The sequence below is a fragment of the Tardiphaga sp. 37S4 genome (genome assembly GCF_021044645.1).
GTDB lineage: Bacteria > Pseudomonadota > Alphaproteobacteria > Rhizobiales > Xanthobacteraceae > Tardiphaga > Tardiphaga robiniae.
This window is the reverse complement of record NZ_CP088008.1, coordinates 289,850-520,535: the sequence shown is the minus strand read 5'-3', so window position 1 is coordinate 520,535 and position 230,686 is coordinate 289,850. Positions and strand designations below refer to the sequence as shown.

Below are 230,686 nucleotides of genomic sequence, written 5' to 3'. Positions count from 1 at the left end.
GAGCGTCCGCGACAGGCCGTAGGATGCCAGCATGGCGAATACGACCGCGAGGCCAAGCGGCGTGAACAGATATTTCGCGGGGCCATCGAGGAACACCACCGAGGTGAAGACGCAACTGATAGCCAGCGTCGAGACCAGCGTCGGGATCGCGATGCCGGCTGCGCCATGCAGGGTCGCATCCGGCAACGCCATGTGCTCCTCAGTCAGAAGCCGATGCGTGTTCTCGATCGTTACCGTGGAATCATCGACCAGAATGCCGACCGCAAGCGCGAGGCCGCCGAGCGTCATCGTGTTGAGCGTTTCGCCGAGGAAATACAACACGACGAGCGACGACAGAATCGCCAGCGGGATCGAGATCATCACCACAAGCGTTGAGCGCCATGATCCCAGGAAGAGCAGGATCATCAGCGCTGTCAGGCCGGCGGCGATCGCGCCTTCGTGCAGCACGCCCGTCACCGATGACTTGACGAATACGGACTGATCGAACAATTCGTTGATCTTTAACCCGGCGGGCGCTGCTGCCCGCGCCTGTTTAAGCACATCCTTGACTGCGTTGACCACAGTCAGCGTCGAGGCGTTACCGTTCTTGATGATACTTAACAGCACCGAACGCTGGCCGTCCTGGCGCACGATATTTTGCTGCACTGCCGACGCGTCACGAACCTGGGCAACGTCCTTCAGAAAGATCGTCGCGCCGTTGACAAACTTGACCGGGATCATGTTGAGGTCAGCGATGCTGGCGGGCGTCGCGTTTGTACGCATCGTATACTGCTTGTCACCGATCTTGGCGGTTCCGGTCGGCAGCGTCAGGTTCTGAGTGTTGACCGCGTTGACGACATCAAGCGGCGTCAGTCCGCGCGACAGCAGCTTGTCAGGATCGAGATCAACCATAATCTGGCGATACTTGCCGCCAGCCGGGGTAGGTAGCGTCACGCCATGCACCGGCGCCAGCTGTTGCCGGACTCTGTAGATGCCGAAATCATACAATTGCTGTTCGTTGAGCGTATCGGAGTTGAGGCTGAGCTGCAGCACCGGAACGCTGGAGGCATTGAACTGCACCACGATTGGCGGCTGGATGCCAGGCGGCATCAGCGCACGGATCGCATTTGTAGCCGAAACGATCTGCGAAATTGCGAGGTCGAGATTGACGTCGGGTTGGAAGTAAATCTTCTGAATCGAGAGTCCGTTCAGAGTTTGTGCTTCGATATTCTTGATGCCGTTGACGTTCGCGCTGATGGAGTACTGACTGTAAGTCGAGACCCGATCTTCCATCTCAGGTGTCGAGAGACCCGTATAGCTCCAGATCACCGTTACGACGGGAATTCGGATCTCTGGAAAGATGTCGGTCGGCATCGAGCGGATGGCAACGCCGCCGAGAAACAGAATCAGCACCGCCACCACGTAATAGGTATACGGAAATCTCAGTGCAAACCGCACAATGCCCATTGCTCGCTCCAAGATTGTCCGTACGTGGAATAACTCTGCGACTGCCCCTAAGCGCCGCGTGAAGGCAGAACATCAGCACCGGCAGATGTTCAGCGACTTGTCGAGCTGCTCGTCCAGCAAATGCTGCTGCGCATCGAACTTCGAAAGTCGCTGCTGTTCGTCCGCGTTCGCATCTTCGTCTGACAGAAAGCCATTCGGGGTCGGCTGGGCATGCCCCACCGGAGCCGACAGGGGTTTCGATGCAACGATGGATTCACGGGCCATCGCGGCATTCGGAGCTGCTGCGATGGCGATCAACGCGATGAAGACTGCCGACACTACTGGCATGAGATTTGAGCGCATTGGATCATTCCTTCCTTGACGTCCGACCGGATTGGCAATCCAGCGGCGCGCGACTGTTGGGTCTTCGGAAGACATAATGATGCGATGCGGCGGACCAACTAAATAACGATTTAGGAAACGGCGCACCGAGCAACGAACAGCGATCTCGCGGCGATGTGATCGCGGTCTAGACCTTTATCTCGGAAGCGTCAGGAAATCCGATTTCGATCACGCACCCCGCCCCCGAAAAGATCGTCAACCGAAAGCCGTGCAATTTGGCAATCGTGGCAACAAGAGTGAGGCCAAGCCCAAGACCTGGTGTCTTGCGAAACGCATCGGAGCGATAGAACCGCCGCAGCACCGCACTGCGCTCGTCTTCGCTTATCCCCGCGCCGGTGTCCGTGATGCGCAGGATACTCTCGCCGTCGCCGGACACGGTCGTGATCTGGACCTGCCCACCCCGCGGCGTGAACTTGACGGCGTTATCGACCAGATTGGCGATCGCCTCCATCAGCAGGTCACGATCTCCCTCGACGATCGGGGTATGAACGATATCGGTGCGCAGTGTGATGCCCTTGTCTTCGGCGATCGGCGCATAGAGATCGCGGACCTCTTGCAGCAGTTCCTCCAGTGCGACTTTGCCGAATCCGATGGAGCGACGGCTGTTCTCGATCTCGGCCAGCCTCAGCAGCGCCGCGGCAATCGCCAGCGACTGGTCCATGCTCGAGATGGCCTTGTCGACCACAGATCGCAGTTCGGGCAGCGTCCTGGCGTTGTTCCGGCCGCGCTCCAGGGCCAGGCGTGCCCGGGTCAATGGTGTCCGCAGGTCGTGCGCGATGTCATTGCCGACTCCGGCGATCGTGTGGATCAGCGTTTCGATCTCGTCCAGCATGCTGTTGACCATGCCGGCTAGCTGAGTGAACGGATCGCGACCGCGATCAACCGGGAGCCGTTCGTGCAGACTGCCCGCCACGATGCGCTGAATGCGCTCATTAACGCCGGCGATCCGACGTTCGGCACGCAGACTGAGCAGTGCGCCCAGCGCGAGGCATAGCAGCAGAGCCGGGATCAGACCGAGAGCCAGAGCCTGGCTGACAACCATCGACAGCTGAATCGCCTCATCGACATAGCGGCCGATCACCAATATCTCGCCGTCCGGCAACTGCTGGCCGATGGCCTGAACGGTTAGTTGCTCCGGGCCAGCGGGGCGCGGCCTTATGATCTCGACGGTCTGCACCGTGGCGTCCAGCCGCAGCATCGCCGGCGGGCGCTCGAGATTGCCGGCGACCCGGCTTCCATCCGCCCGGAACAGGCCGACGAAATGCACGTCGCGCGAATCCTCGCTGAGTTGAAGATGAAGCGCGTCGAGCCTGCTTTCATTCGGCAATGCCGCCACCGTTTGCAACTGCAAGGCGATGACATGGTCGGAACGGGTCACCAGCAGACGGTCGGTCTTCCAATAGATGAAGCCGAACAGGACCAGCACGAACAAAGAAAGCGCGACAGCCGCGACCGTGGCGGCGCGGAAGGTTGAACTACTCGCAAACTCGGCCAGATTCATCGCGTGAGCGGCCCGTGAGGGATATTTGGGCCGCCAACATAACGGATTTCCCGCGCTTGCGCGATTCGTCATCGTTCGCCGGAATGCCGCAATTCAATGCGTTGCCAGCGCCGGGGCGCGGGTGTGACGTCGATCGTGCGAAAGCTTGCGCGCCGCCGACTGCACCTTCTCGAACGCCCGCTGTTCGATCTGGCGGATCCGCTCGCGCGACAGCCCATAGTGCTGCGCGAGGTCTTCGAGCGTATCCGACTCGTCGGCGAGATAACGCGCCTCGAAGATGTGCCGCTCGCGCGCATTGAGTACGTCGATCGCACGCACCAGAACCTGACGCCGATGATCGATTTCGTCCTGCTCGACCGTGATCAGCTCTGGTGTGGGCGCCTGGTCGATCAGATAGTCCTGCCACTCGGCGGCGCCCTCGTCATCATGCACCAGTGCGTTGAGCGAAGCATCACCGCCGAGCCGACGGTTCATGTCGACGACGTCCTTCTCGGGCACGCCCAGATCGGTGGCTATCAGGGTCACCTGGTCGGGCCGCAAGTCGCCGCCTCCCAGTGCCGAAATCCTGCTCTTGGCCGAACGTAGCTTGAAAAACAATTTCTTCTGACTCGTGGTGGTGCCGATCTTCACCAGCGACCATGAGCGCAGGATGTAGTCCTGGATCGCCGCACGGATCCACCACACCGCGTAGGTGGAGAAGCGGAATCCCTTGTCCGGGTCGAACCCGTCAAGGGCCTGCATCAGGCCGAGATTGGCCTCCGACGTGATCTCCGACAGCGGCAGGCCGTAACCACGATAGTTCATGGCCATCTTGGCAGCGAGGCGTAGGTGGCTGGTGACAAGTTGCTCGGCTGCAGCACGGTCGCCGTGATCGCGCCAGCGTATCGCCAGCACGTATTCCTGCTCGCGCTCGAGCATCGCAAAACGCCGGATGTCGGTTCGGTAATTCAGGGCGCTGCCGGCTGCCGCGGGCGATCGAAGCCCGATCGGAGCCGCCAGGCCAGACCCCGGTGTGGAATACTCCGTCGACATTCCATCGGTATTCATGTCAGCCCCTCCGCTATGATTGATCTGTTGCTGATCGATGTCCGGGGCCGATGTCACGGCCTTTGCGGACGATCCTGAGAAGATAGCCGCGGCGATCACGGGAACCATTAAATTACAGGTTAGGGATATAAATTCGAATTCAGCTTCGGCTTGCGGCAGGAACAAAGCCGGCGTGACTTGGCTTCCGCAACATCACGCCGGCGATCCCTTACAGGACGGTTCGTCAGCTGCAGCCGGCAACCCAAGGATAATGGTTGGGATGCAGCGGGCCGTAAACATACGGACAGCTATAGCCGTAATCATCGTAGTAGCCCGGGAAGCCGAAGCCACGGCCGGTATGTCTGACGAGGTGATGTCCGGCAAAAGCGTGCGATCCGAATCCGCCTCCTGCGAAACGCTGGCCGCCGATTCCGCCGAGATGCTCGCCGCCGATTCCACCCACATGACCGGCGGCGATGCCTGCCATATGGCCGCCGCCGACCCCGGGTCCGAAGCCGCCCATGTGACCACCACCGAAGCCGCCGCCAAAGCTGCCCATATGGCCGCCACCGCCGCCCAAACCACCACCGTGGCCACCACCTCCGCCGCCGCCGCGCGCGTCAGCGGCGGTGGCCAGTAGACTCAATGCCAGCGCAACCGTTGCGAATACCTTGAATGTACGCCCTTTCATGATCTCATCCTTTCCATCGATGCCGCTGTTGCCGTGAACACCCATCCGGCGTCGAGGCAACAGCGCGATCTACGAAACATGGTGAGCGGACACCGCGAGGCGATTAAAATGCGCTTTAGACAAATCACCTTTCCGGCAATGGACAGGCGATCTCCGCGACGCAGCCGGGACCAGTCGACAGCGTCAGCCGGAATCCATGCAGCTTGACGATCGCGGAAACCAGGCTGAGGCCAAGCCCAGTGCCGATAGTCCTGCGACTCTTGTCGGAGCGATAGAACCGCCGCAGCACTGCTTCACGCTCGTCTTCTCCAATACCGGGTCCGGTGTCCGATATTCTGACAATGACATCGCTGGGCCCTCGCACCAGAGCCAACCGGACGCATCCGCGGGGCGGTGTGAACTTGACCGCGTTATCCACCAGGTTGATGATAGCCTCCTGCAGCAGATCGCGGTCGCATCGGACAATGGCATCGTCCTCGACATCGACGCGCAGGCTGACCTGCTTGTCTTCAGCGATCGGTTCGTAGAGGTCGCAGGCCTCACGTAGTAAACCCGCCAGCACCACATCGCCAAATCCCCTGCGGTCGCCATAATGCTCGATCTCTTGGATACGTAGCAGGCTGGTGATAATGGTGAGCACTTCGTCCACGCCAGTGACCGCGCGGTCGGCGACCGCCTGCAGGTCCGCGACCGTCGAGGCATTGGCGCGGCCGCGCTCGAGGCCAACGCGGACACGGGTCAGCGGCGTGCGCAGGTCATGCGCGATCTCGTTGCCGGTCCCTGCCATTTCGGTGACCAGCACCTCGATCTCGTCGAGCATGCCGTTGGCGATGATGGCCAGCTTATCGAAGGGGTGGTCGAGGTTGGCCGTGGGAAGTCGCTCGCGTAGGTCGGCATCGATAATGCGCCTGACCTGTGCATGGAGTTCATCGACACGACGCTGCACCCGCAGGCTGAGCACGCCACCGATCGCCAGACTAAGGGCGCCCGCCACCGGCAGACCGAGCAGCAGGGCGCGGCCGATCGCTGCCGCCAGTTCCTTGAGTTCGCCGCTATGGCGGGCGATGACCAACACTTGGCCGTCAGGCAAGCGACGACCGATGGCGCGCACGGACATCGACTCCGGCTTATGCGGATCGATCCTGATCACCTGCGTCGCATGAATCCGCGCGTCGATCGCCAATTGCGGCGGGATATCGCGCAGATTGCCGGCAATCCGTTTTCCGTCGGCGGTGAACAGACCGGCCAACCGGGTCCGACGCGGATCCGCCGCCAGGCGGTCCTCGATGGCGATGACCCTGCGCTCCGGCACGTCCGAAGCGATCACCTCGCTCGCCTCCGCGATCGAAGCGTCCATGTCGGCCCGCATCGAACTGCCAGCCTCCCAGTACACGAAGGCTGAGAACAAAAGAATGCAGAGCGCGATCGCGATGGACGTCCACCGGAACGTCGTCGTGCGGACGAAATCAGGAAGGCGCACGAAGAATAAATCCTGCGCCGCGGACATTGTGGATCATCGGCGGATCGCCCGGCGTGTCTACCTTGTGCCGCAGCCGCCCCATATGAACGTCGACAAGATTAGTGTCCGGGACGAATTTATAATTCCAGACCTCCTCCAGCAACATCGCCCGCGTCAGCAGCTGCTCGTTACGCTGCATCATGTATTCGAGAAGGCGGAATTCCCGCGGCAGCAATTCGATCTCCCGCTCGCCACGCCGCGCTGTGCGTTCGATCAGGTCGAGTTCGAGCGGTCCCACCCGCAACATGGTTTCCCGCGTTTCGATCGGACGGCGCAACAGAGCCTCGATCCTCGCCACCAGTTCGACTATCGCAAAAGGCTTGGTCAGATAGTCATCGCCGCCCATACGTAATCCGCGGACGCGATCATCGACCGCTCCGAGCGCGCTCAGGATCAGTACGGGCGTGCGAATTTGGTCATGCCGCAGCGCCTCGACGATGGTGAGTCCGTCCATTCCCGGTAACATGCGATCGACGATCATCAAGTCCGGCTTGATGAAGCGGGCCTTGTCGAGTCCTTCGATGCCGCTCGCCGCATGTTCGACTTCGAAGCCGCGCTGCGTCAGTTCGGCCGCGAGTTCCTCAGCGGTCTCAATGTCGTCCTCGATCAGCAGAATCTTGGTCATCTGGAGTATCTCGGGCACCGTTTGATCTGAAGACACGACAAGGTGCGACCGCGCCGTAGCATAGCGGAAAACGTCGTCATTTTGTCGAAACTCGGTCATTTCGTCCATCCGGTCGGTACAAGCCTCACCGCTGCGACAGGGACCAAGGATCCCGGGATCGCGTACGGCGTTGCTCCGGCATCGGTATGCCGTGTCGCCATGATCTGCCGGGCCAGGCCGCGGAGCTTTTCTTCGTGTCCGTAGCGGAGCACGGCCTGCGCCAGGTCGATTGCGTCCGGCCCTCGCGATACCAATCCCGCAATCACATCCTGATCCCTACCCGCCATCGGCCGGAGATTGATATCAGCGACCATCTTGTCGGACGCAGAACAGCTGTTGAGAGCGAGCGGACTCGCTCCAATGAACGCGGCTGCAGTGGCCGGGCGACGCTCAATCGCTGCCGATTGAAACGGCGGCGACTTGTGCGGCGGACGCGCCACCGCAAATGCGGTTGCAGCAAGCAACAGCGATACCCCTAGCGAGATCGCACCTTGTCGAACGAACGACGTCAGAATTCCAAGCATCGACCCACCTGCGAGCGCCCCTTACTGATGCAGCAGTCATCGGAACGCGCCGAGCCGGACGGCGGACCAATGGCCACAACATCTTCGGAAGGCTTGTGTTCTTCAATTAAATACGAATTTAACTTGCGACGCAGCGACGTCCCATGCGCAACGATTGCCGGCCAGACACCGCCATCGCCCCCCGGCAGCGGCCGAAGCAGAGCGTCGGTCGATTCTTAAATCGCAATTTAATCGCTCCGCGGGCTTTCTTCGCTATCTCGACCTTCATCGGCCGGCGCTCATTTCGGCGGAGGCATACGGAGGGATTCCCTTGCCAGCAGTTTATATCAATCGTGTCGCAACGGCTGTGCCGCCTTACGACGTTCATGACGCCTTTCGCCGCTTCGCACAGTCTACGCTCCATCTGGCCAACCCGCGTCAGGCGCGGCTGTTCGAACGCATGGCCGACAAGTCCGGTATCGAGCACCGCTTCTCGTGCCTTACGCCGAGCAATCGACCGGAAGGCGACCATTTCGATGCCGGCGGCTTCTATGCCCGTAGTGGTTTTCCCGATACGGCGACGCGGATGGAGCAGTATGAGCGGCACGCGCCCGAACTGGCGCAAGCCGCCGTCGATCGCCTGCATCTCGGAGCAGATCGTGACCGCATCACGCACTTGATCATCACCAGTTGCACAGGTTTCTCCGCGCCCGGCCTCGACCTCGATCTCATCGCGCGTTGCGAGCTTCCAACGACGGTCGAACGTACCGTTATCGGCTTCATGGGCTGCTACGCCGCCATCAATGCCCTGAAGCTGGCCTATCACATCGTCCGCTCCGAGGCGTCGGCGCGCGTACTGGTCGTGAACCTCGAACTCTGTACGCTGCATCTCAAGGAAAACGCCGATCTCGAGCAGATGCTCTCGTTCCTGCTGTTCGCCGACGGTTGTGCGGCAAGCCTTGTGAGCGCCGAGCCGTCCGGCATCGCGCTCGACAGTTTCCGCGCCATGCTGGTCCCCGATACCCGCGATCTGATCACATGGAACATCCGCGATGCCGGCTTCGACATGGTTTTGTCGGGACGCGTTCCGGCCGTTATCCAGGACGGCCTACGGCGGAGCGCCGATGAAATCCTGGCTGGAGCGCCCGCGGCGGCGATCGACCTGTGGGCGGTGCATCCCGGCGGCCGGACCGTTCTCGACGCGGTGGAGCGAGCCTTCGCACTGGCGCCGACCGCGCTGGCCGCGTCGCGCGACGTACTGCGCCGTTATGGGAACATGTCGTCGGCAACAGTCATGTTCGTGATCGAGCGGCTGATGCGTTCGGGCGCACGCGGCCGCAGCGGGTGCGCGATGTCGTTCGGGCCCGGACTGATCGCGGAAACCATGCTTTTTCGAACCGCGGCCTGACCTCATGAGCACATTCAGCACCACCCGCGCTGCAGCGACGGACTTGTCGCAGCGAAGCACCGAAGCCGAATGGCTGGACAGTGCCGATGCAAGTCCAGAAGAGCTCGAACTTGTGCTGCGCGACCTTGCCCGCTTCAACGGCGCGATGCTCGGGCACCGGGCGGTGATTGCGTGGCTGGACGCCGCCATCCAGCGGATACCTGAAGGCACCGGGCTCACGCTCGTCGATGTCGGTTGCGGCTATGGCGACCTGCTGCGAGCGATCCGCAGCTGGGCCGCCGGGCGCGGCCGGCAGATCAAGCTGATCGGGCTCGATCTCAATCGCGAGACGGTCCGCATCGCGCAGTCGGCGACAGGAAGCGATCTCAATATCGAATATCAGGTGATGGACATCTTCAATTTCATCCCACCCTCCTCCATCGACTTTGTCGTCAGCAGCTTGCTCACGCATCATATGTCCGACGAGATGATTGTGACGTTCCTGCGCTGGATGGAGAGGACCGCGCGACGCGGCTGGATGATCTACGACCTGCAGCGCCACCGGGTGCCGTTCCATTTCATTGGCCTGATGGGCTGGCTTACGCGGCTGCATCCCATTGTCATTCACGACGGCCGGATCTCGGTTGCGAGAGCCCTCACCCGCGCGGAATGGAAGGCGCGGTTACGCGATGCTGGGATCGCGCCGCGCGCGGTGCGCCTGCGATGGTTCTTGTTCCGCTTCGTGATCGGACGTGTGCGATGATTCAGGTCGAGACGATCGTCATCGGCGGCGGGCCGGCCGGCAGCGCGGTGGCCTGCGGTCTGGCCAATTATGGCCACGACGTCATGCTGATCGAGCGCACAGCGACCTCCCAGCATAAAGTGTGCGGCGAATTCCTGAGCGTCGAGACACAGCTGCTGTTACGGCGGTTGGGCGTCGATCCGCTGGCGCTCGGCGCGGTACCGGTCGATGAGGTGGCGCTCTATTCCTCGCGCCGCAGCGTGACCTCGGCACTACCGTTTCGCGGGCTGTCGCTGTCGCGCTATCGACTCGACACCGCGCTGCTGCGACACGCGCATTTCAGCGGCGCACGCCTGCACCGCGACGTGACGGTGAAAACGGCGAGACCCGATGGATCCGGCTGGCTGGTCGTGTGCGACAACGGCCATACGGTGAGTTGCCGGAACCTCGTACTGGCCACCGGCAAGCTGGGTCTGCGCGGCATCGACGACACACGCGACGGCTCGCAGGTCGGGTTGAAAATGCACCTGCGGCCTGCCCCCGACGTTCGCCGAGCGCTCGAGGGCCGGGTCGAGCTTTACTTTCTGGAGGCCAGCTATATCGGCCTCGAACTGGTCGAAGACGGTATCGCCAACCTCTGCATGGTGCTGCCGGGTAAAGCCATGAGCCAGTTCGGATCCGGCTGGCCCGCGCTGCGCAACCATGTGGCGGCGGCACTTCCCGCACTGGCGGAGCGGCTGGCAGACGCCGAACCACTGTGGGACAAGCCGAAGGCCGTGGCCTGTCCCAGCGGCGGACATCTTCATCGCGAGCGAAACACTGCAGCCTATCGGGTCGGCGACCGTCTCGCCCACATCCCGCCCTTCACCGGCGACGGCCTTGCCATCGCCCTTGGATCGGCCGCGCTGGCAGTCGCGCATATCCGGGAGGGCCTTTCACCTGATGTGTATCTGGCGGCCGCGCGAAAACTCACGGCCGGTCCGATCCGGCTGGCGAGCATCGTCTCCTGCCTTGCCGGGCATCGCATCAGCCGAAACCTGATGTTCGCCGCGGCCACGCGCGGCCCGGGCCTGATCGGCTCGATCGTCCGCCGCACCCGGTTGACCCGCGCGATGGATGGCCTTGACCCTGCCGTGCTGCCTGCCCCGCCGCTCGTAAGCCCATGACGACCCTGCGCACCGAGCTGCCCCTCGCGGACACCCGGACATGGCTCGGCTTTGTCCTGATGTGTCTCGGGATGTTCATGGCGATCCTCGACATTCAGGTGGTCGCAACATCGCTGCCGACCATTCAGAATGCCCTCGCCATCTCCCCGGAGACGATGAGCTGGGTCCAGACCTCCTATTTGATCGCCGAGATCATAGCCATTCCCCTGACGGGCTGGCTGACGCATGTGCTCTCGATGCGCTGGCTCTTTGCCTCCGCCCTAGCGCTGTTCACGCTGGCGTCGATCGGCTGCGCCGCGAGCGGCACCTTCGCCGCCCTCGTGTCGTTTCGTGTGCTGCAGGGATTCGCGGGCGGCACGCTCATCCCGGCGGTGTTCGCCGCAGTCTTCCTGCTGTTCCCGCCGCGCAGCCAAGGCATCGCTACGACGGTCGCCGGCATCGTGGCGGTCCTGGCGCCGACGGTCGGACCTGTGGTCGGCGGCTGGATCACGCAGACCTGGTCCTGGCACTGGCTGTTCCTGATCAATGTCGTTCCCGGGCTGATCGCTTGCGTTGTGGCGCCTCCTCTGCTGCCCCGGCAGCAGCTGAACTTTGGCGACGTTGCGGAAATCGATTGGCGGTCGCTGGTTCTGATGGCGATGTCGCTGGCCACTCTGGAGATCGGACTAAAGCAGTCACCCCATGATGGCTGGGTGTCGGTCACCTGCACGGGCCTGTTCACAATCAGCGCGCTTTGCGGCGGCCTGTTCGTCCGACGCACATTGCGCGCGGCCCATCCGGTCGTGCAGCTTGGCCCGTTCCGAAATCGCTCATTCGCGATCGGATGCGCGTTGAGCTTTTGCCTGGGCGTGGGCCTGTATGGCTCGGTCTATCTCATCCCGGTTTTTCTGGCTTACGTCAGGGGTCAGGACGCCCTTCAGATTGGTTCGACGATGCTGGTGACCGGTGCCGCGCAACTGGCGATGTCGCCCATCGCCGTCGCGCTGGAACGGCGACTCAATGCGCGCTGGCTGACCGCTGCAGGTTTTGCGGTGTTTGGTATCGGACTCGCCCTCAGCATGTTTCAGACCCGCGACACCGATTTCAACCAGATGTTCTGGCCACAGATCGTTCGCGGCATCGCTATCATGTTCTGCCTGTTGCCGCCGACCCGCCTGACGTTGGGCTCGCTGCCGGAAGCGCAGGTGCCGGCAGCGAGCGGCCTGTTCAACCTGATGCGCAATCTGGGCGGCGCGATCGGCATCGCGCTGATTGACACCATCCTATACAGCCGCGCCCACATCTACGCCGCTGCGTTGCATATGCAGTTGTTATCGGGAGACCCCACAGCGGCAACGGCCATTGGCCTCGATCCCGCATTGCTGACAAGCGGTCTCTCCGGCCCACCCACTCCCGCCATGGAAGCCCTGGTCCGGCCCATGATCGAAAAGACGGCCTTTGTCTGGAGCGTGAACGATGCTTGGGCAATGCTGGCAGCAACGGCGCTGCTTGCCGTGCTGCTGGTGCCATTCGCGTGGGGGGGGCGCGAACGGTAGTTCGGCCCCGGGGCGAGCGGCGCTGCTGCCGCCATCTTGAGAAGCGATAGACGTTTCAAGGCCCCCCCTTTTCAAGATGATCTCGTTTTCCGCACCAGAGATTATTATCGACCGGGCCGTGCCGCTCGCGAAAGCGCTCAGTACCGGGCACGCCACCCGTCGGGCGTTCGCTCATAACTACCACGGAAATCGATGTTCTCCACGCAGTTGGCGTGCATGTCGGCCGCGGCCTGCAGACATTCCTGATAATCATAGTAGCCGCAGATCTGCGGTGCGCCCCCTGGACCATTGGATGAGCCTGGCAACAGACAGAACGGCGACGCGTCACGGTGCAGTGGCGTAGCTTCGGCGGGTTGCGAGCTCAGCGCTGCGAACGAGAGCACGACGGCAACGGCAAAGGCCGCAGTGAGACACCTGGGTTGTCGATCGAAAATCATCATCCATCTCCATCTGCTGTGAACCTCAAAGCGTGCCGCTCGCGGCCCGCAGTCGCATCGATCGGGAAATCGCGATTGCAAAGCCTGCAAGATGGGCAGCCGAGGGCTACGTTTCCGGGATCATCGTGCGCTGGAAATTCAAGATTTTCTTCGCACAGGTCCCATATCGAAGAGATAGGAAATTCTATGTATTCCCCGAATAAATACGTGTTTAACTTTCGAACGCGCTTGGAGCTACCCCGATCGACGTTGCGCATGAAAGTCTGACTGACAGCGGGAAATCGACCTCTTCCGCAAGGTTTCAAAGAGGGTGCCATCATCTTCGGCACAAAGCAGCCATCACGCTGAAAAAGGGTAACTAATGCGGATGGAGGTTCTGCACTTGATCAAGGCAGATCAGGTCGAAGCACTCCTTGCCCGTCACTTACTGGCTAGGGCTCACGCCTTCCCCTGTGCAAACTTGAGGGTGTATCGAGGCAGGTCGGATCACACCTACATTTCACACCACGGCGCGATGCCAACGGATATTGACGTGGTTGTTGTCCGAGAGCGCAAGAACTGGAAGGGCGCGCGGTCGGTTTTGTGCTCGGAACGATAGGTTTGGAAAAGCATTTTAAGACTCAGTCAAAGCCCTCGAAATTCATAACGGTAAAGAGTAGCTCAAGAAGCCCGCGTGCGTTTGTTTTGCACCTAGCAACCGTTGGCAGTCTGCACTCGGGCCAATCGTAACCGGTGTCATTTGGCACTTCGCTGCCCCCGAATTTTCCGAAGGTCTGTTTTGCGCCAGGAGCTGACATTGTCGGTAGCGCGTAACATGGACGCGCGGCACGCCACCTCACTCAAACTATTCCTCACATTCAGAAAATCGCGCTGGAGAACCTGCATTGCCAGTTGCGCGGCGCCAGGCCCCCGGCGGTAGCCCAGTCGAAGCGGAAAAGACGCGGGTGAAGTGGCTTTGATCGGCAAAGCCACAAATCAGTGCGATATCGGCCAACGACATACCGGTCTTCATGAGAAGGCCACGGGCCTGTTCGACGCGCTGGGACAGGATCCACTGGTGAGGCGCCTTGCCCGTCGCTTTCTTGAAGCCGCGGATGAAATAGCCGCGCGACAACCCGCAGGCCTGTGCGACATCTGCAACCCGTACATTGCCTGCAGTATTGCTGCTCAGCATTTCGACGGCGAGCGCCAGTTGCGGCCGCGACAGCGCGGCGCCTTGCGATGCGGATTCAAGGTTGGTCGCGCGGTTGTATCGCTCGATCAGATGTATGCCGATCGTCGTTCCGAGCTGATCCAGAAACAGCGGACTCGCTTCGCTACTCTTTTGCAGCAGTGGCTCGACCACACTGACAAGCCTCAGAAGGATGAGGTCGGTGTCGCCAGCGTGACACGCAAGGTCTACGGCGCCGCCGCGCCAGCCGTGTTCCTGCGCCAGTTCGATCAGGAACGGCTGGGAGACCTCCATCAAGAGAAAATCGAACGCACCGCGAAGATCGGCACGATAGTCATCCGCAAGGTTACGAATATAGATCGAACCTTCCTTAAATTCGTGGTTCGTTGCGTGATGCTCGTGAAAAATGCGGCGCCGGTGACCCCGGCCCTGTGAGATGCCGATCAGAAAGCCGCGATCGTCAGCTGTCGTCGATACCTGACCGAGATGGGGATCGTCACTGCCCTTGCGGAAAAACTTGATGCCGGCGCCGCGCAACTCCTGGTCCTTGTGAAGCTTGCTGGCAGGACAGCCGAACACATCGATTTTCGGCGATTTTGGCTCGAGCGAGATTTGCGACTGCTCAAGCGCGCGAAACGGTCCCGCATATGATGCATTGTCGGGAGTTCGGGTACCCGTCATCATACACCTCATCACTGCGTGCCGCAGATCGCACGGACGTGTTCACGCGTCCTGCCGACATGCCGCGGGTTTTAATTCAGCCACGCACATCGTTGCGCGTCGTCGTCGCTCCATTCCAGAATGCGGAATTGTATGCGGACAGACAATTGGAGCATGGTGGAGGCTGACTAGACCTTGGTCTAGGCGAGCGACGGCGGCTCATATCCCAACCGGTCAGCCATCCGCACGATGTCAGCGAGCGAGTTCGCCCGCATCTTGCGCATCACCGTGCCGCGGTGGAGCTTGATCGTGGCCTCGCTCAGGTCCAGCGCAGCCGCAATCTGCTTGTTCATCAAGCCGGCGGCGACATGCGCGAACACCTCGCGTTCCCTGACCGTCAACGTCTCGAAATCCGCCTTGAGGCCAGCGATTTTCTCGGCCGCCTGCTTCGTTGCACGATCGCGCTTCACGGCCGCCTCAACCGCAGCAAGAAGATCCATCGCGCGAACGGGCTTCGTCAAGAATTCGATAGCGCCGGCCTTCATCGCCCGCACCGACATCGGCACATCGGCAAAACCACTAATCACGATCACCGGCGTTGTGACATGCAGGGCGGCCAGATCATCCAGAAAATCGAGACCGTTACGGCCGGGCAGATGCACGTCGAGAACGATGCAGCCGAATTTGTCCCGGTCGTCTTTGGCCAGGAACTCCTGCGCCGAGGCAAAGCACTCGACCTGAAGACCGACAGAGCGCAGCATGCCGTCCAGGGCCTCGCGAATACCCTTGTCATCGTCAATGACGGCGACAACTGCAGTAACTGGCTCCAGATTTTCGATCACGGTGCCACCTGCAGCGTACGTGGCGGCAGCGTGAAGCGAAAGCGCGTGCCGGTGGGCACACGTGGCTCCGCCCAGAGCCTTCCGCCATGGGCATCGATGATGGAACGGCAAATCGACAGTCCCATGCCAATGCCATCCCGCTTGGTCGTGAAGAACGGATTGAAGATCATATCGAGATGATCGGGGTCGATACCCACCCCCGCATCTTCGACGGTGACGCAGACCTCTCCCAATGGATCCATCGCCGACACGACAGTCACACGCCGTTGTTGATTCTTCGATGAATTGATGGCATCGGCCGCGTTGGACACCAGGTTCAACAGCACCTGTTGCAACTGCACCCGATCGCCAACGATCGACGGTTGGTCAGGCTGAAGATCAACGTCCAGCGCAATTTCCTGTCGCAACAGTTCCGGCTGCACGATCAAAAGAACGCCTTCGATCATCTCATTGAAGTCGAGCGGCTCGAACACCACTGGCGCGTTGCGCGCAATCGCGCGGACGCGCTGGATGATCGCTCCGGCGCGATGCCCCTCCGCTATGGCTCGCTCCGCGGCGGCTCGGGCTTCGCCGACATTGGCCTTCTCGCCCTTGAGCCATTGCACGCAGGCCTCGGCATTCATGACAACGGCCATCAGCGGCTGATTGACTTCATGCGCAATGGACGCGGTGAGCTGTCCCATCGTGGTGATCCGCGACATGCGCGCCAGTTCCGCCTGCGCGACCTGAAGCGCCGCCGTGCTCTCGCGCAGCTTGCGGTCGGCGCGGTCCTTGTACAGGGCCATTTCGATCACGGTGCGCAGTTGCAGATCCTCGAACGGCTTGAGCAGATAGCCGAATGGCTCGGCCTGACTGGCGCGCCTGACCGTCTCGTCATCGGCATAGGCCGTGAGGAACACTACCGGAATTTGGCATCTGGCGCGGATCTGCCGGGCGGCATCGATGCCGTCTATATCGCCTTCCAGACGGATGTCCATCAGCACCAGATCGGGGCGATTGCTGATCGCAAGCTCAACGGCCGCCTCGCCGCGGGCCGTCACCCCGATCACGGAATGACCGATCCGGCCGAGTTGCTCGCTGATATCGCGGGCAACTATGCGATCGTCCTCGACGACCATCACGCGGGCGCGCGTTGTCATGGCGCGAGCCTCGCGCGACGACCAGCCTGGAATGTAAGGGTACAAGTCGTGCCGCCGGTATCGTCGACAGAGAACGTGCCATGCAGCTGCTCGACGAGATCGCGCACCAGCTGCAGACCGAGTGATCTGGTTTCGATGAAGTCGAACTGCTCGGGCATTCCTATGCCGTCATCCGCGACGGTCAGAATGCATGTCCCGTCGTCGCGGCTGCCGAACCGAACCTTGATATATCCGCTGCGTTCACCGGGAAAGGCGTGTTTGAACGCATTGGAGACGAGCTCGTTGATGATGAGGCCGCAGGAGACAGCGCGATCCATATCCAGTGTGACGTCATCGCTTTCGGCCGTGATCTCGACGCGAGCCCGCCCATAGGCGCGGCGCAGATGCGTGCACAGACTGAGCACATGGGTCTGCATCTGGATCTCAGCGAAGTTGCCGGCACGATACAGATTTTCATGCACCAGCGCCATCGACCGCACGCGGTTGCGGCTATCCGCAAACAGCGCCGCGGTGATCGGGTCGGTGATGCGCGACGCCTGCAGGTTCAGGAGACTACTGATAAGCTGCAGGTTGTTCTTGACGCGGTGATGCACTTCCTTGAGCAGCGCTTCCTTTTCGTTCAGCGATGCTTCCAGTCTTTCCCGTGCAGCGTTTCCTGTTGTGATGTCCATCATCGCGCGGCGGAGCTCGAGCTGGTTCATGATCTGCCGCGCGAGCGCCTGCAGCGTGAAGCGCTGGCGTGTCGACAGACCATCCGGGCGCGGCGTGTGATCCAACACACAAACGGTGCCGATCGGCAGTCCGTTCTGTGTTTCCAGCAGCGCGCTGGCATAGAAGCGGAGCCTGGGACCCCCGCTCACCAATGGATTATGCTGGAAGCGTGTATCCGAAGACAGATCGGGGATCACGAAAAGATCCGTCTGGCGGATCGCCTGCGCGCAGATCGAATGATCCAGCGGCAGTTCCCGATCGCCGTGCCCGATACCGGTAAGGGTCCAGTGCCGGTCGCCATCTATCAGATTGATGGCCGCGATCGGCGCATCGCAGATATCCGACGCGATCTGCACGAAGTCTGCGAAATCCACATCAGATGCAGAATCGAGAATATCGTATCGATGCAAGGCCGCGATGCGATCGCGTTCATTCCACATGTCAGGCACTTATGTCGGCGTCATCCGAACCATCACGCCAAAACGGGACCGATGGCGGGCGAGCGTGTAACCTATTCCGCCGCGGCACAAAATGAAACCACGCCCCATGGCCTCCGGACGTCCGGTTACCACCCATATTTGAGCTCCAAACCCAGATAATTGCTGTCGTGCCCGCCGGCGTTCCGCACCGTGTCGCCAATGGCGTAATGCACCGCCTCAACGGCTCCGGTCAGGTTGGCGTTGAAGACGTAATCCGCTCGAAGCTGCGAATAGACCCCCGTCCAGCGGCTGCCCTGCCCAGCCGTGCCCGCGACGGCAACGTTGGGCTGAACATAAACGGCATCGGCAACCGTCTGCCGCCACTGCATGCCGAGCCCGGCGGTCACCGTCAGATTGGCAATGGGCTTCACCGTCAGTGTCGGCTTGAGATGGATCAGGTTGGCGTAGCCGGTATAGCCTGCCAGCGAGAAATAGTAGCCGTTCGGGAACAGCGGATTGAACGTAGCGATCGTGTTGTCACCCGCACGCCCGTCACCTGACGCCGCATCCGCCTGCAAGCCGATCCTTGGCGTCCATGCGGCGTTAGAGAATGTGTAACCGGTGCGGCCGCCCAGTGCCCAGGCCTCGATCTCCTTAGGCCCGACATGCCCTGTCTGCCCCATCGCCTCGAGATCCCAATCGAAGCCATTGGCATTACCGGCAAAGCGGACGTCGAAGATGTGCCGCGTCTCTTCGCCCAGGGCGTCGAGATAACGCGCAGACGACCGCTCGAACAGGGAGTAGTAGCCGGAGAGCTCGTTGTCGCCGAACACCTTGCGTTCGATACGCGCAGTGCTGAAGCGGAAATTCTGGCCGGAGAAGTCGTCGAACACATCGCCAAAGCGATATTGCACGGGCTGGCTGACAAAGCCGATGAAACGCCACAACCCGGTCTCGTAATCCGCCCACACCGCATCGAAGGACTGCCGCACATTCGGCCCGTCGCGCGAGGACACAAAGCGTTGCAGATCGAAGGCAAAATCCTGCCGGCCGACGCGCGCCTTGAAGATGCCATCACCCAGCGCACCGCTATAGGCGATAAATGCCAGTCTCAGATCGAGCTGGTTCTGGTCGACCGGCGAGACGCTCGCCTTGTCAATGGTGCGGACATCCTCCAGCTGCGTGAAGATCTGCCAGTTCTCGTTCAGCCGGATGTCGACATGTATCTGCAGCCGTTGCAGCAGATAGGAATCGCCGCGCGTATTGCCGACGCCGAAATTCGGAGCGTCGTTGAACTCAAATCGCTCGCGCAGACTGGCACCTAGCGAGATATAGCTTTTCGGATCGGTGACAAAGAGCGGGATATATTTCAGAGCGTCGAATGGCTCGGTGCGCAACACCGAAGTGGCGAGCGCAGACCAGTCTTCCTGCCAGCGATTGGTTAGAAGCTTCGGGCGCGCTGGCGTTACCGCTGAATCGTCTGCATGCGCAGGCGGCAGCAGGACCGCGCTAAAGGCCAGCGCGGTCGCGGCTATCCAAGCCTTACTTGCCGACGGCAGAGTGAATCTCGGCAACATAGCCTCCGGGGAATTTTACCAGCGCTGCGCGGCGCGCATCCGCGACATAGGGCTCGACCAGCACCGTGGCACCGACCGTCTTCGCCTTGGCCAGCGCCTCGTCGAGCGACGGCACTTCATAGCCGGTCAGCTCATGGCCATAAGGATAAGGAAGCACGCCGTCGGTCACCAGCACAGTCATCTTGCCGAACTTCGACGTGATGCGAACCCGACGGTAGGTATCGTTGGGGCGGCCGATCTCGATGCCCGGCGCCTTCGCCGTGTCGGAGACAACGTTGCCTTTCGAGAAAGCGACAAAGCTCTTCACGAACTGGTCGGCCCGGCCGGCCGGAACGTAGACGCGGTTTTCCGGGACCGTCTGCAGTTCCGGATAGGACGGCGCCGTCGTGTGCCAATAGAGCTGCATGTTGATGCCGCCCGGCCATTGCACAACGACGTCGCGGCCGATCGGATCGGGAAACGTCTTGACCAGCACGTCGGCGCCCGCGCCTTGCGCGGCTCTGACGGCGGCATCGATATCTGTAACGAGATAGCCGGTGCGCTCATGGCCGAATGGATAGGGAATCGGAGTCTTGAAGCCAAACACCGAGACCGACCCTGCCGGGGTCAGCAGAAGCTGCGACGTCGTGCTGCTCGGTGTCGGCGTCACTGTCGCAACTACCTGTTTGGTGCTCTTGCCACCAAAAGTCGCGATGAAGCTTTCGACAAAGCGATCGACCTCGTCCGGCGCAACATAGACGTGCGTCGTGTCATATTGCGCGCCGACGGCAAAGCCGACCTTCGCCGGCGCCTCGCGCGACCATGCATCTTGCGGCGCGGCCGATAGCAACGCGATGGAAAGAATGGCGGCGGTGAATTTGAACAAACGCATCATGGCAGTCCTTGTGGCGACTAGTGCTGATTGACCAGTTCGGGCTTCGACGTCGGGTTTTTCAGATCCAGCGTCAGAAAATGCCGGACCACGGGGGCGTCGGGCCCGATGTGATATTGCGTCATCTCGCGCTGCACATCGGCATCAGCCTTCGAGACGCGGTGATGCTGCCGCAGATGCTCCGCCCATGATTCCACCAGGAACCATTCGACGATCTTCTCCGGATCGGCGGCATCCTCGGTGATGCCCCAGCCATAAGCGCCATCGCGACGACGCGCTTCGGAGAGGCGCTTGAGCCCGGTGAAGAACGGCGCGCGGTTTTGACGCGCGATTCGATATTCAATCAGGATCAGGACGGGCCCCCGGTCATGTTCGACCTCGTCCGACGTCAGCGGCTCCGGCCAGTAATTGGACGGCGCGAGATCGGCTTCGCCTGTCGGCAGCTTCACCCGGTGCATGATGAAGGCGGCGACGGCGAGACCGCATGCACTAACCAGCAGCGTCGCCGGCAGGCTCAGCGCTTGGGCCACCGCGCCCCAGCCGAGGCTTCCAGCAGCCATGGCACCGTTGAACACCATCAGATAGACAGCGAGACCGCGACCACGCACCCAGTTCGGCAGCACCGCCTGCGCGACGCCACTGAACGTCGTCAGCGCCGTGATCCACGCAGAACCGAGCAGCAGCAGAACCGGCAGCGCAACCCATTTCGGCGGCGCGAAGGACAGTACAGCCATCACACACGCCGACAACAGCGCGGCGATCAGCAGCAGCGCGTCGGAGTCGAGCTTCGCGCGGAGCCGCGGCAGCACCAGCGCGCCACCGATCGCGCCTGCACCAACCGCGCCGAGCAGCACGCCGTAAAAACTGGCATCGCCACCCAGCAGATTACGCGCCACCAGCGGCAGCAGAGCCCAGATCGAGCTGGAGAATGCAAAGAAGATCGTTGCCCGCAGCAGCACGATGTGCAGTTCACGGCTGGAGCGGGTGTAGCGCAATCCGGCCCGGAACGCGCCGAAGAACTTCTCTGACAACACGTCATTCTCGGCCTTGGCGCGCGGCCACCACAGCAATGCTGCGATGACGAACATGTAGCTGATGACATCGGCGCCATAGGTGACGGCGGCGCCGAATGTCGCCAGCAGGATGCCGCCGGCGGCCGGGCCGATCGAGCGCGAGACATTGATGCCCAGTGAATTCAGCGCGACCGCGCTCTTGATGTCCTGCCGCGGCACGAGCTCCGGCACGATCGCCTGCCATGTCGGCCCGACCAGTGCGGCGCCGATGCCGCCGATGAAGGTCAGCCCGATCAGCAGATTGACCGTCAGCAGCCCGTAATAAGACAGCATCATCAGCGTCGCGCTCACCAAGGCGAGCAGCACCTGCACCGCGATCAGGAATTTGCGGCGATCGAGAATATCGGACAGCACCCCGGCGGGGATCGCAAACAGGAAGATCGGAAGCGTGCCCGCGGCCTGGATCATGGTGACCGCTGCGGGCGCCGCCGACAGGTCTGTGACGAGCCAGGAGCTCGCCACGTCGCGCATGAAGCTGCCGGTATTGCCCATCACCGTCGCGACCCAGATCACCGCGAAGATGGATTGGCGGAATGGCGCGAAGGCGCTGGTTGCCTTGGCCGGCTCGGCGGCTCCGCTCATGGTTTTGCCTTCCTGGCCCGGTCATTAAGGTCATGCCATGCGACGAGCAGGAAGCCGCCGCACAGGCCGATATGTTCGAAAAACGAATTGGCGCTCATAAAGCGCTCTGGTGGAGTCAGCTCCCAGAACCGGTTCGCCAGAAATGTCGCCATCAGCGTAAAGCCTGCCAGCGAGAGTGCACCGAGCCAGCGCCACACGCCACCAAGAATCAATAGTGAGGCAACCAGTTCGAGCCCGATCGTCGCCAGCGCGAAGGGCGCCGCCGGCTGCAGTCCGAAATGGTTCATCTCGGCAATCGCCCCCGGAAGGTCGAACGCCTTGACGAGCCCGCCCTGCAGATAGGCTGCACACAGGCAGAGCAAACCCAGCCAATGCATAGCGGGCGCCCCGATCACGCGACGTGCGAGATTCGTGATCATACCGCCCAGCACGCGCAGCCGAGTGCGCCCCAGAAGCTTTTGAGATCGGCGATGGGCAGCCTGCTGGACCACGCTGTCGCGTGATCGTGGCCGTGCACGCCGCAGGAATTGGCGCAGCCGCAGGTCATCGCCATCTTCTGCGCGACGACCTGTCCATTCGCATCGGGTGCAGCCCATGCGCCGTAGCCGCCGAAGGTGCGTACAGGTGACCAGTCCGGCATCGCCGGCGGCGGCGCATTCTCGTCGAGCTTGGCGAAATCACCGACGGCATAGACAACCTTTCCGCCGACGATTGTCAGCACTGCGCTCGTGTCGGCAATCTCGTTCTCCGCGCAGGAGAAGAAGTCACGATCGGGTACGACGATATCGGCGAGCTGGCCAACCTGGATGCGGCCCTTCTTGCCTTCTTCGTTCGAGAACCACGTTACGTTTTCGGTCCACATGCGCAACGCCGTTTCGCGGTCGAGGCAGTTGCGCTGCGGATAGAGCTGCATGCCGCCGACGGTACGGCCGGTGACCAGCCAGGACAGCGACACCCACGGATTATAGGAGGCCACGCGCGTGGCATCGGTGCCGGCGGAAACCTTGACGCCCTTGGCGAGCATCTTCGACACCGGGGGCGTCGCTTCTGCGGCGCCATGGCCGTAGCGCTCGACGAAATATTCGCCCTGATAGGCCATGCGGTGCTGCACGGCGATGCCGCCACCAAGGGCGGCGATACGGTCGATCGACTGATCCGAAATCGTTTCAGCGTGGTCGAAGAACCAGTTTAGCCCTTCCAGCGGCATCTCCTGATTGACGCGCTCGAACACATCCAGCGCACGGCTGATGGTCTCGTCATAGGTCGCGTGCATACGCCACGGCCATTTGTTCTGGACCAGAACGCGCACAACATCCTCGAGCTCGCCTTCCATTTCCGGCTCCATATCCGGGCGCGGCTGGCGGAAATCCTCGAAATCGGCAGCAGAGAACACCAGCATTTCGCCAGCGCCGTTATGGCGGAAATAGTCGTCGCCCTGCTTGTATTTGGATGTCTTGGTCCAGTTCAGGAAGTCGTCCTTCTCGCCCTTCGGCTTTTGGGTGAAGAGGTTATAGGCGAGACGGATCGTCAACTGATTCTCGTCATGCAGCTTCTGGATGACGGCATAATCCTCGGGATAGTTCTGGAAACCGCCGCCGGCATCGATGGCGCCGGTGACACCGAGGCGGTTGAGTTCGTGCATGAAATGGCGGGTGGAGTTGACCTGATAGTCGAATGGCAGCTTCGGCCCCTTGGCCAGCGTCGCATAGAGAATGCCGGCATTGGGCTTGGCCAGCAGCAGCCCGTTCGGATTGCCGTTAGCGTCGCGAATGATCTCACCGCCTGCCGGGTTTGGCGTGTCCTTCGTATAGCCGACGGCGCGCAGCGCGGCGCCATTGAGCAGTGCGCGATCATAGAGATGCAGCAGGAATACCGGTGTATCCGGCGCGACGGCATTCAACTCGTCGATTGTCGGCAACCGCTTCTCGACAAACTGATGCTCGGTGAAGCCACCGACAACGCGCACCCATTGCGGCGGCGGGGTGATGGCGACCTGACGTTTCAGCATGTTCATGGCGTCGGAAAGCGAGCGCACGCCATCCCAGCGTAGCTCCATGTTGAAGTTCAGGCCGCCGCGAATGATGTGCAAGTGATTGTCGATCAGGCCGGGCAGCACGCGCTTGCCCTTGAGGTCGACGACCTTCGTCTTCGGTCCCGCCAGGGGCAGGATGTCCGCGTTATGGCCGACATGGGTGAAGCGACCATCCTTGATGGCCACCGCGCTGGCGACGGGATTGGAGCGATCGAGCGTCGTGAACAGGCCACGATGGAGAATGAGATCGGGGGTCTGCGGCTCGGTCATGGGAAGTTCCTTCGGCGATAGTGAATTGAACAGGCGATGTGATCGTGAGGCGGGTGCCGGAGACTAACCGCCGGCGGGCGGCGGCGGCGCCTTCTCGGCCACGACACGCGTATCGGAGCGCTGGCCCTTCGGCAGATGGCCGAACATGTGTGGCTTCACCTGTTCGAGCCAAGACTGCACCACCGGCTCCTTCTGCCAGAGGCTGCGTACCAACGGCGGCAATTGCTCGCCGACGAGAATGCCGAGCAGGCCGACCAGCGCCACCACCGGTGGCGCCGGAGAGCGCACATTGATCAGACTGTAGATGACGCCCACCAGCAGGCCTGCGCCCAGCGAGATCATGTGTACTTTCATGTCGTTGTCCTCGGTTGTGTGACGTGACGGCTTACTTGGCCGGGCCGCCTTCGGAAGCGTGCTCGCCGAGCGCCCACTTCGAGAAGCGGATCTGGATGCCATAAGGCGAATGCGCGCGCTGGATGTCCATCATGCCCTCATAGGTCTCGCTGCGCGCCCAATCCTGCTGCAGCTCATAAGCGTATTGCGAGGACGTGATCGGCACCGCGCCAGCCTGGATGGCGCGCTGCATGGCGCGCTCATGCGCTTCCGGCGAGAGATCGCCGCAGGCGTCGGCAGCAATGTAGATTTCAAAGCCTTCGCGCAGCATGTCTAGGGTCGGGAAGATCACGCAGGCTTCGGTCCACAGACCGGCGATCACGAATTTCTTGCGGCCGGTGGCGGCGACGGCCTTGCGGAAGTTCGGATCGAGCCACGAATTCATTGAGCTGCGATCGATGATCTCCTGTCCTGGAAACAGCGACACCACCTCGGGGATGAACGGGCCGGAAAACGACTCTGCCGCAACGGTTGTCAGAACGGTCGGAATCTTGAAGAGCTTCGCGGCTTTTGCAAGAATCTGGACGTTGTTCAATGTGACAAGGCGATCGTGCGACTGGACGCCCTGGAACATCGCGGGCTGAAAATCGATCAGCGCGATGGCGCTATTCTGCGGGGTCAGCATTTCCTGAAATGACATTCTGGTTCTCCGTGAAAGGATTGTGACGATTTCAAACTCGCGCACGCCGCAGGCGAATGTTCTTCAGCTGATGACGGGCGCTACTTCTGGTTTTACGAGCGGCCGGTCTGGAGCGCGAAGTCTCCACGCTATGTGCGCGAGAACGGCGGACAGTGTCTTGTCTGGAAGTCATCGACTTTGAATGATCGGTCACGGCACTATGTCGTCCGCGATTTACTGCGGTCTATCGTGTCTCGCCAAACCGCGCGAACAATCACCGACCAAAGTTGTGCCAACTTCCAGGATAGCTCGAACCTCGCGCCGAGGCCTACGCTGCTTGAGCGGCCGCCGATCGGATCGTCCTCCGATCGGTGCGTCACCGAAATTCTGGAAGGACTGCGCGCCGATCCGACCCGGACGCCATCGCTTGACGAACTGGCAGAGCTTGCCGGCATGAGCCACCGAAGCCTGTCGCGTTATATCCGCTCGCGGACCGGCGGCAACCTCGGACAATGGCTGAAGCAGGTGCGCCTGTCTCGCGCGCAGGAAATGCTGACATCCGGCGTGTACGGCATCGAGGATGTTGCCCTTCGCAGCGGATTTCCAGATGCACACGCATTGCGGGCTGCATTTCGTGCCGAACTCGGGCTTACGCCGACGCAGTGGATGGCGCGGCAGAAAGTCGGCTGATCGCACATCAATCGACCCAGAGCTGGCGATCGCAAGAGCATCATTCAAGAACAGCCGCTTCTCTACGAACTGGTGCTCGGTGAAACCGCCGACGACGCGCACCCATTGCGGCGGCGGCGTCACCGCCACCTGCCGCTTCAGCATGTTCATAGCGTCGGACAGCGAGCCCACTCCGTCCCAACGAAGTTCCAGATTGAAGTTCAGACCGCCACGGATGATATGAAGGTGGTTATCGATCAATCCGGGTAGCGTCGGACAAGACCGTCGCCTGTGCTCCCTGACTGAAAGGCCGTGGTTGTGCGACATCGCGCGTGAGTCCACGACAGACGCTAAAAGCCGGAGACGTTCCGCGAAAACGATTGCTGGAAGGATCTTGATCCGTAATGCAAACGACCGACCGGCCGCGCTCCGGCGTTCGACGTCGACGGGATCGACAGGCGCCTATGGATGGCTTTGGTAGTCTGATCCGCACCCGCATCCACGACGCGTCGTTCGGCATGTGGTTTCCCGAGCATTGTGCCGACGGCACAGGTGGCGGAATTGACGACCACCGGCAATTGTTTCCGTATACGCCATTCCGAGACCACGCAGGAGGCGCTGACCACTTACAGCCAGGTACTTTTCACGCGCGTGTTTATGTTCCTGCGCATCGTTCGGAAAAAGACCAATCGTGGCGGCTGATATACCGACCAAATCTCGATCGATGGTGATCTATCCGCTGTACCGCCGCTACGGGCGGTGCACCGGCCGCAAAGCCGGCAATCCCGGTTTCACAGGCTATCAATACCAGATCGAAGCAACGATCTGGGTCGCCTTGGATCTCATGCTGGCGACGAGAGCGACGGAGATCCAGATCGAGTCCCAGCAGCCGCGGCACACGTCCTTTGTGGTTCGATCGAGCGAATTTGGCTGGGTTGTTGTTCGGTCCGCCGGCACCTTCTGCGAAGGGCTAGTGCGCGCGGCACCTGCTAAGCGACATCTCGTCGAGGAGCGGAGGTAGGCCAACGACCCCATCTTCGACGTTTGCGGCAAACGTTCTAGAGATTCAACGTCCGCTTTGCGCCATAAGCGGCCATTCTCAATTCTAGACGTGGAAGCTTGAATCCGGTCGGGGCAAGTCTAGGCTAGGTCGTCAGCTGACAAAGGCCAGTGGGTTGACGGAATTTCCAGAAATCGTCAGATCGTGAATACTGCGAACTGCAAGCGCACTTACGCTCAGACTAGGTGATCTCGCGCTCAAGAGCTCTCAAGCGGATCAAGTTGGATGCCGCATCGGCGATGGTGCCGAGCGCTTCCCGTTCATTCGCGCTCAATCTTCTCGGCTTCACATCAATCACGCATGTCGAACCCAGAGCAAAGCCGAGAGGGTCGCGAACGGGCGCGCCGGCATAGAAACGAAAGCCGTACGGCTGGGCTATCGTGGGATTCTGCGAAAACTGAGGTGCCTTCGACAGATCTTCGATGACAGTCAGTTCATTGGCAACGAGCGTTTCGTTACAGAACGCCCAGTCACGCGGCGTAGTGGATCCATCAAAACCGGTCCGCGACTTGAACCACTGCTCATCTTGCGTCACGAGTGTAAACATTGCGATCGGCGCCCGAACGGCATGGGCCGCCAACCGGACCAGTCTATCAAAACCTGGATCAGGCGCGGATCCAAGCAACCCCGAGTCTCTCACTGCCGCCAGTCGGGCGCGTTCGTTCCAGGGCGTTCGAAATGCAAAATCGAGATCGTGACGCCCGGTCTTCATCAAGTGTTCGACGACGGCCGCGCTTGTCGCAGCGACATCGGGCAACATTCCCAGCCGGACACGCTGTGGCTCGCGCAAAACGGGGGTACCAGACCTTGTCATCGTGAGACTGACGATCGTCGTTTGTGCGAAACGACCATCGTTGGAGAGCGAAGCGACTAGCTTTTTGCGCTCGGCTTCGTCGGCGTGTTCAACAACGATCAGCATTGGCGGCGTGAGTGTGAGCCACTCACGGACCTGCTGAAGGCCTTCCGCAACATGAAGGAGCAGGCCCAAGCCGGGAAGACCGGCACTCCGCCACCCGTCGCCACGTCCCCCGGCCGCCAAAATGATCGCGTGGGCCCTGACACCCGATTGCTGCTGCAAAGGACGCTCGATCAAATCGAACACAGCCTGGCGCGGTATCCGCCGATGCCCCCCCGGCGTTTTCCACGAAGGAAGCTGCCCGCTTTCGACCCAGAGCTGGGCGGTACGGGTTGATATGCCCAGCAGCTGGGCGGCCTCCGCCGTCGTCAAAATATCTTTCACATCATCATCCACTGTGTGGACCATACATATTCGGGAATGCCTAATTCGCAATAAAATTGAGACGAGAGGGTCGTCAGAACACCGGGATTCGGACGCGACATTCGCACCAATAGCATCGGCCGGTCACCGGCACCTCAATTCTGACGAGCGAACGCAACCTCAGATGCATCGGCTCGCCAGCAAACGCCTGTCAGCCCCCCATGCACAACAGGCTCAAATGGGGCCTGTGAGAAGGCCGTAAGACCGCTGGTAAAGACGCCCGCCCGCGAAACGCAACAGGGCATTTCTCAATTTGCGGGGGAAGCGACGCATTTTGTCGCGGGCGGCACACTGGCGGTGAACCCAATCAACGCGCTTTTTACGGCGTGCTTCGTATCGCAGGAGCGCCGTGTCAACGCATAACGTCTCCGCAAGTTCATGAGCTAGAACGATGGCATCTTCGACCGCCATGCTGGCACCCTGAGCCATACTCGGCGGCGATGCGTGCGCTGCGTCGCCCACAAGAGCGACCCGATTCCGGCACAAGCTGTTCAACTGCAGGCTCACCAGTTCTCCATAGTGAACCCTCGCCTTCGCGCACAGATCGAGAACGGGATAAAGAGGACCCGCGATATCCCGAAACAATGGCTTCAGGGGTGTCGATGGCGAGTAGATCTTGCGATGCGCATCGTCGGCCGACATATCGGCGTAGACGTACATTTCGGACGATGACACCGGCTTGGCGAGAAGGCTGTTCGTGGCGCCAAGCATCAATGTCCAATCATTGATGTTGCAGATGTTCGGCACGATAAAGCGCCAGCACACGTTTCCCACATAGACGGGCGATGCGGCGTCGGGGAAGACGGACTCGCGCACCGTGGAATTAACGCCGTCAGCGCCGATGACCAAATCATATTGTTCCACGCCACCATCCTGAAATGCCACACGACTACAGTAGCGATCGCTGCTGATATCCAGGATACGCCGGTGCTGAATGAGGCTGTCACCCACCCCTTCCTTGAGCAGATCCCAGAGCGCCGAACGCTTCATGGATCGACACGGTGCGACATCGCCCCAGAATGAACTCGTATCGATTTCATTCAGGAGATTCCCGTCTTCATCGTAGAAACGCTGGTAAGCGATCGGATGCGAGATATCCAGCAGCGCGTCGCGCAGTCCGAGTTCACCGAGAGCCCTCACCCCGTTGCCGGGTAGAAACAGCGCAGCGCCACCGACACCAGCAAAGTTATTGCGCTCGACAATCCGGGCCTGGAAACCGCGCTGAGCTAGTGCGCGGTGCATAGCCAGGCCGGCGATGCCGGCCCCTACGATTAGTATACGCATTTGATCTGTCCGATATTCGTTGAAACCAATGGAGATCTCCATCGAGTCTCCCATTGGAGGCGTTATGAGTGGATGCGGCGAAGATCGCAGCAAGGCTAATTCGGCTTCGGAGCTGCACCGCGCTCCCCATTCGAACTCCCCGCGCCTGCGCTCTACCGACCGGCTAATCGCTTCGCCTTCCCGTCAGCTCTTTCAGGAACTCGGACAGCAGGCGATTGACGATATGGGGGACCTCCCAGAATGGGGAATGGGTCGCATGCGGGATTCGGAAGCATTTTTCTCGCCAAAGGTTGCCATAGCGAACGCCATCGACGTAATCGAGATTGATGATTGCATCATTCTCGCCGTTTACGATGGCGGTTGGCACATTTGTTAGTTCGATCACCGCGCGTTGATTGACGCCTGCGCCTTTTCTCGCTGCAGAAAACAGCCTGCTTCTGAACTGCTTATCGGCGCGTTCGATGGCCTTCTGCATAAAGGGTTCGAAGTCTCTGCCAAATACAACTTTGGCAAATTCCCGCGCTTCTTCTGACGTCAGCTCGCCTCTGGATGCCAAACCGTTCAGCGGCTTTCCGATGAATCCTTCTGCAAAATTTTCTCCCAACGCCGGCGTTCCCATCAGGAACTGCCCGCGTGAAATGCCCGAACGGGCGAGTATTTCGATCGCGATATGCCCGCCAAGCGAGGCACCGACAATCGCCGCATAGTTGATGTCGAGCTCACCAAGAAGCTCGATCACCAGATGGGCGAGGCCCGGACGTGAGTAAGTCCGTTCGGGATCCAGGGCATCTTCTGAATCGCCATGGCCGGGCAGATCGAAGCTGATCAGATGGTAGCCGTCCAGCAACGGCGACGTGATCTGCTTCTGAAACACCGCGCGGCACGCCGAATTCCCGTGAATGAAAACGACGGGAAAGCCTGCTCCTCTTGTTTCGACAGCGATTCTGCCATGAGACGTTTTGACGTCGAGACGTGTGGTAGCGTTCATATTCATTCTCTGTACCCACCTTGCGCCATCACTGGCGAACAAGTGGCTGATCATGTTCACTGGGGAATTCGTGGCGCGCTGCGACCGGCGCCACGACACGATGTTTTTGGCCGGCTCAGTAAAGTCAGCCGCGATGAGTGCCTGCGTCGCTCTGCGCATGCGACAAGCCATGCTGCTCCCGGATCATGTCGGCAGCCCGCTCTCCAATGACGACACACGGCGCCATCGTGTTTCCGGTCGTGATACGCGGCATGATCGAAGCGTCGGCGACGCGCAGGCCGTCGATGCCGTAGACCTTTAGCTCGCGATCAACCACGGACATGCTGTCGCGTCCCATCTTCGCCGTGCAGGACTGGTGCCAATAGGTGACCGCCGATTTCCGGATGAAATCGATCAATCCCGCATGGTCGCGTGGACCCGGGGCTGCCTCGCTCTGGATCAGCGGAGCGAATGCCTCGTTGTTGCCGACCTCGCGGCACAACTCCACGGCCGCGATTGCAGCGGCCAGATCCTCGGGCGCGCTCAGTGCGTTCGGCTCGATGAGAATGGGATCGGTGTGGTCAGGCCCGGAGAGCCGCAACCGGCCACGGCTTTTTGGTTGGGCAAGCCCGGCGAACATGGTCCAGCCATGTTCCGGTGTCGCGATCTCCGCCTCAGCGGGCGAGGGCACCGCGAATTCGAGCTGGCACTGAACGATATCCGGCTGAAGCAGACGGGAATCGCTTTTCCAGTAAAGCGTCGCTTCGCAGCCACCGCCGCCGACGCCTTCAGGCTTGCGATAGGCCCAGGTGCACCCGAAAGCGAGATGATCCTGATGGTTGCGGCCGACGCCGGGCAAATGCTGGACAACAGCGATGCCGTGGGCCTTCAACTCATCGCGCGGGCCGATGCCCGACTGCATGAGGACCTTGGGCGTATGGACGGCACCAAGCGACAGCACCGTCTCGCATCGCGCGCGAAACTTCCGGCGCTCGCCATTGACCAGAGCTTCGACACCGATGACCTTCTTGCCATCAAACAGCAGCCGCGTGACCAGCGCATCGGTCAGGACGGTGAGATTCGATCGCGCCAGCGCCGGGTAGGTGTAAGAGCGGAACACAGACTCCCGCTTGCCATCCCGAATGCGCAGCTCCGCGATCGACGCGCCCCCTGCGCTCTCCATCATCTCGCCGTTGGGGCTGTCGAAAACCGGAATGCCCATGAGGCCGGCGGCACTCACCAAAGCCCGCGCGATCGGCTGCGGGGCGCCCGGCTGCGCCACATAGACCGGGCCGCCGCTTCCGCGTCGCAGCGCATCCGGCGCGCCGCGCCAATCCTCGATCCGGCGATAGTAGCCGAGCACTGACTTGTAGCCCCATGCATCATCGCCCGCTTCCGCGGCGAAGTGTTCCCAGTCTTCTTTGTGGCCACGCGCCCACACCATCACATTGATGCTCGAGCCGCCGCCGAGGCCTTTGCCCATGCTGAGCGGAAGCCGTCGGCCGCCGAGCCCTGCTGCGGGCTCGCCCATGAATCCCCAGTCCCGCGCACTGCCGAGATTGCTCGGCCACATCGACGGCTCCGAGACGGCGTCGCAATTGTCGTCGCCGCCGGCTTCGAGCAGCAGCACGCGCGCGTTGCCGTCTTCAGCGAGTCTTGCCGCAACGACCGATCCGCTGGATCCGGCGCCGCAGACGATGAAGTCGAACGCGGCGCTGGTTTGTGTCGCGAGAGAAGCGCTGCTTGGTGTTGCCTGGTGGAGCTGTGTGAGCCGCGTTGTGTCGTTCATCTGGTTGACCTCCGTCGATGAGCTGGGGTGACGAGGCCCGCCTGATAATGGGCTTAGGTTTCATATTCAGCAATATTATCAAATCTATCATATCTAGATTTGGACAAGATCGGGCCCCGGCTGCCCGCCAGGAGCGCGGCGCGACGGGCCAATGGTCTGATTCAATTAGGTATTATTTTGCAGCCGTCGGGATATCGGCGAAGACCAGACGCCGTGCCGTCGTCTTCAAAACTTTTCGTGATGCGTCAGTCTCGACACGCGATCCTCGGTGGAGCCGCCTGCACGCGCAGCGATTCATCGCCGCTCTCTGCCTGCAGCGCTCGCGACGGGAAGCAATAAAAATGGGAGCGGCACATGATGCCGCTCCCATTTGTTAGCACGACGCTGGATGCGTTATTTCGATGTGCTTTTCGCAGCTTTTTCGATCACGTCGGCGACGACTTTGGGCTGCGTCATGAAAAGCGCATGACTGGCCGAAACAGTGGTGACATCAGCGCCGATGCGCTTTGCCATATGTTGCAGCATCGCCTGTTCGAACGCCCTGTCCTCAGTGGCGATGACCGCCCAACTCGGTTTGGACCGCCAGGCTGCGTTCTTCAGCTTGGCACCGAAGGCCGACATGTTGATCGGCACTTGCGAGTCCCGCATAAACGCAGCGTCTGCATCGCTGACGTCGTGAGCAAAGCCGGACTTGAACTTCTCGAGGCTGACAAAGCCAAAACCATCTGCTGCCTTGTCGATGACGAACTGCGATGCCGGCGCAAAACCTTGATATTGCTGAGCCGTCGTTTCTCCGGCATCAGGCGAGAGCGCAGAGACATAGACAAGTCCCACCACTTTTGCATCGACGCCCGCTTCCGTAATCACGGTTCCGCCCCAGGAGTGGCCAACAAGAATGGTGGGACCGCTCGCTCGATCGAGCGCACGCTTGGTGGCGGCGACATCGTCATCAAGCGACGTGAGCGGGTTCTGGACGATTGTCACCTGAAAGCCGCGGTTCTTCAGCTCTTCGTACACGCCGCGCCATCCCGAACCGTCGGCAAACGCTCCGTGGACCAGCACGACATTTCGGACAGTCTGGCTTTGCGACGCCGCCTCAGGGGCAGATGCTGCCATCGCAGCAGTATAGCTGCCGCTGCCGCGATCGTCGCAAGAGTTCTTCTTCTTTTGGTAACGCTCATCATCTCTCTTTCTAAAGGCTTGTTAAAAATCCCGCGTGATCTAGACGATCGACCTCGCCTCGGCCATGTGGCTTTGCGCCGCCCTGCAAGGCGAAGTACCTCGCAGGGCGGCGTTGCCCGATCGCTACACAGTCGGCACGGTCCCACCGTCAATCGTGTAGTCGGTGCCGGTGATCGCCGCAGCTCGGTCGGACGCAAGGAATGCGATGAGGCTGGCGACCTCTTCCGGTTTTGTTGGCCGACCTAGCGGGATGCCGCCCAGCGCCTCCATGATGATCTTTTTGCCGCCCTCGTAGTCGGTGCCCGCATGCGCGGCCAGACGATTAGCAAGCGCCACCGACGCTTCCGTCTCGATCCACCCCGGCGACACCCGCACGACGCGGACTCCTTTCGGGGTCACTTCCTTGGACAGCGCCTTGCTATAGGTCGACAGTGCGGCTTTCGCGGCGGCATAGGCCGTTGTCGATTCCGGTAGCGGAAGCTGCCTTTGAATCGAGGACACGTGAACAACGACGCCGCTGCCCTGAGCGATCATGCCAGGCAGAAGATGCTTGTCGAGCCGAATGGCTGGGAAGAGATTGAGATACAGTTCCCTGTGCCAGTCCGCGTCGGTCAGCGCCAAGAAGCCGCCTCCCGGCGCTGACGATCCACCGAGCATGTGCACGACGAGATCTACCCCGCCAAGACGTTCAGCCACAGCATCGGCGACGCCAGCGCAGCCGTCTTCCGTGGTGAGATCCGCCGCGACGAAAAGCGCCTCGGGCAGCGCCTCCGTTCGGGAACGCGCGGTCGTGATCACTTGTGCGCCGAGCTCACGGAACAGATTGACCGTCGCAGCACCAGCGCCCTTGGTGCCCGCGGTGATGAGGGCGCGCTTTCCTTTCAACGTGAGAAATCCGGTCATCAGCCAATCTCCAGCTCGGCAATTTTTCCGCCGATAATCGTGAAGGTGTAATTGAGCGCCGCGGGGCTACCGGGGAAGTATCCGGTCACTGTCGCCCGGACTCTTGTTTTGTTGTCCACATGTGCGACCTCGAACGGCACGGCGACGTGGTGATACTTATCCTTCGCGGCTGACCACCACTTGCGGATCGCATCGACCCCCTGGTGACGAACTCCTTCGTCCATCACCGATCCGTTGTGAGAAAACGCTGCGACCACGGCGTGCGGATCGCTCCGTTCGTCTGCGTCGAAGAACGCTTTGGCTGTATCCGGTAAATCCATCATCTCTCTTCTCCACTGTAACGCTCGACCCTCACCTAGCACTCGACGATTGTCGCAATAAGTGGGATAAATCGGGACGAGGAACTGAATGGATCGGGACAATGGAGCGCGCTGGGCTAAACGATCTGGAAGCGGTGATGGCGATCGCGCGGCGGGGAAGTTTTCGGGCCGCGGCGATTGACCTTGGCATGTCCAGCACCGCGCTCAGTCATGCGATCGGCAAATTCGAGGAGCGCCTAGGTGTCCGGCTATTCAACCGGACCACCCGTAGTGTATCCGTCACCGACGCCGGGCGGTTGTTTGTGGAACAAGTTGGCCCCGCACTGCTCAACCTTCATGGCGCCCTGGACACGGTACGATCCCAGCGCGAGACGCCATCGGGCACGATCCGGATCAATGCTGCCCCGTTCGCTGCCCGCGAAATCATATCGCCGCTTGTGATCGAGTTTCTGCGCCGCTTTCCGGATATGAATGTCGATCTGGTCACCGAAGGGCGACTCGTCGATGTCGTTGCCGATGGTTTCGATCTCGGCGTCCGGGTCGCCGACCTCGTGCCCAGTGACATGATCACGGTATCGCTCGGCCGCGCGCAGCGCTACGCCATCGTTGCATCGCCGGACTATCTGAAGCGCCACGGCAGGCCGCGCGTGCCACCCGACCTGCTCAATCACCGGTGCATTCGAGTCCGGCTTCCCGACGGCGCGCTGTTTCGCTGGCGGTTTGAACGCGACGGAGAGGCAATTCAGATCGATGCGCCCGGTCCGATCGTGCTGGACGAAGTGAACCTGTCCCGCATTGCCGTCGCGGAGAATGTCGGGATTGGCTGCTTCATGGAGCAGAGCGTCTTGGCCGACATCGAGGCCAAGCGCTTCGTGCGCCTGCTGGAAGACTGGACCCCGCCTTTTCCCGGGCTATGCCTGTATTACCCTGGGCGCCGGAATCCGTCAGCGGGGTTGAAGGCGTTTCTTGCGCTGGCGCGCGAGCTAGCAAATTCCAAATTCTAAAGATGATGGGATAAGTGCGCAGGGCTTCACATTTAGCAGGTGTATCTCAATGTCCGCTTAGCGCCAGTACCTGACATTCAATGAGCACGTTCAGGGATGCTCCCTACTCGCCCCCCAGCCCCAGCCGGTTCGGCATCCGCTTCTCGATATTGAACTTGAGCAGTGCAGCCGAGCGGAAGATGCCGTGGGCGAACTTGCCATAGGGCAGCGTTAGGAACAACGCCATTACGGTGCCGAGATGGATCGCGAGCCACAGCGCCATGAAGCGGGTATCGCGCAGCAGCAGCAGCGCGAAGCCGGTGGCGCTGACCAGCAGCAGCAGCGCGATAAAGCCGCGATCCATGGCGTTCTGCTTGACGTCGGCGCGCAGCGCATCGCGCTTCAGGTTCAGCCACAGCAGGCCGGCCGGCCCGACGATCAGACCGATGCCGCCGAGTGAGCCGAGGATCACCGGCGCGCTGGCGAAGGCATAGGGTGCGTGCAGATTCCACAGATAGTGATACAGCGTCGCTACGCAGGTCGCCGCAAAGCACAGCAGGAAGCCATACAACGTGAAGTGGTGGAAGCGACGCCGCCACAGCGTGAAGGTATCGTCGCCCTCATTGCAGCCCTCGCCGTGGCCGCCGTCGAGATACTTCAGTCGCACGACGTCGTGGACGGCTTCGGCCACCGCAGGAACGCGCGCCTGCGCGGCCGCCTTGATGTCGGCAGGATTGCCGTCCTTCGTCGGCGAGACCTCGCGCCAGAATTTGACGACACCGATGGCGAGCGCCAGCATTGCCAACAGGAACACGGTGCCGAACAAGAGCGCCAGGAAGTTGTGCGGGAAGATCGCGTAGAAATTCCCGGCCAGCGGTTCGTGGATCAGCCGGCCATTCATCGCGATCGCGAGGATCATGAATAGCGCGAGACCGCCCGAGAGCGCGAAGGCAACCGTCAGCCCGGCGCGTTCATAGAGTCGGCCGAAAGCGAGCGGCCACGCATAGTCCTGATAGGTGCGCACCCGCACCTTGGCCATGGCCTGCGGGACATTGACCGCGAATTCATGCGGCGGCGCGTATTGGCAGGCATAAAGACACGAGCCGCAATTGTGGCAGAGGTTGGCGAGGTAATGCGTATCGGCCTGATTGAATTCGAGCCGGCGCGTCATCGCCGGAAACACGGCACAGAACCCTTCGCAATAACGGCATGCGTTGCAGATCTGCATGACGCGGGCGATCTCCGCCTCGCCTGTGGTCAGCGCGTCGGCGAAGTTCACGCCGCCTTCGCAGGCGCCGCCGGCGACGGGCGCTTCCGACTCAGTGACCGGCGGCATAGCGAAGCTCCTCGTGGAATGTCGGGTGGCGATGCCCGGTCGCGGCCGCCGCATTGACGCCGGCGATGCGACCGAACGCGGTGCCGATGCTCATGCCGACGCCGGCGGTGTAGCCCTTGCCGAGCACATTGCCGGCGACCATCTCGCCGGCGGCAAACAGATTGCTGCTGACGACGCCATCAAAGCGGCAGGCGGCTGTGGCATCGGTCTTCATGCCCAGATAGGTGAAAGTAATGCCGGGTTTGAGCGGATAGGCGTAGAATGGGGGCGTGTCGATCACCCGCGCCCAATGGGTCTTGGCCGGCGCGAGACCATCGGTACGGCAGTCGTCGAGCGCGGTGTGGTCGAAGGTACCGGGACGACACGCCGCGTTGTAAGCGGACAGCGTTTCAACGAAAGTCGCGGGATCGACACCGATCTTGACCGCCAGTTCGTCCAGCGTATTCGCCTTGGTGCCGTCGAACACCGGTGGCATGAAGCGGCCAATCGCTTTCTGGTCGATGATTGACCACGCGGTCTGGCCGGGCTGCTGCGCGACGAGGCGGCCCCAGATCGCATAGCGCTTCGGCCAGAAGTCCTCGCCCTCATCATAGAAGCGCCGGGCCTCGCGATTGACGACGACGCCGAGCGAGACGCAATCGATGCGCGTGCAGATGCCGCCGTCATAGAGCGGCGCGCGCGCGTCGATGGCAACGCAATGCGCTTGGGTGGGATCGCCGATGGTATCAGCGCCGGCATCGATCATGAATTTGAGCAGCACCCCTTGATTGAAGCGGGTGCCACGGATCAGAAAGTTCTCCGCGGTCCATTCACCACGCTCGTTCTGGCCCCAGGCCTCGCGCTGCCATTCCAGATTGGACTCGAAGCCGCCGCAAGCGAGCACGCAGCTTTTCGCCGTGATGCGCTCCCCGGACTCGGTAACCGCAGCGACGAACTGTCCATCCTTCAACTCAAGCGTCTTCACGGGCGTGTCGTAACGGATGTCGATGCCGAGCGCCTCGGCTGACCGGTAATAGGCATTCACCAGCGCCTTGCCGCCGCCCATGAAGAACGCATTGGTCCGCGCCACGTGCAGCGCGCCGGACAAGGGAGGCTGGAAATGCACGCCGTGCCTGCGCATCCACGGCCGGCAGCGCGACGAATGCCGGATCACCATCCGGGCCAGCGGCTCGTCAGTCAGGCCGCCCGTAACCTTCAGGAGGTCCTGCCAGTATTCTTCCTCGGGATAGGCCTCGACTAGCACGTCCTGCGGTTCGTCATGCATGCAGCGCAGGTTGCGCACATGCATCGAATTGCCGCCGCGCCATTCTTTCGGAGCGGATTCCAGCATCAGCACCGACGCGCCTGCTTCACGCGCCATCAGCGCCGCGCACAGAGCCGCGTTGCCGCCGCCGATCACGAGTACGTCTGGCATGGTCGTTGCCATGATCAAACCAGTCCTGCGCAGCTTTGCGCCGCGCGTAAAACTGTCAGCGTCGGTAGACCGGCCATTCGCCACCCAGATTGATTGTGAGTTTCTCGGCCACAGGGCCAAGCACACGCTTCATTTCGGCAATCTCCGCCTCGCCGAAGCGCTCGCGCGGCCCGGACAGCGAGATCACGCCGACCAGCATGCCACGCGGACCGAACACCGGTGCCGCCACCGCGGCGCAGCTCGGATCACGCTCGCCGAGCGAGACATCAAAACCAGTGGCGCGAATGGCGTCATAGCGTTTTCCGGTGCTGCCGGCGTAAGCGAGAATGATGTGTCCGGCCGCGCCGCGCAGTAGTGCATAGCTGTGACCGGCCTCGACGCGGTCGAGCGTCGCGTGACGCGAATTGACCCGGAACAGGCAGACGCGATTGTCGGCATCCTGCCGCACATGGAACGACGCGCTTTCGGTGCCGCGATCGACCAGCTCCTGCAGCGCCGGCACCACGTGATGCCCAAGCGCATTCTTGCGGGTAAAGGCGACGCCGAGTCGGAACGCCGTGGGACCGAGATCGTAGCTGCCGTCCGGCAGCCGCGTCACATAGCCAGTCGGGATCAGCGAACCCAGTAGCCGCAGGATGGTGCTCTTGTAGAAGCCGGTGCGCACCGCAAGCTCGGCCAGCGTCATCGGCTGGTCCGCGGTTTCGAGCGCCGCCACGATGGAGAGAGCCCGCTCGACAGCGGCCACGCCCTCCCCGGCTTCGCGCACCGGGGCGTCCATCGTCACAGCTTTGGTTGCGGGCTTCTTCATGGGAGCTTCCGATCAGGCCGTCCGCGACGCCTTGATGACGCGCGCGATTACCGGCCAGTAGAGGTCGCCATCACCGGCGTCAATCGCCTCACCAAGGAGCTTGTCGGCAAGTTCCGCGCCCTGCAGCTTTATATCCACGGACTTCGCCAGATCGAGCGCATAGGAGATGTCCTTGCGGGCATATTCAGTCGAGAAGGCGCGCTCCGGGAAGGTGTCGGGCAGCATCGCCTTCATGCCGTGATTGCGCAGCGCGAAACTGTCGGCCGAGCCTTTGGCGAGCGTTTCAAACACCAGCTTGGGATCGAGCCCGGCGCGCTTGGCCGTCTCCAGCGCCTCGCCGAGCGCAACGACGGTCTCCATCAGCACCATGTTGTTGAGGATCTTGACCACCTGCCCGGCGCCGATATCGCCGCAATGGGTGATGTCGGTGGCGAAGGTGGCGATCAGCGGCTGCAGTTTCGCGAAAATGGCGGCGCTGGCGCCGACCATGACGCTCAACGTGCCCTCTTCGGCCGCCTGACGTGTGCGCGCGATCGGCGCATCCGCATAAGCGGCGCCCTTGGCGGCGAAGCGCTTGGCGAGGTCGCGGCTGGCTTCGACCGGCGAGGTGCCGAGATCGACGATGGTGTGGCGTGCATCGGCAAACGCAAGCAGCCCGTCACCACCCTCACACACCGCCTGAACATGCTTGCCGCTCGGCAGCGCCATGAAGATGACATCGCACTGCCTAGCAAGTTCGGCCAGCGAGGTGGCGCGCTTGACGCCGGCTTCGGCCAGACGCGCGAGCGGCGCATCGGCGCGATCGAAGCCGAACACCGGCAAGCCCGACTTGCGCGCCAGATTGCGGCACATCGGCTCGCCCATCACGCCCATACCGATAAAACCAATGGCGGTCACCATGCCGCACTCCTTCGTCTTCATTTCAAGAGAGATCGAGAAGCGGGCGCAGCCAGGCTGCACCCGCGATGTCGTGGTTCGCTTAGCCCTTGACCAGCGGGCAGTTGCCTTCGCTCATCGGCCGGAACGCCTGTTCGCCGGGTGAGGTGGTGATGACCTTGTAGTAATCGAACTTATACTTCGATTCTTCCGGCTTCTTTACCTGCACCAGATACATGTTGTGCAACACGCGGCCATCGGGACGCACAGTGACGTCCTTGTTGTACATGTCGTTGACCTTCATCTCGTGCATCTTCTTGGCAACCACGGCCGGGTCCTTGGTGCCCGCGGCCTTCACGGCGGCGAGATAGTGATGCACACCGCTATACACACCGGCCTGCACCATGCTGGGGACCTTGTTGTTGGTCATCGCGAAATAGCGCTTGGTCCAGGCGCGGGTCTCGTCATTGAGGTCCCAGTAGAACGAGGTCGTCACCTGCAGGCCCTGCGTCGCCTTGAGACCGAGCGCATTGACGTCGGTGATGAAGACGAGAAGACCGGCGAGCTGCTGGCCGCTCTCGACGATGCCGAATTCACCAGCCTGCTTGATGGCGGTCTGCACGTCGGCGCCGGAGGTGGCGAGACCGACGACCTTGGCCTTCGAGCCCTGCGCCTGCAGCAGGAACGAGGCCATGTCGGTGGTCCCCAGCGGATGTGCGGAGGAACCGATCACCTTGCCGCCAGCGCCCTCGATGAACTTCGTCGCATCACGCTGCAAGGCATGGCCGAAAGCATAATCGGCAGAGATGAAATACCAGGTGTTGCCACCGGCCTTGGTGATGGCCTCAGATGTTAGCTTCGACAGCGCATAGGTGTCGTAGTTGAAATGGAAGCTCACCGGCGAGCAGGCCTTGCCGGTGAAGTCCGACGAGCCCGGGCCGCTGATGGTGAAGATCTTGCCCTTCTGCTTTGCCACTTCGAGGATGGCGAAGCCGGCCGACGATGCGGCACCGTCGGCGATCATGTCGACGTTTTCGGTATCGAACCAGCGACGCGCGGTGGCCGCAGCGACGTCCGGCTTGTTCTGGTGATCGGCGGTGACCACCTCGATCTTCTGCCCGAGAATCTCGCCGCCGAAATCCTCGGCCGCGAGCTTGGCAGCCGCCACCGAGCCGACGCCGCCATTGTCGGCGAACACGCCTGACTGGTCGTTCAGCACGCCGATCTTGATGGTCTCCGCAGCGCTGGCGACCTGCGCCGACAGCAAGAGTGCGGCGGATAGATATAGACTTTTCGTGAATGCCCTGGTTGTCATGTGATGCCCTCTCCTCAGATTTTCTGTTGTTGTTGGATTTTCTCAAGCACCGGCGCGATGTAACGCCGGAATTGCGCGGGGTTCTCGCTCATCGGGAAATGGCCGAGCTGCTCCATCACGGTGACTTCCGTGCCCGCGATGCCGGCGGCCGTTCGCACGGTGTCTTCGGGCATGCAGGAGAAGTCGTATTCACCGGTGAGCAGATAGAGCGGACAGAGTTTTGTATCGATCGCCTTGGTGCGGCCACGCAGGTCACCATCGACACGATAAAAATACAGGTCGCCCTTGAACACGCCGGGGCCGCCCTGCTTGTAAGCCCACAGCGTTTCCATGCGCGCTGCCGCAGGAGACTGCGGCGCGACAAGGCCGGACACCAGCGCGGCGCAGACTTCACCACCATGAATGTCGGGGCGGTTGAGCCAGGTCGTATCGTACCACGGCGCCTGAAAGTCAGCGGCCTCGAGGCCGATCAACGCGCAGAATTCGCTGGCGTGATCGATCGCCAGATTGAGCACGATGCGGCCGCCGATCGAGCAACCCATCACGACAGGCTTGTCGAGATCGAGCGCCGCGCAGAACGCGCGGATCGTCTGTGTGTAGCGTGCGGTGGTGAGTTGATATTCGCTGCCGTCCCAGTTCGCCGGCGGATTCGACTTGCCATGCCAGGGCATGTCGAAGGCGATGATACGGTAGTTCCTCGTGAACTCCTCATCGGCAAGGAGATAGCGCCACTGCCGGTTGTCGGAGCCAGCAGTGTGCAGGCAGACCAGCGGAATGCCCTGCCCGGCTTCCTCGAAATAGATCCGGTGCGAGGTGCCGTCGATGTCGACATGCACGTAACGACCGACCATCGGTTCGATGTAAGCGGTCATGCGACACCTCCCGCGCTGCGCGGCAGCGCCAGCAGGTCCTTGAAATACTGAAGGTTGGTCATGAAGGGCTTGATGTCGCCTTCGAGCGTGGCGTCGCCGCGCTTGGTGAGCGAGAGCAGGTCATGCCAGCCTGCCTTTGGCATCGGTTGCCAGAACGCGGTCCATGCGTCAGGCGTGGCGCGATAGCCGAACGTCCACGAGCGCATCAGCACTGGCGCCGCCACCATATCGATGATGCGGCCGGCGCGAATGGCGACGTGGAACGCCTGCGTGGTCGAACCGAGCAGACAATCGACGTCGAGGAAGCGCCCGCGCTGGATCAGCGCAGCGTCGCGTTCGAGCAACGCCGGAATTTGCGAGAATGCCTCGCTGACCGGATCAGATCTTTTCAAGACCGGACTCCTTGATGATGCGGCCCCACAATTCGGTCTGCTTGGCCACGTGTTCGGCGAGGCCTTCGGGCGTGCTGACATCCGGCTCGAGACCGATATCGGCGAAGAACTTCTTGGCTTCGTCGGTCGCCATCACCTCAAGGAACGCCTTGTTGAGCTTCTGCACAATGTCGGCAGGGACGTTCTTCGGCGCGAACAACCCGCTCCAGGCGGCGAAGTCATAGCCGGGCAGACCGACATCGGCCATTGGCGCTACGCCGGGCAGCGAGGCGACCTTCTGCGCCGTCGTCACGCCAAGCGCGCGCAGGCTGCCATTGTTGATGAATTCGCGCGTCACGGCGACGTCGGTGATGACGAATTCAATACGGCCGCCGAGCAGATCGGTGATCGCCTGCGGCGTGCCGGGATAGGAGATGCGCACGGCGTCGATGCTCGCCGTCGATTTGACGAGCTGCGCCGCCGCCATGCTGCCGGTGTTGCCCGAGCCGTAGCTGAGCTTGCCCGGATTGGTTTTGCCGTAGGCGATGAATTCCTTGAGGTCCTTGGCCGGAAAATCCTTGGCGACCACCATCACCAGTGGATTGCGCGTCAACCGCGCGATCGGCGTGAAGTCGGCGACGGGATCGAATGGCATCTTGTTGTAAAGATGCACATTCGCCGAATGGGTCGAATTGGTCGCGAGATACAGCGTATAGCCGTCGCCCGGCGCGCGCGCGACTTCGGCGGCGCCGATATTGGCGTTGGCGCCCGGCTTGTTGTCGACGAGGATCTTCTGGCCCAGCACTGCGCCGACCTTCTCGGCGAGGAAGCGCGCTTCCACATCGGTGGCGCTGCCCGCGGGGAACGGCACCAGCAGCCGGATCATCTTGCTCGGATAGACGTCCTGCGCCTGCGCCGGTGTGAACACCGCTGCCGTCGCCGCCAGCATGCCTGCCATCGCGCCGCGCCGCGTGAGCGACCACGCCGCAGCCCACTGCTCTCTCATGTTTCAACTCCCAATCGATATTCTTGATGATTTTGTTGTTCAGCGCGCCCGACGCGTGATGACCGACACGCAAGTGGCGCGCGCCGCGGCATCTGCCGCTGCGTTCTCCGCCATCTCGCATCGTCCGATCGTACGCATCTTCGATCTCATTCAATCCCAGAACGTTCTGTCTGACAGAACTATTGTTCTATTATATCAACATATGATTGGATGCCGCGCAAGTGAGGCTGAGTCAACCGCTTCCGACGACCAAGAAAGTGCACTTCGACATGACCTATCCCAACATCGAGCTTTACGTGGACGGACACTGGCGCCGGGCCTCCGGCACGCCGATCATCAATCCCGCCGACGAGAGCGTACTAGGGACGGTGCCGCATGCGACGAAAGCCGATCTCGAAGATGCGCTCGATGCGGCGGTGCGCGGCTTCAATGTTTGGCGCAAGACGGCACCGAACGCGCGCGCGCAAATCATTCTGAAGGCTGCGACGTTGATCCGCTCGCGCGTCGACGAGATGGCGACGGCGATGGTGCTGGAGCAAGGCAAGCCGCTCGATCAGGCGAAGCTCGAAATCCTGCGCGGCTGCGAGATCATCGAATGGGATGCAACCGAAGGCATGCGCATGTATGGCCGCGTGATCTCGGCCGGTCCCGGTCTGCAGCATACGGTGTACCGCCAGCCGATCGGCCCGGTGGCGGCCTTCTCGCCGTGGAATTTCCCAATGAGCTCACCGGCGCGCAAGGTGGCCGGCGCGCTGTCGTCGGGCTGTTCGATCATCCTGAAAGCTTCGGAAGAAACCCCGGCCGGCGCGCTGCAGCTGGCGCGCGCGTTCCATGATGCAGGCTTGCCCGCGGGCGTACTCAATCTCGTGTTCGGCGATCCTGCCGAAATCTCCGGCTATCTGGTGCCGCATCAGGCCATCCGCCTGATCACCTTCACCGGCTCGGTACCGGTTGGCAAACATCTCGCCGCCATGGCCGGTCAGCAGATGAAGCCGGCGATCATGGAGCTCGGCGGACATGGCCCGGTGATCGTCTGCGACGATGCTGATCCCGTCACCACCGCCCAGGCTTCGGTCGTCACCAAGTCACGCAATGCCGGTCAGGTTTGCGTCGCGCCGACGCGTTTCTTCGTGCACGAGAAGAACTTTGAGATCTTCGCAAAGAGTTTTGCCGAAGGCGCCGCCAAGCTGAAGATCGGCAATGGCATGGATCCATCCACGCAGCTCGGGCCTTTAGCGAATTCACGACGCGTCAACGCCATGGAACGGCTCGTGTCGGACGCCAAGGACCGCGGCGCGCGCGTGCTCGCGGGTGGCCAGCGCATCAACAATCGCGGTTACTTCTATCCACTCACCGTGCTCGCCGACGTGCCCGACGATGCATTGGCGATGAACGAGGAGCCGTTCGGTCCGCTCGCTCTCGTCAATCCGGTGCGCGATCTCGACGAAGCCATCGCCAAGGCCAATGCATTGCCGTTCGGCCTTGCCGCCTATGCCTTCACGAAGTCAGCCGACAACGTGCAGCGGATCTCCAACGACGTGGAAACCGGTAACCTCACTATCAACCACTTCGTCGCATCCACAGCGGAGACCCCGTTCGGCGGCGTCAAGGACTCAGGCTATGGCCGCGAAGGCGGTACCGAGGGCCTCGCCTGCTACACGGTGACGAAGAACGTGTCGCATAAATTTGCGTGAGACATTCGTGGAGGCTGGGAAGCACTCTGGTTCTTCAAACAACTTTTGAAGAACCAGAGTCGCACGGGTGCAATTTCCCGACACGATCTGCCCTCGTGCGATTGGTTTAAGCGACGGTACCGCTCCCAAAAATACATCGTCCGCGAAGTGGGGCAGTGGCGAGAAGTTGTCATGCAAACGGAAGCTTCGGCGAGCGCCGGGCCTGCGAGTGGGGAAAGGTCACCCCAGCCTGCGCGCCTCAGCTCGCACCGAGATCGTAGACCTGTAGAACGCTACGGCCGCGCGTGCAGGTGACGCGCCGGCCGCGGCCTTCCTTCCGGATCTTGATGCCTACGCGCCGCTCCCGACGATCGTGGCGCTCGCGACAACCATACAAAGAAGCAGGTTTAAGAGCATCCACGCCTCCGCACCGCCCCCCAAGCGGAACTTCCGCAAAACTCATCCATGTCCGCTTTGCGCCAGAAGCGGTCGTTCTCACCTTCCCGCAGATCGCGATAAGCCGTGCGTATGCTGTCTCACCAGCGCAGCGAAAACGTCGTGGCCGCTCATGCCGCCTTCGCTAGTTCACTTTACTGACCGCAGGAGCCGGTACGATCCGTATCGGAGTTTGGGAACCGTACAACCGCATTGTCAGGTTGAAGCCTACGGCCGGCGCAGGCAGCACCTAGTTGATGAAGCTCTTCGGCTTCGGCGCTCGCGTGCCGCGGATGCGGCCAGGCCGGATGCGTAAATCGCTGTCGCCCGCGCTCATCGCAAAGGCTCCACGAACAGGGAATGCCGGGCAGTGCCGAAAACACTGTTGAATTCATTGGCGAAAGCATCAGGCGCGGCACGCGCCCCGACCGACGGCACGCCCGAACCCAAGCCATTCCAATGGCTTGTGGTTTAAGCGGCGAGCCTCTTTTATCTCGCCTTCCTAATCGGGCGGTCAAAGTCAACACTTCGCTACGCTTTTTCGCGATTTTCCGCATATCACCAATTCCTTTCTCTCTGCGCTGATGGTGAGCAGAGTCCGCCACAACCACGTGCACGATCTGCATTCTCCAGGCGGGGTCCATGCGTTCCTTCGCGTTCAGCACTTGGCTGTCGCATGCTCTTCATCAGGTTCGTAAACAGGGCTGTTCAAGCAGTCCGGCGCTCTCCTCACGTGGACGGAAGCAGGCAAGAGATAGCGGACATTCCCCGTTTCACGGCCCCGCCAGCGGACGCTCAACGCGCGCGCGGATCTCTAATCTTTGCTCCTCCTCAACATGCCGGGTGCAACACCAGCGTTAAGCTTTCGTGCTCCTGCAGCAGTTACTTTGCAGGCTTCAATCGCAGTCGCTGCGTCGCCTTTGCACCAAAGCCGACATGGAAGTCCGTTTCGCCGACCCACATTCGATGTAGGATGCCCGCGAGCTTGCGCGCGACCGCGACGATCGCGCACAGCATGCTTGACCGCTTGGCTATCCGCGGGCCCCACGCCCGCAACGCCGACCATTTCCTGACCCGCAGCAGAAGACTTGCGGCCGCCTCGCAAAGCGCCTCGCGAACCGCGACGTCACCCTGCTTCGTAATTCGGCCTTCATAGTCGATGGAGGTTCCAGACTGGTGCCCTCTCGGCGTCAGGCCAAAATGCGCACCAAGTGTCCGAGATCGCGCAAAACGAAGAGGACCATCAACACCGACCTTGAACGAAAGGGCCGCAACGAGACCCACGCCGGGTACGGTCATTAATCGACGACAAATCGCATCATGCTGGACTACCTGCAGGAGCACCTTATGCAATCGTTCGTAGCCTTCGAAGATCGCTCGCCGCACCTCCAGCATAGCTTCAATCATCATGGTAAATACCGGATCGCCGTGCTCGATCAACTCGCGGACTCGCGCTTCGTATCCCCCGCGGCCGACTGCTCCAACCATCAGACCGCAAGCCCTAAGCGTACCACGAATGTGGTTTTCAATATCGATCAGCTTGCGCTTGAGGAGCTTCCTGTTGGCTAATAACGAGCGCATCTTCTGCATCTCGATGTTCTTGACATGGACCGCGCGGTACCAGGCCAGGCGCATCATCCGCGCAACGCCTCGGGCGTCGTCACGGTCCGTCTTATTGCGCATCGTCGACAGCGAGACACGCATATGGCGCGCTTCGACAACAATGATCGGGACCCCGGCCGGCTGAAAGTTCACGGTACAACCAGATGCCGAGCGACGACGCTTCGACACCGACCGTATCGAGGCGATCCGCGTAGCTTTCAAGAGCGAAGCGGATCGCCGCCGGCACCGTGTTGATCTTTATCTCGCGCACCGTAAGACCCTCACTATCGACGATGCAAAGGCTGGTTTCCTCAAGGCCGACGTCCAATCCAACATACAGTTTCATTGGAGCTCTCCGTTGTGTGAACGACCACATAAGTCGTTGCACCACGCTTCGGATTCCGCCACGGCCGTGCTATTCTCGTGCACCGGTTTCTCGAAGCCCGATTTGAAGAGCCGTCGTCGTGTTTCCCTGCTGCTCTCGCCCTCCCAGCCGTTCTATCCCGAAGCACCTTATGGCGCGCGAGACTGCACATCCCGTCATGACTGGCCACCGGCATTAGATCGGGCAACAAACAGGCTGCGCGCTTGCGGCACGATTGCTGGGAGATCGCGCATCGGATCACTCGTCGAAGCGCGGTTCGATCGAAGCTCAGCCGACACCTGATCGGCAGCGGTTGCGCGTTCGGATCGCCCGACGAACAGCGGCGCCTCGGTCCATGACTTCGAATGAACAGCAGCGACGGAGGGCGGACCGGCGAGTTCACCGCCACCCAACAAAAGAGTAATCTTTGCCACATAGGCGAGGGTCTCCGCCGGCAGTGGACGGCCCGCGAGATAGTGTTCGTAGCGGCACGGGCCCGCATTGTACGGGACGAGGAAACCGGGCGAGCCATAGCGGTCGTGCAGTTCGCGGAGGTACACAGCACCGGCCAGGATGCCGTCATGGGGATCGTAGGGATCGTTGCCGAAGCGGCGATGTGCGCGCAGGTCCGCCCAGGTCTCGGGCATGATCTGCATCAATCCCATCGCACCTTTTGGCGATCTGGCCCGCGGGTCACCGGCACTTTCGACGGTCATCACGGCGCGTATCCAGTGCGCCGGTACAGCAAGCGGCGCCGCGACCGATTGAAGCGGCGTTGTCTAGCTAGTACGGTAGGTTCGACGGCTAGGATGCTGACGACGATCGGGATCGCCGGGCCTTCGCGGTCGACAGAACGGTTCCGGACCTGCGGAGGTCATCCAGGTAATCTGCGTACCACTGCATCATCGGGACGCGTTCTTCCCAATATTCGGCGCCATTATAGGCACCGCGAACCTCGTCTTCCTCTTGGTGCGCTAATTGACGCTCGATAGCATCGCTATCCCAACGGCGCCTGCCATCCGAGCGGCGGCTTTCGTTCAGCAGTGTCGATGCCGTCGACCGGAAGCCATGCGCGGTCACTTGCGCTTTCGTGTACCCAAGCCGGCGAAGCGCAGCGTTTAGCGTCCCATCGGAAATTGGACGATGCCACGAGCGGATCTGCGGAAACAAATAGGGCGACGTGCCTGTGACTTCGCGAAGGTCATTGATGATCGCAATCGCCTGTCGAGACAGCGGCACTTTGTGTGGCCGCGGCATCTTCATTTTTTCCTTCGGAATGTTCCAGACGGCGTCCCGCAGATCGAATTCCTTCCATTCCGCGTGCCGCAGTTCGCCCGGCCGAACGAAGGTAAGGGCGATCAGCTGCAACGCTGCGCGTGTTGTGATCTGACCGTCCATGTCGTCGATCGCGCGGAGAAGCGCGCCGACGGCCTTCGGCTCGGTGATGGCGGCCCGGTGATTGACCTTTGGCGCTATGAGGGCCCCCGTTAGGTCAACCGATGGGTCGCGCTCGGCGCGATTGGTGCTGATCGCATATTTGAAGACACGACCGCTAATGCTGCGGGCGCGTCGGGCCGTGTCATATCGCCCTCGCCTCTCGATCTTTCGAAGTACATCAAGCAATTCCGACGCCTTGATTTCGGCGATCGGTCGATCGCCCAAATCGGCGTTGATGAAGCCGAGAAGCCATTTTTTCTTCTCAATTGTCTTTGGGTCGTCGCCCTCGGCTTCGAACTTCGTGATCAGTTCGTCCGCGACGATCCGGAACGTATTGCTGCGCGCGATGCGCGCCGCGCTGCGATCCAACTTGCGCTGCGCGGACGGATCGATGCCCTTGGCCAGAAGCGTCTTGTTCGCGTCCCGACCGGCGCGGGCGTCGGCGAGACTGACCGCCGGATAGGCGCCCAGCGCGATCAGCTTCTGCTTTCCGTCGAACCGATACGCCTGCCGCCAAAGCCGCGACCCGTTCTTTTCAACAAGCAAATGCAGCCCGCCTCCGTCGCTGATTTTGTAGGGCTTCGTGGCGGATTTGGCGGCACGGCAGGCGGCATCCGAAAGCGGCATCGATTAGGTCCCCGCAGTCAATCTACCAACACGCGATCGACGGGATACCAACAGCAATACCAACAAAAACAACGGCTGCCGGCGGACGGTCGCGAATGTCAGCGAACGAGAAAGCGCTCTAATTCAAGCACTTATAGCACATCAGCGGACAGAGGAGGAAGCTGGGGGACAACAAATGGTGCCCAGGGGCGGGATCGAACCACCGACACTGCGATTTTCAGTCGCATGCTCTACCAACTGAGCTACCTGGGCGCCGCCCCGGATCAGGTCCAGGGAGCGCCGGTTTATAGTCAGGCAAATCGGCCCTGTCCACCCGCCCGATGGCATTTCTGTGAACGAAGATTTTCCCGTCAAAACAATGGGAAATGACCGCTTCGGACCGGCTTGGACAGCGCGAATGCCCGTCGACCCTATTCGGCGTCCTCGTCATCCGTCGGTTTGCCGGGAATCGCATAGGAGCCCGACAGCCAGCGATTGAGATCCACGTCGCGGCAACGCTCGGAGCAGAACGGCTTGGAGGCCTCCATCGCGGGCTTGCCGCAGATCGGGCACGGTTTTTCGCCGGATTTGGACACTTTAGCTTGCATTCAACCAACCGAAACGGATCGGGAAGCCTTCGCCGCCCAGCAGGGAGACGGTCTCATAGAGCGGCAGGCCGACGATATTGGAGTAGGAGCCGACCATCTTGACCACGAAGGAGCCGGCAATGCCCTGCACGGCATAGCCACCGGCTTTGCCGCGCCACTCGCCGGAGCCGATATAGGTCGAGATGTCTTCTTCATTGAGGCGCTTGAAGCGCACCTTGGTCTCGATCAGCCGCTGCCGGAAGCTTTCCTTGGGGGTGACGATGCAGACCGCCGTATAGACACGGTGGTTGCGGCCCGACAGCAGCCGCAGACACTGCGAGGCTTCATCGACCAGTTCCGCCTTGGGCAGGATGCGGCGGCCGACGGCGACCACGGTATCGGCAGCAAGAATGAACGCGCCGCGGAGTTCGTCGTCGAGCTGGACCGACTTCAGCGCCGCTTCCGCCTTGGCGCGCGCCAGCCGATTGGCGCAGGCGCGCGGCAGCTCGCCCCGCTTCGGGGTCTCGTCGACATCGGCGGGACGCAGCGCATCGGGCTCAATGCCGGCCTGGTTGAGCAGGCTGAGGCGGCGGGGCGAACCGGAGGCGAGAACGAATTTGGGACGGCCGAGCATGCGGGGCGATGATCCTGGAAATGCGGCCGGAACCTATCGGAAGGGCTCTGCTTCGACAACCGCGGTGCGGTTATTTAACCGCTCGCCGCGCCGCCTTTGGCGAAACGCTTGCGGATTCGCAGCAGCAGTCCATCGCAGACCTCGCGATAGGCCGCCAGTTTCTGGTCGCGGTTACCTTCGGTTCCCGTGGGATCCACCGTCGGCCAGTATTCGACCTCGGCGGCATCGGTGCGCGTCAGGTCCAGCGCCTTGTGATGCGCCTCCGGCGACAACGTAATGATGAGATCGAAATTGAGCCCTTCCCAGTCCTCAAGCTCCTCGAAGGTCATGGGCTTGTGTCTGGAGATGTCCTGGCCGAGTTCGGCCATCACGGCCACTGCGAAAGGATCGAGCTCGCCCTTCTTCACCCCGGCGGATTTCACATACAGCGCCTGCGGAAACATCTGCTGCAACAGGCTGGCGGCCATCGGCGAGCGCACGCTATTCTGGCCGCAGGCAAACAAGACCGCCTGCGGCGTACGCGCGCGTGGCGGCGCGGCCATCAGCGACTAGCCTTTCCAATGAAGGACAGAGATCAACGTAAAAAGCCGCCGCGACGTTTCGAAATCGACGCGCACCTTGCCGGCCAATCGTTCCTGCAGCGTCCGCGAGCCTTCGTCATGGATGCCGCGGCGGCCCATGTCGATGGCCTCGATCTTGTCGGGCGTAGCGGTGCGAATCGCTTGATAGTAGCTGTCGCAGATCATGAAGTAGTCCTTCACAATGCGGCGGAACGGCCCCAGCGACAGAAGGTGCGCGACGACCGGCGTGCCGTCCTCGCGGCGGATGTCGAACATCAGCCGGCTGCCGGTGATGCCGATATGCAGCGTAAACGGGCCGACGTGTGCGCCTTCCGGCGCGAACAGATTCTGCTCGATCAGGTCGTAGATCGCGATCGCGCGCTCATGCTCGATATCCGGCCCGGAACGGCCGATCGATTCCTCATCGAGCGTCACCGCGACGATGCGGTTGTTGCTGTCATCCTCTGGTGGAGGGGCATTACTCATCGCAAATTGAGGCGCAATCCGACCGAACGTGCGTGAGCATCGAGGCCTTCGGCCTTGCCCAGCGTCATCGCAGCCGGTCCCAGCGCCCGCAGCTGATCCGGCCCGCACTTCAGGATCGATGTTCGCTTCATGAAGTCAAGTACGCCGAGGCCCGAGGAGAACCGCGCCGAGCGTGCGGTCGGCAGCACGTGGTTCGAGCCGCCGACATAATCGCCGATCGCTTCCGGCGTATGGCCGCCGAGGAAGATGGCGCCGGCATTGCGAATCTTGAGCGAGAACGCCTCAGGATCGGCCGTCATGATTTCGAGATGCTCGGCGGCGATGGCGTTGGCGAGCGGCACGGCGTCATCGAGCTTATCGACCAGAATGACCGCGCCGAAACTCTCCCACGACGCACGCGCGATCTCGGCGCGCGGCAGTGTGGTGAGCTGGGCCTCGACGGCAAGGATAACATCGTCCGCAAGGCGCTCGCTGTCGGTGATCAGGATCGACTGCGCATTGGCGTCGTGCTCCGCCTGCGCCAGCAGATCGGCGGCAATCCAGTCGGCATTGGCGGTGTCGTCGGCGACAACAAGCACTTCCGACGGACCTGCGATCATGTCGATGCCGACCTTGCCGAACACCTGGCGCTTGGCAGCGGCCACATAGGCATTGCCGGGACCGACGATCTTGGCCACCGGCGCGATGGTCGCGGTGCCATAGGCCAAAGCGGCCACGGCCTGCGCGCCACCGACGCGATAGATCTCGGACACGCCGCCGAGCTTCGCCGCGGCCAGCACCAGTGGGTTGAGCTTGCCGTCCGGCGACGGCACCACCATCACCACGCGCTCGACGCCTGCGACCTTGGCCGGCACGGCATTCATCAGCACCGACGATGGATAGGCGGCGGTGCCGCCGGGCACATAGAGACCAACAGCTTCAATGGCGCTCCAGCGCCAGCCAAGCTCGACGCCCAGCGCATCGGTGAAGCGGTCGTCCTTGGGCAGCTGGCGCTTGTGGAACAGCTCGATGCGATCGCGGGCGAATGTCAGGGCCTCGACGGTCTCTGCGTCGCAGGCGGCCACGGCGGCATCGATCTCGGCAGGGGTCACGCACAGAGCCGAGGCCTTGAGGTCGAGCCGGTCGAACTTGCGGGTGGCCTCCAGCAGCGCTGCGTCGCCGCGGGCGGCGACGTCATCGACAATGGCGCGCGTGGCAGCCTCGATATCGGCCGCGACTTCGCGCTTCATGGTCAGGAAGGCATTGAAGCGCTGGGTGAAATCGGCGCTGGCGGTATCGATACGAATTGGCATTCTGGTGTTCCGGCGGGGCCTTGCCGGCCAAGGCCCCCTGCTCAATGGCGCGGCGACAAAGGGCCGTCAACCCTGTGCTGCCATGGAAACGATGAATAGCGGATCAGGCGTCCAGACCGGAGGCCTCGGTGCCGGCATCGCTGGTCAGATCGTCCGGGCCGAGATCGGCCAGTTCGACCTCGAGACACTCGACATCCAGCCGGAGTGCGCCCCCACCGGCGAAGATCAGGACGACGCTACCGCCAGGAGGCTCGGCGGCATGGAATTCGATGCCGAACAGTTCCAGCGCGATGTCGGGCGCGCCGAGATCGATATCGCGGGACTTGCAGGCCAGCACGCGGTCGAAGCGCAGCGCCGAGACCAGCCGGCGCGGCGTGACTTCCCCTGAAATCGTCTGATCCCAGTCGAGCCGGCTCATGCCGACCACGAGCCGCTTCTCGCTCTGCCGCCAGATAATGTCGCCGACATTGACGGCCGCATCCTGAACATGCGCGGAAATCACCGCGAGGTCGTCGGCATCCAGTGCAATCAGCTTGCGTTGACCCGTCACGGCGACCCCTTTGAGAGAATCCTATCCGCTGATGCGCTCGATGGTGGCACCGCAGGCGGACAGCTTTTCCTCGAGCCGCTCGAAGCCGCGATCGAGATGATAGATGCGGTTGACCATGGTCTCGCCTTCCGCGACGAGGCCGGCGATCACCAGAGAGACCGAGGCGCGCAGGTCGGTCGCCATCACGGGCGCACCGCGCAGCTTGGCCGTACCGTCGATGGTCGCGGTTTCACCGTCGAGATGAATGCGCGCGCCGAAGCGGGCCAGCTCCTGCACATGCATGAAGCGGTTTTCGAAGATCGTTTCGGTGATATGCGAGGAGCCCGTGGCTGTCGTCATCAGCGCCATCAGTTGCGCCTGCAGATCGGTCGGAAAGCCGGGGAATGGCGCCGTCGACACGTTCACCGGCTTGATGCCCGCGCCGTTGCGCGAGATGCGGATGCCGTCGTTGTTCGGCGTCACCGTCGCGCCGGCCTCGACCAGTACGTCGAGCGCCGACTGTAGCAATTCAGGCCGTGCGCCTGAAAGTTGCACATCGCCGCCGGTCATGGCCACGGCCATGGCATAGGTACCAGTCTCGATGCGATCCGGCAGCACGGTGTGGCGCGTGCCATTCAGCTTGGCCACGCCCTCGATCGTGATCGTCGTGGTGCCGGCGCCGGAGATGCGCGCGCCCATCTTGTTCAGGCAGTCGGCGACGTCGACGATTTCCGGCTCACACGCCGCGTTGTTGATAATGGTCGTGCCCTTGGCCAGCGTCGCAGCCATCAGCGCCACATGGGTGCCGGACACGGTGACCTTGGCGAAGTCGATCTCGGCGCCTTTCAGGCCGCCGGGGGCTTTGGCGATCACGTAGCCGCCGTCGATAGTCAGCTCGGCGCCGAGCTTCTCCAGCGCCATGATCAGCAGATCCACTGGACGGGTGCCGATGGCGCAGCCGCCGGGCAGAGACACCTTGGCTTCGTGCATGCGCGCCAGCAGCGGCGCGATCACCCAGAAGGAGGCGCGCATCTTCGACACCAGCTCGTAGGGCGCTGTCGTATCGATGATATTGGCGGCGGAGATATGTAGGGTCTGGCCCTGATATTCATGGTCGCCCGGGCGCTTGCCGGCCGACATGATGTCCACGCCGTGATTGCCGAGAATGCGCTGCAACTGCGCGACGTCGGCCAAACGTGGCACGTTGTCGAGAATCAGCGTCTCGTCGGTCAGCAGACCGGCGATCATCAATGGCAGCGCCGCGTTTTTGGCGCCCGAAATCGGGATCGTGCCATTGAGTTTGCTGCCGCCGACGATGCGAATGCGATCCATACCGATTCCCGCTGATTGCTGTGCCCCGACTATAGGGCGGATGGCCTCTTTAAAGCAAAAGCGTCGAAATTTGCGGTTTTTCGATGAGGCCGGCGGCAAATCTAAGAAAGGGCCGAATCGGCCCGTTTACGCTCCGACCTGATTGATATCCGGGGTTTCCAGGATTGGCTTGGAGTAACCGTTACGAACCACCCGGATCATGGCGCGGCCGACTTTCTCTGTCGTGGTGACGTATTTTGGCGCGATCCGGACCAGCAGCGCCCAGAGGGGCGCGGTCGCGGTGTAGATCGCCTGAACCCACGCAGTTTTCGAACGAACACCATGCAGCGGTTGGATGCCGCCGGGGCGGAACATATAGGCGGCCTTGAACGGCAGCTTGAGCAAATCGTTCTCGGTCTTGCCCTTGACCCGCGCCCACATGACGCTGCCCTGCTCGGTGCTGTCGGTGCTCTGGCCGGTGACGTAAATAAAGGTCATCGCGGGATTGAGCCGCGCCAGCGTGTTCGCCACCGCGAGGGTGATGTCGTAGGTGATCCGACGATAGTCCGGCTCGCTCATGCCCAGCGACGAGACGCCAAGGCAGAACAGGCAGGCGCCATAGCCCGTCAAGTCAGGCGCGATGGCCGACAGATCGAAAAAATCCGTATGCGTGATCTCACGCAACTTGGCATCGCATTGCCCGGTAGGACTGCGGCCGACCACGAGCACGGCCTCGACATCGGGATCGAGCAGGCATTCGCGCAGCGCGCCTTGCCCGACCATGCCGGTCGCACCGAACAGAATGACTTTCATGAGACTTCCTTTGGATGACTGACAGTCGATCGCGCGACGCAATCAGGCGGCAATCGCGACCTGATCGAACGACGTGCCGGTGAGCGCAGCTGAGACGTCCCATAACCGCGCGCCGACGGCGGCATCCTGAGCTCGCGGCATGATCTTCGCGGGAGCCGGCGGCCCCTTCATTTCATAGACGCCGTTCGGGCCGTAATAGCCAGCTGGCTTCGCATCGGGTGAGGTGGCTGCAAACAATGTCGGCAAGGCACCGGCGGCGGCTGAATGGCTCAGCGGACGCAGCAACCGGCTTCCGAGCCCCATCAAGCCACCGCTGCCGGGACCGTTCGGAATGAGATCGGTGAGCGCGAAACCGGGATGCGCGGCATTGCTCATCAGACCCCAGCCCGCGGCATCGCTGCGCCGCTGCAACTCGATCGCGAAGATCAGCATCGCGAGCTTCGACTGCTGATAGGCTTTCCACGGCTTGTAGAATGTCGCGCCCTGAAGATCGTCGAAATCGATGAGGCCCGAACGATGCGCAAGACTGCTGAGATTGACCACACGCGGCGCCTTGTTGCGGCGAAGCACAGGGAGCAGACGCGCCGTGAGCGCATAGTGACCGAGATAATTGGTACCGAGCTGCATCTCGAAGCCGTCGGCGGTGGTCTGGCGCGTCGGCAGCGCCATCACGCCGGCATTATTAATCAGCAGATCAAGCGACGCGTACATCGCATCGAAACGGCGTGCGAAAGTAGCGACGGCGTCCAGGCTGGCGAGATCGAGGTGCTCATAGCTGATGATCGCGTCGGGATGTCGCTCGCAGATGCGCTCGATCGCAGCGCTCCCCTTGGTGTCGCTACGGCCGGTCAGCACTACTTCGGCGCCGGCTCCCGCAAGCGCCATTGCGGTCTCGAAGCCGAGGCCGCCTGTCGCCCCGGTCACCACGGCCAGTTTGCCGGTCATGGGCGGAATGTCCCTAGTGGTCCAATCACTCATCTCTGTCTCCCCACATCCGATCAGCGGCACGAACGCCTGCGCAAGGCTAAATGTGCACTCAGTGCAAATTTGCAATAGGTGCAGGCTAGCCTTATCTTAAGGCCGATGAGCACCGCCAAGCCTCTGAAATCAAAATTGAAAACGTCAGCGGCCGACATTGCGCCGGCCGCCGGGCTGCGCGAGCGCAAGCGTGAGCAGACCCTGCAGCGGCTGACGGAAGCGGCGATGAAGCTGTTTCTGGCCAAAGGCTACGAGGCCACCACGCTGGACGATATCGCGGCCGCCGCCGAGATCTCGCGCCGCAGCTTCTTCCATTATTTCGCGTCCAAGGAAGATGTCGTGGTGGCGTGGCAGGATCGCAGCGCCGATGCCCTGACCGCTGCCATCGCCGAACGCCCTGCTGATGAATCGATGATCACCGCAGCAGAGAATGCGATCCTGACCATGACTCGGCACCTCAACCCCGAGGATGCCATTGCCATTGCCCGGTTGAAGCGCGAAACGCCAGCACTGCAGGCGCGCGAGCAGGTCAAATACGAGAAGATGGAACGCGCGATGGCGGGGGCGCTTGCAGCGCGCGCCAGCGACAAGACCGGTCAGACGCAGGCGCGACTAGTGGCAATGATCACCACCGGCGCCATCCGGATCGCGAGCGAGAACTGGCTGACCCAAGGCGCGCGCGAAAAGCCGGACGTGCTGGTCAGGCGCATGTTTGCGGATATCCGGGCGGCCCTCGACGAGCCGCCCGCACGCAAGGCGAAAACCTGACGGGTGATATTAGCCGCCCGCTGCGGCTAATCGCCGTCGCGCGATCAGGCAAAGCCGCCGGGCATCGGGCGAAACTTCCTGATCGCAAGGAAGGTCGTGACGACGAAGAACACCAGCACGATGCCCTGAACAATCGCAAAAGGCGGCTCACTGGGCGGCACGCTCGGTGCCAGCGCATGAAGCGGCGGGACCTTCAGGAAGCTCTGGATCACCAGCACGAACACATTGAGATAAAGCGAAATCATCGCAGTCAGCACGTAAATCCAGCGCCATGGCCCCGCCAGCTTCTGGCCGTACAGCGCCAAACAGGCGACCGCCAGCAGCACCAGCGAAATGATGCCGATGACATGCGACGGCAACAATTTCTCGACCGGGAAGAAGAAGCCGGTCACGCTGGTCAGGATCGTCGTCAGCAGAAATAGACCGGTCCAGCCGGGCAGCGGCTTTGACTTCAGCAGCCCGACCATTGCGACCAAGCCAGCAAAAATTCCGATCAGGCTGACCACCACATGAAGCAACGTGAACGTTGCCAAGCTCATTCCCAAAACCATGATGCACCCCTGCTTTAGAACTCGTCAAATCTTAGGGTGCAGCGCGGGAACTTGCCAATAGTTTTTGGCTGATAGTCATCATATAGATTTACGTGCAAGGCGCCGTTTTCTTCAAGACATTCGCGTTCGATCAATAGTGCCCCGCAATCTACTTATTGAGAAACTCAACCAATTTCGGGATCACCTGATCGGGGGCTTCTTCCATCAGCCAATGGCCTGAGCCTTTGACGATAACGCCGTCCACATTGCTGGCAACGAGGCGCCCCTGCTCGATCAGGAAAGACCCACCGGCCTTCTCACCAGAGAGAACCAGCATCGGCATTGGCAGTTTGGTCTTGGCAAGTTCGGCAAACTCGGCGGCATCTTTCTCAAAAGCACGGAAGACCTCGAAACCGGCTGCCATATGGCCGGGCTTCGCATAGGCCTTGGCGTAAAACACGCGGTCCTTTTCGGGCACCGACTTCTTCGGGTTCGCGGCGAAATCATTCCAGAAGTGCTCAAGGTAAATGCGCTCGCGGCCCGCGACCAGCGCCAGCGGCGTCTTGCCGTAGAAATGGAAGTGCCAGAGGTCGCGTAACAGCCAGACATGCGTCCAGTCGCCAACACCAGGCAAAAAGGCATCCATCAACGCGATACGATCGACTTCGCTCGGATATTGCGCAGCGTAGGCATAGGCGACCATCAGGCCGATGTCGTGGCCGACAATTTTCACCTTGGGATATTTCAGGCCGACCACCAACGCATGGATATCGCGGGCCATCGCCACCTTGGTGTAGCCATCGGCCGGCGCGTCGGAATCGCCGAAGCCACGCAGATCCGGCGCGATCACCGTATGACTGGCCGCAAGTTTCGCGATCAGCGGGCGCCACATATGGCTGGTCTCGGCATAGCCATGCAGCAGCACGATCGGATCGCCCTTGCCCGCAATGAGATAATGCAGCTTGACGCCGTTGATGGTGGCGAAGCGGCTTTGCGGAGCTTGCGCTGAAGCGGATACGGGGAGAAACGGCGCTGCCAGGACGGCCAGCAGCACACCCAACAAAGCCCGGCGTCCGATCGTAAAAATGTGCATGAAGTCCCCACTGAAACGTCGCCCGCGTCGGGACGATTGTCTCAGTAGTAGCGCGGAATCGGCCCGTTGTGCGGAGTCTTTCGATCCGACAAATCGAACATGACTTCATCGACATAGCACCAGCCCCAGCCTTCGGGCGGATCGTAGCCTTCGATAATCGGATGCTTCGTGGCGTGGAAATGCTTGGTCGCGTGCTTGTTCGGGGAGTCGTCGCAGCAGCCGACGTGACCGCAGGTCCGGCAGATCCGCAAGTGCACCCACATACTGCCCGTTTTCAGGCATTCCTCGCAACCGAGTGCGCTGGGTGTCACATCGCGAATGCCGGAAATATGCGTGCAGCCTTTGGGCATGATGATCTCCCGTTATGAGCTCAAAGGGTTGGCGTGGCCGTATCGCCGAGAAAACCATGCAGCGCCGCCACCACCTGGGCGCCCTCGCCGATCGCGCCGCCGACACGCTTCACCGAACCCGAGCGCACATCACCGACCGCAAAGACACCGGACACCGACGTCTCCAGCGCCTGCACGCTGCGGCCATTGGCGGGAATGCCGGTGATGATGAAGCCATGACGATCGAGGGTGACGCCGCAATCCGCCAGCCATTCGGTGGCGGGATCGGCGCCGACGAACAGGAACAGATTACGGATGTCAGCGCAGGACTCCTCGCCGGACAGCCGACTACGGGTACAGATCCGTTCGAGCCCCGCCTCCTGCGTCCCCTCCAGCGCCACGACTTCGGTGTTGAAGACCAGCTCGATATTCGGTGTCGCCTCGATGCGCTCGATCAGATAGCGCGACATGCTGGCGCCGAGGCCGCCGCCGCGGATCACCATATGCACCTTGTTGGCCTGGCTCGCGAGAAACACCGCCGCCTGACCTGCCGAATTGCCACCGCCGACCAGGTAGATTTCCTGCTCCCTGCAGAGTCGGGCCTCGATCGGAGATGCCCAGTACCAGACGCCGCGACCTTCGAAATCGGCGAGCCGCTCGATGTCCGGCCGGCGATAGCGTGCGCCCGATGCCACCACGATGGCCTTGGCACGCATGACATCGCCATCGTCGAGTTCAAGAGCGAACAGTCCGTCCTTGCGTGAACAGTCCAGCGACTTCACGGCCGCCGGGATCATGATATCGGCGCCGAACTTCTGCGCCTGGTTGAAGGCACGCGCCGTGAGTGCCATCCCGGAGATGCCAGTCGGGAAACCGAGATAGTTCTCGATCCGCGCGCTGGCGCCGGCCTGGCCGCCGAATGACTTGGCATCGCACACCGCAACCGACAGGCCTTCCGACGCGCCATACACCGCGGTGGACAAGCCCGCAGGTCCGCTGCCGACGATGGCGACGTCATAGGTCTTGCCCTTGGCGATATGGCTGATCATGCCCATCGCGCGGGCGAGTTCGGAGAAGGACGGATTGCGCAGCACCGTGCCGTCGGCCACCACCACCAGCGGCAGATCCTCCGGCGACGGCGTATAGCGCGCGATCAGATCGGCGGCGTCCTTGTCCGTTGCGGGGTCGAGCAGATGATGCGGATAGCCGTTGCGGGAGAGGAAGCCCTGCAGGCGAATGACATCGCTGGAATTGGCCGTGCCGATGAAAGCCGGACCGCCAGCGCTGCCCTGCAGGAGGTTCACCCGACGCAGGATCAGCGCACGCATGATGCGCTCGCCCAGATCCGCTTCCGCGATCAACAGCGCGCGCAGCCGTTCCGGCGGAATCAGCAGTGTCTCGATATCGCCTTCAGCATGACCGTCAACCAGCGCGACGCGGCCCGACAGTTGCGCGATCTCGGCCACGAACTGTCCGGTGCACTGATCGGCCACCGGCGTGATGCGGCCGAAGCCGTCGCGCTGGGTGATCGCCACATGTCCGGACAACACCACGAACATGCCGGGACCGGGCTTGCCGGTCTCGAACAGGCAATCGCCATCCTTGTAATGCCGGATCTCACCGAAGCGGCGCATCCGCTCGATCTCCGCCGCCGTCAGCACGGGAAAAGTCTGATCGTGACGCGGCAGCGCCGCCCGCGGCGCGTAGGCCGGCAGCTCGGCGCTGGATGATGCCTGGGATTCTGATGACATTTAAACTCGCATGCTCACGCGGCGGACAGGTGCCATCAATCCCGATCGGGATCGACGGGTCTTGAACAGAAGTCCTGTGTCTTATCGTCATCCGATGACGCCTCGACTGCGACGGCATCGCTGGCCTGACTGGCGCGCCCGCGCATTTGCACCTTCCGGCGCTTGAGATTTTCACGCAGCGCCTGGCGCAGCCTGTCCTGACGGGCAGTTGCACTTTCCTTGGCGGGTTTGCTCGGCTTATCGGTCATGGGCAGTTATGGTCGATCGAATGGCGTGCACACAGATGCGCCCGATTGGATCCTGTGAGCCCATACATAACCGCCTTCAACGCGGCAGGCGAGATGATCGACTTCGAGATGATGATCCGGCCAATGAAGGCTCTGCCGGCGGTTATCGAGGCCATGGGGAACCGGATCGACTCGCCAATGGCGAAGCGCAAGGCGGCTGCAACCGCAACAGGCCGACCACACCCCTGTTATAATGATGCATTCTAAGTGCCACCCGCGCTTGCGCCGCCCGTGACCTTGTGGCAAGGATCGCCCCGCTTGGTAGGCGCCCTCGAGGCTGATTCCTGCACCCAGCATGCTGCCGTAGCTCAGTGGTAGAGCACTCCATTGGTAATGGAGAGGTCGACAGTTCAATCCTGTCTGGCAGCACCATTTTTCCCTGTTAAATCAATAAGTTCTCCCGACCGAGGCACCTGACAATCAGGCATCTCGCGGCAGAACAGAACGCCAATCGCGGTTCAATACGGGACTATCCGGGGCTCTGTTCCCTGCCTGTTCCAATCATCCGGCATAAGCAGCCCTATCACCGGACTCAAACGAGCTTGAAACAGACCCCCTTCGCGGGGGCAGTACACTTGTGGCTTTGAATGATGGACCAAAATCGAGACGACCGCCGAAGCCCGCCCTAACCGGCGGGTTTTTCGTTTGGCCCACATAATGCCTCTGCCGACCCTCGTCGAACCGTAGAAGACGCAGATGCGATCGGCCGGCACGTACCGCTCTAGCCGAAAATCGTGGAACGGTGCTGCCCGCGGCACACGAACGATTACACTCCGCGGCAGCTTCGGAGCCGCGGCATCTCAATGTGACAGAAAATGCGCCGCCGAAGATATATCGCCCCTGCCCTGCTTCACCAAAGCATTCACGAGCGGCAATTCGGTCGTCGACTTGATCTGCTCCATCGTGAACATTGACGACACATCATGCAGATCAATCTTGGCGATCAGCCGCTGATAAAGATCGTCGTAGGCCCGGATGTCCGAGACCACAGCCCGGATCAGATAATCCACGTCGCCGCTCAGGCGATAGAAATCGACCACCTCGGGGAAGCTGACGACAATTTTCCGGAAACGCTGAACCCACTCCGCGTTATGCTGGTTCGTTCGCACGGCGATGAAAACGCTGACACCCAAATTCAGCTTGTCTGCATCGAGAAGTGCAACGCGTCGCTTGATGTAGCCAGAGCTTTCGAGCTTCTGGATGCGACGCCAACACGGCGTGGAACTCAGGCCAACACGATCAGCCAGGTCCTGCATGGAAAGGCTGCTGTCTACCTGGAGTGCCGCGAGAATTTTGCGGTCGAGCTCGTCGAGCATTGTGACCTCCGATGAAGGGTGTACGCAGAATATTTCTGCCGTTCATTGCCATCGTGACGCAATGCTATTGCGAGATTTGAAAGTTCGCGAGCATAAACAATTATCATCGCTGCGCATTCGAGCAGCAGGCTGGCGTCAAAAGCGACGCCTCTGCTAACGCAGCGCTAAGATGAATTCGCTACCGCGTGTCGTGATATCGGCTCGTTGATTGAACGCGCGGCCTCTTACAGTCGCTGGCCACCACTGGCATCGATCTGCTGGCCAGTGACCCAGCCCGCTTCGCCCGACGCGAGAAAGGCGACGACCCTTGCGATATCGTCGGGTTGCCCGACCCGGCCGAGCGCGATTGTCTCAGCCACTGCGCGGCTGGCCACCGGATCGCGCGCGACGATGTTCATGTCGGTCGCGGTCGCACCGGGCATCACTGAATTCACCGTGATCTGTCGACCGCCGAGATGAACGGCCAGCAAGCGGCTCAGCGCTTCCAGACCCGCTTTGGCCGGCGCGTAGGCGGCCATGGTCGGATAGGCCGAGCGCGTCCCCATCGACGAGATATTGATGATACGTCCGCCATTGCGAAGATGTGGCATCAGTGCCTTGATCAGAAAGAACGGCGATTTCAGATTGGTCTGCAGCAGAAGATCGAAGTCGTCCTCGGAAATATCCTCAATGACCGCGCGTTTTCCAAGACCGGCGTTGTTGACGAGAATATCGAATGCAGGGCTGCCATAACGCTTGGTCAGTTCGGCACCTAGATCAGCGGCCAGGGAGGTTGCTCCACCGCGTTCCGAAAGATCAGCCTTGATGGCGAAGGCATCGCCGCCAGCCGCTGTAATGGCCGCCACCGTCGCATTCGCGGCATCGACTGAGGCGTTGTAATGGATCGCGACGGTTGCGCCGTCCTTCGCCAAGCGAAGCGCGATAGCCTGACCGATCCCCCGGCTTGCACCGGTGACCAGCGCGATCTTCCCTGTTAGCCCGCTCATACGGACCAGCCGTGACTGGCTTCCAGGCTCCGCGCCCTGTCGATCAGCGCCTTGCGATCAATCTTGTTAGTGCCCGCCCAAGGCAGTTCGTGGACGAACTCAACCCGCCGCGGGTGCTGATATGCCGGACCATTGGCGATCGCAAACTGACGGATGTCGTCGAAGCTCGGCGTGGGCTGCTCGCGCGTGACAATAAACGCAACCGGCACCTGGCTCCGTTCCTCGTCGGGCAACGGCACTACTGCCGCCTGCTGGACCTGTGGGTGACGTTCCAGAAGCTTTTCGACTTCGCCCGGATAGATGTTTTCGCCGGAGCAGACGAACATGTCATCCGCTCGGCCCACGAAGAAATAGAAGCCGTTGGCATCGCGGCGCATCACATCGCCACTGTAATACCAACCATCGGTCAGCACCTTGGCGGTCTGCTGCGGCAGATTGTGATAGTGATCCAGCACTGCTGGATTGCGCATCAACAGCACACCTTCATTTTCGGTTCCATTAACGAGACGGACGTCCTCCACGCGGATCGGATAGCCCAACCCTAACGGCGGCGTCGGGATCTTGTCGGGATGCGGACCGAACACAGCCGGCCCCGCTTCCGTGGTGCCGTAACCCATCGTCATCACGACGTTGGGCAGCGCCTGCTTGATCCTGTCCCACAGACCCATGGTCATCGGCGCCGACCCAAGCATCAGGCGACGAACCGAGGCGATATCGTTCTTCGCCAGCAGTTCCGTTTCCTTGACGACACGGGCCCACATGGTGGGAACGGCCGTGGCGGCGGTCACCTTGTACTTGGCGATGGCCTCAATATAACTGCGGGTCTCGAACGACGGCAGCACCACTACAGACGCATTCTGAGCGAAGATCGTCTTGATGGCGAACAGGCCATTCATGTGAAACAGCGGCTGCGCAATGATGTAGCGATCATCCTGATTCAGCGCACCGCTGGTCCGTGTCGAGATCGCCCAGAGTTGTCCGTAATGCGATAGCGGTACGCCTTTGGGCCGGCCGGTGGAGCCGGAGGTGTAGAGCATCTGCCCGACCTCTTCCCGCGTCGTCTCGACGGCGGTGAACGAGGCAGGCTTGATGGTCGTAGCAAAGCCGCTTGGGCCGTTATCGTCGAAATTGATGACGGGAATGTCGTCGCGCACCATCGGCCGATTGGCGTTGTCGACGAAGGCCAGCGCGATCTTCGCGTCGTCCATCACAAAATCGACCGTATCGCGCGCAGCCTTGATATTGACCGGAACAGCGATGCATCCGGCGCGCATGATGCCGAAATAGCAGATGATGTACTCGGCGCGGTTAAACGACAGGATCGCGACATGCGTGCCGCGCTTGTAACCACTATCGACAAGATACTGGGCCACCCCGTTTGCGATCTCGTCGATCTGACGGTGCGTGTAGCGCCTGGGATGCGCGGGATCGATCAGATCGATGACCGCCTCCCGATCAAGGTCACCGCTGCGATCGATCAGGTCGCCGAGATTATTCCACCGCATTGGCTATGCTCCACTTCTGAAAACTCAATTGGCCACCCGAGCAACCCGCGGCAGCGCCGCGGGTTGCTCGAGCAGATCGTAGTGACAGGCCACCTTGCGGCCACCGGAGACATCGCGCAGCATCGGTCGCTCCTCGCGGCAAAGCGCCTGTGCATAGGGGCAGCGCGTGCTGAAGCTGCAGCCCGGCGGCGGATTGAGCGGGCTTGGCAACTCACCCTGCAGCACGCTCCGGGCGCGGCTCCGTGCAGTGCGCGGATCGGCGATCGGCGCGGCGGCAAGCAAGGCCTCCGTATAGGGATGCGCCGGTCTATCCCAGACATCCTCGCTGCGGCCTGTTTCGACGATACGACCGAGATACATCACGATCAGCCGATCCGAAATATGCTCGACGACCGAGAGATCGTGCGAGATGAACAGATACGACACGCCCGTTGCCTGCTGCAGGTCCTCAAGCAGATTGATGACCTGCGCGCGCACCGAAACGTCCAGCGCAGATACCGGCTCGTCGCAGATGATGACCTTGGGCTTGAGCGCAAGTGCACGCGCAATGCCGAGACGCTGGCGCTGGCCGCCAGAGAACTCATGCGGATAGCGCCGCATCGCATCGGCCGGCAGGCCCACCTGTCCCATCAGCTCAACGACACGATCCTTGATATCACGGCGCGACCAGCCAGCGACGCTGAGCGGTTGCCCGACGATGGTGCCGACGTCGTGGCGTGGATTGAGCGATCCATAAGGATCTTGGAAGATCATCTGCATCGACTTCCGCGAGGCCTTCAACGCGCCTGCCTGCATCCGCGTGACATCGTCACCATCGAGGAAGACGCGTCCGTCGGACGTCGGCACCAGACGCATGATCGCCTTGCCGAGCGTGGACTTGCCGCAGCCGGATTCCCCGACCAGACCTACGGTCTCGCCGGGCTCCAGGTCGAAACTCACATCGTCGACCGCCCGCACGACGCCCTGTGCGCTCTGGTATTGGACACAGAGACTAAGCACCGATAGTAGCGGCATCGCGCGATAACTCCTTCTCGGCAGCAAAACAGGCGGCGGAACGGTGCGGCAGCAACGGCGCCAGTTGCGGCCGCTCGGCACGGCAGCGATCGAGTACATCGGGACAACGGTTCTGGAAGGCACAGCCCTGCGGCAAATCGGACAGTGCCGGCACGTTGCCCGTAATTTCGACGAGACGACTGCCACGTCGGCGCTGTGCCGACGGCGTCGCCCCCAGCAGCCCCCGCGTGTAGCGATGCAGCGGCCGCTCGAACAAAGCCTCCACCGGCGCTTCCTCGACTTTGCGGCCGGCATACATCACGGCCACCCGGTCGGCGACTTCCGCAACCACGCCGAGATCATGGGTGATAATGATAAGGCCCATATCGGATGAGGACTGCAATTCCTTCATCAGCTCGATGATCTGCGCCTGGATGGTGACGTCGAGCGCCGTGGTCGGTTCGTCGGCGATCAGGAGCTTCGGCCCACAGGCAATCGCCATGGCAATCATGACGCGCTGACTCATGCCGCCGGACATCTGGTGCGGATAATCGTTGAAGCGGCGTTCCGCATCCGGGATACGCACCCGGCGCAGCAACTCGACCGCGCGGTCTCTCGCCTCGTGACGCGACACGTCATTGTGGCGCCTGATTGCCTCGATCAGCTGATCCCCAACCGCGACCACAGGGTTCAGCGATGTCATGGGATCCTGGAAAATCATCGAGATGTCCTTGCCGCGGACCCGCTGCATCTCGCGCTCGGACAAGGCAGCGAGATCACGCCCCATGAAGCGGACGGCGCCACCGACGATCTTTGCCGGCGGGTTCGGCAACAACCGCATGATCGCCAGCGCCGTCAACGACTTGCCACAGCCGGATTCACCGACGATGGCCAGAGTCTCGCCGGCCGAGACTGTCAGCGATAGACCATCGACCGCAGGCAACACGCCACGGCGCGTGAACAACGACACCTGCAGGTTCTCAATGGAGAGGATCGGCGCTGGACCGGCTTTGCTGCCCATGATCATCTCAGCGGTCCCGCAGTTTGGGGTTGAGCGCATCGTTGAGGCCATCGCCCACAAGGTTGAGCGCCAGCACAGTGAGCATGATCGCGAGACCCGGCACCGCGCAGATGTACCAGGACGAGCGGATGAGCGTCCTACCGTCCCCGATCAGCTGTCCCCAACTGGTGACATTGGGATCGCCGAGCCCGAGGAATGCTACAGCGGACTCGAACAGAACGGCGCCCGCAACGACCAGCGACGACAGCACAATCACCGGCGGCAGTGCATTCGGCAGTATCTCGCCGAACATGATCCGCAGGCTGCCCATCCCCATGGCGCGGCAGGCCTGCACGAATTCGCGATCGCGCAGCGACATGAACTCGGCACGCGTCAGCCGTGCGATCGGCGTCCAGGTCACGACGCCCACGGCGATTGTCACATATTCAATCTTCTGCCCGAGGATCGACACGATGGTCAGCACGAAGATCAGGTTCGGGATGGTCTGGAACAATTCGGTCAGGCGCATCAGCAGCTCATCGACCCAGCCGCCGACATAGGCCGCAGTGGCGCCAACGGTGATGCCGATGATGGTGGCGGTCAGGCTGGCGCAGAGGCCGATCAGAAGCGTGGTGCGGGCGCCGTGGGCAATCATCGCTGCAATGTCACGACCCAAAGAATCCGTGCCAAGCGGATAACGCGACGACATGAAGGGCCAGATCTCCGGCCGCCCGACAATACGAAGCGGGTTGCGCGGGAACCACCATGGCGCGGCAATAGCAACACCGACGACGACCAGGACGAGAAACAGACCGACCAGCGCCGCGCGGTTGCGGGCGAAGCGCCGGGCGAAGTCGAAGAACAATGTCAGCATGATCTACCTCGCCTTGATGCGGGGATCGAGCCGCAGATAAAGCAGGTCGACCGTGGCATTGCAGACCGCGACCAGCAGCGAGCCGAGGACGAGCACGCCGAGCACCATGGGGAAGTTGCGACTCATCACGCTGTCGAACAGCAGGCTGCCGATGCCGGGCCAACTGAACACGGCCTCGATGACGACGCTGCCGCCGAGCATGGTGCCAAGCTGCAATCCGAGCAGCGTGACGATCGGCAACATCGCGTTGCGCATCACATGCGCCATGACCACGCGTCCGCCCGACAGGCCTTTGGCACGCGCCGTCCGCACGAAATCCAGCCGGGCCACCTCCAACATTGAGGCCCGCATCACGCGCGCGAAGGTCGCTGCGTAGAACAGTCCCAGTGCCGTCGCGGGAAGGACGAGATGATGCATCACATCCAGAACGGCACCGAATGCACTTTCGTCGACGCCTATGGTGCGCATGCCGCCCACCGGAAACCAGCCGAGCTTCACCGCAAACATCACCGTCATCATAATGCCAAGCCAGAAGCTCGGTGCAGCGAAGAAGAATACCGCACCGAGCGAGATCAGATTATCCCAGATTGTGTTGACCTTGATCGACGCCAGCACGCCGGCGGTGACGCCAACGAGCAAAGCAATTCCGATTGCCGCCAGCATCAGGATCAACGTCGCCGGAAGCTGCTGCATGATCACATCAAACACCGGTGCGTTCTGCCGGTACGAATAGCCGAGATCGAGCCGCATCACCGACCAGATATATTTGGCAAGCTGCACCGACACCGGCTGATCGACGCCGTAGGTGCGACGCAGCTGATCCAGCATCTTCGGATCGGTGATCTGCTGTTCGGACGTCATGACGTCGAACAGACTCCCCGGCGCCAGATGGATCAGCACGAAGTTCATCACGATGACCGCAAAGATCAACGGGATGATTTGCACGAGCCTGCGGATGATGATGCGACGCACGTTTGCCTCCGCTCTCAGCGGTCCAGCCAGACCTCGGCCCAGCTTTCGCCCATGAAGTCCGCGGTTAGCGAATGATCGCGAACGTCAGAACGAGCGATCGTCACGGGTTCAAGGTCGACCATCGGAAGGACCGGCGCGTCGCTCGCTGCGAGCTTGTCGAACTCGTGCACCAGCGATACGCGCTTCTTCTCATCGGTCTCGATCGCCATCTTGCTGACGGTTTCGTCCATCTTCGGATTGGAATAGCCCGTGGCGTTGCGGAAGGCCGCCCCCTTCACGATACCGTCGGTGGTGTAGTATTGCGTTGTCTGCGGGATCGGCTCGATGCTGGCTGAATTGTTCGATACCGCGACGTCATAGTCATAGTCGGTGTAGATGCGTTTCAGCGAGGTCGCGCGATCGGGGATAGCCAGGTCGACGGTGATGTCGACGTCCTCGAAAGCCTGCTTCAGGTACTGACCGATCTTGACGTTTTCCTCGAACCACCCGGCCGATACCAGGCTCATCTTAAAGCGCGAACCGGCCTTCACCGGATAGCCGGCAGCATCGAGCAACGCGGCAGCCTTCTTGACGTCGAACGGATAATCCTGGACGTCTTTGGTGAAGAAGATCGAATTCGAGAAATGGAGAGCGCCAAGCGAGGGACGCGCGCGACCGAAGAAAACCGTATCCGCGATGAAGCTGCGGTCGATCGCATGAAGCAGGGCCTGACGCACCTCGCGCTTCTTGAAGATCTCGCGACGCTGATTGAACTCGACGCTCGTGATCCACGCCGAGTTCGAATAGCCTTTGGTCTCGGCGACAAATTTCTTGGTGCCGGTCAGGCGCGCGATGTCCGGCGCAGGGATCGGATTAAACGTGCCTATGTCAAGCTGGCCGGCCTCGAACGCAGCCGACCGCGACGCCGGATCTCGCCACCAGCGGATCACTAGCTTGTCGAGATAGGGCTTGCCAGCATTCCAATAATTGTCATTGCGGGCATATTCGACATGGCTGCCGCGCACCCACTCCTTGACCTTGAAAGGACCGGTGCCGATCGGTGTGTTGTTGATCGGATTGGTAATGATGTTCGACCCGTCATAGATATGCTTGGGAATGACGAGACCGGCTTTGCCGGCCAGCACGGACTTGAGGAAGAACTCTGGCACCGGCACTTTGAATTTCAGCACCACGGTCAGCGGATCCACGGCCTCCGCGGTCAGCAGAGCATCGAGCGTGACGCCAGCGGAGATCGGCTTCCAGTATTGGATCGCATTGAAGACCAAATCGTCCGAGGTCAGTGGCTTGCCGTCATGCCAGGTGACGTTCGGACGTAGCTTGATCGTGTAGCTGCGGAAATCCTCTGCCGGTTCGATCCCGAGAGCCAGCACCGGCTCGAATTTGAGGTCGGCGGTCAGGCGGATGAGCCGCTCGAACACCTTGGTCGACGTGAAATACGGACTGGAGCCGCCCCCCGCTGGAACGAACAGCGATTGCGGCTCAAATCCGCCCCATGTGCCGACCAGCGTGCCGCCGCGCTTCGGCGCCCCGGTTGCCGCCTTGGAAGAACCGGCAAAGCCGGAGGCCAAAGCAGCACCGGCTGTCGTCATCAAAAAATCACGTCTGCTAAAACCGCTCATTGTTCTTCCTTTGTTGCAGACAGGAACCGGTCCGCCATCGTGCGCCGCCCGGTCCTGCTATTATTTTGCTTCAAGCGTCGAATAGGTGCCGCGGCCGATGGCGAGCAGCGCCCCCTTTTCGTCAAACACATCGACGTCAGCGACACCGACGCTCTTGCCGGCACGGCGCACCCGCGACACGGCGACCAAGGCGGTATCGACAGCCGGCTTCAGGTAATCGACCCGGAAGTTCACGGTCGGAAGGCCGCGCCCGACCATCATGCCGACGGCGAAATCGCCAACGGTGTCGATGACCGAGGCAATGACACCGCCATGCCATTGCTTGGAGCCCGGGCGGCGTTCGAATTCCGGCCGCATCGGCGAGCGCATCGTCACTTCCTGCGTTACCGGATCGGCCTTGATCACCTCAAGGCCGAGGAACAGGTTGAACGGCGACACATCCAGCATTTGCTGAATCTCAGGGGCCGTCAGCGTCTTGACGTCGGACTTGCTCACGGCGTCACCACGACTTTGCCGAATACCGCACGATCCTCAATGACGCGCACAGCTTCCTTCGCTTCTTCCAGCGGATAGGTCTTGTCGATCAGTACCTGCAGCTTCTTGGCTGCGACGAGATCGAACAGTTTTGTGATATCGTCACGTTCCCAGCCGTTGGAGCCCTTGATCTCCAGTTCGAAAGTCCAAATGAAGCGAAGATCTTCAGTAGGCGAGTAGCCGGCAGTCGCGCCGCAGGTCAGAATGCGGCCGCCGAGCTTCAGACAGCGCAGCGATTTCACCCAGGTATCGCCGCCAGTGAAGTTGACGACCACGTCGACACCGCCGCCTTCGACGAAGCGACGACGATGCGGCTTGCCGTGGCGCTCATAGATCGTCTTCATGAAATCGGACTGCGTGTAGAGGATGATCTCGTCCGCGCCGAGCTCCGTGAGCCTCTTGCCCTTCTCCTCGCTGCCGGCGCAGGCGATCACATAAGCACCTGCTAGCTTGGCGAGCTGAACGCAACATACGCCGACGCCACCACTGGCGCCCAAAATCAGAACCTTCTCGCCGGCCTTGATCTGGCCGATGGTGTTCATCATGCGGATTGCGGTGCCATAGGCGACCGGCAGCGCGGCCGCCTGCTCAAAGCTGACACCTTCCGGAATCTTGACGAGCTGATGCGCCTTGGCGCGACAGAATTCGGCGAGTCCGCCGTCCTGGGTCTCGCCCATCAGGCCACCTTCGACGCGGTTGACCGGATCGATCAGCACGCGATCACCGATGTTCCAGCCAGTGACGCCCGCGCCAAGCTCGGTGATCTCACCGACCACGTCGAGGCCAATGATGACAGGCAGCGGCACCTTGATGCCGGGCATACCGCGGCGGGTGAAAACGTCGTGATAGTTGATCGACGATGCCCGCACGCGGACAACAACGTCGCCCTCGCCGGCCTTCGGCGTCGGATAATCCGCCGTGAATTGCAGCTTATCGTTATCGCCGTGTTCGTAAAGGACAACTGCTCGCATGATCTATCTCGCTCCGTTGGTTCAGGCTGCGGCAGAGAGGGACCAGCTTGCCAGCCCCTCCACCGCCTGTTGAGTGATGGAAATGGCTTGTTCTGTGGTCTCTTCACGCCAGTGCGACGACACGGGCACGAAGCAATCGTGCAGGTCTGCGCGCAGCATGCGAACGCGCTCGCTGTCTTTCTCGGCCTTGAACTTCAGCCAGAGATCGAGCTGCAAGGCGCGACGAACCTTGGTACCGCGCGTACCGAATTCGATCACTGCGCCGACCATCGGTCGCACGCCGAGGAACCTGGTCATGCCGTGAAACACCAGTCCCTGATAATTGGGCCGCGCAAAATTGTTCGGCTTCTGGCCGAAGATGCGGTCACGCCCCCACCAGCGCACGGCTTCCGCATGAAGCGCGCCACCTTCAGGGTTGAAGCACAGGAAGAAGGACTCGCCGAAATCACCGATGCCGGTATGCCAATCGATGAAGCCGATACGCTCGGCCGCGCCGAGATGATCGGCGACGATGGTCTCCAGAGTCAGATTGGACCACTCGCGCCCGGAGCCGCCATAGTTGGAACCATCCGGGAAGTCGTACTGCCCGCGCGCCAGCGTGTCGAACAGACCGTCATCGCCATGCTCGTCCTTGAAGGCTTCCACAGCGTCGGCGTAGATCTGCAGGGCTGCCGGCGTCCAGTCCTCCGGAAGGAGATGCGGATAAAGCTTCGCATAACCCGGATTGGCCGGACGGGGAGCGGCGAAATTGATGAAGTTGCGATTGAGATCGACATTGTTCTCGGTGGTCCGCGTCCCCCAGGCAAAGCCGTAGGGATTGATCGCGTGAACGAAGAGAATCGACACGCCGCGCGGAAGGGCGCGTGCAAAATTGCTCTGCATCCAACCGATCTGCGCCGCCGAACCGCTGAGGCCTTCAAGGCCGTGTGTACCGCTGAGGATCACCAGTTGCGAAGCTGCGCGCGGATCACCGAGCCGCGCCACGTCGATGCACAGATCCTGGCCATTCGGGCCCTTGAGCGCCGGATGGGTGTAGGTGGTCAACGCAGCGCCGACGTCATTCGCAGCGTTGCGAAACTTCACGCGCGCGCCGTCATAGTCGAGCGCAAAACTCCGAGTGAAATCATTAGGGAGCGCTACCATCACGCCGTGAACCCCAGAGCGACATTGGCTGCGTCGGTATGCGACACGATGATGCCGCCCGCATAGGGCTTCAAGGAAACGCCGGCCGCATCGAATACGGCGCGCGGCGTGTTGAGCGACGCGACCTTGAACACCAACGCGACCATGCGGTCAGTGCCGTCCTCGCTCACCAGCGCCGCGCCCGCATAACGATCGGCCACGGCCGCAGGATCGAGCACGACAATCGTTGCGGCACCGGCGCTGAACGAAAATCCGCCCGCGGTCGGCGTTAACAGCGGTGGACCAAACATCCGCTCATAGAGCGCCGCAGTTCGCGCCGGCTGCTGCGAGGCGATAACGAATTCGACAATTTCAGTGGCGCCGTTCGCATGCGCCTGCCATTCGGGGCGCCAAACCAGCTCCGGCGTATCGTGATGGCAGAAGAACGTGCGCCCATTCTGCACTACCTCGCCCGCCACGCGGATGACCTTGAAACGCGCGTCTTGGGCGCCGCCCGGCAATTCGACCGGCCGCGCAAAGCTCATTGGCTCCATGACGGGAACAGCATTGTCCTTCAGTGTCGCATAAACCAGATCGGCATCGACGGACTTGAAAACCAGGCCGCTCAATCCTGGTGGATGGGCCCAGAGATCAGCGCGCATCGTTTCGCGCCCCGGCAGATAGCCGAGAAGTTCGAGATAGTTCGTGCCGAAGATCGCCAGGTTATTACTGGAGCCGAGCGTATGGTGACCGCGCTCCGTCAACTGAAAGCCGAGGCGAGTATATTGCGCAGCAGCCTCATCAAGCTGGCCCATCACGTTAATGACGACGTGGTCGAGGACCGGCGAGATCTTACGTTGCGCGGTACGCATATCACTCATACGAAAGCCTCATTGCCTTCCAGGTTAGAGAGACGAGCAAGATCGATGCCAATCCAAAGATCAATCACGCCGATGTCATGCAGCACGTGGTCGCGGCTCTTCTTTCGACATTGAAAAAGCCAGCGCCGCATCCGCGTGCAGAATTGTTGAATTAAAGACGGGAAGATCGATGTGCTCGGGGCCGACCAGCAGACATATCTCGGTGCAACCAAGAATTACACCGTCAGCGCCGTGCTCTTTTCCTCGTGCAATCGCATCGAGATAGAGACGGCGCGAATCCTCGCGAACAACACCTTGGCATAGTTCATCGAAGATGATGTCGTGAATGAACACACGATCGGCCTCAGCCGGAATAACGGGATCTAGCCCGAACCCCTCGCGCAATCGCGTCACATAGAAGTCCTGCTCCATCGTGTAGCGCGTTGCCAGAAGTAGCGGCCGCTGCAACCCTGCAGCCTTCACGGCAGCACCAGTCGCATCGGCAATATGAAGAAGCGGGATCGACACTGCCTGCTGCACTTCGTCGGCAAGCTTATGCATCGTGTTGGTGCAGATCAGAATGCAACCGGCACCGCCTCCTTCCAGATCCCGGGCGATGTCAGCAAGAACCTGGCAGGCCTCGTCCCAACGCCCTTGCTTCTGCAGGCTCACAATCGCATCGAAGTTGATAGAGCGCATCAGAATATCCGCGGAGTGGAGCCCACCGAGCTCCGTGCGGACTTGCTCATTCAGCCGGCGGTAGTAAACAGCAGTACTTTCCCAGCTCATTCCACCAATCAAACCTATTGTCCGCATCACCATTGCTCGCTTCTCCAGTCGATGTATTTGACGGGAACGATAGCATCAGTGCCGCGCAATCCGATTGCGGATCGCAGCGATCATACTCTGTTTGCTTGAGATGAAACTTCATAGTTCGAGCGATCGGCGGAATAGGATTTCAAATTTTTCATTCCGCCGCATCAACGTTTCTTCGCTCGGCCCTGACAGACCAGAATGATGCAACGACGTGCAGCGCCGGGAGTTGCCGTGTGTGTCGCGTGAAATCTCACTGTGTGAGAAGAATGCCGGAGTTCGGTCTGCACCAGGAGTAGAACTCAGTGCAACTTAGCACGCATGCGAATCGGACATGTTCCGCGAACACTTCGCATGAGCCGTTCATCAGAAACAAACGAGGTCGCCTCCTGGAGGGAAAGGCGACCTCGTGGAGCGCGCGAATGCCCTCGCGCCGGTCCATGTGCTCTGGGGAAGAGCGCCATATTTGACCACGGCGCCCGCGCTGGTGTGTGACGACGACATGACACGGCATGTGACAGTTGATCGCATCGGCAGAGTCTTGCGTGTGGTCGCTCGACCTGATGCCTTCCATCAACGCAATATTTTTAATCCCGAAGCATCGTTCGGATTCTGAACGTCCTAGGCATGACGGGCGTATTGCTCGACACTCTTGCAGATTATCAGGCGACCCGAGACCCCTCTGTTCAGATCTTCGACGTCGACTGCACGGCGCGCAAGAACGGCGCGCTGGTTGACGTAGCCCTTGTCAGTAATCTCGCCGCCATCGACAGATAGTGGCTCTGCCAGCAAAAGCGCGCAAGTTGCATAGGTGGAAGACCCTCCGCCTGCCGCCTTCAGTCTTGCGAGCCCTTCCCCTATGGACGAACGCACATTTTCACAGTCAAGCACGACATCGATGCTCGCTGATTCCGGCAGGCCGGACACCGCGCGGCAGGCAGCCAGATTGGGAACGAGAAGGAATCGCACATCCTCGCCGCCATGGCCGGCCACGACAATATCTTGAACCAGCGGCGCCAACGCGGAGATTCCCGCCACGCGCAACGTTCCGACGTTGACCCATGTACCCGATGTCAGCTTGAAATCCTCGGCGATGCGCCCGTCGAACAGCAAGCCCTGCTCGGGATGAGCCGGATCTGCAAATGCAACGGCATCGCCGATCAGATAGAAGCCGTCCGCATCAAAAGCTTTCGCGGTGAGGTCTGGCGCCTTCCAGTAGCCCGGCGTCACATTGGGCCCGCGCACCCGCACCTCGAACTTGCCGTCAGATGGCACGAGCTTTAGCTCCGTACCAGGAATAGGCACGCCTATATTGCCTGATCTTGGCGCCTGAAAATGACAATCGGTCGCAAGCGGCGATGTTTCCGTCGACCCCCAGGCGGAGACCATCGGCAACGGACGCCCGATTGTTTCGATGGAAAGTGTCTCCAGCGCCGACCATGTGCTTTGCGGCAGAGCCGCACCGGCATAGAAGACGAACTTCACCTCGCTGAAGAATCGCTCTCGCAACCCATCCTCCTTCCGCAGGGCTGCAATAAGCATGTCGAAGCCACGCGGCACGTTGAAATAGACAGTTGGCATGACGTTGCGCAGATTGGCGATCGACGTCGCGAACAATCCGGGTGCGGGCTTGCCGCTATCAATGTAAAGCGTTCCGCCGTTGCGAAGCACCATATTAAAATTGTGATTTCCGCCGAAGGTATGACTCCATGGCAGCCAGTCCAGAAGAACGAGTTCGCTCTGCTGAGTTTCGAGAAACGGCCAAGTCTGCGCCTTGGCCTGCTGGCTCGAGGTCAGCATGCGCTGGGTATTGATGACCGCCTTCGGCGCGCCGGTCGATCCCGACGTGAACAGGAACTTGGCGATCGTATCGGCATCGACCGCTGCGAAGGCATGATAGATCGCTGCGCTCACCGGCGTCGTGATCACATCGGCGTATGAGTATCCCGCTCCGGCAGCCGCGCCGCCGCCGATGACGGCGGCAGTGTGAAACGGGCCTATCGCAGCGAGGGCCGGACCGAACTGATGCAGGTTCGAGACGTAGATGGCACCGGGATCAAGAAGCTGAATCGCGCCACGCAGCTTTTCGAAATCCTTCGACATCAGCGAATAGGCCGGGGAAATCGCAGCAACGGGCACACCGACATGCATCGCTGCCAGGGCCAGAACGGCATGCTCGATGCCGTTGTCCGATAGCACTGCGAGGGGCCGCTGCGCACTCATCTCTTGTGCAAGAATCCAGCTAGCGGCGCTGCGCACGCGCCGAAGCGTCTCGGCATAGCTCAGCGTCACCCAAGGCAAATCCGGACTGGACCGCTCCGCCAGAAAGATCCGCTCCGGCACCTGTTGTGCCCAATGTTCAAGCCAGTCCCCGACACAACGCGCATAGGGACGCAGCCCTGTGTCGGATCGAAGAAGGATCGTACCGTCGGATCGCTGTTCTGCGTCAACCGACGGCGTCAGAAAAAATGGACTGCCTGAGCCAGCCGCATTGTCGCGGTCCAGAACCATCGCTTCTCTCCCCCATAACGTACCCGTCTTTGTTCTTATTCGGGCTATTCAATCGAAACGGTCGTTGCCGGCTCGGATCGGATGCAACATCGATCAGTAAGTCTCGACGTGATATCTTCCACCGCCGCGCATCGCCGCTTTCAGATCCGACCAATCCATCGACGCGGCGCGGCAAATATCGGCGAAGGCCTCTTCAACGCCACTTTCCATGCCTTTCAGCCCGCAGATATAGACGTGGGTCTGCACGTCGCGCAGCAGCGACGTGATCGCTGCAGCTTCGCTGCGGATACGATCCTGCACATAGATCCGTGGCTCGCCCGGCACGCGCGAATAGCAGAAGTACTTGCCCAGCAACTCCTCCGGAACCTTTTGCAGCGGACCGAAATAGGGCAGTTCCTCAGGACGGCGCGCACCGAAGAACAGGAGCAGCCGCCCGGGCGCGCCGGGCATCGCGCGCCGGCGGCGCTCCGTGAAGCCACGGAATGGCGCAGAGCCTGTGCCGGTACAGACCATGAGAACATTCGCCGACGGATCGTTCGGCAGCAGGAAGGTGGCACCGAATGGCCCGGTGACTTCGACCTTTGCGCCACGCGGCAGATCACAGAGATAATTCGAGCACAGCCCACCGACCTCACGTTTTACGGTCAGCGCCAGATTGTTGGTGTTCGGCTTCTCGCCATCGCGCGAACTCGCAATCGAATAGAGCCGCACCTGATGCGGCTTGCCATCCGCACCCAGGCCCGGCACGACGATGCCGATGCTCTGGCCTTCGAGGATGGGAAACGGCTGCTCGCCGAAATCCAAGATGATATGGCGCACGTCGGAGTCGGCCGTCGCGTGGGTGAGCCGGAAATTGCCGGTCACCGTGGCCAGCGCGGGCTTGCCGCGGTTATAAAGATTGACCGACGCCTTGCTCGACGACAGCGGCGCGACGGGCTTGCCGCCCAGTCCCTTACGCGCTTCTTCGAGCAACGCGCCGATTTCATCCTCGAGTGCTTCGATGGCGCCCGCACCAGCGCTATTGTCCGCGATCTCCTCCTGCGCCGGCAAGTCACTCCAGGAGAACTGCTCGTCGAGCGAATACGGCGCCGCGACGACACGCCAGTTGTCGATCGCGCCGGTCGGACATGGCGAGATGCAATCCATGCAATAATTGCAGATCTCTGCGTTGACGACATAGTTGTTGTCGTCATGCGTCACCGCATCCACCGGGCAGCTCTCTTCGCAGGTGTTGCACCTGATGCAGATTTCCGGATCGATCAGATGCTGTTTGAAAGGGGCGTTCATGGCAAATCCCGCACGTGCCATCGAGGACTGACAGCGACGGGGGGAAGCTGGAAATCCCTCCGCCGCATCCGCTCGTTTCAGGCCGCAATCTTTACGTATTCGAAGTCGCCCGGCTTGTTATCGATGCCGACCTTCGGCGCCGATATCCAGCTGGCGAACTTGCCGGGCTCGCTGACCGCCGTCATCAGCGATGCGATGAAATCACCGTCGTCAACGGACGGCAGATAGTCGTTCCTGGCTTTCGCCCAGGCGGCATCGCTCATGATGATGCCCTTCGGCGAAGCGTTCACATCGCGGAATTCACCGATCTGGCGATGGAATGCGGTGTGAGGCAAATCGAAGCGGAAATTGACGCCGGCTTTCTCGATGATCTTGTTCCAGCGCTCAACACCCTTGGCACAATCCGCGGTGTAATCGTCGCGTAGACGCATGTTGAGCGCGGTCAGCGCCGGCTCGTCGACCAGCTTGATTTCGCCATCGACGAATTTCAGGACCTGATAGATGTCGTTGGTGAGCTGGTGATCGTCCTCGATCTTGGTCTCCTGGAAGCGGCCCTTCAGTCCGGAATTGTAGAAATTCGCGGCATTGGTCGAGACTTCAGAGCCGAACAGATCGAGCGACAGCGAATAGTGCAGGTTAATCTTCTTTTGCATGGTCGGCAGGTCGATCACACCGAGCGCGCGGATCTTCTCGATGGCGTTGGGGTCCTCGATCCCCGCCGCCTTCATCGCTTCGCAGGTTCGCTGCAGCACGCGGCCGACGCCCGTCTCGCCGACGAACATATGATGCGCTTCCTCCGTCAGCATGAAGCGGCAGGTGCGCGACAGCGGATCGAAGCCGGATTGGGCGAGACTCTCCAACTGCATCTTGCCGTCGCGGTCAGTGAAGAAGGTGAACATGAAGAAAGACAGCCAATCCGGCGTGGCCTCGTTGAATGCACCGAGCATGCGCGGCGCATCGGCATCGCCCGAGCGGCGGCGGAGAAGATCGTCGGCCTCCTCGCGGCCGTCACGGCCGAAATATTTCTGCAGCAGATAGACCATTGCCCAGAGATGGCGGCCCTCCTCCACATTCACCTGGAACAGGTTGCGCAAGTCGTAGAGCGACGGCGCGGTCTGACCGAGATGACGCTGCTGCTCCACCGAGGCCGGTTCAGTGTCACCCTGAATGACAACGAGGCGTCGGAGCATCGCGCGATATTCGCCGGGCACTTCCTGCCAGGCGGGTTCGCCCATATGTCGTCCGAAGTTCACCTTGCGCTCGGTGTCCTGCGGCGCCAGCAACACGCCCCAGCGATATTCAGGCATCTTCACATAGTCGAACTTGGCCCAGCCTTTGGGATCGACGGATATCGCGGTGCGCAAATAGACGAGGGATTCCTGAAAACCTTCAGGCCCCATGTCGTTCCACCAATCGAGATAGCCGGGATGCCATCCCTCCAGCGCCTTGAGCACCTGACGATCCTCGGCCAGATTCACGTTGTTCGGAATCTTGGTGCTGTAGTCGACATTCATGATGTTCATGACTGGGATCTCCCGCTGTATTTCTGATCGTTCGAACTGGGCAAGCCACCGACTTGCATTTATCCAAAGAGTGACACATGGCCGCGCTGTTCCAGTTGCGGACGCTATACGCGCGTCATGTCGAACTGCGCCTTCTGGCCGGTGCCGTAACGTCCAAGCGCGCCGTTCTCGCCGACCGCATTGGGCCGCTGGAAGATCCAGTTCTGCCAGGCGGTCAGCCGTGAGAAAATTTTCGATTCCATCGTCTCCGGCCCGACAAAGCGCAGATTGGCTTCCATGCCTGTGAGGCTGTCGGGTGAGAAACTGCAGCGTTCTTCCAAGAACACGCGCACCTCGTCATCCCAGTCGATGTCATCGAGCGCGAAGGTGACGAGCCCGAGCTGCTCAGCAGCTTCCGCATCCAGCGGCTCACCAATCCGCGCTTCCGCGCGGGTGACATCCTCCGGATCCGCCTGGAAGCGCGACTGCAGCCGCGTCAGCCCGTGGCTCATCGGGTAAGGCCCGAAATTCATCGCGCTCAGCACGATAGCTGGCGGCGCGCGGTTGTCGCCCTGCTTTTGGCCGACCAGCATGTAGGAGCGGTCCGCAGCGAAGACGAGTTCGGCCAGCGTGCCGACAAAGCACGAGCCCGGCTCGACCAGCGTCACCAGCGTGCGCGAGGTCACATCGATGCGCTTCAACACCCGCTTCCAGTATTGCCGGATCTCGTTGACCAGCCAATGCGCCTTGTGCGTTTCGAGGAAGGCGTCATGAGCCAGCACATTGGCGCCTTCGCCATGCGACTTGAACACCAGCATGGCTGTTTCGAGCTCATTGATTCGCAGATGCAGAATGGCGTCGTCCAGCTCGCGCGCCACCTGCAGCGGCCAGAAGGAAGCGCCCTGCGCCATCATGCCCTCGACATCCGACGGCGCCGCAGCGTCAGGCGCTTTAATCGAGATGGTAGCAATTCGCTCTGCGCGATTGATATCGACATTGACCAGACCGTAACGAATACCGCTGTCATCGAAGCGGCGATTCAGCGGTGCCAGCTTGAGACCATCGCCGGCGCCACTACGTTTCGACGTCGCCAGAAACTCTTTGGCACGCTCCGCGACCTTGGCTTCAAGCTTGCTGTTCGGAATGATGTCATCGACCAGCCGCCACGCCACTGCGCGCTTGCCTTTGATGCCTTCCTCGATCGTGCAGAAGTAATCTGCGTGATCGCGGCGCACCTTGCGCTTGTCGACCACGCGCGTCAGACCGCCAGTGCCCGGCAGCACCGCCAGCAACGGCACTTCCGGCAGCGCCACCGCCGCCGATCCGTCGTCTGCCATGATAATGTGATCGGTGGCCAGCGCCAGTTCATAGCCGCCGCCTGCAGCTGTCCCGTTGATCACCGAAATGAAGCGCTGGCCGGAATTTTCACTGGAGTCTTCAAAGCCGTTGCGAGTCTCATTGGTGAATTTGCAGAAGTTGACCTTATGGGCGTGGGTAGCGCCGGCCAGCATGCGGATATTGGCGCCAGCGCAGAACACGCGGTTCTTGCCAGAGCGCAGCAGCACGACCTTGACCTCGGGATACTCAAAACGAAGCCGCTGCACGGCATCCGCCAGTTCGATATCGACGCCAAGATCATAGGAGTTCAGTTTGAGCTGATAGCCCTCGAACAGACCGCCATTCTCATCGACATCCATGGTGAGCGTCGCCACGTCGTTATCAACACTGAGCTTCCAGTGGCGGTAGCGCGACGGATCGGTTTGGAAGTCGATAAATTTGGCGCCGTTCGAGAGAACGCGTTGCTCTGCGGCCATGCTCCACCCTTTGACAGTCTTGATTTATGCGCCGTGCGCCTTGGTTATATGCACAATAATTCATGATATTGAGGGCGTCCAGGGAAATCCGATAGAATTATGCATTTTCTTTCATGTTCCGGTGATCTTGACCGGACCCCGCTCGGCCTCGTCGGTCGCCAGTTGATGCGCGAGCGCAGACGCCAGCATCGCGACCGGAAAGTGCTCGGAAAAGCTTCCGGCAATACCCGCCGGCGGGCGCATGGCGAGTTCATCGAGTTCGGACAGTGCGTCCTGTAGCAATCGATGTGCCGCGCGCGGCCGCTGCAGACTGAGTTTCAGATTGGCATTGGCAACCTGAATACAGGCGCGAAGCAGAATCCGGTCGCGCCCTCTTTGCGGCGCCACCTTCCAGACAGCCTCGAGAATTTCGTGAGCCTCCCAGAAGAAGCCGGCATCGTTGAGCGCGAGCCCGTAACACAGGGCCGGATCGTCTGCCGGGACGAACCGGGCATAGCGCAGCGGGACCAGCGCCTTGGCCTGCGCCAGCGTGTCGTGATCAGCCTTCGTCTGCTTGCCTAGCCGATAGGGCCAGCGCGGCATCGCGAGAGAAGGAGTGACAGTCACGATCGTGCCCGCTTACGCAGCGCGTAATTCGCCCTCGCCGTGAAAATGCAGCAGGCGATTGGCAAAATCCGCCACGGCCCGCAAGGTTGCCTCGGGGGCTTCGCGATGGGGCGAATGCGCAGCGCCGGGAATGATCTCGACATCCACCGGGCAATAGCATTCGACCTCGGCGATCTCGATCTGCTTCATGGTGCCGTACTGATCGTCGGCTCCCTGCAAAATCTGCACGGGCACGCGCACATAAGCGAGATAGTCGGAAATATCCCAGTCGCGGAACTGCGGATCGAGCCATGCGCCGTTCCAGCCATAAAACGCGTTGTCGACGTCATCATGCCAGCGCGCGAGCTTGGCTTTCAGGTCGTCCTGTTCGTACGCCCTCTTGATATCGGCGATGGACGCTACGGAAGTATCCTCGACGACGAAATGCGGCGCGATCATCGAGACGCCGCGGATGCGATGGTCCTGAATGCCGCCGGCATAGATTGTCGCGATGGATCCGCCATCGGAATGACCGACCAGCAAGCCGCGGCGAAAGCCGATGACATCGAGCAGCTGCGGCAGCACCTCAATTGCTTCGACATGCATGTAGTCCAGCGGCCGCGGCAGCACGACCGGCGTCGACGCGCCATATCCGGCGCGCGAATAGACGAAGACGCCGGCCCCGGTCGCTGCCTGAAGCTTGTCCGGGAAGTCGCCCCACAGCGCGACCGAGCCCAGCCCTTCATGCAGCAGCACGATGGTCGGCGCTGCATCCGGTTGCGGACCGATCATACGGTATTCAAGTTCGGACGCACTGATGGTCAGCCGTCCCGCAGATTTCAATGCACTCATCTTGTCATCCATCTCCCGGTTTCAGGCTGCCGTTCCATCGCGCAATTTGAAGCGCTGGATTTTTCCGGTGGCTGTTTTGGGAAGGGAATCGACAACCTCGATCCAGCGTGGATATTTCCACGGACCGATCCGTTGCTTGACGTGATCCTTCAAGGATTCGCGCAGGCCCTCAAGCACGGCATTCGGTTTCAGCACCACGAAGGCTTTCGGCTTCAACAGCCCCTCGGCGTCGGCCTCCGGCACGACCGCCGCTTCGGATACGGCGGGATGTGCGATCAGCGCGCTCTCGACCTCGAACGGGGACACCCAGATGCCGGACACCTTGAACATGTCATCGGCACGTCCGCAGAACGTATAGCGCCCGTCGGCATCGCGGACATATTTGTCACCGGTGCGTGTCCAATGACCCTCGAAGGTGCGACGACTCTTGCTGCGTTGATTCCAGTATCCCTCACCGGCAGACGGAGCATCGACGAGCAACTCGCCGATTTCTCCGTCGGCAATATCGAGGCCCGCATCATCGACGAGCCGCACACGATAGCCTGGCACCGGCCGGCCGGACGTGCCGTATTTGATATCGCCGGGAGCATTCGACAGAAAGATATGCAGCAGTTCGGTTGAGCCGACGCCATCGAGAATATCGACGCCGAAGCGGCTCTTCCAGCCATTCCCCACCGGCTCCGGAAGCGCTTCGCCGGCCGAGGTGCAAATGCGCAGGCGCGGGAGGCGAGCTTCCGTTTTGAAACCTTCATCGTTCAGCATCGCCGCGAACAACGTCGGCACCCCGAAAAAGATGCTCGGCTGATATCGCAGCATCAGGCCGAACATGGTGGCCGGCGTGGGTCGCTCCGGATTGAGCACCGTCGTGGCGCCAACCGACATGGGAAATGTCATGGCGTTGCCGAGGCCGTAGGCGAAGAACAATTTGGCCGCAGATAATCCGACATCGTCCTCGCGGATGCCGAGAACCTGCTTGCCATAGGTGGTCGCCGTTGCTTCCAGGCTGGCGTGCAGATGTCGAACGCCTTTCGGCATGCCCGTGGATCCGGACGAATACAACCAGAAGGCAGGCTCGTCCGCATGGGTCGCGACCGTGGTGAAGCTTGTGCTCTCATCCCTGACTTCATCGGCCAGACTCTTGCGGCCATTGCCGGCACCACCGACCACAATCACATGCTCAAGATCCGGCAGACGACCGAGCATCTCGTCGACTGCCGGCAAAAGCGCCGCGGAAATGAACAACACGCGTGCCCGACAATCGGCCAGCACATAGGCGTATTGCTCCGAAGTCAGCAGAGTGTTGAGCGGCACCGGGACGATGCCGGCCCGGATCGCGCCGAGGAACACCACCGGAAAGTCGACGGTGTCGAGCATGATCATCGCGACGCGTTCTTCGCGCCGGACACCGAGCCGCTTCAGTAAATTGGCCAGTTGGCAGCTTTTTACCTGCAGGTCGCCATAGGTCAGTTCGGTCACGGTATCGGTGAAGGCGAGCTTGCTGCCACGGCCCTCATCGATGTTGCGGTCGAGAAGCCAGGTCACCGCATTGTAAGAACTGGACGGCCCACTCATGATGCGTCTGCACCTTGGGCGATTCCACAACCGTTGCTCACGGTGCTCTCCCTATCGTCTTTTTTGAATTATAATTCATATAAAGTCACCAACTCCGGTTGCTGTCAATCGCATCCGGAATTATCTTTCCTGAAATCCTCTGCGAGCACGCACACCACATGACCGACCAGGCCGATCCCGAAACTGCCTTTCTTGAACAGCTCGGTCAGCGTGTCCGCACCATGCGCGGCCTGCGCGGCATGTCGCGAAAGGTGCTGGCAAAAGTGTCAGGGATTTCGGAGCGCTACATCGCGCAACTGGAAAGCGGCAAGGGCAACGTGTCTATCGTGCTGCTGCGCCGGGTGTCCGGCGCCATGGGTGCCCATCTCGAAGATCTGATTCCGGCGGACGAACCGACAACGGAGTGGCCGGTCATTCGCGACCTCGTTCGCAACGCGACACCGAACCAGATCGCCCAGGCCAAGGACGTTCTCGCCGGACGCGGGAACGGTCAGTTCCAGAATTATATGTCATTCAGCGGCATCGCCCTGATCGGGCTGCGCGGCGCCGGAAAATCGACGCTTGGCAAATTGTTGGCGGACAAGATCGGCTGGAGCTTCGTCGAACTCAACAAGGAGATCGAGCAGCACAACGGACTATCGGTCGCCGAGATCATCGCCCTCTATGGACAGGAGGGCTTTCGCCGCATGGAACAGGCCGCGCTGAACGGCCTGCTCGGACGCAAGGAGCCCATCGTCCTTGCGACCGGCGGCGGCATCGTCTCGGAACCCGTGACCTTCGATCGCGTATTGTCGTCGTTCTACACGATCTGGCTCAAGGCCAAGCCCGAAGAGCATATGGCGCGCGTCCGCCGCCAGGGTGACTTGCGCCCGATGGCCGACGACCGCTCCGCCATGCAGGAATTGCGCACAATCCTGCTGAGCCGCGAACCGCTTTATTCCCGCGCATCCGCCATTGTCGATACGGCCGGTCTCAGCAAGGACAAGGCTGCCGCGCAACTGGTCGGCGCGGTGTCGCGTGTGTTGAACACCAATGCCCAGGCCTTCGGACTGAGAAGCGCTGCGTCGTGACACTGGGCGAGCTTCTGCAAGCACGCGGCTTCGATCCCACCGGTGTCATGGCGATCCGCAATACCCTGCATTCTGAAGACGTCTCAAACGATTTCCGCGATCTCGCCGATGTCATCAGCGCCAATGCGCTGCCGATGTATGACCGGATGCAGGACGGACCACGCATCGCGCATCAGACAGCCGTGCTCTCCTTTGCCGCAACAGACGGCGGGCAGGCATGCCTGACAAGCCTGCGAACCTTCCTGCTGCGCAAGCCGGGAAGCGTTCCCGGCGACATCGTCTATGACTACGACGCCGCGCACCTGCTGCACAGCTTCATCGCGCGCGCAACGACGCCCTGTTTTTATGACGTCATTGACCGGGAAGAACTCAACGATCTGTTCGGCCGTCTGGTCGTGCAATGGCCGGAGCCGCTTTCCGACAATATTCTTGCGGCCGATGACGATGCGTTGACCGTCGTCGTGGCCTGATCGCTCAAACGCCGAGATGGCTCTCCAGCACGCCGGGCTGCGCGGCCAATGCTGCCGGCGTTCCGTCGAACACCACGCAGCCCTTCGACAGGATCACCATTCGGTCGGCGACTTTTGCCAGACTCCTGAAATCCTTGTCGACGACGATGGTCGCAATGCCCTCGCCCCGGACCATCGCCAGCGTTTGCCAGATCGACTGCGCCACCAGCGGTGCCAAACCTTCCGTGGCTTCGTCGATCATGATCATATCTGGATTGGTCATCAGCGCGCGGCCGATGGTCAGCATCTGCTGCTCACCTCCCGACAATTGGTGCCCTCCATTATTGCGGCGTTCATGCAGACGCGGAAACAGATCGAAGATTTTCGGCAGGGTCCAGGACTGACGGCCGTGATTGCCTGGTCGCGCGGCCATCACCAGATTTTCGGTGACCGACAGCGAACCGAAAATGCCCCTGCCCTCCGGCACCAGCGCCATGCCGCATCGCGCGATCGTTTCAGGCGCTGCATTGCGGATATCATGGCCGTGGAAGCGCAAACTGCCGCGACAAAGTGGCATCAATCCCATCAGCGAACGCAGCAGCGTGGTCTTGCCCATGCCATTGCGACCAATCAACGCCACCTGCTCGCCCGGCGCGAAGGTCAGATCGATGCTGTGCAGAATCTGGCTAGCGCCATAAAACGCATCGAGCTTTTCCACCTCGAGCAAGGCCATTACGCGATGCCTCCATCAGCCCCGAGATAGGCGGCGCGTACGCCAGGATCCACGCGCACGTCCTGCGGCAAACCTGTGGCAATGACACGACCGTCCTGCATCACCGTCAACCGGTCTGCGAGTTCGAACACCGCATCCATGTCGTGCTCCACCACCAGCAGCGCACGGTCGGCCTTCAGCGACGCAATCAATCCGATGATGCCCCGCGCCTCCGATGGTCCCATGCCCGCCAGTGGCTCATCGAGCAGAATGACCTGCGGATTGGTCGCCAGCACCATCGCGATTTCGAGCTGGCGCTGTTCGCCGTGGCTCAATCTGTCGGCGATGACCTGCGACCGTGTGGACAATCCGACCCGGTCGATCGCATCGGTGACCAACTTGAGATATGGCCGGTCGGACCGCGTGCCACCAAACATCCGGAGCGGCGCGGTTGAACGGGCCTGCGCCGCAAGACGCACATTCTCGTGCACGCTGAATTGCGCAAACAACGTCGTCTTCTGATAGGCGCGGCCGAGGCCAGCACGCGCGCGGCGGTCCGGCGACAAGGAGGTGATATCCACGCCATTCAGCAGGACCTCACCCGAGGTTGGCAGAAGTTCGCCGGCCAGCAGATTGATCAGTGTGGATTTTCCGGCACCGTTCGGGCCGATCACCGCATGGATCTCGCCAACGCGGATGTCGATCGACACATCGGAGACGGCCAGCAGGCCCCCGAAACGCTTCTGCAATCCAGCGGCACGCAGCGCAATGTCATGCATGACGGGCTTCCGCAGCTGCAGGCTTGATCTCAGCCGCGCGTTGCGGCGACGCGCCAAACACCATCGACCAGATCTGCCGGACGCCATTGGGCAGCAGGATAACGATGCCGATGATGATCAAGCCCTCGGCAAGCTTCCAGTTGTCGAGATGCGCCTTCAGCACTTCTTCCATGCCGATCAGAACCAGCGCACCGACCAGCGGCCCGGTGACCGAGCGCAAGCCACCGATCAGCACCATGACCAGGATTGTCGCCGACTGGTGCCATCCAAGCATCTGCGGTGCGACGAAGCCGAACTGGGCCGCGGCCAGATAACCGGCAACGCCCGCCAGCGCGCCAGACAGGGTGAACGCCGTCAGGCGGAGGCGGAAGATCGGAAAGCCGAGCGACCGTGCCCGGCGCTCATTGTCCCGGGCTGCCGCCAGCGCCCGCCCGAACGCTGAGCGGGCCACCATCGTGAGCAGAGCGATCACGCCCACCAGGAAACCCAGCACGACAAAGTAGAAAGTCATGGGCTTGTCGAGATCGAGCAATTGACGGCCGGCAATGGCGATCTCGGGCCGGATGTTGATGGAGATACCGTCCGATCCACCCGCGAATTTGGTATCGTGGAAGAAGAAGAACAGCATCTCGCCGAAGGCGAGCGTCACCATGATGAAATAGACGCCGCGGGTACGCAGCACCAGCGCGCCAATCAGCAGGGCCGCCGCGCCGGAGCACAGGATCGCAATCGGAAGCGTCGTTAACAGCGACGCCGCATCATAACGAGGCGACAATAGCGCAAGCACGTATCCGGCGAGGCCAAAAAAGGCGGCATGACAGAGGCTCACCAGGCCGCCATGGCCGACCACGAGATTCAGCGACATGGCCAGCATGCCCATGATGAGCGCCTTGGCAAAGAATTGCGTGTAATAGGTCGATACACAGAATGGCAGCGCAATCGCCATAGCCAGACAGGCGATGCCGAACAATCGGACCCGCAGATTGGGCATGCTCATATCAAGCATCCTGGCGTCCGAGAATTCCACTGGGCCGCCACAGCAACACGGCTGCCATCACCACATAGATCAGAATGCTGGACACGCTGGGAAAGAACACCTTTCCGAACGTATCCGTGAGGCCGATCAGCAGTGCGCCGACGGCTGCGCCAGCGACCGAACCGATGCCGCCGAGCACGACCACGACAAAGGACAGGATCAGCATGCCATCGCCCATGCCGGGAAACACTGTCGAGATCGGCGCGATCAGGATGCCGCCGAGCGCCGCCAGCGCGATGCCGGCGGCGAAGACGTAGCGATTGACCCGGTCGAACTTGATGCCGAGCACGCACGCCATCTCGCGATTTTCCGAACCTGCCCGCACGATCATGCCGATTTTGGTGCGCGCGATCACGAAGAAGATGACGAGTGCCACCATCAGGCAGAATACACAGATCGCCAGCCGGTAAACCGGATAGGACAGGTTGTCGGTCAGCTGGATCGACCCCGACAACCACGCGGGCGGAGCAACCGCGTGCACGTCCTTGCCGAACAGCAACTGCCTGATTTCATCGATGACCAGGATGAGGCCGAAGCTGAGCAGCACCTGTGCCAGATGATCCCGGCCATAGAGAAGACGAACGAAGACGGCCTCAAGCAGAATGCCAGCGATGAAGGCAACCAGCACGCCGCCAAGCAAGGCGACCACAAAACTGCCAGTCATCAACGTGATCCAGTAAGCCAGATAGGCGCCGAGCATATAAAACGCGCCATGGGCGAGATTGATGACCCCCAGGATGCCGAACACCAATGTCAGGCCGCTCGCGACAAGGAACAGGACTGCGCCATACTGAACCGCATTCAGCAACTGAACGCCTAGTGTGATGAGGTCCATCAGATCAATCCAACCACGGCGGGCCACCTTCAGTCGCCGGCGCAATCAAGCATGAGGCCGGACCTGGCTGCGCTGCGCCACCTCCTTCACGGACGGTCTTGCACGCAACAGGCTTCGACGATTCGATCTCCATCAAAAGACCGCGTAACCATGCGTCAGGTCATCTTGCAGCCCCGCGCGGGATCGTCGACATCGGCTTGGGCGACCGAGATCATCTCGTTACGCCCGTTGCGGACCTCGCGCAGATAGATGTTCTGGATCGGGTTATGCGCCTTGTTGAAGGACAGCGGCCCGCGCGGGCTGTCGATCTTCGCAGCCCCCATCGCCGCGATCATCTTGTCACGCGCGTTGAAGTCGCCGCCCACGGCGGTCAGTCCGATATCCAGCAGCGCCGCGCCATCGTAGCCCTGTACGGCGTAGATATCGCCGTCCTTGCCCGTCTTGGCCTTGAAGGCTTTGAGGAAGGCGAGATTGGCGGGATTATCGAGATTGTCCGCGTAATGCAGCGTCGTCCTGATGCCCTTGGCGGCTTCGCCCTGCGCTTCGATGGTGCCGTCAGTCAGAAAGCCCGCGCCATAAAGCGGAATGGTCTTGTTCAGGCCGGCCGCCGCATAGTCCTTGACGAATTTCACCGCGCCACCGCCTGCAAAAAAGCTGAACACGGCATCGGGCTTCAGCTGCGCGATCTGCGTGATCAGTGCCTGAAATTCCACCTCCGGAAATGGCACCGTCAGGTCCGCGACGATCTTGCCACCGTTCTTGGTGAAGTTTTCAGCGAAGGCGCCGATCATCTCGGCACCGGCCGTATAACGCCATGTGATCGTGACCACGTTCTTGATACCGGCATCGGCCATCACCTTGCCCATCGGGTAGGTGCTCTGCCAGTTCGAGAACGACGTGCGAAAGATGTTCGGCGCGCAAGCAGGACCAGTCGCATCATTGGCGCCGGCATTCGGAATGATCAGCAGTGTCTTGGTGTCGCGCGCGACCTTGACCATGGCCATGGCCACGCCGGAATGAACGGTGCCGACAACGACGTCAGCCTTCTCGCGGCCGACCAGCCGGTTCATGTTGTCGGTGGCTGATTCCGGCTTCGATTCATCGTCCACCTGCACGAACGCAATGTCGCGCCCACCGAGCTTGCCGCCCTTCTGTTCGACATAAAGGCGGAAGCCGTCATCGATGAACTGGCCAAGCTTCGCATAGGTCCCGGTGTAGGGAAGCATCATCCCCACCTTCAATGGCGCGTTCTGCGCGATGGCCGGGCTATGAAGCGGCGACGTCGCAATGAATGTTGCTGCACCGGCGGTCCCGGACAGCATGGCGCGCCGCGTCAACGGACGCAGAAACCCCTTGGTGGTCATCGGCTCGTCTCCCCTCGGAATAATTGATGACCGGTTGATCCGGCCTACCAATGCAGATTGACGCTAGGTGGGAGCATTGCCCTCCACCCGCGCTCGCATCTCTGCAGCATAATGCACGAAATTGGAAAAGATCAAGAATTATAATTCATGATCTGCGACAGCGGGTAGACACGCTCATTCAAATCAATCGCTGTTGACCATCATGGCAGCTGCTGGCGTTGCCGGCGCATAGTTGCGCAGAGCAGCAAGAATGGAGCGGGCGCCGCGCCGCGCGCCTTCGGTCTGTACCCAGACCAGCGACAGGATAAGTTCAAGCCCGGGATCAACCGGCAGCGCCACGAGGCGTGCATCGAACGAGACGAGTGCGCTTTCGGGGAGTACTGACACGAAGCCGAAATCCAGCATCAGGTTGGCAATGATCGGGATCGAGTCGATTTCCGTGATTGTCAGCGCATCGATCTCTGCCTGAGGCAGCAATTGCGCCAGCAGTTTGTGCGCGGCTTGGCCGAGCCCGGTGCGTCGGCTGGGTAGCGCTAGCGGCTGTTGCCGAAGCACCTGCATGACATCGGGCTGGTCACCCAGCACCTCGCGCGCGCCAACGACCACAAGTTTCGATCGCACCAGCGCGCGGGACGAGACATCCGCGGGGATCGTGTCGCTGTCGATCAACGCGACGTCGCACCGTTTGTCTTTCAGGCCGGTCAGCAGATCCTCGGCAGTACCATTGGTGACAAACAGCGGCCGCGTCGGCCGATCCCGCTGCCAGGCGGCGACGAGAAAGGCCAGCAGCCGCGCGACATTGCTTTCATGGCCGAGCGGCATCACCGCCCCGAGCCTGATGGTGGCATTGGTCGAACGAAAACGCTCACGCGCACGCCGTGACAGTCGCTGCATGGTTTTTTCAAGTTCAGCCAGCGACGTGACCAGCAACTGGCATGCCGGCGTCGGCGTGACACCGATACGGGAGCGATGAAACAACACGCTGCCGAGTTCATCTTCAACGCGTGCAATCTGTCGCGCGAGTTGCGGCTGACCGAGACGGATGATGCGTGCGGCACGACGAACGCTGCCGGTTTCCGCAACCAATGCGACACGCTGCAAGGCCGTGAGACTGACATCACACTCGGCGCAGAAAGCCCGTGCTGCATCGCCTGCCCTATCGGGCGCGATCATCCCCATCGCGATATCCGCTGCGGCTTCGATCTCATCCAGCATGCGCCGCGCCTCGAGCGTGAGAAAGCTCGCGGCACCCACGCGATTCAACAACGGCGCCGCAATGGAGCGTTCGAACCGTTTCACCGCTGCCGAAAGCGTACTGGGTGCGCGTCCAAGTTGGCGCGCGGCTTCGCGCACATTGCCGCAACGAAGCACCACGGCTGTCATCACCAAGGTCGCAATGTCCATTCCATTGTCATCCGGGTCTGTAGTCGATTTTTCCGCGCTGCAGCGAGAGCGTATAGGATGTCCATCAAATGGGATATCCCCCCGATGCGCAATTGCGTTAGCCTTCATGACAAGGACCGCGGAGCCAGCTGCCGGCTTGGCCTGGCCGCACCAATGGAGGTGTTCGATGAAAGCAATGATCCTTGCCGCCGGGCTTCTGGCTTTGGCCAGTCCCGCACTCGCTCAGGCTCAGGAACCGCTGAAGTCCGCGATCGACTCGACCTTCGCGCCGCATGCCATGCCCAAACTGTCAGGCGGGCTTGAAGGCTTCAATATCGACGTCGTTGATGAAATGTCGAAGCGCATCAAACGCCCGATCACGGTGGAAGGCGCGCAATTCGCCGGTCTCATTCCGGCACTTCAGGCCGGCACCTACGACTTCCTCGCTGCTGTGGTCACTGTCACACCCGAGCGCGCGCAGCAGTTGCTATTCATGGAAGGCTTCGTTGACGCCGACTATCGCTTCATGACGCTGGCTTCGGCACCTCCCATCACCAAGCTCGAAGATCTCTCCGGCAAGACCATCGCCGTGCAGAAAGGCGCGATCTACGAGAAATGGGTCAACGACAACGCCGCCAAATATGGCTGGAAGTCTGAATCCTTCGCCACCAGCACCGACGCGGCGCAGGCCGTGCTCGCCGGCCGTGCCGACGCCAACATCTCGGCCGCAACCGTCGTCGCCTGGATCGTGAAGAACAATCCGCGGCTGAAGAATGCCTTTCTCTACAAGACAGGCCTCGTTTGGAGCATGCCGCTGCGCAACGGCAATACCGAATTGCGCAACAAGCTCGAAGACGCACTCGTCTGCATGAAGCAGGACGGCACGCTGAAGAAGCTTTACGTGAAGTGGTTCGGTGTCGAGCCGGAGGCCGGTTCGGCGACCACCACCATCTATCCCGGCTATGGCGCACCGGGCGTCGCCGGCTATGACGCGACCGAGCAGAAGCCGACCTGCTCATGAGTCTGGATGCAGCGGCGTCTGCGCCGTCCTATCTGCTGGAAGCACGCGGCGTCCGGAAGAGCTTCGGGCACACCGAAGTTCTGAAGGGCGTCGACCTTCTGGTGGAGCCGGGCAAGCTGGTCTTTTTGATCGGCCCATCCGGTTCGGGCAAGAGTACCTTGCTGCGCTGCTGCAATCGTCTGGAGGAGCCGGATGCCGGCTCCATCATCATGGACAATGTCGACCTTTTGTCGCCGCGCACCGATATCAACGCGGCGCGGCGGCAGATCGGGATGGTGTTCCAGAGCTTCAACCTCTATCCGCACCTCACGGTGCAGAAGAACATCACGCTGGCCCTGCGCAAGGTCGCCGGCATGAGCACCACTGACGCTAATGCCCGTGCCGCGGAAATGTTGGCGCTGGTGGGCCTGCCCGACAAGGCGACGTCCTATCCTGCGCAACTCTCCGGCGGCCAGCAGCAACGCATCGGCATCGCGCGTTCGCTCGCGCTGAACCCGAAGATCATCCTGATGGACGAGCCGACTTCGGCGCTCGACCCGGAATTGGTCGGCAGCGTGCTCGCCGTCGTGAAGGACTTGCGCGACCGCGGCATCACCATGGTTATCGCCAGCCATGAAATGAATTTCGCCCGCGAAGCCGCCGACAAGGTGGTGTTCCTCGATGGCGGTCTCGTCATCGAACAGGGCAGCGCCGAAGACATTTTCCTGCGCCCGCAGGAAGATCGCACCAGACGTTTTCTCGCGCAGATCAGGCACTAGGCCATGACCGCCGCCGACGCGATGAGCAACTGGGACCGCTTCATCTTCACCTTCTTCAACGCGGATATCGCGATGAAGTATGGCTGGGAGATTTTGCAGGGCGCCGGCGTTACCATTCTTGCCGGCCTCGCAGTGGTCATCACGGGTATCGGTGCAGGCTTCGGCCTCGCGGCGCTCCGGGCGATCGGCTGGAAGCCCGTCAATTTCCTCATCATCGTGTTCGTCGACATTTTCCGCTCCCTGCCGCCGCTCGCAATCATCCTGGTATTATTCTTCGGCTTCCCAAATATCGGCATCGTCCTACCCAGCCTCATCGTGCTGTGGATGTCCCTCGGCGCGGTGCTTGCGGCCTTTGCCGAAGAGATCTTCTGGGCCGGCATTACCTCAGTGCCGAAGGGCCAGTGGCTGGCCGCGCGCTCAACAGGGCTCACCTTCGCTCAGACGCTGCGCTATGTGATCCTGCCGCAGGCGGTCCGCCTCGGCATTCCGCCGCTCACCAACCGCGCGATCTCCATCACCAAGAACCTCGCGCTTGGCAGCGCCATCGGTGTCAACGAGATTCTTGGCCGCGCCAATTCCGCGCTGTCGATGTCCGCCAATGCGACGCCGCTGACCATGGGCGCGCTACTTTACGTGCTGGTCTTCATTCCACTGGTGATCGCCTCCCGTACACTTGAACGCAACTATCGGTGGGGTGAGCACTGATGGAGCAGTTCACCCAGGAATTCTTCAATCTCGACGTCATGGCGAAGGTCGCACCGTTCCTGCTGCAGGGACTGTTGCAGACGCTGCTGCTGTGTTCGTTCCTGATCCCGATCGGCCTGGTCAGCGGCATCCTCGTGATGTTGCTGACCACCAGCCCCTATCGCGTTTTGCGCTGGCCGGCGATCGCCGCCGTCGACTTCTTCCGAGCCTTTCCGCCGCTGGTCCTGCTGGTCTTCGTCTATGCAGGCCTGCCCTTCATCGGACTGCGCGTACCGGCGCTGGTCGCGGTCGCCGTTGCCTTCCTGATCAATTCGGCAAGTTACTACGGCGAGATCTATCGCGCCGGCATGGTTAGCGTGCCGAAGGGCCAGCGCGAGGCCGCGCGGTCGACCGGACTCTCCGCCACACAGACATTGCTTTACGTGACGCTGCCACAGGCGATCCGGAACGTTTTGCCGGATCTGTTGTCCAATACGGTCGAGCTGGTGAAGCTCACGACTCTCGCCAGCGTCATCTCGGTCCCTGAGCTGCTGCATTCTGCCAATCTGGCACGCTCGCTCACTTACAACTCATCGCCGCTGATCCTCGCGGCCATCATCTATCTCGTCTTGCTGCTGCCGGTGGTGCGGTTGATCGCACGGCTGGAGCACAAGCTCTAGGGAATGCGGTCCGACGGGGCCGTCACGACCAACGAGGCCGGGCAAACCGGCCGCAAGCGTGGAGTTGCACATGGATTTCGATCTGGTTCTCACCGGCAAGGTGATCGGTCACGACAGCATCATCGAGAATGGCTGGGTCGCGGTCCGCGACGGGCGCGTGGGTGCCGTCGGCGAAGGCACGCCGCCGGCCGCGCGCGAGCGGCAGGATTTCAAGTCCGGCATGATCCTGCCGGGCGCCATCGACGCGCAGGTCCACTCGCTGTCACAGCGCAACCAGGAAGACTTCGTCTGGTCGACGCGCTCCGCCGCAGCCGGCGGTGTGACCACTATCGTCGACATGCCCTATGACGAAGGTGATCTGGTTTGTTCCGCTGCTGCGGTCGAGCGCAAGATCACCCATGCGAGCAAACAGGCGCGCGTGGATTTCGCGCTCTATGGCACCATCGACCCCGAAGAGGGTCCGGCACGAATCGCCGAACAGGCCAAGGCCGGTGTCGCCGCCTTCAAGTTCTCCACCTTCGGTACGGACCCCAAGCGCTTTCCGCGCATCCCCGCGCCGCTGCTCGCCGACTGCTTCGCCGCCATTGCGCCAACCGGCCTCGCAGCCGGCGTCCACAACGAGGACGACGAATTCATCCGCGATGCCGTCGCCAAGGTGAAGGCCAAGGGCGTCACCGACTGGCGCGCGCATGCGATGTCGCGCCCACCGCTCGCCGAAATCCTCGCGATGCTGCAGATCTATGAGACCGGCGCCGAGACCGGTTGTCCCGCCCATGTTGTGCATTGTTCTGTCGCACGCGGTTATGACATTGCGGCGTGGTATCGCTCCGAGGGTCATCACGCCACGGTGGAATGCTGCATCCACTATCTCGTGCTCGACGAGGAGAACGACGTCTCCCGGCTCGGCGGCAAGGCCAAGATCAATCCGCCGGTGCGCCCGCGCGCCGATGTCGAAGCGCTGTGGGCAGAGCTTGCAGCCGGACGCGTCTCGCTGGTCTCGACCGATCACGTCAGTTGGTCGGAAGATCGCAAGATCAATCCGGACATGCTTGCCAATGCGTCCGGCGTCCCCGGCCTCGAAGCCATGGTGCCGCTGCTGGTAAAGGGCCTCGTCGAACGCAAATTGCCGCTGACCCATGCCGCGAAGCTGATGTCGTTCAATCCGGCGCGGCACTTCCGCATCGACGATCGCAAGGGCGCGCTGGCGCCTGGTCTCGACGCCGACATCACCGTGCTGGTGGACAAGCCCATCGTCTATGACGGTGCCGCAAGCGGCAACAACGTGGTCGGCTGGTCCCCCTATAATGGCATGACGCTGCCGTGGACCGTGGCTGCGACCTATGTGCGCGGCCAGCTCGCCTTCGACGGCAGCAAGGTTCTCGCCGAACCTGGCAGCGGACAATTCGTGCGGCCACCGCTGCTTCTCTCAGAGCGACTGCCGGTGGCGTGACGCCCGCCGTTCCGATCACCGACCACGTATCGAACACAAGAACATCTGCCGAGGAGACATTCCGATGGGACGTATTCTGACCGAACGCGATATTGAAGCCGCCGTGCGCGGCGGCGGTGTCTACGCTGCCGGTGGCGGCGGCTGGGCGGATCACGGGCGCATGCTCGGCCGCGCTGCGATTCTCGTCGGCAAGCCCGAACTCGTGTCGATCGACGAACTCGACGATGACGACTGGGTCGCCACTGCAGCCGCGATCGGCGCGCCGGCGTCGACCACCGCTTGGGAAATGCAGGGCAAGGATTACATCCGCGCGGTGCAACTGCTGCAGGATGCGCTGGGTGAACCGCTGAAAGGCCTCATCATCGGCCAGAATGGCAAGTCGTCCACCATGAATGCGTGGCTACCATCGGCACTGCTCGGCACCAAGGTGGTCGATGCCGTCGGCGACATGCGCGCGCATCCGACCGGCGACATGGGATCGATCGGCCTTGCCGGCTCGCCCGAGCCGATGATCCAGACAGCTGCCGGCGGCAACCGCGCCGAGAACCGCTACATCGAACTCACCGTACGCGGTGCCACCGCCAAGGTGTCGCCGATCCTGCGTACGGCCGGCGACATGTCTGGCGGCTTCATTGCCTCCTGCCGCAATCCGGTGCGCGCGTCCTATGTGCGCGACAACGCTGCTCTCGGCGGCATCTCGCTAGCGCTGCGCCTCGGTGAAGCCATCCTCGCCGCCGAGCCGAAAGGAGCGACTGCCGTGATCGACGCGATCTGCAAGGACACCGGTGGCTCCATCCTCGGCAGCGGCAAGATCACCGCAAAAAATGTGGTCTACACACCGGAAGCCTTCGACATCGGCACCCTGACCATCGGCGAAGGCGACCGCGCCATCACGCTGCATGTGATGAACGAATACATGGCCATCGTCGATGCAAATGGTAAGCGTCTCGCGACCTTCCCGGACATCATCGCCACACTGTCCGACGAGGCCGAGCCGATGAGCGTCGGCCATCTCGAAGTCGGCATGAACGTGCATCTGTTCCATGTGCCGAAGACGATCATTCCGCTTGCCTCCAGCGTCAAGGATCCGGCGGTCTATCCCTCCGTCGAACGCGCCATGGGCATCGAGATCGCGCGCTACGCACTGGCCTGAGACACCGCAGGAGTCCGTCATGACATCAGCGAATCCACGGCACCCCGATTTTCCGATTCCTGGCGGCCCAAAGCTGCGCGCCAAGGGCTGGCGGCAGGAAGGTCTGTTGCGCCTTCTGGAAAACGTGCTCGCGGTCGGTGAGGATCCGTCGAACCTGGTTGTCTATGCCGCACTGGGGCGCGCGGCCCGTAACTGGCCAGCACACAAGGCGATCGTGCAGGCTCTGACGACCATGGAGGAAGACCAGACGCTCGTCATCCAGTCCGGCAAGCCGGTCGGCCTGCTGCGCACGCACGCCAAGGCGCCGCTGGTGATCATGGCGAATTGCAACATCGTGGGCCAATGGGCGAAGGCTGAGATCTTCTACGAGCTCGAGCGCAAAGGCCTGATCTGCTGGGGCGGACTCACAGCCGGCGCCTGGCAGTATATCGGCTCGCAGGGCGTCATTCAGGGCACCTACGAGATTTTCATGCGCATCGCCGAGCGCCGTTTTGGCGGCACGCTCGCCGGCCGCTTTATCCTCACCGCCGGGCTCGGCGGCATGGGCGGCTCACAGCCGCTCGCCGGGCGCATGGCCGGTGCGGCGATCCTCACCGTCGACATCGATCCGGAACGGGCGCGCAAGCGCAAGGAGATCGGTTATCTCGAAGTGATCGCGCCGGATCTCGATTCAGCGCTGGAGATGATCGGCGCTGCAAAGGCCGAGCGTCGCGCGTTGTCGGTCGGCCTCGTCGGCAATGCCGCCGATATCTATCCGGAAATCGCCCAGCGCGGCATCATCCCCGATGTGGTGACCGACCAGACCGCAGCCCACGATCTCGTCTACGGTTATGTGCCGCGCACGCGCTCACTCGAGGAAGCGCGCGCCATGCGCAAGTCAGCGCCGGAACAATTGATGGAGGAGAGCCGGGCGTCGATTGTCGATCATGTGCGCGCCATGCTGACCTTCCAGGCGCGCGGCGCGGAAGTGTTCGACAACGGCAATCTCATTCGCACCCACGCCAAGGAAGGCGGCGTCGCAAATGCCTTCGATATCCCCATTTTCACGGAAGCCTATCTGCGCCCGCTCTTTGCGCGCGCCATCGGTCCGTTCCGCTGGATGGCGCTGTCGGGCGATCCCGACGACATCCGTGCCATCGACGATCTCGTGCTGCGCCTGTTCGGCGATAACCAGATCGTCTCGAACTGGATCAAGCTCGCTCGCCAATACGTGCCTTTCGAAGGCTTGCCGGCGCGCATTGCCTGGCTCGGTCATGGCGAGCGCAGCGAATTGGCGCTGGGCGTCAATGAACTCGTCGCCAATGGCACGCTCAAGGGACCGGTCGCCTTCTCGCGCGATCATCTCGACGCCGCCGGCATGGCGCATCCAAACATCATGACCGAGAACATGCGTGACGGTTCAGATGCCATCGCTGACTGGCCGCTGCTCGACGCGATGGCGCTGTGTTCATCCCAGGCCGATCTCGTCGCCGTTCATTCCGGCGGCGGCGGCTATGCCGGCTACATGACCAGCGCCGGGGTCACCCTGATCGCCGACGGCACGGCCGCCGCGGCAGAACGACTCGCCATGAGCCTCGACAACGACACGGGCCTCGGCGTCATCCGCTACGCGGATGCGGGGTATGGCGAGGCCATCGACGAGGTCTGGCTCAAGCACATCCCGCATATACAACTCTAGAACGGTTGTTCCGAACACATTCTATGGCGTGTTGGGCGAGAGCCCGCCCGCGGACAAGCTTTGGGAACTTCGCTTCGCGCCAGCTCACAGGCCCTATCGCCCAATATGCGACCGCGAAAATCGGAAAATTCAGTGCGTCAGGGGCTCACGCGCAGCGGTAGAAGCCGACACCGCAATTGCACAAAAGTCCGGCGCATCGGAAGCGGGGAACACCGCTGTCAGGTGGTTGAAATTGCGGAGCTCTCTCTATAGACCGACGGAGCCAAAGCGATCCGCGGGCCCGCCCCGCCTGTTGTCGCCTCGGCCGTTGGGGCGTAGCCAAGCGGTAAGGCAGGGGATTTTGATTCCCCCATTCGGAGGTTCGATCCCTCCCGCCCCAGCCATGTTTTATCTACGATTTCAATCACTTATCGACTTGGCGCTGTTTTCTTTTTGACAGCGTTTTCCTGCTCATTCTGAATAGTTGTTGACGGTTCGTTCGCCAGCTTGTGTGCGTGCCCCGCGCGAGTCGCCGACAAGATCAGGCGCTGCCGGTCGGCTAGCACCTTGCCCCTATCCCAGGTAAGCGACCGGTGAAGTTCGGCGAGCAACCGCTACGATTTTCGGGACTTCAGGCTCAGCACAATATCATAACGCCACTCAAAATCGCTCGTTCCGTCACCCACCAGCTCCAGCCCTATCGTGATAAGAGCAGTTCTCACTTCAAGAGTTCATCCAGCTAGTCGGCAAAGACCTGAAGCCTCCGAGAGAGATGCTGACGGTGTGGATAGAGCTGTGCCATCAGCCGTGGGTTCCTCCAATAAAAAGGCCCCGCTACTGCAGGGCCTCACATTTTCTGGTTGGTATTGTTCAAGCCCGACAAGTCGCCGTTCCAGCGGACGAGGAAAGATCTTGAATGTCAGCCTTTGCCTGCCCAGGCCGGGCGCTCGCCTAGCCATGGCGGCAGCGCCTCCCACTCGGCAGATCTCATCCGGCGCTCCTCGCCGCCAACATTGATGAACACAAACGGTGCATCTTCCTGCCCGGTCTTGGATCCGGCGAACATCGCTGGTGTACCGTACGCATCTCGAATAGCCGTCTTGATCGACATGTTTTCCTCGATCTGTGAGCTTGCGATGTCATGACTCTGACGCATCACCACTGCGTCAGCAGGCGTGCAGTTCGATAACTGCTGGAAAGTCCCGTACTAGCGAATCTACACTACTTCTTTCTGACCGCGCCCAGCGCCGGCATGATCTTGGGACCGCCGCCTTTGAGGCTCTCTGCAGCAGCGATCGTCTTGACCGGCACCTTCTTCGGTTTCTTGGTTTCGCGATTTCCCTTGGCCATATCGTACTCCCGCTATGTGAGCCCGAGCGTTACCACGGCTGGCACTGAAAGACCGATTTATTATCACCGCTCTCTCGCCAACCTCCCACCGACTTGTTCCAACTCCCAGCCCTCGAAGATACTGATGGCTATTCGCGAAGAAAGAGCGCACCCTGCGCTCGCGCGCATTGATGACCCTGATGGTCCCTGCCGAGCGCGCGCTGCTTTTGTCACGAAATTGTCCGATATGCCGCGGCTGGCGCAGCATTGCCAATTTTGAGCGATTGCCCTTTCAACATTGAAATCGCGAGGCAGCAGATTGACGGTGTTCAGCCGCATTGCATTCATTGGCAATTCACTTCCACGCCGATGTGGGATCGCCACGTTCACTACCGATCTGCAAAGCGCAGTAGCAGCCGCCCGCGCAGACTCCAAAACCGTCATCGTGGCGATGACCGATCATGGTCATTTCTATGACTATCCAGCCACCGTTGGCATTCAGGTCAATGACGAGCTGATCAACGACTACATACGTGCAGCGGAATTCCTGAACAACGGTCATTTCGACGTGGTGTCGCTTCAACATGAATTCGGTATCTTCGGCGGTGAAGCCGGGAGCGATATCATCCAGCTTCTCTCGCTGCTCAAGATGCCGATCGTGACGACACTTCATACGGTTCTTGCAGAGCCCACCGCCGCACAAAAGGATGTCTTCACACGCGTTGTCGAGATGTCGTCGAAAGTGGTGGTGATGGCGGAGAAAGGTCGGGAACTACTTCGGACCATCTATCAGGTCGCCGAAGAGAAGATCGAGATCATTCCACATGGAATTCCAGAATTCGCTTTTGTGGAGCCCGACGATGCAAAAACGAGGCTCGGCTTTGCCGGCAGGTCTGTCATTCTGACTTTCGGCCTGCTTTCGCCCAATAAAGGCATCGAATTCATGATCGATGCGATGCCGTCCATTCTGAGCACCTGTCCGGGTGCGGTCTATGTCGTATTGGGTGCAACCCATCCAAATCTGGTACATGACGAAGGCGAGACCTATCGCGAATCCCTCATTGCAAGGGCCCGCGAAGCTGGCGTCGCGGATCACGTTGTCTTCCTTGATCGCTTCGTTGATCAGGAGACCTTGCTCGATTTCATCTCGATGTGCGATGTCTACGTCACGCCTTATCTGAACGAATCTCAGATGACGTCAGGCACCCTGGCCTATAGTTTTGGCTTGGGAAAGGCCGTGGTATCGACTCCCTATTGGCATGCTCGCGAATTGCTCGCCGACGGCCGCGGCATTATCGTCCCGTTCGCGGATGCGAATGCGATCGGCGTTGAGATCGAAAAGCTTCTGATCAACGCACCACTGCGCCAGGCGATGCGCAAGCGCGCCTATGCCAGCAGCCGCTCCATGACCTGGGAACGGACGGCCGAGCGATACATGTCCGTTTTCGAGAACGCGGGTCGCCGCCACCGGCTCAAGACCATTGCAAAGTCGGATACGAGTACGCTCCTGCGAGATAGTCGCGCGCCTCCCGAGATGCAGATTGGTCACTTCCTGTCGATGTGCGACGACACCGGACTGTTCCAGCATGCGGTTCACAGTGTTCCGGATCGCTTGCATGGCTATTGCATCGACGACAATGCCCGCGCGCTACTGCTGGCATGCGCGTTGAACACGCCCGGGGAACTACGTCTGTCGGAGGTCCTGACCTCCCGCTTTGCAGCTTTCGTCCAGCATGCGTGGAATCCCGAAACGCACCGGTTTCGAAATTTCATGGCTTTCGATCGCAGCTGGCTGGAAGAAAGCGGATCGGAAGACAGTCATGGGCGCACGCTTTGGGCACTGGGCGTTTGCGCTCTTTCGGATGCGAACCCCTCTCGGCGGACCTGGGCCGCAGCACTCTTTGCGGAGGCCTTACCAAAGGTCGGCGATTTCCTCTCGCCCCGTGCCTGGGCGTTCGTATTGCTGGGACTCGATGCGTATTGCACGACCGTCACCGACAATAGCCGTGCCAATGCAATCCGGACGGCTCTGGCCGACAGGCTCGTCTCGCTTCTTGAGAAAGTCGAGACGAGCGATTGGGTGTGGTTCGAAAACGGACTTTCCTATGACAACGCTAGACTCTGCCAGGCTTTGATTCTCACCGGCACTGCGATGAAACGGCCGGACTATCTCAACGCCGGGCTGAGAAGCCTGCGCTGGCTGCTGACACAGCAGACCTCAGCCAGCGGTCAGTTCAGGCCGGTGGGCACGGAGGGATTTCACGACATCCGGCGCCAGCCACGCAGCTTCGACCAACAGCCTGTCGAGGCTGCTGCCACCATCGCGGCCAGCCTTGCGGCGTGGCGCGCCGACCAGAACATTGAATGGAAGAGCGAAGCCGCCCGGGTCTTCGCATGGTTCCTCGGCAGCAATGACCTTTCCATCCCGCTCGTCGATCTGGAGACAGGAAGCTGTCGTGACGGACTGCATCCGGACCGTGCTAATGAGAACCGCGGCGGCGAGTCAGTCGTATCCTACCTGCTCGGACTATCCGAAATTCGGCACATGGCACGTATCGCCGAGGATCAATCCAAATCCGCGACCCGCGTGGCCTGATCACGTTGCGCTCCCCCTCTCAGCAGACCATTGAGATTCCTTTTGCCCTCATCTCCGATACTGAATCGCCAGGCGCTCTATCTCCGGCCCGACGCGTCCCGAGTCATCGTACGGCCGTTTAAACCTGCGACGGAGCCACGCGATCTCAATCCGACAGATAAGACGCGCGCCAATCATATTGTCGACCGGATTCTTGCGCTCAGTCCCGAGCAGGCAGAGCATCAGTTGGCCGACGTGCTTGAAAACTTTCTGGGTCGCCACCGGAATCTGCTTCAGACATTCGAGGCCCGCGCTGACGAAATGGAAGATGCATTCCACGGCCATAGCCGGTTCACGACGATTCAGCGTCAGCTAGTCGGCGCCTATTTCCTGAGTGAATACTCGTTTGAAGCATCGGCACTCTTCAATCCGAGCATCGTGCCTCACCCCGATCAATCGGGAACGACAGCCGGCGCCCTGCGCTTCATCCTCAGCCTGCGCGCCGTCGGAGAAGGCCATGTGTCATCCCTGACATTTCGCACAGGCCTTGTGGATACCGACGGGACCGTGAGCATCGATCCGACCGCACGCCTCGCATCAAATCCAGCAGTTCAACACCTCGGGTCTGGGCCTGGCGGCGAGGATGTCGCTGTCACGTTTCGTAGCAGCGAGGATATCAGCGAGCGGGTCATTTTTCCGATTACAGAGTCGCAATCGAACGGCATCGAGGATGCGCGCTTTGTGAAATTCGAGCACTCCGAGCGAACTGTCTATTACGCGACGTACACGGCCTATAGCGGCAGGGCGATCCGCTCGGAGATCATCGAGACGTCCGACTTCGTCACGTTTCGCTTTTCAGCCCTCAGAGGCAGCGCATCACATAACAAGGGCATGGCACTTTTCCCCCGGAAAATCGACGGGCGGTTCGCGATGATCGCGCGGCAAGACAATGAAAACCTCTACCTGATCTATTCGGATGATCTTTATACATGGGATGGCGGCACGCCGATCCTGAAGCCGGCCGCCCCTTGGGAGTTCATTCAAATCGGCAACTGCGGCTCACCTATCGAATTAGATGAGGGCTGGCTATTACTGACCCACGGTGTCGGCCCGGTCCGCAAGTATTCGATAGGAGCAGCACTGCTCGACAAAAACGACCCGACGAAGGTGCTGGGGCGCCTGGACGAACCGCTCCTTCGGCCTGCGCCGTCCGAGCGCGAAGGATATGTGCCGAACGTCGTCTATACATGCGGCGCAATGCGGCATGGCGATCAAATTATCTTCCCGTATGCGATTTCGGACAGTTACTCGAACATCGCGACGATCGATATAAGAAGCCTGCTCGCAGCGATGGGCAAATAAGAGCTGACTTAGCTTTACCGTAGAGGCAATCGGACGTGGCTTCTCAGCACGCCCAGCTCGTCCGTGGTTGGCACCTTTCACCAAACGGCAAGTAGAACTTTTGGGAGACGCACAGTGACCGGTGAAAAATCAAGGGCGCTCGTTCTCGGAACGACAGTCTTTTGGAAGAACGATAAAAATGACTTTGGCACCGTCATCGCCAAGGACTGGAGTAGCGTCACGGTCAAATGGGATAGCCGCGCCAGCCAGACAATCATGCACAACGATATGGATAGCTGCACGGCAGCTTGAATTTACTTGGCCCAAACGAGCATTCCTGACCATCATTCGCGAAAGCCGACGCGACGCCAACCCGCCGCTGAAATCATCGCGAAACGCCCGCCGGGACAAGTCCGACGGGCTGCCAGTTATGTGGTCATTTGGCCGACAGCCGGGCGCCACCAGACTTGCGGCGCCAGGCAAAAGAGGCCCGATCAGCCAACCCGAAGGTTTTCCGCCGACGTCTTGCCACGGTTGGCCACTTCCTCAAAGCTGACCTTGGCCCCTTCATTCAAAGTGCTCAGCCCCGCCTTCTCGACGGCCGAGATGTGAACAAAGACGTCTTTGCTGCCATCGTCCGGCTGGATAAAGCCGAAGCCCTTCGTCGCATTGAACCATTTTACTACGCCAGTGGTCACTTCAGTTCTCCCGGTTGTCTCTCAACGATAGCAACCCTGAATTCAGGAAGGAGTCAATCAAGCAAACTTCCATCTCCTGAATTGATGCGGCTGTCGGCTGCCAGGACGACGGGTGGCGGTCGTCCGCCCGCGATGCCGCGATGCGACAGCGGCTTTAGGCAACATAATCTCCGGGAGACCCAACCGACGTGCTAATGTCACCGAAGCCCAGTGCGGGCGGAGGACCAAACCATGGCCAAAGGCGAACAACGGAACAATCGCGAAGTAAAGAAGCCCAAGAAGGACAAGGCCAAGACGATCGCAGCAGCTCCGACCATGAAGGGCCTGATGCACCCCGAGGCGGAAAAGCCCCGAAAGAAATAGTCGAACAGAGCGCATCGCCAACATAGCTGCAGCATCTGAGGTCACGGGCACCCGACGCATGATCCATGCGCTCGATAGCGCTACCGCGTTCGCGGTGATCGAGAACCAGAAAATTCAATCAAAATGTCCAATCCCCTTCCGGGGCGCTCCGACGCGCATCGGCGATCATGCCAGATGGAGCAATCATGACACATGAAGACCTGGAACTGATCCGTGAGATCGTCCTGCACGGCGGCGCAAAATATACGGCTGGCAATATCGATCGCAGCAAATACCAGCGCCTTGTCGATCTCGGGTGGCTATCGCCCCTCATCATGAACAAGACAGACATTGCCTATGAGACGACAAAAGCAGGCGAAGTGGCAGCGAGCTGACCCAGCACCCGGGGAGCGGCTCTAGCCGCGCGCGACGATTTTTCCGGTCGCGAACTGCTCCAAAGCGTAGAGCGCACTTTCCTCATACGTCGCACCCGGCAGCGGTTCTGCGACCACGATCAACTGGCCAATGGTCAATTGAACCATGCCATCCAGGATGTCGTAACTGGCTTCGTACGTCACGCCGGCCAATACCAGTTCGACATAGCCATGCCAGAAGCCCTTCAACTCCGACTCCCAACCAGATCGATAAACGTCTGAAGTTCTGCAGAAAAGCGCTCGGCCTGCCTGGCATCCAGCCATAGTTTTATCGTCGACGTCGCCGACAGGACAAAGGCAACCCCGAAACCGCCCGCATTTGGCACACACAGCGCCGACCAGCTGTCTGCTTCGCTCACGATCTTCCGTTCGTTGGGAGTTCCCGTTTCCAGGACGTGATTGATTTGGATCTTAAGTTCGATTGCATCGTCGAACGACAGGGAAATCTCCTCTCCGCTGAAGTTCAAAATTAGCCAGCAATCTTTTTGCTTGGATTTGACGTCGGAGGTGAAATTGAAGGCCATGGTGGAACCATGCGCCTATGCCCGTGACGGTCAATCAAATTCGTCGCGACACTATGCGACTTGATGCACAGCCCTTCCGTAATCGCCTAGCTGCCTGCCAATCGGGAGCAAGTTTCATGTGGCAGCCAAGGTCTGCACGCTTTAACTGGACGTTGCGGCCTCGCGTCTGAGGCGCACTGAGGCGCAGACAAAGGGGCGATAAAATGGACGACGGGTGGCAACCAATCAGCACCGCACCGAAGGACGATGAAAGGATCATCGTTGCGGGTGGAACATGGATACGCGGAAACAAGGACAGGCTGCCTCAGACATTTCCATGCCTCGTCATCTGGGACGAAACCGAGTGGCTCATTTGCGACAATGAAGGGCCGCGAGCGCTCATACGGGGTCCCAAAATCTGGATGGCAATCCCGCCCGCTGACTTGCCTTCAGCATCGGAATTGCTGAAGACGATCTGACGCATTTCATTAACCATACGATGCTACCCGTCCTGTAGCGCGGGTCTTGTCGAGCGTACCGCGCCAACTCTGGAGTCGCAGATGCAGGTCATCGAAATCACGGACCTCGTCGAGGCCAGGCGCGCTCGTCTGGCTCAATATCACGGGCTGCCGCGCGCACTTCAGCTGAACGGTCAAACCGTCACGGGATCGGTGAGATCCGTCGTGATGGATGCATCGGCAGCAAAGTGGACTGTAAAGCTCGTTGCAACGCCACCTGTCGTCGACAGAAAATATCGTCTGCGCCGCTCCGCCTAGAACCGGACGCGGACCCGCACGACGACATCCGACTTTCTTCACCTACGCCATACCGCGGTCGCATGTATCCGTAGCCCCCCTATTCTCCTGAACCAGCCACCCAAGGCACGGGCAGTCCAGCGGATTGACCTCAGCGATTCCGGCGGCAAATCAGAACCTTCGAATTAGGTCGACTTCCGAACATAAAGGGCATCTACTGCACCGCATCATCGCCCGTCCTTAGGCATTCACCGGTGACAGAGAGTTCGGTCGCGCTCCCGCCCAATGTCTCGGGACTGCCATGCCTACCTCCGAATGTACTTTGGAATCGCAACAGCACAGGTCCGGACGGTGAAGGCTTCTCACCTTGAAGCTGAGCACGCCGCGATGATCGCGCTTGCGGCAGCTGCTCAACTCCCTCACGGAGACGAGCGAACGCTTGCCATGCGAAAAGCCGGACAACTGCAACTAATCGCAGATGCGAGGAAGCATCGGCTACACAAGCCGGAAGCGACACAATTCGTGCTTCCAAAATAATATCTTCCATTCTTAATTTCCGACCGGAAGCGTAAGATCTGAAGATCATCGCAAGAACCTCGGCTTTTACCGGCGTCTGTGAGCACTGTTTCCCCCTCAACAAGGGGGTGGCCATATCAGAGCGTTGGACGATCAATATCCGGGATCGGCCTCTGCCTTTGGTACTACTGTCTCTCCTCTTGGCTCTTCTTAATTGTTGGCGCCATCGTTATTCAGCAGGGCTAAATCGCCTCCGGTCAGAACGCGTCATAATCTGCGTGACGCCAAATCCTCGATTGAACGGAAGCAGATCTTGCACGATCTCAACTTGAGGGGAGGTCTCAATGTCAGAGCTGGAATTCAGTGCCGTGAATGACCTTCAACACACGCCGCAACACGCCAGATGTAACGAGCAGTCCGAATATGATGCGGCGATCGAGGTTGCTGCGAAGGCAATCAGAAAGACCTGGGATACGATGGGCGACATGCCATCACCGCTTTACGAAGATGAAGCGCGGCAACTCGGTAGAGCAGCACTCGATGCCATTATCGCTTCGCAACCAGTCATTCGGACGACCACATGACCTCCATCAGGCTGGCAAACACGCAGCATCTAACGACGGCCTTTCCATGAACGGCGCGCGTGCCGCTCGATACAGACGTTTGGCAACCGCCCAAAGCAGTCCCGAGGTGTACCGGCTACTTATGCTTCTTGCCGACGAAGCCGAAAAAGGAATTCTCTGCATCTCAGCCTTCAAACACCGACGTCCGCCCCACGTTGTCGCAAAATCAACATGAGACGCGTGCGCGGCATGTAGTCGTCGCTTCAGGCAAACAATCACCTTTGTTCGCCAACCACTGCAAGGACATGAACCGTTGAATTGGCTACCTATAGACACCGCACCACAAGACGGAACGCCAATATTCCTGGCTGGCGGATACGATGACAATTCGGATCATGCCATGGAATCCGAGGCGGAAAAAATGCGAACCGCCTGCCGCGCATGGTGGAACGACGGCGACTGGATTATTACCCTGGCTGAAGCAGGATGCGTCAACGTCACCCGGATTGATCCCACGCACTGGGCGCCTATTGAAGAACCGCGCTAGCCCAACAAGATCGGATTGCCTTGCGGGCAAGACCGCGTTGCGGCACTTTTAACAATCAGTCAAACAGAGGCTCAGAGTAAAATCCGCCTGCGAGGACCTCGAAAAGCGCTGCGTTTCCATCATACCGAGCCTTCCATCGTGTGCTGCTGAAGCCACTGTTGAACAGATCACCATCGTCCTGCACCTGCCATTCCCAGAAAAGCAGGGGATGTGGAGTGACTGTGACTTCCAGGTTTGGTTGGCGATACATAGCCACCATGTCGAGCCTCACTTTCGAAACAGCATTTACAAAAGGTCGCTTCCTGCCTGTTTATCTGAAGGCGCCGCGCGCCGTTCTGCAGCGATCGGGGCGCTTGCTCTTGACAGATGACGGGCAGAGCGCCTCTCATTCTGCAGTGATGATGACACCATCGAACCAGCCATCGATGACATTCACCATGCGCTCCTGAGTCGTCGCGTCAATCCAATTTACAGCGGGCCTCCACCAATCCGTCGGCCATATATCCGCCGTGCCCGGATTGACGTAGCTGATTATCCGCCATCCATCCTGCGAGGCTAAACACGATGCGTGTCGCGATGTTAGCGCCTATATCCTGGCGAACTCCTCCCCGGCATTACGGCCCGTGGGAACTCGTGACGAGCTTGCTGACGGAGGCACTGCTCTTGCGGGGAGTTGACGTCACGTTGTTTGCCACGAAGGACAGTTTGACATCGGGAAATCTCGCAGGTGTCGTGCCGGCACCATACTCTGAGGACCCGTCGCTCGACGCCAAGGCGTGGGAACTCCTGCATGTTGCAAATGTCTTCGAGCGGGCCGGCGAATTCGACATCATCCACAATCAGGCAGATTTTGTACCGCTGGGCTTCTCTCGCCTTGTGGACACGCCAGTCGTCACAACCATTCACGGCTTTTCATCAGCCCGTATTGTTCCGGTTTTCAAGGAGTATGAGGATCGTGTCCATTATGTCGCAATCAGCGATGCCAATCGCCATCCCGACCTTCGCTATGCGGCAACGATCCATCACGGCATTCCGATCGACGAGTTTCCCTTCGATCCGCTTGGCAGCGACGATCTTCTATTCTTCGGTCGCATTCATCCCGATAAAGGGGCTGCGGAAGCGATAGCAACTGCCGAAGCGGCGGGCCGCCACCTCATCATGGCCGGTATCGTTCAGGATGCGGACTATCATCGACGTCATGTGGTGCCAGCACTGGGAAGGTCCGCGACTTATCTCGGTCCGGTCGGAGGTCTGGAGCGGACACGCGTTCTGGGATCCGCACAGGCATTGCTTCACCTGATCAATTTCGACGAACCATTCGGGTTATCAGTTGTTGAGGCGCTTGCCTGCGGAACACCGGTGATCGCGCGTAACCGCGGATCGATGCCCGAATTGATCACAGATGGCGTGACAGGTTTCCTGGTCAATAGCGCCCTCGAAGCTGTTCAAGCCGTTGAGCGCATTGGCGAACTGGATAGACGCGCCTGCCGGGCGGCGGTTTCTGAGCACTTTACCGTCGATAGAATGGCAGATCGCTACCTGGCTCTATACCAATCTATCCTGGGCTAACCGACGGAGAACCGCAGCGAGAGCGAGATCGCCTTCAGGGCCGCCCTCGTCCACATACATTGAACACATAGACGTCGTAATGTTCCTGGAGTTCGGGCTTTCGCCGAGCTTTATGGATCCAAACATGATTGCTATTTCGACACAGGTTCAGGCGCCTGATGACTTTCAGCGCGTGGCGTTCGACATAAGACACGGCAACCGCCGAATCGCGTGTACCCTGACGACCAAGTTTCCAACCAAAGATCAGGCCAAAAGGTACTTCCACGCCAACAGGCCGCTGATCGAAAAACTGGCGCGCGAGCAGATGGAACTGGTTGCAGCCAACGAGGGTGAGATCAAGCTGGTGATGATCTAGAGTCGCCTGCCATACTCTCCGTGCTGCGAAACAAAGGCCTGATCTGATCTTCAGGATTGGCTCAAACGATGACGCAAGGGAATACCCACTATGGCGAAGTCGCTGCTTTCCAGACACGACCTCGAACATGCGGCATTGCTGCAAATCCGCAGCTGCTACGGGTGCGAAGACGTCACGGCCGTGACCATTGACGAGATCGCAGACCCTCGCTTTGAGACGAACTGGGGCATTCTCTCACTTCACCGAGCGGCCGACGTGCAATTGAGGCTCACCGCAGAGCTCAATACAGTCCGCGCGATTGACGGCACGCAAGAAAGATTGCGCAAGCTCTACAACCTCAAGACCAACTGAGCTCGCCTAACTTCTGGTGAAGCGCATACTCCAGATCGACGGGGAGCGGTTCCGCCGCCCCAGGACGAATTCCGTCAGGGGCCACCGCCCTTTCAGGAGCGTGCCTAGCAGCGCATTTTTGACCTCCTCGCGACACGCATCATCGACCAGCAGAATGTTCCCATGCATGACGCGGGATAGGCAATCCCAGGATTATGTCGACTTCGGATGTAAAAATCGCTAGGTTCCTTCACATCACCTCGGTACGATAGGCGCTCGGTGACTGAGGGCCGTGTGTGCTCCCGCCTTGATGGGAGCAGCTTAGGTGTCATCATCTCGAGATAAGACCAACGTGCTTGTCGTCGAAGACGAGATGGTGCTGCGTATGCGAGCGGTCGACATCGTTGAGGATGCAGGATTTACGGCCGTCGAAGCGACGAATGCCGATCAAGCCATCAGCGTGCTTGAGGCGCGATCCGACATTTCGCTCTTGTTTTCGGACATCCAGATGCCCGGTAGTATGGATGGATTGAAGCTTGCTCATGCGGTCCATGAACGCTGGCCACAGATCAAGATCATCCTGGTATCCGGCCAGATAACCCCCTCAAGCGACGAGAAACCGGAAAACAGCCGCTTCTTTGGTAAGCCCATCGACAGCAAGGAAATGATCGCCGAACTGCAAGACATGATCGGTGCAGGCACCCTTGAGGTCGTTTCTGGCCAGGCAGGTTTGACCGTCAATCCGACGCGGCCAAGCCAGTCTATCGCGGAAGAGACACTGACGGCCGAGAACGACAGCTTACGACTATTGCTGGAACAGGCTGGAATAGATGCCAAGCTGTTGCTCGCGCAGGCCGGCATAGACGCCAAGGAGCGGGAAGCAGCCGACAAGCTGCAAAAGCTTGTGCTCGGCGAATTGCACCACCGCATCAAGAATACCCTCGCAACTGTAAGTGCGATCGCTTCACAAAGCCTTCGGACCGCTACCAGCGTTCAGCATGCGCAGCAAGCCATCGAGGGGCGACTTCTTGCGCTCGGTCGAGCTCATGACCTCTTGATGCAAGTCAGTTGGGCGAGTGCCGGACTCGAGATGACAATCCGTAATGCCACCGAGCCCTATGACAACAAGGGAGTTGGCCGCTTCGCTGTCTCAGGACCCGAAGTAGATATGGGGTCGGGCGCAGTTATCGCCCTGGCGATGACGCTCAACGAACTTTGCACCAACGCCACCAAGTTCGGAGCGCTTTCGGACCCGAGTGGCATTGTTAAGGTCGACTGGACGATCGACCAGGCGTCGCAGCAACTGACCTTGATCTGGATCGAAAGCGGCGGCGCGCTGGTCAATCCGCCCGTCCGCCGCAGCTTTGGCACACGCATGATGGAATCGCTCGGACGGCAACTGAACGGCACTGTGCGTTTGGCTTATCCACCATCAGGCTTCATCTACACTCTGGAAGTACCGATAGCCTCGCTGAACAAATGAGCCAGTGGACGGCTTGTTTGGCTCAATCTGTCGGGAATGGCCCGCATTTGGCGGCTTTTCTTTCAAGCGAGAAGGTCGCTAGGTGGCAAAGCCGGTCCCAGTAGCTGTCCAATTCCCGGAAGTCTCCGGCTAGCACCGCGCTGCCAGAGAGACCGAAGGTCACCAAAATAGACCTCGACTAGTCGGCAGCGTGTTCGGTCGGGCGCCGTTACCCGCCAGAGCCGTTCGAGAACACCCGGCTCGCGAGCACATCCGAAGCCTCCAGTGACATGATGTCGTCGGCGCTCAGCACGCGGTCGAGATCGGCGACAAGCCGGTTGGCTTGACGCAGCCGCATGCGGTCGAGCGCGTTGCGGATCGAACGGGCGTTGGAGAACAGCGGCTGGGTCTTGCGCAGCGCGATGTAGCGGACGAACGCTGCGCGCGCATCGGCGCTGAATTTGTAGTTCATATCCCCGAGCATCAATTCGGAAATGGCGAGCAATTCGTCGTCGGCATAGTCGGGGAAATCGATGTGGTGGGCGATGCGCGAGCGGAAACCGGGATTGCTGCCGAAGAACTTGTCCATGCGGTCGCCATAGCCGGCGAGGATCACCACCAGATCCTCGCGCTGCGATTCCATCACCTGCAGCAGGATCTCGATCGCTTCCTGGCCGTAATCGCGCTCATTATCAGGCCGATGCAAGTAATAGGCCTCGTCAATGAACAACACGCCGCCCATCGCCTTCTTCAGGATCTCCTTCGTCTTCGGCGCGGTATGGCCGATATATTGCCCAACCAGTTCGTCGCGCGTCACCGACACCACCTGCCCTCGCCGCACGAAACCCAGTTTATGCAGGATGCTGGCGATGCGCAGCGCCACCGTAGTCTTGCCGGTGCCAGGATTGCCGGTGAACGACATGTGCAGCGTCGGGTTGCCCGACGCCAAGTCCATGCGCTTGCGGATGCGTTCGATCAGCAGCAGCGAAGCAATCTCGCGAATCCGCGTTTTCACCGGCTTCAGCCCGATCAATTCACGATCGAGCTGATCGAGCACCTCGCCGATGCCGACCTCGTCGAACTCACGGCGCAGATCGACCTGCGTCGTGGGCGACACGTCGCCGGCGCTATCAACCACCGTCAGCGTGTTCACGACCCACCGTAGCGTTGGCCTTCGGGTCGATCGACGGCATAGGATTTGGTCGTATAGCGGATGTTGCGGCCTTCCATTTCATGCCGCTCGAGCCGGAAGCCTGGCTCTTCCTTCGGACGGTTGACGATGAAGGAGAGCCGCACCGATTCCCAGCCATGGCTCGAGTCGAACGCCGACAGCCGGATGTAGCGATCGCCATACACCTTGCGGCATTCGGTCAGTTCCATCAGCACGCCAGCGGCGTCGCGCAGATCGAACATCGGCAGGCCCCACATTTCCCAGAAATTGTTGCGGGGATGCGGATCGTCGGTGAATTCGATGTTCACGGCCCAGCCATTGGCGAGGCAATACTGCACCTGTTTTGAAATCTGTTCATCAGTGAGATCGGGCAGGAACGAGAAGCAGCCCTGGGTAATGCGCATGATCGTACTCCTTACAGCGAGACGCTGGCGGTGGGGGCGTAGTCGGGCATGTCAGTGGATTCATAATTGAAGGTGACGTTCTTCCATGTCTCCAGCGCCGCCTTCAGCGGTGTGCAGGTCATCGCCGCCTTGGCAAGAATCTCCTCGCCTTCATGCAGGTAGTCGCGACCTTCGTTGCGAGCGAGGATCATCGCTTCCAACGCGACACGGTTGGCGGTGGCGCCGGCCTGGATACCCATCGGATGGCCGATGGTGCCGCCACCGAACTGCAGGATGACGTCTTCGCCAAGGTGATCGAGCAACTGATGCATCTGGCCGGCATGGATGCCGCCCGACGCGACCGGCATCATCTTGTTGAGGCTGGCCCAGTTTTGCTCGAAGAACACGCCGTGTTCGAGCCGCATCGGATTGTAGTCTTCGCGGCAGATGTCGTAATAGCCGCGCGTCGTAGCCGGATCGCCTTCGAGCTTGCCGACGACCGTCCCGGCATGGATGTGATCGACGCCGGCGAGCCGCATCCATTTGGCGATGACGCGGAACGAGACGCCGTGATTGCGCTGCCGCGTATAGGTCGAGTGTCCCGCGCGGTGCAGATGCAGGATCATGTCGTTCTTGCGCGCCCATTTCGCCATCGACTGGATCGCAGTGTAGCCGATGACGAGGTCGATCATGATGATGACGGAACCGAGCTGCTTGGCGAATTCGGCGCGTTCGTACATGTCCTCCATGGTACCGGCGGTGACGTTGAGATATGTGCCCTTGATCTCGCCGGACGCCGCCTGCGCCTTGTTGACCGCCTCCATGCAATAGAGAAAACGTTCGCGCCAATGCATGAAGGGCTGCGAGTTGATGTTCTCGTCGTCCTTGGTGAAGTCGAGCCCGCCCTTCAGCGCCTCATAGACGACGCGGCCGTAGTTACGACCGGACAGACCCAACTTCGGCTTCACAGTCGCGCCAAGCAGTGGGCGGCCGAACTTATCCATACGCTCTCGCTCGACCACGATGCCGGTGGCCGGGCCCTGGAACGTCTTCACGTAGGCGACCGGAAGCCGCATGTCTTCCAGCCGCAAAGCCTTCAGCGGTTTGAAGCCGAACACGTTGCCGATGATCGAGGCCGACAGGTTGGCGATCGAGCCGTTCTCGAACAGGTCGAGATCGTAAGCGATATAGGCAAAGTACTGGCCGGGCGAATTCGGCACTGGATCGACCCGAAAACACTTGGCGCGGTATTTTTCAGCAGCCGTGAGGCGGTCGGTCCACACCACGGTCCAGGTCGCGGTCGAGGATTCGCCGGCGACTGCTGCCGAAGCCTCGATCGGATCGACGCCGTCCTGCGGCGTCACCCGGAACAATGCGATGATGTCGGTGTCCTTGGGTACATAATCGGGCTCCCAATAGCCCATCTTCTTGTATTCCATGACGCCGGACTTGTAGCGATCCTTGCCGCGGATCGTGATCGAAGCATGTTCATTCATGTTGGCCTCCTCGTTTGGATCCGGCGTCACCGGATGGAATAAGGTCTGTTCACTCGGCAGCTTGCGCGATGTTGCCGATCTTCGGGTCGAGCGCGCCACTGCGATAACGCTTCGCCATTTCGGCCAGCGGAATCACCTTGATCTGTGCGGCGTGACCCGCGGTGCCGAATTGTTCGAAGCGTTCGCGGCAGAGGTCGCGCATCGCGTCCATCGCCGGTTTCAGGAATTTTCGCGGATCGAATTCGCCTCTGGTTTGCGCGGCAACCTTCCGGAAGGCAGAGGTCATTGCAAGGCGGCAGTCGGTGTCGATATTGACCTTGCGGACGCCGTGTTTGATGCCGCGCACAATTTCCTCGACCGGCACGCCCCAAGTCTGCGGCATCTCGCCACCAAATTGATTGAAGATATCCTGCAGAGGCTGCGGCACTGATGACGATCCGTGCATCACCAGATGCGTATTCGGCAGCCGGCGGTGAATTTCTTCGACGACCGTCATGGCGAGAATGTCGCCGTCCGGCTTGCGCGAGAACTTGTAGGCGCCGTGCGAAGTCCCCATCGCGATCGCCAGCGCGTCAACCTTGGTGGCACGGACGAAATCGACCGCTTGATCCGGATCGGTGAGCAACTGGTCGTGGCTGACCTTGCCCTCGACACCGTGGCCGTCCTCCTGCTCGCCACCGCCATGCTCCAATGAACCGAGTACGCCGAGTTCGCCTTCGACAGAGGCGCCGATCCAGTGCGCGATATCGACCACGCGACGCGTGATGTCGACATTGTAATCGTAGTCAGCAGCAGTCTTGGCGTCGGCCTTCAGCGAGCCGTCCATCATGACCGAGGTAAAGCCGTGCTGTAGCGCGGTGGCGCAGGTGGACTCTTCGTTGCCGTGGTCCTGGTGCAGGCACAGCGGGATCTGCGGATGCATCTCTTCCAGCGCATCGATCATCCTCGCCAGCATGAAGTCGTTGGCGTAGGAGCGCGCGCCGCGCGAGGCCTGGATGATGACCGGCGCATCGACCTCGGCGGCGGCCTCCATGATCGCTAGGCCCTGCTCCATGTTGTTGATGTTGAAGGCCGGCACGCCGTAGCCATGTTCGGCGGCGTGATCGAGCAGTTGCCTCAGTGTAATGCGTGCCATAGGTCCTCCATTCCGTTGTCTTGTCCCGAACAACTCATTCGGCGGCAGCGATGCGCGAGCGGGCAATGCAGCGCATCGCCGCCGTTGCGACCGCCGCGGCGGTGATACCGAATTCGCGATACAGATCATCCGCAGGCGCCGAGGCGCCGAATCCGGTCATGCCGACGAACTCACCGCCATCGCCAAGCCAGCGCGCCCAATCGCCTTCGATCGCGGCCTCGACACCGACGCGCGGAGCACTGCCGAGAATTGCCGCCCGATAGTCGCCGGGCTGTTGCCGGAACAGATCGAAACACGGCGCCGACACCACCGCGGCGCGGATGCCGTCATCGGCAAGCAGCTTTGCCGCAACAATCGCAATCGACACTTCGGAGCCGGTCGCGATCAGGGTGACGTCGCGGCCACCTTCCGGCTCGATGACGGCATAGGCACCGCGCGCGACCCGGTTAGTGGAATCGATGCCATCGCGGAACACAGGCAGCGCCTGACGCGACAGGCAGAGCACCGACGGCGCATGGGGCGTCCGCAACGCGCAATCCCAGGCCTCGGCGGTCTCGACGGCGTCGCCGGGACGGAACACCAGCAGATTTGGAATCGCGCGCAGGGAAGCCAGGTGCTCGACCGGCTGATGGGTCGGGCCGTCCTCGCCAAGCCCGATCGAGTCATGCGTCATCACGTGAATGACGCGGATGCCCATCAACGCGGCCAGTCGGATCGCGGGGCGGCTGTAATCGGCAAAGCACAGGAAGGTGCCGCCATAGGGAATGAGGCCCCCATGCAAAGCAACGCCGTTCATCGCTGCCGCCATGGCGTGCTCGCGCACGCCGTAATGAACGTAGCTGCCGTCGAAGGCATCGTGCTGGATCGGCGCCTGCATCCTGGCGCGCGTGAGGTTCGAATGGGTGAGGTCAGCCGATCCGCCGAGCAGATTCGGCAGGGCATCGGCAATGACGTCGATGACGAGTTGCGAAGCTTGCCGGGTGGCGATCTTCGGTCGCTCCCGCAAGAAATGGGCGCGAATCTTGGCCAACGCATTCTCGTATCCGCTGGAAAGCTGGCCCTTCAGCGCGGCCTGAAAGTAGTCCCGCACAGCGCCGTCGAGACGCGAAACGCGCCCCGCCCATTCCGCATGCGCCGTCTGTCCGCGCGCGCCGACCGCGCGCCATTGTCGCGCCACCGCATCGGGAACGTGGAACGGTGCGTGCGGCCAGTGCAGCGCGTCGCGCGTCTTCGCGATCTCGTCCGCGCCCAGTGGCGCGCCATGCGCCTTCTCACTGCCTTGCCGATTTGGCGCGCCGAAGCCGATCACCGTGCGGCACGCGATCAGCGACGGGCGGTCGTTGTCGCGCGCCCGTGCAATGGCTGCGGCCACGGCCTCGGGATCATGGCCGTTGACGCGGCAGGCCGACCATCCCGATGCAGCGAAGCGCGCAAGCTGATCGTCCGAACACGACAGCGAGGTCGCGCCGTCGATCGAGATCTGGTTGTCGTCGAACAGCACGACCAGACGATTGAGCCGCAGATGTCCCGCCAGCGAGATCGCCTCGTGGCTGAGGCCCTCCATCAAGCAGCCGTCGCCGGCGATCACGTAAGTGTAGTGATCGACGAGACCGTCGCCGAAACGCGCATTCATCAGGCGTTCGGCCAAGGCCATGCCGACCGCCGTGGCGATGCCCTGGCCGAGCGGGCCGGTGGTCGTCTCGACGCCCGCGGTGTGGCCGTATTCGGGATGGCCGGGTGTCTTCGAGCCCCATTGCCGGAACGACTGCAACTGATCGAGCGTCACCTCCGCCGATCCGGTCAGATGCAGCAGCGCGTAGAGCAACATCGAGCCGTGGCCGGCGGACAAGATGAAGCGGTCGCGGTCTGGCCAGGACGGATCGGCGGCATCGAATTTGAGGAAGCGTGAGAACAGCACTGTCGCCGCATCGGCCATACCCATCGGCATGCCGGGATGGCCCGACTTCGCCTTTTCCACCGCGTCGATCGCGAGAAAGCGAATCGCATTCGCCATATCCGCGTGCGGAACGGTCGCGTGATCAATCTGGGGAGCGGGACTCTGAATATTCATGCCGTGCGCCTTTTGCGTTCCATCAATTGCAGGATCAGCGGGGTGAGGATGAGCTGCATCGCCAGATCCAGTTTCGAGCCGTGGATCACGATCGAGTTGGCACGCGACATGAAGCTGTTGGGGATCATCGACAGCAAATAGGGGAAATCGATGCCGCGCGGATTCTTCAACCGGATCACCACCATCGATTCATCCGGCGTCGGGATCCACCGCGCGATGAAAGGGTTCGAGGTGTCGACCGTCGGCACACGCTGGAAGTTGATGTCGGTCTCGGCAAATTGCGGGCAGATGTAGTTCACATAGTCCGGCATCCGCCGCAGGATGGTGTCGGTGACGGCTTCCTGCGTGTAACCGCGATCCTTGCGGTCGCGATGCAGCTTCTGGATCCACTCCAGATTGATGACGGGAACGACGCCGACCTTGAGGTCAGCATGCTGGGCGATATTGACCTTGTCGGTCACCACAGCGCCATGCAGACCTTCGTAAAATAGCAGGTCGGACTTTTCCGGCAGCGGGCCCCATTCGGTAAAGGTCCCCGGTGCCGCACCGTATAATTTGGCTTCGTCCTCGTCGTGCACGTAATGACGGGCGGTGCCGGTGCCGGATTCGCCGTAGTCGCGGAAGACTTTCTCCAGCTCCTCGAACAGGTTGGTTTCCGGGCTGAAGTGGCTGAAGTGCTTGTTGCCCTTCTCGCCTTCCTCCAGCATCTTCGTGCGCATCTCGACGCGGTTGTAGCGATGAAACGCATCGCCCTCGATATAGGCGGCGGCGACTTTCTCGCGACGGAAAATGTTCTCGAACGTCTTTTTCACCGACGTGGTGCCGGCGCCCGATGAACCAGTGATCGATATGATGGGATAGCTGCGCGACATTTTGCTCTGCCCCCGGCTCAGCGAAACAGGCCGCGCCGCGCAAACAGCGGCGCGTCGCTATTGTCGAACATCGGCTCGATTCCTTCGTGAATGGCGGCAACGTCGCGAACCCCGCGCATCGAGCCCATGATCAGCGGCACGCGCTGGTGCGGCGTTCGCGCCGAGAGTTCGAGGATGCGGCGACGGCCGGTGGTCGCGGAGCCTCCGGCCCATTCCATGACCAACGCCATCGGGTGTGCTTCGTATAAAAGGCGTAGGCGCCCTTCGCGGTATCCGGGGCGCGCGTCGGCCGGATAGAGGAAGACGCCGCCGCGGACGAGAATGCGAAGTGACTCGGCGACCAGCGAGCCGATCCAGCGCATGTTGAAATCGGCACCGCCGTCGCCACCAATGCCGGCCAGGCATTCGTCGATATAGGTCCGCACCGGACCGTGCCAGTGCCGCCGGTTCGACGCGTTGATGGCGAATTCCGGCGTATTGGGCGCAATCCTGACGCCTTGTGCGACGAGCAGGAATTCACGCGCGCGGCGGTCCAGGATGAAGATGTCGACACGCCCGTTGTGCGCCAGCACCAGCGTGGTCTGGGGACCGTAGACAACGAAGCCCGCGGCGCATTGGGCGGTGCCGGGCTCGAAGAAGGTGGAAACCGCATCGTTGCCGCGCGGGCGGATCGAGAAGATGGTGCCGACCGAAATGTTGTTCTCAAGATTGGCAGAGCCATCCAGCGGATCGATCGCGACACAGAGCGGCGCAGCGACATCGAGGATTTCGGGCAATTCCGCCTCTTCCGACAGAATGGCGGCGACGGGGGTCACGAGCAGCGCGCGGCGCATCATCCTGTCCGCGACAAGATCGATGTCCTTCTGCGCGTCGCCGTCGGAATTCACGCCGCTGAGACGACCCGTAATGCCGGCCAGCGGGCCGTCGGCAATGACGTCGGCAAGGTCGATGGATGCAGCGGCGATTCCCTCGATCACGGCGGCGATCGCAAGCCGGTTCGGCGTCTTCACCCCCGCGCGATCAAGATGCGAACGCAATGTCACGCGTTCATCCATAGCCGTTCCCTCATCGCCGCCCTCTGCGGGGCCATTTTCAAAGCGTCGTGCCGTTCGGCCGTCCGCGCACCAACAACATCCCAGTTTGTAGAATTAGTAAAATATTCTTATCTTTGGCCGGAGCAAAGTTTTCCTTATAGAGGTTGCGAGGCTGGTGAGCCGGTTTCCGCGGGAATTGATCCGTCGCCAGTTGCGCGCTGACCGCCGTTCACCGCGATCGCTCGGTCACGGCTGCGGCCAAAAAACTGCATCTGAGACAGTCCGCGGTCACGCTGCAGATTCGCAGTCTGCAGACACTAGCGGGCCAGACCGCCCATTATCCACAAGATGTGGACATCAACAGATCTGTCATTACAGCGTGTTGGCGCCGCCAAGCACGGCCACAAATTCATGCGAGAAGGTGCAGCCATTGCCATGAGCGATCGCGATCTCGGCATCCGCGATCTGCCGTGCGCCGGCATTGCCGCGCAATTGCTCCGTCGCTTCGATCAGCGTGAACAGCCCATACATGCCCGGATGTGCAAACGATAATCCACCGCCATTGGTATTGACGGGCAGAGCACCACCCGGCGCGATCCGACCACCGGAGACAAATGCACCGCCCTCGCCTTTCTTGCAGAATCTCATGTCTTCCAGGAACATGATGACGTTGATGGTAAAGGCGTCGTAGAGCTGCAGCACATCGACATCAGTCGTGGTGATGCCCGCCATCTCGAACGCGCGCGGCGCGCATTCGGCCGTCGGCGTCGTACAGAAATCCGGGATCTGCGAGACCTCGCGGCTCCAGCTCGCCCCGGCGCCGCCGAGGAAATAGACCGGCTTGTGCTTCAGCGCTTTCGCACGATCGGGACTGGTGACGATGATGGCAGCACCACCATCACTCATCAGGCAGCAATCTAGCCGCGAGAGCGGATCGGCCACCAGCGGCGATGCCAGCACATCGTCGATGGTCAGCGGCGCCTTCATCGTTGCGTCAGGGTGCAGTTGTGCCCATTGCCGCGCGGCCACGGCAACTTCCGCCATCTGCGCGCGCGTGGTGCCATATTCATACATGTGCCGCGCGGCGCACATCGCGTAGCCGGGCAGCGGCGACATCAGGCCGTAGACTTTCTCGAAGGTCGGCAGTTCGTGGATGCCGAAGGTGCCGGCCTGTTTGAGATTGGAGCCATAGGCGATCAGCACCGTGGTGCAGAGCCCTGCCTCGATGGCCATGGTCGCCTGCAGGAGATGTGACAGGAAGGACGAGCCGCCGGTCATGTCGGAGCAGGCCCATTTCGGGCGGATGCCGAGATACTCACCCATCGAGAGCGTCGGGAACATGTGATACAGCGTGCCACCGCAGATGCCGTCGATGTCCTTCAGCTGCAGGCCCGCATCGGCGACTGCGCGCGCAGTGGCGCCCGCCATCAGATCCATCGAGGACAGACCGGGCGCACGGCCGAGGCCGTAGGTGCCGATACCGACGATGGCGCTCTTGCCACGCAACGAAGATGCGGTCATGGCGCTGCTCCCACGGGACGAAACAGCACGATGGGCTGCTCGCTACGGGCATAGGTGCCGAAATCCACCGGCGCGATCACCGCTTGCACGCGCATGCCGATATGGACCTCATCCGGCGCGCACTCAATGACGCGACTAAGCATGCGGACGCCCTCGTCGAGCTCGACGACGCAGGCATTGTGGTCGCCGCCGTGCTTCGCGGGCCGCCGCATGATGGTGGTCGAATAGACCGTGCCGAAGCCACTAACTTCGACGAATTCGAGATCGTCTGCGCCGCTGCGGGGCGCGATCAGGCGCGGATAGAACACATATTCGCCGGTCGAGCGCGAACGCTGGATCATCAGTCTGCCCGCGCGCAGATGGGTCCAGAACTGTCCTTCGGGGCCAAGCTCGGCCGCTGGCGAGGTTGCTGTCGTCATGTCCACTCCGCTTCCTGCAGCGACCGCCAGCTGATCTTGTTGCTTTCCGAGCGCGGCAGGCTGTCGACCAGCACCACCGAGCGTGGCGTCTTGTAATTGGCCATGGCGCCGCGCGCCCAGCCGATGATCTCGTCTGCCGTTGTCGACGATTTGGCCGCATCATGCAGCACCACCAGCGCCTTCACCGACTCGCCGCGATAGCTGTCCGGCGTCGAGATGATGCAGCACTCCTTGATGGCGGGATGGCCATACATGATGGACTCGACTTCCGCCGGCCACACCTTGAAGCCACTGACATTGATCATCCGCTTCAGCCGATCGACAGCAAAGAAATAACCGTCGCGGTCGCGATAGCCGAGATCGCCGGTGCGCAGGAAGCGCTTGCCATCGAACGTGACGAAGGCGGTCTCGTTCGCTTCGGGCTTGTTCCAGTAGTTCTGCAGCACCTGCGGGCCGTTGACCACAATCTCGCCGATTGCGTCGCTGCCGAGCTCGGTCAGCGTGTCGGGATCGATGATCCGCGCGTCGGTCTGGTGCACGGGGATGCCGAGGCACTGGCGCCTTGGCGCTTCCATCGGATTGATGTGGGTCGGCGACATGGTCTCGGTCATGCCGTAGCCTTCAACGAATTCGAGGTTGAAGCGGGTCTTCAGTCGTTCGGCCACCGCCACCGGCATTGCCGCACCGCCGCCGGTGATGACCTTGAGCTTTGCAAAACATTCTTCGCGGAATGTCGGGCTGGAGAGCACGTCGACCATCATGGTCGGCGCCGCGTTCCAGAAGGTCACGCCATGGGCCTCGAACAGATCAGGGATCAGGTCCTTATCCCAGCGCGCCATCAGCATCAGCGTCGCGCCGATCGAGATCGCCGCATTCATCGAGCCCTGCATGCCCGCCACATGAAAGAACGGCTGCGCGCCAGTCAGCACGTCGCCGCCGCCGAGCCGGTACCAGCGCGCTTGCAGCACCGCGGTGAACAGCACGCTCGAGTGCAGATGCATGCAGGCCTTCGGCTTGCCTGTCGTGCCGGATGTGTAAGGGAACAGGCAGAGATCGGCCGGCGTCGCGGTCATCGTCGCCGGCGCTTCGTTGCGCGCGATCACATAGTCCCAGGCGCGCCAACCCGGCGCCGTGGGGCACGATCCGTTTAGCGTCACGCAGGCAGGCAGCGTGTAAGGCGATGTCTCGGGTACATAGTCGTGATAGTGCGCGACGATGATGCTGTTGATGGCGTTGCCAAGAAGCGGTGCAAAAACATCGACGAGATCGCTGCCGACGATCGCCACCGTGGCGCCGCTGTCGGACGCGATATAGTCGAGTTCGGCGGTCTTGTTCATCGGGTTGATCGGCACAACCACGGCGTCGGCCCGCATGACGGCGTAATACGCGATCACATATTGCGGCGAATTCTGCAGCGCGACCATCACGCGATCACCGCGCTTCACGCCGCAGATGTTCTGCAGATAGCCGGCGAGCGCATCGACCTGCCGTAACAATTCCGCGTAGGTGAGCACTCCGCCGTAGAACAGCGTGGCCGGATGATCCGGCCGCGCCGTCGCCGCCCGCACCAGCGCATCGTAGAGGACGCCCTCGGGCAAAGGCAGCGTGTGCGGCTCGCCGGGTGGCCAGAACGGAGAGACGTCACTCACGGCAAGCCTCCTGACAGGTACATTTCAGCAATTAATCAGGCGAAGAAGTGCCAGACCTTGGCGATGATCTGCCAGCGGCCATCGATCTTGATGAAGGAGAGTTCGTTGACGAAGCGCTTCGGCAGATACATGTCCTTGACGCGGGCATGGGCCGTAGTCGGCGATGCCACGGACACGCTCACGATCTCGTCCTCGCGCGGGTCGCCCCGCGACGCCGACGACGGTCGCGACGCGACCATGCCCATATAGGTTTCGAGATCGAGATTGACGAGCGTGCCATCGGTTGCCGAGGATAGCCGCACCTGCGGGTGCAACACCCGACGGAAGCCGGCGACATCGCCGTGATACAGCGCTTCGAAATAGCCGGCGATGACGGCGCGGATGTCCTGTTCGTCCTGCATCTTCACGTCTCTGTTGTCGTGTGTCAGTTGAGGCCGCCGGAACGCTCGTGTTCCTCATCGGCAAGTTTGAGTCCATGGTCGAGCGCAGCGAGCAGCCGCTCGGCATCCTGCTCGCTGATGATCAGCGGCGGCGCCAGGAACAGCGAGGTCTGCTCGCCGCTGGTGCCGATCACGGCGCCGGCTTCCATCGCCCGCGCAGCGACACGCGAGGCGATCGGATTCTCCATGGTGTCGGCAGCCCATGAGCGCCAGTCGGGCCCGTGCAGTTCGACGGTCCAGTGCAGGCCCTGGCCTGCGACGCGGCTGACGCTTGGATGGCGACGGGCAATTTCGAGCAGGCGTTTGGTGAAGAACACTTCCATGGCGCGCACGCGTGCCAGAATGTCCTCTTCCGTCACCACATTGAGATAGGCACTGATGGCGGCCATGCTGATCGGATGGCCACGCAGCGTGCCGTAGTTCTGCCAGCTCGATCCCTTGAGCTGCTCAACGATCTTCTTGGACACGATCACGGCCGCGACCGCCGCAGCGCCGCCGCCGAGCGACTTGCCCATGGTCACGATATCGGGACGGCTCTGCGCGCCCTGGAAAGCGAACCAGCGGCCGGAGCGGCCGGCGCCGGTGACGACTTCGTCGGCGATCCAGATCGAATTCGCCTTGGCGGCGTGATCAGCGACTTCGTCCTGATAGTCGCCGTCGTAGTAATTGCCGCCTTGCGTGTAGTCGATGATGGTCGCCGCCGTATCCGCCAGAACGGCGCCGGCATCGGCGAGCACGTCCTTGACTGGCTGGTTGCTGAGCGGCGCGCCATAGATCGCCCCGTCAGGTGCAGGCAGGACCTTCACCGGCGCCATCGGAGCCGGCAGACGCGAACCGCCGGCCTGCACGGCGAGGCCGCCATGCCAGTGCGGCTGCACGGTCATGCTGCGCGAGAGACCGACGAGGCCGTGATAGGCGCGCTCGCGCGTCGCCAATGCCGTCTTCTGCGACAGCGCCTGACACAGCGATAACGCCATGTCGTTGGCCTCGCTGCCGCTGATGCAGAAGCGTACCCCGCCGACCCAATCCTCTTCGCCCGCAAAGGCGGTGCCGATCAGATCATCGGCGGCTTTCTCGCGGCCGATCCAGGTCCAGCCTTCGTTGACGACCGGCGTATCCGCGGCTGCACGAATGGCTTCCACCATTTTCGGGTGGCGATGACCGAGCCCGCCACCGGTGTTGCTGCCGTCGATCAGGCGACGCCCATCTTGCAGATGGAAATAGACGCCTTCGCCACCGACCACGGTCAGAGGGGCGCTGTCGCCGGCATTGAGGCCCGTCCGCAAAAGTCTGCTCATCGATTATCCTTCTTGCACTTGCGGAGGTGCATCACGCGCGGCCATAACCGCCGCCGCCGCACATCTCGATGGTGATGACATCGTCCCGTCGCAGCACGAGGTTCGACTTGCCCTCGACGTCGATTACCTCGCCGCCCCGCGTGAGCGTAAGGCGTGCGGTCTTGCCGGGTGCGCCGCCCTTCAGGCCAAACGGGGGAATAAGCTTGCGCTCGACGCAACTGGTCAGATGCATGCTCGGCGCAAGGATGCGGTAGCTGCGCACGACACCGTCGCCGCCCGGATACGCGCCTGCCCCGCCGGAGCCCCAGCGGATCGCCTGCTGCTCGACGCGAATATTGTAGTTGGCCTCGATGGCCTCGGCCGGCGTGTTGGAGGTGTTGGTCAGATGCACGCGGGTCGCGGCGCAGCCGGCGCGGTTGTGCCGCGCGCCCTCGCCGCCGGCATGGACCTCGTACAGCATCTTCCAGGAGCCATCCTGCCGCGGCTCGGCGAAAGAGAGCATACCGGACGTGGTGGCGCCGCCCGACGACAGCCGCTCCGGAATCACGTCCTGCATAGCCAGGAAGATCGCATCGACGATACGCAGCGACGTCTCGTGATTACCGGCCGCCACCGGCGCGGTGAGACCGGGTTCGAAGATCGAGCCCGGCCGGGTGATGATGGTGAGCGGACGCAACGCGCCGCCATTCTGCTGCATATCGCGCCCGCTCATGATGCGCGCGCTATAGGCCACCGCGGATTTCGCAATGAAGGACGTCGTATTGCAGAAATTCGAGACCCGGTCGCAGCTGCCGGACAGATCGAACGTCGCTTCGTCGCCCTTGATGGTGATCTTGACATGGATACGCGCCGGCTCGTCGCCCGGGCCGCCGTCATCGAGAAAATCCTCGCCTTCATAGACGCCGTCAGGTAGCCCGAGAATGGCTTCGCGCATCTCGGCTTCGGAGAGATCGTGCAGCCGCGACAGCGCCGCCACGAACATTGCCTTGCCGTGCTGCTTGCACAATTCGACGATGCGTTTCTCGCCAGCCAGTGTGCAGGCGATCTGGCCGAGTAAATCGCCCTCGCAGGATTCGGGATCGCGGACATTGACCTTGAGGAACTGAACTATGGCATCGCTGACGCCTGCTGCCGTGGCGACCTTGATCGGCGGAATCCGCAGCGCTTCCTGAAAGGTGTCGATGGCCTTGGCGAGATAGCTCCCCGGCCATGTGCCACCGATATCGGGCCAATGCGCGAGGCTGACGGCGAAGGCAACGATGTCACCCTCGAAGAGCACCGGACGGACGACCTTGACGTCGTTGAGGTGGTTGCCGCCGAGCGCGCCGAGATTGTAGATCAGCACATCGCCTTCGCTCAGCGTCGCAGCCGGCACGACTTTCAGCAATTCGCGGATCGTATAGGCCATGGCGCCGAGATGAACCGGGATGTCGCGACCCTGCCCGACCAGTTCGCCTTGCGCATCGGTAATCGCCGAGGACAGATCGCCGGCCTCACGCAGCAGCGGTGAGCGTGCCGAGCGTGTCATCACTAGGCTCATCTCTTCTGCTGCGGCCGACAGGCCATGGCGAATCACTTCGACAGCAAACGGGTCGAGCTTCATGATGCCACCTTCGCGAGATAGAGATTGCCGTTGCTGTCCGGCGTCGCCTGCCATTGTGGCGGCAGCACCACGGTGGACCACGCGTCTTCGATGATCGCCGGACCAAACACGACGGAGGTCATCGCGCTGCGATCGATCACATCGGTCATCACATCCAGTGCGCCATCGAACGAACAGCGGCGCCTGGGAGTCGCCATGGTGCGCAGCGCCGTCTTTGGACGGCTGACTTCGGTGGTCGAGGGTTGCCGCGCCTGCGCACGGACGGATTCGATCACGCAGCTTTCGTTGGTCGCGTAGCCGAACAACTCGCGATGCTTGACGAGAAAGTCCTGCCGCAATTTTTCAGCATCGAGCGGCATCGTGAAAGGCACGGGGATCGCATCGGCCTGTGCGGCATAGCGCATCAGCGCGACCAGTTCGATCTGGATGGAGTCGTGCGGGATCGCATTCGCGAGCAAAGGCACGAGGGTCTGCTCGACCAGCGCTTCGATACGCTGCGTGACCTTGGCCAGATCGATGCCGTCCAGCGCCACGCGCAACGTCTGCTGCTGCAGGAAGCTGAAATCCGCAGTCAGACATCCCAGCGCGGAGAAGGCGCTGGACGCAGCGGGCACCACGATCTCTGTGATCCCGTAGAGTTCGGCGAGGCCCGCCGCATGCATCGGGCCACCACCGCCAAACGCCAACAGCGTACAGTCGCGACCATCGATGCCGCGTTCGACCGTCACGCGGCGCAGCGCGCGGGCCATGGTGGCATTCGCGACGCGGATGATGCCGAGCGCGGTCTCGGTAAGGCTGAGTCCAAGGCCCTGCGCGATCGGCTCGATCACGCGGGCTGCGGCATCGACAGCTATGCCGATGCGGTCGCCGAGCTTGGTTTCGGGGTTGAGATAACCGAGCAGCGCATTGGCATCGGTGATGGTCGGCCTGGTGCCGCCACGGCCATAGCAGGCTGGGCCCGGCTCGGAGCCGGCACTTTCCGGCCCGACGGTCAGACCGCCTGCGCCCGCGCGCACGATGGAGCCACCGCCGGCGCCGATGGAATGCACCGCGAGCATCGGCTGACGCAGCGGGCGATCGCCAAGCATCTTGCCGTCGGCCATCTCCGCCTGACCATCGACGATGAGGCAGACGTCGGTCGTCGTGCCGCCCATATCGAAAGTGAGCACGCGGGATTTTTTGAGCTGGCGCGCGATGCTGACCGAGGCCGCGACGCCGGCGGCCGGGCCAGACATCGCCATCACCAGCGGGCGGCGTTTGACGGCAGAAATCGGGATCATCGCGCCGGCGGAATGAAAGACCTGCAGGCCCGGACCGATGGGCAGACGCTCTTCAAGCTCGCTCAGATATTCCACCGCAATTGGCATCGCCGCCGCATTGAACGCCGTCGACGACGTGCGCTCATATTCGCGCGCTTCGGGATTGATCTCATGCGACAGCGAGACATGCGGCACGATGGTCTTCAGCCGTTCCGCCAGCATCTGTTCATGGACGGGATTGGCATAGGCATGCAGCAGCGAGACGGCGACGCTTTCCACGCCGGTCTCCTTCAGCCAGGCGATCAGGCGTTCGATCTCGGCTTCGGCCAGCGGCTTCAAAACCTGACCTTCATGGTCGAGACGCTCATCGAGCGCGAAGCACAATTCACGCGGCACCAGCGCCTTGGCCTTTGGCGCGATGTCCAGACGATAGAGATCGCGGCGGCGATATCTGGCGATCTCCAGAACGTCCTCGAACCCCTTGGTCGCGATCAGGGCGATCCTGGGCAGACGCTCCTCGACGATCGCATTGGTGATCCGGGTGGTGCCATGAATGAAACGCTTCACATCGCTCTTGCGCAGGCCGACCGCCTCGATCGCTTCCAGCATCGCCTGCACCGGCGCATGTGGGCGCGACGGCACTTTGGCGATCCGCGTCTCTGACGTGTCGCGCCGAATGGCGATGATATCGGTGAAGGTGCCACCGATGTCGGTTCCGATTTCCCAGATATTCGTCACGCGCGTTGGTCCCGCTTTCGTTCAGGGCCGGCGATGCAGCACAAGGGCTACATCGCCGGGTCGTTCATCTTCGCTTACTTGCGGGCGAGGTCGCGGAAATCGACCTGGCGGTGGAACCAGTAGGTGTAGCCATCGAGTTGCGGGATCATCACGGCGTCCTGATTGGCCTGCCACAGCAGAACCAGCGGCACTTCCTTGACGTATTCCGCGATCATCTGCTTGCCCATCTCGTCATACTTCGCCTGATCCTGCTCGAACCGAGCCTGATTGGCCAGTTTCACCACCAGCTCGTCATTCCAGGAGCTGTAATTCCAGCGCTGGTTACCGGTGAAGAAATTGCGGAAGAAGTAATCGGTGGTCGGCAGCCAGGCGGTGGAACCTTCGGTGAAGAACGGCAGCTTCTTCTCGGTGATCTGCGTCGACATCTGCGAGTCCGGCAGCTTCTGCACGTCGACCTCAATGTTGAGCTTCGCCAGCGCCTCCTTCAGCAGCGCCGCCATCGGCTCGGTGACAGCGGCGGAGCCGACATTGATGCTGAAAGTGGTCTTGAAGCCCTTCTCGAAACCGGCTTCAGCCAGAAGCTGCTTGGCCTTGGCCATATCGGTCTTCGCCGGCATCGGCTGCGGGAAGTCGGCATTCGGCGGCGACGTCCACGATGCACCGAACAGCGGAAAGCCACGTTTGAAGATTGCTGCGCTGAACATGTCGTTATAGGGCAGCGCCATGGCGATGGCCTGACGGACCTTGAGATTGTCGAACGGCGCCATCTGCGTGTTGAAGGCGATCATGGTGAAGCCGTTGGTCTGCGGCGTCGATTCCACCTTGACCTTGCCGCGCTGTTGCAGCGACGGTACGTCGCTGGCCTGCAGATCGATGGCGATGTCGGCATCGCCCTTCTCGATCAGATTGGCACGCGTGGCGGGATCGCCGATGGTCTGTTCGATGACGCGCTTGAAGTAAGGCAGCTTGCCGTCACGGCCGCTCTTCCAGTTGTCGTTGCGCTTCAGGACCAATTGTTCGCCCGGCTTGAACATCTCGACCGTATACGCGCCTGAGCCGGCGGTGTTGGTCTTCAGCCATTCCTGAGCCCAGGGATCTTCGGCGGTCGCATGCTGCTTCGCGAGCTTGCTGTTGAAGATCGGTGCCAAGGGGGTCGCGAGATTGGCAAGCGCCAGACGATCCGCCTTGGGTAGTGTTACAGTGATCGTGCGATCATCGACAATTGCGAACTGCTCGGCCTTGGTCAGCGATCCCGTGCCCATTTGCCCTGCGGCAATGGATTTGGCCGTGACGGCACGATCGAGCGACCATTTCACGTCTTCTGCGGTGACGGGCGTGCCATCGTGCCACTTGGTATCGCGCAGCTTGAAGGTGATCTTCAGTCCGTCCGGGCTGACCTCATAGCTCTCGGCCAATTCGCCGCGGATCTTGCTGCGGTCGAATACCCAGACGCCGTTCTCGTCGCGCTTGCGGTCGAAGGCCACAAGGCGGTCATAGATGCTGGTCGAGACGCCAAAGGCCTCACGTGTCGCACCCGGGGTGGTCGGGTCCAGCGTCGGGATATTGTTGCCAGTCACCTGACGCAGCGTCTCGGCCCGCGTCTGCGCCTGTGCCGCCGCTGGCGTGAGCGCCATCAGCAGCACGCTGCCCGTCAATCTCAACAAACGCCCGCGATCAGCCATCATCTGCCACCGTCCCCTGTCGAACCTCGTTCTGCAAATCTTGGCGCGTCGCGCGCATCCGGATAGAGCCAGACTCACTGGAAACGACTAGGCCAGATTGCCGGACGCAGCGTAACGCGCGAGCGATGGGCCAAGGTGCTTGGTTACAGTGCAAATGCTGCACGCGAATGCAGCAACGATCTCATCGGCGCGCCGATCCATTCAGATGCAGGATGTGCGGCAGTTATCGCGCTATCGATGGTTCGACGAGATCGCGCCTGTGCGGCGGCAAGGGAGCTACCCGCCGAAGATTGCGCAATTCGCAGGCGCGCCCGCCATTGCTGGGAACCGCATATGGCGGATCGGCTTATTTTTTCGCTGCAGATGGTTCCACACCGAGAATCTGCGCCATTTTCGCGATCAGACGCGTCGCATCGGTGGGCTTGAGGCGACCATAACCCAATACGAGGCCGGCATAGATCGGCGTCTCTAGATGATTCTGCGATAGCGGCTGCACGTGGAGACCCCCTTGCTTCAACAGCCGTGCCGCCTCCACATCGCTCATCCGCGCCTTCAGGCGCTCGGTGAACAGAGCGACGAGATGAAGACCGGTTGCACAGGGAGCGACGGTGAGATCATCAGGCAAATACTGACGGATCGCATCCATCAGGGCTTGCTGCCGCTCCGCATAGACTTTTCGCATGCGGCGGAGATGGCGTAGCAGATGACCCTCGCGCATGAATTCGGCGAGGGCGCGCTGGCCGATGCCGGAACTGTGCACGTCGATGCGCGCGCGGCCCTTCGTGAAGATCTCGACGAAGCGCTCCGGCGCGACGATGTAGCCCAGGCGCAAGCTCGGCATCATGATCTTGGAGAAGGTGCCGAGATAGATCACGCGCTGCTCGCGGTCGAGCGACTTCAGCGACGCGATCATACTGTCCTGATGCCGGAACTCGGAATTGTAGTCGTCCTCGACAATCCAGACATCGTTGCGATTGGCCCAGTCAAGCAATTCCAGCCTCCGCTCGAGCCCCATGCTGACGCCGAGCGGATATTGATGCGATGGCGTCACCACGATCAGCTTCGCATTCGGCGCGCGGCGAATGCCCTCGGTGACGCACAGCCCCTTTTCGTCCACCGGTATCGGCACCAATTTACCGCCTGCCGCCGTCAGCGACCACTGCGCCTCCACGAAGCCCGGTTCCTCCACCCAGACTTCGTCGCCATGATCGAGGATCATGCGGCTGCACAGGTCGAGCGCGCTGGAAGTGCCCGAGGTAACGACGATCTGCTCGGGCGTGCAGACGAGACCACGCACCGCGCCGAGGAAATCCGCGATCTCGCGCCGAAGCTCGGGAAGCCCGGCGGGGGACAAATCGAGGCATTCCTCCTTGTCGGGTTGCAGCGACGTCTGGCGCAGCAACCGAGCCCAGTCGCCGAACGGAAAGGTCGAGATATCGGGCGCACCGGGGCTGAAATCGGACGCCCAATTGGTCTCGTAGGTGAAGCCAATCAGCGACTGCCAGCGTTGAGAGATGGGACCGGCGATGCGAGAGGTATCCACAGACACGCCCGCCGGCGATACCGCACTGCGGCTGACTGCGGCGACTGAAACACCGCCGCGCGGCATCGATTCCAGATAGCCTTCGGCATAGAGGATGTCCCAGGCACTCAGCACCACCATGCGCGAGCAACCGAGCTCGCGCGCAATCTCCCGCGAGCCGAGAAACTGGGTGCCCGCCGGCAGCGTCCCGTGCAGAATCCCGTCGCGCATCTGCGCCGCGATTTGCTGGGGCAATGCCACTGACGAAGCCCGGTCAAGACGGATGCCCGCCAGCGACATCCGCCTCCTCTGGCCAGTGGAATTCTGCATGCGAAACGGGGCCCGGACAAACGATCAAGATGAATGCGACCGAACAAGTAGCAGCACGGAAGGCTGGACGTCCACATCGCCCGTACACCCCCGATGGCCGAGCTCGCCAGGCGCCCTGCACACGGGTTGAGATCGGAGCCAAGACGCTTCCAGCACGTTAAAATCTCGATCGCAATACAGGCTCACGCAATACGCGAGATCCGGACCTCTACCTCAAGCTCTTCGAAGAGATCCGGAGCCTGGAGGCATCGGGCGTATCAGCGATCTGCAATCACGGCCTGCACCAACGGCTCCCCCTCCACAAGGGCTCGGATTTACGAATGAAGGTCCGCTTTGCGCCAAAAGCGGACAAGCCAAGCATTGCTGATTGCGAAGTCAGAAACTCTGGGTAGTCCAAGAGACGAGCTCTTTGGCAAGGTTTGAAAAAGCAGAGTCGAAAGCCCGAACGGTTCCTGGTACATCCAGCTGTTCAATCCTCTGGCTCTGGTGAAATATCCGTGAAGCCATGACCTTTCCATCCTTATCCAGAATCTTTGTAGACAACTCGATTTCTGCCGCGGGCGTTTCATCGGGCCCAACGTCAAATCGTCTGACATCGATCAAAAGCTGATAATCGGGCTGAACGCCGTCCAGCGGCCGCGTGGGTGCATGCGTTACGTCGTAGTTTTCGAAACTCTCCAAGATCTTCGCCTGGATGAGCTTGGGGATGCTGTCTGCCCACTGCGCATCGGGGAAGGCCGCCGTGTCCTTGGGTTGCGAAAACAAGAATCGTTGCGTCTGCAAAAGGACGACAGCTGTTGGCTCGGGTATCGCGAGCTGCCCCTTAAGTATTTTGGTTGGTGCCGGGAAATCAACAGCAGCGCGAAGATTATAGGTCACCTTAGATACCGGAGAAGCGCCGCCGCCCGTCATTCGCTCCAGACCGCTGACAATTCCGTCGAGCTTTCCAGTGTTGCGAGCGAGTCCTTCTGAGAACACTTGAAGATTGGCGATCGTGCTTTTGAGCGGCGCGGCATTGTCCGCCAGAACGCCGTCGACCCGCCCAAGGGCATCGCGTGCCGCTTGTGTCATACTGCGGCCAGCGCCGGGTTCGGCTACCAGCATCGTCACGGGAGCGGAATTCGTCAACAATTTACCTCCCTCCAATGCGATTACCGGCACCCCCGTCAGTCCCTGGAAGTCCAATCCCACCTTTGTGTCACTGCGAACGGGAGTGGTGTTCACGACGGAGATGCTTGCATTGACGCGACTGGGGCTATCCTCCGCCAAATCGAGACGCGTCACCTCGCCCACGCGAATGCCGTTAAAGAGCACCGCGGCGCCCACCAGCAGACCCGGCACAGAGCCGTCGAACTGAATCTGATAGGCAGTCCGCGGACCTGAATTTCCGGTGCTATGCAGCCAGAATATAAAGCCGAACACTGCAGCGATAGCTGCGAGAACGAATGCGCCGACGATGACGAAAGGAGCGCGCGTTTCCATATCAAATCGCCTTTGGTTGGAGCATGAGGGAGCGCTTGCCATGGAAATAAGCCTTAACCCATGGATGCTCGGATCGAAGCAGCTCGCTCATCGGTCCGATCGTGACGATTTTTCCATCAGCCAGGGCGGCCACGCGATCACAAACGGTATTCAGACTGGCGAGATCGTGCGTGACCATGAAGACCGTGAGTCCCAGCGTCTTCTGCAACGTCTTGATCAGCGTATCGAAATCGCCAGCTGCGATAGGATCAAGGCCGGAAGTCGGTTCATCGAGAAAGACGATGGCTGGATCCAGCGCCAATGCGCGTGCAAGCGCGACTCGCTTTGTCATGCCGCCGGAAAGCTCTGATGGAAACTTGGCACCGTCCTCAGGTGCGAGACCCACCATTTCAAGCTTGGCATTCGCAATCTCGGCCATGAGTTCGTCTGAGAGCGTTGCATTCTCACGAAGCGGAAACTCAACGTTCTGCAATGCCGTGAGTGACGAGAACAGTGCTCCCTGCTGAAACAGCACTCCCCATTTTGCAGCGACATTCCTTGCCCGGCGCCCGGGCGTCAGACCGATATCGTTCCCCATCACCTCGATCTTCCCGCTATTCCGCTCAATCAAACCAATCACGGTCCGCATCAGCACTGATTTCCCGCCACCGGAGGCACCGACCAGCCCCAGGATTTCGCCGCGCCGAACATCGAGTGACAGATGATCGATGACGATATGGCGGCCGAAACCGACAACTAGGTCCTCAACATGGATGGCAACATGCGTATCTTTCTCCTGCATCGTTACATTCCTATCGACGCGAAAAACACGGCGAATAGCCCGTCGAGAACGATGACGAGAAAGATCGATTTCACGACAGATGTCGTTGTTTGTTTGCCTAGGGATTCAGCGCTACCTTTCACGCGAAGCCCCTCGCTGCACGCGACGATCCCGATCACCAGCGCCATGAATGGCGCCTTGATGATACCCACTTCGAAATGCGTCACCGAGATCGCCTCATGTAGCCGGGCTATGAATGTCACCGGCGACATACCCCCATAAAACCATGCGACGAGGCCTCCCCCGTAAAGCGCCGCGACCGCCCCTACGAAGGCCAGGATCGGCAATGCGACGATCAACGCGACGACGCGAGGCAGGATCAGAACATCGACTGGATCAAGGCCCATCGTCGATAGAGCATCAATCTCCTCGCGCATCTTCATGGAGCCTAGTTCAGCGGTGTAGGCGCTTCCGGATCTTCCGGCGACCATGATTGCAACAATGAGAACCCCCAGTTCACGCAACACCAGGATCCCTACCATATCGACCACATAAGCCTCCGCGCCAAACTTGCGGAAGTGGAAGATGCCTTGCTGCGCGATAATGGCGCCGATCAGAAATGTAATCAGGACCACGATCGGAAGCGCCTGCCAGCCGACCCGATAGATCTGGTAAACCAATGATGTCAGCCGAAATGATCTCGGACGGCGAAACACACCGACAGCGGCCAGACAAATCGCGCCGAGCATTTGAAGGAAAGCCGACAGATCCAGAACTGCCGCCAGCGCCGCCCGACCCAGCATTTCCAATCTGTCGGCGATGGAGTTACGCTCTGTGGGATCCGGATTGCGTCGTCGATTGACCTGTCTTAATTCCTCGATCAGATCGATATAATCTTCTGCAGCTCCCACAATGTGCGCGCGTTGGCCACCGCTGGCCAAATGTCGCGATAATCGCTCGATCAGCCAAGCGCCCAACGTGTCGAGCTCCCGGACGCCGGACATGTTCACGGTTACCGACCGTGCCCGCGCGAGCTGCGGCGCTATGCTGGCAGATAGTTGCTCCAGAGTTGCCGCATTGACGACGGTCCAACTTCCTGTTGGGCGTAATTCGAGCGCATCGCCACTGGCGCTGGCTATCAGCAAAGGTGCACTCATCACGACGATCTCCTGCGCTTATGCCAAAATAGGCCAGTGGAGGCGCCATCGAGCGTCGTCAGCAGGACGACACGCGGGTTGAAGTGGAGGCCACATGTTGGGTGACACGGATCGCCCTCAAATCATACAACGAAGTTCCTTCTGCCTGATCACGAAACTCCGTTTATCGTCGGCCTGTAACTTATCTTCGGAACTTCCGCCGCTCTGGCGGTTTGGATGAAGTGAACTAGATCATCAAGCGCATTCTGGTCTTTTTCAATTAGATCGTTTCTGACGTGACAGCTGTTTGACGTATGTCAAACGGCCGCTCACCGTTTGTCGTACTGTTCTGCGACGATATTCCGCAACAGCAAGCATGTACCTCGCTACTGCAGAGGATAACACGGCTGCAAGCGCGAGTTAGCGAGAGCAAATCGCAAACAAGGAAACAAGATGCATCATTTTCATGCCGTCGTTTGGATCGACCATCGCGAAGCGAAGATATTCCATGTCGGCCTCGCCGGAACAGATCAACTCGATCTCCATCCGACATTCGAGACACGCCACATTCATCACAAGGCCAACGAAATCGGAAGCGGTCATATCCACGAAGACAAGGGACTGATGAAAGACGTGGCGGACGCGGTGAGTGATGCCGGTGAGATTCTGATCATTGGTCCGGCGCAGGCGAAAACCGAACTGGCGACCTATCTGCGGGAGCATACGCATATCGGCAGCCGCATTGTCGGCGTCGAGGCCGTTGACCATCCCACCGATGGCCAAATCGTCGCTTACGCCAAGAAGCACTTCAAGATCGGTACATTGCGCGGCGACGCACCCGCAAGCCGCTGAAATTTGCGACCAAGCGATTGCGAATATTGGCGGCAGATATTTGCCGCGGTGCGGCGACTGGATCAAGGTGCAGCATATGCCACGTTATGGAGAAGCTTTCCTCAGCACCGACGAGGCTCAGCTAATTGATCGCTACTGGCGCGCCGCAAATTACCTGTCGGTGGGTCAGATATATCTACTGGACAACGCGCTACTGCGCGAGCCGTTGCGCAAGGACCACATCAAGCCCCGCCTGCTCGGCCATTGGGGAACCACGCCTGGGCTAAACTTCATCTACGCGCACCTGAATCGCGTTATTCGCGCCCACGACCTCGACATGATCTATATCTGCGGCCCCGGCCATGGCGGCCCGGGGATGGTCGCAAATACATATCTGGAAGGCACCTATAGCGAGGTCTATCCGGACATTACCCAGGATGAAGACGGACTGCAGAAACTGTTTCGACAATTCTCGTTTCCCGGCGGCGTTCCCAGTCATGCGGCTCCGGAAACTCCCGGTTCCATCCATGAAGGCGGTGAACTCGGCTATGCGCTGGTGCACGCCTACGGCGCGGCCTTCGACAATCCCGACCTGATCGTCACCTGTGTCGTCGGAGACGGAGAAGCGGAGACAGGCCCCCTCGCCGCGTCATGGCACTCCAACAAGTTCTTGAGCCCGAAGCATGACGGCGCGGTACTGCCCATTCTTCATCTCAACGGTTATAAAATTGCCAATCCCACTGTGATGGGGCGGATGAGCGACGACGAAATACGCCATCTGTTTCATGGCTACGGTCATGAGCCGATGTTCGTCGAGGGCAGCGATCCCGCCATGATGCACCCGCTGATGGCACACACGCTTGAGCGCGCGATCGACAGGATTCGTGCGATCCAGGCTTCCGCTCGTGACGGTCGCGCAACGGTGGATCGGCCGAAATGGCCCATGATCGTCATGCGCAGTCCAAAGGGCTGGACCGGCCCCAAGGAAGTCGACGGCTTGAAGGTCGAAGGTTTCTGGCGCGCTCACCAGGTACCGATTGTCAACCCGCGCGGCAATCCCGAACATCTCAGTCTGCTCGAAGAATGGATGCGCAGCTACCGGATCGACGATCTGTTCGACAAAGCCGGCCGGCTGCTACCTGAGTTGCAGGCTCTGGCGCCGCAGGGTCGCCGGCGCATGGGAGCGAATCCTCATGCCAACGGCGGTTTGCTGAAGCGCGAGCTGAAGCTGCCTGACTACCGCGACTACGCCCTCGATGTTCCCCATCCCGGCGGGACCGAAGGCGAAGCAACGCGCGTGATGGGCCAATTCCTGCGCGACGTCATCAAGCTAAACGCCGATGCGCGCAACTTCCGCATAATGGGTCCAGATGAGACAGCATCGAACCGGCTCGACGCGGTATTCGACGTGACCGAGCGCGTCTGGATGGAGGGCATCGAGCCGTATGATGTCCACCTCGCCCAGGACGGCCGGGTGATGGAAGTGCTCAGCGAACATCTGTGTCAAGGCTGGCTGGAAGGCTATCTGCTGACCGGCCGCCACGGGCTGATCTCCTGCTATGAGGCCTTCATCCACATCGTCGATTCAATGTTCAATCAGCACGCTAAATGGCTGAAAGTGTCCCGGGCGCTACCCTGGCGACGCCCCGTTGCCTCTCTCAATTATCTTCTGACATCCCATGTCTGGCGCCAGGACCACAACGGCTTCAGCCATCAGGATCCGGGCTTTGTCGATCTGGTCGCCAACAAGAAGGCGGATATCGTCAGGATTTACTTCCCTCCGGACGCCAATACCCTGCTCTGGATCACCGATCACGTGCTTCGGACCTATGACCGCATCAACGTCATCGTTGCCGGCAAGCAGCCGTCGCCGCAATGGCTCGGTATCGAGAAAGCTGCGACCCATTGCGACGCCGGGATCGGTATCTGGTCTTGGGCTGGCACCGAAGACACAGGCAGCGAACCGGATGTCGTGATGGCCTGCTGTGGCGACGTGCCTACCCTGGAAACCATGGCTGCGGTGGACCTATTGCGGCAAGCCGTACCCGACTTGAAGGTCCGCGTCGTCAACATCGTCGATTTGATGACGCTGCAACCCAAGACGCAGCACCCGCACGGACTGGATGACCGCGACTTTGATGGCATGTTCACCCGGGACAAGCCGGTGATCTTCGCCTTTCACGGTTATCCCAACCTGATCCACCGCCTGACTTATAGCCGCGCCAACCATGCCGGCATGCACGTGCACGGCTTCGAGGAGGAAGGGACGACGACCACGCCGTTCGACATGGTGGTGCTGAACCGGCTCGACCGCTTCCATCTCGCCATCGACGTCATCGAACGCGTTCCTCGCCTCGGCATCACAGCAGCGGCGATCAAGCAGCAGTTTCGCGACAAGCTGCTTGAGCACACAACTTATGTGCGCGCCCATGGCGAGGACATGCCGCAGATTCGCGATTGGAGCTGGCCAGACCGCTTCACCAAGCACACCGCCGACTGAGGACAAACAATGCCAGATGCCGTCCTTGTCGTGAACTCCGGCTCTTCAAGCATCAAGCTTGCGCTATTCGACATCGCATCGGATGGGGGGCCGAGATTGCTCTGCCGAGGGAGTCTGGACGAACACGAGGTCGAACCGCGCCTGACGATCAAGGAGACCGATGGAGCCATTCTCTATGATCGGCATCGCAAGGTCGCAGACGGCCACGGAGAAGAGCTGCTGCTCGATGCGTTGAACTGGGTCGATGGCTATCTTGCCAGTGACGATCTGATTGCAGTTGGTCATCGCGTGGTGCATGGCGGATTGGCCTTCGCAACGCCGGTCCGATTGACGGGATCGATAGTCAATGAGCTTGAAAAGCTGACACCGATGGCGCCACTGCATCAGCCACGCTGTCTATCGCCGATACGTGCGATCATGACCGAACGGCCGGAACTGCCCCAGGTTGCCTGCTTCGACACGGCGTTCCACCACTCACTTCCCGCCTCCGCCACCCGCTTTGCCATTCCACGCCAGCTCCACGACACCGGCATCCGCCGCTATGGATTTCATGGACTGTCGTTCGAGTTCATCGCCGGACGACTCCAGGAACTCTCACCATCTCCCGCCGAAAAACGGTGCATTATTGCACATCTGGGCAGCGGCGCCAGCCTATGCGCCATGCGTGGCGGTGCCAGTATCGACACCACGATGGGTTTCACGCCGCTCGACGGCCTGGTGATGGCTACCCGCTGCGGCGCCATTGATCCCGGCGTGCTCCTCTATCTGCAGCAAGAGCGCGGAATGTCGGCAACTGACCTCGAAAATCTGCTCTATCGAGAATCCGGGCTGCTTGGTGTGTCGGGACTATCAGGCGACATGCGAGCACTGCTCGCCAGTAAAGACCCGCATGCCTCCGACGCCATCGATCTGTTCGTGACGTCCATCGCCAGAGAAACAGCGATGATGGTCAATAGCCTTGGTGGCATGGAGTGCCTGATCTTCACCGGCGGGATTGGAGAGCACGCACAGGAAATTCGACGGCGCGTTTGCGAGCGGATGAGCTGGCTGGGCTTAGCCGTCGATGCAGACGCAAACGATGCAGGATCCGCGTGCATCAGCACTTGGGATAGCAGTGTTGAAATCCGGATCATTCCGACGAACGAGGAGTTGGTCATCGCGCGTTATTGCGTAAGGAACCTAGCTGATAGCATCTCTGATCCAGCCTAGGAGATCTACCGTCTGCTTCAAACTATCGAGAGACATTCGACGGGCTACCCGTCTGCACCATATAACCAACGAGGCCCCCATGATAAATCTCGAAACATACGCACATGGCATCAGGGAAGCTCTGGACGAATGCCACGAGCACATGTCGCCTATGGAAGCTGGCGAACTGCAGATCGGCAAGCGCGCCACCGGTGGCGACTGGCAGGACATAACGGCCGAGACAGTCGATCGACACAAGAAGATGATCACCACTTACGAAGGTATTCTGAAGGTGCTCTCTGCCAAGCTGCAGGGTGGCTTTTAGTGCCGGATCAGGCCACGAGCCACACATGAACGCGGTCGGTGGATCAACTCGTCCTTATCCGGTCGAATGGGAGCGACATCTCGTTCTCAATTCTGACTGGAGAATTTTTACGCGGCCGATCACGGCGGCGGATGAACCTTCGGTTCTGACGCTTCTCTCCCACGTTAATAAAGGCGATCTCAGGCTTCGCTTCTTTGGTGCCATCAAAGAATTCACCCATCCATTTCTCGTAAGCCTGACGCAGATTGATTACGCTAAAGCCATGGCGTTCATCGCGTTCGATGAGGCGAGCCAGGAGCCACTTGGCGTCGTCAGGATGCATCGTAAAGATGACGGCGTTTCCGGTGAGTATGCCATCCTCCTTCAATCGGACCTCAAAGGCAGAGGGCTCGGTTGGGCTTTGATGCAGTTGATTATTGAGTATTCCCGCTCCGAAGGGCTTAAACAGATCGTTGGCCAAATCATGCGCGAAAACACGATCATGCTTCAAATGTGTAGAGAGCTGGGTTTCGAAATCATCGCCGACACGGAAGATCACGGAATTTATGATGTCACTTTAAACCTCTGAATAAATGCACCACCTGCAATCCGGCACTCCGAAGGGCGACCTCGAACACTCAGTAAGGCCGGACTTCCGGATCAGAAGCGTTTTATGACGATGTCCGCGTTGGGCCAAACGCGGACATTATTCACCCTGAAGCGAAGGCTGCAAAGAGGTACGTGCCAACGATCTCGCTTGGCTCTAAGGCGCCAAATACTGCAACAATCTCGGATCGTCACGAATCTCGCCGGCCGAACCTGTCAGCGCAACCCGGCCGCGATCCAGCACGTAAGCGCGGCTCGCGACGCGAAGCGCGAGATCGAGATGCTGTTCGACGATGACGACGGCAATGTCCTTCGCCAGCAGGATCAGGCGCTCGGTAATTTCCTCGATGACACCGATCCAGACGCCCTCAGTGGGCTCATCCAGCAGCAAGATTTTGGGATCGGACAGCATGGCGCGCCCGATCGCCAGCATCTTGCGCTCACCGCCAGACAATGTGCCGGCAAACTGATCGAGCCGCTGGCCGAGCTTCGGGAAGATCTCTAGCACGCGGTTAACCGCCCCGCTGTCGCGATTGGTCAGCGCGCCGACGGCGAGATTGTCCCGCACCGAGAGTTTCGCAAACACCGAATGTTCCTGCGGGACATAGCCGACGCCGCGGCGGATGCGCTGCTCGGTCGGCAGTTTGCCGACATCGCGGCCATCGAGGCTCACCGCACCGCCGAGCACCGGCAACTCGCCGACAATAGCCTTCATCAGCGTGGTTTTTCCGGCGCCGTTGCGGCCGAGAATGGCGACGCCGCCGCGCCACGGCACGCTGACCGTAACGCCGAACAGCACCTGGCTGCGGCCGTAACCGGCATCCAGCGACTGGATATCGAGGAATTTATCGTCAGGCACGGCGGAGATAGACCTCCTGGACTTTGGGACACGACTGCACATGCTGCACCGAGCCAGTCTGCAGGATCTGGCCCTGATCCAGCACGGTCAGGCGATCGCAGATGTCGCGGATGAAATCGAGATCGTGCTCGACGATGACGAGCGAACAGCGCGCCTTGATCGGCTGCAACAATTCGCCGGTGACGCGCCGTTCTTCTAGGCTCATGCCGCCGGTCGGCTCATCGAGCAGCAGGAGCTTCGGCTCGGGCGCCAGCGCCATGGCGATCTCAAGCCATTGCTGCTGCCCGTGCGACAGCGCGGAGGCCGGCTCGTGGGCGCGATCGATGAGGCGAAACTGTTCGAGCATCGCCATGACTTTGTCATGCAGCACGCCGCGGGTGCGCGACAGCGCCAGATTGAGCAGCGATGTCTGCGCCTGCAGCGCCAACAGGATGTTGTCATACAGCGTCAGCGCCGGCAGCACGCTGGTGATCTGGAATTTCAGGCTCATGCCGGCACGGGCGCGCTCAGCTGGCGAGGCCTGCGTGATATCGTGGCCGCCGAAAGTGACGGTGCCTTGCGTCGGTGTCTCGGCGCCGGCGATACATTTCATCAGCGTGCTCTTGCCGGAACCATTGGGACCTATCAATCCGTGGAATTCATTGTGGGCGATGGTGAGATCCGCACCGTTCAGCGCGGTGAGCTTGCCGAATATCTTGATGAGGCCTTTTGCTTCCAGAAGCGCCATGACTATCGCTTCCCCGGACGGCCGAAACTGCCGACGCGCTCGCGCTCTGACAACAACAGACTGACCAGTCCTGCGGGCCGGAACAGGATGACCAGCAGCAGCAATACGCCAAGAATGATCGGCCAGATGTCCTGATAGCTGTTCGACAGCCAGAAGCTGACAGCCTCAATGACGACCGTGCCGATCACAGCACCGATCAGCGTGCCGGAACCGCCGAACAACACATAGAGTACCACCTGGGTGGAAATCACGACGCCCAGCATGTTGGGCCAGACGAAGCCTTCGTGAAACGCATAGAGACTGCCGGCGAGCCCGGCGATAGCCCCGCTCAGCGAGAAAATGATCGCCTTGAGGTGCTGCACCTTGTAGCCGAAGAAGGCGATGCGCTGTTCGTTCTCGCGCAGGCCGGCCAGCGCGAGGCCGAATTGCGAGCGCATCAGGAAACGACAGAGCAGATAGACCACGATCAGGAAGCCGATGGCCATGTAGTAATAGGCAGGTCCCTCCGTGAGCTCATAACTGCCGATTGTCATTGGCGGGATCGAGGGAATGCCGTTCTGGCCGCCGAGATAATACCACCCCCGCGCCAGCCGATCGCAGGCATAGGAGCCCGTCAACGTGCCCAGCGCCACGAAAATCACGCTGGCCGGATGGCGACCAAGCAGCAGAAAGCCGCCGAGCAGCAGCGCAAAGGCAAAGCCGATCAGAAGGCCGGCGGGCAGCACCAGCAGGATGGACGTAATGCCAAGATCGCGCGCCAGCAGCGCCACGCCATACCCGGCCGAGCCGAAAAACACGGCCTGGCCGAAACTCATGATGCCGGCATAGCCCCAGACCAGGTCGAATGACAGCGCGAACAGACAGAGGATCAGCACGCGCGTGGCATAGACGGTGAGATAATCCTGCAGCACCAGCGGCAGCAGCAGGCCAATGACCAGCACCGTAATTTCGATCATCGGCAGCACGCGCCATTGGCGCGATGCGCTGATGCCTCGCGTCAGGGATACGGCAGAGAGTGGCGTCGTCTCGGTCATCAGGTCGCCAGCATGAGAGAAAGAAAAGCGGGAGTGATATCGGTCACTCCCGCGAGATTCGGATTATCGACTCAGCATTCCTTGGGATCGACGAGACCGGCGCTGCGCGCGACGACTTCATACTTTCCGCCCTTGGCCACCGCCGTGTACATCTTCATCTTGCAGTGCCGCTGACCGGGGACCATCTCGGCCGGACCGCCCGGGCCTTCGGCGATCTTGGCATGGTCGAGCGCCTTGGCAACCGCATCACGATCGACACTGCCGGCTTCCTTGACGGCCGCCTCCCACAGTTTCAGGCCGCGATAGGTGCCGGTCGCGGCGCTGCCAGCAGCGAATAGGAAATTGCCGGGAAACTGTTTCTCATAGGCCGCCTGGAGCTTGGCACTGAACGGATCTTCCGGCGTCAGCGCCTTGAAGTAATCGAGGCAGCTTGCGAGGCCCTCGATCTCGGCCGGCTGATTGATGCTCAGCGTGTTCTCGTCATAGTAGACGCAAGCGAGCCGCCCGCCATTCTTGAGGAAGCCTGCTTCGGAGAGCTGCTTGAAGAACGGCCCGACACCTGGCGGAATGACGGTGTTGAAGACGACATCGACCTTGTTCGAAATGATGCGGTTCACGGTCGACGAAAAATCGATCTGGTCGAGAGGGTAATACTCCTCGAACACGACCTCGCCGCCGTTGGCCTCGATCACCTTGCGGGCATAGACGTTCAGCGTATGCGGCCAGACATAATTGGCACTGGGCAGCGCAAACTTCTTGCCGCCATTCTTGATCAGCCAGGGGATGAATTCATCACATTGCTGCGCCGGCGTCGGCCCGGTGCAGAACAGATAGGGCGTGCATTCCTTGCCCTCATAGAGCTGCGGATAGATATAGAGCGTCTTGCCGCGGGAGACGATGACGTCCTTGATGGCGTTGCGCATCGACGAGGTAATGCCGCCGATGACCAGATCGACCTTCTCGCGCTGGATCAGCTTACGCACATTGCCAACCGCGACGGATTCATTGGACGCAGTGTCCTCGATATACAGTTCCAGCGGCCGGCCAAGCAGACCGCCGGCATCGTTGATATCCTTGATCACCATCCTGGCCACATTGGCGTCAGCATTGCCGGCATAGCCCATCGGCCCGGTGAGATCGGTGCCGACGCCGACCTTGATCGGTCCGGCAGCCGCGTTGGCCCAGCCTGCGGGGATGACCCAGCTGCCGACACCGGTAGCGATGGCCGTACCGAACAGCGCCGCATTGCCGAGAAAGCGGCGACGGCTGAGAGTGTTGGCGTCTTGAGACATTGGACTAAACCCCTTTTCCTGCAACGAGGCCCTGCGGCCGGAATTTGATGAAGATGATGGCGAGCACGAATACGGCGACATCGGCGATAACGGGCGAGATCACCCAGGGCAGCGCCGCACTCAGCGTGCCGATCAGGCCGGCGCCGGCCACCGGTCCGGCAAAGGAGCCGATGCCGCCGACCATGACGGCGACGAAGCCCTGAATCAGAAAGCGAATGCCGAGATCGGCGAACAGCGTGAACACCGGGACGATCAGCGCACCGGCCAGTCCCGCCAATGCCGCGCCGAACGCGAAAGTCGCACCATAGATTGCGTTGGTCGAAATGCCGGAGGCCCGCGCCAGCGCCGGGTTCTCCAGCGAAGCGCGGATGCGCAGGCCGAACGCAGTGCGCGCCAGAAGCAGATAGCTCCCTGCCATCACCAGCGCGGTGATCACGATGATCACCAGACGCCAGGTTGAGAAATGCATGCCGCCGATGGCCACCGAGCCGCCGACCGGCTCCGGCACCGAGAGATACAGTCCGCCGATCAGGCCGCGCACGATCTCGCGAATGATCAGTCCGAGCGCATAGGTACCGAGCATGGCGACGATCGGCGCGGCATAGAAGCGCCGGACAATCAGCCGCTCCAGCACGAAGCCTAAAGCACCAACCACGAAGGGTGCAGCGATCATGCCCAGCCACACCGGCGCGCCGGCGGAATGGACGATATAGGTGACATAGGCCCCGAGCAGAACGAACTCGCCCTGCGCGAAATTGAAGATACCCATCATGCTGGCGATGATCCCCAGCCCCAGCACGACCAGCACGACGATCGCCCCGAAACTGGCGATCTCGAAGACCGCCATGATCAGATTATCCATGCGTGATCACCGATCCTCGCTTCTGCATGGATGCCTCACATCGTCTTCCAATCGGCAGACTGCTCGAAGGCATGAGCCGCGCGATAGATGGTCATCTCGTCGAAATGCTTGCCGACCAGCATCAGCCCGACGGGCAAGCCATCGACCATGCCGCAGGGAATCGACATCGCCGGGTGATGCGAGATATCGAAAGGCGAGGTGTTGGAGATCATCTCGAAGGCACGGCCGACGACTTCTTCACGCGGCGCGCCGGGACCCGGCAGCGGCGTCGCCTTCATCGGCGTGGTCGGCATCAGCAACAGATCATAGCTCGCCAGCGCCTTGTCATAAGCAGCCGTGACGCGACGCGAGATGTTCAGCGCCTTACCGTAGAAGCGTGGTCCGAAATTATTGTTGATATAGGTGCCGAACAGCAGCAGCAGCTTGGTGGTTTCGGACAGCGAATCCGCCTGCCCGCGCCAGCCGCGATGGGCGTCCATCAGCGACGTCGAATAGAGATCCGACCGACTGAGGCCATAGCCGTCGCCCACCATCATGGTCTGCGTCATGCCTTCGGTGCCGATCGGGGTCCACACCGCCGCCGCGGTGAGATGCATCGGGATCGAGATCGTCTCCACTGTCGCGCCGAGATCGGCGAAGCGCTTGGCGGCTTCGCGAACGCTACGGTTGACCGCGTCCTCGGCGCCGAGCTGCTCGAAACCTTCCTTGACGATGGCGATCTTCATGCCCTTGACGCCGGTGCCGAGCGCCTTGGTGTATTCCGGCACTTCCGGCGACTTGATCCGCGGATCATAGCCGTCATCGCCGGCAAGTACCTCCAGCAACAGCGCATTGTCGGCGACGTTGGATGTCATCGGGCCGGTGTGATCGACGAAAATCTCGATCGGCATGATGCCTGTATAAGGCACCAGACCCCAGGTCGGCTTCATGCCATAGGTGCCCGAGAAGGACGACGGCATGCGGATGGAGCCGCCCTGATCGCCGCCGATTGCCATGTCGACTTCGCCAAGCGCCACGACAACGGCGCTGCCGGACGACGACCCGCCGGCGGAATAGCCCATCTTGTGCGGGTTATGCACGTTGCCCGTCGAATTGGTGTGGCTGCCGCCGGACATGCAGAAGGATTCGCAATGGACCTTGCCCATGATCTCGGCGCCCGCGTCCAGCATGCGCGTGACGATGGTGGCGTCGAAATCCGGCACATAGCCTTCCAGCGTGGAGGAGCCGTTCATCATCGGTACGCCGGCCAGCATGATGTTGTCCTTCAGCGCGACGGTCTTGCCTTTGAGCTTGCCGCTGGGCGCACCCTTCACCACCGACTTGCGATACCAGGCGTTGCGCGTGTTCTCTTCCGGCGCAGGCCGATAGCCAGGCGTACGCGGATATTTCACTTCGGGTACTTCGTCGGGCATCGCCGCCACGACGTTGTAGGCATCGACGGATCCCTGCATCAGCGCGCGGAACGAGGTGACGTCCTCATCGGACAGCGCGAGGCCGCACTGATCGGCGACGGCGAGGAGTTGATCGGGAGTAGGAAGTGAAACGGCCACGATGATTTCTCCTGATATCCGCGATGCAACCGGCGCGGCATTCTTCGGGATGCCCACGCCGTCAAGGCGACGACGGTGTCGCCTTTCGCGCATCATTAGAAAGAGAAATATTTTCCTTTTCAAGTATTATTTTTCAGGGTCGTCCTGATCGGGCCTGCGACTGACCTAGAATGTCCGGATGAGCCTGAAATCCAGACCGTCTGCTTCGGCAAGATAGATCGGCATTTTCGCCCGACCGCCGCGCATGCTGACCTCACCGCGGGCGCCGTGATAGGCCACGCTGGACGCCGCGTTCAGCATCGGCCGGACGTCGAATGAGCCCGCCTTGGTCGCCACGGATTCGAGAAACCGAAGCCCCTCGTAATTCGACTGCGCGACCGATCCCGGCACAGGCGCACAGCGTCCGAACGATAATTCATATTGCGCACGGAATGCATCATTCGCCGCCGACGCACGGTCGACGAAATAGCCCGATGCACAATAGAGCCCCTCGGAGCTATCCGCGCCCATGCCGAGCAGCAGCGTTTCATCCATGGCCCCCGCCAGTCGGAGAACCTTCGACGAGAGACCATGTTCGGCGAAGGCGCGGTTGAACACGATGCTGTCGGTGCCGATCAGCGAGATGACCACGACATCCGGCTTGGCGGCCCGGATACGGGCGATCTGGGCATCGTGATTCTGCTCGCCAAGCGCAACGAATTCCTCACCGACCACGCGCCCTCCGGCGCCGGCGATATATGTCTTGGTGGCCTTGTGGGCCAGCCACGGCCAGACGTAATCGCTGCCGATCAGATACCAGCGCTTCGCCTTCTTTTCATTCGCCAGCCATTCGATGGCCGGGCGCGACTGATCGCGCGGCGTCTCACCGATCGCCATCACGCCGGGCGTGCGTTCTCCGCCTTCATAGACAGGCGTATAGATATAGGGCACGCGCCCGGCGATCACCTTGCGCAACGCGACGCGGACCGCGCTGATATGAGAGCCCATGATGACATCGGCATCACCAGCCGCGATCATGTCGGCTGCCGTGCGGACAACGCCATCGATATCGCCGCCGGCGTCATGAAACACCGGCTCGATCTCGCGCCCGAGAATGCCGCCGCGCCGATTGATCTCCGATGCCGCGAGCATCATGCTATTGGTGCCCGCCAGGCCCCAGATCCCGGCCGGGCCGGACAGCCCGATAAAATTGACGACGCGCAGCTTTTCGCGATTGCGACGCCGCGGAAACAGATCGGGACGTGCAATCGCGTCACGGCCTCCCCCGCTGTCCTGAAAGCCCTTCAGCAACCATGGCGCCGGCATCGGCAGCGCGCCGGTCGTTGCAATCTGCAGTGACGAGAGCATGTCGCTCTCCTTTCGACGTTGTCAGCGGCGGTGCGGCGTCAATTGATCGGCCGTAAAATCGTGCGAAAGAAAATATCGTAGAGGAAAATATTGAATATTCAACGATTCCCGTGCATATGGATCAGGCAAAGTCGCTTAATATTCATCACCCCTTCCAGCAAAGTTTCCCAACCGTGGCCAGAACGCCGAGCACGCCCATCACCGAACACCTCGCTTATCTGCTGGCGCAGGCGAACCGGGAAATTAATCGCCAGCTCGATGCGCGCTTCAAGAAGGAAGGCGTGCCGGTCGAACAGTGGCGCATTCTGAAAGTGCTGTCCGACGGCAAGGGTCACTCCATGGGCGACCTCGCTGATGCGGTTCTGCTGAATCATCCGACCCTTACCAAGATGGTCGATCGCATGGTGTCTGATGCGCTGGTCTACCGGGTGCAGGACCCCGACGACCGCCGCAAGGTGGTGATGTTCATATCCGACCGCGGCAAGACACTGACCCAGCGGCTGAACTCGCTGGCGCTGAGCCAGGAAGCCCATATCGCCGAGAACTATGGCAACAAGGCAACGGCCGACCTGAAGCGCCTGCTGGAAAGCTTGATCGAAAAGGCGAACTAGGTTTTCCATCTCTCCGCGCCGACCATTATGTGGGCCGTCGACAGACCAGGTCGATTTCGATCAGAGCGTCATAAGCGAGGCCCGTGACGCCGACACAGGTCCGCGCCGGCAGGCGATCCGGCGGAAAATAGCTGCGATAAGTCTCGTTCATCGCCACGTAGTCGCGCTTGAACTCGGTGAGATAGATCCGCGTCATGGTGATGTGCTCGAAGCCGAGATCGAGCCCCGCGAGCACGACGCGCAGATTTTCCATCACCGCTTTGGTCTGCGCCACGATGCCATCGGGCAGCACGCCCGGCATCACCGGCGTGTCCGGCATCTGCCCGGTGACGAACACGAAGCCGTCGGTCTCCACAGCATGGCTGAACGGCGCGACCGGCTTCGGCCCGCCGGTGATCATGTGAAATTGCAACAGCGCGTCTCCTGGACCTTATGATTTTGACGTGTGGTCAAACACTCGCTTGCTCAGAATGGCGTGGACGCCCCAATTGCCATCGACGACCTGCGTCACACCGAAGTCGACCGCGACCGACATCAACGCGATCGCTTCATCTTCGGTGAGACCTTTGATGTTCATCAGGAAGCGCCGCATCTTGCGAAAGGCATCCTTCATCGCAAGATCGAGCGACGAGGTCGCATAGACCTCGCTTTGCCCCTTTGCGCCGAATTCGGCGAGATAGTTCGGATGGCTGAAGCCCATCAGCACCCAGTCACTCTCGGTCTCGATCAGCGGATAAGTGAGATCGGCGAACGCCTGGCCGGCGAGATTACCCTTCTTGTGCAGGATCACCTGGAAGGTTCCGGTCATCGAACATTCGATCGCCGTGCCACCGAGTTCGCCGTCGCCTTGCGCGGCATGGGGATCGCCGACCGACAGCAATGCGCCGGGCACCGACACCGGGAGATAGACCGTCGATCCCTTGCCGAGCCGCCAATTGTCGAGATTACCGCCAAAATAGGCTGGCGGCACTGAATCGACGAGATCAGCCTCGCGCGGCGCCACGGCAATGACACCGAAATGCGGGCGCAAAGGAATGCGAATGCCGTCGAGCACGTCATGCCGACGCCGTACAGAGGCCGGCGTAATCGGAATGCCCGGATAGTCGTAGGTGTTGTGCACGGTGCCGAACGGATCGGTCTGCGGCTCCCAGCGATACGAATAGAGCGCGCGCGCATATGGCACGTCGTCGTGATCGAGAATTTCGTAGATCGTCACCGCCTCACGCGCATTCTGCTCGGCGAGAAATTCCTTGTAGTGATAGCCCCACCACGCGGCGACGCTGCTGCCAAAAACCTGACCGTCGAAATCCGGATTTCGACTGGCGCGCGGCACGATGTCGAGGATGCGGATCTCCAGCACGTCGCCGGGCTGCGCGTCCCTGATCGCCACCGGCCCGGTGCAAATGTGGACGCCAAAGCCCTCACCGGCACCGCGGCCATAGATCGAGGCGTCCATCGGACCGGCGCCGCGGCGATCGACATTCTTCTGATCGCGCGTCCAGCAGAACACGCTCTCAGCGCCGATATCGCCCTTGATCATCCGCTCGGGATCGTCGGATGCGTGCTGCGTCAGTGTTTCGATGGTGATCGTGTCGCCGGAATTGATCTCGATCTGCGGCGACAACGAGCGGCTGAAATAGCCCCAGTGCACGCGAGATGCATCGGCGGCAAGATGATGGTGCCGCTGGTTCTTCGAAGCATCCGCGATGCCGTGCGTGATCGTCGCGGCCGACTCCGGCTGCGCAATCTTCCCCGCGGTCGACGGCGCGTGCTGGCTGCGCAACTGCGCCAGCGCTTCCTGCGGCCAGCCGCGTTGTCCCGCCGCCGTCGCCGACGCCGTCAAGCGCTCGGCTTCATTCTGGCGGAATTCGCGCGGCGACAGGCCGAAGCGGTGACGGAACGTGCGGCTGAAATGCGCGGAGTCATTGAAGCCGGCACGAAAGGCAATCTCGGAAATCGAGTGATGCGCCTCGGACGGATTCGACAGATCGGCCCAGGTGCGCTGCAGCCGGCGTTCGCGCAGGTAATGCGTAAAGCTGCTGCCGGTGCCTTCGAATAGTTTCTGCAGATAACGTTCGGAGATGCCCTCGGCCTGCGCCACCTTGGCCGGCGTCAGATCCGCATCGTAGAGGCGTCGCTCGATGGTTTGGCACAGCCGATGCAAGGTCGCCGCCTTGGTCCCCGTGCCGCTGTTGAGATCGGCCGTCGGCTCGGCCAGTTGACGTGTAAAGGTCGGCAACAGATCGGCAAGACTTTGTGCGATCGCCAACCATTCGGCATCGGACAATGTTTCGAGGTTGCGGGCCGCCTGTTCCATCATACGCGCGAACACGTCGCCGAAGCCGCCGGGGCCTATGATCTGAACATCGGCGATGGCGGATGCACTGGCGCGGCGGCTGTGCAGCGGATCGGACGTCACCGAGAGCACCACCGCGCGCATGTCGCGCTGGAATGCGACGCTCCAGTCCCCTTTGCGGGGCAGCAACAGCAGATGCCCGACGGCGACGATCTGATGCCCCGCAGCGGTCTTCAGCGCGACGCCATCCTCAAGCGGCAGCAACATCAGCGGATGGTCGCTGGCGAGATCGGCCAATGGCGAGATCGCCTGTGCGCCGGCAGACAATTTGGCCAGTGCAATACCTTCGAAGGTGCGACGAACTGCGGTGGCGTGGCCGTGATGCGTGGTCGTCGCAGCCGTCGGCTGCAGGCCAATCGAACCCAGGACGTCGCGCCATGCTTCGGGGCGGTCGTCTTCAGAGTAGGATTCACTGGTGAACGGACGGAGGCTCATGCATCGACCTTCATAGCCAAAGCGAAGCAACCTCCGTGCCATCCCGAAGGACGCAGCGCCCTGCCCTGCAACTTCCCGGATCACCGCGCCATCACCCTCATAGCCAAATTCAATGCAATTTCATCCGCTTAGTCGCAGCGGAAGACGTTCTTGCGGATTGTGCCATGGACGCCCCAATTGGCATCGACCACCTGCGTCACCCCGAAATCCGCACCGACCGACATCAGCGAGATCGCCTCGTCTTCGCTCATCTTGTGCACGGTCATCAGGAAACGCCTGAGCTTGCGGAACGCATCGCGCATGGCCCGATCGAGGCTGGAATGATTGGCGACGTCGAGCTGCGCATTGGCGCCGAGTTCGGCGAGATAGTTCGGGAAGGTGAAGCCGTAGACCGACCAGGCATCGGCGGTTTCCAGCATCGGATGCGTCAGGCCTTCGAGGGGCGTACCGCCGAGGTCACGATGCTTGTGCAGGATGAACTCGAAATCGCCGGTCAGCGAGGTCTCGATGGCCGTGCCGCCGAGCTCGCTGTCGCCCTGCGCGGCATGGGGATCGCCGACCGAGAAGAACGCGCCGGGCACCGCCACAGGATAGAACATCTTGGCGCCCTTGCCGACGCGCCAGTCATCGATATTGCCGCCTGTGTAACTCGGCGGGATCGACGACACGAAATTCTCCTCGGATGGCGCGAGGCCCATGGTGCCGAAATGCAGCCGTGCCGGCACCTTGACGTTGGGCAGGATGTTTTCGCGTTTCCTGATGGTCGCGTGATCGACGCGCACGCCGGGATAATCGATGGTTGGATGCAGGATGCCATCGGGGTCGGTCTGCGGCGTCCAGACATAATTATAGACCGCCTTGGCAAACGGCTCGCCCGATGTATCGAGTTCGAAGATCGTCACGACCTCGCGCGGCTTCGGTTCCTCGATCAGGTCGTGATAGTGGAAGCCCCAATTGGCCGCAACGTTGGAGCCGAAACACTTGCCGGCATAACAGGCCTTGCAGGCCGGTCGCGGGCGCACGTCGAGAATACGCACTTCCAGCACGTCGCCCGGCTCCGCGCCTTCGATCGCCACCGGCCCGGTGAGCAGATGCACGCCGACGCCTTCGCCTGAGCCGCGGATGAACGGACCTTCCGTCGGGCCGGAGCCGCGGCGGACGACGGCCTTGTGCTCGCGGGTCCATTTGAACACGCTCTCGGCGCCGGGATCACCTTCGATCATGCGCTCGTAATCGTCATTGGCATGATGCGTCAGCGTTTCGATGGTGGCACGGTCGCCCGACTTCAGCGTCAGCGCGGGCGTGACCACCTTGCTGAAATAGCCCCAGTGAACGGTCTTTGGCGACACTGGAAGAAGATGATGCTTCATGCTGAGGCCCTCGGTAGCAAATGGACGAACTTCACAGGCGCGGCGATCACGAGACTTCCGCCTCCATCGCATTGAGGAAACGCTGCGCGACGGGATTGCGCGGATTGGTCAGGACTTCACTCGCTGGGCCTTCCTCGATGATCGCGCCTCCGGCGAGCAGCACCACACGGTCGGCCACTTCGCTGGCAAAGCGCAGCTGATGCGTCGAGATGATCATGGTCAGACCGTCCTCGACGGCGAGCCTGCGGATCACTTCGAGCACTTCGTTGACCAGTTCGGGATCAAGCGCCGACGTCGGCTCGTCCAGCAACAGCACGCTCGGATTGGGCGCGATCGCCCGGGCGATGGCAACGCGCTGCTGCTGGCCACCGGACAGATGCCGCGGCAGCGCATCGGCGCGGTGGCTGAGACCGACGCGCGCCAGGAGTTCATCGGCACGGCGGTCCGCATCCGCGCGCGCGACGCCGTGCACCCAGCGCAGCGGGCCGGCGATGTTTTCCTTGGCTGTGAGATGCCCGAACAGGTTGAACTGTTGGAACACCATGCCGACGCCGACTTCGGCGCGGGCATTGGCCAGCAGCCGCGGCGACAACGCCTTGCCATACTCGTTGAAGCCAAGCTGGCGGCCGGCGACCTTGATGGCGCCGCCGTTCCACAGTTCGAGATTGTTGATACAGCGGAGCAGCGTGCTTTTGCCGGAACCACTTGGTCCGAGCAACGCGATCACTTCACCGATCCTGACCGTGATATCGACGCCGTCGAGCACCACGTTCCTGTCGTAGCTCTTGCGGAGATCGGAGACCTCGACGGCGACATTGTTGCGCGCCAGCATCTCCGCGCGTTTGGTGCGATCGGCGCGTTCCGGCCGCATCCGCGGCGGCGGCAGTTCGGTGACACCGCCGTCGGGCAGGATTTCCGGCGACATGTCGGCCTGCGGCGCCAGCGGATCGTCGCTGCCAAGCGCGCGATACCACGGCATGAAGCGCATGAACTGGTTCTGCCTGGTCGTGCGATCGAGGTCGAACTTCCATTCCAGAAGCAGTTGGATGCCGGCGATCGCCGCTGTGAGCAGCAGATAGATCAAACCCGACGCGAAGAAGATCGAAAAGAAATCGAAGGTCGAGGACGCTAGCTGAGTCGAGCGCAGCGTCAGCTCCTGCACGGCGATGACGGAAGCCAGCGACGAGTTCTTCAGCGCGCTGACAGCCTCGTTGCCGAAAGCGGGGATCATCGACCGGATCGCCTGCGGCGCGATGATCCGGCGCATCAGGACGCCCGGGGTCATGCCGAGCGCTTGGCCGGCCACCACCTGGCCGCGGTCGACACCGAGCACGCCGGAGCGCAGCATCTCTGCGATGAATGGTGCTTCGTTGCAGGCCAGCGCCAGACCGGCAGCAAGAATGGCGGGAAGCTTGATGCCGATCTGCGGCAGGGCGTTATAGGCAAACACCATCTGCAGGATCAGCGGCGTGCCGCGAAAGATCACGGCATAGACCCGGGCGAAGGATGCCAGCGGCTTGAATCTGCTGAGCTGCATCCACGCCAGGATCACACCGAGGATCAGCCCGCCGCACAGACCGAGGGCGGTGACCTGCAAGGTCGCCTGGATACCCTCGATCATATACGGCATGCTGAGATAGTGGAGGAACAGCTCCATGGAGGCAGAAAGCCCTTACTTGAGAGTGATCCTTGCTTGCGGGCTGGCGTTACTTCACCGTCAGCAGGCCGGGCTCCATCAGGTTTTCCGGATCGAGTTTCCACTTCTTCAACAGCGCGAGCTGATCACCGGACTTGTAGATCTCGGTGAGTGCGGCCTTCACCGCATCGCGGAACTTGGGCTTGTCCTTCGGAACGGCGATGCCGACCTGATAGGGGATCGTCACCGCGACCGCCTTCTCGAGCTTGTCCGGATAGGCTTTCACCGCGTTGTCGACGGTGTTGACGTCGTTGATATAGGTATCAGCGCGGCCGGCAAGGATCGCCTGGATGCAGTTGGCATTGTTGTCATAGAGCTGGATGGTCGGCTCCGCCTTGCCTTCCTTCTTGCATTCCGGCCCCAGCGCCTGGATCAACGGCACTTCGACATAGCCGGTGTTTTCCGCCGCAGCCGTGCCGCACAGCGAGGTGTTGATACCGGTGATCTTCTTGGGATTACCCTTGGCGACGAGCACGCCGTCGAACACCTTGGAATAGGTGATGAAATCGGCCGCCTTGGCGCGCTCCTCGGTGGCATAGATGTCGGATATCACGATATCGGCCTGGCCCGATGCCAGCGTGGTCAGCAAGGCCGCGAAGGTCACAGCCTTGTAGGTCAGCTTGAAGCCAAGGCATTCGCCGATCTGCTCACCGAGATCGATGTCGAAACCGATATATTTGTTGGGATCCTTGGGATCGATCGATTCATAGCCCGGTGTATGCGGATTAATGGCGTTGACGAGTGTCTTGCCTTTCCAGTCCGGAAATTTCGCCTGCAATTCGGCGCAAGCCGCCGGCACGGCCGCCTGCGCGGACATCGGAACAAAGGTGCCGACCGCCAATAGCGCGCCCACTGCCGCCGCACGCCATCCGATCATCGCGCCCGTTTCAGGCCAAAGCCTACGGATGTCAGCAAAATGCAACTTGACCATTCGATCGCTCCTTCGACGTTGTCATGGCCTGAACCATGTTCCTAACCTCGAAGAAGCCTACGGGCGCATGTCCGCAGAAAGCTTGTCCCGGGACGTACAATAATTTGGATCGTCCGCTCCCATGATTTGGGCAGAGCTGCCACATTAATGGGCGGCGAGGCTCTGCCGCATGTCGGCTGCCCGTCAGAAGCGGTCGTCGAGCCATCGACTCCGCCGTGCAGTCAATGCTGTGAGTATTGTCGCGACAAAGCAGCGGGTCGATCGCAGCGACGCCGAAGCGCGATTATTCGGGTGACCCACAAAGTCGAAGCCCCTTGCCGGAGCAAATCTACCAATAGCAACGCCGGTGGCGACATGTCGCCACCGGCGGATGCTCATATGCCGTGTTGACTCAGGCCGCTTTGGCCGTTGCTACGTGATTGGCGAGGACATCCATCAGCGCAGGCGAAAGGCAATCATAAGGCTCGAGTCCCAGTTCCTTGAGGCGCGACCGTATGCCGGCCATGTCGCTCGGCTTCACGCCGGATTCAATCACCGACGAGACGAAGGCGGCGAAGCCCGGTGCAGCCGAGCCGGATTCTTCGAACAATTCGGGATGAATGAAGTCGAGGCCATAGAACGCATGTCCCTTGTTCTCGATGCGGCCGAACATGTGGGTACCGCATCCGGTGCAAGCATGGCGCTGAATGGTTGCGGCCTGATCGACGATGCGCAACTTGTCGCCGTTTTGCAGTACGGTGACGTTTTCGCGCGGAACCACCGCGACGACAGAGAACGTCGCGCCGCTCGGCTTCCAGCATTTGGTGCAGCCGCAGGCGTGATTATGAGCGACGTCGCCTTTGACGCCGACCTTGACCGGTTTGTCGCTGCACTTGCAGACCAGCGTTCCGCCGGCAAAATGGCCTGAACCTTGTTTGACACCGCCGTCGACGGACGGGTGGATATGAACAGTCATCAGTCTATCCTCCTGGTATGATGCGTCACTTGTGTGAAGCATTGTTGTATTGGCACTCTAGTGTTGCAGCCTGCATTCAGAACACGACCACCGATCGGATCGATTTTCCTTCGTGCATCAGATCGAATCCCCTGTTGATCTCTTCCAGCTTGAGCACATGCGTAATCATCGGATCGATCTCGATCTTTCCGTTCATGTACCAGTCAACGATCTTGGGAACGTCGGTACGACCGCGCGCACCGCCGAAGGCTGTGCCTTTCCAGACGCGACCTGTGACGAGCTGAAATGGCCGGGTCGCAATCTCTTTTCCGGACTCCGCGACGCCAATGACAACGGAGACACCCCAGCCGCGGTGGCAGGCTTCAAGCGCCTGGCGCATAACCGTGGTATTGCCGGTGCAATCGAAGGTGTAATCGGCACCGCCATCGGTCAGCCCCACCAGATGCTGAACAATGTCGCCATCGACCTTCTTCGGATTGACGAAATGGGTCATGCCGAAGCGGCGCCCCCATTCTTCCTTGTCGTCATTGATGTCGACGCCGACGATCTTGTCGGCCCCGACCATCCGTGCGCCCTGAATGACGTTGAGGCCGATGCCGCCGAGGCCGAACACGACGACATTGGAGCCCGGCGTGACCTTCGCCGTATTGACCACGGCGCCGACACCGGTGGTGACGCCGCAGCCGATATAGCAGCTCTTGTCGAACGGAGCGTCGTCGCGGATCTTCGCCACCGCGATCTCCGGCAGCACCGTGAAGTTCGAAAAGGTCGAGCAGCCCATGTAGTGGTAGATCGGCTTGCCCTGATAGCTGAAGCGCGAGGTCCCGTCCGGCATCACTCCCTTGCCCTGGGTGGCGCGGATCGCGGTGCAGAGATTGGTCTTCTGGCTCAGGCAGCTTTTGCATTGCCGGCATTCCGGCGTGTAGAGCGGGATGACGTGATCCCCGGGCTTGACCGAGGTGACTCCGGGACCGACCTCACGCACGATACCCGCGCCCTCATGGCCGAGGATGGAAGGAAAGATGCCTTCGCTGTCGAAACCATCGAGCGTATAGGCATCGGTGTGGCAAATGCCGGTCGCCTTGATCTCGACCAGAACTTCGCCTGCCTTCGGCCCTTCGAGATCGACATCGACGATCTCAAGCGGCTTCTTTGCTTCGAAGGCGACTGCGGCGCGGGTCTTCATTCTCAACTCCCTCGGTCGTTTGATCTTGCGTCATCCGGTCCTGTGTGGTCCGAGCTCGCGTCATCCGGGATTGCAGGTCAGCGGCTTGCGATCCGCATCAGTGCGGTTTCCCCATGCAGGCGCTCTCGGCCTCCGTATAGGCTGCGGGTTTTTCCTCACGCTTGCCCGGGCGCACACGGCCGACTGCATCATTGGCGCGCGCACGCAGATAGACGTAGAGATCGTCCATATAGCAGGCGACATTAGTATTATCGCCAAAGGCCGGCATGACGCTTTCCTGCGACGTGCTGACATTCTTGCGACCGCTGGCGACAACCCCGAGGAAGTCGCCATAGCTCATCGTTTTCAGCGAGTCCTTCAGTGCCGGTGCGTAGGTCGATCCCATCCCATCCGGGCCATGACAAACGTGGCATTCCGAGTGATAGCGCCGGTAACCCGAATATGTGTACCAGTCGATGGTGCCATCCGCGGAAACGTTGAAGGTCGGATTGCCCTCCTTGTCCAAATACTTGCCGTCTTCGGATTTAACGGCTTTCGGATCGCCGGCATTCTCGGCGAAGCTCGTATTCCCGGAGGCCACGACAACAATCGTGGCAATGACAGACCAGATGTGACGCAATAGCTTGTCCTCGGCATGCGATTTCAGAAAAGACCGGCGCATGGACGAAGCCATGCGCCGGTGACTGATGCGTCAGTTCACTGTGGGAGTGCAAAGACCGTCAGCGCGCCGCCGAGTGCGGTATAGTTGGTCAGGGCTGCGTAACCACCGACGGCACCGAGACCGGCAGTCGGATCCGTCAGACCCGCTGCGAGACCGATACCGGCCCAGCCGCCGACGCCTGACAGGACGGCGATATACTGCCGGCCATTGTTTTCGTAGGTGGTGACGTTGCCGATGATGCCGGACGGAGTCTTGAACTTGTAGAGTTCCTTACCCGTCTTGGCATCGACCGCCTTCAGGTAGCCTTCCAGCGTCCCGTAGAACACCACGCCACCGGCAGTGGCGAGCGCTCCCGACCAGACCGAGAACTGTTCCTTGTTGGACCAGACGATCTTGCCGGTCTTGTTGTCCCAGGCAATGAAGTTACCCATATGGGTTTCGCCCGGAGGCGGATACATCGACAGCGTCGCGCCCACATAAGGCTGACCGGCGGTGTAGTTCACCTTGAACGGCTCATAGTCCATGCAGACATGGTTGGTCGGCACATAGAACAGCTGGGTATCCGGCGAATAGGCCCCGGGTTGCTGATCCTTGGTGCCGAGTGCCGCCGGGCAGACGCCCTTGGTGTTGACGTCTTCACCTTGCTTCTCGGTGGAGTACTGATCGACTACTTTCGGGCGGCCATAGGTCGGCGACGACTTGTTCATGTCGACACCGGTGGTCCAATTCACCTTCGGATCGTATTTTTCGGCAACTAGCAATTCGCCGGTGACACGGTCCATGGTGTAAGCGAGGCCGTTACGATCGAAATGCGTCAGCAGCTTACGGTTTTGGCCGTTCATCTGCTGATCGCTGAGGATCATTTCGTTGACGCCGTCATAGTCCCATTCGTCATGCGGAGTCATCTGATAGACCCACTTGGCCATGCCTGTGTCGGCATCGCGCGCGAAGATGGTCATCGACCACTTGTTGTCGCCCGGCCGTTGCTTCGGATTCCAGGTGGAAGGATTGCCCGAGCCGTAATAGACGAGGTTCAGCTCCGGATCGTAGGAGGTCCAGCCCCAGGTGCAGCCGCCGCCGATCTTCCACTGATCGCCTTGCCACGTCTTGATGCTGGAGTCCTTGCCGACGGGCTTGCCGAGGGCGGTGGTCTTCTCCGGATCCACCATGATCTGGTCGTCCGGTCCTTCCGAGAAGGCGCGCCAAGCGAGCTTGCCGGTCTTCAGGTCATAGGCAGTCATGTGGCACTGAACGCCGAATTCACCGCCCGAGATGCCGATCAGGACCTTATCCTTGACCACGAGCGGGGACGACGTGCCCGTTGCACCCTTGCCAGGGTCGCCGTTCTTGACGGTCCAAACTTCCTTGCCGGTCTTTGCGTCGAGCGCGACCAGCGTGGTATCGGCCTGGTGCAGGAAGATCTTGCCATCCGCATAGGCAACGCCGCGATTGACGGTGTCGCAGCACATCACCGGAATGACGTTCGGATCCTGCTTCGGTTCATACTTCCAGACGATCTTGTTGTCCTGCGACAGGTCCATTGCGTAGACCTTGTTCGGGAACGGCGTATGCACATACATCATGTTGCCGATGATCAGCGGACCGCCTTCGTGGCCGCGCAGAACACCGGTAGAGAAGGTCCAGGCCACCTGCAGCTTGCCGACATTAGCCGCCGTGATCTGGTTCAGCTTCGAATAGCGCGTATTGGCGTAGTCGCCCGCTGGCATGACCCAGTCTTTCGGGTTCTGCGCCATCTTTGTCAGTTCATCATTGGCGATGGCAACACTCGCGGCAGAGGCCGCCATTGTGCCAAGACAGGTCGCAAGCAGCACCTTTCGCATCGTGATGTCCTCCCAGACATAATGCCGGGTCTCGTCAAGCGGCCCAGCTTCATTTTGGTATCTATGAGTAGCAAGATCCGCTGCTGCATACTTGCCCAAGAGCGAAGCAGGCTTGCTCGACAGAGAACCCGTGCAAGATAATTTTCTCGTACATTGACGAAAAACCTGAACGGTATCTGGAAAGCCCGCGCCTTTCGCACTGCACACGGATCGCCGCACTGCGACCTAAGGGTGATGTTTCACTTGACGGGGCTGGTATCGAGTCAGAGGATCGACAAGGAGAAGTGAGTTACTCTGACCACAATTCACGAGCTGCGGGCTGTGCCGTTACATATTGTTTCGCACATTTTTCCATATGTGCTTCGTTCGATATGTGCTTCGTTCTGTAAGTATAGTTCCGTCTCGTGACGAATTGTTACGTGATGACCTTTCATCGGTGAATTGTTCATGTCCGATACGCTTAGTTCTCTCAGCACATCCGGATTGACGCCGACAAGGCAGATCCAGGTTTGGTCAGATGCGCTGACCGATCTGTGCGGGCGTTTTGACATCGATCCGCTGGAAGCATCCACATTCGATGCGCTGATCAGCTGCACATCGGTTTCGCGGCTGAAATTGTGTCACATCGAGGCGAGCCAGCATCGAATCGGCCACGCAGCCCCGCGAATTCGGCAAAGCGACCATCCATACGTAAAGATCGTGTTCCAAACTTATGGCGTTTCGCATTTCGAACAGGACAGTCGCCGGATCGATATCGGGCCTGGCGATTGCCTCGTCTATGATGTGTCGTGCCCGCATACCATCGTCAGCCCGGCCTTTACACGCCATGACGTCGTGATCGTGCCCAAGGAGCTGCTGCATGAGCGCGGCCTCGGTGCAGGAAATCTGGCCGCTTGCAAACTGTCGGCGCGCGCCGGCACCGGGCGCATCGCACACGAATTTGTACAGGCCGCCTTCCACGAAGCGACCAGACTATCGCCAAACAGTGCCATCGGTGTTGCCGATTCACTGATTGATCTGTTGCTGTTGCCGTTGCGGGAAGTCGACATGACGCTCGATCGCGTCGGGCCGGAAGCCATGTATGTCCGCGCGCAGGGTTTCATTCGGGAACACTTGCGGGACCCCGAGCTCAGCATCGATCAGATTTCGTCTGCACTGCACTGCACCAAACGTTATCTGCATATGCTGTTCAGCGACCGCGGGATAACCGTCAGCGACTATATCTGGCAGGCGCGGCTGCAGAATTGCCGGCAGGAACTGGAAGCGCAGAACGGAAAGACGATCACGGACGTCGCATTTTCCTGGGGCTTCTCAAGTTCCTCGCATTTCAGTCGCGTGTTCCGGAAATATTTTGGCGTGGCTCCATCCGCGATACACAAAGCGCATCACGGCCATCAGCGGCCTGCTCTCACCGAGGAAGTGTAGTTAAACTTCGGTTGCCTGCACATTTTGCGCCGCAACCTGAGGAGTTAAGTTGAAAGACGTCGTCTCACTGCTTATCGTGCGGCGGCGCAATCATCGCGCAAACTCTGAGGAGACCAAGATGAGCTGGAAGACTCCGAAGATCGTGGAAGTGCAGGTCGGCATGGAAATCAACATGTACGCCTGCGCGGCCCGTAAGTGACAGATTGATCGTCTTGATCGATCTCTCCCGGCTCGCAGACTGCGGTTTGTGAGCCGGGCAGAGGCCGCTGAACCCGCGTTGCGGCTGTCAGGCGTCCTTCGTATCGAAAATCAGAAGATCTACGCCGCCATCCGCAAAATTCGCGAGGTCGCCTGCTGCAGCCTGCCCTTCCGGCGAGGCGAGGCCCAGCTTGAGCGCTGCAACCGTTTCGAAATCCAGCGCCGCGACCAGATGAATATCGCTGTCACCCGTCGGCGTTGTGACGCCCCCTGTGCTGACACCATAGTGTCTCAGCCCCGGAATCTTCTTTGCCAGCGGGATATGTACAGATTGATAGTATTTGTCGAAGGCTGCGGGCTTCTTCGGTGTTTTGTAGAGGACCAGGAGTCTCGCCATGGACATATCCTTCCCTGACTATTGGCACTAACGGCGCGCCGCATGCGTATAGCATGCCGATCCTGATGCGATGTTCAAGTCAATCGCAGGACGTCTTCGCGGCTGAGCCAATTTCGGCTAGGCTCGCGCGGTGCATTATCTCTATATATAATATATACGCCTCTCTTCGATGACAGGATTGGATGCAGGTGCAGCGCGGCGTCAGGACAGTCTACGCGGCGATTCTTGCATTCAGCACGCTGGCCGTGCCGCGCGCACAGGCCGGTGACATCGATACCGAGCATATTTTCGGCTTCATGATCGGCAGTGACGTCGGCCGGGTGGGCGAGCGGGAATTCCAGAGCGAGACGACCGGGCGATTCGGCAAATCCGGCGGTCGCTATCGCGCGGGCGAGCAAGAATTCGAACTGGAGTTCGTTCCCGCCAAGGACATTCGCATCGAGATCGGCAGCAGTTTCTCGGCCCATCGGATCACTGGCGTTCCCGGATTCGCCGATCAGCGCACGCTTGCCTGGCAGGGGGCATCGCTGGATTTCCGCTACAGATTTCTTGATCGCGAGACGGCCCCCGTCGGCATGACGCTCGCGATCGACACGCAGTTCAACGGGATCGACGAAACGAGCGCAGCGCGGGTCAGGAGCTACGGCACTGGGCTCACGCTGGCCTTCGATCGAGAGATCGTCCCTGACGTTGCCGTTGCGGCGCTCAATCTGATCTATCAGCCGGAATGGACGCGCTATGTCGATACTGGAACGCGGGAACGCGAGGCGAGCATCGGAGCGGCGCTCGGCGTCATGATGCAGGTGCGCCCCGGCATGCTTCTCGGCGGCGAAGCGCGCTATATGCGCCGATATGAAGGGATCGGCCTTGGCGAACTGGCTGGTCAGGCGCTGTTCGTCGGGCCAACCGCCTATGTCCAGCTTTCGGACCGATCACGGCTGACTGCAAGCTGGAGCACGCAAGTATGGGGCCGCTCCGAGGTGCCGGGATCGTCGCTGGATCTGGTCAGTTTTGAGCGTCACCAGGCCCGTCTGGTTTACGGGATCAATTTTTAGCCTGGAAATCGCCGAAACTTCGCGCTGACGGGCGCGTATTTCAGATGTTATCGTCCGGTGAACGATCTGGGATGCCGACATGAATATGATCAATCTGGTCCTGACAGTGTGCGCGGTAATGTCGCCAAACACCTGCGAAGAGCGAAACCTGTCGTTCACGGCGGACTTCTCGCTGCATCAATGCGCCATGGCAGCGCCGCCCTACATTGCCCAGTGGATCGGCGAACACCCGAAATGGACCGCGGTGAAGTGGCGCTGCGAATATCCGCATGGCCATGACAAGGCATGATCGTTACTTGTTGCAGTCCTGCAGGTCCTTGTCCGCAATCGAGAAGACAGCATCGGCCTTGATCTCGATATTCCTGACCAGGCATTGGCGTGCCTCGGAATAGCTGACCTTGGCGTCGTAACTGCCGGGCTCTATCCCCGTGATGCGCAGCCGCTCGTCGTGATCGACTTCCTTATCCTTGTCCGCCAGTGTCAGGTTGGCGCTCCATTGCTGCTTTCCTGCCGGGGACAGCTGGAACCCGGTAATGGTTGATGTCGTCAGGTTCCAGAGCCGAATGCCCTTGCCGGCTTTGCCCTGAGCATGAGCTTGGCTTGCCATGAGCAACAATATGACAGCCATCGATAGAGATGCGCGTGACATGTCCCCTCCATATCTGTTCGGCTTATTGAGCCGTTTCGTTTTCTTAGTATAGTTTGCCAGTCGTCTTCGCCAGCTTTGCGAGGCTCTCGTGGGACCCGATCGAATGACAGGATATCTCGTCGCGTTTGCGGCCGTTGCCGTTTTGTCGGGGGCGGCAAGGGCGGCGGAGGTCAATGACTATCCGACCTCCGCGCGCGCCGAATATGTCTTCGGCTGCATGAAAGCGAATGGCGAAACCCGGCAGTCGATCGAGCAATGTTCGTGCTCGATCGATGTCGTGGCGTCGCTGGTGCCCTACACCCGCTACATCACGGCTGAAACGGCGCTGAGCATGTCGCAGGTGCGCGGCAATCTGAGCGCCCAGTTCCGGACCTCGGAGCAGGCTAACAGCGCCATCAATGACGTCAGGCGTGCCCAGGCCGAGGCTGAAGTGCGCTGCTTCTAGCGCTATGCTCTGCATGATGCGCTGCGTTACATGCCGGAGCCATTGACCTTCCACTCATGCCTGAACTGATGTCCATCGGTGTCCTTGGCCTCGGCGCGGAACGTCTTTGCGCCATTTGAGACGTAAGTGAATCGAATATTCGGGTCTTCGGAGATCGAGATCCCGCCCTCCACCGACAGGACCGGGCTGCTGTCCTGCCAAAGCTGGAGCCGGTCGACATAGAGGGCCGGAATATAGAGTTGCGAGACCTGATCCATCTGCAAGCCGGAATTATTGGGGTGGCCGATCATGACCTGCGCCTCGCGCGTCCCACTTTTTTCCTCGTTTTGCGCTCCAGCAAACTCCCTGTAGCGCATCTGGCCCAACCGGCCCTTGGCCTCTTCGGCATTCTTCGCCGCAGGCGCAGAGCAGCCACCGGACGCCTTCACATAGGTTTGCACCACATGGAGCTTGCCGTCACTGGTCTCCGCGACGGCATGGACGTTGGTGTAATTGTTGATACGGACACGCGTTGAAATCTCCGAGACATTGGCGTCGGCCCCGAGCTTGAATTTCGCGGCCATAGGCGCCGGGTTCTGGTCGATCACCAGCGTGATCGTCACCACCCGCGGGCGCGCGTCGAATGTCGGCTTAAGGCGCAACGTCACCGGCACGATGGCGGCATCCTCCGCGCGCGTCGGCATCTCGAGTGCAATCAGGTTGCTGCCGTCTTCCATCGGTCGGCTGTCGAAAATATCCTGCACTAGCCCCGGCCATGGATCGTAAGGCTCCGGACCGGCCGCGGACACAGAATGCGGACTGAGTACGGCGCTCAGCAGGATGGCGGCACAGACGCTGCGGATTGCAAATTCCGGCATGGTACGGCCCTCGCAAGGGAAGAAGCGACGCGCTTGATACTACCCCAACCGGCAGTCATTCCCATTCAAATTGTGAGTATGCTGCAGTTGCGTTGCGGACGTTGTAGTCGTCAAAAAGCTCCCATTTGCCGCGCTCGGCTTCTGCCGCGTGTTTCGTAGCTTCCGCGATCGGTTTGCCATCGATGACGTCCTTCCGGATACCGGACGCGAGTGTTTCGAGATACCGGCGTTCAGCGGCGAGGGCTTGCGGCCAAATGCTCACCGGACCATGGCCGGGAACGACGCGTTCGGCCGGCAGCGCCGCGAGATCGTCCAGCAGCTTGAGCCACGCCTGGATGCTGCCATCGAGCACGGGAATATGGCGGAGAAAAACCAGATCTCCAGCGAACAACGTCTTCGTCGCCGTGTCGAATACCGTGACGTCGCTATCGCTATGGGCGGTGGGCCAAGCTTTCACGATAAGTGTGCGCCCGCCGAGATCGAGGACGAGCTCTCCATCGACAAGCCGGGTTGGCGGTACGATACGGACGTCATCGATCAGCGCGTCGCCCATGCTGCGCCTGAATGCGTCGAGATAATACTGCCCGCGTACGGCCAGTGCCTGCGGCAGCCTCATATGGCCGACGAACTCGGTTCCGTCAGCGACGAAGGCGGCGTTGCCGAACATATGATCGGGATGACCATGGGTGTTGATGACGTAACGAATGGGCTTGTCTGTATGTGCGCGAATGGAAGCCAGCAATTGTCGCCCTTCCCGCACGCTGCCCCCGGTGTCGATCACGGCAACCGCCCGATCGCCGATCACGACGCCGATATTGGCGACGGCGCCGTCATTGTCTGACGACATCAAGGCGATGCGCCCCTGATGCATGAAGACGCCCGGCGCGATTTCACTGATCGCCAAAGTCTGTTGTTGCGCGCGAGCAGATGCGAGCATTGCCAGCATGATGAGCGCTACATGCATCGCAAAGCGAGATGTCATTTGCATCTCCATATCACTCCGGGGCAAGCAGCGATTCTGCAATCACCCGGAAAGTGCGGCGCAACATCGGAAGCGCCCCATTGCATCTTGCACGCTTAAAACGAGAGGCCTAGGTTTTTGTCGTGTCACCCATCAAATGTGAACGGCAGGTAGCGCATGCACCACAGAGCGGAACGATCCGGAAAACGTCGCGCGCTACTGACGTCGCTCTTTGCGAGTGCGCTGTTGCTTGAGGGCCTATGCACCGCGCTTGGCCAGACTGCTGCGACCGACGATCTCTCGATCGAGCTGGTCGACCCGCAGTCGCTGCGCGTTTGCGCCGATCCGCGTAACATGCCGTTCTCGAATGAGAAGGGCGAGGGCTTGGAGAACAAGCTCGCCGAGCTGTTCGCAGCCAAACTGCAGAAGAAACTCGATTATGTTTATTTCCCGCAGGCGACGGGCTTCGTTCGCATGACTCTCGGCGCGCATCGTTGCGATGTCATCATGGGCTTCCCGCAGGGCGACGACCTCGTCCAGGGGACCAATCCCTATTACCGGACGGCCTATGCACTGGTGTCGAAGACCGGCGCCGGTCTCGATGATGTCACGACACTGGATGACGCCAGGTTGAAGAGCAAGCATATCGGCATCGTGGCGGGGACGCCGCCGGCCACCAATATGGCGGTCAACGGCCTGATGGTGAATGCGAAGCCCTATCCGTTGGTGATCGATACCCGCATTGATTCATCAGCACTGGCCATGATCAAGGATCTCACATCCGGCGATATCGACGCAGCGATCCTGTGGGGGCCTATGGCGGGCTTCTACGCCAAGAACGCCAATCCTCCGCTTCATGTCACGCCGCTGGTCAAGGAAACCACGGGCCCCCGCCTCGTCTATCGCATCGGCATGGGCGTGCGCTCCGCGGATCAGAACTGGAAGCGACAGCTCAACCGGCTGATTCAGGAAAACCAGCCGGCCATCAACAAGGTGCTGCTCGATTTCGGTGTTCCCATTCTCGATGAGAACAACCGTCCGATCGGGCCGGAGGCGGCGGCGAAGTCGCCGTGATCATGCGCTACGCCATCCTTCTCGCGATGGCACTAGTGATGGTCACGTCGGCCCAGGCGCAGGACGCCGTGCCCGAGCCCGATGACTATCGCACCGACAATTATCGCGCACCGGTGCCGGCGACGCTGAAAGGCGGACGCGTCATCACGACGAAAGACGCGGAGGCGATCTGGCGCGACAAACGCGGCGCCTTCATTGATGTCATGCCGCGTCCGCCGAAGCCGGCCAATTTGCCGCCGGAAACGGTCTGGCGCGACAAGCCGCGGCACAACATTCCGGGCAGCCTGTGGCTGCCCGACACCGGCTATGGCAGGTTGGCCGCCGAGACCGAGGCCTATCTGCAGGACGGTCTCGCGCGCGCATCGGCCGGCCGGCGAGACGCGCTTCTGGTGATCTACTGTCAGGCCAATTGCTGGATGTCCTGGAATGCGGCGAAGCGCGCGCTGTCCTATGGCTACAGTCATGTCGTCTGGTATCCGGACGGCACCGACGGTTGGGAGCTGGAGGATCTACCGCTGGCGGATGCGCAGCCTGAACCGCGGCCGCCGGCGAATTAGGGCGTGACCCCATAAACTTGGAGCGGACGGCAGACGCCCATCGCGGGGCGGCTAGCCATTGCATACGAAGAAGCCTTGGCAGAGATCGAGCTGGCTAATTCGTTCTCGGCGGCCAGCGCCGGGCCGCCAACCAGCCCGCCAGAGGCGCGCCAAAGGCCAGGCACCACATGAATTGCGCAACGAATGGAGCGACGGCGGCCATCACCGTTGCGAGCACGAGTGCAAAGACCGGAAAGACCGCGATTGCCAGCAACTCGGAATTGCGGCGACCTCGCAGCGCCAGAGCCCATAGCAGCGCGTTCAAGCTGGCAATGACTGTCAGATGGAAGCCGTAGCTTACTGCGACGACACTATCGAGCCGATACGCGCCGTAAAGTCCATTCGTCACCGGAAGCATGACAATCGACAGCAGGAAGATCAGATTGAGGAAGACTTCGCCGCGGCTGCCTTCCGGCGCGAAAGTGAGCCGCCGATGATGGCTGAGCCAAAACACGCCGGCCACGATAAAACTGATCATCAGCGCGATGACAGGTTGTGCGTAGGCACCGACAAGCTCCATCCAGGCCGGCGCTTTTGTGAACCTGCTGGCCTTCGGCAGATCGTAGGCGAGCAACGTCATCGCAACGCCGAAGATGGTGTTGCTCAACGCCTCCAATCGGCGCATTTCGAAAAGGCCGATCTGCTTCAAGCTCGCTCCCCCTCAAAGCCGCCGGACACGAGACCTGGACATGCTTTCAGCTGCTGGATTGTGGGACATGGATTGCCGGTGTGGGCAAGGTAAGAAGTCGCGACGCTTCGATGGTGATCATCAAAGCACGTTGGTCGCTGTAGGGACAGGCCGCCATGTCCGAGTTCGGTCATTCACGTCGAATTTGGCATGTCCGGGATATGTCCGCTTACGGGGTGACCGCGGAAGTACGGTCCTCCGTTCTTTGCCGGTTGAAGGCACCGGCTTAGACGTGCTTCGAGCGTCCAAACCGGAGCAATATCGGCGCGTCGCGACCTGATACGACGAACTCGCAGCCAACTATCTGGCGTTCGTCAAGCTCGTATCAATCCGGATTTGGCTACACTCAAATGAGTCCACGCCCTGCCACGCAATGTTATTCCATCTCCTGCTGGATGGTGCGGCTGAGCGCGAACAGCCGCTGGTCGATCAGCGTCGGCACCTCGCAGACGAAGGTGACGACGCGGCGTCGGTCGTCGAAGATGCGGGCTTCCCATAGCAGCTTGTTGTTGAGTTCGTCGATCTTCGCCTGATCGGGTGGTGACGCACTCTGCAGCGTCTGCAGCATGGCCGTGTCGGCGCGGACCCGGTCGGCGGCTTCGCGCTGTTTACGCGTGACGCGTTCGAGACCGGCCAGCACTGTCGCGCGCTGCGCGTTCAGACTGTCGAACAGCCCGGCGAAGATCAGTTTGCCTGACCTGGCCTTGTCCGGCGATCGCGACAGAAAATCCGTGATCGCCTTCTGCGCTTCCTCAACGGGTACGCGCCGTGTCGCCAGACGTTCGACAAGTGCGCTGACCTCCGCGTCGTCCTTCCAGGCGCTGGCGACATCGTCGATCGGCGGTCCGGCCCAGACGGCGGCCAGCGAGATTTCCGGCACTTTGGCCTGAATGCACGGCCAGTCGGGATAACGCGGATCCGCGGCCTGCGCAGTGCCCGACCAGATCAACAAGAGTGCTGTGATGATGCCGATCGCTCTGTTCATGTCTCGCCCCCGGCTGGTGCCCGGCGGGCAAGGCCGCGACCGGGATCGTAAGCAATGATTGCACCGATCATGAATACGGCGGTACAGCCCGCGACAACGGCAAGGGAGACCCAGTTGACCTTGTCATAGAGCGCGAAGCGGATCAGTTCGACCGCATGGGTGAAGGGATTGAACAGGCAGAGATAATAGAGCATCGGGCTGCCCTCCTGCACGCGCCACAAAGGATAAAGCGCGGACGACGCAAAGAACATCGGGAAGATCACGAAGTTCATGACCCCCGCAAAATTCTCCAGTTGCTTGATGCGCGACGATATCAGCATGCCCAGCGATCCCAGCATCAATCCGGACAGGATCAGTGCCGGTAGAACAGTGAGATAGCCGATGAGCGGCGGAGCGATGTCCCAGAACCATGCAATCAGGAGAAACGCATAGACCTGCAGCAGGGAGACGACGGTCCCGGCCAGCAATTTGCACACCAGCAGGAACCAGCGCGGCAGCGGGCTGACCAGAAGCGTCCGCATATTCCCCATCTCGCGGTCATAGACCATCGATAACGAGGACTGCATGCCATTGAACAGTTGGATCATCGCGATAAGGCCGGGCGCGATATAGACCTCATAGAGAATATAGGTCTCGTAAGGCGGGATGATCGAAATACCAAGCACCTGCCGAAAGCCAGCGGCGAAAATGAACAGCCAGACCAGCGGACGCACCAGAGCCGAAACGAAACGCTCGCGCTGATGCAGGAAGCGCAGCGCTTCCCGCCACAGGATGCCGTTGAGGCAGGTTAGATAATTGCCGAAACCCAGCTTGCGACGCTCATGCGCGACGAATGTCGTACTCACAATGACCTCCCGCGCCGGTCGGCCGCCTCGGTCATGCCCCGGAAAGCCATGTCGAAATTGGGCGCGCCGGTTTCGCTCAGGATCTGCGTCACGGAACCGCGTGCGAGCACATGGCCGCCATGCAGCACTACGAGATCGTCGCTGGCGGCGATCTCGTCAAACAGATGTGTTGCCCACAGCACGCCGATGCCTTGTTCGGCGACCAGCATCCGGACATGCGCAAGAATATCAGCGCGCGCCTGCACGTCGAGACCGACGGTCGCTTCGTCCAGCAACAGCAGCCGCGGCCGGTGCAGCAATGCGCGAGCGATCTCGAGGCGTCGCATCTGTCCGCCGGAGAGATCGCGCACCCGGCAGTTCACCCGGTCGGCAAGGCCGATGCGCGCGATCACCTCGTCGCCGCGCAGCCGGGCTTCACGCCGCGCGATGCCTTGCAGTGCGGCATGATAGAGCAGGTTCTGCATGACAGACAGATCGAGATCGAGCGTACGTGGCTGAAACACCACGCCAAGCAGCCGCAAGGCTTCGCTCGGCGCATCGCTGATGTCGTGGCCGAATACGCCGATCCGTCCAGTTTGAATGCCGAACAGCCGGGTGATCAGCGCAATCAGCGTACTCTTGCCCGCGCCATTGAGGCCGAGCAGTGCCGTGAAACTCGCCGGTGCGACATTGAAGGAGACATCCGACAGCGCCTGCCGACGACCATAGCAATGGCTGATGCCTGCGACCGACAGAGCGGGCGTGACCGCCGGCACGCCAATCGGCTCGGGCGCGTCGTGCGCGAGCTGTTCAGGGCGCGATGTGTCGATGGTGGTCATGGCCGTGCCATGGCGACGCCCCAGGGCAATTCGCCGACCTGAATGGTCTTGATGACCTTTTGTGCCGCGACGTCGATGACCGAGACATCGTTGGAGACGCCATTGGTGACCAGCAGATATTTCTCATCGGGAGTAAACGCCATGTGCCAGACCCGCTGGCCCACCAGCAGATACTTGATCACTTTGTGGGTCGCCGCATCGACGATGGCGATCCGATTGGCGGGGCCGAGCGCGATAAACGCGATCTTGGCATCCCGGGTCATGCCGATGCCGACCGGCTGAATGGCTTCGCGCCGCAGACCGGGAATGTTGAACTCGATCTTGTCGGTCACGACCCGCTTGGCGGGATCGATCACGGATACGGTGCCGCCGATCTCGGACGACACCCACAGCTCCGAGCCGTCGCGCTTGAATTCGGCGAAGCGCGGACGCGCGTCGACCAGGACATTCGCCACGATCTCGCGCGTCGCGGTGTCGATGAAATGCGCCATATTGGTGGTTTCGGACGTGTTGATCAGGATCTTGCCGTCAGGGCTGATCGCCATGCCTTCGGGCTCGACACCGACCTGCACGTCGCCCATGCGCACGCGTTTTTCGAGATCGATCACGGTCACCGTGTTGTCGTTCTCGTTGGCGACATAGAGAACCTTGCCGGCGGCATCCTGGGTGAACAGCTCGGGATCCGGACCGGATGGCAGCGAGTCGACCACCTTCTGGCTGGCGACGTCGATGATCTGGATGGTGTCATCGTCGCCAACCGCAACGAGTACCGATTTGCCATCGCGCGTCAGTTCAATGCCGCGCGGACGCTGACCGACCTTGATGGTCGCGGTGACGGTCCAGCTATCGGTGTCGATCACCGAAACCGTGTTGCTCTTCTCGTTCGACACATAAGCGAGAAAGGCCGATGCAGGCGCCGCTGCTGCAAGCCATGCCGCCGCGCCGCACAGCCAGACACGGCGCAGCATCTTCGATCTGTTCATCATCATTTCAGCCTGCATTTGCTTTCCGGGCGATCTATACCGAGCGTGTCGAGCTCCGAGACCTGATGCAGGAAGCCTTCCTGCGGCGAGACCGAAATCACCATGCGCCCGTCGACCAGCAGGATCGGCTGGCGTAGCTGCAGGTTCCAGTCGCGGATCGTGAGCCGCTGACCCTTGAAGCCGGCGATGGAGAAATCGGGCGACTTCAGAAACGCCAGAATGGCTTTGCCGTCGCCCGAATTCGTGCGGGACGCGGCTTCGCCGATCATGCGGGTCGCAAGCCAGGCCTGCATGTCGCGCGCTGTCATGCGGCGCGCGTTCAGTTTGGTGAAGCGGTTCTGGATCTGCACCGCGCCCCATTGATCCTGTGCAGCATGCCAACTGGTCGGCACCAGACCCGCCGATCCCGCGACCGGCCGCGGATCCCAGGTGCGATACGGCAAATAGGAGGCGAAGACTTCGCTCTCGTCGGCGGCGATCATGACGTCATAGGCCGGTGCCTGTTGTGTGAAGACCGGGATCTGGCGCTGGATCAATGTGACGCCGCTATCGGTGCGCCGCGCGCCGCCAGTGTCCTCGAAGACGCGTTCCTGCACGATCTTTGCGCCGAACCGCGCGGCGGCACGGCGATAGGCGTCGGCTTCAAGTCGATCGTCGTCATGCGAGCCGACCACGAGCAGCCAGCGTTTCCACTGCTTCCACACCAGATACTGCGCCAGCGCATCCGCCAGCATCGATCGCGTCGGCGCGATATGGATCACATTGGCCCGGCAGTCCGCCTCGCGCAGGCGGTCGTCGGCGGCACCCACATTGAACAGGATGCCGCCGCGGTCACGCACCGCGTCAGCCGCCTGCAGCAATGCATCGGGCGGCAGGTCGGCAATGATGAAGGTATTACGGCCAGCGAGATCGCGTGCGGCTCCGGCGACATCGTCACCGTCCATCACACGGACCTCGTCCAGCCCGAACTGCTGCTTCAGGAACTTGCCCGTGGTGTTGTTGTCCTCGATGGCGAGCCGCGCGCCGGCGATGCCATCGTTCTCGGACGGTAATTCGACCAGCGAAAGGGTTGCCTTGATGCCGGCCTGACCGAGATAACCAATGCTGATCATCAGCGGCTCGGCCGCCAGCGCAGACGACGTCACGGCGCAGAGACTGATCGCGCCGATCAACCACCGTATCATGTTCCCTCCGGCTACTCCTTCCCGGCTTGGCGCCGGTGAAGGGTCTCGTGCTTGAAACATGAACCAATTATCGTAGCTTGCAACCTCGGATTCTGCCGACGCGTTGCATTTTAATGATGCGAGGTCCGCGATGAGAGCCCTATCGATCACCGTGCTGTTACTGATGATGACGGCAACAGCTCACGCCGCAGCGCCTAAAGTGGCGGTGTTCAATTTCGAATGGCTGGATACGAGCCTCGAAGGCGAGGTGAAGGGACGCCGCAGCGACGAGCAGGCAAGACTGCTCCATGCTGCCGACCAGCTTCGCGAGGAGATGAAGCAATCCGGCCATTTCGAGCTGCTGGACATGTCATCGCTCAATGTTGCGGCGCAAGGCCGGAATTTGCAGGCATGCGGCGGCTGTGACGTACAACTCGCGCAGCAGATCGGTGCCGACCTCGTCATTACGGGGCTCGTACAGAAGGTCTCGAACCTGATCCTCAATATGAACATCACCCTGCGAAATGTTCACACCGGGCGGCTGGTCGCCACAATGAGCGCTGACCTGCGCGGCAACACCGACGAAAGCTGGTCGCGGGCGACGAGCTATCTGGTGCGCAACCGCCTGCTCGCTCCGAATTACGGTGCCCCGCAGCCCCAGTAACGCGAGCCGCAACTCACCCTTTGAGCCGCGCCGCGTGCCAGCGCAGATGGTCGGCCATGAAGGTCGAGATGAAATAATAGCTGTGATCGTAGCCGGGCTGATGGCGCAGCGTCAGCGGAATGCCTGCCTTGTCGCAAGCGCTCTGCAGCAGTTCAGGCCGCAATTGTTCGGTCAGAAAATTGTCGGCGTCGCCCTGATCGACCAGCAATTCGGGGAATCGCGCGCCGTCCTCGATCAGGGCAACCGCATCGTGCTTTCGCCAAGCCACTTTGTCGTCGCCGAGATAGCCGCCCAGCGCCTTGATCCCCCACGGCACCTGCGACGGCGCCACGATCGGAGCGAAAGCGCTGGCCGCGCGGTAGCGATCGGGATGACGCAGCGCAATGGTCAGCGCGCCATGCCCGCCCATGGAATGGCCGAGGATCGACTGACGACTGCTATCGATCGGGAATTGATCGGCCACGAGCTGCGGCAGCTCCTCGGTCACATAACTCCACATGCGATAGTTGCGTGCATACGGCTCCTGGGTGGCATCGACATAGAAGCCGGCGCCCAGCCCGAAGTCATAGGCATTGTCGGCGTCACCGGGAACATCGGCACCGCGCGGGCTGGTGTCCGGCGCAATGAAGATCAGCCCCAGTTCGGCGCATGCGGCGCGAAACTCGCCCTTTTCAGTGACATTGGCGTGGGTGCAGGTGAGACCCGAGAGATACCAGACCACGGGCAGCCTGGCGCCGTCTTGATGCGGCGGCACATAGACCGAAAATGTCATGTCAGTTCCGGTCGCGCGACTGGCGTGTTTGTAGACGCCCTGTGTGCCGCCATATGATCGATTGAGCGAAACTGTCTGCATGGTCATGACTTTACAGGTTGGATGCGGCAGCGATGCGACATCGCCGAAACAAGTGATGTCTGGTCAGGAACGCCCGGTCAGGCGATGCCACGCTCGATGGCGAAACGCACCAGTTCGACCGAGCTGCGGACGCCGAGCTTCTGCCGCATGAGTGACGATGTATTGGCCACCGTCTTGTAGGAGGCGTGAACCATCCATGCAATCTCGGCGAGGCTCTTGCCGGCACCGAGCAGTCGCAGGATCTCCATCTCGCGCGAATTCAGCTTCGACAGCGGACTTTGCGTCAGCGCAGGCCCGGCAAAAGCAAGGCTTCGCGCCATCGCCGGTGGGAGATACACGCCGCCGCGCGCGACCTCATAGACGGCCTCCAGCAGATCGTGTGGGTCGCCGGTCTTGGAGACATAGCCCTTGGCGCCGCTCTCGATCGCGCGGGCCGCGAAGATCGGGTCGTCATTCATGCTGAACATGATGATGCGCATCGTGTCGTCGCGCAGCAGGATGCGCCGCGCCAGTTCATATCCGGACACGGTCGGCAGATTGATGTCGATGATGCAGATATCGGGGTCTCCGGTCAGGAAAACCTGCTCCCCACTGGCGGCATCGGAGGCTTCCAGCAGTTCGATCTCCGGATCGTCCGCGAACACCGCGCGGCAGCCCGATGTGACGATGGGGTGATCATCGACGATCAGAACGCGCATGGGTTAACCCCGTAAACTCTGTCGGCAAGAAACTCTGTCAGCAAGTCTCGGCCTGCTCCTCGATTGCTGCGCTGCATCAGCCGCGCGCCTTTGGAGCGACATGATTGACAATCGAAGGTCGCCTCGATCCGATATGATCGCCGTCGAATTTCGCTGTCAAGTTCATAGTCGCGGCATGCAGGCGAGATGCGAGTGAAAGCATGGTCATGTGGCAGAATCTTTCGCTGCGCGCGCGGATCAATCTCCTGGTAGCGCTCGTACTCGCTCTTGGCCTGGTCGCCAATGTCGTGCGGCTCGCACTGGAAGCTGGCCCGCGCGTCCAGGCCGAGGACCAGAGCGTTATCCGGCTGACGCGTGAAGTTATCGAAAGTATTGGAACTGGCCTGAGCGAAGCGCAGGATCCGAATGCGCGGCTCGATAAAATTGTCGCCGATCTCAATCGATTGCGACATGTCAGCATCGTCAGGCAAAGCGATGGGAACATGCCGTCCCCGAAGAGTGACGGTCAGGATCGGAGCGACGGTGCAGGCTCTCCACCATCGTGGTTCGTGTCCTTGATCCATCCCGAGCGGATATCGGAGTCGGCATCGGTGATGGTTGGCGAGAAGCGGCAGACGCTGCTGATCACCTCGCATCCCGATGACGAGATGCGGGAGATATGGGACGGCATCGTCACCCAGCTCGCAGTCAGCCTGATCGTTGCAATGGTGCTGTTCGTCGTCACGAGTCTCGTCGTTCGGCGGGCGCTCGCGCCGCTCGTTGCATTGTCGCAGGCTATGGTCGATATCGAAGCCGGGAACTATCAGGCGCGCGTCGCCCCCGCGGGAGCACCGGAACTCGCCGCACTCTGCATCCGGCTCAATCATCTCGCTGCCACATTGGGCGATGTGCTCGAGGACCGGCGGCGTCTGGCCCAACGGGCCGTCTCGCTGCAGGATATCGAGCGCAGGGATATCGCACGCGAACTGCATGATGAGTTCGGGCCGTATCTGTTCGCCCTGCGCGCCCATGCAGGCGCAGTGATGCGTCTCGCCGATCACGATCCATCGGGCACAGGTGCCTTGTCGAGGCACGGCACTGCCATTCTGGCGCAGGTCGATGTCCTGCAGCAGTTCAATCGCCGCATTCTCGAGCGGTTGCGGCCGGTCGGGCTGACGGATCTCGGTCTGTCCGGTGCCATTACGGTCTTGCTGCGTCTCTGGCGCGAATCCCATCCGGAGGTCGTGATCGAGAGCCTGGTATCGCCGACGCTTGCTCCCCTTGGTGAGGTCGCCGAGCTCACTGCTTATCGTGTCGTTCAGGAGGCACTCACCAATGTGTTCCGCCACGCGCAAGCCTCCGCCGTGAGCGTGATCATCGAACCGGTGATGGGGGCAGCGGCGAAGCCTGAATATGACAATGTACTGGTCCGCGTGCGTGACAATGGCCGCGGCCTCGACCCTGATCGCAATGGCGGCTTTGGTCTGGTCGGCATGAGAGAGCGGGTCTGGGCCCTGGGCGGGACGCTCGCGGTCAGATCTGACGTGGACGGTGTGACTGTCGAGGCTATCATTCCCGTGACGGAGCCGCTGCCAAATCCGCCTGTTACGCGCGATCGGGAATTTGTCCCGACTTTATCGGGAAAATAACTGAGACGGATTTCGACATTTGCAGATAGCGCAGCCTCTCACACTCGCTAGTATCACGCTACCGAACGGTGCCATCAGAGCGCCGACGCGGAATGGGGTGAAACAGATGCGCGTAAGAGTGCTGGTCGTGGCTTCGCTGTCGACGGGTTTTCTACCGGTTTCCGAAACGGCTTTTGCGCAAAGTCCACCTGGAGAGCCGCAGGTGCTGCCTCCGGTCGTGGTGTCCGCCCCTGCCACCGCCAGCAAACGCGGCCCCCGGCGTCAGACCACCCAGCGGGTCGCCGAGCGGCCGCGTACGGTCTACGTCTATCCGACCACGCCGACGTCGCGTTCCGGCATCGACGTCGACAAGGTCACGGCGAGTATCAATTATGTCGATGCCCGTGCGATCGAACGTGCCAATTCCCTGAACGTCACGGATGCCCTGCAGCAACAAGTGCCCGGCATTCTGATCAATGAAGTCGCGGGCAATCCCTTCCAGCCCGATCTGCAATTTCGCGGCTTCGTGGCGTCGCCGGTGGCCGGTACGCCGCAGGGGCTCGCGGTCTATCAGAATGGCGTGCGTATCAACGAAGCCTTCGGCGACACCGTCAATTGGGACCTGATCCCGACCGCGGCAATCCGCTCGGTCAGCGTGGTCACCAACAATCCCGCCTTCGGCCTCAACGCGCTGGGCGGCGCGGTCAACATCCAGATGAAAGACGGCTTCAACTATCAGGGAGCCGAGCTCAGCACGATGGGCGGCTCGTTCGGCCGCATCCAGGGCTCGGCGCAGTGGGGCAAGCAGGTCGAGGGATTCGCCGTCTATGGCGCGCTCGAAGGCCTGCATGACAAGGGCTTCCGCAACTTCGCGACATCGGACGTCCGACGCTTTTATGGCGATGTGGGCTACCGCAGCGACAGCAGCGAGCTTCACCTCAATATGGGCGTCGCCAACAACAAGTTTGGCGCCTCGGCGACCGTTCCGGTCGAACTGCTGCAGCAGAATTATGGCGCCACCTATACGACGCCGCAGACCTCGAATAACCGCGTCGGCTATCTCAATTTCACTGGCAAGGTCGAGGCCACGCCGACCTGGACGGTGGAGGCGGCGGCGCATCTTCGCTTCTTCCGGAACAAGACCCAGGATGGCAATCCAACCGGCACCCAGCCCTGCGAAGATCCGACCCTCTTGTGCTTCGGCGATGACGACACGCCGGCCAACGGCCTCAACGGCGCGCAAATTGCCAATCCCTTCGCGCCCGGCGCGGTTCTTGGCGAGAATGATCGCACCTCGACGCGCTCGACCACGGTGGGCGGCTCCCTGCAGGCGACCAATACCGATCAGCTGTTCGGCCATAACAACCGCTTTGTCGTCGGCGCCAGCTATTCGTCCAGCGCCAGTCACTTCACGGCCAGCGCCGAACTCGGCACGATCGGCCCGGATTACATCGTCACCGGCAGCGGGATTTCCCTCGGTCAGTCCGGCGATCCGATCGCGATCGGCCCGGTGTCGCTGCGGACCACCAATCGATATGGCGGCATTTACGCGCTCGACACCTTCGATGTGACGAATGCCTTTTCGATCACCGGCGGCGGTCGCTTCAACACGGCGCAGATCGTGCTCGAGGATCAGATCGGCACCGCGCTCAACGGTGACCACACTTTCAATCGTTTCAATCCGATCATCGGCGGTACCTACAAGATCACGCCTGAACTGACCGCCTATGCCGGCTATTCGGAAGCCAACCGCGCGCCGACCCCGCTGGAACTCGGCTGCGCCGACCCCGCCAATCCCTGCATCGTCGGTGCCTTCCTGATCTCCGATCCGCCGCTCAAGCAGGTGGTTTCGCATACGATAGAAGCTGGCCTGCGTGGCACGAAGGAGCTGAATGCGGGCACGCTGGGCTGGAAGCTCGGCGCCTTCCGCACCACCAACACCGATGACATTCTCGCGATCCCAAGCCCGGTGCTGCAAGGCTATGGCTATTTCCAGAATGTCGGCTCGACGCGCCGCCAGGGCATCGAGGCGGAAGTCACATTGCGCGCGCCGACCCTGCAGCTCTATGCCAGCTATGCCTTCGTCGATGCGCGCTTCCTTGATCCGCTCGCGATCGGATCGAACAGCCCGTTCAAGGATGACGACGGCAACGTCCAGATCCTGCCCGGCAACCAGATCCCGGCGATCCCGCGTCACCGCGTCAAGGCCGGGTTCGACTATGCACTGACTGACGCTTTCAAGGTCGGGGCTGATGCGCTGTTCGTCAGCAGCCAGTATTTCGTCGGTGACGATTCCAACCAGGCACCGAAACTTGAAGCCTATACCGTGTTCAATGCCCACGCGTCGTACCAGATCGACAAATCCGTGCAGGTCTTCGCCCGCGTCGACAACATCCTCGACCGACGCTATTCGACATACGGGACTTTCTTCGAGACCGACTCGGTGCCGAATTTTGCCAATGGCGGCGCCCAGTTCACGGACGCACGTTCGGTCAGCCCGGCGCGGCCGCGTGCCTTCTATGCCGGTGTGAAGGTCAGGTTCTGACGGGCGTGGGCGATCAGGTCCGCGTCCAGTAGCGATAGCCGAGCCACCCGAGCAGGAGTGCGCTGGCGAGCCACAACACGATGATGGCGATCATGCCCGATCTGCTGGTCGGGCGTTCTGCAGCTTCGCGCGCCTTGATCCGGTACTCGGCCATCACCTCGCCCGGGACCAGCGCCACCACGAGCCAGACACCCAGCGGCACGATGATCAGGTCGTCGAGATAGCCAAGGACCGGCACGAAATCCGGAATGAGATCGATCGGCGACAGCGCATAGGCGGCGACAGCGATCGCGAGAACTTTCGCAAACCACGGCACCCGCGGATCGCGCGCGGCGAGATAGACGGCATGCGTGTCCGTCTTGATGTGTCGTGCCCAGCTTTTGATCCGCGTCAACATGAATGCCTCGTATCGCACAAGTCAGCTTCAGAATAGCCATTGATATTGCAGCAGAAGTTGGCGGATCTCGCCTCCCCCTGCGAAGGGTCGAATCTTCCCGCCCTAGCCACAGCGGGCCCCGGATGCGCCCTTTGGCGTGTTGAGGAGCCGCCCGTTTCGTGGGAAGACGGCGGAAAGCTGAAAAAGTGTACCCAAAGAATTTCTGGGAGCGAGATGCCATGACCTACCGAGCACCGATCAACGACATGCTGCTGGCCCTGAATCACGGCGCCGGCCTGCAGGCGGCCCTGAAAGCCGGCCATTACGGCGATTTCGACGCCGATATGACCGCTGCCGTGCTCGAAGAGGCCGGCCGCTTTGCCAGTGACGTTCTGGCGCCGCTCAATACCGTGGGCGACAAGAACGGTATCAAGCTCGCGGATAATAAAGTCACCACCGCCCCCGGCTGGCCCGATGCCTATGCGCGCTGGACTGCCGCCGGCTGGAACGGCGTCTCTGGCCCCGAAGCTTTCGGCGGCCAGGGCCTGCCGCTGGCGATCAATGCCGCCTGCACCGAAATCTGGAGCGCGTCGAACATCGCCTTCGGCCTTTGCCCGCTGCTGACACTGTCGGCCATCGAGGCGCTCGACGCCCATGGCAGCGACGAGCTGAAAAAGATCTATCTGGAAAAGCTGGTCACCGGCGAATGGACCGGCACCATGCAGCTCACCGAGCCGCAGGCCGGCTCCGATGTCGGCGCGCTGCGCTCGCGTGCCGAGCGTCAGGCCGATGGCAGCTATCGCATCTCCGGCACCAAGATCTTCATCACCTATGGCGATCACGACATGACCGACAACATCGTGCATTTCGTGCTTGCGCGATTGCCCGATGCCCCCGCCGGTACCAAGGGCATCTCGCTATTCCTGATCCCGAAATTTCTCGTCAATGCCGATGGCTCGCTCGGTGAACGCAACGACATCCATGCCTCCGGCGTCGAGCACAAGCTCGGCATGCACGCCTCCCCCACCTGCACCATGACCATGGGCGACAAGGGCGGCGCGGTTGGCTACCTCATCGGCGAGGAAAATCGCGGCATGCTCTGCATGTTCACGATGATGAACCAGGCCCGGCTCGGCGTCGGGCTTGAAGGCGTCGGCATTGCCGACCGCGCCTATCAGCAGGCACTGGCCTTCGCGCAGGAGCGTAAACAAGGCCGCGGCATCGGCAGCAAGACTGCGGGCATGGACCCGATCATCGTGCATCCCGACGTCAAGCGCATGCTGATGCAGATGCGCTCGCTCACCGCCGCCGCGCGGACCATCTGCTACGCCACCGCCGTGGCGCTCGACATCGCCGCACGTTCGCCCGACGCCAAGGTGCGCACCGAAGCGGCCGCGCGCGGCGCATTGCTGACACCGATCGCCAAGGCCTTCTCCACCGATATTGGCAATGAAGTGACGTCACTGGGCGTACAGATCCATGGCGGCATGGGCTTCATCGAGGAGACCGGCGCGGCACAGCACTATCGCGATGCGCGCATCACGGCGATCTACGAAGGCACCAACGGTATCCAGTCGATCGATCTCGTCACGCGCAAACTCGCGGCGTCAGACGGCGAATCCGTCTGGGCGCTGCTCGATGAACTCAGCGGCATCGTGTCGCGCGTCGAGGCCTCCAACGATCCCGGTTTCGGCACCACCGGCGCAAAACTCCGCGACGCGCTCGGCTCGCTGGAGCGTTCAAGCAAGTGGCTGCTGGAGAAGCTGGCCTCGGCACCGAACGACGCGCTCTCCGGCGCCACGCCCTATCTGCGGCTGTTCGGCTCCGCGCTCGGCGGCTGCATGCTGGCCAATGAAGCCCTTGCCGCACGCGACGGCGACGCTGCACGCTATGTGACAGTTGCGCGGTTCTTCGCCGAGAATGTTGCGGTGCAGGCTGGTTCGCTTGAACGCACCGTGATGGACTCCAGTGAATCCGTGATGTCGGCCGACGCCGTTTTGCTGGCATAAACCGTCGCCCGCCATATCGGCCGCAGCGGATTGATGTAATATCCGGCAGAGGAAACGTGCCAGCCGCGCTTTTTGCGGGGCGCTATGGGCTATGCCAGGGAATTGACATGACCGAACATCTGATCGTGACCGACGATGAGGCCACGCGCGTGATCACGCTGCGCCGGCCGGAAAAGAAGAACGCGCTGACGCAGGACATGTATCACGCCATGTCGGACGCGATCGACACCGCGCAGAACAATCCCGATATCCGCTGCATGATCATCACCGGCGGCTCCGGCGCCTTCACCGCGGGCAACGACCTGCAGGATTTCCTGAAGGACAGCGCCGAAAAGGCCGAGTCCCCACGCGCGTCGAACGCCGTGAAGTTTCTGTATTCGCTGGCGCAGAACACCAAGCCGATCATCGCCGCGGTGGATGGCATTGCCATCGGCATCGGCACGACCATGCTGTTCCACTGCGACTATGTGCTGGCCTCGACCACCGCAACCTTCTCAACGCCGTTCATTCATCTCGGCCTGGTGCCGGAAGCCGCCTCCAGCCTGCTGTTCCCGCGCACCATGGGTCATCAGCGGGCCTTCGCCGCGCTGGTGATGGGCCGCACGATGACGGCGGAAGATGGCCAGGCCGCCGGTTTCATCAACGAAATCGTGCCGCCCGGTCACACCGAAGTCGAAGCGCGCAAGGTCGCCCGCGAAATCTGCGCACTGCCGGTGGAAGCCGTGGCAATCTCGCGCCGGCTGCTGAAGCTCCCGCCCGAGGATCTCACGCGGCGCATCGATCAGGAGAGCCATCTGTTCGGCGAGCGCATGAAGTCGCAGGAAGCGAGCGCGGCGTTCAAGGCGTTCTTCGCGCGCAAGAAGGGGTGATCTAACCTCTCCCCGTGCTTACGGGGAGAGGTCGACGCGTCTTCGCGGCGGGTGAGGGGCATGGCACCATGCCAGCATCGATGGAGATCTAGCGGATCACATCGCTGTCGCACTGAGACGCCAAAGTCCTCAATCATCGATACAAGATGCTCAAAATCATGCGACCCGATAGCACTCCCGAATGGCAATGCCCTTGCGCCGCCCCTCACCCGGATCGCAAGAGCGATCCGACCTCTCCCCGTAAAGCACGGGGAGAGGTTAAGAATGCAGCGCTCGCTGCGTGCACTGTTCTAGCTGGCGCACTATTATGTGTAGCACCGGCCGCCCATGCCCAGACATCCCCCACCCCCGTCGACGTCACCGTCCTTGCCATCAACGACTTCCACGGCAATCTGCGCCCTGCCCCCGGCGGCATCGTGATCGACGATCCCGCCGACAAAACGAAGAAGATCACCGTGCCCGCCGGCGGCGCCGAGCATATGGCGACGCTGGTCAAGCAGCTCCGCGCCGGCAAGGCGAACAGCGTATTCGTGGCCGCGGGCGACCTGATCGGCGCCAGCCCGTTTCTCTCCGCGCTGTTTCATGACGAGCCGACAATCGAGGCACTGTCGATGATGGGCCTTGAGATCGCCTCGGTCGGCAATCACGAATTCGACGAAGGGCGCGACGAGCTGCTGCGCATGCAGAACGGTGGCTGCCACCCCATCGATGGCTGCCAGGGTCCGCATCCCTTTGCCGGCGCGACGTTCAACTATCTCGCCGCTTCCACCATCGACACGAAGATCGGGCAGCCGCTGCTGCCGCCCTATCAGATCAAGACATTCGACGGCATTCCCGTGGCCTTCATCGGCCTGACGCTGAAAGGTACGCCGGGTCTCGTGGCGCCGCCCGGCATTGCCGGTCTCGAATTCAGGGACGAGGCGGACACCGTCAACGCGCTGGTGCCCGAACTGAAGGCCAAAGGCGTCGAGGCCATCGTAGTGCTGATCCATGAAGGCGGCTTCTCCACCGGCGACTACAATGAATGCCCGGGTATTTCCGGACCGATCGTCGATATTGTGAAGAAGTTCGACAAGGCGGTCGACGTCGTCGTCAGCGGCCACACGCACCGCGCCTACACCTGCCAGATCGACGGACGCCTCGTCACGTCAGGCGACAAATACGGCACGCTGGTCACCACCATCGACCTCAAGCTCGACCGCACCACCCACGACGTCATCAGCTCGAAAGCCGACAACGTCATCGTGCGCACGGCAACCTATCCCGCCGATCCCGCACAGACGGCCTTGCTTGCGGCATATGACAAGGTAGCCGCGCCCATTGCCAGTCGCCCTGCCGGATCGGTCACCGCAACGCTGTCGCGCATGCCCGACATGACGACCGGCGAAAGCCCGCTGGGCGATATCATCGCCGACGCACATCTCGCGGCGACATCTACGAGCGCTCTCGGCGGCGCCGTAATCGCTTTCACCAATCCCGGCGGCATCCGCGCCGACATCACCAAATCGGCCGACGGCAGCGTGACCTATGGCGACGTCTTCGCGGCGCAGCCGTTCCGCAACCAGCTGGTGACGCTGACGCTCACGGGCGCGCAGATCAAGGCGATGCTCGAGCAGCAATGGAACACGCCGAGCCGGCCGCGCATCCTGCAGGTCTCGAAAGGCTTCAGCTATGCCTGGGATAATACGGCGGCAGCGGGCCAGCGCGTTCCACCCGAGCGTATGATGCTGGAGGGCAAGGTGATCGATCCCGCAGCAAATTATCGCGTCACCGTGAACGGCTTTCTCGCCGTCGGCGGCGATGGCTTCACGGTATTGAAAGAGGGCAAGGAGCCGCTGGTCGGCGTCTATGACGTCGATGCGCTGAACGCCTACATGAAGGCCAACAGCCCGGTGTCGCCGATGCCGCTGGGGCGGATTGCGCGGGTGGATTAGCGGAACGCCTGTCGGCCCCAAGCTGTCATTCCCCGGCGAACCAATTGGTTTGCCTGAGGGCGTGCGTTGCCGGCGAAGCCGGCAGAGCGAGCCTCGATCCACACTCGTCATTCCGGGGCGCACGAAAGCGGCAGAGCCGCTGTAGTGCGAACCCGGAATCTCGATGTGTTTGGCACGATCAGAGACTCCCATGCCGAGATTCCGGGTGCGCGATACGCCGCCTGCGGCGCTCCTCGCGCCCCGGAATGACAGTGTGGGGCGGGAAGACAGCGCCCAGACATTTTTTCCTATATCCCGTTGACAACATCCCCATCAGGTTTATATTCCCCCTCGTCCTGCCCCACCGAGAGGGGCGATCGCGATCGTCACGTTCGCGGGGTGGGATGCGGTGGACGCCGGAGATGCGGCGTCACGCGGTTCATGGGGGAACGTCTGTCTTCGGGCAGGACGGATCTGCGCCAGCACTGCCACTGGCAAGGAGACGGCTGGTCTTGAGATGGAAAGACCCCTGGACAGTGTGACGGACGACCAACTCGAAACGCGTTCGGCCTACTCGCTTGAGGCTCCCTTCCCATCGCCTTGGGACTTTAATTCGCGATCGGAGCGTTCGTCGAGGCAAAGTGCAAGCAACCGAAAAAACACCGCAGGCGGAACGTCGGGCACTTGCTCGGCGCCTCCGAAAGTCCTGATGCATTCACTATTGCGGAAGACCGCATCGCATCAGGCCCAAGGGTGCAACGGGCACCCGGCGTTCCGCACGCCCTCTCACAGGAGGGTGGGAATGCAAGAGACGACGGCGCCCCCGCGCCGCAAACAATGGGGGTGATGACGCATGTCTGAAGGGTAGTGGCTGTTTGACAGTTGAATCAGGAGAGACGTGTCGCTCCGTGGCCACGACATACTCAGTCGTCATCCCCGGGCTTGACCCGGGGATCCAGCTTGGCCCGCACACCGTCGCACAAGAAAGATGGATGGCCGGGTCAAGCCCGGCCATGACGTGGGGAGAAGCCTGGGATTATTGCGAAGCTCGCTTCGCGCCATCCGGCCATGACGATCATGAAATTGAACGGCCTTCACCTTCTACGCCACGTTCCTCCGATCGATCTCGCTATGGACATCGAACGGCTCCGGCCTGCCCACCGCATAGCCCTGCGCAAAGTCGACGCCGATCTCCGTGAGCGCCGTGATGATCTCGTCGCTCTCGACAAATTCCGCCACCGTCCGCTTGCCCATGATCTTGCCGATATGGCTGATCATCTCGACCATGGCGCGGTCGATCGGATCGGTGAGCATGTCCTTGACGAAGGAGCCATCGATCTTGAGATAGTCCACAGGCAGGTGCTTGAGATAGGCGAAGGACGACATGCCGCTGCCGAAATCGTCCAGCGAGAAGCGGCAGCCGATCTGCTGCAGCGCCTGAATGAATTTATTGGCATCGGCGAGATTGGCGATGGCGCTTGTCTCGGTGATCTCGAAGCAGATGATGGTCGGCGGTATCCGATAGATGCGGAACTGCTCGCGGACATAGTCCAGAAAGCTTTCATCCTTGAATGTCGCGCCGGACAGGTTGATGGCGCAGGTCGAGACCGGCGTGGCACCTTCGACCAATCGCGCGGCGAGAATGATGAACGCATTCCTGACCACCCAGCGATCGATCAGCGTCATCAAACCATAACGTTCCGCCGCGGGAATGAAATGGCCGGGCGCAACCAGTTGCCCCGCCTCGTCGCGCAGCCGCAACAACAGTTCGACATGCAGAGTGCCATCCTCGCGCTCGCTGAGCGGAATGATCTTCTGGGCATAGAGACAGAAGCGATCCTGTTCCAGCGCATCGTGAATGCGCTGCACCCAGTTCATTTCGCCGAACCGCTGCAGCAATTCGGAATCGCTGGGCTGATGCAGTGTAACGCGATTGCGGCCTTTCTCCTTGGCCATGTAACAAGCTGCATCGGCTGCGCGCAGCGCTTCTTCCAGCGTCACCTCGGGCTGCGCGATACAGACGAGGCCGATACTGACGGTGACGTTGAACGAACGTCCGTTCCAGACGAAGTTCAGCTCTTCGACCGTCCGCCGCAATCGCTCGGCGGTCGCCGCCGCACGATCCGGCTCGCAACGTTCCAGCAGCACAGCGAATTCATCGCCGCCGAGGCGGGCCAACAGATTGTCCGGGCGCAGATGTTTTTTCAGTATGCCCGAGACCTGCCGCAGCAGATGATCGCCGGCAGCATGGCCACAGGTGTCGTTGACGATCTTGAATTGATCGAGATCGAGGAACATCAGTGCATGCGGCCGCGCATCGGCGTCGATCCGCGGCAATGCGTATTGGACCCGACGCTCGAATTCGCGGCGGTTCGCCAGCCCCGTCAGTGCATCATGCGAGGCCTGGAACGCGAGACGTGAGATGTATTTCTGCTCACGCTCCTTCTCGATCTTCAGCGCCGTCTCGAAGCGCTGACGCTGGATCAGCAGATTACGTGTCCGCCAGATGCCGAGCAGGATCAACAGCGCCGCGGTGAACACATTGGCGACCAGCAGAATGCCTTGAATGGCGCGGGAGCCGATGCCGAGGCGTCGGGAGAACTCCACTGCCAGCGGCGAGGTCTGTTCATTGATCTGGTCGATCTGCGCCTTCAGGGCTGCAAGGCGCATCGATCCCACCTTGCCATCGATGACGCTGGCGTGAATGGCGTCGGCTGTATCGACCAAATTCTGGATCACGGGATCGGTGGCGTGCCAGGTCTCGATGGCTCGGGCGAGATAGACGACCTTGCTGAAATTGCGAAACAGCGAGATCATGCCGGGGATGTCTGCGGCATCGTTGCCGCCTTGCAGGAATCCGTCATAGGCAGCCCGCAGATCCGGCACCGCCTGTTCGAGCGCGCGGCGCGCGATGAGATCCCCGAGCGGCACGGCGATGCTCGCCTGATAGAGACGATAATATTTATCGTCGCCGGTCTCGGCATAGAGGCTGAGCGAATGCACCGCCTCCATCTGCCCCTTCGACCATCGGCTTTCGCCGGTGACATAGGCGCGGACCGACGACAGGATGTGGATGCTGGTGCCGGCGAGAAATGCTTGCAGCAAGACGATGGCAACGAACGGCCACACCGAACGCAAGAGATGGGGTACGCGCCTTGGATATCTCGATTCACTCATCGCGTACGAACCCACCCCAGACGCGAGCGCAACTGCGGAGTCCGACGATGGAATATGCGCACCTTCTCCGCAGAATGCCGCGGCCTCCACCGATAGCAGCCGCGACTTAACGCGCATTTCAATTCCGCGGCGTCAGGCGGTGTCGATGAAACGACATGAATCGAATGTGAAGAAAGCGATCCATAATTCTGATCGGTAGCTTTGTTAGGGGACGACCGCACCAGCGATGCCCCCCTATCGGAACCTGACCTGACCGGCTAGGTTATCGTCTCATCATACCAGCGCACCCTGCGCTTGCGGACCATTTGCATGACGACACTTCTTCTAAGCCATCCGGCCTCGCTCGATCACCTCACCCCGCCCGGCCATCCTGAACGCCCCGACCGTATGCGCGCGGTGGCGCAGGCACTTAGCGAAGACCGCTTCAACGCGCTGGTGCGGGGCGAAGCGCCGGAGGGCAATCTCGACGTCGTCAGCCTCTGTCATGACAATCATTACATCGATGAGCTGCGCCATGTCGCGCCGAGCAGCGGCCTCGTCTATCTCGACGGCGATACGTCGATGTCCCCCGGCACCTGGGAAGCGGTGATGCGCGGCGTCGGCGGCGCAATCGCGGCGACCGACGCGGTGATGAAAGGCGAGCACAGCAATGCCTTCGTCGCGACCCGCCCGCCCGGCCATCATGCCGAGCACAACAAGCCGATGGGCTTCTGCTTCTTCGATCAGGCCGCGATTGCAGCGCGGTATGCGCAGCGCACCTACGGCATTACCCGCGCGGCCGTCGTGGATTTCGACGTCCACCATGGCAATGGCACGCAGGACATTTTCTGGGCCGACCCCACAGTGATGTATTGCTCGACACATCAGATGCCGCTGTTTCCCGGTACCGGTGCATCCCAGGAGCGCGGCGAGCACGACACGGTCGTCAATGCTCCGCTGCATGATGGCGACGGCAGTGCAAAATTCCGCTCTGCCTTCGACAATCTCATCCTGCCGCAACTGCAGAAATTCGCACCGGAACTGCTGATCATCTCCGCCGGCTTCGATGCGCATCGCCGCGATCCGCTCGCATCGCTCAATCTCGACGCCGAGGATTTCGGCTGGGTGACGCGCAAGCTGATGGATCTCGCCGACAGCACCGCCGGTGGCCGCATTGTCTCGGTACTCGAGGGTGGTTATGATCTGCAGGGCTTGAAAGAATCGGCTGCGGCCCATGTTTCTGCGCTGATGGGGGCATCGCGCTGAAAGGCGCGCAGGTCGCAAAACCTACCCGCCACAATACGCCCTCAAACATATCTTTGACTCCGTCCTTCCAAAATGCGCACACGGGAAACCGAATGGCCGAAAACAACCACGCTGACGTCAAGAAACTGACGTTTGAAACCGCGATCGAAGAACTGGAATCGATCGTGAAGCGCCTCGAAGACGGCAAGGTACCGCTGGAAGAGTCGGTCGCCATCTATGAGCGCGGCGAGGCGCTGAAGCGGCGTTGCGACGAATTGCTGCGTCAGGCCGAAGCCCGCGTGGACAAGATCACCACGGATTCGAACGGCAAAGCGGTCGGCACCGAACCCCTGGACGTCCAGTAGGAAATCGCGCGGGCTGAGACCTCGCACCACCCCGCGGCCGAATTAGCGCTTGGCGCATGGCGCGGCCTGTTTATAGTCCGCCGTCAGTCCGGGGAACCAGCGTGCGCGTCCAGCACCGTCATGTCATCTATGTGCAGGGATACGATCCGCGGGGCCTCTCGCAGTATTACCGCATGTTTCGGACCGAACTGCGCAAGTTCGGCCGCCTTTATGGTCTGACCACCTCCGTCAGCCGGCCGAAAGGCCATACCGACGGCGAATTCGCGCATGAATCCGCCTCCTGGCGCATCGAAACCTCCGGCGACGGCTGGCAGACCACAACCGATTACGATTTCCTGCGCTGGGAAGACATGATTCAGCGCGATCTGGCCGTGCCGATCTGGCGCACGCTGATCCACGCCATCGCCATCTATTGGGGCCTCGTCTTCTCCGGCACGATGGGCCGGTTCTGGAAGGCGCATTGGCGCTTCGCCACCTTCATCAGCTGGCCCCACGTCCTGTTGCTCAACGGAGCGATCTGGTCGGCGGGCATCGCCTGGCTATTCGCGTTGGGGCTGCAGGCGCTTGGAATACACGGATTTCTGGTGGGCTGCGGCGCTGCGGCGGTGTTCGTGGCGGTGCTCGGCACGCTGCTGAAATATACCGAAAAGCACACCTATCTGCTTTATCTGATGGCCGATACGATCTTCACTTGGCAGTTTTCCCACGGCAACCGGCCGGACTGGGACGCCCGGATCGACCGCTTCGCGCAGCATCTGGTCCAGGTCGCCAAGTCTACCAAAGCGCAGGAAATCGTGCTGGTCGGTCACAGCTCCGGTTCGTTCCTTGGCTCCGAAATCCTCGCCCGCGCGCTGAAACTCGATCCGGAACTCGGTAGCCACGGCCCTCGCGTCGTGCTGCTGACGCTCGGCGGCAATATGCCGATCGTCGGCTTCCATAGAGTCGCGCAAGGCTTTCGCGACAATTTGCGGCTGCTGGCCGTGGAGCCTTCCATCGACTGGATCGACTGCCAATCCCGCAAGGACGTGATGAACTTCTTTCCGTTCGATCCCATCGCCGGTCACGGGATCGACGCCGGCGCGGCCCGGCGCAATCCCACCATCGTCCCCGTCCGGTTCCGCGAAATCATCCGCCCGGAACATTACAACCGGTTCCGCTGGAAATTCTTCCGGGTGCACTTCCAGTTCGTCATGGCCAATGAGCGGCCGCATGCCTACGATTTCTTCATGATCGTTTGCGGGCCTGTGCCTCTCAGGGGGCGTGTCAGTCAGCCGGCTACAACTTTGGCGTTGGTCGATGGCACCCCCACCACCCGCGAAAACGCATGGAAAAAGCTCGATTTGGGCGTGAAGAGCCCTACCCACACGGGTTCCCATGAGACGGAACCGGTCGCCCGGCGCATCGGCTAGGCACACCGCGCGAATGTCCATAGCGCCTTTGTGCTGCCACCCCCGCAGGCACGGCGGTTGGCTTTGGCCATCGCTTTGGTGTAAAGGGACTAGGACTATGCGCTGACGAGCAGGCTGAAACGCCCGCCGTTAACGTAGATAAGCGCTTCATTCATCTGGCAAAAATGATCAGATGAAGTCGCCGCCAAGCATGTTAGATATCACACTGAAAAATCGAAGCCCATTATAAGGCCTCGAAACAGGCTTCCCGGTTCTGGAGGCTGCGGTTGTCCGGTGGGCGCGCGGAAACGCGACGGCCCCGAAGCCAGACGCAGTCCCGGACATGTAAAATTGGAATAGTGCCGTGACCGATTTTAGTAAGACACCGTTGCTCGATACCATCAAGACTCCGGAAGATCTCCGGAAGCTGAAGATCGAGCGGGTTCGTCAGGTTGCCGACGAGCTTCGTCAGGAAACCATCGATGCGGTGTCCGTCACCGGCGGCCACTTCGGCGCCGGTCTTGGCGTTGTCGAACTGACCACCGCCCTCCACTACGTCTTCGATACGCCGCGCGACCGCATCATCTGGGATGTCGGCCATCAGGCCTATCCGCACAAGATCCTCACCGGTCGCCGCGACCGTATCCGTACGCTCCGCACCGCCGGTGGTCTGTCCGGCTTCACCAAGCGCAGCGAGAGCGAATACGATCCGTTCGGCGCCGCGCATTCCTCGACCTCGATCTCCGCCGGCCTCGGCATGGCGGTCGCCCGCGACCTCTCCGGCGGCAAGAACAACGTTATCGCCGTGATCGGTGACGGTTCGATGTCGGCAGGCATGGCTTATGAAGCCATGAACAACGCAGGCGCGATGAATTCCCGCCTCATCGTCATCCTCAACGACAACGACATGTCGATCGCGCCGCCGGTCGGCGCCATGTCGGCCTATCTGTCGCGCATGTATTCGGGCAAGACCTACCGCTCGCTGCGCGATGCCGCCAAACAGCTCGGCAAACATCTGCCGAAACTGATCGCCGACCGTGCCGAGCGCGTCGAAGAATATTCGCGCGGCTTCATGGTCAACGGCGGCACGCTGTTTGAAGAGCTCGGCTTTTATTATGTCGGCCCGATCGACGGCCACAACCTCGATCACCTGCTGCCCGTGCTGCAGAACGTCCGCGACATGGAGACCGGCCCGATCCTGCTTCACGTCGTGACCCAGAAGGGCAAGGGCTACGGTCCGGCCGAAGCTGCGGCAGACAAATATCATGCCGTCGTGAAGTTCGACGTCGCCACCGGCACCCAGTCGAAGTCCAAGCCCAACGCCCCGGCCTATCAGAACGTGTTCGGCCAGAGCCTCGTCAAGGAAGCCGAGAAGGACGACAAGATCGTCGCCATCACCGCGGCCATGCCGTCGGGTACAGGCGTTGATATCTTCAACAAGGCGTTCCCGAACCGCACCTTCGACGTCGGCATCGCGGAGCAGCATGCAGTGACCTTTGCCGCGGGTCTTGCGACCGAAGGCTACAAGCCGTTCTGCGCGATCTACTCGACCTTCCTGCAACGCGGCTACGACCAGATCGTCCACGACGTGGCGATCCAGAACCTGCCCGTGCGTTTCGCCATCGATCGTGCCGGACTGGTCGGTGCGGATGGTGCGACCCATGCGGGCTCATTCGACAATGCCTATCTCGGCTGCCTGCCGAACATGGTCATCATGGCCGCCTCCGACGAGGCCGAACTGGTGCACATGGTCGCGACCCAGGTCGCCATCAACGATTCACCGAGCGCCCTGCGTTATCCGCGCGGCGAAGGCCGCGGCGTCGAGATGCCGGAAGTCGGCATTCCCCTGGAAATCGGCAAGGGCCGCATCGTCCGCGAAGGCAGCAAGGTTGCTCTTCTGTCGTTCGGCACGCGCCTTGCCGAATGTGAGAAGGCCGCCGACGAACTCGCCGCCCACGGCCTGTCGACCACCATTGCCGACGCGCGCTTCATGAAGCCGCTCGACACTGACATGATCCTCAAGCTCGCCCGCGATCACGAGATCCTTCTGACCGTCGAGGAAGGTTCGATTGGCGGCTTCGGCTCGCATGTGATGCAGTTGCTCGCCGACAACGGCATGCTCGACGGCGGTCTGCGCATGCGTTCGCTGGTGCTGCCCGACATGTTCCAGGATCACGACACGCCGGCAGCGATGTATGCCCAAGCGGGTCTGGACTCCAAGGGGATCGTCAAGAAGGTGTTCGAGACCCTCGGCAAGGATTTCAAGGCCGAGACCGTCAAGCTCGCTTGATCTGTCGTTGAACGCGACATCGCGTTTGCAATTGCGAAGAGAATACGACGAGGCAATTCGGCAGGAACCGCCGGATTGCCTCGTTCTCGTCTGAATTGGCTCGTCAATGTCGGCGCGGCTCACCATGAGACGGGGACTTCATGAATATCTATCTTGCAGGCCCCGACGTGTTCCTGCCCAATGCCGCCGAGATCGGCCGGCAGAAGGTCGCGCTCTGCAAGCGCTACGGCGCGCACGGGTTCTTCCCGCTCGATAACGCCATCGACATCAATGCCGGCGACGCTTCGCGCCAGATCTTCCACGGCAACGAAGCGATGATGAATCATTGCGACATTATCATCGCCAATCTCACGCCGTTCCGCGGTCCCAGCGCCGATGCCGGCACGGTGTTCGAGCTTGGCTATATGGCGGGCCACGGCAAGCTCTGCTTCGGCTATTGCAATGACCCCACGCTCTATATCGACCGTGTCCGCCGCATGACAGAGGTCACCGATCGGGACGGACATCTGGTGGATGCGGATGGGCTCACCGTTGAGAATTTCGGCCTCGCCGACAATCTGATGATGATCCACGCGCTCGATCTCTATGGCGCGTCCATGATCGTCCCCCGTGAAGCACCCGATGATCTCTGGCAGGATCTGACGAGCTTCGAAGCCTGTTTGAAACTTGCTGCATCGTACTGACCATGACGAAATCTCAGAACACTGCTGCCGCGCCGCGCAAACGCGCCGATACACTTCTCGTCGACCGCGGAATTTTCGAAAGCCGCGCGCGTGCGCAAGCCGCCATCGAAGCGGGGCTTGTGAAGGCCAACGGCAAAGCGGTCGCCAAAGCGTCAGAACCGCTGCTGCTCGACGCCGCGATCGAGGCTGAACCGGCGCATCCCTGGGTCTCGCGCGGTGGCGTCAAGCTGGCCGGCGCGCTCGAGCTATATCCGATCGAGATCGAGGACCACGTCTGCCTCGACGTCGGCGCCTCCACCGGCGGTTTTACAGAAGTGCTGCTCGCCAACGGCGCCAGCATGGTGTTCTCCATCGATGTCGGGCACAGCCAGCTTCATCCATCGCTGCACGGCCATCCGAAAATCATCTCGATGGAAGAAACGGATATCCGCAGCTATGAAAACAAGCGCCTGCCGGCGCGTCCAGACGTCGTGGTAATCGATGTCAGCTTCATTTCGCTCAAGACTGTGCTGCCTGTCGCGCTGTCACTCGCGGCGGCGCCGATGAGCCTGCTGGCGCTGATCAAGCCGCAATTCGAGGCCGATCGAAAGCAATCCAAGCGCGGCATCATCAAGAACGCCGCCGTGCATCAGGCCATCTGCGACGACATCACGGATTTTGCCAGGACGCTCGGTTGCACCGATATCGAGGTCTTCCCGTCGTCGATCACCGGCGGTGACGGCAATATCGAATTCTTCATGGGTGCCCGGCGTGGCTGAACGCCTCACCATCGATTACGTCGGCCAGCGCGGCGACGGCGTCTGCCTCACTGGCGGCGCGCCGCTGTTCGTGCCCTACACGCTGGCGCATGAGATCGTCGACGCCGACCCCGATGACGGGCATCCAGAGCGGCGGCGACTGCTGCAGATCGACACCGCCAGCCCGGAACGAATTGATCCGTTCTGCACCTACTTCACGCGCTGCGGCGGCTGCGCCATCCAGCACTGGCAGCCCGATCCCTATCAGGCCTGGAAGCGCCAGATCGTGATCGACACGCTGGCACAAGCGAAGATCACCTGCCCGGTCGATCCGATCGTCGATGCCCATGGCGCCGGCCGCCGCCGCGTAACGTTGCATGCCCGGCGTGGCAGCGATGGCGGACTGCGTGTCGGCTTCGCGGCATCGGCAAGCCACGCCATCATCGCTATCGACGCGTGCCCGATTCTGGATCCCGCGCTGGATGGCGCGCTCGATGCCGCGCGCGCGCTGGCCGAGGTGTTGAAGCCGGTCAGCAAGCCCTTGGACATTCAGGTGACAGCGGCCAGCAACGGACTCGATATCGACGTCCGCGGCACCGGGCCATTGCCGACCGCTATCATCACAGCGCTGTCGCGCATCGCCGAGGCGCACAAACTGGCACGCCTCACGCGGCATGGTGAACTCGTGCTGATGCGCGTACCGCCTGTGGTCACGATGGGCAGCGCGCAGGTTACACTGCCGCCGGGCTCATTCCTGCAGGCCACGGCCGCCGGTGAAGAGACATTGGCGGCGCTTGTGCTCCAACTCTGCAAAGGCGCGAAGAACATTGCCGACCTGTTCTGCGGCATCGGTCCCTTCGCGCTGCGGTTGGCCACCAAGTCGAAGATTACAGCTTTCGATAGCGATGCAGGCGCCATCACCTCGCTGCAGCAGGCCATCAAGGACACCAAGGGCCTGAAGCCGATCAAGGCGGAGATGCGCGACCTGTTTCGCCGTCCGCTGGTGCCGCAGGAATTGCGCGACTTCGACGCTGTCGTGTTCGATCCGCCGCGTCAGGGCGCGCAGGCACAAGTCGAACGGCTCGCGGCCAGCAAGATCCCCGTCGTCGTCGCCGTGTCGTGCAACGTCCAGACCTTCGCACGCGATGCAAAGATCCTGATCGATGGCGGCTACAAGCTCGACAGCGTCACACCCGTGGACCAGTTCCGGCATACGCCCCATATCGAATTGGCGGCCCGCTTCAAACGCTAGTTGTCTTTTCACGGTGCTTGCGCTGGAGTGCGCCCACGCTGCCGCACAAGTGCAGCATGGAGGCGACGTGACACCCATCGAGTCCCACATTCTTCCGGCCGGAATTCGCTCGCGTTTTGTCGAGGGCATCAACGGTTTGCGTGTCCATGTGCTGGAGGCCGGCTTTGAAACCAAAGGCCGGCCCTGCATCCTGCTGGTGCACGGCTTTCCCGAGCTGGCCTTCAGCTGGCGCAAGGTCATGCCGCAGCTCGCCGCGGCCGGCTATCACGTGATTGCGCCGGACCAACGCGGCTATGGTCGTACCACCGGCTGGAGCGCAGACTATGATGGCGATCTGCGTCCCTTCAATCTGCTCAACCTCGTGCGCGATGCGGTCGGGCTGGTCGCAGCTTTCGGCTATCGCCATGTCGACGCCGTGGTCGGACACGACTACGGCAGCTCGGTTGCGGCCTGGTGCGCGCTGGTGCGACCGGATGTCTTCAGATCCGTTGTGCTGATGAGCGCGCCCTTTGCCTGGCCTCCGCCGCTGCCATTCGGCACCGCCGATCAGCCGGCACCGCCAAAGGCCGAAGATCCCGTGCATCGCGACCTCGCGGCACTGCCGCGGCCGCGTATCCACTATCAGTGGTACTACGCCACACGCGAAGCCAATGCTCACATGCAACACGCACCGCAAGGCGTGCATGATTTCCTGCGCGCCTATTATCATCACAAGAGTGCGGACTGGCCGGGCAACACGCCCACTCCATTGCAGGGCTGGACGGCGAATGAACTTGCGAAACTGCCGACCTATTATGTGATGGACCGCGACCAGACCATGGCCGAGACCGTCGCGGCAGAGATGCCGACGCCTGAACAGATCGCATCATGCAAATGGCTGCCGGACAATGAACTGGCCTTCTATGCCGGTGAATATGCCCGCACCGGCTTCCAGGGCGGATTGCAATGGTACCGCTGTAACACGACAGGCGCGTTCAATGCCGACTACGAGACCTTTGCCGGTCGCACCATCGACGTCCCTTCAGCTTTCATTTCGGGCAAGCAGGACTGGGGCATCTATCAGCGCCCCGGCGCCATCGAGACGATGCAAAACAGCGCCTGCACGAATATGCGCGCAGTACACCTGATCGACGGCGCAGGCCATTGGGTGCAGCAGGAACAGCCGGAAGAGGTCAGCCGACTGTTGCTCGAGTTCCTGAAAGACAACGGTCCACGCTCATAGTCCCTGCGATCAGGTCAAGCCAGCATCAGCCGGCCCGCTTCCGCCATACTGACATCACGCTCACCCAGCAGATGCGTGACGATCTCCTTCTGCGTCTCAGTTTCCACCAGCGCAAACGGATCGGGAGCCATCAGGCGATGATCGATGACGAGGCGTGACAGCAGCAGGCGTCGCGCGTCACCGCGTCGGGCGTGGATGCGATGCGCTTCCCACGTGAGTGCGACAGCACTGGCCACGTGATACAGCGAACTGGTCGCGCGGCGCGCATCGCCCTCATTGTCGGAACGTGCGGCAACCTCGCGCGCGAAGCCGATGGCACGGTCGGCGAGACCGCGCAGCCGATCGCGCCATGCCTGCGGTACGCTCGGAGAATCGTCCAGCCGCGCATGCAAGTCGGCAGCAAGCGCAGCCTCCGCACCATGCCGCCCAACCGCACGTGTCAGCGCATCGAGCGCGACGATATTACCGGTGCCTTCCCAGATCGAGCCGAGATGCGCATCGCGCAGCAGCCGCGCGGTGGCGAATTCCTCGATGTAACCGACACCGCCGCGCATCTCCATCGCGTCGCCGCAGACCTTGCGCGCGTCACGGGTAGCACGGAATTTCAGCGTCGGCGTCAGGATCCGCAGCAGTGCTGCAGCGTCCTGGCTGCCGGCCTCTGCACGGTCCAGCGCATCCGCGGTGAGGAAGCTCATCGACAACGCCTGCTCGGTCGCCAGCATGATCTTCATCAACTGCCGCCGCGCCAGCGGCATGTCGATAATGCGCTGGCCGAACACGACACGTCCACGCGCGACTGCCATCGCATCGTGCCAGGCGCGGCGCATCAGCGAGGTCGACTTCACGCCATTCGACAGGCGCGACGAATTCACCATCTCGGCCATCTGCACGAAGCCGCGATCGAGCTTGCCGACGGCATAAGCGATAGCGCCCTCAAGCTTGATCTCACCTGATGCCATCGACCGCGTGCCGAGCTTGTCCTTCAGGCGCACGATCCGGTAGTGATTGGGCGTGCCGTCATCGAGCGTCCGCGGCATCAGGAACAGGCCGACGCCCTTGGTGCCGCCGACCGCACCTTCCGGCCGCGCCAGCAGCATCACGACCTTCGCATCGGCATTGGAGCAGAACCACTTTTCTCCATACAGCCGCCAGTGATCGCCCTCCTGCACGGCCCGCGTCGTCAGCTTGCCGACGTCGGAGCCGCCTTCCTTCTCGGTCATGAACTGGCCGCCCTGGGTCAGCTTGCTCATGTCGGTCTGCGTCAGCCCGTCGAGATATTTCGCCTTGAGCGCATCGTCGCCGTAATTCGACAGCAGCTTCGCAGCACCGTCGGTGACATTGATCGGGCAGCCCATGCCGAACTCGGCCTGGTTGAACAGGAACGTAAAGGCGTGTTTGGCCGCCACCGGATAGGTCGAGGGCCAGCCCATAATGCCCTTGCGGTGCGACAGCGCGTGAATGCCGAACTCGCCGAAGGCTGCGTTCTCCAGTTCGCGATAGGCCGGGTGATATTCCACCCACTGAACGTCCTGGCCGAACTTGTCGCGCTGATGCAGCACGGGCCCATGCTTGTCGGCCATCCGCCCGGCTTCATCGAGCGGACCACCGACAAGGCCACCCAGCCGATCGAGATGCGGCTCGATATGCTTGAACAGATCCTCCGGCAGATGAATGCGCAGCAGATCGGTCAGCGCCGGATCGGCGCGGTAGAAATTCATGCCGGACGTGTCGGGTGCGATCAGATTGGCGGCGATCTGGGCATGGGCGTTCATGACGGCCTCTTGTGTTTGGCAGTTGCGTTTCCATCTTCATCATGCGCCTACCGCGCCAGCGAATAAAGTGCCCAGCCGGAGATTTGATCCATGGAAATTCCGCATTACGAAACCGCTTTGATCGTCGGTGTCGGTGAGGGCATCAGCGCATCGCTGGCGAGGCTGCTGTCCAAACAGGGCATCCGCGTCGCACTCGCCGCCCGCAATCCCGTCAAGCTGGATGCGCTGTGCCAGGAGACCGGCGCCAAGGCCTTTGCCTGCGACGCGACCCAGGCTGGAGATGTCGCCAAATTGTTTGCAGATGCCGAACGCCAGATCGGCGCACCCGATATCGTCGTTTACAATGCCAGCCAGCGCGCCCGCGGACCTTTCATCGAGCTCGCACCTCCCGATGTTGCACAATCCATCGCAGTTAGCGCCTTCGGCGGATTTCTGGTCGCACAACAGGCATTGCAGCGCATGTTGCCCAACAAGCACGGCGCCATCCTGTTCACCGGTGCCTCCGCGAGTATCAAGGGCTTTGCGCAATCGGCCCCCTTCGCCATGGGCAAGTTCGCTTTGCGCGGCATGGCGCAGTCGTTGGCCCGCGAGTTTGCACCGCAAGGGATCCACATCGCCCACTTTGTCATCGATGGCGGCATTCGCAGTTCGGTGCGGATCGAGCCCGCGGACAGGCCGGATTCGATGCTCGACCCCGATGCCATCGCCATGAATTACTGGAACGTGCTACAGCAGCCGCGCAGTGCCTGGAGTTCGGAGCTCGAAATCCGTCCATGGGTCGAGAAATTCTGACGCGAGAACGGGGCGAGATACATGAGTGAAGCCGCAAAGATCATCGACACCGGCACCAGTGAACTGCTGTGTGAGATCCGCGAGCGCGTTGCCGTCATCACCCTGAACCGGCCGGAAGCGCGCAACTCGCTGTCGGATCATCTCACGCCCGCATTGCGCACGATGATCCGCACCTGCGGCGAAAACCCCGATGTCGGCGCGCTACTGATTACAGGCGCCGGCACGGCCTTCTGCTCCGGCGGGGACGTGAAGGGCATGGGCGCTCATCGCAAGCAGTCCACGCTCGATATGTCCTTCGACGAACGCGTTGCCGACCTGCAGGAGCGCCAGCGCCTGCTGACCGGTGCGCTGGTCGCCGTACGCAAGCCGACCATTGCCGCCCTGCCCGGCCCCGCTGCAGGCGCCGGCCTTGCCATAGCCATGGCCTGCGACATCCGCATCGCGGCGCAATCGGCTTTCGTTTCCACCGGCTATCTGCGCGTCGGCCTCAGCGGCGATTACGGCATCGCCTGGCTGCTGACGCGGCTCGTCGGCACAGCCCGCGCGCGCGAGTTGATGTTCACGGCCGATAAGGTCGAGGCAAGCCGCGCCGAAGCCATCGGTCTGTTCAACCGCGTGGTGCCTGACGACAGGCTGCAGGACGAAGCCTTCGCCATGGCCCGTGGCATGGCCCAGGGACCGACGCTGGCGCTGCGCTACATGAAGGACAATCTCGACGAAGCGCTCGCATTCGATTTCACCACCGCGAGGGATCATGAAGCGGAGAGGCTGATCCGCACGACCATGACGGCAGATCACCGCGAGGCGGTGCAAGCCTTCATCGAGAAGCGCAAGCCAAACTTCTCTGGCAACTAGGGAATAGCCTCTCCCACGTCGTTGCCGGGCTTGACCCGGCAATCCACCTGTCGGAACGATGCGCATGCGGTCAAGATGGATACGCGGGTCAAGCCCGCGTATGACGACTGAGAGCAAAGCGCATGAAACTTCAACCCACCGTCCTGGCAAAATCGACAAACGCCCGCAGTGCCGCCGGCAATTGTCGGCGACTGGGATAATACATGAAGAAGCCGGGATAGGCCGGACACCAGTCGGCGAGGACCCGCACCAGCTTGCGCTTGGCGATCAGCTCCTCGACCTGCCCTTCGAACACGTAAGCCAGTCCGGCTCCGTCCAGCGCGGCGTCCACCATCAGATCCTGATCGTTCAAAGTGAGCACGCCCGCGACATCGATCTCGACCTCGATGCCGCCGCGCTCGAACTCCCAGCGATAGAGCGCGCCGCCCCAGAATCGATAGCGGATACATGGCAGATCTTTCAGCTCGTGCGGCGTCTGCGGCAGCTTGTGCTGCTTGAGGAAGCCGGGCGACGCAACGACGGCCGATCGCTGCCGCGGGCCGATCGGCAGCGCGATCATGTCCGCCGCAACAGTTTCGCCGAAGCGAATGCCCGCATCGAAGCCGGCAGAGACCATGTCGACAAGACCGTCATTCACGGCAATGTCGACATTGATCTCCGGATAGACTTTCAGGAATCGCGTGACGATCGGCAGCAGCACGAGCTGTGCCGATTGCCGGGCGGCGTTGAAGCGCAACGTCCCCGCCGGCTTGCCACGAAAATGATTGAGGTCCTCCAGCGCATCATCGATGTCCTGAAACGCCGGACTGACCCGCGCGAACAGCCGCTCGCCCGCCTCCGTCAGCGCGACGCTGCGGGTGGTGCGGTTGACCAGCCGAACATCAAGACGCTCCTCGATGCCGCGCAAGGCATGGCTCAATGCTGAAGCAGATACGCCCAGCTCAACGGCGGCATTGCGAAAGCTGCGATGCCGGGCAATCGCCAAAAAGGTGGCGAGGTCGGCCGGGCCGATCAAGCTCATTATTGAATCCAGCTCATGAACACATGGAACGAATAGAGGATTATTTCAGTTCTGGCGAGCCGCTAGTTTCCTCCCATCAGCCCGGCACTGACGCGGGGCCATTACGAAAGGGAGACCATCATGCGTGTCTGGTTCATCACAGGAGCATCCCGCGGTTTCGGCGCCCTCATTGCGGCGGAGGCCTTGGCCCAGGGCGATGCCGTCGTTGCAACGGCCCGCGATCCCAATGCTGTCACCGCACGTCTCGGCACCCATGAGCGCCTGCTGGCGACGCGGCTCGATGTCACCAGCGAGACCGAGGCCCATGAGGCCGCAGGTCAGGCCGTGAAGAAATTCGGCCGCATCGATGTGCTGGTCAACAATGCCGGCTATGGCCTGCTCGGCGCGATCGAGGAAGCCAGTGCCAAGGAAGTCGAACGTCTCTATGCCACCAACGTGTTCGGCCTGCTCGGCGTCACCCGTGCCGTGCTGCCGCATATGCGCCGGCAGGGCTCGGGTCACATCATGAACATTTCATCCGTCGGCGGATATGCAGGCTTTCCGGGCTGGGGCGTCTATGGCTCGACCAAGTTCGCGGTCGAAGGCATCAGTGAAGCGCTGGCCGCCGAAGTCGCGCCGCTCGGCATCCATGTGACCGTGGTCGAGCCCGGCTTCTTCCGCACCGACTTTCTGGACGATAACTCGCTGGTGCGTACTGCGCTGGAGATCGGCGACTATCACGCCACCGTCGGCAAGACTCGCGGCCATGCCGCCGACGCCAATCATGCGCAGCCCGGCGATCCCAGCAAGCTGGCAAAGGCCTTCATGCAGCTTGCGGCTGCCAAGACCCCTCCGCTCCGATTGCCGCTCGGCAGCGACACGGTTGCGCGGATCGAGAGCAAGCATGCTTTTGTCGAAAAGGAACTGGCTGCGTGGCGCGACGTGGCCACATCGACAGACTTCGCGAAAGGGACGGCATAGGCGCCATCTTCAAGACACGCAGATGCGACGAAGCAATCCTGAGCTAGAGAGGGATTGAATTGCTTCGTCGCATCATACCTTGCCTGAACGTGGCGAGCGTTGCCGCGCTTAGGCAAGTATCGGCTGCAGGGATTGCGCTGCGAGGCGCCAGACCGCACATGGGTTTGCGGTTGGCGCCGCATCGATCTGCTTTACGAAGCGCACCTGCTTCCAATCGCCCGGCGTCGGCGCGAATGTGAAGCCGGCCTTACGGGCCAGTGCGAGCATTGCCTCGTTTGAGCGCAATGTATCTCCGAAGAGCTGGTCGGCTCCGAGCGCAGCAGCACGGCATTCCAAATTGGACATGAGTGCCGCGCCGATGCCCTGCCCTTGCATGGAATCGGCTACGGACAGGCCCAATTCGAAACGGGACGTCGCTTCATCGAACGCGTAGCGGGCCTCGCCGACAATGGTCTCCGAGCCATCGCGCGAGATCGTCGCGACGACCGAGAAACTGTCGGCCTCGCCGACATGGATGAACTTATCGAGCTGCCCCGCCGGCAATTCGCTGGCGGCGCCCATCAGGCGATTGTAGCGCGACCGCACCGACAGGCCGCGGAAATAGGCCTGCAACGCGTCCGCATCGTGAAGCTCGACAAACCGAACCGTCACCGCGGCGCCACTGCGTGACATCACCACATCGGAATACTGACCGAGGTCATCGAGGTCGAGATGTTGCATGACAGTTGCTCCCGGACGATCGGACCGTCTTTACGCGCGCCAGAACGGCTTGCTGGCCTCGGCCATTACGTCGCCCACCGAAAGGCCGGCGTCGTGGATGTCACGCTCGCTCCAATGGGCCAGTTCGCGGCGTTGATGGGCACGCTCCCGCCAGACGTGGAACGTCTCAGCGATCGTCGCCACACTGAGTGGAGCATGATGATTTGTCATCGATTCGTGGGTGCAAGTAGACATTTTGCTCTCCTGAAGCTAAATTTACTTAGGAAATATCGGCTTCATTCTCACATTGCACAAACGACATTGTGCACCGCGTCACATGATACAAACTCATGTGTGGCAAGAGCAGTGGATCGCCAGGGAGAGAGCGCGGATGAGCACCCGGTTGCCGTCACTCAACGGACTGCGCGCCTTCGAAGCCGCCGCACGCCATCTGAGCTTCACCAATGCGGCGAGCGAGTTGAACGTCACGCAGACGGCGATCAGCCATCAGATCAAGCGGCTGGAGGACGAACTCGGTCTCAAACTGTTCGTTCGGCAGAACCGCGCGCTCGCACTCACCCCGCAAGGACACGACTACCTGCCGGGCGTTCGCGCCGCCTTCAACGACCTGCGTCTTGCCACAGACCGGCTCAAGCGCCGCGACAATGATCACGTGCTGACCGTGAGCACGCTGGCATCGATGGCGTCGAAATGGCTGCTGCCGCGCATCTCAGCGTTCCAGAAAGCCCATCCCGATATCGATGTGCGCATCACGACGTCGACAAGCATGGTCGATTTCAAGAGCGGCGATGTCGATGCTGCGATCCGCTACGGCCGCGGCCAGTGGCCGGGCTTGCGTGCCGACTGGCTGACGGCGGACGATCTGTTTCCGGTCTGCAGCCCGGCGCTTCGCTCCGGAAAGAAGGCGCTGCTGAAGCCGCAGGATCTCGCGGACTATACGCTGCTGCATTCAAGCGGCGGCTATGACGATGACTGGCGGCTCTGGCTCACCGCGGCCGGATTGCCCGCCGATATTTCGAAACAGCCGGGCCTGACCTTCGACATGATCTTCATGACCCTCCAGGCTGCGATCGACGGCCTCGGCGTCGCCATCGGTCGCACCACCTATGTGGAGGGCGACCTCGCCAAGGGCCGGCTGGTGGTGCCCTTCGACATGCGCATGCCCGCCGACGCTGGCTTCTATCTGGTGTCCCCCGAAGCCTCTTCCGACTCGCGGAAGCTGAAGGCCTTTCGCGACTGGCTGCTCTCCCAGGTCCCGCCGGAACGTGACCGTTCTGGCCGCTGATCGGCATTGTCGACATCACGTGTTCGCGAGCAGATCGCCATCCGAAACATGCTAGAAGTCTGGCCTGTTTCGGAATGGAGCTTGCGATGAATCGGACGATACTGGCTGCGGTTTTCACCCTTCTGGCGCTGGCGCCTGCGCTCGCACAGCAGGCGTCCACACCGCCGGCAGCACCGCCGCCGCCCGACTTCTCAAAGGTCGAGATCAAGACCACCGACCTTGGTGACGGCGTTTACATGCTCGAAGGCCAGGGTGGCAACATGACGCTGGCCACGGCCAAGTCGGGCGCGATCCTCGTCGACAGCCAATTCGCGCCGCTGCACGACAAGATCAAGGCGGCCATCGCCGCGGTGACACCGCAGCCGGTCAAGTATCTCGTCAACACGCATTTCCACGGTGACCACACCGGCGGCAACGAGGCCTTTGCCAATGAAGGCGCGACCATCGTCGCCAACGTCAAGGTCAGAACCCGCCTGAAAAAAGGCACCACGAACTTCCTGACCGGTGCACAGAATCCGCCTGCGCCGAAGGCGGCGCTCCCGACCAACACCTACACGCATCAGCTCAAGCTCAGCCTGCGCGGCCGCATCGCTGAACTGCGCCATCCCGACAACGCGCATACCGATGGCGACACCTATGTCTACTTCAAGAGCGCCAATGTCATTGCGACCGGTGATACATTCACCAACGGCCGCTATCCCAGTATCGACGTCCTCAACGGCGGCAATATCAAGGGCATAATCGCGGCGACCGACGCCTATCTGAAGCTGGCGAATGACAACACCAAGATCGTTCCCGGCCACGGTCCGCTCGCCAACAAGGCTGCGCTGGTCGACTATCGCACCATGCTGGTGACGGCGCGCGATCGCATGGCCAAGCTGATCAAGGAGGGCAAGACCGAGGACGAGGTTCTGGCGGCCAAGCCATTTGCCGATCTCGACGCCAAATGGGCGCCGAACGAGACCGCCAGCAAGAATTTCATTCGCGCTGTCTATGGATCACTGGCGAAGAAGCCGTGGATCAGGCCCTGGTCAAAACCTTGGGGGAAGAAGTCATGAGAGATCTCATTCCCCTCGCCGAGAAGATCGCCATTGAGCTGATCGCGCGCAAACAGACCATCGGCATAGCTGAATCCTCGACCGGCGGTTTGATTTCCGCTGCACTGCTCGCAGTGCCCGGTGCCTCCGCCTATTTCATCGGCGGCGGCGTGATCTATACGCGGGATGCGCGGCGCGTGTTGATGGATATTTCCGATGACGCGTTTCGGATACCGGGCATGCGCTCATCTTCAGAGCCCTATGCGCAGATGCTGGCAGAGCAGATCCGGACCCGCCTCGGCTGCGACTGGGGCCTGTCGGAAACCGGAGCCACCGGCCCCTCCGGCAATCGCTATGGCGACGACGCTGGCCATAGCTGCATGGCCGTCGCCGGCCCGCGAAACGAGGTCATGACACTGGAGACCGGCAGCAACGACCGCTCCGGCAACATGCACAGTTTCGCGCAGACGGCGCTGACGTTCCTGCTGAAGAATTTGGCGGGTTAGGACAGCGTCAGGCCGGCACTGCCGCTGCCGCCTGCTCCGCGAGAATACACCGCACCACACGATTGTCGGCGAGTTCGACATTCGGCGGCGGCGCCTCGACGCAGCGCGGCTGGGCGAATTTGCAGCGCGGCGCGAAGGAGCAATTCACCGGCGGCTTGTCGAGCGACGGCGGCGTACCGGGAATGGTCTCAAGCCGTGCCCCGCGCTTGGCGCCGTGCACGGTGGAGGCCAGCAGCCCCTGCGGATAGGGATGCACGGCCGAGCGTACGATCTGGCTCAGCGTGCCCTGTTCGACGATCTGGCCCGCATACATCACCGCGACCCGGTCGCAGATCTCGATGGCCACGCCGATATCGTGCGTCACGAAGATGATCGACATGCCGAATTCGCGCTGCAGCTCGCGCAGCAGCAGCAGGATCTGAATCTGCACGGTGGCATCGAGCGCAGTGGTCGGCTCGTCCGCGAGCAGAATCTTGGGCTTGCAGGCCAGCGCCAGCGCGATCATTGCGCGCTGCCGCATGCCACCGGACATCTCGTGCGGATAGGCATCGAGGCGACGCTTGGCGGAGGGGATACGCACGACTTCGAGCATTTCGAGCGCGCGCTTCACGCCCTCGGCCTGGCTCTTGCCCTCGTGCCGCATCACGCTTTCGGCGATCTGCTGGCCGATCGTATAGACCGGGTCCAGCGCCAGCGCCGGCTCCTGGAAGATCATCGACACCGTCTGGCCACGAAACGCCGAAAGCTCGTCGTCATCGAGCGCCAGCACGTCCTTGCCGAGCACATTGACCGTGCCAGTGATCTGCGTGCGCTTCTTCGGCAGTAGCCGCATCAGCGCGCGCAAGGTGACGCTCTTGCCCGACCCGGACTCACCGAGCAGCCCGAGCACCTCGCCTTCGCCGAGCGTGAGGTTGAGATCGTTCACCGCATAGACGGTGCGTTCGCCGCCGAACCGGACGTTGAGATTGCGAACCTCGACGAGATTACTCATGCCAACTCCGGGCACTGTTTGTGGAAGTCCGTGGCGCGCTGGAAGGCCGCACCGATGGTCAGCAACGTCGCTTCATCGAACGGGCGACCGATCAGCTGCATGCCCACCGGAAGTTTCGACTTGGTGAAACCCGCCGGGATCGAGAGACCGGGCAGACCGAGATAGTTGATCGGGCGCGTGAAGCGCGTCAGGCGCTGGATCATCGCTTCGGCGCCAGAGCTGTTGCCGACATCGGTCTCCGCAATGGTCGGAGCCGCGCCGGGCGAGACGGGTGCCAGCACGGCGTCAGTACCGGTGACTGCAGCGAGATAGGCTGCAAGTGCCGGACCGCGCCAGCGCAGCGCCTCGATGTAGGAGACGCCGGTGATCGCCAGACCGTTCTGTAACCGCATCAGCACCTGCGCGCCGTAATCCTGCGGCCGCTCGATCATCCAGCGCTTATGCATCGCCGCGGCTTCCGTCGCGAGCACGAACTGGCAGGCCGCCGTGAGCTGACCCTGATTGGGCAGATCAACCTCGACGATCTTGACGCCTTCATCCTTCAGCGTCGCGATGGTGTTCTGCAAGATCGCAGCCGTGTCGGCGTCGAGGTCGTCGACATAGAATGCCTTGGGAATGCCGACCGTCATGCCTTTGGCGGACGCACACGTCGCCGCCATGTAGTCCGGCACAGGGCGCGTGCTGGTGGTTGGATCGAGCGGATCGGCACCAGCCATCAGGCCGGTCAGCAGCGCGCAATCCTCGACGGTCCGCGCCAGCGGGCCGACCGTATCGAGCGATTGCGACAGCGGCATCGCACCGGCGCGGCTGACCAGACCGACGGTCGTCTTCAAACCGGAGACGCCGCAGAAATGCGCCGGCAGGCGGATCGATCCGCCGGTGTCCGAGCCCAGCGCTGCAAAAGTCAAACGCGCCGCCACGGCGGAGCCCGAGCCCGACGATGACCCGCCGGTGACGTGATCGACATGCCAGGGATTATGCACGGCGCCGTAATGCACGTTGTGACCGAGCGGGCCATAGGCGAACTCAACCATCTGCAGCGAACCTAGCCGCACCGTGCCGGCATCCTTCAGGCGCTGCAGCGAGGTCGCCGTGGTGGTCGCAACCCAGTCGCGGCGAATATGCGAGCCGCAGGTCACGACGTGCCCTTCGTCGTAATACATGTCCTTGTGCGCCAGCGGCACGCCGTGCAGCACGCCGCGGCTTTGCCCCCTGGCGAGCGCGGCATCGGCTGCATCAGCCGCCGTCAGTGCTGCATCGGCCTCGATCGACATGTAGGCGTTGAGGCTCGGCTGCGATTTCACGGCGCGATCGAGGCACGACTGCGTGGCCTCCCGCGAGGAGATTTTCTTGGTCGCGATGGCGTCGGCGACTTCCGTCAGCGACAGCAATGCGGGTTCGGTGACACTCATTTGGCAGCCTTCGTATTCTGAACGGCGAGGAAGGTCGCGGGCTCGAGATCGAACGGCAGGGTCCCGGCCACGGCCGCGAATCCTTCGAAGGCCGGGCCGATCGAATTGGCGATGCGCTCCGCAACCTCGTCGGATGCGGGAAGGCCGCTGACTTCGGTCAGCGCCTTGATCTGCTTGGCAGTCGGTTTGGTCATGTCAGTGCGCTCCTGCAGCAGGTGCTTTGCTGTGGCCGGAACCCGGGATCGCCATGTAACAGGCGGCCTGATGGCCGGTCACAGTGATTTCAGTCAGCTTCGGCGTCGCCTCGCCGCACATCGCTTCGGCAAAGGGGCAGCGTGTGTGGAAGCGACAGCCGGACGGTGGATCGATCGGGTTCGGCGGGTCGCCGGTGATCGGCGGCGTTTCCGTGCGCTTGTCGGGATCGGACGACGGCATCGCGGCCAGGAGCGCGCGCGTGTAGGGGTGCGCCGGCTTGTCCCAGACCTCATCCACCGGGCCGAGTTCGACAACCTCGCCGAGATACATCACCAGCACGCGGTCGGAGATGTAACGCACCACGTTGAGATCGTGGCTGATGAACAGATAGGTCAGGCCGAATTCGCGCTTGAGATCGACCAGCAGGTTGAGCACCTGTGCCTCGACCGATTTATCGAGCGCCGAGACCGCTTCATCGAGAATGACGAGACGCGGCGACAGCGCCAGCGCACGCGCGATGTTGACGCGCTGCCGCTGGCCGCCCGAGATTTCATGCGGATAGCGATTGGCGAAGGTCTCCGGCCGCAGGCCGACCTTCCCGAGCAGCTCCCGCGCCAGCAGTCGCGCGGCTTTGTCGGCCATGCCGTGCACCTTCGGTCCGAAGGCGATCGATTCTTCGATGGTCAGACGCGGGTTGAGCGAGGCATAGCTGTCCTGGAACACCATCTGCATGCCGCGGCGCAGCTCGCGTAACGAGAGCTCGCGCCCGACAGTGCGGCCGTCATAGATGATATCGCCGGAATTGCGCGGCATCAGATGCATCAGCAACCGCGCCGTCGTCGATTTGCCGCAGCCGGACTCGCCGACGATACCAACGGTTTCACCCTTGGCGATGGCGAACGACACATCGTCCACCGCGCGCACGGTCTTGCTCGGCGCGAACAATCCGCCGCGCACGGGGAAGTGCTTGGTCAGACTGACCACCTGTAACAGCGGCTGTGCAACACCGCCGATATCCTCCAGCGGCTCCAACTTGTCGATTTCTTCTACAATATCACTCATGCCATCAGTTCCGGATGTCCATGGCACTGCGCATGCCGTCGCTCAGCAGGTTGAAACAGATCGACACGGCGAAGATCATCGCGCCGGGGAGTGCTGCTACCCATGGATTGACGTAGATCGCGGTGCGCAGCGTGTTCAGCATCAGACCCCATTCCGGCTCCGGCGGCTTGGTGCCGAGGCCGAGGAACGACAGGCCGGCAGCGAGGATCATCGACACCGAGATCAGGCCGGTGGCGTAGACAAAGATCGAGCCCAGCACGTTACCGAGCATGTGCACCCGCATGATGGTGAAGGCATTCGCGCCGGAGGCACGCGCGGCTTCCACATAATCCATGTTGCGCACGCCGGTGGTGACGCTTTCAGCGACACGCGTGATCTGCGGCACGAAGACGATGGTCAGCGACACGATCGAATTGACGATGCCGGCACCCAGCGCGCCGGAAATCGCAATGGCCAGCAGTACCGACGGGAACGCGTAGAACACGTCGACGGTACGCATGATTGCGGTATTGAGCTTCCCGCCGACATAGCCGGCCACAACGCCAAGCCCCGTCCCGATGAAGAAGGCAAGGATCACCGGCAGGATGCCGATCAGCAGCGACAGTCGCCCGCCATAGATCAGGCGCGCCAGCATGTCGCGGCCGAGTTCGTCGGTGCCGAGCGGATAGTTGGGTGTGCCGATGAAACGCAGACGGCGAATCATCGAGCCCTGATAGGGATCTGCGAGATGCAGATAGGGCGCAAAGATCGCCGCCAGGAAGATCAGCAGCAGAATGAACGCGCAGGCCATGCTGACCTTGTCGCGCACGATGCGGCGGCCCACCGTGGCCCAATAGCCGCGAGCCTTGGTGGCAGGCGCCGCCTGCAATGCAGTGTCCGTCATCGCGGTCATGAGAGGATATCCAGCATGGTCAGCTCCGCTTGATGCGCGGATCGATCGACGCCTGCGCGATATCGACCAGAAGATTGAGGAACACGAAGAACAGCGCCAGCACCAGGATCGTGCCCTGCAGCAGCGGCAGGTCGCGCTGGAAGATCGCGGAGTTTAAAAGAAGCCCCGAACCGGGCCACGAGAACACGGTCTCGATCAGGATCGAACCGCCGAGCATATAGCCGAGCTGCAGGCCCATCACGGCCAGCGCCGTGGGCGCAGCGTTCTTGATAACGTGACGAAACACCTTGGTTTCCTGCAGGCCCTTGGCACGCAATGCTTCGACGAAATCCTGCGACAGGATGTCGCCGGTCAGCGCACGCACCGTGCGGGTCACGATGCCCATCGGAATGACCGAGGTCGTGATCGCCGGCAGCACGAGATATTTGATGTGCTCCCAGTCCCAGGCCCATGAACCCGAACCGCCCGGACCTGCGCCGACCGCAGGCAGCCAGTTGAGCTGCACCGAGAAGATGATGACCAGCACCATACCGAGCCAATAATGCGGCACGGAGACGCCGGCGATGGCGATCGAGGTCGCGACCTTGTCGATCCAGGTATCGCGGAAATAGCCGGCGATCAGCCCGAAAAACAAACCGAGCGTGAAACCGATGGCGGCGGCCGCGATGGCCAGCGTCACGGTATTGCCAACGGCTTTCATCACCTCCGCCAGAACAGGACGTCCGGTGGCGATGGAGCTGCCGAGATCGCCGTGTAGCGCGCGCCACAGCCAGAGGCCGAACTGAACAGGTAGCGGGCGATCGAAGCCATAAGCGACGCGCAGTTGCTGCGCCAGCTCCTGCGATGCGTCAGCGGGAAGAATGGCAACGAGAGGATCGCCGGGCGTAATGTGCACCAGCAGGAAACACACCAGCGCCACGCTGAGGACGATAGGAATCACATAGACGACGCGTCGCGCGATGTAGACGAACACTGATCACCTTCGATTCAGTAACTCTGCCTCCTCGTTCGTCATGCCCGGGCTTGACCCGGGCATCCACGTCTTTGCAGCGAAGAAGGCGTGGATGGCCGGGTCAAGCCCGGCCATGACGTGGAGAGGTTCGTGCGAATATCGACTGCACAATGTGCGGCCGATATTCACTTGTTGCTTACGGCGTGATCGACACCGGCGAGAAGTCGACGAACCAGCTCTTCGGCTGTACGAAGCCCTTGATCTTCGGGCTTAGCGCACGCGGACCGACGTCATGGGCCACGTAGAGGAAGGCTGCGTCATCGACCGAAGCCGCGTGAAGCTCGGCCAGAGCCGCATCACGTGCCGTGGCATCGAAGGTGGTGCGTGCCTTGGTCACGAGTTCATCGAACTTCGGATTGTTGATGAAGCCCCAATTGTTCGAGACCGGCGGCGCCATCGACGACTGCAGGAAGCGAACCAGTGCGAAGAACGGATCCATCGCCGCATAGGTGACGTTGGTGGCGTTGGAGCCGTTCGCCGAGGGATCCTTGACGCCGCGGCGCCAGTTGGTGAACAGCGTGTTCCATTCGATGACGTCGAGCTTGACGTCGAAGTAGCACTCCGCCAGCGCCTGCTGCAGATATTCGTTCATCGGCAGCGGCAGCATCTGGCCGGAGCCGGACGCCGAGGTCTGCGTCTTCACTTCGAGCTTCTTGGTGGGACCGTAACCGGCTTCCTTCATCAACGCTTGTGCTGCCTTCAGATCATACTTGATCTCGAAACTCGGCTTGCCGCGCCATGGATGACCGGGCTCGAATGTGCCGGTCGCCGGCACCATCAGCCCGGCAAGCAGACCGTCCTTCAGGCCTTCGCGATCGATGCAGAGATTGGCGGCCTTGCGGACGCGGATGTCGTTCCACGGCGAGCCTTCGGCACGGGAGAACTGCCACGGCCAGACATGCGGCTGCTCGTTCTTCTCGATCTTGAAGCCGCGTGCGGTGATTTCCTTGACCGCGTCAGGCGCCGGCGCCTCGACCCAGTCGACCTGACCGGACAGCAGCGCAGCGGTGCGTGCGTTGGCTTCCGGCATCGGCAGCAGCACCATCTTGTCGGTCTTCGGAACGCGGTCCTTGTTCCAGTAGGCGTCGTTCTTCACCAGTTCGAGACGCTCGCGCGGCGTGAACTTCGACATCTTCCACGGGCCGGTGCCGGAGGCTTCGCGCGCGAAGGCCGCCCATGCGGCCTGCGACTTGGCCTTGGCATCGGCGCCTTCGGCCTTGTCGAACAGCGCCTGCCACTTGGTGGGGCTCGCCATAAAGAGGTTGGTGAGATTGATAGGCAGGAAGGAGTCCGGCTCCTTGGTGGTCAGTTCGACGGTCATGTCGTCTATCTTCTTGGCCGACACCAGGGTCGGCATGCGCGAGGCGGTTACACCGACCTGACTGGCGTCGAACTGGACTGCATCTTGTTTGAGCACCTTGTCCACATTCCAGACCACGGCGTCCGCATTGAAGGCCGAACCGTCGTGGAAAGTGACGCCGGGACGCAGTTTGAAGGTCCATTTCTTCTTGTCGGCGTCGTCCACTGCCCACTCGGTGGCGAGCGCCGGGATAACAACACTCGCTTTGGTCGCGGACGACAAATCCCAGCCGGTCAGGCCGTCATACATCGTATTGCCGGTGAAACGATTGCCTTCGAAGCCCTGATCGGGCTGGCCAAGCGTGCGCGGAATATCGGCAGCGGTCATGCCGATGCGCAGCACCGTCTCGGCGCGCGCCACCTGTGGCAAGGTCAGGGCCGTGGCAAGCGTCAGCAAGGTGATTGCGGTCGCGAGACGGCTCTTTGTCGGCTTTTCGATACGCATCGTAATCAGTCCCTCTTGGCTTTGGATGACACGTTGGCTTTCGCCAGTGTTGGCTTGTTCTAAACTGGCTAATTCTTATGCAACGCTTGTGCCAAGGCCTGCAACCTTGCACCGCAATGACTCAAACTGCGGCACTGCAGCACACCAGCACACACCAACCGTTCGATATGCCCAATCTGGCATCAGGATTGCAGGTATCTGGCGGACAATATCCCACCATACGGAGTCTGGTTTATGCGCGTTCGAAGCTCGTTATTTGTTGCGGCCATCGCCGCCGCCATAGGTGCAGCCGCGCCGGCGCAAGCCGAAACGGTGGTGCGCTATGGCATCTCGATGGCGGACGTGCCGCTGACCACAGGCCAGCCCGATCGCGGCGCCGGAGGCTACCAGTTCACCGGCTATACGATCTACGATCCGCTTGTCGCGTGGGAGATGGACGTTGCAGATCGTCCGGGCAAACTCATTCCCGGCCTCGCGACCGAATGGAAGGTCGACGACACCGACAAGACCAAGTGGCGCTTCACCTTGCGCAAGGGTGTCAAGTTTCACGACGGCAGCGACTTCAACGCCGATGCGGTGATCTGGAATCTCGACAAGGTGCTGAACGAGAAGGCGCCGCAATTCGACAAGCGCCAGAGCGCGCAGGTAAAGACCCGCCTGCCCTCGGTCGCCAGCTACGCCAAGATCGATGACGGCACCGTCGAGATCACCACCAAGAACGTCGACTCCTTCTTCCCCTATCAGATGCTCTGGTTCCTGGTCTCCAGCCCGGCGCAGTACGAGAAGGTCGGCAAGGACTGGGACAAGTTCGCATCGCAGCCCTCGGGCACCGGTCCGTTCAAGCTGACCAAGCTCGTGCCGCGTGAACTCGCCGAACTCAGCAAAAACTCCGACTATTGGGACAAGAAGCGTATCCCGAAAGCTGACAAGCTCGTGCTCGTCCCGATGCCGGAAGCGCTCACCCGCACCAATGCCCTGCTCGCCGGTCAGGTCGATCTGATCGAGACCCCTGCTCCCGACGCTGTGCCGCAGCTCAAGGGCGCCGGCATGAAGATCGTCGACAACGTCACGCCGCATGTCTGGAATTATCACCTCAGCGTGCTGCCGGGTTCGCCCTGGACCGACGTCCGCCTGCGCAAGGCGCTGAACCTCGCCATCGATCGCGATGCCGTCGTCGCGCTGATGAACGGTCTCGCCAAGCCCGCCATCGGCCAGGTCGATCCGTCGAGCCCGTGGTTCGGCAAGCCGACCTTCAAGATCAAATATGATCTGGCCGAAGCCAAGAAGCTGGTGAAGGAAGCCGGCTACGGCCCGGAGAAGCCGCTGAAGGCGACCTTCATCATCGCCAATGGCGGCACCGGCCAAATGCTGTCATTGCCGATCAACGAATTCCTGCAGCAGAGCTTCAAGGAAATCGGCGTCGAGGTCGAATTCAAGGTCGTCGAACTCGAAGTGCTCTACACCGCGTGGCGCAAGGGCGCGGCTGACGAGAGCATGAAGGGCATCACGTCCAACAACATCGCCTACGTCACCTCGGATCCCTTGTACGCCATCGTCCGCTTTTTTCACTCCGGCCAGATCGCACCGGTCGGCGTGAACTGGGGCGGCTACAAGAACCCGAAGGTCGATGCGCTGATCGACGAAGCCAAGAACACCTTCGATCCGAAGAAGCAGGACGAGTTGCTGGCCGAAGCCCATGCGCAGATCGTCGACGACGCCGTGCTGGTCTGGGTCGTTCACGACACCAACCCGCATGCGCTGTCGCCGAAGGTGAAGAAGTTCGTGCAGGCCCAGCACTGGTTCCAGGACCTGACCACGATTGGTCTGGACTGAGCCTCTCTGGTCCACTGCGAAATCAGGAAGCGCCGCCGAGCAATCGGCGGCGCTTTTTCTTGCCGTGCATGTGGTCGCGGAACGCGGATATCTACCGCAGCCTGACGATTACGCCTTCATTGCCTGATAACTCCAGTGCGCCCGAAACATTCTCACCATGGCGATCGAGGCCTGTCGCCAGCAGGATTTCACCGCCCCCCACATGCAATGATGCGGGCTCACCGCTGAGATTGAGGGCGATCAGAACCGTCTGCGCGTCATAGACGCGCCGATAGGCCAGCACATCGCCCTCAGCGTCCACAGGCTCATAGCCGCCGAACACCAGTTCAGGCATGTGCTTGCGCAAGTCGATCAGCTTCACATAGAGGCTGAGAATCGAATGGGGATCGGCCGCGAGAGCAGCCGCATTCTGATGGTGGTAGTCCGTGTCCAGCGGCAGCCAGGGCTCGCCGGTCGTAAAACCCGCGTGCTCGGTGGCACCCCATTGCATCGGCGTGCGGCATCCGTCGCGGCCGAGACCGATCCCAGGCACGTTCTTTTCGAACGGATCCTGAACCTGATCCGGTGCAATAGGCACCTGCTTCATACCGATCTCGTCGCCATAATATAGCGTCGGCGTCCCGCGCAGCGTCAGCAACAACATCGCGGCGACGCGCGCCTGAGCCATGCCAACCCGGCTGGCGACGCGCGGCCGGTCGTGATTGCCGAGCACCCAGTTAGGCCAGGCGCCGAGCGGCAGCGCGGCTTCGTAGCGCGCGATCAATTCGCCGATGGCGAAAGCATTCCACGGCGCGGAGAGCAGTGCGAAGTTGAACGGCAGATGAGCGCCTGACAGGTCACTGCCGTAATAGGCGACCAGCCGATCGAAGGGGAGATAAATCTCGCCTATCAGCACGCGATCGTCGAATTCATCGACGACGCGGCGCATTTCGACGACCACGTCCAGCGTCTCCGGCCGATCGGTCGAATAGAGCGGCAGGAAAGCCTCGTGTGGCGGGCGCCCGGCCGTGAAACTCGGATTTGTCGGGTTGTCGCGAAACTCCTCGTCCTTGATGAGATGCCAGATCACGTCGACGCGGAAGCCGTCGACGCCGCGTCGCATCCAGAACCGCATCACCTCATAGATGGCGTTGCGAACAGCAGGATTGCGCCAATTCAGGTCCGGCTGTTTGTCGAGAAAGGCGTGATAGTAATATTGCCCTGTGGCCTCGTCATACTGCCAGGAGCTGCCGCCGAATTCGGACATCCAGTTGGTCGGCGCGCTGCCGTCCGGCTTCGGATCGTGCCAGATATACCAATCGCGTTTGGGATTATCGCGTGACGACCGGCTTTCGACAAACCACGGATGCTGATCCGAGGTGTGGTTCGGCACCAGATCGAGAATAATCTTCAGACCATGACCGTGAGCCGCAGCCACCAGCGCGTCGAAATCGGCCGATGTACCGAAGATCGGATCGATGCCGATATAGTCTGATATGTCATAGCCGAAGTCTGCCATCGGAGATGGGAAGATCGGTGACAGCCAGATCGCGTCGATGCCGAGCTGCCGCAGATAAGGAAGCCGGCCGACGATGCCCGCGAGATCGCCGATACCGTCTCCATTGGAGTCCTGAAACGATCGCGGATAGATCTGATAGATGGTGCCGGCCTGCCACCAGACTGTCGCTGCAGTTGCCATGGTCCTGTCACTCAATGTTCTGAGGCTTCCATCACGCACGAAAAAACGGCCCTTCCGAGGAAGGGCCGCCTCTCGTTCGGTGCAATATTAGTAGCGTTCGATGACAGTACGACGTTCGACGCCGCCATCGTAATAGCCACGATCGCGGTCGCGGCTGCGCTTGATGATCACGGTCTCATTGCGGTCACGACGATCGCGGTAGTACCCGCGATCATAGTCGTCGCGATAGCGGTCGCGGCCGACGGCGCCAACCGTAACGCCTCCCGGACCGACGCCAACGCCGAACTCCTGGGCCTTGGCTGGAATTGCGCTGCTAATGCCCGCCGCAGCAACGGCGATGATGGCAAGATGCTTAATCATGACGTGCTCCTCGTGTGTGAACCATGAGGGAGCAATCCCGCGCTGCAGGGTTAGTTCCGAGACGATAACAAAACGATCATGCGTAACGCGCGCAAAGACCCGGAACCAATCGAGGTTTTGCCGACCGCGAGCTAGCCGGGCGGTATAATTGCGTTGCTCGGTGTCGGCCGATCGGTGATCTGCTGCCCGAACAGGCTGCCGACCAGCTCGACCATCACCCGTGCGGTACGCCCGCGCTCGTCGAGAAACGGATTGAGCTCGACGACATCCAGCGAGCACATCAGCCCGGAATCATGCAGCAGCTCCATGATCAGATGCGCCTCGCGATAGGTGGCGCCGCCGGGCACCATGGTGCCAACGCCGGGCGCTGCCGCGGGATCGAGGAAGTCCACATCGAAGGACACATGCAACACGCCGTTGCGCGCCTTGACCCGCTCGATGACGCGGCGGATCAGGACGCCAACACCGAACTCGTCAATCTGCCGCATGTCTGCGATGGCCACCTTGCGCGTGTGGACTAGCTCTTTCTCGAGCTTATCGATGGAGCGGATGCCGAACAGATCGAGATTATCGGGCTTGATCGATGCGCGCGGCTCAGCGCCGAGTAATCCATCCAGACCGGGCTCGCCGCACAGAAAGGCCGCGGACATGCCGTGCATGTTGCCGGTGATGGTCGTGTGCGGCGTATTGTAATCGGCATGCGCGTCGAGCCACAGCACGAACAATTCGCGCCCCTGCTCGTGCCAGTGCCGCGCCACGCCATTGACCGATCCCATAGACAGGCTGTGATCACCGCCCACGAAGATCGGCAGCGCGCCCGATTTGGCAAGCGTGTAGGCACGCGCACTCAGCGCCTGGATCCAGCTCTGGATCACACGGTAATGCTTGGCATTCTCCGGCGGCGCATCGGTCGACAGAGGCACAGACGGTGGCATGAGGTCACCGTGGTCTTCCACCTCGAAGCCAAGCTCTTCCAGCAGCGGCCCCAGGCCTGCCGTCCGCATGGCCGCCGGCCCCATCAAGGTCCCGCGCTGCGAGGCCCCGACTTCGACTGGCGCGCCCAGCAATGCGATGCGTTTGTGACGGGAGACGTCGGTCATAAGCAAAACTCCGGGCTAGCGACCCTCGCAGGCCAAGATATATTCCGAAACAACCTGATTGCATTGCAACGGAAATGCGGCGACGCAGTTATCCCGCGCATTTTCATCACCAGACAGTGGGGCAATCGTGACGAACAGAGTAGTCGAAGAAGGTCTTCCCTATCCCTTTGGCGCGCATTGGGACGGAAAGGGCACCAACTTCGCGCTCTTCTCCGCCAACGCCACCAAGGTCGAGGTCTGCCTGTTCGACGGCGACAAGGAAACGCGAATCGAGCTGCCGGAATATACCGACGAGGTGTTTCACGGCTACATCCCCGACGTCAGCCCCGGCACTTTCTATGGCTACCGCGTCCATGGCCCCTATGAGCCGGAAAAGGGCCATCGCTTCAATCCGAATAAGCTGCTGCTCGATCCCTATGCCCGTGCCCATGCCGGTCAGCTCGAATGGAATCCGGCCGTGTTCGGCTACAAGATGGAAACCGGCGACGACACCACCTTCGACGAGCGCGACTCGGCGCCCTTCATGCCGAAATGCGTGATTGTCGATCGCGATTTCGACTGGGCTGGCGAGGCCGGCCGGCAGCCGGTGCCATGGGACCAGACCATCATCTACGAGACCCACGTCAAGGGCTTCACCAGGCTGCATCCCGACGTGCCCGAGAAGCTGCGCGGCACCTATGCCGGCTTCGGCAGCAAGCCTGTGGTGGATTATCTCTGCGGCCTCGGCATCACCTCGGTCGAGCTGCTTCCGATCCATACTTTCATCAATGACGACTATCTGCTGAACAAGAAGCTGGTGAACTACTGGGGCTACAATTCCATCGGCTTCTTTGCGCCCGATCCGCGCTACGCATCGGACGTGCCGAACTCGCTGCGCGAGTTCAAGGAGATGGTGTCAGCGCTGCATGCCGGCGGGCTCGAGGTCATCCTCGATGTCGTCTATAATCACACCGCCGAAGGCAACGAGCTTGGCCCGACCCTGTCCTTCAAGGGCATCGACAATGCCAGTTATTATCGGCTGCTTCCGGACAAGCCACGCTATTACATCAACGACACCGGCACCGGAAACACAGTGAACCTGTCCAATGCCCGCGTCATCCAGATGGTGGCGGACAGCCTGCGCTACTGGGTGCGGGAGATGCATATCGACGGCTTCCGCTTCGATCTCGGCACCATCCTGGCGCGCGAAGTCTATGGCTTCACCGAACAGAGCGGCTTCCTGAAAGCCGTCGATCAGGACCCATTGCTGACGACAGTGAAGTTGATCGCCGAACCCTGGGACATCGGCCCCGGTGGTTATCAGGTCGGCGGTTTCCCGCCCGGCTGGGCGGAATGGAACGACAAGTTTCGGGATACTGCGCGTGACTTCTGGCGCGGCAAAGCGCCGGTCTCGGCTCTGGCACCGCGTCTCGTCGCGTCTGCGGACATGTTCAACCATCAGGGTCGCCGCGCCTGGGCCAGCATTAATTTCGTCACCGCCCACGATGGCTTCACGCTGAACGACTGGGCGAGTTACAACGAGAAACACAATGAGGCCAATGGCGAGAACAACAAGGACGGCTCCTCCAACAACGCCTCATGGAATTGCGGCGTTGAGGGCCCGACCGACGACAAGGCCATCATCGCCCTGCGCGAGCGCCAGAAGCGCAATATGCTGGCGACGCTGCTGTTCTCTCAGGGCACGCCGATGCTGCTCGGCGGCGACGAATTCGGCCGCACACAAAACGGCAACAACAATGCCTATTGCCAGGACAGCGAGATTTCCTGGTTCAACTGGAGCCTGACGACCGAGGGCAAGGACCTGCTCGCTTTCACCAAGCGGCTCATCAAACTGCTCGGCGGCTGCTCGGTCCTGCGTCGCAGCCGCTTCCTGACCGGCGAGCACGACCCCGACCTCGATGTTCGCGACGTGACATGGATCAACGCCAATGGCGGCCCGATGGAAGACGCACATTGGCAAGACGGCAACATGAAATGCTTCGGCATGCTGCTGGACGGCCGTGCACAGAAGACCGGCATTCACAAGCCGGCGGAGGATCAGACCATGCTGATGATTCTCAACGGCTTCGAAGGACTGGTCGATTTCACGATGCCTGAGGCGTTTGGCGGACAAGCCTGGGAACTTCTGGTGGATACCAACATTCCCGATACGAAGGGTGGCGAGGATTTCCCGTTCGGCCACATGTATCAGGTGACCGCCCGCTCGCTGCTGCTGTTGTCCCTGAAGAAGTAGCTTATGGCGCAGCGGGGCTGGTGCGGCCTCGCTGCCCACATTTTCTGCACATTCCTGTCACTGAACCTCGGAACGATGTTTGGTGACTACACTTGTCTGGCAACGATGAATTCCTGATTTGCCGAGCTAGTGGAGACGTAAAAGTGAAGATTCGCGCGGGCTACGACATCGCTTTCCAGTGTTTGCAGGAAACGCCTATGATCCTGATGCTTAGCATCCATCCTTCGCGCGCGAAGGATCTGCAGAGCCCGCACCGCATCCAGTTTTCCCATGACGTACAGGCGCACGACTATCTCGACATGTTCGGCAATACCTGCACGCGCATCGTCGCGCCGCCCGGGCTGATCGAGATCAAGAATGACTTTCTCATCTCCGATAGCGGACTGCCGGATGCAGCTCCGCCATCAGGGCCGTTGCAGGCGGTTGGCGAACTGCCTGACGATGTCATGGTCTTCCTGCTCGGCAGCCGCTATTGCGACACGCAGAAGCTGTCAGATCTTGCCTGGTCGCTGTTCGGCCATATCGAAGACGGTGCGGCGCGCGTTCAGGCCATTGTCGATTACGCGCATCAGCGCATCGAGTTCGGCTATCACCATGCCCGCAACGATCGCACCGCCTTCGAAGGGCATGAGGAACGCATCGGCGTTTGCCGTGACTTTGCTCATCTGGCCGTCACGCTGTGCCGCTGCATGAACATTCCAGCGCGCTACTGCACCGGCTATCTCGGTGATATCGGCGTGCCCATCGATCCCGCGCCGATGGACTTCAGCGCCTGGTTCGAAGTCTATCTCGGAAACAAGTGGTACACCTTCGATGCGCGTCACAATCATCCGCGCATCGGGCGCATCGTGATGGCCCGCGGTCGCGACGCTGCTGACGTCGCTATCTCCACCAATTTCGGCCCGACGCCGCTGGTGCGTTTTACCGTGGTCACGGAAGAGGTTTTTAGCGAAGCCACCCCCGCCATCGCGCCGATGTCGATGGTGGCGTGATCGTCGTCTCGAGACCGTTATTAATTTTAAAGCCATCCGTGTCCGCGGGTGGCTTTGTTGTTTCAGGTCCTGACCGGACTGATCTTCCACGTCAGCGCCATGAGGCCCGCCGTCATGGCACCCGAGATTACCGAGGCAATCGGCAGCACCAGTGCCAGCGCCGCTGTCGCAGCCCAGCCGATAGACGAGAAGGCTTCGGCGAAGGTCGCGATGCGCGATGACGTTTGACGTCGCCTGAACTGGCTGCGCCGGGCCTGCACCCTGAACCAGAGCTGGATGGCTGTCGCCGAGGCTGCCGCCACGACAGTTGCCAATGCGGTCACCGCAGCCAGCCGCAGCGAGACAAGCGCCAGACCTGCAACCATCGGCGTGAACACGACGGCGATGATCACCAGCACGACTTCGACCTTGGCCGTGATGATCGTGTTTGCCGGAAGCGGTGCGGTCGTCACCAGATCCGCGGCGTCCTCACCGGAGATGGTCAACCAGGCCAGGCCGCCGGCGAGCTGACCCGCGGCCATCACGATCACTGGCGCCAGCACGATGAAGGCACCCGCGCCATCGCCGAAACTGCGCCACAGCATCAGGGCTGGTGGCAACAGATACAGCAGCTGCATCAGGGTTTGCGAGACCAGCCACGGATCGCGCCACAAGAGGATAAACTCCTTGCGGCGCAAGGCGTTACGTCGAGAGCCCGGTCGAAACCGTCTTGCGACTTTCTTGCGTCGAACTTGCGCCAATGGTGCGGCACTGGCCACGTAGTTGCTGAATCGCGGCGAGAAGATCGCCATGGCGCTTCCCAGCAGGATCAACCCGGCCGCCAGCAGCGGCACCAGTGCTGCGATATCGCCAAGCATCGCGCGCGCGGGCCACCACACGATGCTGTTTGCTTCAGGCGCAAAGGCAGCTGCGGCATCGGAGGTCAGCACGGCGAAACGCGACAGCGTGCCGTAAGAGAGAATCGCCGCAACCTGCAATGCGATGACAAAGCCTGCGCCCGTGACTGCAGAAATGATCTGCGCAACCAGCCGCGTCTTGGCGGGGCCGCAGAGCTGAAACAGTCCGACCGTGATGGCGATGGCGCACGCCGATGCAGAAAGGCCCATAGCAATGACGACGGCATAGGCGGAAAACCAACGCGCACCGCCGCCGATCACCAGTACGTTGACAAACGGCGTCGCCAGCAACATCGCCATCAGGGTCACTGTCAATGCGATGGCTGCGATACGGACGGAGAACAGGTTGGTGAGCGGCGCAGGCGACGACATGATGAGATCGAGATCAGCGCGCGCGTAGAATACGCGGGTGACGGACTCAATCGCCTGCGACAAAACGAGCGCCCAGGCGAGGAAGATACTGGCGGTGATGACAATCGCCGTCGATTGATCGAGCGGCGTCTGCACATCTGCGAAACGGCCGACCACCGCATAAGCCGGCAAATGCAGGAAGATCACGAAGACAATCAGCAGAAGCGAAACGCTGCGCGGACGCCAGCGACGGCCCGCCGTGAGCATGCCCAGCATCTCTCGCCATGCCAGCCGGACTTCATGGCCGGCAAACCACATCACGCTGGCGGATGGTGTCATGCGGCGACCGGCGCGCCGTCCACCAGGGCCACGAACATGTCTTCGAGGCTGGTGTCGCCCTGTCCGTTCTGCTGACGCAATTCGGCAAGCGTACCTTCGGCGATCAGCCTGCCTGCGGCGATCACACCGATCCGGTCGGCCATGCGTTCGGCGACTTCGAGAATATGCGTGGTCATGATCACCGTGCAGCCGGAGCGCACGCGATCCTGCAGCAGGCCTTTAACATGACGCGCCGACACGGCATCGAGCCCGGTCAAAGGTTCGTCGAGAATGATCAGCCGGGGCTCATGCACCAGCGCGCCGGCCAGCGCTACCTTCTGGCGCATCCCCTTGGAGAAGCCTTCGCATCGCTCATGTAGATGTGGACCAAGACCTAGCGATGCCAACAATTCATGCGACGTGCGCTCGGCCGTTTCAGCATCGCAGCCCCATAGACCGGCAACGAATTCGAGATATTCGAGCGGCGTCAGCTTGTCATAGATCATCGGCTCGTCGGAGACCCAGGCCATGATCTGTTTCGCTGCAACGGGATCGGCGAGCGCGTCGATACCAAGTATCGACACCGATCCGGCATCGGGACGCAGCAATCCCGCGACCATGCGCAATGTCGTCGTCTTGCCGGCTCCGTTGGCACCCAGCAGCGCATAGAACTCGCCAGCACGAACCGTGAGATCGAGTCCGTCGACAGCTGGCCGATCGAAACGTTTCGTTAACCCTCGCAATTCGAGGGCAGCGTGTGTTGCGGACATGACAGACGATCTGCGCGTTAAGTTGCGTAGCAACATGGAGGGAAGTTGTTTCAAGGCAGTGAATCCGATGACGTAACTACGCCGCCTCACGCGCCTGGTGGTATCTATATGCACATCGGGATTGATGACCCCATCAATCCTCCCACTCACGCATGTGCGTTTTGATCTCTTATGCCGGCAATTTAACTAGATCTGGCGGGAACAATACAACCCTGAATAGATTTACGCTGACCTGCAAAGATCGATCTCCGGAGATTCGCGATGACACGGCTAGCTGCCTTGAAGGTTCCTGCTGTAGCCGAGTTCGATGCGCCGTATTTTCTGACCTGTCCCGGCATCGGAAGGGTTACGACCGACTACAAGAAAAACCAGAACATCTTTTGTCAGGGTGAGACGGCAGATTCTGTTTGCTACATCCTGAGCGGACGTATCAAGCTCACGGTCCTGTCCGAACAAGGCAAGGAAGCCGTCGTCGGCCTGCTCGAACCCGGACAGTTCCTGGGTGAGGGTTGCCTGAATGGTCATCCGCTGCGCACCGTCACAACGACGGCGATGGAAGACTGCACCATCGTCACCATCAACAAGTCGGTGATGCTCGCCCATCTGCGCGACGAGCCCGCTTTCGCAGAATTCTTCGTCGCCTATCTTCTGTCGCGCAACAACCGCATCGAAGAAGATCTGATCGATCAGTTGTTCAATTCAAGCGAGAAGCGCCTCGCGCGCCTGTTGCTGATCCTCGCTCACTATGGCGAGGGAGGCGCCAGCCATCCCATCGATATCGACATCAGTCAGGAAATGCTGGCGGAGATGATCGGCACTACGCGTTCGCGCGTCAGCTTCTTCATGAACAAGTTTCGCAAGCTCGGCTTCGTCAGCTATGACGGACATATTCAGGTCCACAGATCGCTGCTCGATGCGGCGTTTAACGAGAAGCCACATTTGCAACGTGGCATGTAGCGATGCGTGCGTAACCAGACAACCATGCTCCGCACTGGCGCGACGGCATCCGGGGGACCGGCAGATGGCAAGCATCCTGATCGTCGACGATGACAAGGTCGTTCAGATCTTCACCAAATTGATGCTTGAGCGCGAAGGCCACCGCGTCACCTGCGCGAGTGATGGCCCGCGCGCGCGCCACATTCTCCGCAACGCCGATTTCGATCTGCTCATCATCGATATCTTCATGCCCGGGATGAACGGGCTGGAGACGATGAAGCTGGCGCATCGGTGCCGCCCGGAGATCCCGATCATCGTCATGTCAGGTCACGCGGCCTCACCGGCAGGCGCGTTCGCGCCCGATTTTCTCGCGATGTCCACCGAGCTCGGCGCCGTCTGTCGCCTCCAGAAGCCCCTCAAATCGGCGGTTCTTCTCTCGCACGTGGACCGCTGCCTTGCGCCGGGGAATGGCTCGTCTCGGCTCCACTAGTATCGTCGCACATTCGATCACGACTGATGCTGGCATCGCCCGAAGCCAAAATCTGCTGCGGCATAATGGAATCATGATACCAGGATACCTACACATCAGAGGTAATTAAGGGCTCCTTCACTCGGCTTCCCTATTTTCACGTGGAATTTCAGTGCCGCAGCAAAATTGCTTGTCGCGGTCCAAGGGGCATGTCGATGCAAGCACTCAATTCTATTTCAGCACGTATGATTGTCGCCATCACGCTCGTCGCTGCCGGATCGTGCGGCGCGCTCGCAGCCTTCAGCATGTGGCAGCAACAGGCGATCATCGACACAGCCCTTAGTCGCGAAGCGCATGATGACTACGCCAATCTCACGGCAGCGCTGAATGCCGAAACGCGCACGCTGCTCGCAGTTGCCGAGTCGATCGCGTCATCACAGCCGATCAAGGACGCCATCAAGGCGAACGATCGTGCCAGTGCGCTCGCGAATCTGAAGGAGGCCCATCAGCGTATCAAGCCGCGCGGCCTCGAACTGATCACCATTCAAACACCGCCGGCCATCAGCTTCGCCCGCATCCACAATCCCGGCACCTTCGGAGACAACGTTTCCGAGCGCCGCAAGATGGTGGTGCAGGCGATGACCAGCAAGAAGTCGGTCGGCGGCATCGAGCCCGGCCGTGATGCGCTCAACGTCTTTGGCGTAGCACCGGCGATGGATGGTGATACCATTCTCGGCACGATCGATGTCGGCGCTCCGTTCGGCAAGACTTTCGTCGACACCATGAAGTCGCGTTTCGGTGTCGATGTCGGCATTCACCAGATCGACGGCCAGGCCGGCAAGACGCTGGCGTCCACCCTGAAGTCGGCTGCTCCGGGTGTCGATATGCTGCGTCGCGCGCTTGCCGGCGAAGTTGTGACCCAATATGGCGAACTCGACAACAAGCCCGTTGCCACGACCTTCGGCGCAATCAAGAGCTTTTCGGGCGACAACATCGCCGTCTTCGAAATCACCCGTGATACCAGCGGATATCACAGCCTGATGCGATCCTCGCTGAATTGGCTGGCCATCATTTCTGCTTGCGTGCTGCTGCTCGCCGGTGCCATCGCAACCTTCATGGGCCGCTCGATGGCGAAGCCGATCCGCGCACTCGAAACTGCGATGCGGACCATTGCGGGCGGTAATCACACGATCGCGGTGCCGGGTGCAGGCCGCAAGGACGAGATCGGCTCGATGGCCGGCGCCGTCGAAATCTTCAAGACCGGGCTGATCGAAACCGAGCAGTTGCGCGCCGCCCAGGAACAGCAGCGCGAGCGCGCCCAGCTTGATCGCCGCGACACCATGAGTGCTCTCGCCTCGCGCTTCGAGGGCAGCGTTGGTACCGTAGTCACCGCCGTTGGTTCGGCTGCCGGCGAACTCCGCACAACCGCGCAATCGATGGCGGCCACCGCCGAGGAATCGACCCGGCAGACCGCAGCCGTCGCGGCAGCGTCCGAAGAGGCCACGCAGAGCGCACAGGCGGTCGCCGCTGCTATCGAGGAGCTCAACGCCTCGATCAGCGAAATCGCACAGCAGGTCAACGAATCTGCCCGCGTCGCCGGCGATGCGGTATCGCAGGCCAACGTCACCAATAGCGAAGTGCAGAGCCTTGCGGAGGCCGCGCAGAAGATCGGTGACGTCGTCAAGCTGATTAGCGAGATCGCTGCGCAGACCAACCTGCTCGCACTCAATGCCACCATCGAAGCGGCCCGCGCAGGTGAAGCCGGCCGCGGCTTCGCCGTCGTCGCTTCCGAAGTGAAGGCACTGGCCACCCAGACGTCGAAGGCAACGGACGAAATCTCGGCACAGGTCGGCGCGATTCAGAGTGCCACGAAGCTCTCGGTGGGTTCGATCCAAAGCATCACCTCGACCATCGGCCGCGTCAGCGAGATCGCAAGCGCCATCGCCGCCGCCGTCGAGGAACAGGGCGCAGCCACGCTCGAAATCGCCCGCAACGTCGCCGAAGCCGCCCGCGGCACCGGCGAGGTCTCGCAAAACATTGCCGGCGTCAATGACGCCGCCCGCGAGACCGGCCTCGCCGCGTCGCGCGTGGTGGAGTCGGCCGCGGACCTGTCACGCAACGGCGAAGATCTGCGGACGCAGGTCGATGTGTTCCTCCGCGAAGTGCGGGCGGCGTAATTCTTCCAGCGGCGCGCTTCGGCACGCCGCTCTTCCATTGCGAACAAAGCGGGAATCAGCGAGCGTGATTCGTCACCTCGGATACATGCCTTGCTCGCTCAAGCCTCTTATCTCGACGCCCTCAATCCAGAACAACGCCGTGCCGTCGAGCATGGCGTGTTCCCGCATGGGAACAGCGTCACGTCTGCTCCGCTGTTGGTCATCGCCGG

The 230,686-nt window shown here is 61.2% G+C and carries 217 protein-coding genes, 3 tRNA genes and 3 pseudogenes (2 of these 223 cut by a window edge); 73 read left to right on the top strand and 150 right to left on the bottom strand.

Features of this window, described 5'->3' with window-relative positions:
- The 7 genes from LPB73_RS02475 to LPB73_RS02445 all read right to left on the bottom strand — a co-directional run.
- Positions 1-1,446: the beginning of an efflux RND transporter permease subunit gene (locus tag LPB73_RS02475; protein ID WP_231079498.1), read on the bottom strand. The gene continues 1,737 nt to the left of window position 1, outside the view; only the first 1,446 of its 3,183 coding nucleotides appear in the window; it begins with the start codon at positions 1,444-1,446; its stop codon lies off the left edge, out of view.
- Between the two features lie 72 nt (positions 1,447-1,518).
- Positions 1,519-1,863, bottom strand: a complete 345-nt coding sequence (locus LPB73_RS02470) for a hypothetical protein (protein WP_231079497.1) — start codon at positions 1,861-1,863, stop codon at positions 1,519-1,521.
- A gap of 91 nt (positions 1,864-1,954) precedes the next feature.
- Complete coding sequence (locus LPB73_RS02465) at positions 1,955-3,328, bottom strand: sensor histidine kinase (protein WP_231079496.1); 1,374 nt, start codon at positions 3,326-3,328, stop codon at positions 1,955-1,957.
- Between the two features lie 93 nt (positions 3,329-3,421).
- A complete protein-coding gene (rpoH, locus tag LPB73_RS02460; RefSeq protein WP_231079495.1) occupies positions 3,422-4,375 on the bottom strand; it encodes an RNA polymerase sigma factor RpoH in 954 nt (317 codons plus the stop codon).
- A 223-nt stretch (positions 4,376-4,598) separates the two neighbouring features.
- Positions 4,599-5,045 carry a hypothetical protein gene (locus LPB73_RS02455; RefSeq protein ID WP_231079494.1) on the bottom strand — a complete coding sequence of 149 codons (447 nt, stop codon included), beginning with the start codon at positions 5,043-5,045 and terminating at the stop codon, positions 4,599-4,601.
- A gap of 124 nt (positions 5,046-5,169) precedes the next feature.
- Positions 5,170-6,552: a sensor histidine kinase gene (locus LPB73_RS02450; protein ID WP_231079493.1), complete on the bottom strand. Its 1,383-nt coding sequence runs from the start codon at positions 6,550-6,552 to the stop codon at positions 5,170-5,172.
- Entirely contained in the window at positions 6,512-7,189 is a 678-nt protein-coding gene (locus LPB73_RS02445; RefSeq protein WP_231081042.1) for a response regulator transcription factor, read from the bottom strand. Before LPB73_RS02445 ends, LPB73_RS02450 begins: the two co-directional genes overlap by 41 nt.
- Before the next feature lie 873 nt (positions 7,190-8,062).
- On the opposite strand from LPB73_RS02445, the gene LPB73_RS02440 reads away from it, so the two are divergent.
- Genes LPB73_RS02440 through LPB73_RS02425 form a run of 4 tightly spaced genes read left to right on the top strand, consistent with a single transcriptional unit; the run spans position 8,063 to position 12,561 of the window.
- A complete protein-coding gene (locus tag LPB73_RS02440; RefSeq protein WP_231079492.1) occupies positions 8,063-9,139 on the top strand; it encodes a type III polyketide synthase in 1,077 nt (358 codons plus the stop codon).
- A 4-nt stretch (positions 9,140-9,143) separates the two neighbouring features.
- Positions 9,144-9,881 (top strand): methyltransferase domain-containing protein, encoded by a 738-nt coding sequence (locus tag LPB73_RS02435; RefSeq protein ID WP_231079491.1) that lies wholly within the window; start codon positions 9,144-9,146, stop codon positions 9,879-9,881.
- A complete protein-coding gene (locus tag LPB73_RS02430) occupies positions 9,878-11,026 on the top strand; it encodes an NAD(P)/FAD-dependent oxidoreductase (protein WP_231079490.1) in 1,149 nt (382 codons plus the stop codon). The genes LPB73_RS02435 and LPB73_RS02430 overlap by 4 nt, the downstream gene beginning before the upstream one ends.
- Entirely contained in the window at positions 11,023-12,561 is a 1,539-nt protein-coding gene (locus tag LPB73_RS02425; protein ID WP_231079489.1) for a DHA2 family efflux MFS transporter permease subunit, read from the top strand. Before LPB73_RS02430 ends, LPB73_RS02425 begins: the two co-directional genes overlap by 4 nt.
- A gap of 137 nt (positions 12,562-12,698) precedes the next feature.
- Here the strand turns inward: LPB73_RS02425 and LPB73_RS29230 are convergent, their stop codons facing one another.
- The 12 genes from LPB73_RS29230 to LPB73_RS02370 all read right to left on the bottom strand — a co-directional run bounded on the left by LPB73_RS29230 (position 12,699) and on the right by LPB73_RS02370 (position 25,378).
- A complete protein-coding gene (locus LPB73_RS29230) occupies positions 12,699-12,998 on the bottom strand; it encodes a DUF3551 domain-containing protein (protein ID WP_414716852.1) in 300 nt (99 codons plus the stop codon).
- Positions 12,999-13,842: 844 nt separating this feature from the next.
- Entirely contained in the window at positions 13,843-14,706 is an 864-nt protein-coding gene (locus LPB73_RS02420; protein WP_231079488.1) for a helix-turn-helix domain-containing protein, read from the bottom strand.
- Between the two features lie 323 nt (positions 14,707-15,029).
- Entirely contained in the window at positions 15,030-15,671 is a 642-nt protein-coding gene (locus tag LPB73_RS02415) for a response regulator transcription factor (protein ID WP_256461251.1), read from the bottom strand.
- The gene (locus tag LPB73_RS02410) at positions 15,668-16,810 is read right to left on the bottom strand and encodes a sensor histidine kinase (RefSeq protein ID WP_231079487.1); all 1,143 of its coding nucleotides are present in this window, start codon (positions 16,808-16,810) and stop codon (positions 15,668-15,670) included. Before LPB73_RS02410 ends, LPB73_RS02415 begins: the two co-directional genes overlap by 4 nt.
- Entirely contained in the window at positions 16,807-17,961 is a 1,155-nt protein-coding gene (locus LPB73_RS02405) for a sensor histidine kinase (protein ID WP_089267968.1), read from the bottom strand. Before LPB73_RS02405 ends, LPB73_RS02410 begins: the two co-directional genes overlap by 4 nt.
- Before the next feature lie 125 nt (positions 17,962-18,086).
- The gene (locus LPB73_RS02400; RefSeq protein WP_231079486.1) at positions 18,087-19,517 is read right to left on the bottom strand and encodes an alginate export family protein; all 1,431 of its coding nucleotides are present in this window, start codon (positions 19,515-19,517) and stop codon (positions 18,087-18,089) included.
- A complete protein-coding gene (locus tag LPB73_RS02395; protein WP_414716851.1) occupies positions 19,483-20,391 on the bottom strand; it encodes a glyoxalase in 909 nt (302 codons plus the stop codon). The genes LPB73_RS02400 and LPB73_RS02395 overlap by 35 nt, the downstream gene beginning before the upstream one ends.
- A 17-nt stretch (positions 20,392-20,408) precedes the next feature.
- Positions 20,409-22,043 carry an MFS transporter gene (locus LPB73_RS02390; RefSeq protein WP_231079484.1) on the bottom strand — a complete coding sequence of 545 codons (1,635 nt, stop codon included), beginning with the start codon at positions 22,041-22,043 and terminating at the stop codon, positions 20,409-20,411.
- Positions 22,040-22,462, bottom strand: a complete 423-nt coding sequence (locus tag LPB73_RS02385) for a DoxX family protein (RefSeq protein ID WP_231079483.1) — start codon at positions 22,460-22,462, stop codon at positions 22,040-22,042. Before LPB73_RS02385 ends, LPB73_RS02390 begins: the two co-directional genes overlap by 4 nt.
- On the bottom strand, positions 22,459-24,345 hold the full coding sequence (locus tag LPB73_RS02380; RefSeq protein WP_231079482.1) for an amidohydrolase: 1,887 nt from the start codon (positions 24,343-24,345) through the stop codon (positions 22,459-22,461). The genes LPB73_RS02385 and LPB73_RS02380 overlap by 4 nt, the downstream gene beginning before the upstream one ends.
- Positions 24,346-24,408: 63 nt before the next feature.
- Complete coding sequence (locus LPB73_RS02375; protein WP_231079481.1) at positions 24,409-24,699, bottom strand: XapX domain-containing protein; 291 nt, start codon at positions 24,697-24,699, stop codon at positions 24,409-24,411.
- Between the two features lie 31 nt (positions 24,700-24,730).
- Positions 24,731-25,378: a hydrolase gene (locus LPB73_RS02370; RefSeq protein ID WP_231079480.1), complete on the bottom strand. Its 648-nt coding sequence runs from the start codon at positions 25,376-25,378 to the stop codon at positions 24,731-24,733.
- Between the two features lie 132 nt (positions 25,379-25,510).
- Here LPB73_RS02370 and LPB73_RS02365 point away from each other — a divergent pair, with 132 nt between their 5' ends.
- A complete protein-coding gene (locus LPB73_RS02365; protein ID WP_231079479.1) occupies positions 25,511-26,047 on the top strand; it encodes a helix-turn-helix domain-containing protein in 537 nt (178 codons plus the stop codon).
- Positions 26,048-26,080: 33 nt separating this feature from the next.
- Here LPB73_RS02365 and LPB73_RS02360 read toward each other — a convergent pair.
- A pseudogene (locus LPB73_RS02360) lies at positions 26,081-26,296 on the bottom strand (amidohydrolase family protein); the annotation flags it as partial.
- Positions 26,297-26,750: 454 nt separating this feature from the next.
- On the opposite strand from LPB73_RS02360, the gene LPB73_RS02355 reads away from it, so the two are divergent.
- Positions 26,751-27,047, top strand: coding sequence for a hypothetical protein (locus LPB73_RS02355; RefSeq protein WP_231079478.1), 297 nt, complete (start codon positions 26,751-26,753; stop codon positions 27,045-27,047).
- 220 nt (positions 27,048-27,267) lie between these two features.
- Here the strand turns inward: LPB73_RS02355 and LPB73_RS02350 are convergent, their stop codons facing one another.
- The 7 genes and pseudogenes from LPB73_RS02350 to LPB73_RS02320 all read right to left on the bottom strand — a co-directional run bounded on the left by LPB73_RS02350 (position 27,268) and on the right by LPB73_RS02320 (position 34,813).
- The gene (locus LPB73_RS02350; RefSeq protein WP_231079477.1) at positions 27,268-28,326 is read right to left on the bottom strand and encodes a helix-turn-helix domain-containing protein; all 1,059 of its coding nucleotides are present in this window, start codon (positions 28,324-28,326) and stop codon (positions 27,268-27,270) included.
- Between the two features lie 213 nt (positions 28,327-28,539).
- Positions 28,540-29,691: an FAD-dependent monooxygenase gene (locus LPB73_RS02345; RefSeq protein ID WP_231079476.1), complete on the bottom strand. Its 1,152-nt coding sequence runs from the start codon at positions 29,689-29,691 to the stop codon at positions 28,540-28,542.
- Between the two features lie 121 nt (positions 29,692-29,812).
- Complete coding sequence (locus tag LPB73_RS02340) at positions 29,813-30,637, bottom strand: alpha/beta fold hydrolase (protein ID WP_231079475.1); 825 nt, start codon at positions 30,635-30,637, stop codon at positions 29,813-29,815.
- Between the two features lie 124 nt (positions 30,638-30,761).
- On the bottom strand, positions 30,762-32,405 hold the full coding sequence (locus LPB73_RS02335; RefSeq protein ID WP_231079474.1) for a GMC family oxidoreductase: 1,644 nt from the start codon (positions 32,403-32,405) through the stop codon (positions 30,762-30,764).
- Positions 32,406-32,798: 393 nt separating this feature from the next.
- Positions 32,799-33,586 (bottom strand): annotated as a pseudogene (locus LPB73_RS02330) (alpha/beta hydrolase).
- 124 nt (positions 33,587-33,710) lie between these two features.
- Complete coding sequence (locus LPB73_RS02325) at positions 33,711-34,490, bottom strand: SDR family oxidoreductase (RefSeq protein WP_231079472.1); 780 nt, start codon at positions 34,488-34,490, stop codon at positions 33,711-33,713.
- On the bottom strand, positions 34,490-34,813 hold the full coding sequence (locus LPB73_RS02320; RefSeq protein WP_231079471.1) for a nuclear transport factor 2 family protein: 324 nt from the start codon (positions 34,811-34,813) through the stop codon (positions 34,490-34,492). Before LPB73_RS02320 ends, LPB73_RS02325 begins: the two co-directional genes overlap by 1 nt.
- Before the next feature lie 98 nt (positions 34,814-34,911).
- Here LPB73_RS02320 and LPB73_RS02315 point away from each other — a divergent pair, with 98 nt between their 5' ends.
- Complete coding sequence (locus LPB73_RS02315; protein ID WP_231079470.1) at positions 34,912-35,814, top strand: LysR family transcriptional regulator; 903 nt, start codon at positions 34,912-34,914, stop codon at positions 35,812-35,814.
- A gap of 103 nt (positions 35,815-35,917) precedes the next feature.
- Here LPB73_RS02315 and tcuB read toward each other — a convergent pair whose 3' ends face one another.
- The 8 genes from tcuB to LPB73_RS02275 form a co-directional block, all read right to left on the bottom strand.
- On the bottom strand, positions 35,918-37,129 hold the full coding sequence (tcuB, locus tag LPB73_RS02310; protein ID WP_256461250.1) for a tricarballylate utilization 4Fe-4S protein TcuB: 1,212 nt from the start codon (positions 37,127-37,129) through the stop codon (positions 35,918-35,920).
- A complete protein-coding gene (gene tcuA, locus LPB73_RS02305; protein ID WP_231081039.1) occupies positions 37,113-38,543 on the bottom strand; it encodes an FAD-dependent tricarballylate dehydrogenase TcuA in 1,431 nt (476 codons plus the stop codon). The genes tcuB and tcuA overlap by 17 nt, the downstream gene beginning before the upstream one ends.
- 55 nt (positions 38,544-38,598) lie before the next feature.
- Positions 38,599-39,351, bottom strand: coding sequence for an IclR family transcriptional regulator (locus tag LPB73_RS02300; RefSeq protein WP_231079469.1), 753 nt, complete (start codon positions 39,349-39,351; stop codon positions 38,599-38,601).
- A 12-nt stretch (positions 39,352-39,363) separates the two neighbouring features.
- Complete coding sequence (locus LPB73_RS02295) at positions 39,364-40,251, bottom strand: NAD(P)-dependent oxidoreductase (RefSeq protein WP_231079468.1); 888 nt, start codon at positions 40,249-40,251, stop codon at positions 39,364-39,366.
- 79 nt (positions 40,252-40,330) lie between these two features.
- On the bottom strand, positions 40,331-41,542 hold the full coding sequence (locus LPB73_RS02290; protein WP_231079467.1) for an ABC transporter substrate-binding protein: 1,212 nt from the start codon (positions 41,540-41,542) through the stop codon (positions 40,331-40,333).
- 14 nt (positions 41,543-41,556) lie between these two features.
- Positions 41,557-42,414 carry an alpha/beta fold hydrolase gene (locus LPB73_RS02285; RefSeq protein ID WP_231079466.1) on the bottom strand — a complete coding sequence of 286 codons (858 nt, stop codon included), beginning with the start codon at positions 42,412-42,414 and terminating at the stop codon, positions 41,557-41,559.
- Positions 42,411-42,806 carry a hypothetical protein gene (locus LPB73_RS02280; protein WP_231079465.1) on the bottom strand — a complete coding sequence of 132 codons (396 nt, stop codon included), beginning with the start codon at positions 42,804-42,806 and terminating at the stop codon, positions 42,411-42,413. The genes LPB73_RS02285 and LPB73_RS02280 overlap by 4 nt, the downstream gene beginning before the upstream one ends.
- Complete coding sequence (locus LPB73_RS02275; protein ID WP_231079464.1) at positions 42,793-43,791, bottom strand: Bug family tripartite tricarboxylate transporter substrate binding protein; 999 nt, start codon at positions 43,789-43,791, stop codon at positions 42,793-42,795. The genes LPB73_RS02280 and LPB73_RS02275 overlap by 14 nt, the downstream gene beginning before the upstream one ends.
- 269 nt (positions 43,792-44,060) lie before the next feature.
- Between LPB73_RS02275 and LPB73_RS02270 the strand changes: the two genes are divergently transcribed.
- Positions 44,061-45,485, top strand: coding sequence for an NAD-dependent succinate-semialdehyde dehydrogenase (locus LPB73_RS02270; RefSeq protein ID WP_231079463.1), 1,425 nt, complete (start codon positions 44,061-44,063; stop codon positions 45,483-45,485).
- Between the two features lie 1,296 nt (positions 45,486-46,781).
- Here the strand turns inward: LPB73_RS02270 and LPB73_RS02265 are convergent.
- The 14 genes from LPB73_RS02265 to LPB73_RS02200 all read right to left on the bottom strand — a co-directional run bounded on the left by LPB73_RS02265 (position 46,782) and on the right by LPB73_RS02200 (position 57,098).
- Positions 46,782-47,603 carry an IS110 family transposase gene (locus LPB73_RS02265; protein WP_231079462.1) on the bottom strand — a complete coding sequence of 274 codons (822 nt, stop codon included), beginning with the start codon at positions 47,601-47,603 and terminating at the stop codon, positions 46,782-46,784.
- A complete protein-coding gene (locus LPB73_RS02260) occupies positions 47,572-47,847 on the bottom strand; it encodes a hypothetical protein (protein WP_199711954.1) in 276 nt (91 codons plus the stop codon). The genes LPB73_RS02265 and LPB73_RS02260 overlap by 32 nt, the downstream gene beginning before the upstream one ends.
- A gap of 194 nt (positions 47,848-48,041) precedes the next feature.
- A complete protein-coding gene (locus LPB73_RS02255; protein ID WP_120286959.1) occupies positions 48,042-48,581 on the bottom strand; it encodes a lytic transglycosylase domain-containing protein in 540 nt (179 codons plus the stop codon).
- A gap of 88 nt (positions 48,582-48,669) precedes the next feature.
- Positions 48,670-49,929, bottom strand: coding sequence for a tyrosine-type recombinase/integrase (locus tag LPB73_RS02250; RefSeq protein WP_231079461.1), 1,260 nt, complete (start codon positions 49,927-49,929; stop codon positions 48,670-48,672).
- 176 nt (positions 49,930-50,105) lie between these two features.
- A tRNA-Phe gene (locus LPB73_RS02245) sits at positions 50,106-50,181 on the bottom strand.
- Between the two features lie 158 nt (positions 50,182-50,339).
- Positions 50,340-50,504 carry a DNA gyrase inhibitor YacG gene (yacG, locus tag LPB73_RS02240; protein ID WP_414716850.1) on the bottom strand — a complete coding sequence of 55 codons (165 nt, stop codon included), beginning with the start codon at positions 50,502-50,504 and terminating at the stop codon, positions 50,340-50,342.
- Position 50,505: 1 nt separating this feature from the next.
- A complete protein-coding gene (locus LPB73_RS02235; RefSeq protein WP_093756955.1) occupies positions 50,506-51,129 on the bottom strand; it encodes a Maf-like protein in 624 nt (207 codons plus the stop codon).
- 74 nt (positions 51,130-51,203) lie between these two features.
- The gene (locus LPB73_RS02230) at positions 51,204-51,671 is read right to left on the bottom strand and encodes a low molecular weight phosphatase family protein (RefSeq protein ID WP_068734774.1); all 468 of its coding nucleotides are present in this window, start codon (positions 51,669-51,671) and stop codon (positions 51,204-51,206) included.
- Positions 51,672-51,677: 6 nt separating this feature from the next.
- On the bottom strand, positions 51,678-52,175 hold the full coding sequence (locus LPB73_RS02225; RefSeq protein WP_089266102.1) for a UPF0262 family protein: 498 nt from the start codon (positions 52,173-52,175) through the stop codon (positions 51,678-51,680).
- Positions 52,172-53,467 carry a histidinol dehydrogenase gene (hisD, locus tag LPB73_RS02220; protein WP_231079459.1) on the bottom strand — a complete coding sequence of 432 codons (1,296 nt, stop codon included), beginning with the start codon at positions 53,465-53,467 and terminating at the stop codon, positions 52,172-52,174. The genes LPB73_RS02225 and hisD overlap by 4 nt, the downstream gene beginning before the upstream one ends.
- A 103-nt stretch (positions 53,468-53,570) precedes the next feature.
- Positions 53,571-54,017: a DUF2948 family protein gene (locus LPB73_RS02215; protein WP_231079458.1), complete on the bottom strand. Its 447-nt coding sequence runs from the start codon at positions 54,015-54,017 to the stop codon at positions 53,571-53,573.
- A 21-nt stretch (positions 54,018-54,038) separates the two neighbouring features.
- The gene (murA, locus tag LPB73_RS02210) at positions 54,039-55,328 is read right to left on the bottom strand and encodes a UDP-N-acetylglucosamine 1-carboxyvinyltransferase (RefSeq protein ID WP_093756957.1); all 1,290 of its coding nucleotides are present in this window, start codon (positions 55,326-55,328) and stop codon (positions 54,039-54,041) included.
- A 126-nt stretch (positions 55,329-55,454) separates the two neighbouring features.
- Positions 55,455-56,120, bottom strand: coding sequence for an epimerase (locus LPB73_RS02205; RefSeq protein ID WP_231079457.1), 666 nt, complete (start codon positions 56,118-56,120; stop codon positions 55,455-55,457).
- Between the two features lie 42 nt (positions 56,121-56,162).
- Positions 56,163-57,098, bottom strand: a complete 936-nt coding sequence (locus LPB73_RS02200; RefSeq protein WP_231079456.1) for an SDR family oxidoreductase — start codon at positions 57,096-57,098, stop codon at positions 56,163-56,165.
- A 135-nt stretch (positions 57,099-57,233) separates the two neighbouring features.
- Here LPB73_RS02200 and LPB73_RS02195 point away from each other — a divergent pair, with 135 nt between their 5' ends.
- Positions 57,234-57,866, top strand: coding sequence for a TetR/AcrR family transcriptional regulator (locus LPB73_RS02195; RefSeq protein ID WP_231079455.1), 633 nt, complete (start codon positions 57,234-57,236; stop codon positions 57,864-57,866).
- Between the two features lie 44 nt (positions 57,867-57,910).
- On the opposite strand, the gene LPB73_RS02190 is transcribed toward LPB73_RS02195, so the two are convergent.
- From LPB73_RS02190 to LPB73_RS02170, 5 genes are all read right to left on the bottom strand, one after another.
- Complete coding sequence (locus tag LPB73_RS02190) at positions 57,911-58,417, bottom strand: hypothetical protein (protein ID WP_231079454.1); 507 nt, start codon at positions 58,415-58,417, stop codon at positions 57,911-57,913.
- Between the two features lie 148 nt (positions 58,418-58,565).
- Positions 58,566-59,489: an alpha/beta fold hydrolase gene (locus LPB73_RS02185; protein ID WP_184511830.1), complete on the bottom strand. Its 924-nt coding sequence runs from the start codon at positions 59,487-59,489 to the stop codon at positions 58,566-58,568.
- Between the two features lie 41 nt (positions 59,490-59,530).
- Complete coding sequence (locus LPB73_RS02180) at positions 59,531-59,839, bottom strand: UBP-type zinc finger domain-containing protein (protein ID WP_092145281.1); 309 nt, start codon at positions 59,837-59,839, stop codon at positions 59,531-59,533.
- A 20-nt stretch (positions 59,840-59,859) separates the two neighbouring features.
- Entirely contained in the window at positions 59,860-61,569 is a 1,710-nt protein-coding gene (locus LPB73_RS02175; protein WP_231079453.1) for an FAD-dependent oxidoreductase, read from the bottom strand.
- Positions 61,570-61,604: 35 nt separating this feature from the next.
- On the bottom strand, positions 61,605-61,817 hold the full coding sequence (locus LPB73_RS02170) for a hypothetical protein (RefSeq protein WP_231079452.1): 213 nt from the start codon (positions 61,815-61,817) through the stop codon (positions 61,605-61,607).
- Positions 61,818-62,153: 336 nt separating this feature from the next.
- Here LPB73_RS02170 and LPB73_RS02165 point away from each other — a divergent pair.
- A tRNA-Thr gene (locus LPB73_RS02165) sits at positions 62,154-62,228 on the top strand.
- A gap of 428 nt (positions 62,229-62,656) precedes the next feature.
- Here LPB73_RS02165 and LPB73_RS02160 read toward each other — a convergent pair.
- The 20 genes from LPB73_RS02160 to LPB73_RS02065 form a co-directional block, all read right to left on the bottom strand.
- On the bottom strand, positions 62,657-63,172 hold the full coding sequence (locus LPB73_RS02160) for an Lrp/AsnC family transcriptional regulator (protein WP_175366291.1): 516 nt from the start codon (positions 63,170-63,172) through the stop codon (positions 62,657-62,659).
- 224 nt (positions 63,173-63,396) lie between these two features.
- Entirely contained in the window at positions 63,397-64,158 is a 762-nt protein-coding gene (locus LPB73_RS02155; protein ID WP_231079451.1) for an SDR family NAD(P)-dependent oxidoreductase, read from the bottom strand.
- Entirely contained in the window at positions 64,155-65,663 is a 1,509-nt protein-coding gene (locus LPB73_RS02150) for a class I adenylate-forming enzyme family protein (protein ID WP_231079450.1), read from the bottom strand. Before LPB73_RS02150 ends, LPB73_RS02155 begins: the two co-directional genes overlap by 4 nt.
- 24 nt (positions 65,664-65,687) lie before the next feature.
- Positions 65,688-66,677: an ABC transporter ATP-binding protein gene (locus LPB73_RS02145; protein WP_231079449.1), complete on the bottom strand. Its 990-nt coding sequence runs from the start codon at positions 66,675-66,677 to the stop codon at positions 65,688-65,690.
- A complete protein-coding gene (locus tag LPB73_RS02140; RefSeq protein WP_414716849.1) occupies positions 66,655-67,677 on the bottom strand; it encodes an ABC transporter ATP-binding protein in 1,023 nt (340 codons plus the stop codon). Before LPB73_RS02140 ends, LPB73_RS02145 begins: the two co-directional genes overlap by 23 nt.
- A gap of 7 nt (positions 67,678-67,684) precedes the next feature.
- Entirely contained in the window at positions 67,685-68,530 is an 846-nt protein-coding gene (locus LPB73_RS02135; protein WP_093756969.1) for an ABC transporter permease, read from the bottom strand.
- A 3-nt stretch (positions 68,531-68,533) separates the two neighbouring features.
- Positions 68,534-69,502: an ABC transporter permease gene (locus LPB73_RS02130; protein ID WP_231079447.1), complete on the bottom strand. Its 969-nt coding sequence runs from the start codon at positions 69,500-69,502 to the stop codon at positions 68,534-68,536.
- 14 nt (positions 69,503-69,516) lie between these two features.
- Positions 69,517-71,091: an ABC transporter substrate-binding protein gene (locus LPB73_RS02125; protein ID WP_231079446.1), complete on the bottom strand. Its 1,575-nt coding sequence runs from the start codon at positions 71,089-71,091 to the stop codon at positions 69,517-69,519.
- Positions 71,092-71,181: 90 nt separating this feature from the next.
- Positions 71,182-71,616, bottom strand: coding sequence for a PaaI family thioesterase (locus LPB73_RS02120; RefSeq protein ID WP_231079445.1), 435 nt, complete (start codon positions 71,614-71,616; stop codon positions 71,182-71,184).
- Positions 71,613-72,626 (bottom strand): quinone oxidoreductase family protein, encoded by a 1,014-nt coding sequence (locus tag LPB73_RS02115; RefSeq protein WP_231079444.1) that lies wholly within the window; start codon positions 72,624-72,626, stop codon positions 71,613-71,615. Before LPB73_RS02115 ends, LPB73_RS02120 begins: the two co-directional genes overlap by 4 nt.
- A 21-nt stretch (positions 72,627-72,647) precedes the next feature.
- Positions 72,648-73,769 carry a M14 family metallopeptidase gene (locus LPB73_RS02110; protein WP_231081038.1) on the bottom strand — a complete coding sequence of 374 codons (1,122 nt, stop codon included), beginning with the start codon at positions 73,767-73,769 and terminating at the stop codon, positions 72,648-72,650.
- The gene (locus LPB73_RS02105; protein WP_231079443.1) at positions 73,769-74,629 is read right to left on the bottom strand and encodes a VOC family protein; all 861 of its coding nucleotides are present in this window, start codon (positions 74,627-74,629) and stop codon (positions 73,769-73,771) included. Before LPB73_RS02105 ends, LPB73_RS02110 begins: the two co-directional genes overlap by 1 nt.
- Before the next feature lie 75 nt (positions 74,630-74,704).
- Positions 74,705-75,424, bottom strand: a complete 720-nt coding sequence (locus LPB73_RS02100) for an aspartate/glutamate racemase family protein (protein WP_120287977.1) — start codon at positions 75,422-75,424, stop codon at positions 74,705-74,707.
- 618 nt (positions 75,425-76,042) lie between these two features.
- Positions 76,043-77,932: a feruloyl-CoA synthase gene (locus LPB73_RS02095; protein ID WP_231079442.1), complete on the bottom strand. Its 1,890-nt coding sequence runs from the start codon at positions 77,930-77,932 to the stop codon at positions 76,043-76,045.
- Positions 77,933-78,025: 93 nt separating this feature from the next.
- Positions 78,026-79,219: a benzoyl-CoA 2,3-epoxidase subunit BoxA gene (gene boxA, locus LPB73_RS02090; protein ID WP_231079441.1), complete on the bottom strand. Its 1,194-nt coding sequence runs from the start codon at positions 79,217-79,219 to the stop codon at positions 78,026-78,028.
- A gap of 77 nt (positions 79,220-79,296) precedes the next feature.
- The gene (gene boxB / locus LPB73_RS02085) at positions 79,297-80,742 is read right to left on the bottom strand and encodes a benzoyl-CoA 2,3-epoxidase subunit BoxB (protein ID WP_120286981.1); all 1,446 of its coding nucleotides are present in this window, start codon (positions 80,740-80,742) and stop codon (positions 79,297-79,299) included.
- 104 nt (positions 80,743-80,846) lie between these two features.
- Positions 80,847-82,535 carry a 2,3-epoxybenzoyl-CoA dihydrolase gene (gene boxC, locus LPB73_RS02080; RefSeq protein ID WP_184511846.1) on the bottom strand — a complete coding sequence of 563 codons (1,689 nt, stop codon included), beginning with the start codon at positions 82,533-82,535 and terminating at the stop codon, positions 80,847-80,849.
- Positions 82,536-82,646: 111 nt separating this feature from the next.
- Positions 82,647-83,141, bottom strand: coding sequence for a DUF309 domain-containing protein (locus tag LPB73_RS02075; RefSeq protein WP_231079440.1), 495 nt, complete (start codon positions 83,139-83,141; stop codon positions 82,647-82,649).
- Positions 83,142-83,153: 12 nt separating this feature from the next.
- The gene (locus tag LPB73_RS02070) at positions 83,154-83,972 is read right to left on the bottom strand and encodes an alpha/beta fold hydrolase (RefSeq protein ID WP_231079439.1); all 819 of its coding nucleotides are present in this window, start codon (positions 83,970-83,972) and stop codon (positions 83,154-83,156) included.
- Positions 83,973-83,993: 21 nt separating this feature from the next.
- Positions 83,994-85,544: a benzoate-CoA ligase family protein gene (locus LPB73_RS02065; RefSeq protein WP_231079438.1), complete on the bottom strand. Its 1,551-nt coding sequence runs from the start codon at positions 85,542-85,544 to the stop codon at positions 83,994-83,996.
- Positions 85,545-85,702: 158 nt separating this feature from the next.
- On the opposite strand from LPB73_RS02065, the gene LPB73_RS02060 reads away from it, so the two are divergent.
- Positions 85,703-86,614 (top strand): helix-turn-helix transcriptional regulator, encoded by a 912-nt coding sequence (locus LPB73_RS02060; protein ID WP_093756981.1) that lies wholly within the window; start codon positions 85,703-85,705, stop codon positions 86,612-86,614.
- Complete coding sequence (locus LPB73_RS02055; protein ID WP_231079437.1) at positions 86,611-87,084, top strand: hypothetical protein; 474 nt, start codon at positions 86,611-86,613, stop codon at positions 87,082-87,084. Before LPB73_RS02060 ends, LPB73_RS02055 begins: the two co-directional genes overlap by 4 nt.
- Before the next feature lie 4 nt (positions 87,085-87,088).
- Here the strand turns inward: LPB73_RS02055 and LPB73_RS02050 are convergent, their stop codons facing one another.
- From LPB73_RS02050 to LPB73_RS02025, 6 genes are all read right to left on the bottom strand, one after another.
- Entirely contained in the window at positions 87,089-87,796 is a 708-nt protein-coding gene (locus tag LPB73_RS02050) for an ABC transporter ATP-binding protein (RefSeq protein ID WP_231079436.1), read from the bottom strand.
- Positions 87,796-88,554, bottom strand: a complete 759-nt coding sequence (locus LPB73_RS02045; protein ID WP_231079435.1) for an ABC transporter ATP-binding protein — start codon at positions 88,552-88,554, stop codon at positions 87,796-87,798. Before LPB73_RS02045 ends, LPB73_RS02050 begins: the two co-directional genes overlap by 1 nt.
- On the bottom strand, positions 88,547-89,551 hold the full coding sequence (locus tag LPB73_RS02040) for a branched-chain amino acid ABC transporter permease (RefSeq protein WP_231079434.1): 1,005 nt from the start codon (positions 89,549-89,551) through the stop codon (positions 88,547-88,549). Before LPB73_RS02040 ends, LPB73_RS02045 begins: the two co-directional genes overlap by 8 nt.
- Before the next feature lies 1 nt (position 89,552).
- On the bottom strand, positions 89,553-90,425 hold the full coding sequence (locus LPB73_RS02035; RefSeq protein ID WP_231079433.1) for a branched-chain amino acid ABC transporter permease: 873 nt from the start codon (positions 90,423-90,425) through the stop codon (positions 89,553-89,555).
- Between the two features lie 155 nt (positions 90,426-90,580).
- Entirely contained in the window at positions 90,581-91,789 is a 1,209-nt protein-coding gene (locus LPB73_RS02030; protein ID WP_231079432.1) for an ABC transporter substrate-binding protein, read from the bottom strand.
- Positions 91,790-91,972: 183 nt separating this feature from the next.
- On the bottom strand, positions 91,973-93,193 hold the full coding sequence (locus LPB73_RS02025; RefSeq protein ID WP_231079431.1) for a LysR family transcriptional regulator: 1,221 nt from the start codon (positions 93,191-93,193) through the stop codon (positions 91,973-91,975).
- 166 nt (positions 93,194-93,359) lie between these two features.
- Here LPB73_RS02025 and LPB73_RS02020 point away from each other — a divergent pair, with 166 nt between their 5' ends.
- The 8 genes from LPB73_RS02020 to LPB73_RS01985 all read left to right on the top strand — a co-directional run bounded on the left by LPB73_RS02020 (position 93,360) and on the right by LPB73_RS01985 (position 100,979).
- A complete protein-coding gene (locus LPB73_RS02020) occupies positions 93,360-94,193 on the top strand; it encodes a transporter substrate-binding domain-containing protein (protein ID WP_120286991.1) in 834 nt (277 codons plus the stop codon).
- On the top strand, positions 94,190-94,951 hold the full coding sequence (locus LPB73_RS02015) for an amino acid ABC transporter ATP-binding protein (RefSeq protein WP_305801659.1): 762 nt from the start codon (positions 94,190-94,192) through the stop codon (positions 94,949-94,951). Before LPB73_RS02020 ends, LPB73_RS02015 begins: the two co-directional genes overlap by 4 nt.
- Before the next feature lie 3 nt (positions 94,952-94,954).
- Positions 94,955-95,656 carry an amino acid ABC transporter permease gene (locus LPB73_RS02010; RefSeq protein WP_231079430.1) on the top strand — a complete coding sequence of 234 codons (702 nt, stop codon included), beginning with the start codon at positions 94,955-94,957 and terminating at the stop codon, positions 95,654-95,656.
- Entirely contained in the window at positions 95,656-96,315 is a 660-nt protein-coding gene (locus tag LPB73_RS02005) for an amino acid ABC transporter permease (protein ID WP_231079429.1), read from the top strand. Before LPB73_RS02010 ends, LPB73_RS02005 begins: the two co-directional genes overlap by 1 nt.
- Before the next feature lie 70 nt (positions 96,316-96,385).
- Positions 96,386-97,765: a dihydroorotase gene (locus LPB73_RS02000; protein ID WP_231079428.1), complete on the top strand. Its 1,380-nt coding sequence runs from the start codon at positions 96,386-96,388 to the stop codon at positions 97,763-97,765.
- Between the two features lie 64 nt (positions 97,766-97,829).
- Positions 97,830-98,918, top strand: coding sequence for a DUF917 domain-containing protein (locus tag LPB73_RS01995; RefSeq protein WP_231079427.1), 1,089 nt, complete (start codon positions 97,830-97,832; stop codon positions 98,916-98,918).
- Between the two features lie 19 nt (positions 98,919-98,937).
- Positions 98,938-100,596, top strand: coding sequence for a urocanate hydratase (locus tag LPB73_RS01990; RefSeq protein ID WP_231079426.1), 1,659 nt, complete (start codon positions 98,938-98,940; stop codon positions 100,594-100,596).
- Positions 100,597-100,904: 308 nt separating this feature from the next.
- Positions 100,905-100,979 (top strand) — tRNA-Gln (locus tag LPB73_RS01985).
- Between the two features lie 515 nt (positions 100,980-101,494).
- On the opposite strand, the gene LPB73_RS01980 is transcribed toward LPB73_RS01985, so the two are convergent.
- Both LPB73_RS01980 and LPB73_RS29090 read right to left on the bottom strand, forming a co-directional pair.
- Positions 101,495-101,686, bottom strand: a complete 192-nt coding sequence (locus LPB73_RS01980; protein ID WP_068735371.1) for a hypothetical protein — start codon at positions 101,684-101,686, stop codon at positions 101,495-101,497.
- 110 nt (positions 101,687-101,796) lie between these two features.
- Positions 101,797-101,925, bottom strand: coding sequence for a hypothetical protein (locus tag LPB73_RS29090; protein ID WP_256461248.1), 129 nt, complete (start codon positions 101,923-101,925; stop codon positions 101,797-101,799).
- Between the two features lie 298 nt (positions 101,926-102,223).
- Here LPB73_RS29090 and LPB73_RS01975 point away from each other — a divergent pair, with 298 nt between their 5' ends.
- From LPB73_RS01975 to LPB73_RS01965, 3 genes are all read left to right on the top strand, one after another.
- A complete protein-coding gene (locus LPB73_RS01975) occupies positions 102,224-104,500 on the top strand; it encodes a glycosyltransferase family 4 protein (protein WP_231079425.1) in 2,277 nt (758 codons plus the stop codon).
- A 42-nt stretch (positions 104,501-104,542) separates the two neighbouring features.
- Positions 104,543-105,841, top strand: coding sequence for a glycoside hydrolase family 130 protein (locus tag LPB73_RS01970; protein WP_231079424.1), 1,299 nt, complete (start codon positions 104,543-104,545; stop codon positions 105,839-105,841).
- Positions 105,842-105,955: 114 nt separating this feature from the next.
- Positions 105,956-106,132 carry a hypothetical protein gene (locus tag LPB73_RS01965; RefSeq protein ID WP_158596714.1) on the top strand — a complete coding sequence of 59 codons (177 nt, stop codon included), beginning with the start codon at positions 105,956-105,958 and terminating at the stop codon, positions 106,130-106,132.
- Positions 106,133-106,314: 182 nt separating this feature from the next.
- On the opposite strand, the gene LPB73_RS01960 is transcribed toward LPB73_RS01965, so the two are convergent.
- Entirely contained in the window at positions 106,315-106,518 is a 204-nt protein-coding gene (locus LPB73_RS01960) for a cold-shock protein (RefSeq protein ID WP_068734860.1), read from the bottom strand.
- Between the two features lie 231 nt (positions 106,519-106,749).
- On the opposite strand from LPB73_RS01960, the gene LPB73_RS29085 reads away from it, so the two are divergent.
- Together LPB73_RS29085 and LPB73_RS01955 are read left to right on the top strand one after the other, a co-directional pair.
- A complete protein-coding gene (locus LPB73_RS29085) occupies positions 106,750-106,881 on the top strand; it encodes a hypothetical protein (protein ID WP_256461247.1) in 132 nt (43 codons plus the stop codon).
- A 185-nt stretch (positions 106,882-107,066) separates the two neighbouring features.
- Entirely contained in the window at positions 107,067-107,255 is a 189-nt protein-coding gene (locus LPB73_RS01955) for a hypothetical protein (protein WP_093756915.1), read from the top strand.
- Positions 107,256-107,276: 21 nt separating this feature from the next.
- Here the strand turns inward: LPB73_RS01955 and LPB73_RS01950 are convergent, their stop codons facing one another.
- Both LPB73_RS01950 and LPB73_RS01945 read right to left on the bottom strand, forming a co-directional pair.
- Complete coding sequence (locus LPB73_RS01950; RefSeq protein WP_089266057.1) at positions 107,277-107,483, bottom strand: hypothetical protein; 207 nt, start codon at positions 107,481-107,483, stop codon at positions 107,277-107,279.
- Positions 107,480-107,818 carry a hypothetical protein gene (locus tag LPB73_RS01945; protein WP_068734854.1) on the bottom strand — a complete coding sequence of 113 codons (339 nt, stop codon included), beginning with the start codon at positions 107,816-107,818 and terminating at the stop codon, positions 107,480-107,482. The genes LPB73_RS01950 and LPB73_RS01945 overlap by 4 nt, the downstream gene beginning before the upstream one ends.
- A gap of 539 nt (positions 107,819-108,357) precedes the next feature.
- On the opposite strand from LPB73_RS01945, the gene LPB73_RS01940 reads away from it, so the two are divergent.
- The 7 genes from LPB73_RS01940 to LPB73_RS01910 all read left to right on the top strand — a co-directional run bounded on the left by LPB73_RS01940 (position 108,358) and on the right by LPB73_RS01910 (position 113,915).
- Positions 108,358-108,573: a hypothetical protein gene (locus LPB73_RS01940; RefSeq protein ID WP_147421564.1), complete on the top strand. Its 216-nt coding sequence runs from the start codon at positions 108,358-108,360 to the stop codon at positions 108,571-108,573.
- Between the two features lie 839 nt (positions 108,574-109,412).
- Positions 109,413-109,652: a hypothetical protein gene (locus LPB73_RS01935; RefSeq protein ID WP_231079423.1), complete on the top strand. Its 240-nt coding sequence runs from the start codon at positions 109,413-109,415 to the stop codon at positions 109,650-109,652.
- Positions 109,653-110,031: 379 nt separating this feature from the next.
- Complete coding sequence (locus tag LPB73_RS01930) at positions 110,032-110,178, top strand: hypothetical protein (protein WP_158596715.1); 147 nt, start codon at positions 110,032-110,034, stop codon at positions 110,176-110,178.
- A gap of 633 nt (positions 110,179-110,811) precedes the next feature.
- The gene (locus LPB73_RS01925) at positions 110,812-111,747 is read left to right on the top strand and encodes a glycosyltransferase family 4 protein (RefSeq protein ID WP_210269098.1); all 936 of its coding nucleotides are present in this window, start codon (positions 110,812-110,814) and stop codon (positions 111,745-111,747) included.
- A 79-nt stretch (positions 111,748-111,826) separates the two neighbouring features.
- A complete protein-coding gene (locus tag LPB73_RS01920; protein ID WP_231079422.1) occupies positions 111,827-112,102 on the top strand; it encodes a hypothetical protein in 276 nt (91 codons plus the stop codon).
- A gap of 90 nt (positions 112,103-112,192) precedes the next feature.
- The gene (locus LPB73_RS01915) at positions 112,193-112,453 is read left to right on the top strand and encodes a hypothetical protein (protein WP_231079421.1); all 261 of its coding nucleotides are present in this window, start codon (positions 112,193-112,195) and stop codon (positions 112,451-112,453) included.
- A gap of 331 nt (positions 112,454-112,784) precedes the next feature.
- Positions 112,785-113,915 (top strand): sensor histidine kinase, encoded by a 1,131-nt coding sequence (locus tag LPB73_RS01910; RefSeq protein ID WP_231079420.1) that lies wholly within the window; start codon positions 112,785-112,787, stop codon positions 113,913-113,915.
- A gap of 208 nt (positions 113,916-114,123) precedes the next feature.
- Here the strand turns inward: LPB73_RS01910 and cbbX are convergent, their stop codons facing one another.
- The 7 genes from cbbX to LPB73_RS01875 are packed head-to-tail and all read right to left on the bottom strand — an operon-like array spanning position 114,124 to position 122,077.
- A complete protein-coding gene (gene cbbX / locus LPB73_RS01905; RefSeq protein ID WP_231081036.1) occupies positions 114,124-115,038 on the bottom strand; it encodes a CbbX protein in 915 nt (304 codons plus the stop codon).
- Between the two features lie 5 nt (positions 115,039-115,043).
- Positions 115,044-115,469 (bottom strand): ribulose bisphosphate carboxylase small subunit, encoded by a 426-nt coding sequence (locus LPB73_RS01900; protein WP_115033522.1) that lies wholly within the window; start codon positions 115,467-115,469, stop codon positions 115,044-115,046.
- Between the two features lie 11 nt (positions 115,470-115,480).
- Entirely contained in the window at positions 115,481-116,944 is a 1,464-nt protein-coding gene (locus LPB73_RS01895) for a form I ribulose bisphosphate carboxylase large subunit (RefSeq protein WP_089266271.1), read from the bottom strand.
- Positions 116,945-116,993: 49 nt separating this feature from the next.
- On the bottom strand, positions 116,994-118,079 hold the full coding sequence (gene fba, locus LPB73_RS01890) for a class II fructose-bisphosphate aldolase (protein WP_184511863.1): 1,086 nt from the start codon (positions 118,077-118,079) through the stop codon (positions 116,994-116,996).
- A gap of 34 nt (positions 118,080-118,113) precedes the next feature.
- Positions 118,114-120,093, bottom strand: a complete 1,980-nt coding sequence (tkt, locus tag LPB73_RS01885) for a transketolase (RefSeq protein WP_231079419.1) — start codon at positions 120,091-120,093, stop codon at positions 118,114-118,116.
- Between the two features lie 53 nt (positions 120,094-120,146).
- Positions 120,147-121,022 carry a phosphoribulokinase gene (locus LPB73_RS01880; RefSeq protein WP_231079418.1) on the bottom strand — a complete coding sequence of 292 codons (876 nt, stop codon included), beginning with the start codon at positions 121,020-121,022 and terminating at the stop codon, positions 120,147-120,149.
- Between the two features lie 17 nt (positions 121,023-121,039).
- Positions 121,040-122,077: a class 1 fructose-bisphosphatase gene (locus LPB73_RS01875; RefSeq protein ID WP_231079417.1), complete on the bottom strand. Its 1,038-nt coding sequence runs from the start codon at positions 122,075-122,077 to the stop codon at positions 121,040-121,042.
- A gap of 197 nt (positions 122,078-122,274) precedes the next feature.
- Between LPB73_RS01875 and LPB73_RS29225 the strand changes: the two are divergent.
- Positions 122,275-122,370 (top strand): annotated as a pseudogene (locus tag LPB73_RS29225) (helix-turn-helix domain-containing protein); the annotation flags it as partial.
- A 58-nt stretch (positions 122,371-122,428) separates the two neighbouring features.
- On the opposite strand, the gene LPB73_RS01870 reads toward LPB73_RS29225, so the two are convergent.
- The 12 genes from LPB73_RS01870 to LPB73_RS01815 all read right to left on the bottom strand — a co-directional run bounded on the left by LPB73_RS01870 (position 122,429) and on the right by LPB73_RS01815 (position 137,919).
- On the bottom strand, positions 122,429-123,577 hold the full coding sequence (locus LPB73_RS01870) for an acetyl-CoA acetyltransferase (RefSeq protein WP_231079416.1): 1,149 nt from the start codon (positions 123,575-123,577) through the stop codon (positions 122,429-122,431).
- Positions 123,574-123,996, bottom strand: coding sequence for a Zn-ribbon domain-containing OB-fold protein (locus LPB73_RS01865; protein WP_231079415.1), 423 nt, complete (start codon positions 123,994-123,996; stop codon positions 123,574-123,576). The genes LPB73_RS01870 and LPB73_RS01865 overlap by 4 nt, the downstream gene beginning before the upstream one ends.
- Positions 123,993-125,645: a long-chain-fatty-acid--CoA ligase gene (locus tag LPB73_RS01860; protein ID WP_231079414.1), complete on the bottom strand. Its 1,653-nt coding sequence runs from the start codon at positions 125,643-125,645 to the stop codon at positions 123,993-123,995. Before LPB73_RS01860 ends, LPB73_RS01865 begins: the two co-directional genes overlap by 4 nt.
- 35 nt (positions 125,646-125,680) lie before the next feature.
- Positions 125,681-126,046 (bottom strand): nuclear transport factor 2 family protein, encoded by a 366-nt coding sequence (locus tag LPB73_RS01855; RefSeq protein ID WP_231079413.1) that lies wholly within the window; start codon positions 126,044-126,046, stop codon positions 125,681-125,683.
- Positions 126,047-126,069: 23 nt separating this feature from the next.
- Positions 126,070-127,383, bottom strand: coding sequence for an aminotransferase class III-fold pyridoxal phosphate-dependent enzyme (locus LPB73_RS01850; RefSeq protein WP_231079412.1), 1,314 nt, complete (start codon positions 127,381-127,383; stop codon positions 126,070-126,072).
- Between the two features lie 31 nt (positions 127,384-127,414).
- A complete protein-coding gene (locus LPB73_RS01845; protein WP_231079411.1) occupies positions 127,415-128,986 on the bottom strand; it encodes a hydantoinase B/oxoprolinase family protein in 1,572 nt (523 codons plus the stop codon).
- On the bottom strand, positions 128,983-130,983 hold the full coding sequence (locus LPB73_RS01840) for a hydantoinase/oxoprolinase family protein (RefSeq protein ID WP_231079410.1): 2,001 nt from the start codon (positions 130,981-130,983) through the stop codon (positions 128,983-128,985). The genes LPB73_RS01845 and LPB73_RS01840 overlap by 4 nt, the downstream gene beginning before the upstream one ends.
- Positions 130,984-131,057: 74 nt before the next feature.
- A complete protein-coding gene (locus LPB73_RS01835) occupies positions 131,058-132,665 on the bottom strand; it encodes an ABC transporter substrate-binding protein (RefSeq protein WP_414716895.1) in 1,608 nt (535 codons plus the stop codon).
- Between the two features lie 346 nt (positions 132,666-133,011).
- Complete coding sequence (locus LPB73_RS01830) at positions 133,012-134,487, bottom strand: PLP-dependent aminotransferase family protein (protein ID WP_231079409.1); 1,476 nt, start codon at positions 134,485-134,487, stop codon at positions 133,012-133,014.
- Between the two features lie 405 nt (positions 134,488-134,892).
- On the bottom strand, positions 134,893-135,999 hold the full coding sequence (locus LPB73_RS01825; protein WP_231079408.1) for an ABC-type transport auxiliary lipoprotein family protein: 1,107 nt from the start codon (positions 135,997-135,999) through the stop codon (positions 134,893-134,895).
- Between the two features lies 1 nt (position 136,000).
- Complete coding sequence (locus LPB73_RS01820; RefSeq protein WP_231079407.1) at positions 136,001-136,780, bottom strand: ABC transporter ATP-binding protein; 780 nt, start codon at positions 136,778-136,780, stop codon at positions 136,001-136,003.
- Positions 136,781-136,782: 2 nt separating this feature from the next.
- Positions 136,783-137,919: an ABC transporter permease gene (locus LPB73_RS01815; protein ID WP_231079406.1), complete on the bottom strand. Its 1,137-nt coding sequence runs from the start codon at positions 137,917-137,919 to the stop codon at positions 136,783-136,785.
- Positions 137,920-138,348: 429 nt separating this feature from the next.
- On the opposite strand from LPB73_RS01815, the gene LPB73_RS01810 reads away from it, so the two are divergent.
- From LPB73_RS01810 to LPB73_RS01790, 5 genes are all read left to right on the top strand, one after another.
- Complete coding sequence (locus tag LPB73_RS01810; RefSeq protein ID WP_231079405.1) at positions 138,349-138,747, top strand: translational machinery protein; 399 nt, start codon at positions 138,349-138,351, stop codon at positions 138,745-138,747.
- Positions 138,748-138,823: 76 nt separating this feature from the next.
- Positions 138,824-141,226 carry a phosphoketolase family protein gene (locus tag LPB73_RS01805; RefSeq protein ID WP_231079404.1) on the top strand — a complete coding sequence of 801 codons (2,403 nt, stop codon included), beginning with the start codon at positions 138,824-138,826 and terminating at the stop codon, positions 141,224-141,226.
- A gap of 9 nt (positions 141,227-141,235) precedes the next feature.
- Entirely contained in the window at positions 141,236-142,435 is a 1,200-nt protein-coding gene (locus tag LPB73_RS01800) for an acetate/propionate family kinase (protein ID WP_231079403.1), read from the top strand.
- Positions 142,436-142,514: 79 nt separating this feature from the next.
- Positions 142,515-142,739: a hypothetical protein gene (locus LPB73_RS01795; RefSeq protein WP_141137133.1), complete on the top strand. Its 225-nt coding sequence runs from the start codon at positions 142,515-142,517 to the stop codon at positions 142,737-142,739.
- A gap of 25 nt (positions 142,740-142,764) precedes the next feature.
- Positions 142,765-143,307 (top strand): GNAT family N-acetyltransferase, encoded by a 543-nt coding sequence (locus LPB73_RS01790; protein WP_184511882.1) that lies wholly within the window; start codon positions 142,765-142,767, stop codon positions 143,305-143,307.
- Positions 143,308-143,481: 174 nt separating this feature from the next.
- Here the strand turns inward: LPB73_RS01790 and LPB73_RS01785 are convergent, their stop codons facing one another.
- The 7 genes from LPB73_RS01785 to LPB73_RS01755 form a co-directional block, all read right to left on the bottom strand.
- Positions 143,482-144,225 (bottom strand): ABC transporter ATP-binding protein, encoded by a 744-nt coding sequence (locus LPB73_RS01785; RefSeq protein ID WP_414716848.1) that lies wholly within the window; start codon positions 144,223-144,225, stop codon positions 143,482-143,484.
- Positions 144,176-144,910, bottom strand: a complete 735-nt coding sequence (locus LPB73_RS01780; RefSeq protein WP_184511883.1) for an ABC transporter ATP-binding protein — start codon at positions 144,908-144,910, stop codon at positions 144,176-144,178. Before LPB73_RS01780 ends, LPB73_RS01785 begins: the two co-directional genes overlap by 50 nt.
- Positions 144,911-144,912: 2 nt before the next feature.
- The gene (locus tag LPB73_RS01775; protein WP_231079402.1) at positions 144,913-145,944 is read right to left on the bottom strand and encodes a branched-chain amino acid ABC transporter permease; all 1,032 of its coding nucleotides are present in this window, start codon (positions 145,942-145,944) and stop codon (positions 144,913-144,915) included.
- Positions 145,945-146,015: 71 nt separating this feature from the next.
- Entirely contained in the window at positions 146,016-147,236 is a 1,221-nt protein-coding gene (locus LPB73_RS01770; RefSeq protein ID WP_120287020.1) for a substrate-binding protein, read from the bottom strand.
- A 4-nt stretch (positions 147,237-147,240) separates the two neighbouring features.
- Entirely contained in the window at positions 147,241-148,098 is an 858-nt protein-coding gene (locus tag LPB73_RS01765; RefSeq protein ID WP_092149600.1) for a branched-chain amino acid ABC transporter permease, read from the bottom strand.
- A gap of 35 nt (positions 148,099-148,133) precedes the next feature.
- Entirely contained in the window at positions 148,134-149,648 is a 1,515-nt protein-coding gene (locus LPB73_RS01760; RefSeq protein WP_231079401.1) for an amidase, read from the bottom strand.
- Between the two features lie 165 nt (positions 149,649-149,813).
- Positions 149,814-150,995 carry a substrate-binding domain-containing protein gene (locus LPB73_RS01755; protein ID WP_231079400.1) on the bottom strand — a complete coding sequence of 394 codons (1,182 nt, stop codon included), beginning with the start codon at positions 150,993-150,995 and terminating at the stop codon, positions 149,814-149,816.
- A 173-nt stretch (positions 150,996-151,168) separates the two neighbouring features.
- Here LPB73_RS01755 and LPB73_RS01750 point away from each other — a divergent pair, with 173 nt between their 5' ends.
- The gene (locus LPB73_RS01750) at positions 151,169-151,606 is read left to right on the top strand and encodes a MarR family winged helix-turn-helix transcriptional regulator (RefSeq protein WP_068735340.1); all 438 of its coding nucleotides are present in this window, start codon (positions 151,169-151,171) and stop codon (positions 151,604-151,606) included.
- Positions 151,607-151,631: 25 nt separating this feature from the next.
- Here LPB73_RS01750 and LPB73_RS01745 read toward each other — a convergent pair whose 3' ends face one another.
- The 9 genes from LPB73_RS01745 to xoxF5 form a co-directional block, all read right to left on the bottom strand.
- Positions 151,632-152,018 (bottom strand): RidA family protein, encoded by a 387-nt coding sequence (locus tag LPB73_RS01745; protein WP_231079399.1) that lies wholly within the window; start codon positions 152,016-152,018, stop codon positions 151,632-151,634.
- Between the two features lie 18 nt (positions 152,019-152,036).
- On the bottom strand, positions 152,037-154,397 hold the full coding sequence (locus LPB73_RS01740) for an acetamidase/formamidase family protein (protein WP_231079398.1): 2,361 nt from the start codon (positions 154,395-154,397) through the stop codon (positions 152,037-152,039).
- A gap of 128 nt (positions 154,398-154,525) precedes the next feature.
- A complete protein-coding gene (locus LPB73_RS01735; RefSeq protein WP_231079397.1) occupies positions 154,526-155,767 on the bottom strand; it encodes an acetamidase/formamidase family protein in 1,242 nt (413 codons plus the stop codon).
- 46 nt (positions 155,768-155,813) lie between these two features.
- The gene (locus LPB73_RS01730; RefSeq protein ID WP_231079396.1) at positions 155,814-157,424 is read right to left on the bottom strand and encodes an amino acid ABC transporter permease/ATP-binding protein; all 1,611 of its coding nucleotides are present in this window, start codon (positions 157,422-157,424) and stop codon (positions 155,814-155,816) included.
- Between the two features lie 49 nt (positions 157,425-157,473).
- On the bottom strand, positions 157,474-158,340 hold the full coding sequence (locus tag LPB73_RS01725; protein WP_175366348.1) for an ABC transporter substrate-binding protein: 867 nt from the start codon (positions 158,338-158,340) through the stop codon (positions 157,474-157,476).
- Between the two features lie 445 nt (positions 158,341-158,785).
- Complete coding sequence (gene gfa, locus LPB73_RS01720; protein ID WP_231079395.1) at positions 158,786-159,349, bottom strand: S-(hydroxymethyl)glutathione synthase; 564 nt, start codon at positions 159,347-159,349, stop codon at positions 158,786-158,788.
- A 76-nt stretch (positions 159,350-159,425) separates the two neighbouring features.
- Positions 159,426-160,535: an S-(hydroxymethyl)glutathione dehydrogenase/class III alcohol dehydrogenase gene (locus tag LPB73_RS01715; RefSeq protein WP_068734594.1), complete on the bottom strand. Its 1,110-nt coding sequence runs from the start codon at positions 160,533-160,535 to the stop codon at positions 159,426-159,428.
- 97 nt (positions 160,536-160,632) lie between these two features.
- Positions 160,633-161,124 carry a c-type cytochrome, methanol metabolism-related gene (locus tag LPB73_RS01710; RefSeq protein WP_231081034.1) on the bottom strand — a complete coding sequence of 164 codons (492 nt, stop codon included), beginning with the start codon at positions 161,122-161,124 and terminating at the stop codon, positions 160,633-160,635.
- 107 nt (positions 161,125-161,231) lie between these two features.
- On the bottom strand, positions 161,232-163,037 hold the full coding sequence (gene xoxF5 / locus LPB73_RS01705; protein WP_089266008.1) for a lanthanide-dependent methanol dehydrogenase XoxF5: 1,806 nt from the start codon (positions 163,035-163,037) through the stop codon (positions 161,232-161,234).
- Between the two features lie 447 nt (positions 163,038-163,484).
- On the opposite strand from xoxF5, the gene LPB73_RS01700 reads away from it, so the two are divergent.
- Both LPB73_RS01700 and pqqA read left to right on the top strand, forming a co-directional pair.
- Positions 163,485-164,462, top strand: a complete 978-nt coding sequence (locus tag LPB73_RS01700) for a helix-turn-helix domain-containing protein (RefSeq protein ID WP_170849575.1) — start codon at positions 163,485-163,487, stop codon at positions 164,460-164,462.
- 118 nt (positions 164,463-164,580) lie between these two features.
- Positions 164,581-164,661, top strand: a complete 81-nt coding sequence (pqqA, locus tag LPB73_RS01695; RefSeq protein WP_081421972.1) for a pyrroloquinoline quinone precursor peptide PqqA — start codon at positions 164,581-164,583, stop codon at positions 164,659-164,661.
- 87 nt (positions 164,662-164,748) lie between these two features.
- Here pqqA and LPB73_RS01690 read toward each other — a convergent pair whose 3' ends face one another.
- Entirely contained in the window at positions 164,749-165,057 is a 309-nt protein-coding gene (locus LPB73_RS01690; RefSeq protein WP_231079394.1) for an EthD family reductase, read from the bottom strand.
- A gap of 182 nt (positions 165,058-165,239) precedes the next feature.
- Between LPB73_RS01690 and LPB73_RS01685 the strand changes: the two genes are divergently transcribed.
- Positions 165,240-166,112, top strand: a complete 873-nt coding sequence (locus LPB73_RS01685) for a hypothetical protein (RefSeq protein WP_231079393.1) — start codon at positions 165,240-165,242, stop codon at positions 166,110-166,112.
- Positions 166,113-166,191: 79 nt separating this feature from the next.
- Entirely contained in the window at positions 166,192-166,401 is a 210-nt protein-coding gene (locus LPB73_RS01680; protein ID WP_231079392.1) for a hypothetical protein, read from the top strand.
- A gap of 3 nt (positions 166,402-166,404) precedes the next feature.
- Here LPB73_RS01680 and LPB73_RS01675 read toward each other — a convergent pair whose 3' ends face one another.
- Positions 166,405-166,761 carry a hypothetical protein gene (locus tag LPB73_RS01675; protein ID WP_231079391.1) on the bottom strand — a complete coding sequence of 119 codons (357 nt, stop codon included), beginning with the start codon at positions 166,759-166,761 and terminating at the stop codon, positions 166,405-166,407.
- A gap of 103 nt (positions 166,762-166,864) precedes the next feature.
- Here LPB73_RS01675 and LPB73_RS01670 point away from each other — a divergent pair, with 103 nt between their 5' ends.
- Positions 166,865-167,206, top strand: a complete 342-nt coding sequence (locus tag LPB73_RS01670) for a hypothetical protein (RefSeq protein ID WP_231079390.1) — start codon at positions 166,865-166,867, stop codon at positions 167,204-167,206.
- Between the two features lie 26 nt (positions 167,207-167,232).
- On the opposite strand, the gene LPB73_RS01665 is transcribed toward LPB73_RS01670, so the two are convergent.
- Complete coding sequence (locus LPB73_RS01665) at positions 167,233-168,063, bottom strand: quinoprotein dehydrogenase-associated SoxYZ-like carrier (RefSeq protein ID WP_231079389.1); 831 nt, start codon at positions 168,061-168,063, stop codon at positions 167,233-167,235.
- Between the two features lie 55 nt (positions 168,064-168,118).
- The gene (locus LPB73_RS01660; RefSeq protein ID WP_231079388.1) at positions 168,119-169,045 is read right to left on the bottom strand and encodes a quinoprotein relay system zinc metallohydrolase 2; all 927 of its coding nucleotides are present in this window, start codon (positions 169,043-169,045) and stop codon (positions 168,119-168,121) included.
- A 156-nt stretch (positions 169,046-169,201) separates the two neighbouring features.
- Here LPB73_RS01660 and LPB73_RS01655 point away from each other — a divergent pair, with 156 nt between their 5' ends.
- Positions 169,202-170,098: a substrate-binding domain-containing protein gene (locus tag LPB73_RS01655; RefSeq protein ID WP_231079387.1), complete on the top strand. Its 897-nt coding sequence runs from the start codon at positions 169,202-169,204 to the stop codon at positions 170,096-170,098.
- A 2-nt stretch (positions 170,099-170,100) separates the two neighbouring features.
- Entirely contained in the window at positions 170,101-170,655 is a 555-nt protein-coding gene (locus LPB73_RS01650) for a PQQ-dependent catabolism-associated CXXCW motif protein (RefSeq protein WP_231079386.1), read from the top strand.
- Between the two features lie 94 nt (positions 170,656-170,749).
- Here the strand turns inward: LPB73_RS01650 and LPB73_RS01645 are convergent, their stop codons facing one another.
- The 6 genes from LPB73_RS01645 to LPB73_RS01620 all read right to left on the bottom strand — a co-directional run bounded on the left by LPB73_RS01645 (position 170,750) and on the right by LPB73_RS01620 (position 176,197).
- On the bottom strand, positions 170,750-171,319 hold the full coding sequence (locus LPB73_RS01645; protein WP_231081033.1) for a TMEM175 family protein: 570 nt from the start codon (positions 171,317-171,319) through the stop codon (positions 170,750-170,752).
- Between the two features lie 439 nt (positions 171,320-171,758).
- Entirely contained in the window at positions 171,759-172,367 is a 609-nt protein-coding gene (locus LPB73_RS01640; protein WP_231079385.1) for a hypothetical protein, read from the bottom strand.
- Positions 172,364-173,212, bottom strand: coding sequence for an ABC transporter permease (locus LPB73_RS01635; protein ID WP_231079384.1), 849 nt, complete (start codon positions 173,210-173,212; stop codon positions 172,364-172,366). The genes LPB73_RS01640 and LPB73_RS01635 overlap by 4 nt, the downstream gene beginning before the upstream one ends.
- Complete coding sequence (locus LPB73_RS01630; protein ID WP_231079383.1) at positions 173,209-174,030, bottom strand: ATP-binding cassette domain-containing protein; 822 nt, start codon at positions 174,028-174,030, stop codon at positions 173,209-173,211. The genes LPB73_RS01635 and LPB73_RS01630 overlap by 4 nt, the downstream gene beginning before the upstream one ends.
- Entirely contained in the window at positions 174,027-175,013 is a 987-nt protein-coding gene (locus LPB73_RS01625; protein WP_231079382.1) for a YVTN family beta-propeller repeat protein, read from the bottom strand. Before LPB73_RS01625 ends, LPB73_RS01630 begins: the two co-directional genes overlap by 4 nt.
- Positions 175,014-175,015: 2 nt before the next feature.
- Complete coding sequence (locus LPB73_RS01620) at positions 175,016-176,197, bottom strand: ABC transporter substrate-binding protein (protein WP_231079381.1); 1,182 nt, start codon at positions 176,195-176,197, stop codon at positions 175,016-175,018.
- 130 nt (positions 176,198-176,327) lie between these two features.
- Between LPB73_RS01620 and LPB73_RS01615 the strand changes: the two genes are divergently transcribed.
- Positions 176,328-176,840 (top strand): DUF3280 domain-containing protein, encoded by a 513-nt coding sequence (locus LPB73_RS01615; RefSeq protein WP_414716847.1) that lies wholly within the window; start codon positions 176,328-176,330, stop codon positions 176,838-176,840.
- Positions 176,841-176,853: 13 nt separating this feature from the next.
- Here the strand turns inward: LPB73_RS01615 and fghA are convergent, their stop codons facing one another.
- Together fghA and LPB73_RS01605 are read right to left on the bottom strand one after the other, a co-directional pair.
- Positions 176,854-177,699, bottom strand: coding sequence for an S-formylglutathione hydrolase (gene fghA / locus LPB73_RS01610; protein ID WP_231079380.1), 846 nt, complete (start codon positions 177,697-177,699; stop codon positions 176,854-176,856).
- 71 nt (positions 177,700-177,770) lie between these two features.
- On the bottom strand, positions 177,771-178,391 hold the full coding sequence (locus LPB73_RS01605; RefSeq protein WP_068734560.1) for a response regulator transcription factor: 621 nt from the start codon (positions 178,389-178,391) through the stop codon (positions 177,771-177,773).
- Positions 178,392-178,597: 206 nt separating this feature from the next.
- On the opposite strand from LPB73_RS01605, the gene LPB73_RS01600 reads away from it, so the two are divergent.
- Together LPB73_RS01600 and LPB73_RS01595 are read left to right on the top strand one after the other, a co-directional pair.
- Positions 178,598-180,019: a histidine kinase gene (locus tag LPB73_RS01600; protein ID WP_231079379.1), complete on the top strand. Its 1,422-nt coding sequence runs from the start codon at positions 178,598-178,600 to the stop codon at positions 180,017-180,019.
- A 106-nt stretch (positions 180,020-180,125) separates the two neighbouring features.
- A complete protein-coding gene (locus LPB73_RS01595; protein ID WP_231079378.1) occupies positions 180,126-182,543 on the top strand; it encodes a TonB-dependent receptor in 2,418 nt (805 codons plus the stop codon).
- A gap of 13 nt (positions 182,544-182,556) precedes the next feature.
- On the opposite strand, the gene LPB73_RS01590 is transcribed toward LPB73_RS01595, so the two are convergent.
- Positions 182,557-182,940, bottom strand: coding sequence for a YkvA family protein (locus LPB73_RS01590; RefSeq protein WP_231079377.1), 384 nt, complete (start codon positions 182,938-182,940; stop codon positions 182,557-182,559).
- Between the two features lie 218 nt (positions 182,941-183,158).
- On the opposite strand from LPB73_RS01590, the gene LPB73_RS01585 reads away from it, so the two are divergent.
- The 3 genes from LPB73_RS01585 (at position 183,159) to LPB73_RS01575 (ending at position 187,731) form a co-directional block, all read left to right on the top strand.
- Entirely contained in the window at positions 183,159-184,928 is a 1,770-nt protein-coding gene (locus tag LPB73_RS01585) for an acyl-CoA dehydrogenase (RefSeq protein ID WP_231079376.1), read from the top strand.
- A 107-nt stretch (positions 184,929-185,035) separates the two neighbouring features.
- The gene (locus LPB73_RS01580) at positions 185,036-185,797 is read left to right on the top strand and encodes a crotonase/enoyl-CoA hydratase family protein (RefSeq protein ID WP_089265991.1); all 762 of its coding nucleotides are present in this window, start codon (positions 185,036-185,038) and stop codon (positions 185,795-185,797) included.
- A 158-nt stretch (positions 185,798-185,955) separates the two neighbouring features.
- Positions 185,956-187,731, top strand: coding sequence for a bifunctional metallophosphatase/5'-nucleotidase (locus LPB73_RS01575; RefSeq protein WP_414716846.1), 1,776 nt, complete (start codon positions 185,956-185,958; stop codon positions 187,729-187,731).
- Positions 187,732-188,811: 1,080 nt separating this feature from the next.
- Here LPB73_RS01575 and LPB73_RS01570 read toward each other — a convergent pair.
- A complete protein-coding gene (locus LPB73_RS01570) occupies positions 188,812-190,887 on the bottom strand; it encodes a putative bifunctional diguanylate cyclase/phosphodiesterase (RefSeq protein ID WP_231079375.1) in 2,076 nt (691 codons plus the stop codon).
- A gap of 309 nt (positions 190,888-191,196) precedes the next feature.
- Here LPB73_RS01570 and LPB73_RS01565 point away from each other — a divergent pair, with 309 nt between their 5' ends.
- From LPB73_RS01565 to LPB73_RS01530, 8 genes are all read left to right on the top strand, one after another.
- Positions 191,197-192,132 carry a histone deacetylase family protein gene (locus tag LPB73_RS01565; protein WP_089265990.1) on the top strand — a complete coding sequence of 312 codons (936 nt, stop codon included), beginning with the start codon at positions 191,197-191,199 and terminating at the stop codon, positions 192,130-192,132.
- A gap of 92 nt (positions 192,133-192,224) precedes the next feature.
- Positions 192,225-192,476: an exodeoxyribonuclease VII small subunit gene (locus tag LPB73_RS01560; RefSeq protein ID WP_231079374.1), complete on the top strand. Its 252-nt coding sequence runs from the start codon at positions 192,225-192,227 to the stop codon at positions 192,474-192,476.
- Between the two features lie 101 nt (positions 192,477-192,577).
- Positions 192,578-193,885: an alpha/beta hydrolase gene (locus LPB73_RS01555; protein WP_231079373.1), complete on the top strand. Its 1,308-nt coding sequence runs from the start codon at positions 192,578-192,580 to the stop codon at positions 193,883-193,885.
- A 343-nt stretch (positions 193,886-194,228) separates the two neighbouring features.
- Positions 194,229-196,154, top strand: coding sequence for a 1-deoxy-D-xylulose-5-phosphate synthase (gene dxs, locus LPB73_RS01550; protein WP_089265987.1), 1,926 nt, complete (start codon positions 194,229-194,231; stop codon positions 196,152-196,154).
- Between the two features lie 140 nt (positions 196,155-196,294).
- Positions 196,295-196,837: a nucleoside 2-deoxyribosyltransferase gene (locus LPB73_RS01545; RefSeq protein ID WP_231079372.1), complete on the top strand. Its 543-nt coding sequence runs from the start codon at positions 196,295-196,297 to the stop codon at positions 196,835-196,837.
- A 2-nt stretch (positions 196,838-196,839) separates the two neighbouring features.
- A complete protein-coding gene (locus LPB73_RS01540) occupies positions 196,840-197,595 on the top strand; it encodes a TlyA family RNA methyltransferase (RefSeq protein ID WP_231079371.1) in 756 nt (251 codons plus the stop codon).
- Positions 197,588-198,826, top strand: coding sequence for a class I SAM-dependent RNA methyltransferase (locus LPB73_RS01535; RefSeq protein ID WP_231079370.1), 1,239 nt, complete (start codon positions 197,588-197,590; stop codon positions 198,824-198,826). Before LPB73_RS01540 ends, LPB73_RS01535 begins: the two co-directional genes overlap by 8 nt.
- A gap of 67 nt (positions 198,827-198,893) precedes the next feature.
- Positions 198,894-200,048, top strand: a complete 1,155-nt coding sequence (locus LPB73_RS01530) for an alpha/beta hydrolase (protein WP_231079369.1) — start codon at positions 198,894-198,896, stop codon at positions 200,046-200,048.
- A gap of 14 nt (positions 200,049-200,062) precedes the next feature.
- Here the strand turns inward: LPB73_RS01530 and LPB73_RS01525 are convergent, their stop codons facing one another.
- A complete protein-coding gene (locus LPB73_RS01525; protein ID WP_231079368.1) occupies positions 200,063-201,820 on the bottom strand; it encodes an acyl-CoA dehydrogenase family protein in 1,758 nt (585 codons plus the stop codon).
- A gap of 90 nt (positions 201,821-201,910) precedes the next feature.
- On the opposite strand from LPB73_RS01525, the gene LPB73_RS01520 reads away from it, so the two are divergent.
- Positions 201,911-202,612: an SDR family NAD(P)-dependent oxidoreductase gene (locus LPB73_RS01520; protein ID WP_231079367.1), complete on the top strand. Its 702-nt coding sequence runs from the start codon at positions 201,911-201,913 to the stop codon at positions 202,610-202,612.
- Between the two features lie 21 nt (positions 202,613-202,633).
- Entirely contained in the window at positions 202,634-203,467 is an 834-nt protein-coding gene (locus tag LPB73_RS01515; RefSeq protein ID WP_231079366.1) for an enoyl-CoA hydratase, read from the top strand.
- 130 nt (positions 203,468-203,597) lie between these two features.
- Here LPB73_RS01515 and LPB73_RS01510 read toward each other — a convergent pair whose 3' ends face one another.
- On the bottom strand, positions 203,598-204,488 hold the full coding sequence (locus tag LPB73_RS01510) for a LysR family transcriptional regulator (RefSeq protein WP_231079365.1): 891 nt from the start codon (positions 204,486-204,488) through the stop codon (positions 203,598-203,600).
- Positions 204,489-204,608: 120 nt separating this feature from the next.
- Here LPB73_RS01510 and LPB73_RS01505 point away from each other — a divergent pair, with 120 nt between their 5' ends.
- Positions 204,609-205,448 carry an oxidoreductase gene (locus LPB73_RS01505; protein WP_231079364.1) on the top strand — a complete coding sequence of 280 codons (840 nt, stop codon included), beginning with the start codon at positions 204,609-204,611 and terminating at the stop codon, positions 205,446-205,448.
- Between the two features lie 108 nt (positions 205,449-205,556).
- On the opposite strand, the gene LPB73_RS01500 is transcribed toward LPB73_RS01505, so the two are convergent.
- Together LPB73_RS01500 and LPB73_RS01495 are read right to left on the bottom strand one after the other, a co-directional pair.
- Positions 205,557-206,168: a GNAT family N-acetyltransferase gene (locus LPB73_RS01500; RefSeq protein ID WP_231079363.1), complete on the bottom strand. Its 612-nt coding sequence runs from the start codon at positions 206,166-206,168 to the stop codon at positions 205,557-205,559.
- A gap of 30 nt (positions 206,169-206,198) precedes the next feature.
- Positions 206,199-206,402: a DUF1127 domain-containing protein gene (locus tag LPB73_RS01495; protein WP_089265979.1), complete on the bottom strand. Its 204-nt coding sequence runs from the start codon at positions 206,400-206,402 to the stop codon at positions 206,199-206,201.
- 136 nt (positions 206,403-206,538) lie between these two features.
- Here LPB73_RS01495 and LPB73_RS01490 point away from each other — a divergent pair, with 136 nt between their 5' ends.
- The 3 genes from LPB73_RS01490 (at position 206,539) to LPB73_RS01480 (ending at position 208,996) form a co-directional block, all read left to right on the top strand.
- Positions 206,539-207,453 carry a transcriptional regulator GcvA gene (locus LPB73_RS01490; RefSeq protein WP_120287054.1) on the top strand — a complete coding sequence of 305 codons (915 nt, stop codon included), beginning with the start codon at positions 206,539-206,541 and terminating at the stop codon, positions 207,451-207,453.
- Between the two features lie 86 nt (positions 207,454-207,539).
- Entirely contained in the window at positions 207,540-208,511 is a 972-nt protein-coding gene (locus tag LPB73_RS01485) for an MBL fold metallo-hydrolase (RefSeq protein WP_231079362.1), read from the top strand.
- Positions 208,508-208,996: a CinA family protein gene (locus LPB73_RS01480; RefSeq protein ID WP_231079361.1), complete on the top strand. Its 489-nt coding sequence runs from the start codon at positions 208,508-208,510 to the stop codon at positions 208,994-208,996. The genes LPB73_RS01485 and LPB73_RS01480 overlap by 4 nt, the downstream gene beginning before the upstream one ends.
- 7 nt (positions 208,997-209,003) lie before the next feature.
- On the opposite strand, the gene LPB73_RS01475 is transcribed toward LPB73_RS01480, so the two are convergent.
- The 7 genes from LPB73_RS01475 to LPB73_RS01445 form a co-directional block, all read right to left on the bottom strand.
- Positions 209,004-209,987, bottom strand: a complete 984-nt coding sequence (locus tag LPB73_RS01475; RefSeq protein WP_093757055.1) for an ABC transporter ATP-binding protein — start codon at positions 209,985-209,987, stop codon at positions 209,004-209,006.
- Positions 209,984-211,399, bottom strand: coding sequence for an amidase (locus LPB73_RS01470; RefSeq protein WP_231079360.1), 1,416 nt, complete (start codon positions 211,397-211,399; stop codon positions 209,984-209,986). Before LPB73_RS01470 ends, LPB73_RS01475 begins: the two co-directional genes overlap by 4 nt.
- Positions 211,396-211,593: a hypothetical protein gene (locus tag LPB73_RS01465; RefSeq protein WP_120287058.1), complete on the bottom strand. Its 198-nt coding sequence runs from the start codon at positions 211,591-211,593 to the stop codon at positions 211,396-211,398. The genes LPB73_RS01470 and LPB73_RS01465 overlap by 4 nt, the downstream gene beginning before the upstream one ends.
- A gap of 1 nt (position 211,594) precedes the next feature.
- Entirely contained in the window at positions 211,595-212,656 is a 1,062-nt protein-coding gene (locus LPB73_RS01460) for an ABC transporter ATP-binding protein (protein ID WP_231079359.1), read from the bottom strand.
- Positions 212,657-212,660: 4 nt separating this feature from the next.
- On the bottom strand, positions 212,661-213,539 hold the full coding sequence (locus tag LPB73_RS01455; protein WP_170849596.1) for an ABC transporter permease: 879 nt from the start codon (positions 213,537-213,539) through the stop codon (positions 212,661-212,663).
- A gap of 28 nt (positions 213,540-213,567) precedes the next feature.
- Positions 213,568-214,521 (bottom strand): ABC transporter permease, encoded by a 954-nt coding sequence (locus LPB73_RS01450; protein WP_089265970.1) that lies wholly within the window; start codon positions 214,519-214,521, stop codon positions 213,568-213,570.
- Between the two features lie 175 nt (positions 214,522-214,696).
- Positions 214,697-216,364, bottom strand: a complete 1,668-nt coding sequence (locus tag LPB73_RS01445; RefSeq protein WP_231079358.1) for an ABC transporter substrate-binding protein — start codon at positions 216,362-216,364, stop codon at positions 214,697-214,699.
- Between the two features lie 234 nt (positions 216,365-216,598).
- Between LPB73_RS01445 and LPB73_RS01440 the strand changes: the two genes are divergently transcribed.
- On the top strand, positions 216,599-218,197 hold the full coding sequence (locus LPB73_RS01440) for an ABC transporter substrate-binding protein (protein ID WP_231079357.1): 1,599 nt from the start codon (positions 216,599-216,601) through the stop codon (positions 218,195-218,197).
- Positions 218,198-218,288: 91 nt separating this feature from the next.
- Here the strand turns inward: LPB73_RS01440 and LPB73_RS01435 are convergent, their stop codons facing one another.
- From LPB73_RS01435 to rocF, 3 genes are all read right to left on the bottom strand, one after another.
- Entirely contained in the window at positions 218,289-219,875 is a 1,587-nt protein-coding gene (locus LPB73_RS01435) for an alpha-amylase family glycosyl hydrolase (protein ID WP_231079356.1), read from the bottom strand.
- 87 nt (positions 219,876-219,962) lie between these two features.
- Entirely contained in the window at positions 219,963-220,235 is a 273-nt protein-coding gene (locus LPB73_RS01430) for a hypothetical protein (RefSeq protein ID WP_120287064.1), read from the bottom strand.
- Positions 220,236-220,366: 131 nt separating this feature from the next.
- The gene (rocF, locus tag LPB73_RS01425) at positions 220,367-221,335 is read right to left on the bottom strand and encodes an arginase (RefSeq protein ID WP_184511930.1); all 969 of its coding nucleotides are present in this window, start codon (positions 221,333-221,335) and stop codon (positions 220,367-220,369) included.
- Positions 221,336-221,462: 127 nt separating this feature from the next.
- On the opposite strand from rocF, the gene glgX reads away from it, so the two are divergent.
- Both glgX and LPB73_RS01415 read left to right on the top strand, forming a co-directional pair.
- Entirely contained in the window at positions 221,463-223,568 is a 2,106-nt protein-coding gene (gene glgX, locus LPB73_RS01420) for a glycogen debranching protein GlgX (protein ID WP_231079355.1), read from the top strand.
- Between the two features lie 143 nt (positions 223,569-223,711).
- Positions 223,712-224,560: a transglutaminase-like domain-containing protein gene (locus LPB73_RS01415; protein ID WP_231079354.1), complete on the top strand. Its 849-nt coding sequence runs from the start codon at positions 223,712-223,714 to the stop codon at positions 224,558-224,560.
- A 62-nt stretch (positions 224,561-224,622) separates the two neighbouring features.
- Here LPB73_RS01415 and LPB73_RS01410 read toward each other — a convergent pair whose 3' ends face one another.
- Positions 224,623-226,146: a permease gene (locus LPB73_RS01410; RefSeq protein ID WP_184511933.1), complete on the bottom strand. Its 1,524-nt coding sequence runs from the start codon at positions 226,144-226,146 to the stop codon at positions 224,623-224,625.
- Positions 226,143-226,931 (bottom strand): ABC transporter ATP-binding protein, encoded by a 789-nt coding sequence (locus tag LPB73_RS01405; protein WP_414716894.1) that lies wholly within the window; start codon positions 226,929-226,931, stop codon positions 226,143-226,145. The genes LPB73_RS01410 and LPB73_RS01405 overlap by 4 nt, the downstream gene beginning before the upstream one ends.
- A 225-nt stretch (positions 226,932-227,156) precedes the next feature.
- Between LPB73_RS01405 and LPB73_RS01400 the strand changes: the two genes are divergently transcribed.
- The 4 genes from LPB73_RS01400 to LPB73_RS01385 all read left to right on the top strand — a co-directional run.
- Positions 227,157-227,852 carry a Crp/Fnr family transcriptional regulator gene (locus LPB73_RS01400; protein ID WP_120287070.1) on the top strand — a complete coding sequence of 232 codons (696 nt, stop codon included), beginning with the start codon at positions 227,157-227,159 and terminating at the stop codon, positions 227,850-227,852.
- A gap of 64 nt (positions 227,853-227,916) precedes the next feature.
- Positions 227,917-228,321 carry a response regulator gene (locus LPB73_RS01395; RefSeq protein ID WP_120287071.1) on the top strand — a complete coding sequence of 135 codons (405 nt, stop codon included), beginning with the start codon at positions 227,917-227,919 and terminating at the stop codon, positions 228,319-228,321.
- 194 nt (positions 228,322-228,515) lie between these two features.
- Positions 228,516-230,477, top strand: coding sequence for a methyl-accepting chemotaxis protein (locus LPB73_RS01390; protein ID WP_231079353.1), 1,962 nt, complete (start codon positions 228,516-228,518; stop codon positions 230,475-230,477).
- A gap of 90 nt (positions 230,478-230,567) precedes the next feature.
- Positions 230,568-230,686, top strand: partial view of an ATP-dependent helicase gene (locus LPB73_RS01385; RefSeq protein WP_231079352.1) — the start only. It continues 1,960 nt past the right edge of the window; only the first 119 of its 2,079 coding nucleotides appear in the window; its start codon is at positions 230,568-230,570; its stop codon lies off the right edge, out of view.

Coding starts and splice junctions, on each gene's coding strand:
- LPB73_RS01465 (WP_120287058.1), bottom strand. CDS start 211,593: ATGACCAAACCGACTGCCAAGCAGATCAAGGCGCTGACCGAAGTCAGC.
- boxB (WP_120286981.1), bottom strand. CDS start 80,742: ATGAACATCATGAATGTCGACTACAGCACCAAGATTCCGAACAACGTG.
- LPB73_RS01740 (WP_231079398.1), bottom strand. CDS start 154,397: ATGAGCCTCCGTCCGTTCACCAGTGAATCCTACTCTGAAGACGACCGC.
- LPB73_RS01835 (WP_414716895.1), bottom strand. CDS start 132,665: ATGGCTGATCGCGGGCGTTTGTTGAGATTGACGGGCAGCGTGCTGCTG.
- LPB73_RS02345 (WP_231079476.1), bottom strand. CDS start 29,691: ATGGAGATCTCCATTGGTTTCAACGAATATCGGACAGATCAAATGCGT.
- LPB73_RS01995 (WP_231079427.1), top strand. CDS start 97,830: ATGGGACGTATTCTGACCGAACGCGATATTGAAGCCGCCGTGCGCGGC.
- LPB73_RS01920 (WP_231079422.1), top strand. CDS start 111,827: ATGTTCCTGGAGTTCGGGCTTTCGCCGAGCTTTATGGATCCAAACATG.
- LPB73_RS01625 (WP_231079382.1), bottom strand. CDS start 175,013: ATGAACAGATCGAAGATGCTGCGCCGTGTCTGGCTGTGCGGCGCGGCG.
- LPB73_RS01810 (WP_231079405.1), top strand. CDS start 138,349: ATGCATCATTTTCATGCCGTCGTTTGGATCGACCATCGCGAAGCGAAG.
- LPB73_RS02340 (WP_231079475.1), bottom strand. CDS start 30,637: ATGAACGCTACCACACGTCTCGACGTCAAAACGTCTCATGGCAGAATC.
- LPB73_RS02465 (WP_231079496.1), bottom strand. CDS start 3,328: ATGAATCTGGCCGAGTTTGCGAGTAGTTCAACCTTCCGCGCCGCCACG.
- LPB73_RS02335 (WP_231079474.1), bottom strand. CDS start 32,405: ATGAACGACACAACGCGGCTCACACAGCTCCACCAGGCAACACCAAGC.
- LPB73_RS01405 (WP_414716894.1), bottom strand. CDS start 226,931: ATGTTGCTACGCAACTTAACGCGCAGATCGTCTGTCATGTCCGCAACA.
- LPB73_RS02095 (WP_231079442.1), bottom strand. CDS start 77,932: ATGGTTCTGGACCGCGACAATGCGGCTGGCTCAGGCAGTCCATTTTTT.
- LPB73_RS29085 (WP_256461247.1), top strand. CDS start 106,750: ATGGCCAAAGGCGAACAACGGAACAATCGCGAAGTAAAGAAGCCCAAG.
- LPB73_RS01480 (WP_231079361.1), top strand. CDS start 208,508: ATGAGAGATCTCATTCCCCTCGCCGAGAAGATCGCCATTGAGCTGATC.
- LPB73_RS02290 (WP_231079467.1), bottom strand. CDS start 41,542: ATGACAACCAGGGCATTCACGAAAAGTCTATATCTATCCGCCGCACTC.
- hisD (WP_231079459.1), bottom strand. CDS start 53,467: ATGCCAATTCGTATCGATACCGCCAGCGCCGATTTCACCCAGCGCTTC.
- LPB73_RS01770 (WP_120287020.1), bottom strand. CDS start 147,236: ATGTCTCAAGACGCCAACACTCTCAGCCGTCGCCGCTTTCTCGGCAAT.
- LPB73_RS02435 (WP_231079491.1), top strand. CDS start 9,144: ATGAGCACATTCAGCACCACCCGCGCTGCAGCGACGGACTTGTCGCAG.
- LPB73_RS01615 (WP_414716847.1), top strand. CDS start 176,328: ATGAGAGCCCTATCGATCACCGTGCTGTTACTGATGATGACGGCAACA.
- LPB73_RS01990 (WP_231079426.1), top strand. CDS start 98,938: ATGACATCAGCGAATCCACGGCACCCCGATTTTCCGATTCCTGGCGGC.
- LPB73_RS01640 (WP_231079385.1), bottom strand. CDS start 172,367: ATGAACAGAGCGATCGGCATCATCACAGCACTCTTGTTGATCTGGTCG.
- LPB73_RS01470 (WP_231079360.1), bottom strand. CDS start 211,399: ATGAGTGTCACCGAACCCGCATTGCTGTCGCTGACGGAAGTCGCCGAC.
- LPB73_RS02380 (WP_231079482.1), bottom strand. CDS start 24,345: ATGACCGAGCCGCAGACCCCCGATCTCATTCTCCATCGTGGCCTGTTC.
- LPB73_RS02205 (WP_231079457.1), bottom strand. CDS start 56,120: ATGAAAGTCATTCTGTTCGGTGCGACCGGCATGGTCGGGCAAGGCGCG.
- LPB73_RS01390 (WP_231079353.1), top strand. CDS start 228,516: ATGCAAGCACTCAATTCTATTTCAGCACGTATGATTGTCGCCATCACG.
- LPB73_RS02010 (WP_231079430.1), top strand. CDS start 94,955: ATGACCGCCGCCGACGCGATGAGCAACTGGGACCGCTTCATCTTCACC.
- LPB73_RS02320 (WP_231079471.1), bottom strand. CDS start 34,813: ATGATGGATTTACCGGATACAGCCAAAGCGTTCTTCGACGCAGACGAA.
- LPB73_RS01690 (WP_231079394.1), bottom strand. CDS start 165,057: ATGGCGAGACTCCTGGTCCTCTACAAAACACCGAAGAAGCCCGCAGCC.
- LPB73_RS01730 (WP_231079396.1), bottom strand. CDS start 157,424: ATGGAGCTGTTCCTCCACTATCTCAGCATGCCGTATATGATCGAGGGT.
- LPB73_RS02470 (WP_231079497.1), bottom strand. CDS start 1,863: ATGTCTTCCGAAGACCCAACAGTCGCGCGCCGCTGGATTGCCAATCCG.
- LPB73_RS02395 (WP_414716851.1), bottom strand. CDS start 20,391: ATGATGCGTTTGTTCAAATTCACCGCCGCCATTCTTTCCATCGCGTTG.
- LPB73_RS01670 (WP_231079390.1), top strand. CDS start 166,865: ATGACAGGATATCTCGTCGCGTTTGCGGCCGTTGCCGTTTTGTCGGGG.
- LPB73_RS01800 (WP_231079403.1), top strand. CDS start 141,236: ATGCCAGATGCCGTCCTTGTCGTGAACTCCGGCTCTTCAAGCATCAAG.
- LPB73_RS02270 (WP_231079463.1), top strand. CDS start 44,061: ATGACCTATCCCAACATCGAGCTTTACGTGGACGGACACTGGCGCCGG.
- LPB73_RS01685 (WP_231079393.1), top strand. CDS start 165,240: ATGCAGGTGCAGCGCGGCGTCAGGACAGTCTACGCGGCGATTCTTGCA.
- LPB73_RS01785 (WP_414716848.1), bottom strand. CDS start 144,225: ATGTGCAGTCGTGTCCCAAAGTCCAGGAGGTCTATCTCCGCCGTGCCT.
- LPB73_RS01880 (WP_231079418.1), bottom strand. CDS start 121,022: ATGTCGCGCAGCTATCCCATCATATCGATCACTGGTTCATCGGGCGCC.
- LPB73_RS02050 (WP_231079436.1), bottom strand. CDS start 87,796: ATGGCCTTGCTCGAGGTGGAAAAGCTCGATGCGTTTTATGGCGCTAGC.
- LPB73_RS02425 (WP_231079489.1), top strand. CDS start 11,023: ATGACGACCCTGCGCACCGAGCTGCCCCTCGCGGACACCCGGACATGG.
- LPB73_RS02105 (WP_231079443.1), bottom strand. CDS start 74,629: ATGAGTGATATGCGTACCGCGCAACGTAAGATCTCGCCGGTCCTCGAC.
- LPB73_RS02260 (WP_199711954.1), bottom strand. CDS start 47,847: ATGAAACTGTATGTTGGATTGGACGTCGGCCTTGAGGAAACCAGCCTT.
- LPB73_RS01585 (WP_231079376.1), top strand. CDS start 183,159: ATGACCTACCGAGCACCGATCAACGACATGCTGCTGGCCCTGAATCAC.
- LPB73_RS02065 (WP_231079438.1), bottom strand. CDS start 85,544: ATGAGTGGGCCGTCCAGTTCTTACAATGCGGTGACCTGGCTTCTCGAC.
- LPB73_RS29090 (WP_256461248.1), bottom strand. CDS start 101,925: ATGGCCAAGGGAAATCGCGAAACCAAGAAACCGAAGAAGGTGCCGGTC.
- LPB73_RS01410 (WP_184511933.1), bottom strand. CDS start 226,146: ATGACACCATCCGCCAGCGTGATGTGGTTTGCCGGCCATGAAGTCCGG.
- LPB73_RS02035 (WP_231079433.1), bottom strand. CDS start 90,425: ATGGACCTCATCACACTAGGCGTTCAGTTGCTGAATGCGGTTCAGTAT.
- LPB73_RS01570 (WP_231079375.1), bottom strand. CDS start 190,887: ATGAGTGAATCGAGATATCCAAGGCGCGTACCCCATCTCTTGCGTTCG.
- LPB73_RS02200 (WP_231079456.1), bottom strand. CDS start 57,098: ATGAGTGATTGGACCACTAGGGACATTCCGCCCATGACCGGCAAACTG.
- LPB73_RS02265 (WP_231079462.1), bottom strand. CDS start 47,603: ATGCGTGTCTCGCTGTCGACGATGCGCAATAAGACGGACCGTGACGAC.
- LPB73_RS02000 (WP_231079428.1), top strand. CDS start 96,386: ATGGATTTCGATCTGGTTCTCACCGGCAAGGTGATCGGTCACGACAGC.
- LPB73_RS01865 (WP_231079415.1), bottom strand. CDS start 123,996: ATGACGACAGCAACCTCGCCAGCGGCCGAGCTTGGCCCCGAAGGACAG.
- LPB73_RS29230 (WP_414716852.1), bottom strand. CDS start 12,998: ATGATTTTCGATCGACAACCCAGGTGTCTCACTGCGGCCTTTGCCGTT.
- LPB73_RS01765 (WP_092149600.1), bottom strand. CDS start 148,098: ATGGATAATCTGATCATGGCGGTCTTCGAGATCGCCAGTTTCGGGGCG.
- LPB73_RS01795 (WP_141137133.1), top strand. CDS start 142,515: ATGATAAATCTCGAAACATACGCACATGGCATCAGGGAAGCTCTGGAC.
- LPB73_RS01930 (WP_158596715.1), top strand. CDS start 110,032: ATGGAATCCGAGGCGGAAAAAATGCGAACCGCCTGCCGCGCATGGTGG.
- LPB73_RS01830 (WP_231079409.1), bottom strand. CDS start 134,487: ATGTCGCTGGCGGGCATCCGTCTTGACCGGGCTTCGTCAGTGGCATTG.
- LPB73_RS01560 (WP_231079374.1), top strand. CDS start 192,225: ATGGCCGAAAACAACCACGCTGACGTCAAGAAACTGACGTTTGAAACC.
- fghA (WP_231079380.1), bottom strand. CDS start 177,699: ATGACCATGCAGACAGTTTCGCTCAATCGATCATATGGCGGCACACAG.
- LPB73_RS02040 (WP_231079434.1), bottom strand. CDS start 89,551: ATGAGCATGCCCAATCTGCGGGTCCGATTGTTCGGCATCGCCTGTCTG.
- LPB73_RS01980 (WP_068735371.1), bottom strand. CDS start 101,686: ATGTCGATCAAGACGGCTATTCGAGATGCGTACGGTACACCAGCGATG.
- LPB73_RS01505 (WP_231079364.1), top strand. CDS start 204,609: ATGCGTGTCTGGTTCATCACAGGAGCATCCCGCGGTTTCGGCGCCCTC.
- LPB73_RS02030 (WP_231079432.1), bottom strand. CDS start 91,789: ATGACCACCAAGGGGTTTCTGCGTCCGTTGACGCGGCGCGCCATGCTG.
- LPB73_RS01495 (WP_089265979.1), bottom strand. CDS start 206,402: ATGTCTACTTGCACCCACGAATCGATGACAAATCATCATGCTCCACTC.
- LPB73_RS01895 (WP_089266271.1), bottom strand. CDS start 116,944: ATGAATGAACATGCTTCGATCACGATCCGCGGCAAGGATCGCTACAAG.
- LPB73_RS01725 (WP_175366348.1), bottom strand. CDS start 158,340: ATGATCGGATGGCGTGCGGCGGCAGTGGGCGCGCTATTGGCGGTCGGC.
- LPB73_RS01940 (WP_147421564.1), top strand. CDS start 108,358: ATGCAGGTCATCGAAATCACGGACCTCGTCGAGGCCAGGCGCGCTCGT.
- LPB73_RS02100 (WP_120287977.1), bottom strand. CDS start 75,424: ATGCGGACAATAGGTTTGATTGGTGGAATGAGCTGGGAAAGTACTGCT.
- LPB73_RS01735 (WP_231079397.1), bottom strand. CDS start 155,767: ATGAAGCATCATCTTCTTCCAGTGTCGCCAAAGACCGTTCACTGGGGC.
- LPB73_RS02005 (WP_231079429.1), top strand. CDS start 95,656: ATGGAGCAGTTCACCCAGGAATTCTTCAATCTCGACGTCATGGCGAAG.
- LPB73_RS02230 (WP_068734774.1), bottom strand. CDS start 51,671: ATGGCCGCGCCGCCACGCGCGCGTACGCCGCAGGCGGTCTTGTTTGCC.
- LPB73_RS02285 (WP_231079466.1), bottom strand. CDS start 42,414: ATGACCGCTTACATCGAACCGATGGTCGGTCGTTACGTGCATGTCGAC.
- LPB73_RS02125 (WP_231079446.1), bottom strand. CDS start 71,091: ATGACGACAGCCGGTGCTGCTTTGGCCTCCGGCTTTGCCGGTTCTTCC.
- LPB73_RS01595 (WP_231079378.1), top strand. CDS start 180,126: ATGCGCGTAAGAGTGCTGGTCGTGGCTTCGCTGTCGACGGGTTTTCTA.
- LPB73_RS01700 (WP_170849575.1), top strand. CDS start 163,485: ATGTCCGATACGCTTAGTTCTCTCAGCACATCCGGATTGACGCCGACA.
- LPB73_RS01655 (WP_231079387.1), top strand. CDS start 169,202: ATGCACCACAGAGCGGAACGATCCGGAAAACGTCGCGCGCTACTGACG.
- LPB73_RS01645 (WP_231081033.1), bottom strand. CDS start 171,319: ATGCGCCGATTGGAGGCGTTGAGCAACACCATCTTCGGCGTTGCGATG.
- LPB73_RS02225 (WP_089266102.1), bottom strand. CDS start 52,175: ATGAGTAATGCCCCTCCACCAGAGGATGACAGCAACAACCGCATCGTC.
- LPB73_RS01490 (WP_120287054.1), top strand. CDS start 206,539: ATGAGCACCCGGTTGCCGTCACTCAACGGACTGCGCGCCTTCGAAGCC.
- LPB73_RS02155 (WP_231079451.1), bottom strand. CDS start 64,158: ATGAGCGGGCTAACAGGGAAGATCGCGCTGGTCACCGGTGCAAGCCGG.
- murA (WP_093756957.1), bottom strand. CDS start 55,328: ATGGATCGCATTCGCATCGTCGGCGGCAGCAAACTCAATGGCACGATC.
- pqqA (WP_081421972.1), top strand. CDS start 164,581: ATGAGCTGGAAGACTCCGAAGATCGTGGAAGTGCAGGTCGGCATGGAA.
- LPB73_RS01790 (WP_184511882.1), top strand. CDS start 142,765: ATGAACGCGGTCGGTGGATCAACTCGTCCTTATCCGGTCGAATGGGAG.
- LPB73_RS02255 (WP_120286959.1), bottom strand. CDS start 48,581: ATGACCGTCGAAAGTGCCGGTGACCCGCGGGCCAGATCGCCAAAAGGT.
- LPB73_RS02020 (WP_120286991.1), top strand. CDS start 93,360: ATGAAAGCAATGATCCTTGCCGCCGGGCTTCTGGCTTTGGCCAGTCCC.
- LPB73_RS02250 (WP_231079461.1), bottom strand. CDS start 49,929: ATGCCGCTTTCGGATGCCGCCTGCCGTGCCGCCAAATCCGCCACGAAG.
- LPB73_RS01435 (WP_231079356.1), bottom strand. CDS start 219,875: ATGGCAACTGCAGCGACAGTCTGGTGGCAGGCCGGCACCATCTATCAG.
- LPB73_RS01775 (WP_231079402.1), bottom strand. CDS start 145,944: ATGACCGAGACGACGCCACTCTCTGCCGTATCCCTGACGCGAGGCATC.
- LPB73_RS01870 (WP_231079416.1), bottom strand. CDS start 123,577: ATGACCGCATCTTCGTTGCGTGGCAAGAGCGCCATCGTCGGTATCGGC.
- LPB73_RS01665 (WP_231079389.1), bottom strand. CDS start 168,063: ATGCCGGAATTTGCAATCCGCAGCGTCTGTGCCGCCATCCTGCTGAGC.
- LPB73_RS02450 (WP_231079493.1), bottom strand. CDS start 6,552: ATGTCCGCGGCGCAGGATTTATTCTTCGTGCGCCTTCCTGATTTCGTC.
- LPB73_RS01395 (WP_120287071.1), top strand. CDS start 227,917: ATGGCAAGCATCCTGATCGTCGACGATGACAAGGTCGTTCAGATCTTC.
- LPB73_RS01955 (WP_093756915.1), top strand. CDS start 107,067: ATGACACATGAAGACCTGGAACTGATCCGTGAGATCGTCCTGCACGGC.
- LPB73_RS02370 (WP_231079480.1), bottom strand. CDS start 25,378: ATGTCATTTCAGGAAATGCTGACCCCGCAGAATAGCGCCATCGCGCTG.
- LPB73_RS01565 (WP_089265990.1), top strand. CDS start 191,197: ATGACGACACTTCTTCTAAGCCATCCGGCCTCGCTCGATCACCTCACC.
- LPB73_RS02170 (WP_231079452.1), bottom strand. CDS start 61,817: ATGACCGATAAGCCGAGCAAACCCGCCAAGGAAAGTGCAACTGCCCGT.
- LPB73_RS01805 (WP_231079404.1), top strand. CDS start 138,824: ATGCCACGTTATGGAGAAGCTTTCCTCAGCACCGACGAGGCTCAGCTA.
- LPB73_RS01600 (WP_231079379.1), top strand. CDS start 178,598: ATGTGGCAGAATCTTTCGCTGCGCGCGCGGATCAATCTCCTGGTAGCG.
- LPB73_RS02275 (WP_231079464.1), bottom strand. CDS start 43,791: ATGAGAGAGCAGTGGGCTGCGGCGTGGTCGCTCACGCGGCGCGGCGCG.
- LPB73_RS01545 (WP_231079372.1), top strand. CDS start 196,295: ATGAATATCTATCTTGCAGGCCCCGACGTGTTCCTGCCCAATGCCGCC.
- LPB73_RS01590 (WP_231079377.1), bottom strand. CDS start 182,940: ATGTTGACGCGGATCAAAAGCTGGGCACGACACATCAAGACGGACACG.
- LPB73_RS02110 (WP_231081038.1), bottom strand. CDS start 73,769: ATGGTAGCGCTCCCTAATGATTTCACTCGGAGTTTTGCGCTCGACTAT.
- LPB73_RS02175 (WP_231079453.1), bottom strand. CDS start 61,569: ATGTCATCAGAATCCCAGGCATCATCCAGCGCCGAGCTGCCGGCCTAC.
- LPB73_RS01540 (WP_231079371.1), top strand. CDS start 196,840: ATGACGAAATCTCAGAACACTGCTGCCGCGCCGCGCAAACGCGCCGAT.
- LPB73_RS02015 (WP_305801659.1), top strand. CDS start 94,190: ATGAGTCTGGATGCAGCGGCGTCTGCGCCGTCCTATCTGCTGGAAGCA.
- xoxF5 (WP_089266008.1), bottom strand. CDS start 163,037: ATGCGAAAGGTGCTGCTTGCGACCTGTCTTGGCACAATGGCGGCCTCT.
- LPB73_RS01510 (WP_231079365.1), bottom strand. CDS start 204,488: ATGAGCTTGATCGGCCCGGCCGACCTCGCCACCTTTTTGGCGATTGCC.
- LPB73_RS02140 (WP_414716849.1), bottom strand. CDS start 67,677: ATGGGCAGCAAAGCCGGTCCAGCGCCGATCCTCTCCATTGAGAACCTG.
- LPB73_RS02185 (WP_184511830.1), bottom strand. CDS start 59,489: ATGCACATTTTTACGATCGGACGCCGGGCTTTGTTGGGTGTGCTGCTG.
- LPB73_RS02445 (WP_231081042.1), bottom strand. CDS start 7,189: ATGACCAAGATTCTGCTGATCGAGGACGACATTGAGACCGCTGAGGAA.
- LPB73_RS01630 (WP_231079383.1), bottom strand. CDS start 174,030: ATGACCACCATCGACACATCGCGCCCTGAACAGCTCGCGCACGACGCG.
- LPB73_RS02160 (WP_175366291.1), bottom strand. CDS start 63,172: ATGCTCGACGAGCTCGACCGCAAAATTCTCGCGGCACTCCAGGTAGAC.
- LPB73_RS02405 (WP_089267968.1), bottom strand. CDS start 17,961: ATGTGGAATGAACGCGATCGCATCGCGGCCTTGCATCGATACGATATT.
- tcuA (WP_231081039.1), bottom strand. CDS start 38,543: ATGCCAGACGTACTCGTGATCGGCGGCGGCAACGCGGCTCTGTGCGCG.
- LPB73_RS01900 (WP_115033522.1), bottom strand. CDS start 115,469: ATGCGCATTACCCAGGGCTGCTTCTCGTTCCTGCCCGATCTCACTGAT.
- LPB73_RS01845 (WP_231079411.1), bottom strand. CDS start 128,986: ATGAAGCTCGACCCGTTTGCTGTCGAAGTGATTCGCCATGGCCTGTCG.
- LPB73_RS01935 (WP_231079423.1), top strand. CDS start 109,413: ATGTCAGAGCTGGAATTCAGTGCCGTGAATGACCTTCAACACACGCCG.
- LPB73_RS02135 (WP_093756969.1), bottom strand. CDS start 68,530: ATGCTGACATTGTTCTTCGACTTCGCCCGGCGCTTCGCCCGCAACCGC.
- LPB73_RS01820 (WP_231079407.1), bottom strand. CDS start 136,780: ATGCAGGAGAAAGATACGCATGTTGCCATCCATGTTGAGGACCTAGTT.
- LPB73_RS01945 (WP_068734854.1), bottom strand. CDS start 107,818: ATGGCCTTCAATTTCACCTCCGACGTCAAATCCAAGCAAAAAGATTGC.
- LPB73_RS01485 (WP_231079362.1), top strand. CDS start 207,540: ATGAATCGGACGATACTGGCTGCGGTTTTCACCCTTCTGGCGCTGGCG.
- LPB73_RS01675 (WP_231079391.1), bottom strand. CDS start 166,761: ATGTCACGCGCATCTCTATCGATGGCTGTCATATTGTTGCTCATGGCA.
- LPB73_RS01525 (WP_231079368.1), bottom strand. CDS start 201,820: ATGAACGCCCATGCCCAGATCGCCGCCAATCTGATCGCACCCGACACG.
- LPB73_RS02190 (WP_231079454.1), bottom strand. CDS start 58,417: ATGGTTTTGGGAATGAGCTTGGCAACGTTCACGTTGCTTCATGTGGTG.
- fba (WP_184511863.1), bottom strand. CDS start 118,079: ATGGCACGCATTACACTGAGGCAACTGCTCGATCACGCCGCCGAACAT.
- LPB73_RS02455 (WP_231079494.1), bottom strand. CDS start 5,045: ATGAAAGGGCGTACATTCAAGGTATTCGCAACGGTTGCGCTGGCATTG.
- LPB73_RS01430 (WP_120287064.1), bottom strand. CDS start 220,235: ATGATTAAGCATCTTGCCATCATCGCCGTTGCTGCGGCGGGCATTAGC.
- rocF (WP_184511930.1), bottom strand. CDS start 221,335: ATGACCGACGTCTCCCGTCACAAACGCATCGCATTGCTGGGCGCGCCA.
- LPB73_RS02355 (WP_231079478.1), top strand. CDS start 26,751: ATGGTGATCTATCCGCTGTACCGCCGCTACGGGCGGTGCACCGGCCGC.
- LPB73_RS01400 (WP_120287070.1), top strand. CDS start 227,157: ATGACACGGCTAGCTGCCTTGAAGGTTCCTGCTGTAGCCGAGTTCGAT.
- LPB73_RS02045 (WP_231079435.1), bottom strand. CDS start 88,554: ATGCATGACATTGCGCTGCGTGCCGCTGGATTGCAGAAGCGTTTCGGG.
- boxC (WP_184511846.1), bottom strand. CDS start 82,535: ATGGCCGCAGAGCAACGCGTTCTCTCGAACGGCGCCAAATTTATCGAC.
- LPB73_RS02385 (WP_231079483.1), bottom strand. CDS start 22,462: ATGATCACGAATCTCGCACGTCGCGTGATCGGGGCGCCCGCTATGCAT.
- LPB73_RS01475 (WP_093757055.1), bottom strand. CDS start 209,987: ATGAGTAATCTCGTCGAGGTTCGCAATCTCAACGTCCGGTTCGGCGGC.
- LPB73_RS01780 (WP_184511883.1), bottom strand. CDS start 144,910: ATGGCGCTTCTGGAAGCAAAAGGCCTCATCAAGATATTCGGCAAGCTC.
- LPB73_RS01680 (WP_231079392.1), top strand. CDS start 166,192: ATGAATATGATCAATCTGGTCCTGACAGTGTGCGCGGTAATGTCGCCA.
- LPB73_RS01500 (WP_231079363.1), bottom strand. CDS start 206,168: ATGCAACATCTCGACCTCGATGACCTCGGTCAGTATTCCGATGTGGTG.
- LPB73_RS01440 (WP_231079357.1), top strand. CDS start 216,599: ATGCGCGTTCGAAGCTCGTTATTTGTTGCGGCCATCGCCGCCGCCATA.
- LPB73_RS02390 (WP_231079484.1), bottom strand. CDS start 22,043: ATGAGCGGAGCCGCCGAGCCGGCCAAGGCAACCAGCGCCTTCGCGCCA.
- rpoH (WP_231079495.1), bottom strand. CDS start 4,375: ATGAATACCGATGGAATGTCGACGGAGTATTCCACACCGGGGTCTGGC.
- LPB73_RS01460 (WP_231079359.1), bottom strand. CDS start 212,656: ATGAGTGATATTGTAGAAGAAATCGACAAGTTGGAGCCGCTGGAGGAT.
- LPB73_RS01515 (WP_231079366.1), top strand. CDS start 202,634: ATGAGTGAAGCCGCAAAGATCATCGACACCGGCACCAGTGAACTGCTG.
- LPB73_RS01755 (WP_231079400.1), bottom strand. CDS start 150,995: ATGCTCTCGTCACTGCAGATTGCAACGACCGGCGCGCTGCCGATGCCG.
- LPB73_RS01660 (WP_231079388.1), bottom strand. CDS start 169,045: ATGACATCTCGCTTTGCGATGCATGTAGCGCTCATCATGCTGGCAATG.
- LPB73_RS02400 (WP_231079486.1), bottom strand. CDS start 19,517: ATGTTGCCGAGATTCACTCTGCCGTCGGCAAGTAAGGCTTGGATAGCC.
- LPB73_RS01455 (WP_170849596.1), bottom strand. CDS start 213,539: ATGACGGACACTGCATTGCAGGCGGCGCCTGCCACCAAGGCTCGCGGC.
- LPB73_RS02430 (WP_231079490.1), top strand. CDS start 9,878: ATGATTCAGGTCGAGACGATCGTCATCGGCGGCGGGCCGGCCGGCAGC.
- LPB73_RS01580 (WP_089265991.1), top strand. CDS start 185,036: ATGACCGAACATCTGATCGTGACCGACGATGAGGCCACGCGCGTGATC.
- LPB73_RS01605 (WP_068734560.1), bottom strand. CDS start 178,391: ATGCGCGTTCTGATCGTCGATGATCACCCCATCGTCACATCGGGCTGC.
- LPB73_RS01875 (WP_231079417.1), bottom strand. CDS start 122,077: ATGGATGAACGCGTGACATTGCGTTCGCATCTTGATCGCGCGGGGGTG.
- LPB73_RS02145 (WP_231079449.1), bottom strand. CDS start 66,677: ATGCCGCTACTATCGGTGCTTAGTCTCTGTGTCCAATACCAGAGCGCA.
- LPB73_RS02300 (WP_231079469.1), bottom strand. CDS start 39,351: ATGAAGAAGCCCGCAACCAAAGCTGTGACGATGGACGCCCCGGTGCGC.
- LPB73_RS02180 (WP_092145281.1), bottom strand. CDS start 59,839: ATGCCCAAAGGCTGCACGCATATTTCCGGCATTCGCGATGTGACACCC.
- LPB73_RS01575 (WP_414716846.1), top strand. CDS start 185,956: ATGCGACCCGATAGCACTCCCGAATGGCAATGCCCTTGCGCCGCCCCT.
- LPB73_RS02070 (WP_231079439.1), bottom strand. CDS start 83,972: ATGAGTGCATTGAAATCTGCGGGACGGCTGACCATCAGTGCGTCCGAA.
- gfa (WP_231079395.1), bottom strand. CDS start 159,349: ATGACTGTTCATATCCACCCGTCCGTCGACGGCGGTGTCAAACAAGGT.
- LPB73_RS01855 (WP_231079413.1), bottom strand. CDS start 126,046: ATGCAGGACGAACAGGACATCCGCGCCGTCATCGCCGGCTATTTCGAA.
- LPB73_RS02295 (WP_231079468.1), bottom strand. CDS start 40,251: ATGGTGACCGCCATTGGTTTTATCGGTATGGGCGTGATGGGCGAGCCG.
- LPB73_RS02375 (WP_231079481.1), bottom strand. CDS start 24,699: ATGAAAGTACACATGATCTCGCTGGGCGCAGGCCTGCTGGTGGGCGTC.
- LPB73_RS01650 (WP_231079386.1), top strand. CDS start 170,101: ATGCGCTACGCCATCCTTCTCGCGATGGCACTAGTGATGGTCACGTCG.
- tkt (WP_231079419.1), bottom strand. CDS start 120,093: ATGGCGAATGCGATTCGCTTTCTCGCGATCGACGCGGTGGAAAAGGCG.
- LPB73_RS02315 (WP_231079470.1), top strand. CDS start 34,912: ATGGAGCGCGCTGGGCTAAACGATCTGGAAGCGGTGATGGCGATCGCG.
- LPB73_RS01715 (WP_068734594.1), bottom strand. CDS start 160,535: ATGAAGACCCGCGCCGCAGTCGCCTTCGAAGCAAAGAAGCCGCTTGAG.
- LPB73_RS02235 (WP_093756955.1), bottom strand. CDS start 51,129: ATGCTCGGCCGTCCCAAATTCGTTCTCGCCTCCGGTTCGCCCCGCCGC.
- LPB73_RS02150 (WP_231079450.1), bottom strand. CDS start 65,663: ATGCGGTGGAATAATCTCGGCGACCTGATCGATCGCAGCGGTGACCTT.
- boxA (WP_231079441.1), bottom strand. CDS start 79,219: ATGAACGCCCCTTTCAAACAGCATCTGATCGATCCGGAAATCTGCATC.
- LPB73_RS02325 (WP_231079472.1), bottom strand. CDS start 34,490: ATGACCGGATTTCTCACGTTGAAAGGAAAGCGCGCCCTCATCACCGCG.
- LPB73_RS01445 (WP_231079358.1), bottom strand. CDS start 216,364: ATGCGTATCGAAAAGCCGACAAAGAGCCGTCTCGCGACCGCAATCACC.
- LPB73_RS01915 (WP_231079421.1), top strand. CDS start 112,193: ATGGCGAAGTCGCTGCTTTCCAGACACGACCTCGAACATGCGGCATTG.
- LPB73_RS01520 (WP_231079367.1), top strand. CDS start 201,911: ATGGAAATTCCGCATTACGAAACCGCTTTGATCGTCGGTGTCGGTGAG.
- LPB73_RS01850 (WP_231079412.1), bottom strand. CDS start 127,383: ATGAGCAGACTTTTGCGGACGGGCCTCAATGCCGGCGACAGCGCCCCT.
- LPB73_RS01825 (WP_231079408.1), bottom strand. CDS start 135,999: ATGGAAACGCGCGCTCCTTTCGTCATCGTCGGCGCATTCGTTCTCGCA.
- LPB73_RS02115 (WP_231079444.1), bottom strand. CDS start 72,626: ATGCGAGCAGTTGTCCTTTACGAACACGGCGATAACGATAAGCTGCAA.
- tcuB (WP_256461250.1), bottom strand. CDS start 37,129: ATGCCGCCGGTCACTGAGTCGGAAGCGCCCGTCGCCGGCGGCGCCTGC.
- LPB73_RS01620 (WP_231079381.1), bottom strand. CDS start 176,197: ATGATACGGTGGTTGATCGGCGCGATCAGTCTCTGCGCCGTGACGTCG.
- LPB73_RS02025 (WP_231079431.1), bottom strand. CDS start 93,193: ATGGACATTGCGACCTTGGTGATGACAGCCGTGGTGCTTCGTTGCGGC.
- LPB73_RS02060 (WP_093756981.1), top strand. CDS start 85,703: ATGACCGACCAGGCCGATCCCGAAACTGCCTTTCTTGAACAGCTCGGT.
- LPB73_RS02410 (WP_231079487.1), bottom strand. CDS start 16,810: ATGACAACGCGCGCCCGCGTGATGGTCGTCGAGGACGATCGCATAGTT.